Source organism: Paraburkholderia sp. BR14312 (genome assembly GCF_040948675.1).
Taxonomy (GTDB): domain Bacteria; phylum Pseudomonadota; class Gammaproteobacteria; order Burkholderiales; family Burkholderiaceae; genus Paraburkholderia; species Paraburkholderia nodosa_A.
In genome coordinates this window covers 393,585-614,911 of sequence record NZ_JBFPKI010000004.1, presented here as the reverse complement: position 1 = coordinate 614,911, position 221,327 = coordinate 393,585, and the positions used below count along the sequence as shown (strand labels likewise).

The following is a 221,327-nucleotide window of genomic DNA, read 5'->3' as shown; positions in this document are numbered from 1 at the left end:
CAAGGATCTCGACAAAAAGCTCATGCGTTACATACGTCAATACAACAAGCAGGCGATCCCATTGAAATGGAAGTACTCCGATCCATCGCGACGAATCCGGTGCAATTCATCTGGTTCAATGGACTAGGAAAGTACACGAAATGACCGTCGTCCAAGAAGGAAGGTTGAAAGGGGCGTTCACCGGGTTCAAGGACCCGAATACGGTTTTCGAGTTTGCAAACGGCCGTAAGTGGCGCCAGAAGTCCTACCGGTACATGTACCGCTATGCCTACAGGCCCGAGGCGAAGGTGATCGAGGAAGGCGGACGTTACATGCTCCATATCGAGGGTATGGAGGAAGCCATTGAAGTGCGTCGAACATAGCCATCGGAGAAGGGAAGGGTATGCACTGGATGCTCACGCCATACGGTAAACACGCGACGATGGTTTCGGCGCGATGGCGTCAGCCTTCAAGGCCAGCGCCGAAACCCTAATTACAGAGGAAAAACGTATGAGTATCGCCTTGGATAAAGCAGCGCTTGACGAGGCATGTCGCAAGCTCGCATCGCAGGTCCTATGGACTGGAAAGGGCGAGTCTATGGATGTCGTCGAGACACTCGCTGCGCGCTTTCGTGAACGTTGCATCTACCACGAAGAGTTCATAGTCGGGCAGGATCGAGACCCGAACATTCTGGTAAGGGCTGTGCGTTACCTCACGCAGGTACATGCGATTCCCCCAATGGGAACGGACGCTTTGTGGTTTGAACGAATGATGCAGTGCCTCGTCGAACTAGCAGTCCCGAATACTGGTCTCTCGCCAGAGGGAGCTGAGGTGCTCCGCGACATCCAAGTAGGTGTTCAGCTGTCGCTAGATGACTCGACTATCGACTAGGAAAACAGGACGCAATTCGGGATGGGCGAGACTAAAAATCGTTACCCTGAGGTTGCTGACCGATTGGCAAACCCGAATCAACGACAACTAGGACAATAGAGTTTATGGTTGAGTCAAACGAAGCCTCGATGGTGTCCCAACGACCGTGGGGAAGAGGATTGCACTACGCGTCCCTGCGTTTTCTGCGGGTAGTGCTTTGGCGTCAAGGGGCGGCCTCGAACGATGTCGTTGATAGCCTTGCTGCGGAGCTCACATCGGTTGCAGAAGAGCACGCGGAATGGGCAATAGAGCAGCGAGGTGATTGGGAGATAGTTGCTCGAGCGATCGACTACATGGCGGCGATCCATGACGGCCCATGGCAGGGTAAAGCGTGGTTTGAAAATACGCTGCGCGTTGTGATGGAGGTGGCGGTGCCGAACACCGGTCTCGACGAAGATGCCGCGGCATTCCTCGTCGACCTCCAGCGCGGGGCAAACGAATCATACCAACGGGCGCCGGTAGCGAAGTCGGAGCTCCGCGTAACAGACGAAGTTGCGGCAATGGTGACCACGCTCACTGAAGCCGGGTGCGAATTCGGGCTCGTTTCCGATCTGCTGGACATGTGCGAGGGCATCTTTCACGGCGAGGCGATGGCAGAGGAGGATCGCTACACATTGCTGGTTGCAGCGACAGCCGCTCCATTTGTTCGGCAGGAACGCAAAAAGCGAAAGATTGACAAAGCCGATGCGTAGGAAAACAAGGAAAGACATGACGCTTCCAGCCAATAGCTATCTTTGTTGGGACCATGTGACCTGCGAGAATTGTGGGTCACGCGATCGTCCGATGGGCTACAACGACAATCAGTCGGGCGACTTCTATCATGCCTGTCAAAAGTGCGGCCATCAATGGGTCGCGATTACCGCTGAGGAGGAGTACGCCGCCGCCGAAGAGCGGATGAAGGACGCGTTGAGCACCGGTTACACTCGCGACCATGGCGAGCAACCTGACTAGGAAAACACGAGCAATACGGGGATTGAGCTATGGAATACTACCGTTTCAACATCGGCAAGCCGAATGTAGCTCACGAGACTAATGAGTGGTGGGCAGAGAACCTTATCCGTGGTGTCATCACAGCCGGATTCGATGGCAGCGTTGGGGACGAAGGTGAGAAGCATCTGCAGACCCTGAATGAAGGGGATTGGATTCTCGCCTACGTTAGCAAGAAAGGATTTGTCGGCGCTGGACGAGTACTGGCGCTTGAAACGTACAAACTGCACGCGAGCCTTCCTGAGGGAACGCTGTCGGACCATAGGCACGAACGTAGCGTGAAGTGGGAGTACGTCATCCGAGACGTGGAGCAGGCCATTTCCGAGCACGAGGCTGAGCTTTACCACCCGGTATCAACCTGTCAGCGAGTGACGGATGTTGCAGCGGCAGAGCACCTCATCGCGATGCTCCACACGCGTGGTGAGCATTTGGCGGAGCCTGCCAGCATGCTATCGATTACGTCCGTCGATTTGGTTGCACTTTTGGACTCGCTTGACGCGCCCATCATCATTACGAAAAACAAGAGGCCCGAGTCGTCCTGGACTTTCCGCGAAGATCGCGAAGTAGACGGGCGCTACCTCGACGGCTTCTGGGCAGCGCGTCCTACGCTCGTCGAGGAAGGGCGCGGGTACGTTCTTCATCACGTTGTACACGAGTCCGTCGTATGGCTTGGCCCCTTTGGTGGATCGATACAGGACGGCGACGGCCGATACTCCTATGTGGTGGATGCTGCGACGCCATTCCTCCTTTTAGATTTCGGTCAGGTGACCGCGGAGCAACGCGCGCTATGGGCGATTCTGAAACAAGAGGGACCGGTCGTGACGTATTACGAGCCGCGTGGCGTTGACGGTGCCTCTCCGAGCGTTGCGTTTGCGCTGGCCAAACGTCGACTACAGCAGGCGAACTTTCGGCTCGCAGTGTTCGCGCACCATGGTGTGCACTGCAAGATTACCGGTTGCAAGGTGCCGGAGCTACTTGAAGCGGCTCACCTGCGGGGGCGCAATTGGCAGGACGGGCACAACGCAGCGACAGACGGGATTCCGCTGCGCGTTGATCTACATCGAGCGTATGATCGGGGCCTCATCGAACTTGATGCTCAGCATCGACTGGTCGCCGTGGCAGATAAGCTGCGTGAGCAGTATGCGGAATATCTACGAGTAGAATAAGAAACAGGACGAAGAATCTACTATGACCACGAAAGCCGCTGCGTATCATTTCTTCCTCAACGAGTTGTCGCGGAGGATTATCCGGATTCAACACGCTCTGGATGAGGCGTCACCGGACTCGCCGCAGATGTCGGGACTTACCGCTCAATTGACCGAGACACAGCGTTTGCTTGCGGCACTGGACGATATCGCGAACGCAGTTACCGATGCATAGGAAAACGAGAGGACGCACGGTATGAGTTACGATGAGGCTGACGCGCGGCGCGACGCAGCGTACGACGAGACGTACGACGCGATCTCGAAAGAGGTTCGAGCCGATACGATCGAGCAATTTTCTTCAGACCGACTGAAATCGTATTACGTTCAGAATCCGCATCTCATGCGGCCGGCTTGGAATCGTCTCAAAGAAGGAATGGAGCTGGTCGCCAACCGGCACTTCGACGCTGCAACGATCTTCTTTGCCAGTTCAATGGAGTTGTTCTTTCGTTTCACCCTGCTACGGCCGGTCGTCTATGGCTTAGTTCACCATGAGCGTCTCGCAGATGCCGTAAGCAAAAGCGTGCTGGACGGTAATACGGGCTTTACGAAGTATACGACGCTGTTGGGGCACATCTATGCTCAACTGCTCGGCGGGGAGTTGAAGAAGCTGACAATAGGTGAGTCCGACGCGAACTTGATTAAAAAGTGCAATGAGCTACAAGACAGGCGAAATGCGCTGGTCCATCATGGGGCGGTGGGAGGGGAGGCTGAAGCCCTGCACGCGCAAGCTGTGGCAATGGCGGTGTTGAATCAGGTAGTGAGGCCGATGTTAGTGGCTCTTGGTCTCGGCCTTAACGGCATCGGTGACATCGGACCACTTCCGGTGAAGTTGGTAGATTGATCGGAAAACAGGAATCGAAAATGGCAGGCTTTGTGACATTGAAGCTGGAAATCAGCCAGGGATTGGCGCCATAAACATGAGTTCTTTCCATCGCTCCGACTGGTTGTCCGTGGTCTCGCCGATCGTCACGCTACTGATCGTGGCAAGCGGATACGTGGTCAGTTATATGCAGGAAAAGGGTAAAAACCGCGCCACAGTAGAAGACATCGACAAGCTCACCCGCATCGTCGAAGATATCAAAACCGAGAATGCTTCACGACTGGCCTCGATATCTCACCAGAACGCCGTGCTGATCGAGCAGTTGAAAGCAAAGCATGAGCTACGGTTTGCAGCGGTTGATCGTCGCTTACAGGCGCATCAAGAGGCGTTCTCGAGATGGCGGAAGCTTGTCGCCAACGTCAACGACGAAAAAATTGGGCCGGTGGCAGTCGAATGTCAGGCGTGGTGGAATGACAATGCCCTGTACTTGGAGCCAGAAGTCCGCAACGCCTTCAATCGCGCGTATTTCGCTGCCCTGGACCACCGTGTATTGGTGGAGGGCGGCAGAGTGACAGGCGGCGGGCTGGAATCGATCGAAGAGAACATGCGCGTCGTTCTTACGCTGGGTGACATCATCATGCGCGCGGTCGCGCTGCCAAGCCTGACCGAACAGGAGGCAAATGCGGTCGCTCCACGCAAAAGCCAGAAGTGATGCCGCTCTGTTGATGGGTCGACACAACAACGGGCAGGGCGACAGACAGTCCGTGCGATGGACGACTATCGGTCTGACACAGAAAACTGGTTGTTGCCGATGTCCGTTGAGGATTGTGCGCAAGCTGAACGAGGAGCCTCCGATGACTGACGAGCAGTTGAAGCGGTATTTCCGTTGGAGCGTATTTGCGTTCGCGTTGATGTTCGCCCTCTGGCATGGCAACGAAAAGATTGCTGCCTGGGTTCAGGCTGCGGGCGCGGCCGCGGCGGTTTGGGCGGCCTTTTCCGTATCCAACAATCAGCGCGAGAACGACTTGAGGCGTGAGTACAAGCGGGACCACGCTGCCAGGCTTCGCATCCTCGAGGGGCCGATGGGTATTATGGGAGCCGTGCTTCGGCATATTGAGGAGCTGCCCACCTCTTCAAGCGACGAGGCCACGGTGGAGGGAATAGTCGGCAACGAAGCGTGGTGGGGCGGATTTATGCGCGCGCAGCAAGCACTGCGCGCAATTCCGCTTCACGAGATTCCGTGGTGGAACATCAGCGAACGAATTCTAGAGATGCTTGAGTTCGGCGACAGGTGTCAATCGGCAATGAACAAGCTGAATCACGAATTTGCCCAAAGGAAGCACACTGTGCCAGAGGGAGCGTGGCGGAACATTCTTCCGAGTCTTGAGAGATGCGTTCATGGTGCACGTGCAACGATGAAACTCGCGCAGTCCGAGGCCGAGCGCATACGGAGTGATCGTCCTTGATATCGAGTCATCCATCAGAAAGCGAGAACAATATGATTGCTCCCCCAATCGAGGAAGCCATGTGTCGTTACGGTTGGCTTCGCTGACAACGGAAAATAACGACCGATGATTCATCTGCTTGGCATTGCCCATCGGTTCCAATTTCGGCCGACCAAGAATTGGCAGGAAGGCGGTCCCCTGATAGACGCGATGGAGACCGAACGGTTTGAGATATACCTCTCTTGTTGGGTGGGGAATATCCGTCCGCAAATGCTATGCGAAGAAGCGTGTTGTCCTCGCGACGACGAGCACAAACAGTCGGTCGCATCGATCGTGGCCGCTGCATTTGGAATCGAGCATCGATTTTGCGATCCTGATCCAGACGAGCGGGCTGCCATGTACCAACAGCACAAGACAACTGAGGGTGAGGACCGCAAGGCGGGGTATCCAGTCAGAGAACAGTTTTGGCTAGATCGACTTCGGCCGAACATCGAGGCGTCTAGCGTGATTTTCATCTGTGGCGCGAATCATGTTGGCACGTTCGGTCGGAGGCTTGAGGAAAGCGGCTTTGCAACTGCAATTATCTGTAGCGATCTGGAGATATAGTGGCAGGAGCGATAGGAAACCGGGAAAGGAGAAACCCATGGCGATTTTCAACTTGCGTGTACGACGCCGTCCGTTCTCTGGTAGGGCTGACGACAGTGCACGGCTCAACATCGTCGCCGGCGCCTACAAAGTCACTCACGAAGGGGATGCGCTCGTCTTTGCCGGTGCCGACTAGCGCACGGGGCGCATAACTGTCAATCTTCGCGACTACCCTGAGATCGGCTCGTTTCCGGACGCGATCGAACCCAACACGCAGATTGAGCTGGTGTTTTAAGAAAAACGCCGAAACGTTCGGCATTGACAGCATCGATTTCCATATGATACTTGACGAAGTACGCAGCCAACTACCTGAATTCGAGCGAGGCGTCGCGGCCGTGGCCCAGGAGGTCGGAGATCATAAGCCTTGTGAGATGATCTACATGTCGGTCTTGCGACAGCTCGTCCGCTATGAGGCGCTTGGCGCCTGTCATAAATACTCTGCAATCCTGTACTTACTTCTGGCGGAATTCGAGGCTCGGTTGTCCGCCGAGGCCGCACAGGAGGTGAGCTTGCGAATCGGTGTCGTGTCTTCTCGGTATGGTGGCAGGTTCGATCATTCATGGGTCCAGTATGGACCCTTTGTATAAGACCCCACGGTCTGCCTGCCGAGCGAAGAGGGTGGCAAGACGGACGGTCCGGTCTTTGCCTCGCACGATCTACTCACCGGACAATACGTAGATCTGCTTTACACGGAACTGGCGGCTGAACCGCTAGACGAGGTCGCGCATCGTGTGGCCGGTTGGTCGCTGGAGGACTATTCCGATCACATTGCTCAGGAGGGTATCCCGAGCCTGTGGGAAATTGCCGTAGAGATCGGGGCGCAGATTGGCTTCCCGCTGAACGCCGACATACTTCGTGCAAAGTATGGAGCGACTCGTCGCACGCACGCCGAGGCGACCGTGGTGCACCGGGAGCAGGCGTGCATTTGTCGGTCCGGATGACCAGGAAAACACCATGCGAATTGATCACGATTATATCAAGCGGATAATTGAGATCATTCTGGATCATCCTAGCCCAACGTTCACCATCGAAGATTTTGACGAAGGCGGTCTCTCATATCAAACACCAGAATTCGAATTCCACATGAAACTGTTCAATGACCAGGGGCTTATCGAGCAGGACGATGGAAATTCTGGTTTTGGTTTGTTTAAGAGCGTGGATGGGCATGCATCCTGGTCTGTTTTGCCGCTGCGGCTGACTTCGAGGGGGCACGATTTTGCCGAGGCAATTTCCGAGAAAAGTGTGTGGGAAAAGGTAAAGAAGGAGCTACCGGGAGCGGCAATGTCCAGCTTGGTTACGGTGTCGGTAGGCTTGGCTCAAGCCTACGCAAAGCAGAAACTCGGCCTGAACTGAAGTCATCAAGCAAACAAGGAAGCGAGGATCGTGGCGACAGCCGCCGCTACCGTCACCACTGTTTGCGTGGGAAGCAAAGCTGAGTTTCGAACGGACGCCGCGAAGATGATGAAGCTATGGAACGACTCGCTCGACGAAAGCGAGCATTGAACGGGAAATCAACCGGAAATTACGAATGTACAACGCTGCCGCACAATCTACCGCAGTTCATATCGCCAGTGACCTCGCCGAGGTGTTCAACAAGGTCTACGGCAACATCAAAATCGACGATTTTGCATCGCTCGATACGGTGCTCCGAGAAATCGCTGTGCGGGCAGAGCGTGAATTTGGTTCCTGCGGAGCTCTGACGGAGAATCGCCGAAAGTTATTGGTTGACGCCCTCGCGGAGCTCGCGCATGCACACGAAGCTGCGCGTGCCCAGCACCTGATCGACATGACGAATGCACTGAAGCGAGCCGCAGGCCACATCAACGCTCTCGTCGTGGACGTGATGACCAACATTGGGTGACAAGGAAAAGTCTCCGACAACTATGATCGCGACTGCCCCTCACATCTTCAACTCGAACGAGCTGTGGACTCTCGGAATCGCGGCATACGCTGCCTTCATCTCGACGTTCGTGCTCGGGTGGGATGCGTACAAGTGGCTCCGATCCGGCCCGAGGATCATGCTGTCGGCTTCAACCGGGATGAAGATGGTCGGTGGGGGAGTCGAAGATCCTCGGACCTACGTGACGGTGACTGCGCTGAACGTCGGCGACCGTCCGACGACAATCACGAACCTCGGAGGAATGTATTTCGAATCATGGTGGCACGCCTACGTCCGGCGTCGAAAGCCAAAGCAGGCATTTATCATAACGGAGCCCGCACCAGCGCAACGCATACCATATCGGTTTGACGTCGGAATGCAGTGGATCGGGATGGCCGAACAGACCGACGAGATCGTGCAAATGGCACGGGGCGGATACCTATTCCTGATCCTGTACACAGCAACTGGTGGTCGGGGGAAGTGGGTTCGCGTAAGAGGCCCCGAACGGGTGAACAATGGTGAACAGCACGACTAGGAAAACAGCACAGGGGAGGCCTGAGTGTTGATAGAAATGCCGAGCGTCGTCCGTGATTTATGGTGTGCGCAACAAGCGCTTGCTCTTCACTACGCAAGTACGGGCCTGAAGTTCACACTTGACGGCCGGCTTGTGGGTGACATTGCAGAAGCGTTGGCCCTGCATCACTTTGACTTGGTGGTCCCGAAAAAACGGACCAAAGGCGTTGACGCTCTGACCAGATCCGGGCGGTCGGTACAAGTCAAAGCTACTGGGCGGCCGAATGCGGGTCCCGCTTTCACGCGCGGGCAAGGCTTCGCTGAATACCTCCTGTTCCTTCGCATCGACTTTCATGCGGGCACTTCATCGGTCGTCCACAACGGACCCGAAGCACCAATTCGTGCATTGTTGCCCACCGAATGGGAAGGCACCTACGTCGTCAACCTTGCCGGTGTCATAGAGGCCGCGCGCACCGTAGCGGACCACGAGATGTTGCCGAGTCGGCTTACGAGTCTGGCATAGGAAAACGAGCTGGCGCGAACGTCAAGAGTGGAAACTTAGCGTGGATACACAGCAATCAGACACAGATTTTCCGTCTACACCTCACACTCTGCATAGCACTATGGCTATGAGGCGTCTAGGTGAAATCAACGGACTGCCTGAAGTGCTACTCCAGCGCATTGGTGCACTAATCGTGTATTGCAACTTCGTCGAAAGCCAGGCCGAACGAACACTGTGGGTTCTGCGGCACGAGGATGTTCAAGGAAAAGAACCGTCGACGTCAAAATACCGTGCTAGACAGCTCATCACAGAACTCCGCAAGGTGGCTGTGAATCAGGAGGCGAGTGTTGCCGAAGCAATCGAGTTGGCCTGCGATACAGCCCTTGATGTGGCGGAATATCGTAACTGCATTGCGCACGGCGAGCTTCTCGCCTTTGGTAACAACGCGCGGTTCGTTTCCAATGCCGGCCTTTGGGGGGAAGTAAAGAAGCGACCAGATGCGACGGCATTAATTAGCGAACCGTTTCTCGATACTGCGATAGATGCCGCGCAGACCGCGTACTATGCCATGTATCGGATTGCATTAGAGGCGAGTGGGCCGGGCGCGGGTCGCCCTGGAGCAATGGCTGATTCGCTTGGAAAGCTTAACCTTGTACGCAGTTCGATGTCTGAATTGTGCCGAAGCGAGGTGCTGCGATATTTCCACGAGATGGGAAATTTGGGCGAGTCAGAGCCAGCATGAAAGACAGGATCGGAAAACAGAAAAAGACAGGGGCTAGAGGCGATGAGCAATGTAAAACGGTTTCCGGGATCGAAAGAGAGACGCAAACGCCGTGACTTGAACGCGGGCAAGGTCGTCTGTCAAGTTTCAAATCGTTGGCTGCAGTTTCCAGAACGCGCTGCGAACGTCGCGGGCGAAGCCTTCATGATCGTCGATGTAATGACGCTCGATACCAACGACGAGCCTCGAAAGCTCTGCGAACTGGTGCTGACTAAGGAAGATTTGAGCGCGATGTTGATGCGCATTGCGGTCGAAGATCAATCGTAGGAAAGCACGTAGCGCGCGAGCGCCCGCCTCTCCGACCGGTAGTCGGACAATGAAGAAGAAAATAGTTGGGTAGTCATGCTGATTTCGATCGACACACTACAGGAGATCACCTACATCCCGCACGAGAGGGAATATCAGGCGTGGAAGGCGAGGCTATCGGACGAGCAGTATCGCCAGATCGAAAGCGAGATCGCCACTCGCATCGGCGAGGGCGAGGTGCATACCGCTGGATGGCTACCGGGCAGCGACTGGTCCGACACACCGTTCGATCCGATCTGGTCGATCGCCTGCGAACGCGACCATGTCGCATCAGGGCTCTTTTTCGGCCTGATCGTGTGGGTCTTCATGCAGAAGCACGGCGAGGCATGGGCATTCGGAAGATACGCGAAAGATGGCGTACCGATCCGCAGCCTGACCTATTTCCGCGTGTCGTTACAGCGGCCGCTGCGCTGACCGCCCGCGCCGGCAGCTAATAACCCCGAAAACAAGGGATCATTGAATGCATCTTTTCGCGCTCGCACTGGTCGCTATCGTGTTTGCATTCGGAATTGCAGCCGCATGTTCTGGTGGAAAGCGAGTCGCGTATCGCCGGTTCCAGATTGGGAAGGTGGCTTGGCACCGGTTATTCCTGAACTCGAGCAACTGGGGTGGAACGTTGCTTTCATCGAAGCGGCTCAGAAGTCGGGCGCGTTGAATTGTACTGCCGCGATCTTGATGGCGATTGCGGTCGTGTTGACTACCTCTTCAACCATCGTCGGGCTGTTGCCGCTATAACGGAAAACGAGAATGGCTGACATCGAGTTTAAACCAGGTACCAAGGTCCGCGAACGCGACAAACGGCAGGTAGTGACCGTCAAAGGACAAGCCGGCCTCGGGGCCGTAGCGCATCGTTTTGGAAGCAGTAAAGTAAACGTTGCCCACAAGGTGGTGTGTGAGTGGCTTACGTCGAAGGGCGCGCTGCGCAGCAAGGGCTTTCTCGTGTCGGCGCTTGAGGTCGTGGCCGACTCCGGCGCAAACGCCAACCAAGAAGTCGCTCCGCCAGCTGTTGGCACAAACCGCCCGCTCTGCAAGGCCGGCGGATAGGCCGATCAGCAGGTAACCAACATTTCAGGAAGGAAAGCGAATGGACAAAATTACGCCTGGTCAGGATGAGCTAAAAGCGCTTGCTATCGCGCTAGCGCCTTTTATGGCAGCGGCTGCTCAAAGGCGGCATTCGATGGTTCATCTCGAGCTTGATCCCGCACAGCTACTCGGCCTTCCCAACGCGCGGGCGGGTGCTGGTCGAATGCTCGTCGCAGTTGCCGGCGGACCGTCCATCGAGGTTTTGGCAAAAGCTATTGAGCTTGCTCAGAGTCCGCAGTGAACCCTATCGGAAAACAGCAATGAAGGAGCTTTGCCCTGCGCGCGGCCATCCTAACGGAAGCTCATCGGTGCCGAACTACGAATTACGCGGGGACGAGTTGTGTCCCGCTCGTGGCCATCCCGGCGGAACGTCGTCGGTGCCACATTTCGTGATTCGCGGCGGTGACGTATGTCCCGCTCTCGGTCATCCGAGCGGTAGTTCCTCGACGCCGTGGTATGTGCTCCGCGGTTGAGTTTCACTCAACGGAAAACGAGGAGCGGAACAATGACACGCGATGAGATTTTGATAGCGGTGGATGCTGCCTTTGGCGCCAGTGCATGGGCGGTGGTGGGATCGTGGTCCATAATGATTGAAACAGTGCCGCAGCGACAACTTATCATGGCCGACACTTTGGTGAAAAAGCTCACGGACGGCGAAGTTGACGCTACCGAGTTCGAGGGCATTCTTCACGAAGCGCAAGGCGGTCGTTGGACGCCGAGCAAGGACGGCTCGCTCGCATATCTTTTGAAATAGGCTCTCCATCGCCCGACGCGAGGCATAGAACAACAACAGGCGCCGGCTATGCCGATGCCGCAAACGAGGGGCAGAGACTGTGGACGTTGGGCAGGAACATTATGTTGTCGATCATAGCGACGAGGTGGTTGAGACGTCCGGTCTGGGGCCGTGTATCGGTGTGGCGATCATCTACCAGAGTCAGGTCAGTCTGATCCACACAGCAGGCGCGGATGAGGTCCCCACTTTTGGCGACTTCTGCGAAGCCGTCGACCAGGTGATTCCGCAGGAGGAGCGCTCATCCATTAACCCGATCGTCGCGGGCGGCGACGATAGTGAGCTTCCCGAAGACGCAGTTCGAAAGCGGGAGTATGTCCTCGCCGAACTTCAGGACATGGGTTTCGGTCTTCCGCAGGTGATATGGTGCCCACGCCAACATGCGCAAACGATCCTTGTGGACTGCATCCGCAAAACTGCGACGCTGGAATGCTGGAACCCTGTAACTGACGCCTATCTACCGTCGGTGCAGCTAAAGTTTTGAACGGCTCGGGAAAAAACGTGAACGTGCAAGTCAATACTGGCGAATGTCGAATGTGTTCCACCGTCGGTCCATTTGTAAAATCGCATATCGTGCCAAGTGCCTTCGTGAGCCCGTTGCGGCCTGATGGTGAGGACGCAACGGTGCGCATGTATCCGACAGACGGTCGCGCGAAGAATGTGTGGACCGGGGTTTATGGCCGATTTCTCTGCCCAGAATGCGAGAAGCTTATGCAGCCGTGGGACGACTACGGCACGGAACTGTTTCTGCAGGAACCTCGCGTGGCGCAGGGCCCAGACGTACTGCTTGTCGGTGACGGTACCTTCAACTATCAAAAGTTGAAACTATTCGTCATGTCGATGGTGTGGCGCGCGTCCGTATGCGGACACGAATATTTTGCTCGCGTACGCCTTGACGAGCGCGAAGATGAATATCGCCAGCGGCTTCTTGATTCCGACCCGGGTACATCGACTGACCCGCGAATCATCATCTACAAACTGCGGTTTCCGTTCGGTCCAGTCGCCTTACAACCTTGTGTATATACACTCGGTGATGCGAAATTCATCATGATCTATTTCGGCGAATTTGTGGCCTACGTTCAAGTTGACGGTGGCACATTGTCCGCGGCGGCAGAAGAACAGGTAATCAGCGAACAAGATGCGGGCCCTCTCAGAGCTGCCTGTCGAGATCTGTACGACTGGGAACTCGCCGGTATACAGGAGGCCGCTAAGGAGCGCTTCAGGTTACAGACACGCTCAGGAAGTTAGGAAAACACCCATGAGGCTTGTAAAGCCGCTTGACCGGCAATCCCTCATCCGCATCCCCTCTGCGCTGGAGGGAAAATTCTATCTGGGCGGCCCATACGAATTTGACTCACTGCTTCGGGAACCCGACCTGTTTGGCGATGAGGATGTCGACTGGCGCCCAATCCAGATCGCTCAGCCAAACGGCGAACCGGTCCGCCTCGCCCAGGTGGACGTGGCGTCTGGGCTACACGATGCGAAGGTCGCTGAGTGGCCAGGTTTCCCGACGGAAGTGCGCTACAGGTTGCGATATCTTTACCGGGACTCGCCCGGTTCAGCAATCCTGGGCGTGGTGGAGTTGAAGGTTTCCCATAAAGTCCTTGGCGTTCAAAACCGCTTCGCCACCGAGTGCACCAAGGTCATTCATACCGTGTATGTGACGCCTTCGAGCCGGGGCAAGGGCATCTCCCGCATCCTGCTTGCCGAGGTATTGAGTGACGCACCCGACGTTCACGTACATCCTCAATTCTCTGAGGAGGGTGCAAGGCTGTTCGGGTTTGATCTTCACGGCAATCGTGCGTGATGAGCCGGAAATCGGGCGCTTCCGGTCTACGATCGGCTTTGCAGGCCGCGCGGCATTCGAGAACCCGCGTAGGCACTCGCAGGAAAACGCTACACGAACCCACCGATTTCTTCATGTATCGTCTGTCGCCGGATCAGTAGCCGTACCTTGCAACCTTGATCACAAAGTCATCGCCTGTGCGAAAAGCGCCTTTCCGGCTTCAGCGGATCGCACGCCGGCGCGAACGAGTAGCATTAACGCGGCAACGCGAGAAAGACACGATCATGAACACCTATGTACCCAATAAAGACGCTCTCGACTATCACGCCGCCAGCGAAGGCCTGGATCTGAAAGAGGTCAACGGCTTTTTCGTCGAGGGCCCTGCCGATGTCCTGATTGAACGCCTGCTCGATCAGGTCACTCATCGTGGCCGGGACGCGTTCGAATGCGAAGAAGATTTTCTGCGCGAAGCGATTCGACACTACGCATCAGGAAATATTCACGGCGCAGTGAGTAATGCCCAGTATGCTGCGACGCTGGGTTCGGGGAGGGTGCTTGGCTGGCAGGGCAATCACGATCGATCGTTGCCACTGCGAGAAGCGCTGAACCGCGCGCGCAACTCACGCTATGTTGTAACCTAGCGTGATTGGCGGCTTCGGCCACGGCTGCTTGTTCGCCGTGAGGACTGAGGCATAGGACGCGTTGAGGAAGGAAAACAGCCGTCGCGCTCTGTAGGATCGCGGTTTGAGGGCGTGACGATCATAGGATCCCAACCAGATCGATGGAAGTGGCGATAGTGGCAAAGAGAAACCGAGATGATTTTTTGGATTCGACGCGGATGCACCTTGCGATGCGGGCGGGTTTTCGTTGTTCGATGCTCGGGTGCGGCGTTTTAACCATTGGGCCCAGCGACGAATCCGCCGATGCATTTGCCAGCATTGGCGTCGCTTCCCACATTCATGCTGCGGCGCCGGGTGGGCGCCGCTATGACCCGGACATGTCCGTAGGCGAACGAAAGGATATCCGGAATGGTATCTGGTTGTGCGCCTCGCACAGCGTTGAAATTGATCGCGACGAGGCTCGTTACACCTCGGACGTCCTAAGAACGATGAAGGCGGATCACGAGCGCCACATCGCTGAGGAACTAAATTCTGGCCGCGGCTTTCTCCGCGGTTCGGACCTCGTCGCGATCGGTCCTGATATCGTCGTGTTCGGCGAGCTATTGGGCACTTCTGGTCGGGAGTGGTCTGTTCGGATTGACCATTTTGTGCAAGGTGAAATTCGAACGCTCATTGACTTCAGCGAGGGCTTTCAGAAGCGTGACCCGTTTGACAGCTATTTGATCGTCAATGCGCTCGGCGATGGACGCCAGTTGGCCTCCGAACCGGCCTGGCGCCGAGTCGGTAAATCGTTGGAACTTACCTTTACGGTAAATGACAACTTTCCACGGGCGGATGCCCACGATCTTGAGGCTACGGCTGCAACAGGTCCCACAAACGACTTCCTCATTGAAGGCGGCGACATCGCGACCGTCTCTGGTGTCAACTCCCTTCCACAGCGGATCAAGCAGATACTTTCCCTTCTCCAAGGCGAGTCGCCCTCGAATCCGAAGGCCGGGTCTCGTATCAAAGAGTATCTCGACGATTTTGGTGATTCTCCTTGGCTAGAACGCTGGTTCAAGCTCGATGTCATTCGGCTGACCTGCGTTCCATACCACGATCGGATATTGGACAAGGTGTACACGCTGGTTCCCAGCGTGCGGTACGTCGAGGAGGTGGAGGTCCTGGCGGGTGAGCGCTACGGCGACTGGCAAAAGGTCCGATTTAGGCTAGGCGTGGAAGGCGTTGGTCCTTGGGAAGGTATTGTTCCCATTTTCATGCCGCTAGGGCCAGTTCCCCGCAGACCAGCGGAATGGGACCACATGTCGTTTGACTGAGGCAAAATTCACTGATCGTCGCCGGCTTGACTGCTTCCGGCCGCGGAACGGAAAACAAGGGAAAGGCGAGGCAAGTAGTGCGCAACGAAAATTTGGCTAATATCCGTTAGCTCCGTAGTGAGTTTAGACTCTTAATAATGGAAATGCTGGCGCTGCCGGCGTCGTTTTACAGGATTTTCTATGGATCAAAAACAGGTTGAAGCGCTATCGTTGAGCCTATCCGCAGCGACGGAAAAGCTTCACGGGCCACTTAATGCCCTAGCTCTCGTTAAACTGGTCGATGCCTTTTATACGCCTGAGCAACGCAGGGATCTGTTAAAGCAGATCGACGATGCATATGCGGCCAGCAGTCTCGCCTATACTGCGATGGATGCAGGCACGCCGACTGAACCGAACTGGACGGATGAGCAAAAGACAGGACATCGACGATTGCTTGACGCAAAGGTGGCTTGTGATCGTGTGGTCGATGGTCTGAAAAAAGAGCATAAGTTGCTGTTCCGTCTTCGCGAGGCGAGAGAGGTTTTGTCGAAGGGCAAGTACGATTGATCGCGTAAGGACCGAAAAGCCGGGCCAGCCGGTTGCTGGCACTACCGGGCGGAGCAGCTATGTCGAAACAACGGAAGTTCACGGCTACGGTCGAGGAACCTCCTAATCGGGCCACGGCGTACGGTTTTGCAATCCATCTGGAGGATTTGGAGAGCGATCCGAGCTTTGGAACACACCGTTTGGTAATCGAGTTGCAGCCCGAAACGACTGTCGAGCAAGCGGACCAACTCGCGCGGCGGCTGAACCGGCTTGTCGACGAAGACGACAAAGCATCGGAGTGGTCGGAAAACAGTCTAACGTTGTAGAGGCTCTCTTCAAGGCGAAGGTGGCTGTTCGCGCGGTGTCATGGGCTGGCATGCTCGATTCAAAAACGTAGAACGGCGCAAGGGCTTCTGTATGCCGTCCGGCTGGCCCTCCTACCCGTACAACGGCTATCGAGCGGCGCTAGAATCGCTGAATACGGGATCGCGCTGACCACGTGTGGTGTATGAAAACGGTACTTTTGAACCAGGCTCAACAAGTCATAGCGGGGTTGCACACGCCAAGCGACCTAGGGGAATTGTCGTCTTCGAATCAACGCAGCTTATCCTAGCCTATCACGTCGTCTGTAAAAACGAAGGCAAGGCCTGTACCGTGTGGAGCAAGACTCTGCACCACGAGCGCGATGAGGAGATTTTCGGTGAGACGTGGTTCCGATCATTACTTCGTGACATTGCAAGCAGTGGTGGACGGGGCGAGCGTAGGCATCGGACTGTTCCTTGCCCTCGACGCCGACCGCGCCGCGGGACGCATCGAGATGCCGTTCGTCGATCAAATATCGAAGGGACCGAAGTATCATGCGCTGATGCCACTTGGGGTGTCGATAAGCCAAGGCGCATGAAGGATTTCATCGACCGGTTGCTTCCCGCTGACCAAATTCATCGCGCGGACCGTTGCCGTCGGTCGTTGCTTCACTGCGCAGTCGAGGTCGCAAAGGCAGCTACCGCCGGGGCGAGACGTTTTTGCAACGTTCGGACAACGCGCTTCTATCCAAGCCGGCGCAACTTTGCCAGAATCTCGCCTACTTTTTACACACCAGACCGCACGATCGAGAAGCAATGTTTGCATGGCGCCGCAATATTAGAATAAACGCTAACGAAGGCATGAAGCCGGGAGACGCGCCGACCACCGTGATGCACGTGTCGGATCTGCATTTCGGACTTCGCTTCGACAACATCCTATGGAAGGATGTCGTGCGTCGAGCCGTTTCGATCAAGCCCGACGTCATTGTCGTCACCGGTGACGTGGTAAACACGCCTTGGCGCCTCGCGGTCAGGCGAGCCGGTGACAGGCTCATCGCCTTGCGGGAAAAGCTGCGGATAGAAACCGGGAAGAAACACCTCGAGATATTCGTCGTGCCGGGAAACCACGACACCCGTATCAGCGGTCTGTTCCCGATTCAATGGCTCCTTCCGGCGGCCATTATCAGCGCGGTGATAGCCGCTACGACGCAGCGGTGGTACCCGTTCGATGGTGCACCGTGGCTGCCCAAGGCCGTCGAAGCAGTGTTCTGGTCCGTCTGCGCCGCGGGGGTTCTCCTACGTCTGGCCACGACCCGCAAGCTCGGTCGCGGCCAACGGCAGGAGCTTTTCATCTCGCACGCGCGTGTGCTGAACGGGATGAACGTCGGCGTCATTCCGTTTGACTCAGCGTCCGAAGGTATTCGCTGGGCGGCGGGCAAGGTGAAGCGCGGCGCACTGGGCGCGTTCCGGGACGTGGCGAGTGCATTCGAGCCGGTTGATGAGTCCCTGGGTATCTTCTGGATCGCCGCCGTTCACCATCATCCTGTGCCGTTGCCGTACGACGCGGGCAACGAGACGATGATGATCATGACCAACGCGGGCAAGTTCCTGCACGAACTGGCTTCTTACGGCGTTCCGCTGGTCCTGCACGGCCACAAACACCACCAGCATTTCTCCAAGCTTTCATTTCAAACGCCTTACAGTACGCAGTCTGAAATTGCTATTCTGTCCGCGAGCACGCCTACGGAGAAGAACGGGGCGGGAGCTTTCCGCCACGGCTTCAACGTGATTCACGTAAACGAAGAGCATCAGGCAATGGTGTCCGTCTACTCAGCGCAGCCCACTGGCGAGACGTTTGTGTTGAAGAAGACGTTTTCGATCGCTGAATCGTCAGAGATGGCTCGGCGTCGATTCGAGACGTACCTTGCGCGCAAAGGGGTCGTGTGTCAGCGAGCGGTGTTCACCGCTGTCGTCGACGAGTTCGGCGGAGCGGTGATAACGCGTCGATTCCACGGCTTTGAGAGCATGCATGCACCGCTTTCGTTGCTGCCCGGCAAGTTCGAGCTGTCTTGCCACGAAGGCCACGTGGGTGAGGTGGTCGTGAAGCCGATTTCCGAGATCGTGCCTCACATGACCGTGCGCGAAGCGGAACGGTCGGTAACGAAGGTGGTTTGCACGGTCGAATTCGAAGGGAGCTTGCTCTCGCCGCGCTCGCCGGTGGACTTCGAGCTTGAGGTGGCGGGTAGCAACCTGTTCGCGCTCGACATCCGACAGTTTGAGGAGTTGTACAACGACCCGACGGCGACAGTCGAGGAGATGATCTGGACGGTCCCGGAAGGGCTCGCTATTCGGGAGCTTCAGCTTCACCTAAAGTTTCTGTCGAAAACCGTGCATCCGTCGCAGATCCGCCTCTCGCGGGCGATCGAAAAGGGGCAGCCATGGCGTCCGTGCGACGAGCACATCTCTTTCGTGCAAGGCGACAGTTCAGCTGCGGTGACTATCCTGCATCCGCAGCCCAACGGACGGTATCGCCTGACTTGGCGTCCGCCCGAGGCGCCGCGTGAAGCGTCAGACATCCTTCGAGGTCGGTCCCGCGCCGCTCGGGAGCGACTGCTTTTCGCGACCGATGAACAGAAAGCCCGTGTCCGGGAGTGGCTGCCGCTGTTTGCACAATATGCCGGGGAGCAAATCTTCGATACGCAGCAGAACTCCCAAGTGCATGCGGCTGTCTTCTCCTACTCGAGCAAGGAGAAACGGCTGCAAATTGTCGCAAGCACCTATGCGGGCGAAGACCCGCGCCGGCAGTGGTCCTTCGGCTATGGGCGTGGCATTGTCGGTGCGACCTTCAAGCTCAACCAGATCGCCGGCTTCGACAAAACCTCATGCGATGCGTTGGGCTATACACACTATCTTCGAGGCGATGGCCAGATTGCAGCGTGTGCGAGCGACGTACCCGAAGGCGGCGCCTATGCCTTCCCGCTCAGGATGGAGGATAGTGACCGCAATCAGTCAAAGGAGCCATTCGGTGTCTTGCTGGTGAGCGTCGACGGTTGGGGTGGTCAGTTGGCCACGTTGCAAGCACCGACTGCTGACGCGGAGAATCCGCCGCCGGACTTGTTGGGTTTGCTAGCCAGCCTTGCATCGCAGGAAGTATTGAATCTGCTGGAACACGCTATACTTACGAACAGAACCGGGGAGCAATCATGGAAAAAGCAAAGACGCCGTATTTCCTCCCGAAGACAAGTGCGCCGACGAAAGAAGGCGTCGACCAACTTCGGCAGGACTTTTACAAGGCGGTGAAGGAAGCGAATCGGGCTTCGGTAAAAATTTCCGATAAACGGCGTCCTTCGCGCTGATCTTACAAGCCGCCGAAAGGCGGCTTTTTTGATATCCATCACAAGTACAAAATATGGGCAGTTTGGAGTCGGCTGCACCCCTTAGCTCAGCCTTGGACCATCTGATCGGGGTATCGCTTAACGGCTGGACCGTTTCATGCGAAGTAAAGGGGAGCCCGGGCGAGGATCGCGACGGACATTTCTCGCGAGGTTTTCTCGCACGAAAGAACGGCATTGAAGCTTTCATCAAAGTCCTCGACCTGCAGGGGGCGGCAAGGCAAGCCTTGTCTCTCGACGAGATAACACATCTTGTGCAGGCGCATCAGTTTGAGCGGCAGGTCCTTGCTGCCTGCATGGACGCGCGAATGGCGAACGTAGTAAAGATGTACGACTACGGTCAATGCGACGTCGTCACTCCGGGCGGCAAGCATACTGTCTACTACTTCGTCCTTGAGCGCGCGGAGCGGGATGTGCGCCACTCGCTCACTTTCGGTGCAACGCAGATGCCCGACTGGAAGCTCGCCGTTCTGCATCAAACGGCGCTTGCCCTGGTCCAGCTTCATCGCCAGCGCATCTGTCATCAGGACGTGAAGCCGGGAAACATCCTTGATTTCGACAGCAAGAAGTTCAAGCTGACCGATTTCGGCCGTGCGTTCTCACGGACCCACGATTTCCCTCAAGCTGCTGGCATTCCGTTTCTCGGTGAGCTTTGCTATGCGCCGCCTGAATATCTTTACGAATTCACGCCGCAGGATAGCGTCGACCAGCGGGAGGGGGCCGACGCATACCTGCTTGGCAGCCTGATTGGCATGTTGTTCTGCGGAACTGGCGCAACGGAAATGCTACTGCACACGATTCCGCCAGAAATCAGTCCGTACAATCAGCCATGCCCGCGCTTCGCGGACGCTCTCCCGCATCTGATAGCGGCGCACGGCCTCGTGCTCGTCGATGTGGCTCAGCAGTTGCCGCCGGAGGCGTCAGAAAAGCTGTGCGCTGCCTACGCGGAACTGACGCATCCGGATCCGACGGTTCGTGGTCATCCTGATGCGCGCCGTTCGGCCGGGCGAGGACTCGGGATCGACCGCTATGTGTCGCTGTTCGATCGGTTACGCCATGTATGCACGGTGAGTCGTAGGCAGGCAAGGGTGCGAGATGCCGAAACCATCTGAACGCCGGGTTGTTCCTCGGTGGCGGACGTCGTCGAATACGCTCGCGGCCGACTCGCCCACGTCAGGCACGGCGCCGGGACCCGTACCCTCAGAAGTGCTGCAAGCCGTGCGCGCAAAGGCGGGGCAGTTTGAGTCGAACCAATGTATAGGCCTAGCCGCCGACTTGTTGGCTTATAGTCCCATGAAGGCTCTGCGAGACCAGTTGGTAAGCGCAGCGCGCTTCGTCACTGCGCTTCCGGGTGATGAGGCACCTCTACCCCTTCGCAGAGCTGCCGAGATAGTGCTCGGGATCAAAGCAAACATCGCCGCACGCACGGCGGGAGAAGAAATTCGATTCCTACGGGGTCGTTTGCGGACAAATCCACGTGACGGGATCACTCACGTTGACATTGCTCGCGCCTTTACTATTTCAGGTGACGAGGATTCGGCCACGAAACATCTGCGGATCGCTTCCTACTTGCTGCCGCTTAATCGTTTCGTCCTTCGTTCGACAGCAAGGTTTTACGCGCATCGGTCCGAGCCTGATCGAGCGCGGCATCTTCTTGCAAATTCTCCAAGAACTTCGCGTGACCCGTGGTTGATGGCGTCCCTTGTGACGTTTGAGACGATCATGGATGACGGCAAGTCAACTGGCCGTGCGCTCAAGATGCTCAAGGACGAGCGATTTTCGCCAGCGGACACGACCGAACTCGCCTGTGCATTAAGCGTTGTCGAATACAAGCAAGGTGCGTGGAGGGAATCTCGCAAGCTGCTCAATAAGGGCCTGCGCGTGCCCAACGATAATGCCGTGGCGCAGGCGCTCTGGTTCGTTGAGACCACCGGAGCGGAGATACGAGCGGAAGAGGCATGGTTGCGAAACGATTTTGCTGCAGAGGCCCGTTACTACGAGCGCAGCGGGACCAGTGATTTCAATGCTGCGGTGGAAGAGGCTCTGGCTTGGTATCGAGACGAACCCTTCTCAACGCGCCCGTTGCAAGCCGCTTCGTACCTGCTCGGCATACTCGGACGGTATGAGGAAGGCAAACGGTGGGCCACCGAAGGGCTGCGGTTGCGGGAAAGTGACAGCGCCCTGCGAAACAATCTCGCGTTCGTACTCATGGCTGCCGGCGAATTGGAAGAGGGCGAACGCGAATTGAGGAAAGCGATTCGGGTCGAGCAGCAGGAGAAGAAGATTTCGGCGCATACCAAAGCCAATGTAGGGATGCTGTGTTACCGGTACGGAGAGTTTGAAGCGGGAGAGAAATGGTATCGCGCGGCGTCTGCCGAGTATGCGCAAGTTAGGGCTGGTGGGGAAACAGCGGCGTTAGCGTTGTCTCACATGGCTGTTGAGGCCACTCGGGCCGCGGCACCGAATGCTGCGGCGTTGGTGGCAGAAGCAGAAGCAGTTCTGGGTAAGCATCACTACCCGGATGCACGCCTTGTGCTGAATAGCGTTAAAACCGTGAATCGAAAAGAATCGGGTGAACCACCCCTCAAGACACCGCTCGTGCTCGACGCACGGACGTGGCGGCACGACGCTGCCAACAACATCCTTATTGTGGAGCATTTGAAGCCGTTCAAGGAGTGAGCAGGCTTCGTGCGACCTTGCGAGGTGTCCCTTCCCCTCCTGCCCTTGCCATCTGTTTTGCTGCATACCGCAAGATTGTGTATGGTGGCTTGCCCAACGGGTACCTGGGCATACGTTGATGTGCGCGCGCAGTACGCGACTTAGGGTTGTGCCATATACGCGCTAAGCCGGTGGCGCCGATCGATGAAGTTGCAGGCAGATTTTCGTTGCCAGACTGCGACATTTGCGGCAAAATCTCACGTCGTTGTATTTTTCGTTGTATTTGCGTGATCGAACTGGGGTAAAGCCTTGTCTATCAAGGCAGGCGAAGGGGTTTTGGAACCCCTCAGCACCCACCACAGCTTCAGTTCCGGTACGTAGCGCACCCGCACGGAGCGGTAGTTCAGTTGGTTAGAATACCGGCCTGTCACGCCGGGGGTCGCGGGTTCGAGTCCCGTCCGCTCCGCCAAGGATATCTCGACAAGAAGGCGAACTCCGGTTCGCCTTTTTTGTTGGCCGCTGTTGTAATATCGGGCGTTCCGTTTTTTGGCGCCCTCAACGTCTGGTCACGCATGCTCGACTTTTTCCGCAATCACAAACGCCTGATGATGTTCATGCTGCTCCTGGTCGTCCTGCCAGGGCTGGGCTTCGTCGGTATTCAAGGTTTCCGCGGCTTCTTCGATGAAAGCGCGAACGTCGCGAGCGTCAACGGGCACAAGATCACGCGTGTCGAATACGACAACGCCGCGCGCCAGCAGCTCGACCAGGCCCGCCAGGTCCTTGGCGCGCAATTCGATGCGAGCATGTTCGACACGCCCCAGCACCGCAAGGACATCCTCGACGGTCTGATCCAGCAGCGCGTGCTCGTGGACGAAACGCAGCGCCTGCACCTGACCGCCTCGGACGACGCCGTGCGCCGCGCGCTGCTCTCCGACCCGGTGATCTCGTCGCTCAAGAATCCTGACGGTTCGATCAACCTCGACCAGTACAAGCAGCTGCTCGCCATGCAGGGTATGACGCCGGAGCAGTACGACGAGCGCGTGCGCTATAGCCTCGCCATGCAGCAACTGCCGGCGTCGATCATCAGCAGCGCGTTCACGCCGAAGGCGCTCGCGCAGCAGCTCACGGGCCTCTCGGAGCAGCAGCGCGAAGTGCAGGGCCTCGCGTTCCACACGAGCGACTATGCGCCCAAGGTCCAGCCGACCGACGCGCAATTGCAGGCGTACTACGACGCGAACAAGAACGCGTTCGCCACGCCGGCGACGGCGCAGATCCAGTATCTCGTGCTCTCGGCGGCGACGGTTGCCGCCGGCGTGCAGCCGAGCGACGCCGATCTCAAGAAGTACTACGACGACAACATCGCGCACTACCGCACGCAGGAAGAAGTGCGCGCGAGCCACATCCTGATTACGGTGCCGAAGGACGCCAGCGCCGACGGGCGCAACGCCGCGAAGCAGAAGGCCGAATCGATCCTCGCCGAAGTGAAGGCGCATCCGGACCAGTTCGCGCAGATCGCGCAGAAGGAATCGCAGGACCCCGGTTCGGCCTCGAAGGGCGGCGACCTCGGCTACTTCGGCCCCGGCATGATCGCGGGCGGCCAGGCGTTCGACGCCGCGGTCTTCAAGCTCAAGAAGGACGAGATCAGCGACGTGATCCAGTCGGACTTCGGCTATCACATCGTCAAGGTCACGGACCTGAAGCCGGCGGTCACGAAGCCGTTCGACGACGTGAAGGCGCAGATCATGAACGACGTGAAGACGCAGCAAGCCGCGAAGCTGCTCGCCGACGCGAGCGATGGCTTTACGTCGGTGGTCTACGAGCAGGCCAAGAGCCTGCAGCCGGCCGCGGACAAGTACAAGCTGACGATCCAGACGGCGACGGTCACGCCGAAGCCGAATGCAGCGCTGCCGCCGGACAGCCCGCTGAACAACCAGAAGTTCCTCGACGCGGTATTCGCGAGCGACTCGGTGAACCAGCACAACAACACCCAGGCGATCGATGTCGGCAACAACACGCTGATCTCGGCTCACGTGACGAACTACCAGCCGGCCGCCGTGCCCGCGTTCGCCGCGGTCAAGGACGCGGTGCGCCGGAAGGTGGTCGCGCAGCAGGCCGCCGACATCGCGCACAAGGACGGCGAGGCGAAGCTCGCGGAGCTGCAGAAGTCGAAATCCACCGACGGTTTCTCGTCGGCGCTCAAGGTGTCGCGCAACGACGCACAGGGCCTGCCGTCCAGCGCGCTGTCCGCCGTCTTCAAGGCCGATGCGCAGAAGCTGCCCGCTTACGTGGGCGTGGACCTCGGCAACGACGGCTATGCGATCTACCGCGTGAACAGCGTGACCAACGGTGCGGCCGCAGAGGGCCCGCGTCTGGCCGCCGCGCAGCAGCAGCTGGCCCAGGTGGACGGCCAGTCGCAGGTGCAGGCGTACCTCGACGCGCTGCGCGAGCGCGCGAAGGTGAAGCTCTACGGCTCGCTCAGCTCGGCCAGCCAGTCGGGCGACGGCGACAACGCCCAGTAAGCCCGATCCGCGTATCCGCCCGCCGGCGTCGAGAGCCGGCGCAAAAAAAGCCCCGCGATACAACGCGGGGCTTTTTGCGTTCTGGCGAGCGCGAAATCAGAGGCAGGCGCTGATGTCGCTGGTGGCGTCTCCACCGGCGCCGCCGCCTGAGCGGAAGCCGACCCACGTCTTCGCGCTGGCGCTCCATGCCGGGCGCACCGTTGCGGCTGCGCCGTTAGGCGGCTGCTGGCCAGGGACGTAGACGTCGACAGCCTGGCCGTTGGCGAGCACGGACTGCGAGACGACTTGCTGTTGCGACTTGTCGGCCCATTTTTGCGCGATGCATTGGGCAACCGTCGCAGGCGGTTGCTGGCTCGTGCCGACGGACTGTGCTCCGCTCGGCATTGGCTGATTGGCGCAGGCAGCAAGGGCTGCCGTAACGACAATGAGAGGTAAATATTTCATGCTTCTTCCCTCCAGTCAGGGTCGGTCGGATTCAGACAGCGAAACTTCGCGGGCTCGCGTGTCTGACGCAAACGGTGGCCAATGGCGGGACGCGGTTGCCCGCCGCCACGCTGGCCGAGAGGCTCGAGCGGCTTGAACGCGCCGAGGGCGGGGCCCTGGGAATGGGCGCCCGGTGAGGACGCCCGCGCGTTTGTCCCGCTGCCGCCTCAGCGCCGCACGCCGCTGCCTAGCAGCGGCTTGAGCGTTGGCCACACGTTATCGAGCAGCAAAGGCTGTGCCTGCTGCGTGGGATGGATCTGATCGGCCTGGAAGAGTTCGGGCTTGTCGGCGAGACCGGCGAGCAGAAAGGGCACGAGCGGCACGTTCAGTTCTTTCGCCAGCCGCTCGTAGATGGCGTGGAAGTCACGCGTATAGTCGACCCCGTAGTTGGGCGGCACATACATGCCGATGAGCACGGGTTTCGCACCGCCCTTGCGGATCTGCGCGACGGTGGCGCGCAGATTGCTCTCGGTCGTCGTGAGCGGTACGCCGCGCAGTGCGTCGTTTGCGCCCAGTTCGACGATCACGATTGCGGGCTTGATGCGCTGCATGACGAGCGGCAGGCGCGTGAGTCCCCCGCTGGTCGTGTCCCCGCTGATGCTCGCATTCGCAACGTTATAATCGATTCGCTCGCTGGCGAGCCGCTGGCGCAGCAGGGCCACCCAGCCCGTATCGCGCGGCAGGCCGTATTCGGCCGAAAGGCTGTCGCCGAGCACGACGATGTTCGGCTTCGCCGTTGCGGCGGGGTTTGTCGCCGCGTTGGCAGTAGAGACGGGCGTGGCAGCGAGCGCGGTGCCGGTCGTGCCGCATAAGGCGCCCAGCAACGCAGCAGCGGTCAAGGTGGCGATAGCGGCAAGCGCGCTGAAGCGGGACCAAGCGCGGGAAAGGGCGGCGCGCCGCGCGGCGCGCTTCTGGTTCACGGCTAACCTGTGCGTCATCATGTGCGAATGAATAGCGATCCAGTCATCGAAGTACGGGGTTTGACCAAGCGGGTCACCGACGCGACCGGCGAACTGACGATCCTCGACGGCATCGACCTCACCGTGCAGGCGGGCGGGAGCGTGGCGATCGTCGGCGCTTCCGGGTCCGGCAAGTCGACGCTGCTCGGCCTGCTGGCCGGCCTCGACAGCGCGAGCGCGGGTTCGGTGCGCCTGCTAGGCCATGAGCTTACCGGCATGGCCGAAGATCAGCGCGCGGCGCTGCGCAACGGCTCGGTGGGCTTCGTGTTCCAGTCGTTCCAGCTGATGCCGCATCTCACCGCTCTGGAGAACGTCGCGCTGCCGCTCGAACTGCAGGGCGGCATGTCGACGCGTGACGCGTTCTCCCGCGCGCGCACGCTGCTCGAGCGTGTGGGTCTTGCCGAGCGCACGGGCCACTATCCGAAGCTGCTCTCGGGCGGCGAGCAGCAGCGCGTGGCGCTCGCCCGCGCATTCGTGACGCGCCCCGCGGTGCTGTTCGCCGACGAGCCCACTGGCAGCCTCGACGCCGCCACCGGCCACGCCGTCATCGACCTGATGTTCGAACTCAATCGCTCGAACGGGGCGACGCTCGTGCTCGTCACCCACGACGTCGATCTCGCGCAACGCTGCGACGCCATCATCACGATCGAAGCGGGCCACCGCGTGCCCAACGCGCCGCATGGCGCGGCATCCTCGCGCAACGCGAGCAACGTCGAAGCCGGGCGTTAGCGTCTGTCCGGTGAACGGCGTGCGCAGTGCATGCGCACGCCGCTTCTGCCCGATTTAGCGCTTGAGCGCCGCACGGGCGCGCGCGATTAGCGCGGCCGTGGACGAATCGTGCGGCTTCACATCGGCGCTTGCCGCGTTCAAGTCCGCTTCCACCACCTTGCCGAGGATCTTGCCGAGTTCCACGCCCCACTGGTCGAACGGGTTGATGTCCCAAACGGAAGCCTGCACCAGCACCTTGTGCTCATAGAGCGCGATCAGCGCGCCAAGCGAGCGGGCCGTGAGCGCATCGACGAGCAGCGTCGTGGTCGGGCGGTTGCCGGGGAACATGATGTGCGGCACGAGCTCGGGCTTGTCCGGGCCGGCAATCTTCTTCGCTTCTTCCTCGGTGCGGCCAAGCATCATCGCCTCGCTCTGCGCAAAGCAGTTTGCGAGCAGCTTCGGATGATGGTCGGCCAGCGGATGCTCGGGCGTGAGTACGGCGATGAAGTCGATCGGCACGATCGTCGTGCCCTGGTGCAGCATCTGGAAGAACGCGTGCTGGCCGTTCGTGCCGGGCTCGCCCCAGGTGATCGCCGAGGTCGCGTAATCGACGAACTTGCCGTCGAGGCGCGCCGACTTGCCGTTGCTCTCCATTTCGAGCTGCTGGAGATACGAAGGCAGGAAGTGCAGCGCTTCGGAGTAGGGCGCAACGAGATAGCTCTGCGAACCGAAGAAGTTGCGATACCAGATGCCGATCATGCCGAGCAGCACGGGCAGGTTCTTCTCCAGCGGCGCTTCGCGGAAGTGCTTGTCCATGTCGTGCGCGCCGGCGAGCAGTTCGTCGAACTGCTGCGGTCCGATGGCGATCATGATCGAGAGGCCCACGGCCGACCACAACGAATAGCGGCCGCCAACCCAGTCCCACATCTCGAACACGTTTTCTTTGGCGATGCCGAACTTCACGACTTCGGCCGGATTGGCGGAGACGCCCACGAAGTGCTTCGCGAGTTCGCCTTGCGGACAGCCGTGCTTGACGAACCAGTCGCGCATCGACAGCGCGTTGGTCATGGTTTCGAGCGTCGTGAACGTCTTCGAGACGATGATCGCCAGGGTCTCTTCCGGATCGATGTCTTCGATCGTGCGCCACAGGTCCGCGCCGTCGACGTTCGAGACGAAGTGCGAGGTGATCTCGGGCAGCTCGAGATGCCTGAGCGCGTGCACGACCATTTTCGGCCCGAGGTCCGAGCCGCCGATGCCGATATTCACGATATGGCGGATGCGCTTGCCCGTGTAGCCGGTCCATGCGCCGCTGCGCACGGCGTCGGCGAACTTCGCCATCTTCGCGCGTTCGGCGGCGATCTGGGCGTGGTACGGGGCGTCGGCTTCGGTGGCGCGCAAGGCGGTGTGCAGCGCCGCGCGGCCTTCAGTCGGGTTGACGGCTTCGCCCTTGAACATCGCATCGCGGCGCGCTTCTACGCCGGCCTCGCGAGCGAGCTGCACGAGCAGCTTGAGCGTGGCGTCGGTGATGCGGTTCTTCGAGAAGTCGGCGCCGAGACCGGCGCCTGCGAACGTGAAGCGTTCGGCGCGCGTCGGCGCAGGGTCGTTGGCGGGGGCGAACCAGTCGCGCAGCTTTTCGTCGCGGATCTGTTCGTAATGCGTCTGTAGCGCGGACCAGGCGGGGAGCGGATTCGTCATGTTCGTCTAGCGAGGGATCACGAATGGAGGGCGGCAGGTGCGGTTCGCCGGTCTGGCCGAACGCGCGCTTCGCGCGCCGCGGGCAAGCACGGACCGCCTCCGGTGGAAGACGGCGTGCGGAGGATCAGTATAGCGGCCTCGCGCGACACTGCGCAGCGTTGTGATGCCTGCGGCTGTGCCGGGAGCGGGAGGTACGGCCAGCATCGCCGCGAAGCAAGCCGCGTGCCGTGCGACCGGACGCGCGGCATGCGGCTTCAGGCGGCATAAGACGGCGCGTAAAAGAGCCGGTTCATGAGCTTGCGCACCGCTGGCGCGAGTTCGCATGCCGTGAGGCCCGCGGGGCCGTCGCCTTGTGCGCACAGCGTATCGGCGGCGAGGCCGTGCAGGTAGACGCCCGCGAGCGCCGCTTCATAGGGCGGCACGCGCTGGGCCAGCAGCGCGCCGATCATGCCGCCGAGCACGTCGCCGGTGCCGCCCGTGGCGAGGCCCGCGTTGCCGGTGGGATTGACGGCGACGCGGCCGTCGGGCGCGGCGACCACGGTGCCGCTGCCCTTGAGCACGGCAACCGCCGCGTAGCGGGCCGCAAGTGTTCGCGCAGCGGCGAGGCGGTCGCGCTGCACCGCGGCGGTGTCGCAGCCGAGCAGGCGCGCCGCTTCCAGCGGATGAGGCGTGAGCACGCAAGGCGCGCCGCGCGCGGTCGCCGACTGCGCGACGTGCGCCGCGAGCGCCTCGTCGCGCGCGACGAGATTGAGCGCATCGGCATCGAGGAGCACGGGTGCGTGAAGGCGCAGGATGGCGTCCACGAGCTGGCGCGCCGACGCGCTGCCGCCCATGCCGCAGCCCGCCGCGACGGCGTCCATCGCGCCGAGCGAGAGCCTGGCCGCCGCGTGCAGCATGAGTTCGGGGTGCGGGGCGTCGTAGGGCGGCGCGTCGCTGCCGAGAAAGCCCACGTGAACCTTGCCCGCGCCGGTGAGGAGCGCCGCGCGCGCCGCGAGAATCGGCGCGCCGCACATGCCGGTATCGCCGCCGACGACGGCGAGCGTGCCGAACGTGCCCTTGTGAGTGGCGAAGTCGCGGGCGGGCAGCGCGGCGGCGAAGAGCGCGGGCGCGTTCAGGTGTGCGGCGCCCGGTGTGCCTGCGGTGTCGATGCCGATCGGCGCGACCGCGACGGCGCCTGCGTAGTCGCGCCCAACGCCCGTGTACAGTCCGGGCTTGGCGGCGATGAAGGTCACGGTATGGGTTGCGCGCACCGCCGGACCGCTGCCGACGACGTTGCCTGTGTCGCTGTCGAGGCCGCTCGGCACGTCGAGCGCGAGCACGTGGCCATGGCTACGCGCGCGTGCCGAGAGCGTTACGGCGAGTTCGGCGAACACGCCCTCGAGCCCGCGCGCAAGGCCGATGCCGAACATGCCGTCGACGAGCCAGCCGTATGCATCGAACGATCCGGGCACCGACGCGGCGATGGGCACGCCCGCCGCACGCGCCTCGGCGAGCGCCCAGCGCGCGTCGTCGGGCTTGACCTCGACGGGCATGCAGACTTCCACGGCGACGCCCGCGCGATGCAGCTCCGTGGCGACGACGAGCGCGTCACCACCGTTGTTGCCGGGCCCGGCGGCGAACCAGACGGGCTTGTCGCTCGCCGACGAGGGCGCGTGCGCGAGTTGCTCGCTCAGGAAGTGCGCGGCGGCGGCGCCTGCGCGCGCCATGAGCGTGTGGGCAGGCAGAGCTGACTGCGCGGCGACTTCGGCCTCGCGCAGCGGTTCGACGGTAAGCAGCGGGACCGCACGATCATGCGGGTAGACGAGCACCGGTTGCCCGGCGCCGGAGGAATGTAGAGCGTGCGTCATGGCGATGCGGTCCTCGGAGGCGACATCGCAACGATACCCGAGCATGCCTTCAGACGGCACGCCCCAGGCGCGCGCTGGACTGGCGCGGCGGCGCGGCAATGCCGCACACGCGTGCGCGGCTCAATCGCGGCCCGGCGAGAGCGCCTTGATGGTATCGGCCGGCAGGTCAGGCGCCGCGTTGGAGATCTGCTGGGCGATGAGACGCGCGGAGCCGAGCGAAAGTGCCCAGCCTGCCGGCCCGTGGCCCGCGTTGACGTACAGGCGCGGATGGCTCACGTTGCCGACCGCCGGCAGGCCGTCGGCGGAAAGCAGCTTCATGCCTTCCCACGCGAGCGCCGCCGAAATGCGCGCGGCGCCCGGCGCCCAGTCGCGCGACGCCTCGCCGAGCAGCGCGAGGGCGTCTTCGGTGAGCCCCTCGGGCAGCGCGTCATCGACCTCCTGTGCGCGCAGCAGCACGGCGGCGCCCGATATGCGCAGCCGGTGATTCATGCGCGCGATGGCGATGCGCTTGCCGGCGTCGACGATGGTCGTCTGCGGCACGCATTCCTCGTGTGCCACCGGCGAATTGAGCGTGTGCATGCGCAGCGGATAAAACGGCACCTTGAGGCCGAGCGGCGCGAGCAGGCGCGGCGTTTGCGCGCCCGCGGCGACCACGACGGCGTCGCCCGAGATCACTTCGACGTCGCGCGAGCGGCCCGCTTCGTGCGCCGGCGGCGCCAGCTCCACGGCCGCGCGCCGGTCTTCCAGGCGTATCGCATTGACCTCGCGGCTCATCTCGAACTGCACGCCGCCCTGGGCGTCGAGCACCTGCTTGAGCAGCTTCACGAAGAGCGGGCAGTTGGCCACCCGGCCGGTTTCGAAATGCACGCCGCCCGCAAACGGCGGATCGGCGGGGATGGCATGGTCGAAAGCCACGCATTCCGCGGGCGAAAGCGCGTGGTGGGGCGTCTCGAAGCGGCGCAGCAGTTCGAGGGCCGGTTGCGTGAGCGACCATTCGTCGTTGCCGCGCACGAGGTAGAGCAGGCCGTCGCGCTGCTCGTAGTCGAGCTGGAAGCGCGCGTCGATGTCGGCGAGCGCCGCTTGCGCCGAGTCGATGAGCGGGCGCAGCAGCGCATAGCGCCCGGCGAACGCCTCGGAGCCGTGCAGCGTGGCGAGGCGCTTGACGAAACCGTGCGCGTGCCCGCGCCAGCCCGTCTTGCTGATCACGCCGCCGGACGATTGACGGCCATTGCGCAGGAAGGTGGGGCCGAACCAGACGTCGAGCGGCGTGGGCAGCGCAATGCCGCTATGCCCATAGGTCGCGCCTTGCGCAACGGTGGCGTGGCGTTCGATTACGCAGACGCGATGCCCGGCCGCGCGCAGCTGCCAGGCGGTAGCGATGCCGGCGATTCCGCCGCCGATGACGATGACATCCATGACGATACGATCTGCAGGCAGGCGGCGCTCGCTCGGGTGAGGGCGTCCTGCCGAAGGTGGGGCGTGCGGCGCGCCGAAGCCATGCCCGGGTGCGCCGATCAGACGAAACGCGCAATCATAGCAGCGAAAGCGTCCGCGTCGCCATGCGCGAGGCCGGCTTGCCACACGCGTGTCGCACGGCCACCGGGGCGGTCAGGACAGGCCTTCCGGGTTATAATCGCGGTCTCCCTTCGCCTGACCGTCGCCATCCCCCGCGCGACGCATCGCCACCTTGCGACGTGTTTCGCGCGAGGCGAAGCCGCGACGCAACTCTGACGCAACCTCGACGCAACGCCCCAGTCCATGGCCCACTTCTCGTGTTTCCCCGGCGCTTCGGCCCTTTCCGACTTCCGTCAGACCCGCCTGCTCGAGACGCTTCAGCGTATCGACGCCAACATCGTCGGCGTGCACGGCCAGTATCTGCACTTCGTCAATTCGGCCGAGCCGCTCTCTGCCGACGACAGCGCGAAGATCGACGCGCTGATGCACTACGGCGCGCCGTTCGCGGCCCCGCAGGAGCGCGGCAGCGCGCTCACGTTCCTCGTCGTGCCGCGCTTCGGCACGGTGTCGCCGTGGGCGAGCAAGGCCACGGACATCGCGCACCATTGCGGCCTCGAGCAGGTGCGCCGCATCGAGCGCGGCGTCGAATACACCGTGGTGCTCAAGTCGGGCCTGCTCGGCGGCAAGAAGACGCTCCCGGAAGAGGCGCACGCCGCCGTCGCCGCGGCGCTGCACGACCGCATGACGGAAAGCGTGGCGCCTTCGCGCGACGCGGCACTGCATCTGTTCGATGAACTGCCGGCCCGCCCGATGCAGACGGTCGACGTGCTCGGCCACGGCCGTGCGGCGCTGGAAACGGCCAACGGCGAACTGGGCCTCGCGCTCGCCGACGATGAAATCGACTATCTCGTCGACAACTTCAAGAAGCTCGAGCGCAACCCGACCGACGTCGAGCTGATGATGTTCGCGCAGGCCAACAGCGAGCACTGCCGCCACAAGATCTTCAACGCGAGCTGGACGATCGACGGCCAGGATCAGGATTTGTCGCTTTTCGCGATGATCCGCAACACCGAGAAGATCAGCCCGCAGGGCACGATCGTTGCCTACTCGGATAACTCGTCGATCATGGAAGGCGCGGTCGCGGAGCGCTGGTTCCCGCGCAAGAACAACGCCGACGGCACGCCCGGCGAACAGTACGGCCGCCACACCGAACTCACGCACACGCTGATGAAGGTGGAGACGCACAACCACCCCACGGCGATCTCGCCGTTCGCGGGCGCGGCGACGGGCTCGGGCGGCGAAATCCGCGACGAAGGCGCGACGGGCCGCGGCGCGCGTCCGAAGGCCGGTCTCACGGGCTTCACGGTTTCGAACCTCGATCTGCCCGACGCGCGCGAAGCATGGGAAGATGCGCGTGACGCGGCCGTGCCGCTCGCGCTGCGCAACCCCGCCGACACGCAGGGCGCCTATGGCCGCCCGGACCGCATCGCTTCGCCGCTGCAGATCATGATCGACGGCCCGCTCGGCGGCGCCGCGTTCAACAACGAATTCGGCCGGCCGAACCTCGGCGGCTATTTCCGTACCTACGAGCAGAACGTGGCGGGCACCGTGCGCGGCTATCACAAGCCGATCATGATCGCGGGCGGCCTCGGCAACATCAGCGCGCAGCACACGCACAAGCACGACCTGCCGGCCGGCACGCTGCTGATCCAGATCGGCGGCCCGGGCATGCGCATCGGGATGGGCGGCGGCGCGGCCAGCTCGATGGCCACCGGCACCAATACCGCCGAACTCGACTTCGACTCGGTTCAGCGCGGCAACCCGGAAATCGAGCGTCGCGCGCAGGAAGTCATCAATTCGTGCTGGCAGCTCGGCGAACGCAACCCGATCCTGAGCATTCACGACGTGGGCGCGGGCGGCCTTTCCAACGCCTTCCCGGAACTCGTCGACGGCGCCGACAAGGGCGCGCGCTTCGAGCTGCGCAAGGTGCAGCTAGAAGAGTCGGGCCTTTCGCCGCGCGAAATCTGGTCGAACGAATCGCAGGAACGCTACGTTCTCGCGATCGCGCCCGCCGATCTGGCCGAGTTCCAGGCGATCTGCGAGCGTGAGCGTTGCCCGTTCGCCGTCGTGGGCGTCGCGACCGACGCGCGCGACCTGAAGCTCATCGACACCGACGAGCAGGCGCTCGCGGCCAACGGCGGCCACCAGCCCGTCGACATGCCGATGGACATCCTGCTCGGCAAGCCGCCGCGCATGCACCGCGACGTCGAGCACGCGAGCGTGCCGCTCGCGCCGGTCGAAGTCACGGGCGTCTCGCTCGACGAAGTCGCGAAGAGCGTGCTGCGCCACCCGACCGTGGGCAACAAGTCGTTCCTCATCACCATCGGCGACCGCTCGGTGGGCGGCACGACGGTGCGCGACCAGATGGTCGGCCCGTGGCAGGTGCCGGTGGCCGACTGCGCGATCACCGCGCTCGACTACGCGGGCTACAAGGGCGAAGCGATGACGATGGCCGAGCGCACGCCGCTCGCCGTGATCGATGCGCCCGCATCGGGCCGCATGGCCGTGGGCGAGGCGATCACCAACATCGCCAGCGCGCCCATTTTGTCGCTCGACAAGCTCAAGCTCTCCGCGAACTGGATGGCCGCGTGCGGCGCACCGGGCGAGGACGCGGCGCTCTACGACACCGTGAAGGCGATCGGCATGGAGCTGTGCCCGGCGCTGGGCATCGGCATTCCGGTGGGCAAGGATTCGCTTTCCATGCGCACGAAGTGGAACGAAGCAGGCGTGGCGAAGGAAGTGGTCGCGCCGGTATCGCTCATCATCTCGGCGTTCGCGCCGGTCGACGACGTGCGCCGCCACCTCACGCCGCAACTGCGCCGCGTCGACGAGGCGGGTGAGTCGGTGCTGATCGCGATCGATCTGGGCCGCGGCAAGAACCGCATGGGCGGCAGCATCTTCGCGCAGGTCACCCAGCAGGTCGGCGACGCGGTGCCCGACGTCGACAGCGCCGAAGACCTCAAGCAGTTCTTCACGGCCATCCAGCAACTGAACGCGAACGAGCAACTGCTCGCGTACCACGACCGCTCGGACGGCGGCCTGTGGGCGACGGTGTGCGAAATGGCTTTCGCGGGTCACACGGGCGTGTCGCTGAACGTGGACATGCTCGCGCTCGACAGCGAGCACGAGTCCGACTACGGCGACGCCAAGGACTGGGCGAAGCAAACGAGCGGCCGCCGCGAAGACCGCACGCTGCGCGCGCTCTTCTCCGAAGAACTGGGCGCCGTGATCCAGGTGCCGGCACAGCAGCGCGACGTCGTGATGGGCGTGCTGCGTCAGCATGGCCTCTCGGTGTGCTCGCACGTGATCGGCACGCTGAACAATCGCGACTCGATCGAAATCTACCGTGACGCGAAGCGCATCTACGAAGCGCCGCGTGCGGAGCTGCAACGCGTGTGGAGCGAAGTGAGCTGGCGTATTGCGCGTCTGCGCGACAATCCCGCGTGCGCCGATTCCGAATACGACGCGCTCCTCGACGCCGCCGATCCGGGCATGCAGCCGCATCTCACGTTCGATCCGGCCGAGGACATCGCTGCGCCGTTCATCGGCAAGGGTGCGCGTCCGCGTGTCGCCATCCTGCGCGAGCAGGGCGTGAACTCGCACCTCGAAACCGCATACGCGTTCGACCGCGCCGGCTTCGACGCGCACGACGTCCACATGAGCGACCTGCTCGAAGGTCGCGCCACGCTCGCCGACTTCGCGGGCGCGGTGGCCTGCGGCGGCTTCTCGTACGGCGACGTGCTGGGCGCGGGCGAAGGCTGGGCCAAGACGATCCGCTTCAACGCGAAGCTCGCGGACATGTTCGCGGCCTTCTTCGCCCGTCAGGACACGTTCGCGCTCGGCATCTGCAACGGCTGCCAGATGATGTCGAGCCTCGCCTCGATGATCCCGGGCGCCGAAGCCTGGCCGAAGTTCACGCGCAACAAGTCGGAGCAGTTCGAAGCGCGCTTCTCGCTGGTGGAAGTGCAGGGCTCGCCGTCGATCTTCTTCAACGGCATGGAAGGCTCGCGCATTCCCGTGGCGGTCGCGCACGGCGAAGGTTTCGCGGACTTCTCGCAGCAGGGCGACATCGCGAAGGTCGCGGTGGCGATGCGCTACGTCGACCATCGCGCCCAGGCAACCGAGGCCTACCCGTTCAATCCGAACGGCTCGCCGCAAGGCATCACGTCGGTCACGACGCCCGACGGCCGCTTCACGGTGCTGATGCCGCACACCGAGCGCGTGCAGCGCACGGTGACGATGAGCTGGCACCCCGAAGCCTGGGGCGAGGCGAGCCCGTGGATGCGTGCGTTCCAGAACGCGCGCAAGTGGGTGGGCTAATGCGCCTCGCGAACCACGCGAACTTCGCGGACGGTTGACGCCGGAGCAGGGCAACTCGCCCCGGCGGAAAACCCCGGTCCTGCCTCGATTGCGAGTGCGGACCGGGGTTTGTGCTTTTTGAGCGCCGGCCGGTGGGACCTTGCGGCGAAAATCGACATTAATCGCCGCATATTTTGCGGTGATTGGCTTGCGCGTGCGGCGAATACGTCTCATAATCGCCGCATGAATAGCGGCGAATACACCTACATCTGGGAAGCGGGCGACTGGCCTCAATGGCGCTTCGATCTGGCGGCGCTCGCCGAGCCCATGGCCGAGGTCAGCCGCGCCCAGGGCCTGCTGGTGGGCAGACTGGCCGATGTGGGACTCGCGCTGCGCGATCAGGCGAGCCTCGCGGCCCTGACGGAGGACGTGCTCAAGACCAGCGAGATCGAGGGCGAGCAGCTCGACGTCGCCTCCGTGCGTTCGTCCATCGCGCGTCGCATGGGCGTGGACATCGGGGCGCTCGCGCCGGTGGACCGCCACGTGGAAGGCGTGGTGGAGATGGTGCTCGACGCGACCACCAACAGCCGCGCGCCGGTTACGCGCGAGCGCCTGTTCGGCTGGCACGCCGCGCTATTTCCCACGGGCTACGCGGGCCTGTCGCGCATCAACGTCGGGGCATGGCGCGACGATGCGAGCGGGCCCATGCAGGTGATCTCGGGGCCGATCGGCCGTCAACGCGTGCATTTCGAGGCGCCGCCCGCGAACCGGCTGGAAGCCCAAACGCAGCGCTTTCTCGACTGGCTCAACGGCCCGCCGCGAGAGCCGCCGTTGATCAAGGCGGCCCTCGGCCACTTGTGGTTCGTCACGCTGCACCCGTTCGACGACGGCAATGGCCGCGTGGCAAGAGCCATCGGCGACCTGCTGCTCGCGCGCGCAGACGGCAGTGCGCAGCGCTTTTACAGCCTCTCCGCGCAGATCCAGCGGGAGCGCAAAGGGTATTACGACATTCTGGAGCGCACGCAGCGCGGCTCGATGGATGTCACGCTCTGGCTCGCCTGGTTCTTCGACGCGCTGCATCGCGCGGTCGATCAGGCGCAAATCACGCTGGACGCGGTGCTCGCCAAGGCGCGCTTCTGGCGCGAGTGGGCCACGACGCCCTTCAACGAGCGCCAGGTCAAGCTCCTGAACCGCTTGCTCGACGGCTTCGACGGCAAGCTCACGAGCGGCAAGTGGGCGGCTATTGCCAAATGCTCGTCCGATACGGCCTTGCGTGACATCAACGACCTGGTGGCGCGTGGCGTGTTGCGCAAGACGGAGGGTGGCGGGCGCAGCACGAGCTACGAGCTCAACGCGTAGCCGCAAACAAAAACCCCGCGCCTTCGAAGGTCGCGGGGTCTTTTGCAGCACTTTGAGCCGCGTGCAGCCTTACTGAATCTTCGCCTGCTTGCGCAGATTCTCTTCGAACGCCTGCAGCTTTTCCTGCTGGATCTGCTGGACGATCTGCGGGCGCACCTGCTCGAGCGGCGGCGGCGTGACCGGGCGGATGTCGTCCACGCGGATGATGTGCCAGCCGAACTGCGTGTGCACCGGCGTATCGGTCATCTGGCCTTTCTGCAGATGCGTGGCCGCAGCCGCGAATTCCGGCACATAGGCCTTCGGATCGGACCAGTCGAGGTCGCCGCCGTTCTTGGCCGAGCCCGGGTCCTTCGAGTACTGCTTCGCGAGGTCTTCGAAGCTGGCGCCGGCCTTGATCTTCGCGATCAGGTCCTTGGCCTGCTGCTCGTTGTCCACGAGGATGTGGTGCAGATGGTATTCGCTGCCGCCCGCATCCTTGGTCAACTGGTCGTAGCGCGCCTTGACTTCGGCGTCGGTCGGCTGGTTGTTCTTCACGAAGTTCTGAATCAGCGCGCGCAGCACGACGGTCTGCTGGGCCACGGCGATTTGCGCCTTCACGTCCGGGTTGTTCGGAATGCCCTCGCGAATGGCTTCCTGCATGAGGATTTCGCGGTTCACGAGCTCCTCGCGCACCGCCATTTGCAGTTGCGGCGAATCCTGCTGGCCTTGTTGGACAAGCTGCTGGACCAGCGCATCGGCGCGCGCTTTGGGAATCGGCGTGCCGTTCACGACGGCGATGTTCTGCGCAAAGGCGGGAGCCGCCGCGCAAGCAGCCAGCAACACCCAGAGATGGGTCTTCTTCAAGGTCATCGGAAAGTCCTAACGGGGCGAACCAAAATGGCGAACAAAAAAGTCGAAATCTAACGTGGGCTAGCGGGGCAGCGCCGCGGCTTCTTCGGGCGTGAGCGCCGTGATCGCGAGAGCGTGGATGCCGCGCTGCATGGCCTCGGCCAGCGCATCATACACCATGCGATGCCTTGCCACGCGGGCTTTCCCCGCGAATGCGCCCGCAACGATCGTGACATGATAGTGACCGCCGGCAGCGGCGCCCGCGTGTCCGGCATGCTGCGCGCTGTCGTCGCGTACGTCGATCGAAACCGGGGTGAGCGCCGCGGTCAGGCGCGTTTCGATGAGCGCCATGCGCTCGGCGGGGCTGGCGTTGAGAAAGACGTCGCTCATTCTTCTTCCTTCATGTAACGCGAAAGCCACAGGCTCTGGCCGACGATGAACACCACGAGAATGCCGGTCGCGCCGAACAGCTTGAAGTCGACCCACGCGTCGGTGGAGAAGTGGAATGCCACGAAGAGATTAAGAATGCCGAGCAGCGCGAAGAAGATCGACCAGACGAAGTTCAGTTGCGTCCAGATGCGCGGCGGCAGGGTGATCTGCTTGCCCATCATCGCTTCGATGAGGTTCTTGCCGAAGGCCATCTGCGAGACGAGCAGCACGACCGAGAACGCCCAGTAGAGCACGGTGGGTTTCCACTTGATGAAGGTTTCGTCGTGCAGCATCAGCGTGGCGCCGCCGAACACGACGACGATGCCCAGCGAAAGCCACAGCATCGGGTCGACCTTGCGGTGACGGAACGCGACCCAAGCGATCTGCACGAGCGTAGCTCCAATCGCCACGGCCGTAGCCGTGAAGATGCCCCACAGCTTGAAGGCGACGAAAAAGAGGATGATCGGGAACAGATCAAACAGGAATTTCATTATCGGCCTGAGAGTTGACGAATTGAGCCCGGCAAAAGAGGGCACGACGCTGTCAAGGCCGCATTGGGCCCCGCGCGGGGGCGCGGGGCTGCCTTGCCAACGTTCACTTGGGCTCGAATTGTAGCGCAGCCGAATTGATGCAATACCGAAGGCCCGTCGGGGCCGGACCATCCTCGAACACGTGGCCGAGGTGCGCGCCGCAGTTCTTGCAGCGCACCTCGATACGCAGCATGCCGTGCGTGCGGTCGGTTTTCTCTTCGATCACCTCGCCGTTGATCGGGCGGAAGTAGCTCGGCCAGCCGCAACCCGCGTCGAATTTCGTGTCGGACTCGAAGAGCGGCGTGCCGCAACACACACAGTCATACACACCGCGATCGAAATGATCCCAGTATTTGCCCGTGAAGGCGCGCTCCGTGGCCGCATGGCGCGTGACCTGATACTGGCCTTCGTCGAGCTGCTCGCGCCATTGCTCGTCAGACTGGTAGCCGGGGTAGGAGGGGGAGTTGTGGTCATCCTGGCTCATGTCGGGTTCCTGTCGGGTGGGAAACAAGGATCACGTAGATGGGGGCGCGCTCACGAAGAGCAACTGACTTCGAGCGAACTCGCCCAGTCGGGCGGCAGCCCTGCGTACGACGCGTTTTCGGGCTGCTCGTCGAATGGCCGCTCGAGCACCCTGGCCAGCCGCTCGACTTCGCTGAAGTCCTTCTGCGCAGCGCGCTCGATCGCCGTTTGCGCGAGGTGATTGCGCAGCACGTATTTCGGATTCTTGCGGTTCATCGCCTCGACGCGCGCAGCGTCGTCGCGTGTTTCGTGCGCGAGGCGCGCGCGGTAGTCGGCAGCCCACGCGTCGAAGGCGGCGCGATCGAGAAAGAGATCGCGCACCGGCGTGTCGCCACTCGCGTCATGCTTCGAGACGCGCGCGAGATGGCGATACGTGAGCGTGAAATCGGCACGGTTGGCATGCATGATTTCGAACAGCTTGTTCGCGAGCGCGTCGTCGCCTTCGCGCTCGTGTTCGAGGCCGAGCTTCGCGCGCATGCGCGCTTCGAGCGCGGGGGCGAAGTGCCCCTTGAAGCGTTCGAGCACGCCTTGCGCGTCGGCTACCACGCGCTCGCCGCGCTTCTTTTCGTCGGCGATGTCGTAGTGCGCGCCGAACAGCGGCACGAGCGCTTGCGCGAGGCAAAAGAGATTCCAGTACGCGATCTGCGGCTGCATGCGATACGCGTAGCGGCCCTGCGAATCCGAATGATTGCAGATGTGGTTGGCGTCGAAGCCGTCCATGAAGCCGAACGGACCGTAATCGATCGTGAGGCCGAGGATCGACATGTTGTCGGTATTCATCACGCCATGGCAGAAGCCCACGGCCTGCCACTCGACCATCAGCGCTGCCGTGGTGCGCACCGCCTCGTCGAGCAGGGCGAGGTACGGGTCGTCGGCTTCGCGCAGTTGCGGATAGAAGCGCGCAATCACGTGGTCGGCGAGCGCGCGCAGCGCGTCCACGTCGTCGTGCGAATAGAAGTGCTCGAAGTGGCCGAAGCGCACGAAGCTCGGCGACACGCGCGTGACGACCGCGGCAGTTTCCATGTCTTCCCGGCGCACGGGCTGGTCCGAGCCGGTCACCGTGAGGGCGCGCGTGGTCGGAATGCCGAGATGATGCATGGCCTCCGAGCACAGGAATTCGCGGATCGACGAGCGCAGCACCGCGCGGCCGTCGCCCATGCGCGAGTAGGGCGTGCGGCCCGCGCCTTTGAGCTGGATCTCATTGCGCCTGCCCTCGTGCTCGACCTCGCCGAGCGTGAGCGCGCGGCCGTCGCCGAGTTGGCCCGCCCATACGCCGAACTGGTGGCCGGAGTAGACCGTTGCGTAAGACATGGCCGAAGGCGAGCGCTCGCGCGTGAAATTTCCGCTAAAGAACCCGGCGAACGCGGGGTCGGCAACGGCGGACGGATCGAGCCCGAGTTGCGCGGCCATGGCCTGCGAGAAGCCGACGACGTAAGGCGCAGGCAGCGGCGCGCCGGGCAGCCGCGTGAAAAAGCGTGCGCCGAGCGCGGCGAAGGCGTCGTCGCGCGGCACGATCAGTGCGCGTTCGAAGTCGGCGAGCGGACCGGTGGCGGGCGGGTGCGTAGCGGACGAGCCGCCTTGGGAGTCGGGAGTGCCTGGTGAAAACGACATATTGAGGGCCTGTTGAATAGTCGATATTGTAAGTCCGCACCCGCCGGCGTGCTGGGGCAGGTTCGAAGCTTGCCGGCGAGCCAGCCCGATGCGCCAAAGACAACGCCAGACAAAGCCGATCAAACGCGAGGAGACCGCCACCGATGACTGCGCCGCTGCTGGGACAGATGATGGATGTGCCGCTCACGCTCCCGTCGTTGATTGCGCATGCGGCGCGCCACCATGGCAACGCGCAGATCGTCTCGCGCCGCATCGAGGGCGATATTCACCGCTACACCTACCGCGAATGCGAGGTGCGCTCGAAGCAGCTTGCCCAGGCGCTCATTGCGCTGGGCGTGGCGCCGGGCGAGCGCGTCGGCACGCTGGCCTGGAACGGCTACCGGCACCTCGAAGCCTATTTCGGCGTGACCGGATTCGGCGCCGTGTGCCACACCATCAATCCGCGGCTCTTTCCCGAGCAAATCGCGTGGATCGTCAATCACGCCGAAGACCGCTACGTGCTGTTCGACATCACGTTTGCCGCGCTCGTCGACACGCTCGCGCCGCAATGCCCGAACGTGCGCGGCTGGATCGCGTTGTGCGACGAGTCGCACCGGCCGGCAATGCGCACGGAAGTGCTCAGCTATGAAACGCTGCTCGCCGCGCAGGACGGCCATTTCGCGTGGCCCGAACTCGACGAGCGCAGCGCCTCGAACCTTTGCTACACGTCCGGCACCACGGGCAACCCGAAAGGCGCGCTGTACACGCATCGCTCGTCGGTGCTGCATGCCTATGGCGCGTCGCTGCCCGACGCCATGGGGCTTTGCGCGCGCGATGCGATCCTGCCGGTCGTGCCGATGTTCCATGTGAACGCATGGGGCATTCCGCATGCGGCGCCGCTCACGGGTGCGAAGCTCGTGATGCCCGGCAAGGATCTCGATGGCAAGTCGCTCTATGAACTCATGGAAGCGGAAGGCGTCACCGCCTCGGCCGGCGTGCCCACCGTCTGGCTCGGCTTGCTGGCGTATGTGCGCGCAGCGGGCGTGCGTTTTACCAAGCTGCAGCGCACGGTGGTCGGCGGCTCGGCCTGCCCGCCGGCGATCCAGCGCGCCTTCGAGGACGACTACGGCGTGCAGACCATCCACGCGTGGGGCATGACGGAGATGTCGCCGCTCGGCACGCTCTCGAGGCTCAACTGGGAGCAGTCGGAGCGCCCGCGCGAAGCGCAGCAGGCGCTGCTCGAAAAGCAGGGGCGCGTGATTTTCGGCGTGGACATGAAGATCGTGGGCGAAGACGGGCGGGAATTGCCGTGGGATGGCGTGACGTTCGGCGACCTGCACGTGCGCGGGCCGTGGGTGATCGACCGTTATTTCCGCCAGGAAAGCGGCTCGCCGCTCGTGGACGGCTGGTTCCCCACGGGCGACGTCGCCACGATCGACCCCGACGGCTTCCTGCACATCACCGATCGCAGCAAGGACGTGATCAAGTCGGGCGGCGAGTGGATCAGCTCGATCGACCTGGAAAACATCGCCGTGGCGCATCCGGCCATCGCGGAGGCCGCGTGCATTGCCTGCGCGCATCCGCGCTGGACCGAGCGGCCGCTCATCGTCGCGGTGAAGAAGCCCGGCGCCGCGGTGACGCGTGAAGAGTTGCTCGCGCACTTCGAAGGCAAGGTCGCGAAATGGTGGCTGCCCGACGACGCCGTGTTCGTCGACGAATTGCCCCATACGGCAACGGGCAAGCTGCAAAAGCTCAAGCTGCGCGAGCAGTTCCGCGCCTATGTGCTACCGACTGCGTTGGCCGTGGAGGGCTGTCCGCTCGACCCGGCGCAAGACGCCGCGAAGCGCGGATAAGCTACCCCGAGCCGCCCGCGCAGCCGCGCAAGGTTCTCCGGCGCAGCCATCTGGCTGCGTTTTTTTCTTCCGACTTTACCGGTCAACCCGCCAGATTCGTGGGTTCAGTACAAACCCTGGCGTCCGCAGCGCAGCAAAAAATTGAACGAACGTTCTTTTTTGGGTATTCTGCCTGCTGACCGGGAATGTCGGACAATGAAACCGACGACGCACATCGCGGCCCGCAAGCATGGAGGCAGGCAAATGGCAGTGGACTACACGACTCGCGACGGCGTCGCCGTCATCACGCTCAATAATCCGCCCGTCAACGGCCTCGGGCATTCGACCCGCGCAGGCATTGTCGAGGGCCTCGCGCGCGCCGCTAGCGATCCGGCCGTTGCGGCCATCGTGATCACGGGCGCCGGCAAGGCGTTCTCGGGCGGCGCGGACATCACCGAATTCAACACGCCCAAGGCGATGCAGGAGCCCACGCTCCACACGGTCATCAAGGAAGTCGAAAAGAGCGCGAAGCCGGTCGTGGCCGCGATCCATAGCGTGGCCATGGGCGGCGGTCTCGAACTCGCGCTCGGCGCGCACTACCGTATCGCTGCTCCCGGCGCGCAGATCGCGCTGCCCGAGGTGAAGCTCGGCATTCTGCCGGGCGCGGGCGGCACGCAGCGTCTGCCGCGTGCGATCGGCCTGGAAGCCGCGCTCAACATGATCGTCACGGGCGCGCCTGTAATGAGCGAAAAGCTCGCGAATTCGGGGCTCTTCGACGCCATGGCGCAAGGCGATCTGCTCGAAGAGGCAATCGCATTCGCGCGCAAGGCGGCCGACAAGCCGGGCCCGCATCCGCTCGTGCGCAATCGCAAGATCGAACACGCGAACGCCGAGGGCTTCCTGCAGTTCTCGCGCAACACCGTGGGCGCGATGGCGAAGAACTATCCCGCGCCGGTGAAGTGCGTCGACGCCATTGCGGCGGGCGTGAAGCAGGGCTTCGAAAAGGGCCTCGCCTTTGAGCGCGAATGCTTCCTCGAACTCGTGCAGACGCCGGAAAGCCGCGCGCTGCGCCACGCGTTCTTCGGCGAGCGTGCCGCGAGCAAGATTCCCGATGTGCCGTCGAGCACGCCCACGCGCGATATCGAGAAGGTGGCCGTGATCGGCGCGGGCACGATGGGCGGCGGCATCACGATGAACTTCCTCAACGCGGGCGTGCCGGTCACGCTGCTGGAAACGAAGCAGGAAGCGCTCGATCGCGGCCTCGCCACGATCCGCAAGAACTACGAAGCGCAGGTCAAGAAGGGCAAGCTCACGCAGGAGAAGCTGGAGGCGCGCATGGCGCTCATCAGCCCGACGCTCTCCTACGACGACCTCAAGCAAGCCGATCTCATCATCGAGGCAGTGTTCGAAGAACTCGGCGTGAAGGAGCAGGTGTTCAAGCGCCTCGACGAAGTCGCCAAGGCTGGCGCGATCCTCGCCTCGAACACTTCGACGCTCGACGTCGACAAGATCGCGGCGTTCACGAAGCGTCCGCAGGACGTGGTGGGTCTGCACTTCTTTAGTCCTGCCAACGTGATGAAGCTGCTCGAAGTCGTGCGCGGCAAGGAAACCGCCAAAGACGTGCTCGCCACCGTCATGCAGGTCGCGAAGAAGATCCGCAAGACGGCCGTGGTGTCGGGCGTGTGCGACGGCTTCATCGGCAATCGCATGATCGAGCAGTACGTGCGTCAGGCGCTCTACATGCTCGAAGAAGGCGCACTGCCCGCGCAAGTGGACCGGGCAGTCGAAAAGTTCGGCTTCGCGATGGGCCCGTTCCGCATGAGCGATCTGGCCGGCAACGATATCGGCTGGGCCATTCGCAAGCGCCGCTATCAGGAACACCCGGACATGAAGTACTCGAAGATCGCCGATCGTCTGTGCGAGACCGGCCGCTTCGGGCAGAAGACCGGCGCGGGCTGGTACGACTACAAGGCGGGCGAGCGCAACGCGCTGCCTTCGAAACTCGTCGACGAGATGATCGTGGCGTACTCGAAGGAAGCCGGTGTTGAGCGCCGCAAGATCAGCGACGAGGAAATCGTCGAGCGTCTCGTGTTCTCGCTCGTCAACGAAGGCGCGAAGATTCTCGAAGAGGGCATCGCTTCGAAGGCGTCGGACATCGACATGGTCTATCTCACGGGCTACGGCTTCCCGCTGTGGCGCGGCGGCCCGATGCTGTACGCCGACACGGTCGGCCTCTACAACGTCGAGCGCGCGATTCGCCGCTATGCGCAGCAGCGCAATGGCGAGGCGTGGGAAGTCGCGCCTTCGATCGTCGAACTGGCTGCCAGTGGCGGTACGTTCAACTAAGCATCACTTACGGACGCAAAAGCGGACGCAAAAGCGGACGCAAAAGCGGACGAACAGGCGGACGAACATCATGAGAAGCGCAGACGACGTGCTCCTGCTGATCGACCTGCAATACGACTTCATGCCCGGCGGCGCGCTTGCTGTCGCGCGTGGCGATGAAGTCGTGCCGGTCGCGAACCGGCTCGCGCAGGGCTTCAGCCACGTGGTGCTCACGCAGGACTGGCACCCGGCGCAGCACGTTTCATTTGCGGCCAACCACGCGGGGCGCGCGCCGTTCGAGACGACGGCGCTGCCCTACGGCGAGCAAGTGCTGTGGCCCGTGCATTGCGTGCAGGGCACCGAAGGCGCGGCGCTGCATCGCGACCTGGACGTGCCGCACGCGCGCGCGGTGATCCGCAAGGGCCATCACGCCGACGTGGACAGCTACTCCGCGTTTCTCGAAGCCGACCGCAAGACGCCGACGGGCCTCGCGGGTTATCTGCGCGACGTAGGCGTGAAGCGCGTGTACTGCTGCGGCCTCGCGACCGACTACTGCGTGGCGTGGTCCGCGCTCGACGCGCGCGCTGCCGGCTTCGAAACCGTGCTGATCGAAGACGCCTCGCGCGCCATCGACCTGAACGGCTCGCTTGCCGCCGCGTGGCAGCAGTTGCTCGCGGCCGGTGTGAAGCGCGCGCAGTCGGCCGAGGTGCTGGCACTGTCCGCCTGAACGTCCAATCAAAGACATCCTCTGGATTCAATATTCGTAGTGGGAGACATCGCATGACTGACGCCGTAATCGTATCGACCGCCCGCACGGGCCTCGCCAAATCCTGGAAGGGCGCCTTCAACATGACGCACGGCGCCACGCTCGGCGGGCACGTGACGCAAGCCGCCGTCGAGCGCGCGAAGATCGACCCCGCGCGCGTGGAAGACGTGATCATGGGCTGCGCGAACCCCGAGGGCGCCACGGGCGCGAATATCGCGCGCCAGATCGCGCTGCGCGCGGGCCTGCCCGTGAGCGTGCCGGGCATGACGGTGAACCGCTTCTGTTCATCCGGACTCCAGACGATCGCGCTTGCCGCGCAACGCGTGATCGCGGGCGAGGGCGACGTGTTCGTCGCGGGCGGTGTGGAATCGATCTCGTGCGTGCAGAACGAGATGAACCGCCACATGGTGGCCGAAGGCTGGCTCAACCAGCACAAGCCCGAAATCTACTGGAGCATGCTGCAAACGGCCGAGAACGTCGCGAAGCGCTATGAAATCTCGAAGGATCGCCAGGACGAGTACGGCGTGCAGTCGCAGCTGCGCGCGGCGGCCGCGCAGGCAGCCGGTCTCTTCAACGACGAAATCGTGCCGATGACGGTCCTCGCCGGTGTCGCCGACAAGGCCACGGGGCAGCTCGTCACGAAGGAAGTGACGATCGCCGCCGACGAAGGCATTCGCGCCGATACCACGCTAGAGGGCGTTGCGAAGATCCGCACGGCGATGCCGGGCGGCGTCATCACGGCCGGCAACGCGAGCCAGTTCTCGGACGGTGCGAGCGCCTGCGTCGTGATGAACGCGAAAGTCGCGGAACGCGAAGGCCTGCAGCCGCTCGGCATTTTCCGCGGCTTCGCCGTGGCGGGCTGCGAGCCGGACGAGATGGGCATCGGTCCCGTGTTCGCCGTGCCCAAGCTGCTCAAGCAGACGGGACTGAAGGTCGAGGACATCGGCCTGTGGGAGCTGAACGAAGCGTTCGCGGTGCAGGTGCTGTACTGCCGCGACAAGCTCGGCATTCCCGCCGACCGCCTGAACGTGAACGGCGGCGCGATCGCCGTCGGTCACCCGTACGGCGTGTCGGGCGCGCGCCTCACGGGCCACGCGCTCATCGAAGGCAAGCGCCGCGGCGCGAAGTTCGTCGTGGTGACGATGTGCATCGGCGGCGGGCAGGGCGCTGCCGGCCTCTTCGAGGTCGTGTGATGCACGGTGCGGCGGACTCGCGAGAGTCTGCCGCCGCCTCGGCCACACCACCGCTTTCCCGCGGCTTTGCGCGTGCCGAGCCGCTCTCGCACCCGTGCCGCTGCGGGTATCATGACGGCTATCGGCGCGCGCACGGTGCGGCGCCTGTTCCCATGCAGACTGAAAGAGGTGAGTTCGTGATTCGTCATATCGTGATGTGGAAGCTCAAGGAGTCGGCCGAAGGCGCGACGCGCGCCGAGAACGTCGTGAAGTTCAAGGCGCTGCTCGAAGGCTGCCGCGATCTCGTGCCGGGCACGCTGCACCTCGAAGTCGGTGTGGCCGGGCCGGGCCTCGCTTCCACATTCGACCTCGTGCTCGTCTCCGACTTCGCCGACCAGGCCGCGCTCGACGGCTATCAGGACCACCCCGAGCATCTCGTCGTGAAGCAGTTCGCGAAGCTCGTGGTCGAGTCGCGTCAGTGCGTGGATTACGTGGTCTAACGCGCATCATGACCGGTACCGCAGATCAATCGCAGGGCGGCGGCGCGCCAAAAAGCGAAGACGCTCAAGAACCGCAACCATCGCTCACGATCATCGAGAGTCCCTTCGTCGAGCACCTCGGCGCGCAACTCGTGAGCGCGCGTGACGGCGCGAGCGAAGTCGTGCTGCCGCTCGCCGAGCGGCATCTGAATACATGGGACGTCGCGCACGGCGGCGTCACGATGACGCTCGCCGACATCGCGCTCGCCATGGCCGCGCGCAGCGTCGCCGCCGACGGCGTGGGCGTCGTCACCGTCGAAATGAAAGTGAACTTCATGCAGCCGGGGCGCGGCGAATTGCGCGCCACCGGCCGCGTGCTGCACCGTTCCACTACCATGGCCTATTGCGAAGGCGAGATTCGCGACAGCGAAGGCCATTTCGTCGCCAAGGCGCTCGGCACCTTCAAGTACATGCGCCGGCTTGCGGTGGGCCGTGACGTGACGCGTCAGCGTCTGCGCAGCGACCCCAGCGCGCGGCCGGGGCCGAGCGACGGTTAAACGCGCAATCGGGCGCGTGCGAGGGCTTTGCTCGTGCGCACCCGGGTGCTGTTCTCTCGCGCGGCAGGCGTGCAACGCCTCGCCGCGCCCAACGAAGCAACACGGATGCCATGACCCAGACCAATCGCCAGATCCTGCTCGCTTCGCGCCCGGAAGGCGCCGCGAGCGTCGATAACTTCCGCCTCGTCAAAACGCCGCTCGCACCGCTCGAAGTGGGCCAGCTGCGCGTGCGCAACCACTATCTCTCGCTCGATCCGTACATGCGCGGGCGCATGAACGACAGTAAGTCGTACGCAGCGCCGCAGCCGCTCGACTCGGTGATGATCGGCGGCACGGTGGGCGAGGTGGTCGAATCGCGCAACCCGAAGTTCAAGGTCGGCGACAAGGTCGTGGGCATGTTCGGCTGGCAGGAGTTCGGCACCTCGAACGGCAGTGACCTGCATGTCGTCGATACGACGCATGTGCCGCTTTCCGCGTACCTCGGGCCGGTCGGCATGCCGGGCGTCACCGCGTGGTACGGCCTGAATCGCATCATCGAGCCGAAGGCGGGGCAAACCGTCGTCGTGAGCGCGGCGAGCGGCGCGGTGGGCAGCGTGGTCGGCCAGCTTGCGAAGCGCGCGGGCTGCCGCGCAGTGGGTATCGCGGGCGGCGCGGACAAATGCCGCTATGTCGTGGAGACGCTCGGCTTCGACGCATGCGTCGACTACAAGGCCGGCAATCTCTATCAGGATCTCAAGGCCGCGACGCCGGACGGCGTGGACGGCTACTTCGAGAACGTCGGCGGCGCGGTGCTCGACGCTACGCTCGCGCGCATGAACGCGTTCGGCCGCATCGCGCTGTGCGGGATGATCGCCGGCTACGACGGCGAGCCGATGCCGCTCAAGTATCCGCAACTGCTGCTCACGCAGCGCCTGCTTGCGCAGGGCTTCATCGTGAGCGAGCACATGGAAGTGTGGCCGCAGGCGCTCGCTGAACTGGGTACGCTGGTCGCGAAGCAGCAGCTCGCGTATCGTGAGACCGTGGCCGAGGGGCTCGAGAACGCGCCCGGCGCGTTCCTCGGCATGCTCAAAGGCCACAACTTCGGCAAGCAGCTCGTCAAGTTGATCTAACTATCTGAGTGTGAGCGCAAGCGCCCTGGAAGGGCGCTGCGCTGTTCCGTGCGCAGTGTTCACCGCAACCTTCACCGCAGGATTCGCAATGTCCGAACCGTTTGAGTTCGACGGCCGCGTGGCTGTCATCACGGGCGCGGCAAGCGGCTTTGGCCGCGCGTTCGCGCAACAGGCCGCAGCGCTCGGCATGAAGCTCGTGCTCGCCGATGTCGATCAGACGCTGCTCGACGAAACCGTCAATGCCTTGCGCGAAGGCGGCGCGCAGGCCATCGACGTGCGCACCGACGTGCGCGATGCCGCGCAGGTCGACGCACTCGCTAAGGCCGCGCTCGACGCGTATGGCAAGGTCCATCTGCTCTTCAACAACGCGGGCGTCGGCACCGGCGGCTTCGTGTGGGAAAGCACCGCGAAGGACTGGGACTGGGTGTTCGGTGTGAACGTAATGGGCGTGGCCAATGGCGTGCGCAGCTTCACGCCAGCCATGCTCGCGCAGGGCGAGCGCGCGCATATCGTCAACACGGCGTCGGTGGCGGGGTTGCTTTCGCCGCCCGCCATGGGCGTGTACAACGCGTCGAAGCATGCCGTGGTCTCGCTCACCGAGACGCTTTATCACGACCTGAAGAACGTGACCGACAAGGTGAGTTGCTCGTTGCTGTGTCCAGCCTTCGTGTCGACCGGCATCGCGAACGCCGAGCGCGCCCGCCCTGACGATCTTCGCAACGAAGAACCACCCACGCGCTCGCAGCAAGCCGCCGATCTGCAGTTGCAGCGCGCGGTGCGCTCCGGCAAGCTCACGCCCGACGACGTCGCGAAGGCGACCTTCGACGCCGTGCGGGACGGGCGCTTTTATATCCTCACGCATCCGCAGATTCTTCCTTCGGTGAAGCTGCGTCATGAGGATATCGAAACATTGCGCAACCCGACCGATCCGCTCTCGCTCAAACCTGAAGTCAAGAAAGCGCCGCAATAAAAGCGGCGGAGGTCACGCTCGTGCGTTACGACGGCACGATCCACGAGTTCATCAAAATGGGCGCGTTCATCGACGAGGCGCGGCGCGCACAGCAGCAGGCCGCGCACGCGCCGCGCGTCGCGTACGGCACGGGCGACTGAAACGCACTCAGCCTCTTTCGACGGTATAGGTTTCGTGGCGCTCGAAGGCGCCCGGGCGGACGACGCGATGCGCGCCGTCGTCGTCGCTGCGCTCTAGCGCTTCCACATCCAGCAGGGTGCCGCGCAGCGTGACGCGCAGCGCCGTGGTGCCGCGTGTGCCGTAGTCGGGCGTTTCGATGAATGCCGCGGAAAGCGCACGTTCGCGTTCGAGCGAAATGCCCGTGGCGGGCAACTCGCGGTCGGGCGCGACCTGCGGGTCGCGCATCATGTCTACGAGCCGCGCGAGTGGGACTTGCGCGTCGCCCGTCGCGAGCTGTGCGAGTTCTGCGCGCTTGCGTACGAGCTTGGGCCACGGCGTGTCGAGCACGGCATTGGAAATGCCGTGCGTGCCTTCGGGCAGCAAGGCCGGCGCGCGGTCCGCGCGATTGCAGTACCACGCCAGCTCGCGCCGCGTCCAGTCGCCGACGATCAGATTGAAGCCGTTATAGAGATCGCCCGAGCGCGCGATCTCGTCGAGATAGCCGAGCGGCGTATCGGGCAGACCTTGCGCGCCGGTGAGCCAGCGCGAGACGAGCGTGCCGCGCGTGGGCGCGTCGGGGCGCATGTCGTTCGGCGCGCGATAGTTCGTGAGCGCGGCGAAGCGGCCGCGGCGCGTCATGCCCAGCCACGTGCCGCCGCCGACGAGATCGCGGCCCGCCAGCACGCCCGTTGCCGAACTGCCCGGGGACGTGACGTCGTCCGAGGCGTTCCACCAGTGCAGCGGGTCGGCGGTGCGGCGCAGGAACTCGTCGCGGTTGGCCGCGAGCGTGAAAAGCGCGCCGGCGCGCGCGCGCGGACGCCAGTCGAACACGATCAGGCACATGGAACTGGCCCCTGCAGGGTCGGGTCTGGGGCCATGCCCAGGCAACGCGAGGCGCCGGGCGCCTCACGTGCAATGGACGCGGTGCGCAGCGTCAAATTTCGGCCGGCAACGCGTACGGCAGCGGCAACACGCGCAGCGCGGGGCCGTCCGCGGCGCCGAGATGCACGCTGCCCGTTTCGAGTGCGGCAAGCTTGATCTCGGCGAGCAGATCGACGCCGCCCTCGGGCGCGGCGGCGGCGTTCACGACCATGCCGCACGGCTGGCTCGGGTCGTCCGAATGGAAAAGCTCGGCCCCCGCATGCGCGGCGTCCAGATTCGCGGCCACATTGGCGAGCGCGGTGCGGCGCTTGATCGTGCCGCGATACTGGCTGCGCGCGACGATTTCCTGGCCGGGGTAGCAGCCCTTGCGGAAGTTCACGCCGCCCAGCACGTCGTAGTTGACCATCTGCGGTACGAACTGCTCGCTCACGGCCTGCGTGATGCGCGGCTCGCCCGCGCGAATGTCGAGCCAGTCCCACACCGCCGGCGACACGCGCTCGACCAAACCCTCGAGCTTCGCGAGGCGCTCCTGCACCGCTTGCTTCGGGCCGACCCACAGATAACGCAGCACGCCGGCCGCGTCGGGCACACGGATCAGCGTGCCTGCGGGGTCGTCCACCTTCACGTGCACGCCGTCGGGCAGCGCGTCGAACACGCTCGCGAGCGCGCCGCGCACGTCGCCAGCGAGCCCCACTACGAGCAGCTTGTCGCTGTCGTCGGTGAGCTTGGCCTTGGCCCGCAGCACGAACATCGACAGGCGTTTTTGCACCGGCGCCTGTACGTCCTTCGAGATCAGGAGACGGATCGTGTCGCCGGTCTTCCAGGTGAGGAACGAGGCGAGCAGACGGCCCTTGGGCGAGCAGTAGCCCGCGAGGCGCGCGCCGGCCACGTCGAGATGCTGGACGTCGTTGGTGAGCTGGCTGTGCAGGAAGGTCGCGGCGTCGTCGCCATTGGCGTCGATCACGCCGAACTGCGGCAGGATCGCGTAGGCGCCGCCTTTCAGAACGGCGTCGAAGTCGGCCGTGGATTCAGGAGCGGAAAGCGTGGAAGCGGGATCGAGCGGTGAGTTCATGGATTCGGGGAACAGTCAATCCTGACTTTAGCGAAGGCAAGCAGTTATTATATGAGGTCCCCCTGAGTCGTGTTTCCATGTCCCTTCTGAAGAAATGCCTTGTTGCCGGCGCCGCGCTAGTCGTGATTGGCGCCGCCGCGGCAGGCGGCGTGTGGCGCTGGGCCACCACGCCGCTCGAACTGGCCGCCCCACAGCTCGACGTCACCATCAAGCCGCACAGCACCGTGCGCAGTGTCACGCTGCAATTGCGGCGCGGCGGCGTGCCCGTGCAGACGCAACTTTTCGTGCTCATGACGCGCGTGCTCGGTTTGCAGAGCCAGCTCAAATCGGGCAACTACGAATTCAAGGCGGGCATCACGCCCTATGAGGTGCTGCAGAAAATGGCGCTCGGCGACGTGAACGAGTCCGTCGCCACCATCATCGAGGGCTGGACCTTCAAGCATATGCGCGCCGAACTCGACGCGAACCCCGCACTGCGCCACGACACGGCCGGCATGAGCGACGCCGAGCTGCTCGCCGCGATCGGCGCGCCGCCGGCGCCGAACGGCAGCGGCGAGGGGTTGTTTTTCCCCGACACCTATCTGTTCGACAAGGGCTCGAGCGATCTCGATGTCTATCGACGCGCGTATCACCTGATGCAGACGCGTCTGAACGAAGCATGGACCGCGCGCGCCCCCGGCTTGCCGCTCAAGTCGCCCTACGAGGCGCTGACGCTCGCGTCGCTCGTCGAAAAGGAGACGGGCCGCGCCGCCGACCGCGCGCTCGTGGCGGCCGTGTTTTCGAACCGCCTGAAAGTGGGCATGCCGCTGCAGACCGATCCGGCCGTGATCTACGGTCTGGGCGACAACTACGCGGGGCATTTGCGCAAGCGCGATCTGCAGTCGGACACTCTTTACAATACCTACCTGCGCCTTGGGTTGCCGCCAACGCCCATTGCGCTGCCCGGCGTCGCGGCGATCCAGGCGGCGCTCAATCCGGCATCGACGGCTGCGCTGTACTTCGTGGCGCGCGGCGACGGCAGCAGCGTCTTTTCTGACAATCTTGTCGACCACAACAAGGCCGTCGACAAATACATCCGGGGAAATTAAATGGCGCGGGGCCGATTCATCACGTTCGAGGGCATCGACGGCGCGGGCAAGACCACGCATCTCGCCTGGTTTTGCGATCAACTCGCCCAGAAACTCGCGCCGACGGGCCGTACGGTCGTCATGACGCGCGAACCCGGCGGCACGCCGCTGGGCGAGTCGATCCGGGAACTCGTGCTGCATCAGCCGATGGACCTCGAAACCGAGGCGCTCCTGATGTTCGCGGCGCGCCGCGAGCACCTCGCCAAGGTAATCGAGCCCGCGCTCGCGCGTGGCGACTGGGTCCTGTCCGACCGTTTCAGCGACGCCACCTTCGCCTACCAGGGCGGCGGCCGCGGGCTGCCGCGCGACAAGCTCGAAACGCTGGAGCGCTGGGTGCAGGGCGGTTTCCAGCCGGACCTGACGGTGCTGTTCGATCTGCCGCCCGATACGGCGAGCGAGCGGCGCGGCGCGGCGCGCGAACCCGATCGCTTCGAAAGCGAGTCCGATGCCTTCTTCAAGCGCACGCGCACCGAATACCTGCGCCGCGCGGAAGAGGCGCCGTATCGTTTTGCGATCGTCGATTCGTCGCAGGGCATCGACGCGATTCGCAAAAAACTCGAGCAAGTGATCGCAGCGCTTTGATTTCAAGGCGATATTTGGCGCTCTTATAGGGCTGCGCGATCCTCATGTGAATTCTGCAGAAGAACGCTTAACCGATTGATTCCGAAGATGATCTATCCTTGGCAAACCGACGACTGGCAACGCCTGCAGCAACTGCGCAGCCACTGGCCGCATGCGCTCCTGCTGCATGGCCAGGCGGGCATCGGCAAGCTCCAGTTCGCGCAGCATCTCGCGAAGGGGCTGCTCTGCGAAGCGCCGCAGGCCAATGGCGAGCCGTGCGGCGCCTGTGCGGCCTGCAACTGGTTCGTCCAAGGCAATCATCCGGATTACCGCATCGTCGTGCCCGAGGCATTGGCGGGCGAAATCGGCCAGGCCGGCGACGACGAGGCCAAAGCCGAAAAGGCCGACAAGGCCGACGGCGAAGAGGGCAAGAAGGGCCGCGCGCCGAGCAAGGAAATCCGCATCGAGCAGGTGCGGGCGCTCCTCGACTTCACGAGCGTGGGCTCGCATCGCGGCGGCCTGCGCGTGGTCGTCCTGTATCCGGCCGAGGCGCTCAACGTCGCCGCCGCGAACGCGCTGCTGAAGACGCTCGAAGAGCCGCCCGCGGGCGTGGTGTTCCTCGTGGTCTCGGCGCGCATCGACCGCCTGCTGCCGACCATCATCAGCCGCTGCCGCCAGTGGCCCATGGGCACGCCCGCGCCCGCAGCCGCTGCGGCCTGGCTCGCGCAGCAGGGCGTGGACGACGCGCCGGCGCTGCTCGCCGAAGCCGGCGGCGCGCCCCTCGCGGCGCTCGCGCTCGCGCACGACGAAAACCGCACGCTGCGCGACTGGACCCTGGCCCAGCTCGCGGCGGGCCCCGCCTGCGACGCCTTTGCGTGCGGCGAGACGCTGCAGAAGCTGCCGGTGCCGCTCGTGCTCGGCTGGCTGCAGCGCTGGGTCTACGACCTGCTCGCCGAACGCACAGCGGGGCGCCCGCGCTACTTTCCGCAGGCCGCCGGCGGCCTCGCGCGCTGCGCCGCGAAGCTCGACGCCGCGGCGCTGGCGCGCTACCTGAAGACGGTCACGCGCCAGCGCGCCGTGGAAAACCATCCGCTGAATGCGCGCCTCGTGTTCGAGGAACTCTTTCTCGGCTATCGTGAACTGTTCGCCTGACGGGCGCTGACGTACCCGATCAGACCCGAATCTTCCATCGCAGGACCATCCATGTTTGTCGATTCGCATTGCCACATCAACTTCGAGGGCCTCGGCGACCGCCTCCCGCAGGTGCTCGAGAACATGCGCGCGAACGCCGTCACGCACGCGCTGTGCGTGTCGGTGGACCTCGAGACGCTGCCTTCGGTGCTCGACATCGCGAGCCGTTACGAGAACGTCTACGCGTCGGTCGGTGTGCATCCCGACCACGAGCACATGCGCGAGCCGACCGTGGCCGAGCTGGTCGAACTGGCTGCGCACCCGAAAGTGGTGGCGATCGGTGAAACGGGGCTCGATTACTATCGCCTGGGCGAGCGCACGATCGCCGACATGGAATGGCAGCGCGAGCGCTTTCGCACGCACATTCGCGCGGCGCACGCCACGGGCAAGCCGCTCATCGTCCATACGCGAGCCGCTTCGGACGACACCCTGCGCATCATGGAAGAAGAGCGCGCGGGCGAACCGGGCGGCGTGATGCATTGCTTCACGGAGCCGTGGGCGATTGCCGAGCGCGCACTCGCGCAGAATTTTTACATCTCGCTTTCGGGCATCGTGACGTTCAAGAGCGCGACCGATGTGCAGGAAGTGTCGCGCCGCGTGCCGATCGAGCGTCTTTTGATCGAAACCGATTCGCCGTACCTCGCGCCGGTGCCATTTCGTGGCAAACCCAATGAACCTGCGTACGTGAGCCATGTCGGAAGATTCATTGCGCAGCAACGCGGATTGCCGGACGCCGAACTTGGCGCTGTCACCACGCAGAACTTTTTCCGGCTCTTCAAGATCCAGCCGCAGGCCTGAATCGCGAACCGCGTGCTGTCAATGATTTTAAATATCAACGAGATAGCAGATAACGTTAAGGCTTGACATGAACTCGAAACCGCTTCCGCACGCCGCCAACCCTGTCCGCCGTACTGCCGCCGCGCTCGTGCTCGGCGTCGCCGCCATCCTGTTCGGCGCCGCGGCGCATGCCGCTCCGATCGACTCGCTCATCAAGAGCGTCAAGTTCGACGACGACAAGGGCGTGCAAAAGGCGCTCGCTCAAGGCATGGACCCGAATGCCACCGACGACCAGGGCATGCCGCTCCTCGTGCTGGCCGCGCGCGAGAAGTCCGACAAGGTCGGTGCCGTGCTGCTCGACAACCCGAAGACGAATATCGCCGCTGAAGACCGCGCAGGCGAAAACGCGCTGATGCTCGCCGCGCTCAATGGCGACGTGGACTTCGTGAAGCTCCTCATTACCAAGGGTGCCGAGGTCAACAAGAAGGGCTGGACGCCGCTGCACTACGCCGCCGCGAACGGCAACGACGACGTCGCGAAGCTCCTGATCGGCTATTCGGCCGACGTCAACGCGCTGTCGCCCAACGGCACGACGCCGCTCATGATGGCCGCACGCGGCGACCATCTCACGACGCTCCAGATGCTGCTCGAGCACGGCGCGACGCTTGGCGCGAAGAACCAGATCGGCATGACGGCGCTCGATTTCGCGCGCCAGTACAAGGCGCCGGATGCGATCAAGGACCTCACGGCGCGCATGACGCAGGCTGGCCTCTCCACGGCGAGCCCGGCAGCGCCGCAAAACAGTGCAAAATAATGGGGCTAAGACGGCCGCACTGCACCAACGCGGCCGCCCGGCGGCGCTCGATGCGCCGCTCCCCATGACAACTCAAGGAGAACCATGCTGCGGGTTCTGATCTGTGCGGGCGCGATGGCGTTGCCGCTCTCCGCTTTCGCATTCACGGCAAGCGACCTCAACCGGCTTTGCACGAAGACCGACGTGGCTTCGCGCAGTGCATGCGCTGCCTATATCGAAGGTGCCGCGGACGGCATCTTCAACACCATCGACGCCATCGGCGGCACTACCGGGCCGCGCGTGGGTCAATACTTCTGCCTGCCGCCCGATGCGCGCTCGGCGCAACTCACCGATGCGGTGCGCAAGTACATCGCCGACAACCCGAACGTGGCCGGCTACAACGCCAGTACTGCCATTTCGCTCGGGCTGGGCAAGGCGTTTCCCTGCAAGACCGGCAGCGGCAGTTGAAGCCGGCCGGTTCGAGTCGTAACCCGTAGTCCGTAGTTAGATATAGCTGCAAACACGGCGCGGCACCGACCGCCGCCGCGCCGTTCATCATCGAGGCCGCAGCGGGGCCAGCGTTCACCCTCGCCGAGGCCGTCCGCGGGCCTGCGCCCGTGCCGTTTCCAAGAGTCGCCCTTTGCTCAGGATGCTCAGGAGGAACTGGCCGCAGATGCCGACACTCGACGATCTCTCCCATTTCACCGACGCGCCGCTGCACGACTGGCTCGGCACGTTGCTCGTGAGCGCGCTCGCGCTCGTTTTCGCGTTCGCCCTGCACTGGGTCGGCGGCCGCGTCTTGCTGCGCATCGCGCGCCCGTATCCGCGGGTCAGCGTGTTCCTGCGCTATATCCGCAAACCGGCGCTCGCCGTGCTCGCGATCCTCGCGATCGAATTCGTCTGGTGGCAGGCGCCCGACACGCTCCGGCACATCAGCGGCCTGCGCGAGCTGTGCGCGTTCGCGCTGATCGCCGCGATCACCTGGCTTTCGGTGCGCTGCGCGGCGGCGATCGGCGAGGCCATCATCGCCGCCCATCCGCTCGACATCGCCGACAACCTCCAGGCCCGCCGCATCCACACCCAGGCCCGCGTGCTCGCGCGTACGGTGATGGTGCTGATCATCATCGTGGGCGTGGGCGCGGCGCTCATGACCTTCCCGAACGTGAGGCAGATCGGCGCGAGCCTGCTGGCTTCGGCCGGGGTTGCCGGTCTCGTCGCCGGTATCGCGGCACGCCCCGTGCTAGGGAATCTGATTGCCGGTTTGCAGATCGCGCTCTCGCAGCCGATCCGGCTCGACGACGTGGTCGTGATCCAGGGCGAGTGGGGGCGCATCGAGGAAATTACCGGCACCTATGTTTCGGTGCGGATCTGGGACCAGCGGCGGCTCATCGTGCCGCTGCAATGGTTCATCGAGAATCCGTTCGCGAACTGGACGCGCAGCAGCTCGCAGATCATCGGCACGGTGTTTCTGTGGCTCGACTACCGCATGCCGCTCGCGCCGCTGCGCGAGGCGCTCGCGCGCATCGTCGACGGTGCGCCCGAATGGGACCGCCGTGTGCAGGTTTTACAGGTCACCGACGCCAACGAGCGCGCGATGCAGGTGCGCGTGCTGGTGAGTTCGCGCGACTCCGGCCTGAACTTCGATTTGCGCTGCCGCGTGCGCGAAGGGCTGCTCGATTTCGTCAACGAGCACTATCCGCAGTTCCTGCCGCGTGCGCGCGCTGAAGTTTCGGCGGAGCTCGAAAGCAGCACCGGGGAACTGCCGTCCTTCGTGCGCCGCCCCGCGCGGCAGGCGGCGGCGAGCACGGCGGCCCATACGGAGGCGGATCCCGTGACGGGCACGCGCGTGCCGGGAGACGGCGAGGAGCTGGAGACGCACCGCCCGGCGCGGCCGGCATCCGAAGCGGCTAAGGGGGCCGAGGCAGCGCAAGCCACCGACGCCCGCGAGCCGGCGACCGAAAGCCGCCGCGATAATGGTGGATAACCGCTGTCAGCGGTCGAGAGGGAAAGGAGGAGGAACAGCAAGATGGGCAGACTGATAGTCGTCTCGAACCGCGTGGCGACGCCGACGGAGACCAAGGGCTCGGCAGGCGGCCTCGCGGTCGGCGTATTCGGCGCGCTGAAGGACGCGGGCGGCGTGTGGTTCGGCTGGAGCGGCGACGTGGTGAGCGAGACGGTGGCGAACGCGGGGCCGACGCTCGTCGAAGAAGGCCACGTCACCTTTGCGACCGTCGGCCTCACGCGCAAGGACTACGATCAGTACTACCGCGGATTCTCGAACGCCACGCTCTGGCCGGTGTTCCACTACCGCAACGACCTCGCGCGCTACGAGCGCGACGAATACGCGGGCTATCGCCGCGTGAACGCGTGGCTCGCGCACAAGCTCATGAAGCTGATCCACCCGGACGACAACATCTGGGTGCACGACTACCACCTGATTCCGTTCGCCGAGGCGCTGCGCTCGGAAGGCGTGCGCAACCGCATCGGCTTCTTCCTGCATATTCCGTTTCCATCGCCGCAGGTGCTGCAGACCATTCCGCCGCACGACGAACTCGTCAGGTCGCTGTGCTGTTACGACCTGCTGGGCTTCCAGACGCAGAACGACCAGCAGGCATTCCACGACTACATCGCGCGCGAGGCGCGCGGCAAGGTTCGCGAGCGCGCAGAGAATCCGGAGCACGGCGAGGTCGAGGCGTATGGCCGCAAGCTGCGCACGGGGGTCTACCGCATCGGCGTGTTTCCGGACGAGATCGCCGAGCAGGCCGCGCGCTACGAAAGCCGCCAGCACCTGCTCGACCTCAAGCAGAGTCTGGAAGGGCGCAAGCTCATCATGAGCGTGGACCGGCTCGACTATTCGAAGGGGCTCGTCGAGCGTTTCCATGCGTTCGAGCAGTTGCTGGAAACGTCGCCCGAATGGCGCGGCAAGGTCACGCTCGTGCAGATCGCGCCGCCCACACGCTCGGATGTCGCGAGCTACAAGGTGATACGCGAGGAACTGGAGCGGGAAGCCGGGCGCATCAACGGCCGCTACTCTGGCCTCGATTACACGCCGATCCGCTATCTGAGCCAGCAGTACGACCGCTGGAAGCTGATGTCGCTCTTTCGCGAGTCGCAGATCGGCTATGTGACGCCGCTGCACGACGGCATGAATCTCGTCGCCAAGGAATACGTGGCCGCGCAGAATCCCGGCGATCCGGGCGTGCTCGTGCTGTCGATCTTCGCAGGCGCGGCGGCCGAACTCACGGGCGCATTGCTCGTGAATCCTCATGATGCGACCGGTATGTCGGAAGCGCTGGAACGCGCGCTCTCGATGCCGCTCGAAGAGCGCCAGGCGCGCTACCAGACCAACATGGAGGCGCTCAGACGCAACGACCTCGGCGTGTGGCGAGACACCTTTCTGCGCGACCTCGCGGCGGTGCCCCAGCCGCGCTGAACGATACGGGGCACAGCCGGTTCGCGCGCCGGCACGATTGCGTATGATGCGTGGCTGATCCACGCATCCGCAGTGCGACTGCCACGCCACCCCGCGCACCTTCATGCTGACTACGCTCGCCATCGCCAACTACCGCTCGCTGCGCGAGCTCATCGTGCCGCTCGGTGCGCTCAACGTCGTGACCGGTCCGAACGGCAGTGGCAAGTCGAATCTCTATCGCGCGTTGCGTCTGCTCGCGCTCACCGCCCGCGGCGGCGTGATCCCGTCGCTGGCGCGCGAGGGCGGCCTGCAATCCACGCTGTGGGCGGGCCCCGAGCGCTTCTCGCGCGCCGTCACCGCTGGGGAATACGCGGTGCAGGGCACGGTGCGCAAGGATGCGGTGAGCCTGCGCCTGGGCTTCGCGGGCGACGCCTTCGGTTACGCGATCGATCTGGGATTGCCGCTGCCTTCGTCCACTTCGCAGTTTTCGCTCGACCCGGTGATCAAGCGCGAATGCATCTGGAGCGGGCCGATCCTGCGGCCCTCGGCGTTGCTCGTGGATCGCCAGGGGCCGATGATCCGCATCCGCGACGCCGCGGGCGAATGGACGACGCTCGCGCAGCCCGTGGCGAGCTTCGACAGCATGATGACCGAGTACGCCGACCCGCGCAGCGCACCCGAAATGATCGCCGTGCGCGAGCAGATTCGCTCGTGGCGTTTCTACGACCACTTCCGCACCGACGAGCACGCGAGCGCGCGCCAGGTGCAGATCGGCACGCATTCGCCGGTGCTCGCCGACGACGGCGCCAACCTCGCCGCCGCGCTGCAGACGATCCGCGAGATCGGCGACGGCGAGGCGCTCGATACCGCCATCGGCGACGCCTTTCCGGGCGCGCGCGTCGAAGTCGTGAATCACGAAGGGCGCTTCGAGGTAGCGCTGCGCCAGGAGGGGCTATTGCGGTCGCTGCGTGGCGCGGAGCTCTCGGACGGCACCTTGCGCTATCTGCTGCTCGCGGCGGCGCTGCTGAGCCCGCGGCCGCCGGGCCTGCTGGTGCTCGACGAGCCCGAGACGAGCCTGCATCCGGACCTGCTGCCGTCGCTCGCGCGGCTCATCGCGCGGGCGTCGCGGCACTCGCAGGTCATCGTCGTCTCGCACGCGGCGCGGCTCGTGGCGGCGCTGGAGCGCGAGGCCGGCAGCCAGTCGGTCGTGCTCGAACGGCGCCTCGGCGCAACCGGGTTCGCCGACCCCGACACGCTCGACGTGCCGGCCTGGAAATGGCCCGCCAGATAGGCCGGTAGGGCAAACGCAGGGGTTGTTTCGGCTTGTAACACCGTATAGAAATTGAAAGACTGGCGGCGCGCGAGCCCGGCTTGCCGAATAATGGGATAACTGCTGCGTCGCCGATGGCCGCCCGGACCTGGCTTAGAATGACCGGCACCGCAAGAACGGGCAACGCGGCCCCGTTTCCTGGAGACACACGATGAGAATTGCGCAGATCGCCCCGCTGACCGAATCGGTCCCGCCGAAGCTCTATGGCGGCACCGAGCGCGCCGTGTCGTATATCACTGAAGCGCTGGTCGAACTCGGGCACGACGTCACGCTGTTCGCGAGCGGCGATTCGCTCACGAGCGCGAAGCTCGAGCCCGTGTGGCCACGAGCGCTGCGGCTCGACCCCGGCATCCGCGACCGTATCGCACCGCACATGCTCCTCATGGAAATGGTGCGCCGCCAGGCCGACCAGTTCGACGTGTTGCATTTCCATATGGACTACTACTCGTTTTCGGTGTTCAAGCGCCAGGAAACGCCGTTCGTGACGACGCTGCACGGCCGTCTCGACCTGCCCGAGCAGCAGCCGGTCTTCGATACGTTCAACACCGCGCCCGTCATCTCGATCTCCAATGCACAGCGCCAGCCGATGCCGCAAGCGCGCTGGCTGCGCACGGTTTACCACGGCCTGCCCGAGACGCTCTACACGCCGCAGCCTGTGGAGCAACGCTATCTTGCATTTCTCGGCCGTATTTCGCCGGAAAAACGCGTCGACACGGCGATACGCATTGCCGGGCGCTGCGGGCTGCTCATCCGGATCGCCGCGAAGGTCGACGAAGCCGACCGCGAGTATTTCGAGCGCGACATCAAGCCGTTGTTAGCGCTGCCGCACGTCGAGTACGTGGGCGAGATCAACGACAGCCAGAAGGCCGAATTCCTCTCCGGCGCCCATGCGCTGCTGTTCCCGATCGACTGGCCGGAGCCGTTTGGCCTCGTGATGATCGAGGCGATGGCGTGCGGCACGCCCGTGATCGCGTTCAATCGCGGCGCCGTACCGGAGGTGGTGGAAGAGGGCGTGACGGGCTTTATCGTCGAGGACGAGATCGGCGCCGTGGCGGCGGTGAACCGCATCGCGCGCGTTCCGCGCGCCGGCGTGCGGCGCCGCTTCGAAGAGCGTTTCACCTCGCACCGCATGGCGCAGGAGTACGTGCAGGCGTACGAGGCGGTGATTCGCGCGAACAAGCGTTCGCGCTTCAAGGTGATCGATACGTCCGCGAGCTGAGCGCACGGACGTCCGCGGGCGCCTAGAGCTCGAGTTTCGTGATCTTCGTGCCGCCGAGCGAGAGGTCGCCGATCAGCCCGCTGTTGGTGAGCACGAAGACCTGCACGGGCTGGGTGGCCGTGGTGGTGTCGATCGAGCCGTTCGCGCCGACCTTCACGAGCGCGACCGACGCGTCGCCGCCTGCTGACCAGCCGCTCGAATTGCGGAATTTCGCCAGCGCGTCTTCCGTCATGAAGAGATAGATGACGGACTTCGACTGCACGCCGAGCGTTGCGCCAACCGACGCCGACGACGTGCTGTAAAAGCCAACCGTGCTGCCCCCCACGCGCAGCGCGCCGTCGCCGTGTTCGCCGCCGACGCCGATGCCCGCCTGGATCACGCGCGGGAACACCAGAATGCCGCGAGCTTTGCCGACCAGTTCGCGCGAGCCCGGCACCGTCTGATAGAGGCGCGACAGGGTGGCGTCGACGTCGGAGTTGATCGAGTCGGCGCGCGACGCATTGGTCGCGGGGCTGGGGGCCTGGCTGCCGGTGGTGGTGCAGCCCGAGAGTGTCGCGACGCCGACGGCGATTGCGACAGAAGCCTTCAAAAGCATGCGAGATGCGTTCATCTTGTTCTCCGTTCTAGTTGCCGGGCGCCGCGATGTCACGGCGTCCCGTCGTTATACCCGAACGTCCCGACCCGCTCTTTGAGGCTGCGCAGCACACGCGCTGTGCGCTGGGGCATGCACGAAACGCGCTAGCGCTCCGGCACGGGCTTGGCCGTGGGCCGACGCAAGGCGCGCTTCACGCCGCCGATGAGCACGCCGATCGCGAGCAGCACCGCAGCGGGCACGACCCAGTAGCCGACGAACGCGTGCCACAGGTAGCCCGCAAGCGTCGTGCGCCGCACGGCGTACTCGTCGCGCGCTTCCTGCTGGCGCTGTGCGTTCGCCGCGAGCACCGCGGCGGGGCAGCCGGCTGCACGCGCGGTTTCGGGCGTGCCGTGGCAGCGCAGCGGGGCGCCGGCGTCGCGCTCGGCGTCGGTGAAGGTCCAGGAGGTCAGCGCGCGCTGCAGATCCGCGCGGTTATACGCCATCTCGTCCTGAACCTCGCGCACCGCGACGATCATCACCGGCACGAGCCAGAAGGTGATCACCATGAGCCAGCGGCGAAACCAGCGGTTCTTGTGTCTCCATGCCATCTGCGCCTCCGTTCGATGCCATTGGCATCAACGTCAACGCGGCAGCCCGATGGCTAATGTGTGATTTCGCGGGGAGGGGCCGCCGCTGCAGCCATCATAGGAGAAAAACGGCACGTCCGAATGCGGGTCATGACGCAAATCCGCGCAAACCTGCACGATTTCGCATCCGTCGACGATGATTCGCACAACCGAAGACACGGGCGCTGCAACGCACAAAAACAGCGCATAAAAAAACGCGCCGCAGCAAAGGCTGCGGCGCGCGGATCCTGCGAGTGCAGACGGGTGCGGGAGCGCTCCCGAACCCGCTTCGCTCAGCTCTTCGTCGAGAGGCAGGTCTTCATGAATGCCTTGCGGTCGTCGCCCTTCTTGTCGCCGGCCTGGGCGTTGCACGCCTTCATGCGCTCTTGCTGGGTCATCGTCGGAGCCGGAGCGCCGGCAGTCGAAAGGCACTGCTTCATGAATGCCTTGCGGTCGTCGCCTTTCTTGTCGCCGGCCTGGGCGTTGCATGCCTTCATCTTGTTCTGCTGGCTGTTCGCCGCCGGCGCGGAAGCGGGTGCGGCGGTCTGTGCGAACGCCGGCGCGGCCAGCACGCCGCCCAGCACGATTGCAGCAATGACGGATTGCATCTTCATCGTTCACTCCCTTGACTTTGGACGTTCTCAGTTGACGTGCGGCCAGCCGTAAAGGCCGGTGCGCCTCGCGCGCGCCGCCATTATGGCAAAGCTGCCATTAAAACGACGTAGCGATGTGTTCGGTTGACGCGCGCGCTGCTGCACAATGTTCGCTATCGGCCGTCGACCCAGTCCGGCGTGGCCGCAACGACACGGAGAACGCGCATGCATTACCTCTTGATGTACGAACTCGCAGACGACTACCTCGAACGCCGCCCCGAACACCGCAGCGCGCATCTGAAGCTGGCATGGGCGGCTGTCGAACGCGGCGAGTTGCTCCTGGCGGGTGCGGTTGCCGATCCCGTCGACAACGCGCTGCTGCTTTTCCAGGGTGACAGTCAGGCCGCGGCCGAAGCGTTCGCGCGCGCCGACCCGTACGTGCTTTCGGGGCTCGTGAAGCATTGGCGCGTGCGGCCCTGGCAAACGGTGGTGGGCGAAGCGGCGTCGAATCCGGTGAAATAAGGCGCGCGTGCAGCGGCGGCGCAACCGGCGCGGCTTAGCTCTGCGCGTCGCCGCGCGCGTCGTTCGCCGCAGCTTGAGCCAACAACTCGCGCACGGTGTCGTCGCTGACCTGATCGAAGTCGAGATAGAACTGGCCGACGCTGTAGAACGCCTCGGGCATGCGCGCACAGACGAATTCGTCCACCGTCCTGCCGAGCCGGTCCCACGAGCCCGAGGGCGCGACCGGCAGCGCTGCGACGATGCGCGCGGGGCCAAGCGTGGCGAGCGCGAGCGCCGCTGCCTTCAGCGACGCGCCCGTGGCCATGCCGTCGTCGACGATGACCGCCACACGGCCCGCCACCGCAAGCGGAGCACGCTCGCCGCGATAGCGCGCCTCGCGCCGTCCCAGCTCGATGCGTGCGAGCGCCATGGCGCTCTGCAACTGGGCCTCGCTCACGCCGGCGCTGCGTACGAGCGCACTGTCCACGTACTGCGCGCCGTTCGACGACAGCGCGCCCATGGCGAGTTCCGGCTGCCAGGGCAGGCCGAGCTTGCACACGGGCAAGACATCGAGCGGCACCTGCAGCGCCTTCGCGACTTCATAGGCTACGGGCACGCCGCCGCGCGGGAGCGCGAGCACGATGACGTCGCGTCTGCCCGCGTAGGCCGAGAGCGGGCCGGCGAGCGAACGGCCCGCCTCGCGGCGATCGGTAAAGGGGCGTTCCATGAAGAGGTCCTCCCATCTCGTTGCTGGCAAACTGGCCAAGGGCCGCGCAACGATGCGTTCAGTTTGCCACTCGCGGCCACACGCTGCTGGTAAAAAGGGCACCTCGCCGGCTTCCACGATGCGGCGCGCAATGCGAGCGGTCGTGCATGCCACTGCCCGCGCGATCCATTGCGGGGCGGCGCTCATTTGCATACGCGGATTTCTCGTTTGGCGCGGGCGTGCCGCCTCGCTACGATGAAGTCGATCCCGCCACCGACGAGGTCTTGCCATGTCCGAATCCGCCTCCTTCAAGCCGCGCGTCGTCGAACCGGTCGTGCCCGATGCTCCCGACGGCCTCGGGCTCGCCGTCGAGCTGTGGCTCGCGCGCCCGGTCGACGGCATCGCGGGCCGGGCGCTGCGGATTCACCTGCGCCACGGCGCGCGCATGGAGCAGGCCGAAACGCTGCGCGATCTGCTCCATGCCGTCGGCACCGCTATCGTAGTGTCCTGACGGCCCTCCCGCCGCTCAATCGAGCGGAATGGCAAAGAGCGCGTCGAGCAGATTCGACGAGGTCGTGTCGGCGAGGCGCGTAAGCGATTCGACCATGCGCACCTGGCAGTCCACGAGTGGCAGCATGCGAATGCGCCGCGACTCGCCAAATTCCGCATGCGCGATCACACCCACGCCCACGCCCTGCGCAATGGCCGTTTGCAAGGCCTCGCGGCCATCCACGTAGAGCACGGGCTGGACCTGCAGTCCTTTGCGCACGAGTTCGGCTTCGAGCAACTGCTGCGTGACCGAATGCGTTTCGCGAAACACCATGGGCTCGCGCACGAGTTCCTCGTACGTCATGCGGCGCTTTTTCGCGGCGGGGCTTTCGGCGGGCACGACCGCGACCAGCGGTTCCTCGCGCAGCACGCGGGCCTGCAGCCGGCTGTGAACCTGACGCGCGGCCGTGATCGCGGCGTCGGCTTCGCTCGCGAGGACGCGGCGCATGCATTCCGTCGCGTTCGCGATCGATAGCTTGATCACCACCCCCGGATAGCGCCGCCTGAACGCGCCGATCAGCTTGATGGCGAGGTCGGGCGCGTCGGCGGCGAGGGCGAGTTCGCCCGATTCGAGCGCGCCTGCCGCTTCGAGAAGCCGCCGCGCGTCGCGCTCACACCCCACCATCTGACGCGTCACCGCGAAGAGTCGTCGCCCGAGTTCGGTGAGTTCCACACCGCGAGGGCCGCGTTCGAAGAGTTTGACCCCGAAATCTTGTTCGAGCCGCCGCACATGGTCCGATACGGCCGGCTGCGTGAGCGAGAGCGCCTGCGCGGCGCGTGAGAACCCGCCGTGTTCGGCGACCGCGTGGAAAGCTCGCAATTGCGCGTATTGCATGTCGAAGCACTCCGGCGACAGGAGAAAAACTGGGGATAAGTTCAACTTATATCGACATCGATTATATCGATTTTACCGATGGACGGCGCTGCGCTAACGTGTCGGGATCGACTGTCCCCGACGCCCACTGGAGCCCGCATGACCACCCCCGCCGAGCCGTATCTCCTGACCCCCGGACCGCTTACGACCGCAGCCTCGACCAAGGCTGCGATGCAGCGCGACTGGGGCTCGTGGGACGCCGACTTCCGAGCCATGACCGCGCAATTGCGCGCCGCGCTGCTGCAGATCGCGGGCGACGAGCAGGGTGAATACGACTGCGTGCCGTTGCAGGGCAGCGGCAGTTATTGCGTCGAGGCGATGCTCGGCAGTTTCGTGCCGCGCAATGGCCACGCGCTCGTGCTCGCCAACGGCGCGTATGGCAAGCGCATCGCCACGACGCTGCGCTACCTGGGTCGCGAGCACACCGTGCACGACACCGGCGACTACCTGCCGCCGCGCGCCAAAGACGTCGAACAGCTGCTGATCGCGAACCCGGCCATCACGCATGTCGTCGTCGTGCACTGCGAGACCAGCTCGGGCATTCTGAACCCGATCGAGGAGATCGCGGCCGTGACGGCCCGCCAGGGGCGGCGCCTCCTGGTCGACTCGATGAGCGCGTTCGGCGCGGTGCCGCTCGACGTGCGCACGCTGCCTTGCGACGCGTTCGTCTCCTCGGCCAACAAGTGCATCGAGGGCGTGCCGGGCTTCGGGTTCGTGATCGCAAAGAAGGAAGTCCTGAACAACGCAAAGGGCGTGAGCCACTCGCTCGCGCTCGATATCTACGACCAGTGGGACGTCATGAACCGCACCGGCCAGTGGCGCTTCACGCCGCCCACGCACGCGGTGGCCGCGTTCATCGAGGCGTTGCGTCTGCACGCGCTCGAAGGTGGTCAGCCGGGGCGCCTTGCACGCTATGCGCGCAATCGCGACGTGCTCGTCGAGGGCATGCGCGGGCTCGGTTTCGAGCCGCTGCTGACCGAAGCCTGGCGCTCGCCCATCATCGTCACGTTCTTTTCGCCGGCCGATCCCGCATTCGACTTCGCGCGCTTCTACGAACTGATGAAGGCGCAGGGTTTCATCATCTATCCGGGCAAGCTGACGAGCGTGGAGAGCTTTCGCGTCGGCTGCATCGGCGCACTCGACGAGACCGTCATGCGCCGCGTCGTGGCCGCGTGCGGCGAAGCGCTGCGCACGCTCGGCGTGGCAAGCGCTGCGCCCGCGCCGGTCGACCTCGGCGCACGCGAAGCGCTCGCCGCGTAATCCGCACAGATCGTCAAGACTCCACATCATCGATTTCTTAGCAGGACGCATGCAATGAAACACGTCAAGGCAGTAATTTTCGACTGGGCGGGCACCGTGGTCGACTACGGTTCGCGCGCGCCGATGGGCGCATTCGTCGAGACCTTCGAGCAGTTCGGCGTGCCGATCACGATCGACGAGGCGCGCGGGCCGATGGGCATGGCCAAGCGTCCGCACATCGCGGCGCTGATGGCGCTGCCACGCGTCGCGGCGGCGTGGGAAGCGCACTACGGCCACGCGCCTGGCGAAGCCGATATCGACGCCGTGTACGACGTCTTCGTGCCAAAGAACGTCGCCGTGGCCGCGCAGTACAGCGACGTGATTCCGGGTGTAGCGGCCGTGACCGCCGCGCTGCGTGCCGACGGCGTACGCATCGGCTCGACCACGGGCTACACGCGCGAAATCATCGACCAGATCGTGCCGGGCGCGAAGGCTCAGGGTTTCGATCCGGACAGCATCGTTTGCACGGGCGACACGCCCGAAGGCCGGCCGTCGCCATACATGATCTACCGCACGCTGCCGCAGCTCGGCGTGTGGCTCGCGCGCGACGCGATCAAGGTGGACGACACCGAAGTCGGCATCGAGGAGGGCATCAACGGCGGGACGTGGGCGGTGGGTGTCGCGGTGAGCGGCAACGCGTTCGGCCTGACCGAGGAAGAAGTTCGCGCGATCGCGCCCGAAGAATTCACGCGCCGCCGCGCCGCGGCCGCGGAACGCCTGCGTGCGGCGGGCGCGCACTACGTGATCGACAGCGTCGCCGATCTGCTGCCCGTGGTGAACGAGATCGAAGCGCGGCTGGCCCGCGGCGAGCGGCCCTGAGGCGACCCGAAGGGAAACTGAGGGGAACGGAGCGGTACGTTGCGAAGAACGCGCAGGCGGCCTCGCCGCCTGCGTTACCATGGGCGCCCCAGCCACTAGCCGCCGCCCATGAAGACGTTTGCGCTTTTCGTCGTGACCGCGCTCGCCGAGATCATCGGCTGCTATCTGCCTTATCGCTGGCTGCGCGAAGGCGCGAGTGGGTGGCTCCTCGTGCCCGCCGCTGCCTCGCTCGCGCTCTTCGCGTGGCTGCTCACGCTCCATCCCACGGCCGCCGGGCGCACCTATGCGGCCTACGGCGGCGTCTATGTCTGCGTGGCGATTCTCTGGCTCTGGGCCGTCCAGGCGATCAGGCCGAGCCCCTGGGACTGGGCCGGCATCGGCTTCACGCTAGCCGGCATGGCGCTCATCATGTTCCAGCCGCGCTGAGCGAATCCAGGCTCAGCCGCGCGTATTGACTTGCGGAAACTTGTCGCGGAAGGCCTGCGGCATCGGCACGACCTTTTTCGCTTCGTAGTCGAAGAACACGAAGCCCGATTTCGCCATGGCGATGAGCGCGCCATCGGCCGGCCGCGTGATGGACGAATGGCCCGAGGTGAAGGCCGCCCCGTCGCGCCGCTTGCGAGCCACCGGCTGAGCGCTGCCGCGCCATGGCGGCGCAAGCGCGCTAGCGCAGGCGCTCGGGTGGCGCTTCAGGCGGCGGATCGCCTTCCGGTACGGGCGGCGGCTCGCTGTCCGGTACCGGAGGAGGTGGCGGACGATGCGGATCGTCGGGCTCCTCGGTCGGCAGATGAGACTCGGGGCCGCGGCCAACACGAGCGGCGGGCAGGAAATTCGAACGCATAAACCTCTCCGGGATACACGAAGCGTACGCCAGATGGGGCGTCGCAGCCCCTCGGCCTCGCCTTCGCGCGAATCGATTTGCCCGGCTCGGCGCAAACGCCGTGCCCCGCAGGTCGCCGGGGCCTGCCGGGGCCGGTACGCGGGTTGCTGCTTATCATGCCGGGACCGGCGCAGTCAGCTCGCTTCGACGGTGCAGGGTCCTGGCATCCGGGCTCGCAACGTACTGAAGGAGGACCGATCACCATGCACACCCCACCGACGAAGGTTTTCGTGCCCGGCGCGCTCGCGCTGGCACTCGTCCTGGAAGGAGCAGCGGCGGGCGCGGCGCTCGCGCAGGACAACACCGGCGCGGATCGGCCGACCACGGCGCCCGCCACCGAGTCGAGCGGGGCGAAGGCCAACGGCGTGTACCCGGCGCCGACCCAGGGCGTCGAGAAGGGCGTGCCCGCCAGCAAGGGCGCACAGGCGACGCGAACGACACATTCCTCGAAACACAAACCGCATCACGCAAAAAAGCCGGCAAACGGCGCGGCGGGCGCGTCGGCCGCCGCGGGCGGCAGCGCTGCGAGGGAGTAAGACGATGCATGAAGATCGCGCCTTTCATTTTCCGCGCAAACTGCGCGAAAGCCGTCCGGCCCAACGCGAAAGCGGCGTCGAAACTTTCGTCCTCGCCGCGCACGGCTGGGTGCCGAACAACGCCCGGCTTCCCGTCATCGTCTATCGGCGCGCGCTGGCGCCAGGCGCCCATGACCTTGCACGGGCATTCAACGAACGCTTCGAGGCGAACGGCTGGCCGGTACAATGGCTCGACGGCGTATTCGACTATCACCATTTCCATTCCACGGCGCACGAGGTGCTGGGCGTGTTCGCCGGCACCGCCGAGCTGATTCTCGGCGGCCCGGGCGGGCGCGTGCTGCGCGTGCATGCCGGCGACGCGCTGCTGCTGCCGGCCGGCACCGGTCATTGCCTGCTGTCGCTCGCCGGCGGCTTTCGCGTAGCGGGCGGCTATCCGCGCGGGCAGCAGTGGGACATCCGCCGCGACGCGCTGACGTCGGCGGAGTTGCGCGCCATGCAGGCGCTGCCGTATCCCGCAAGCGATCCCATTTGCGGCGAACGGGGGCCATTGATCGAGCATTGGCTCGCGCAGGCGTGAGCGCGCCAGGCACAGCGCTTGCCTTCAGGCGGTATTCGCCGTGCATTCGCACAAGGGATAGGGGGATACCATGACGACACAATCGAATCGCCCGCTGAATATGCGAGACCTGGCTTGTCGCCGCGCTTGTGCGCTCGTCGTCTCGTTCGGGTGCACGTTCGGCTGTGCGCTGGGCGTACCGTCTGCCGCGCTCGCGCAGGGCGCACCGCAATCGATCGCCGTGCAGCGCATGGCGACGGTGCAGTCTGGCACCGGATTTCGCGCCTCGAAGCTCGTGGGCTCAGACGTCTACGACAATAGCGGCAGCAAGATCGGCGCGATCGACGACATCGTGCTCGAGTCGCCTAACCAGGGCGCCTTCGCGATTCTCTCCGTGGGCGGCTTCCTCGGTCTGGGCAAGCATCTCGTGGCCGTGCCGTTCAACGACCTGCGCATCGACAGCAAACAGATCGTGCTGCAGGCCGACAAGGACCAGCTGAAGGCCATGCCCGAGTTCAACTACGCGCACGAATGACGCGCTCTTAGGTGAGCGTGATTGCCGGAGGTCAAGACGGCCTGGGCCTGAGTCCAAAGTCCTATTGCGCGCCCCTCGTTCACCCACCATAGTGGATGGATGCCTCGTGTGAGGCGTCTGAAGCGGGGAGCGATTCAATGGCGAAGAAAGAGGAAGTCAAGGCGGCGAGCGCAGCCGCGCCGGCAGAAAAACTCAGCGAAAAGGCCTATCAAAAGGAACTCGGGCGCCTGCATGGCGAACTCGTTCGCTTGCAGGAGTGGGTGGTCCAGAAGCGCCTCAGGGTATGCATCCTGTTCGAAGGCCGCGACGGCGCAGGCAAGGGCGGCACGATCAAGGCGCTCACCGATCGGGTCAGCCCGCGCGTATTTCGCGTATTCGCGCTGCCCGCGCCCACGGAGCGCGAGAAGTCGCAGATGTACTTCCAGCGCTACCTGCCGCTGCTGCCCGCCGCGGGCGAAATCGTGGTGTTCGACCGGAGCTGGTACAACCGTGCGGGCGTCGAGCGCGTGATGGGCTTTTGCACGCCGGAACAGGCGACGGAATTCCTGCGCGGCGTGCCGCTCATCGAACGCGCCATCATCGACTCGGGCACGATCCTCATCAAGTTCTGGCTCGAAGTGAGCCAGCAAGAGCAGACCCGGCGCCTCGAAGGGCGCATCAACGACCCGCGCAAGATCTGGAAGCTTTCGCCCATGGACCTGCTGTCGTATAGCCGCTGGTACGACTATTCACGCGCGCGCGACGAGATGTTCGACATGACGGATACGCCGGAATCCCCATGGTTCGTTGTCCGATCCGATGACAAGAAGCGCGCGCGTCTGAATGTCATCAGCCATATCCTGAACACCATTCCGTACAAGGCGCTGCCGCGCGAAAAGGTCACGCTGCCCGAGCGCCAGAAGGCACAAGGCTACCGCGACCCGGACTATCGTTACCGTTACGTGCAGGAGAAGTACTGAGCGGCATCGCGTCCGACCCGGCGCAGCTTGTCGTCGCGCCGGATCAAACCACACTATCATCACGATTGAACGCTCACGAGGGGTAGACCATGGCCGAGCTGCTGTTGGGTAATATCGACGAACACGTCACCGACGCCGAAATCAACGAGTTTCTGGAGCGCTACGGTTTCCCGCCGTACGACGCGATTCAGCGGATCGAGGGAGCGGGCCGTCCCGGCGCGCTGCTCACCTTCCACGCCGCGAGCGAGGAGGGGTTGCGCCGCTTGCAGGGACGCATTAACAACCTGTTCTGGCGCGAGCACACCATCAGCGCACAGGTCATGCCGCCCGCACGCGAGGAATAGGCGCACGCAACTACACAACAGGGCGCGCACCGCGGCTACGCCAGCTGCGGTGCGCGCCTTGCATTTTCAGGCACCGTTTCGAGGCGGCCGCCCGCGAACCGTAAAGGCCAGCATCAATAGAAGATCAAACCCGGCCGCTGCGTGCTCACGCGCGTACCCGCCTTGCCCTGGGTGATCGCCACGATATCGGCCAGCGCGCCGATCACCGCATCCTTGCCGGTGTTGCGCGCGAACTCCGCGGCCGCCATGACCTTCGGACCCATCGACCCGGCCGCGAAGCCCAGCTTCTCCAGTTCGTCGGGATGCGCGCTCGCAATCGCCTTTTGTGACGGCTGGCTCCAGTCGACGTACGTGGCGTTCACGTCGGTCGCGATGATGAGCATATCGGCCTCCAGCTCCTGCGCGAGCAGGGCGGAGCATAGATCCTTGTCGATCACCGCCTCCACGCCGCCCAGCTTGTGGCCTTCGCCGTAGAGCGTCGGAATGCCGCCGCCGCCCGCGCAAATCACGATCGTGCCGCGCTCCAGCAGCCATTTCACGGGGCGGATCTCGAAGATGTGCTTCGGCCGCGGGCTCGCCACGACACGGCGGAACTTGTCACCGTCCGGGGCGATGGCCCAGCCGCGCTCCGCGGCGAGCTTCTGCGCCTGCTCCTTCGTATAGACCGGGCCGATCGGCTTGCTCGGATGCTGGAACGCAGGATCGTTCGCGTCCACTTCGACCTGGGTGAGGATGGTCGCGAACGGCACCTCGTACGGCAGGAGATTGCCGAGTTCCTGCTCGATCATGTAGCCGATCATGCCCTCGGTCTGCGCGCCGAGCACGTCGAGCGGGTAGCCGGGCACGTCCTTGTAGGCCTCGCCCTGCAGCGCGAGCAGGCCGACCTGCGGCCCGTTGCCGTGGGCGATCACCAGTTCGTTGCCCTGCGCGATCTGCGCGATCTGGGTGGCCGCGAGGCGCACGTTCTCGCGCTGGTTCTCTGCCGTCATCGGCTCGCCGCGACGCAGCAGCGCGTTGCCGCCAAGCGCAATCACGATTCGCATGTCTGACTCCCAAGGTGATGCGTGTCGGTGAAGCGGGGCGCATGCACCGCGTTACCGGGTTTGCAACCCGGCCGCGCGGCGCACGCGCGCCGTCGAGCGGTACGGCTCAAATGTCGGCGAGCGTCGAAACGAGAATCGCCTTGATCGTGTGCATGCGGTTTTCCGCCTGCTCGAAGGCCAGATTCAGTGGCGATTCGAATACTTCCTCAGTGACCTCGACGCCGTTCTTCAACTCGGGATACGTGTCAGCGATCTGCTTGCCGACCTTGGTCTCGCTGTTGTGGAAGGCCGGCAGGCAATGCATGAAGCGCGTTTGTGCGCTACCGCTCGCCTTCATGAGCGCCATGTTCACCTGGTAGGGCAGCAGCACCTTGATACGTTCGCCCCAGGCTTCCATGGGCTCGCCCATCGAGACCCACACGTCGGTGTGCACGAAATCCACGCCCTTGACGGCTTCCTTGGGGTCTTCGGTGAGCAGCATGCGCGCGCCGCTTTCCTCGGCGAACTTCTTGCAGTCCGCCACGAGATCGTCGTGCGGCCAGAGCGACTTCGGCGCCGCGATGCGCACGTCCATGCCGAGCTTCGCGCCAATCAGCAGCAGCGAGTTGCCCATGTTGTTGCGGGCGTCGCCCAGATACGCGTAGCTGATCTGCGTGAGCGGCTTGTCCGAATGCTCGCGCATGGTGAGCACGTCGGCGAGCATCTGCGTGGGGTGGTATTCGTCGGTCAGACCGTTGAATACCGGCACGCCGGCGAACTTCGCGAGTTCCTCGACGATATCCTGTTTGAAGCCGCGATACTCGATCGCATCGTACATGCGGCCCAGCACGCGCGCCGTGTCCTTCATGCTTTCCTTGTGGCCGATCTGCGACGAGGTCGGATCGATATAGGTGACGTTCGCGCCCTGGTCGTAGGCCGCGACTTCGAACGCGCAGCGCGTGCGTGTTGAGGTCTTCTCGAAGATCAGCGCAATGTTGACGCCCTTGAGGTGCTGCTGCTCGGTCCCCGTGTATTTGGCGCGCTTGAGGTCGCGCGAGAGATCGAGCAGATAACGCAGCTCGCGGGTGCTGTGGTGCATGAGACTAAGCAGGCTGCGGTTGCGCAGGTTGAAAGCCATGTCGTTTCTCCGTTGCGAATGCAGTGGGAATGCAGAGGGAATGCGAATAGGGGCGGCGCTCAGAGATCGACGGCGTCGCGCACGATCGGGCAAGTCATGCAGTGGCCGCCGCCGCGCCCGCGGCCCAGTTCGCTCGCCGTGATCGTGATGACCTCCACGCCGGCCTTGCGCAGCAGCGTATTCGTATAGGTGTTGCGGTCGTAGCCAATCACGACGCCGGGCTCGACGCACACCACGTTGTTGCCGTCGTCCCATTGCTCGCGTTCGGCCGCGAACGCGTTGCCGCCGGTCTCGACGATGCGCAGACTCTTCAAGCCCAGCGCTTCTGCCACGACGTCCACGAAGGGCTTCTCCTCGCGGCGCAGGTCGAGCTTCGAGGGACTCTTGTCGTCGGGGCGAATCGAGAACGGCACGATCTCGTTGACCACCTCCGGGAAGATCGTCACGAGGTCGCGGTCGCAGAAGCTGAACACCGTGTCGAGGTGCATGGCCGCGCGCGACTTGGGCAGGCCCGCCACGACAATGCGCTCGGCGCCGCCCTTGGCGAAGATGTTCTGCGCGAGACGGCCGATCGCCTGGCGGCTCGTGCGCTCGCCCATGCCGATCAGCACGACGCCATTGCCGATCGGCATCACGTCGCCGCCTTCGAGCGTGGCCGCGCCATGGTCCTCGTCGGGGTCGCCGTACCACACCTGGAAGTCCTTGCCCGCGAACTCGGGGTGATAGCGGTAGATGGCCGTGGTGAGCAGCGTTTCCTGCCTGCGCGCCGGCCAGTACATCGGGTTGAGCGAGACGCCGCCGTAGATCCAGCAGGTCGTGTCGCGCGTGAAGGTGCTGTTGGGCAGCGGCGCGAGCACGAAGCTCGAATAGCCCAGATAGCGGCGAAATTCCTTGAGGATCTTGCTTTGTTCGGTATCCGGAATATCTTCGGCGACCACGCCGCCGATGAGGAATTCCGCGGTCTTGCGCGGCTCGAGCCCTTCGAGCCAGCTGCGCACCTCGCCGGCGAGCGACACGCCCACGGTCTCGGGGCGAACCTTGCGATCGAGGATGTATTTGAGCCCTTCGGGGTGTTGCACCGTTTCCGTGAGCAGATTGTGCATTTCGAGGACGTCTACGCCGCGCTCCCGCATTTTCGTGACGAAGTCGAAGTGGTCGCGCTTCGCCTGGCTGACCCAGATCACGTCGTCGTAGAGCAGCTCGTCGCAGTTGCTGGGGGTGAGGCGTTGATGCGCGAGACCCGGCGCGCACACCATGACCTTGCGCAGCTTGCCTGCCTCCGAATTGACGCCGAAGGCGACAGTGTCCGTACTCATCATGAGACTCCTCGAATCAAAGGGTGAGAAAGCCCTTGTACAGGCCGAAAGCCGCCAGCAATGCGCCAATCAGCACAGCGGCGAAAACGAACTTCTCGATGGTGGTGAATACGGGCTGGCCGACCTCGCGTTTTGCGCGTGCGAACAGGACGATGCCCGGCGCGTAGAGCAACGCGGAGAGCAGCACGTATTTGAGGCCGCCGGCGTAAATGAGCCAGACCGCGTAGATTACGGCGACGCCCGCGATGACGAGGTCCTTGTTGCGCTCGCCGCTGTCGGCCTCATACGTTTCGCCGCGCAGCGCGAGCAGGAATGCGTAGGCTGCCGACCAGAAGTAGGGCAGCAGGATCATCGAGGTCGCGAGATAGATGAGCGAGAGATACGTGCCCTTCGAAAACAGCGTGATGACGAGGAAGATCTGCACCATGCCGTTCGTGAGCCACAACGCGTTGGCCGGCACGTGCTTCGCGTTTTCCTTGCGCAGGAAGTTAGGCATCGTGTGGTCGCGCGCGGCCGAAAAGATGATTTCTGCGCACAGCAGCACCCACGAGAGCAGTGCGCCCGCAAGCGACACGACGAGGCCCACGCTGATCAGAATCGCGCCCCAGTGGCCGACCACGTTTTCGAGCACGCCGGCCATCGAAGGATTCTGCAGTGCCGCGAGTTTCGGTTGCGTGAGTACGCCGAGCGACAGCACGTTCACGAGCACGAGCAGGAGCAGCACGCCGACGAAACCGATGACCGTGGCCTTGCCGACATCGCTGCGCTTCTCCGCGCGCGCAGAGAAGATGCTCGCGCCTTCAATGCCGATGAACACCCACACGGTCACGAGCATCATGCCGCGGACCTGGTTCGTCACGCTGCCGAGCTTGGGATTCATTTGTCCCCAGAAGTCGGCCGTGAAGGTGCTGGAGCGGAACGCAAACACGCAGATGATGATGAAGAGGCACAGCGGCACCAGCTTCGCGACCGTGGTGATCTGGTTGACGATCGCGGCCTCCTTGATGCCCCGCAGCACGAGAAAGTGCAGCGCCCAGAGCAGCACCGAGGCGCAGACGATGGAGATCGGCGTGTTGCCCTCGCCGAACACCGGGAAGAAGTAGCCGAGCGTGCTGAACAGGAGAACGAAGTAGCCGACGTTGCCGAGCCACGCGCTGATCCAGTAGCCCCAGGCCGAGCCGAAGCCCATGTAGTCGCCGAAGCCGGCTTTCGCGAAGGCGTAGACCCCGCCGTCGAGTTCGGGTTTGCGGATGGCCAGCGACTGGAACACGAACGCGAGCATGAGCATGCCGACCGCGGTGATCGCCCAGCCGATCAGCACCGCGCCGGCGTCGGCGCTGGCCGCCATGTTTTGCGGCAGGGAAAAGATACCGCCGCCCACCATCGAGCCCACGACGAGGGCGGTGAGCGCGCCAAGGCGCAACTTGTTGGCAGAGGCTGGCGTGGCGGCGCTGTCGGGCTTGGCCGCGGGGTGAGACGAAGACGTCGATTCGGACATGCGCGATCTCCTGTACGAGCCGGCTGGGTTGCAGATCTCGCGCTGCGCGCGAGCCCATCAACATGCTGGTGCCTGAATCTGCAGCGCGGATCGCATGCCGCGAGAGCGGAACCCGTGCCGCTACGCGCTCAATCTGATAGGGGGCGCGCAAAATGACAATAAGACCTTGGTCCGATAGGAAGAGGCGGTTCGACGGGAATTAGGCAAATTAAAGGCGTCAGTGGATTGCAGTTTTATGACGGGCCTTATGCCAATTGCGTACGGAATGGGGCCGTTTGCCGGACTTTGCCGGCAGACAGGCATTGCGCGGCGCAGGGTAAATTCGCGGTTCGATCTATTTGTGCAGGACAACTCGCATGTGAATTTCGATTAATCTTAGATTAAATCGGGAAGCCAAATATTGATCGCGCGTAAGTGTTCAATCACCTCTTTTATTCGAATTATTGGAAATAATTACAAGTTGATGTGCCATTACGCGCGACGTTATCGGACATCATTGCCAGCAAACGCGATAGGAAACCTTCCACTGGTTTCCCTGAATTGTTCGACGCGTACCGGCTCCGGCACCATTAGGTCAAACGAAGCCACACGAGCCCACGCAACGAGATGAACGAAACCGTTCCCGCATCCGCTCCGGCCTGGACGCCGGCACCGCAGCAGGTCGAGTCCGCCCGCATAACGCGGTTCATGAAGTGGCTCGGCGAGGCGCGCGGTCTCGCGTTCGACGACTACGACTCGCTCTGGCGTTGGTCAGTCGAGGACATCGACGCTTTCTGGTGCGCGCTGTGGGACTGGGCGCAGATTCCCTCGCGCGAGCCGCGCGGCGTGGCGCTCGCCGATGCGGCGATGCCCGGTGCACGCTGGTTTCCGGGTGTCGAGTTGAACTACGTCGAGCGGGCCTTTCAGCTCGCGAGCGACGCGCGGCCGGCGATCGTTTCGCGCAGCGAGAGCGGCCCCATGGCGGGCCGCACGCGCGAATTGAGCTGGGCGGAGCTGCGCCGCCAGGTCGCGGCTTGCGCGGCCACGCTGCGGCGCATGGGCGTGACGCGCGGCGACCGTGTGGCGGCCTTCATGCCGAACACGCCCGAGACGGTCGTGGCATTTCTCGCCACCGCGAGCGTGGGCGCGATCTGGTCGGTGTGCTCGCCCGACATGGGGCCGCTCGCGGTGCTCGACCGCTTCCGGCAGATCGAGCCGAAGGTGCTCTTCGCCGTAGACGGCTACCGCTACGGCGGCAAGCCACACGACCGCCGCGAACTGATTCACCATCTGCTGCGCGAGCTGCCGAGCGTGGCGCGTCTCGTATTCGTCCCGCAGCTCGACCCGGACGCCGACGTGAAGGCGTACCCGCAGGCCACGGCATGGCGCGACGCGATCGCTGGAAACGTCCCGCTCGAATTCGAACACGTGTCGTTCGATCATCCGCTGTGGATCGTCTATTCGTCGGGCACGACGGGCATGCCCAAGGCCATCGTGCATTCGCACGGCGGCATCGTGGTGGAGCACGTAAAGCTCACCGCGCTGCATCTCGACCTGAGCCCGGGCGACCGGTTCCACTGGTACGCCAGCACGAACTGGATCATGTGGAACTGCCAGGTGGGCGGCCTGCTCGCGGGCGCGACGCTCTGCCTCTACGACGGCAACCCCACGTATCCCGACGCGCAGGCGCTGTGGCGCTTCGTGGGCGAGACGGGCGTGACGTTCTTCGGCGCGGGGGCGGCATATTTCCAGGGGTGCCTGAAGGCCGGTGTCGAGCCGCGTGCCGCGGCCGATCTGTCGCGCCTGCGCGCGGTCGGTTCGACCGGCTCGCCGCTGCCGCCCGAAGCGTACACGTGGATACTCGAGCAGGTAGGGCCCGTCTGGATCGACGCGATTTCCGGCGGCACCGATTTCGCGGGTTGCTTCCTCGCCGGCGTGCCGACCTTGCCGGTCTATCTCGGCGAAATGCAGTGCCGGTGCCTGGGCGCGCGCGTCGAGGCGTTCGATGAAGCCGGGCACGCGCGCATCGACGAAGTCGGCGAACTCGTGTGCACTGCGCCCATGCCTTCGATGCCGCTTTGCTTCTGGCGCGACGACGCGAACCGGCGCTACCGCGAAAGCTACTTCGACATGTTTCCCGGTATCTGGCGCCACGGCGACTGGCTGCGCATCACGCCCCGCGGCGGCGCGGTCATCTACGGTCGCTCGGACGCCACCATCAACCGCCACGGCATCCGCATGGGCACGAGCGAGCTGTATCGCGCGGTGGAGTCGGTGCCCGAAGTGCTCGACAGCCTCGTGGTCGATCTCGAGTACCTGGGGCGCAGCTCGTCGATGCCGCTCTTCGTGGTATTGCGCCCGGGTGTCGATCTGGGCGACGCGCTCGCGCAGCGCATTCGCGCACGCGTGCGCGAGGCACTCTCGGCGCGCCATGTGCCCGATGAGATCCATCAGGTTCAGGCCGTTCCGCGCACGCTGTCAGGCAAGAAGATGGAGGTGCCGATCAAGCGGCTTCTGCTCGGCCAGCCGCTCGAGAAGGTGGCCAATCCGGACACCATGGCCAACCCGGAAAGTCTCGCGTGGTTCGATGCATTCGCGCGGGCGAGGGGCCCGGCCGCGTGATTTCGGCCGCGCCGATTTAAAATGGCGCGCGGGCCGACGCCGATGTCTGTCCGTTTCCGCGGCCTTTCATCGTCAATGCATGCCATCGCCTAGCGCCACCGTTCCCATCTCGCTCGTCAACGGCTTTCTCGCCGGCGCGGGCGCCGAGCCCAGCGTGATCCGCCGCTATCTCAACGAGGCGGGCATCGCGCTCGAACTGCTCGCCAAGCCGGGCGGCCGCGTGACGGAAGAGCAGTTCTCCACGCTCTACCAGACGCTCGCCATCGAACTCGACGACGAGATGCCCGGCATCTTCAGCCGGCCGCTGCGCAGTGGCACGCTCAAGTTTCTCTGCCTGAGCCTGCTCGATGCGCGCAACCTCGAAACGGCGCTGCATCGCTTCGACCAGTTTTTCCACATCGTGCTCGACGATTTCCGGCTCGAATCGCGCCGCCATGGGCTCGTGGCCCAGGTGGCATTACGCGCCAATCCGGCGTACGGCGCGATCGGGCCGCTCGGGCAGGAGCTGACGCTCAAGCTTGCCCACGGTGTGTCGTCCTGGCTGATCGGGCAGCGGATCCCGCTGCTGCAAGTCGATTTCGCCTGCGCGCAGCCGCCGCACGCACTCGATCACCGCTACTTCTTCCCGGGGCCCGTGCGCTTTGGCCGCGAGGCCACGCTGATGCGCTTCAGCGCGGCCTATCTCGACATGCCGATCCGGCAGAGCAAGCGCAACCTGCGCGCGTTTCTCGCGCGCTCGCCCGGCGACTGGATCTTCGAGACCTTCAGCGAGCAGCTGGTGAGCCACAACGTGCGCCAGTACCTGGCCGCGCAACTGCCCGATCTGCCGACCATCGAAGCGGCGGCCGACAGCCTGCACTGCTCGGTGCGTACACTCTGCCGGCGCCTCGCCGCAGAGGAAACCACGTTCCAGGCGCTCAAGGACGAACTGCGCCGCGACGTGGCGATCCAGCGCCTCACCGACACCCAGGACACGATCGCGGCCATCGGCGGCGATCTGGGTTTCGACGACCCCAGCGCCTTTCATCGCGCCTTTCGGCACTGGACGGGCAGCACGCCCGGCACCTACCGCCGCCGAGGCTGAGCGGCTGGGCGCCTGAGCGTCGCCCTGCGCAAAGTCGGGTCGCCCAGCCATGTTGGCGGGGCACAGCAGCCGATAACGTGGCCAGAATTGTCACCATGTGGTCCGGTTTGGACAGTGGTTTGGCGTCCGATTGACGCTACGATCCGTCCTGTACTGCCGCAAGGTGGCCACCCAGGTATCCCTGGTAAGCCTGGCCCGGCGGCGCATCCATTTTGACCCCCTGAGTGACTGGAAGGACCGATCATGAGCTACAACGCCCCCGTCAAGGACATGCTGTTCGTGCTGAAAGAGCTGGCCGGCATCGACGCCGTCGCAACCCTGCCGGGTTTCGGAGACGCTGGTTTCGACACTGCGCAGGCCGTGCTCGACGAGTGCGCGAAGCTCTCCGGCGAAGTCATCGCGCCGCTGAACGTGGAAGGCGATCGCGTGCCCAGCAGCTGGCGCGACGGCGAGGTCACGGCGACGCCTGGCTTCGCAGGGGCGTTCCGCCAGTATGTCGAGGGCGGCTGGCAGGGTCTGCAGCATCCGACCGAATTCGGCGGCCAGGCGCTGCCCAAGCTGATCGCGACGCCTTGCATCGAAATGCTCAACGCGGCGAACCTTTCGTTCGCGCTGTGCCCGCTGCTCACTGACGGCGCCATCGAGGCGCTGCTCACCGCGGGCAGTGACGAACTGAAGGCGCGCTACGTGCCGAAGCTCATCTCCGGCGACTGGACCGGCACGATGAACCTCACCGAGCCGCAGGCCGGCTCCGACCTCGCGCTGGTGCGTTCGCGCGCCGAACCGCAGGGTGACGGCACGTACAAGGTCTTCGGCACCAAGATCTTCATCACGTGGGGCGAGCACGACATGGCGGAGAACATCGTTCACCTCGTGCTGGCTCGCACGCCCAACGCGCCAGAAGGCGTGAAAGGCATCTCGCTCTTCGTCGTGCCAAAGTTCCTCGTCAACGACGACGGCTCGCCCGGCGCGCGCAACGACGTGCATTGCGTATCGATCGAACACAAGCTCGGCATCAAGGCGAGCCCGACGGCCGTGCTGCAATACGGCGACCACGGCGGTGCGATCGGTTACCTCGTGGGCGAGGAGAAACGCGGCCTCGAATACATGTTCATCATGATGAACGCCGCGCGCTTCGGCGTGGGCATGCAGGGCGTGGGCGTGGCAGAGAGCGCCTACCAGAAGGCCGTGGCGTACGCGAAGGAGCGTGTGCAGAGTCGCCCCGTGGATGGCTCGCTCAAACAGTCGGCGACCATCATCCATCATCCGGACGTGCGCCGCATGCTCGGTTCGATGCGCGCGATGACCGAGGGCGCACGCGCGCTCGCCTATGTCGCCGCCGCCTATAGCGATCATGCTCACTACCACGCCGACCCTGAAGTGCGCGCGCGCAATCTCGCGATCTACGAATTCCTCGTGCCGATCGTGAAGGGCTGGAGCACCGAGATGGTCAACGAGGTGACGAGCCTCGGCGTCCAGGTGCATGGCGGCATGGGCTTCATCGAGGAAACGGGTGCGGCCCAGTACTACCGCGATGCGCGCATTCTCGCCATCTACGAAGGCACGACGGCGATCCAGGCGAACGACCTGGTCGGCCGCAAGACGGTGCGCGACGGCGGCGCGGTTGCGAAGGCGCTGCTCGGCGAGATCGATCGGACTGCTGAGGAACTCGGCCGGGCCGGCGGCGCGGCCGCGGCATCGATGCGCGCGGAGCTGGAGAAGGGCGCGCGCGCACTGGCGAATGTCGTCGACTACGTGGTTGCGAACGTCAAGCGCGACCCGAACGCGGTGTTCGCGGGCAGCGTGCCGTATCTCAAGCTCGCGGGCATCGTGCTGTGCGGTTGGCAAATGGCGCGTGCGCTGCTCGTCGCGCAACGCGAACTCGCGAACGACGCCGGGTTTTACGGCGCGAAGATCGCGATCGCGCAGTTCTACGCCGAGCACATTCTCGCGCAGGCTGGGGGCCTCGAGACGTCGATCCTGGCCGCAAAGGGCGACGCTGGCGTGCTCGCACTGAGCGAAGTGCAGTTTTGATCGGGCGACTCAGGGCGCCCCGTTAGCAAGCAAGGAAGAGGATATGTCGTCGATTGATCTGATAGCACAGTACGGCCCACGCGAGTCGATGGAATACGACGTGGTGATCGTCGGTGGCGGTCCTGCCGGGCTGTCTGCTGCGATCCGCCTGAAGCAGCTGGCCGCGGAAAAAGGCGCTGAAATCGGCGTCTGCGTGCTGGAGAAAGGCTCGGAAATCGGGGCGCATATCCTCTCGGGCGCGGTCATGGACCCGCGCGCCCTGAACGAGCTGATTCCCGACTGGAAGGAACAGGGCGCACCGCTGAACGTGCCCGTGACCGAGGACAAGTTCCTTTTTCTTTCCGAAACGGGGGCTAAGGCTGTGCCGAACTGGGCGCTGCCCGACAACTTCAAGAACCACGGCAACTACATCATCAGCCTCGCCAACGTCACGCGCTGGCTGGGCCAGCAGGCCGAGGCGCTGGGCGTCGAAATCTTCCCGGGCTTCCCCGCTGCCGAAGTGCTCTACAACGACGACGGTTCCGTGAAGGGCGTCGCCACCGGCAACATGGGTGTCGGCAAGGACGGCGAGCCCACCGAAAACTTCCAGCTCGGCATGGAGCTGCACGCCAAGTACACGCTGTTCTGCGAAGGCTGCCGCGGGCATCTGGGCCGTCAACTGAACGAGAAGTTCAAGCTGGGCAAGGATTCGGATCCGCAGGTCTACGGCATCGGCATCAAGGAGCTGTGGGAGATCGATCCCTCGATGCACCAGCCCGGCCTCGTGATCCACACCGCCGGCTGGCCTCTCGAGTCGGACACGTACGGCGGCTCGTTCCTGTACCACATCGACAACAACCAGGTGATGGTGGGCTTTGTCGTCGGTCTTGCGTACCAGAACCCGTATCTCTCGCCGTTCGAGGAATTCCAGCGCTACAAGACGCATCCGGAAATCCGCAAGTACCTCGAAGGCGGCAAGCGCGTCTCGTACGGCGCGCGCGCGATCACGGCAGGCGGCCTGATGTCGCTGCCCAAGCTCGTGTTCCCGGGCGGCGCGCTCGTGGGCGACGATGCGGGCTTCCTGAACGCCTCGCGCATCAAGGGCAGCCACGCGGCGATCAAGACCGGCATGCTGGCCGCCGATGCGGCGTTCGAAGCCGTGCAGGCAGGCCGCCAGAGCGATGAACTCGCGGCCTATCCGGAAGCGTTCAAGCAGTCGTGGCTCCGCACCGAGCTCTACAAGGCGCGCAACTTCAAGCAGTGGATGAGCAAGGGCCTGTACCTGGGCACGCTGATGGTGGGCATCGAGCAGAAGCTGCTGGGCGGCAACGTGCCGTGGACGCTGCATCACCAGCATCGCGACCACGAGATGCTCAAGCCCGCTTCGCAGTACAAGCCGATCGAGTATCCGAAGCCCGACGGCAAGCTCACGTTCGACCGGCTCTCCTCGGTGTTCATCTCGAACACGAACCACGAAGAGAACCAGCCCGCGCACCTCACGCTCAAGGACGCGAGCGTGCCCGTGAACGTGAACCTGCGCACCTACGCGGGCCCCGAAGCGCGCTTCTGCCCGGCCGCGGTGTACGAGTTCATGAAGAACGACGACGGCAGCGACCGCCTGCAGATCAACGCGCAGAACTGCGTGCACTGCAAGACCTGCGACATCAAGGACCCGACGCAGAACATCGTATGGGTCACGCCCGAAGGCGGCGGCGGCCCGAACTACCCGAACATGTAAGCGCCGGGCGGCGACTGCCGTCGATCCGACTTGTGGCAGGAGAGGCGTAGTGCGCCTTTCCTGCCATTTTTTACGTCCGCGAATACCAGTACATGCCGTCGTCGCGCAGCTCGCGTTTCACTTCACCGCGATACATCAGGTAGTTCAGGCACGCTAGGCTCTCGCCGGTTGCGAGGCTCATCTGCCCGAGATCGTCCTCGCCGATGCGCCGCGCGAACAGCGCCCCGAACACGTCAACGGCGCGGCGCGGTTCGGCGAGCGTGCCGCGCAGCCGCGCGAGGCTCTTGTCCTGCCCATGGCGCAAGCGTTCGATGCGCGCGTGCAACCCGTAAAAGCAGTCGTTATGCGAGGGAAGCACGAGCACGTCGTCGGGCACTTCGTGTTGCAGCTTGTCGAACGATGCGTACCACTGGGCCATCGGGTCCGCGTCGGGCTCGATCGGATAGACCGAAACGTTCGAGGAGATGCGTGGCAGCACCTGGTCGCCCGAAATGAACAGCTTCAGCGCCGGGCAGTAGAGACACGCGTGTTCCGGCGAATGCCCCATGCCGACGATCACGCGCCAGTCGTGCGCGCCGATGCGCACGACCTCGCCGTCCTGCAGACGCCGGAAGCTTTCCGGCAGCGCGTGGATATGCTGGCCGAAGCGGCCGAAGCGCGCGCGATAGACGTCGATAGCCGACTCGCTCCAGCCCGCGCGGCGATAGAAGTCGAGTGCGTCGGCAGGCGCTTCGCGGCCCGTGTCGGCAGCGGCCACACGGCAGTTGAAGTATTCGGTGCGCGTCATCCAGAGCCGGCAGTCGAACGCGCGCGTGAGCCAGCCTGCCATGCCCACATGATCGGGGTGCATGTGCGTGACCAGCACGCGCGTCACGCGGAACGCCGTGTGCGCCTCGCCGCCTTGCGGGAAGGTCGCGCGCCATACAGCCGTGGCCGCCTCGGTGCGCGCACCCGTATCGACAACGGCGCAACCTTCGGCGTCGTCGACAAGCCACACATTGATGTGATCGAGCGCCCAGGGCAGCGGCATACGCAGCCAGCGCACGCCCGGCGCGATTTCGAGAGTCGAGCCCGGCGCGGGTGGGGCCGGATAGGGATAGCACAGCGTTGATCGCGCGCTATTGGATGCGACCTCGGGCGTGCTCTCGGGGATGGCTTCGGTGCGTTCGGTCATGCTTGGGGCGCAAAGGAAATGGGGAGCGCATACTTTCGCGCATCGCGCGGAGGATAGCGCGAACGTGGCGGGCGCGCCCACGTCCTTTTGAGGGGCTGACATGACTGCGGCAGGACGCTGCGCCGCCGCACGCCTGTTTACTTTTGTTTCCGCTTGTTGCTTCTCGTTGCCGCCTGTTTCCCTTTGTTGCCCGATAACGACGCCCGATCGCGTAGCATCGCACCTCAACGTCGATATTTATTGCGCCGCAACAAAATGATGCCTACACTGACCAATGCCGGCTGCCTCGACGCTTTCGCAAAGGAGGGCGTGACATGACGAATCGATCAAACACATTGCATGCATCTCTGAAGCTGCACGTCTTCGAACAGGAAGGAGGGTGGCATTGGGGCATCACCATCCCTCGCAGTGCGGGTAGCGGCTTCAAACTCATCGCATACAGCGAAACGACCTTCAACGGCGAGAGCGAGGCGCTGCGCGACGGCAGTCGCGCGCTCGAGAATCTTCCGGAAGACGCGGCACTCGCGTTCGCGCCCTGAAACGTACCGCCTCAACGGCAGGCCCATTCACGAAGTCTCTTTAGGCACATGCAGTAGATGAACTTCTGCGTGGCGCCACCCGGCGTGTGAGGCTCTTCGCGTGCCTGTTTGATCAGCGTGAAGGGCGCGCCAAATTCGGCGTGCAACGCATCGGCGCTGTAGCGCATGACGGGCAGCCCGCTGCAATGGTCGGGACCCTCCTCGGCGAAAGTCCCACGATCACGATGCCGCCCGGTTTCACGTCGCGCAGCACGGCGTTTACATAGGCTTCCCACGTCTGCGCGCTCGTTCCTTGAGCAGCGCGCGAGGATGCTCCCATTGTCGCCGAAGATAGGGGATGGGCGCTTGCGGCGCGTTTTTGAAGTGCGGAGTTTTGTGTTGAAAACGAACTATTCCGATAAGAAAAGTTATCTTATCCGTCTGGTTTGATGGAGTACCTGGAGTACATCAAGCGGTCTTGCGCAAAGCTGTGAACTTACACGTCGCGGTTTTCGCGCAGCGTGCAAGCGGAGCCACAGGGTAGGGCGTGCAAAACCGGCGTCAGACAACGCCTGTCGCACGCCCTTGCGCCTTAGCCCAGCTTATTGGCCTGTTCCTTCGCAAGCAGGCGTTCAGCCTGTCGGTCTCCGCGGTTGGCTTCCTGCGCGGTCTGAACCGACGTTTCGGTGGCTTCGGCGAATGCTGCGCGTGCGGCGTTGCTGATCGTAACGGCATACGAAGCCGACGGGGTCGAAGCCTGTGTCGTCGTCGTTGTCGGCGCCTGCGTCTTGCTGGCAGGTTGCGTAGCGGCAGCCGCCTGCTGGTTCTGCGCGCCGGTATTCGCTGCTGTGGAAGCGGCGGGTTGGCTAGAAACTGCCCGGATTGTCATCAGAGGGTCTCCGATAAAGAGAGAGAAAAACCGTGAACTGCGCCCGGCTTATCGGAGTACCTTCCAAATACTTAAGAAGTATTTATTTCTTGAAAACGAATCAACTTAAGGCTCGTATAAGCTGCGGTTCGATTCGCGTCAACGCCTGTCATAATCGCCCGACGATCTGTTTTAAAAATGTGGTCAGGTCCGAGTTTCCGGACGCTGCGTGCCCGGGGCTTGCGTGGCCATTGAAATGATTGCCAGTATGTCATGGAATGAAAGCGACTCTTATTCAGGCTAAAAACCGCACCTTTGGCACCGCGAAAATAAGGCTCCACGTCGGGAATATCGTTTAGATAAGGAGTTCATCAGAATTCAAGGCTACCATCGCGCGAGTCTTTCAAGTTTTCCCTGGAAATCCATTTTGTTGCCACTCACGAACGACGTCACTCAGGACAACTGGTCCACGTGGATCCACCGGCAGCGCCATGGCAATGATCCCGCCCATGAGCACCATGTCCGCGCCGAGATCACAAGGTACGCGGACCGTGTGCTGGATTCCGTCCGCCTGCGCCCCGGGATGACATTGGCCGACATCGGGACGGGTGATGGTCTCGTCGGGTTTCGCGCGATTGAACGGGCCGGCGCCTCAATCCGGGTGCTCATGACCGATATTTCGGCTCCGCTGCTGCGGCACACGGAAGAGAGCGCCCGAAGCCTGGGGGTAAGCGGGCAGTGCGCATTCATACACGGCAGCGCCGAAAATCTTGCAGGCATCGCCAATGAGGCGGTCGATGCCGCCACGATGCGCGCGGTGCTGGCGTATGTGGAAGACAAGCCCGCTGCAATGCGAGAGATCTACCGCATCCTCAAACCGGGTGGCCGCTTCGCCATCGCCGAGCCGATTTTGCGTGACGAAGCGCTCGAGGTGTGCATGCTCAAGCAACTCGTCGATTCCCGCGCGTTCAACGCGGAAGATCCCTTCTTTCCCTTGCTGCTTCGGTGCCGGGCGGCGCAGTTCCCGGACACGGAAGAGAAGGCGCGCTCGCTGTCCATCACGAATTATGGTGAGCGCGACCTCGTGCGCTTCGCGATCGACGCGGGCTTCACCGACATCCGTCTGGAATTGCACATCGAAGTGCGAACCGAAGACAGCCTGCCTTGGGAAACGTTTCTTCGTACCTCGCCCCATCCGTTGGCGCCCAGCCTGGAAGAGGTCTTCGAAAAGGAATTTACCCGCGATGAGCGCGCGTATCTGGAAGTCAGGATGCGGGCGATTTTCGAAAGCGGAGCGCAGCTCGGCGCTGAGCGCATCGCCTACCTGGCGGCGAAGCGGCCGTAGAGACCGGATGGGAACGCCTGCTTAAGGATTGCATAAGCGTTAACCCTGCAGAATGCGCAGCATGCCTGCCGCAACGCCACCAACGTGTGGCGTTTGGGTTCAGGTCCATGCTCGCGCATTCATGCTGCGCGGGATTGGCTTGAGGAGTCCATATTGTCCAGCCCGCAGTCTCGCGCAATGTGTCCGCGCGTCTCTCACTTCAGCATCCCGAATCGCACGCGCGCTGCGCTCATCGCCGTTGTATCGGGCACCGCACTGCTCGCCGGCTGCGCAAGCTACAAGGCGCAGCCGTTGGCTACGGGTCCTTCGTTGATCACGCAGGGCGCGCTCGCACGGGTGCAGATCGACCCCGCGAAAATGCCATTGCCCGAGCTTGCGGCACACCGCTTCGATCCGTCGAACGGCTTCGACATCGAAGACGTCGCGATGCTGGCAGTCGCCAACAATCCCGACCTGAAACTTTCACGCGCCGACCTCGGCATTGCGCAAGCGCAGGCGTTTTCGGCGGGACTTCTGCCGGATCCACAGGTGAGCGTCTCCAGCGACTATCCCGGCGCTGTCGGGTTGTCGCGCGCGTTCAGCTACGGTCTGAGCATGGACGTGATGGCGATTGTCACGCGTGGCGCGAACACGAAGTCCGCCAACGCCACGGTTCGAAAGACCGACCTCGGTCTGCTCTGGCAGGAGTGGCAGGTCGTGGCGCAGGCGAAGCAGCTGTACGTGAGAGCGCGCTTTCAGGATGAGGTGTTGCCGCTGCTCGAGCAGCAGACGGCACTGACCCGCACGCGTTACGAACGCACCGCGCACGCGGCAAGCGAGCACAACGTGACGGCGGACAGCGTCACCGCGTCGCTCACGGCGTACGAAGACGCCCGCAAGCAGTACACCGACATGCAGCACGCGCGTGAGCAGACGCACCATGACCTCAATGCGCTGCTCGGCCTCGCGCCCGACACGACGCTTGCGCTCACAGGCGACACAGCAGTCACGCCGATGCCCGATGGCACGCTCGACGCCGCGGTTGCAATGCTGGGGCAGCGCCGTCCCGATCTGATCGCGCTGCAGGCCGGCTACGAGGCGCAGGAGCAGAAGTACCGCGCCGCGATCCTCAACCAGTTCCCAAGTCTTTCCGTGGGCTTTACGCGCCAGCGCGACACCTCGGAGATCTACACGAGTGGTTTCGCGATCAACCTCACGCTGCCGGTCTTCAACCGCAATCGCGGCAATATCGCCATCGAGCAGGCCACGCGGCAGCGTCTCGCGGACGAATACCAGACACGCCTGAATGCGGCTTACGCCGATATTGCCCACCTGCGTGCCGACAGCGCGATCGCCGCGCATCAACTCGATCAGGATGACGCTGCGCTGCCAGGGCTCGAACGTGCCGCCGCGCAGGCGCGCGACGCCTATGCGGCGCGCAACATCGTGCTTGGCCAGTATGTCGATGCGCAAACTGCGGCGCTCTCGCGTCGCATCGATGCGGCCACTGCGCGCGAAGCGCTAGCTGAGCAACGCATTGGCCTCCAGGCGCTGCTCGGCAGCGCGGTCCCCGATCCTGATCAGGCTCCGTCCGCGCGAGGCGCCACTGCTGAAAGCGCGCCATCCAATACCATCGTTGCACGTTGATCTCCATGACTGAGCACCGCTTTCTTTCCGGCACGCGCACGCGTGTCGCCGTCTGCGCACTTGGCGCGGCGGCCGCGCTCGCCGCTGGCGCAGCACTTTTCGCACCGCATGCAGCGCGCGCGGATGACGCCGGCGCTTCGGGCAGCACGCCCGCGCCATCCGCCGCCGTGCGGGTCGTGCGCGTGATGCGCCAACCGGTTGCCCAAACCGTCGTCGCGTATGGCTCGGTTGGGTCCGCGGCCTCGAACGCCACGTCCATCAGCCTGCCGTATCTCGCACGCGTCACGCGCGTGCTCGTCCAGCCCGGCCAGACCGTAGCGCAGGGCGCTGCGCTCCTCGTCGTGCAAGCCGATCCAAACGCCGTGATCGCCTATACGCAGGCACAAAGCGCAGCGACGCTCGCACGTGGCGAACTCGCGCGCACGGGCTCGCTCCTTCACGACGGTCTCGCCACGCAATCGCAGCTCGCCGCGGCGCAAAAAGCGCTGGATGACGCTCAGCAAGCGCTTGCTGCGCAACAAGCGACGGGCATCACACCGGGTTCGAAGACGATTACGGCACCAGTGGCCGGCGTCATCGCGCAGCTTGCCGCGGTGCCGGGCGACCGGATCCAGGCGGGCACTGCGCTCGCCCAGCTCGTTGCATTCAACGGCGCCGCGGGCAATGCCGCGAACATTTCGCTGGGCGTCGAACCCGCCGACGCGCTCACGCTGCACGCCGGAGACCGTGTCGTGCTGCGCCCTCTGTCCGCCTCGCTCGGGTCGCAGCGCGCGCAGGGGCGCATCGTGCTCGTCGGCGCAGCCATCGACGCGCAGAGCCAGCTCGTGAACGTGAGTGCGAACGTACCGCTCGCGGGTGCGGCCTTCCTGCCGGGAACGCGCGTGCGGGCCGACATCGACACGCAGACCGGCACGTGGTGGAACGTGCCGCGCGCCGCGGTACTGCAGGACGCGAAGGGCAGCTACGTGTTTCAGGTCGCGCCGAACAACAAGGCGCACCGCGTCGACGTGAAGGTAAAAGTCGAGCATGGCGATACGTACGGCGTGGATGGCGCGCTCGACGCCTCGCGGCCGCTCGTCGTCGTCGGCAACTACGAACTCGAAGACGGCATGGCCGTGCGCGTGGCGCAAGGCGGCGCGCGATGACGTTCAGCCAGTGGATGCAGCGCCACCGTCGTTCGCTGCTGTTCGTGATCGCGCTTGCCGCGCTTGCCGGTGCGCTCACCGCGCTGCGTCTGCCGATCTCGCTCTTTCCTAACGTTTCCTTTCCGCGCGCCGTGATCTCACTCGACGCGGGCGACCGTCCGGCCGAACAGATGGCTACGCTCGTCACCATGCCGGTGGAAGAAGCGTTGCGTCGCGTGCCGAACGTGCGCGACGTCGAATCCCGCACGAGCCGCGGGTCGGCGGAGATCTCCCTCAATTTCGACTGGGGCACCGACATGGCGCAAGCCACGTTGCAGGCGCAGTCGGCCATTGCCGAGATCCTCGCGACGCTGCCGCCCGGCACCAGCATGCAGGTGCGCCGGATGGACCCGACCGTGTTTCCGGTGCTCGCATACAGCCTGACGTCGTCGCGCTTGTCGCTTTCTCAACTCTACGACCTCGCCCAGTTCCAGTTGCGTCCGCTGCTTTCCTCCGTGGCGGGCGTGGCGCGCGTGGACGTGACGGGTGGGGCGCGCGACGAGCTCGAAGTGGCCGTCGACCCCGCACGCCTCGCGACGTACAAGCTCTCGGTGGGCGATATTTCGCGTGCAATCGGTGCGGGCAACGTGCTGATGGCCACCGGGCGCATCGAGGACCACGACAAGCTCTTTCTCGTCGTGGCGAATTCGGCTTTCAGCGGGCTCGATACGCTGAAAAACGTGGTCGTGTCGTCCACTGGCGCGACGCAGATCCGCCTGCGCGATGTGGCCACCGTCACCCAGGGGACCGTGCCGCAATGGATCCGCGTGACCGCCGACGGTCAGGATGCGGTGCTGGTCAACGTCTACCAGCAGCCCGGCGCAAACAGCGTGGCGATGGCGCAGGCGATTCGCGCTCGCCTGAAGGACTTCGGCCCACAGATGCCGCACGGCGTGAGGCTCTCGAACTGGTACGACCAGAGCGAACTCGTGATCGCCTCGGCCACCAGCGTGCGCGATGCCATCATGATTGGCGTGGTGCTCGCGGCGCTCACGCTCTTCGTATTTCTGCGCAACACGAAGATCACGCTCATTGCAGTGGCGCTCGTGCCCATCGTGATGGCCGCGACCATTCTGCTGCTCGACGTGTTCGGCATGGGCTTCAACATCATGACGCTCGGCGGCATGGCGGCGGCGGTGGGCCTCGTGATCGACGATGCCATCGTGATGATCGAGCATATCGCGCGGCGTATGCGCGAGGCCGGCGCGCATGCGTTCCATGGCCGGGTGATGAGCGCGGCGCTCGAATTCACGCGGCCGCTCGCCGGCTCTTCCGCGGCAACGCTTATTATCTTTGTGCCGCTGGCGTTTCTCTCGGGCGTAACCGGCGCGTTCTTCAAGGCGCTTTCGGTGACGATGGCGAGCGCGCTCTTTATTTCGTTCCTCGTCACGTGGCTTGCCATCCCGATTCTCTGCGACCGCTGGCTAACGGCGAAAGACGCCGAGGAGCATCGCGAAACGCGCTTCGCCGCGTGGCTCAATCGCACCTACGCGCGGCTCGTCTCTCGCGTGAGTGCGCGGCCCCTGTGGGTGCTCGCGCTCGTGGTTCCGCTTGCGCTGCTTTCGGCGCTCGCGTTCACGCGGGTCGGCAGCGGCTTCATGCCGTCGATGGACGAGGGCGGTTTCGTGCTCGACTATCACACGCAACCGGGCACATCGATCACCGAAACCGATCGACTGATGCAACAAATCGAAGCGATCATTCGCGCGAACCCGAATGTGGCGACGTATTCACGCCGCACCGGCGCAGGACTTGGCGGCGACCTGAACGAGCCGAACAAGGGTGACTTCTTTGTGCGCTTGAAGTCCGGTAGCCGCGAACCGATCGACACGGTGATGGAGGAGATCCGTTCGCAGATCGAAACAAAAGTGCCCGGCGTGAGCGTGGAACTTGCCCAGTTGATGGAGGACCTGATCGGCGACCTCACGGCGGTTCCGCAGCCCGTGCAGATCAAGATTTACTCGGACGACTCCCATGTGCTCGACACGACCGCCCAACGTGTGGCCGCACGCATCGGCAAGATCGGCGGCATCGTCGACGTGAACGACGGCATCAATCCTGCCGGCGACGCCATCGATCTGCGCATCCGGCCCGACGCGGCGGCTGCCGAGGGCATGGATCCGCAGGCAATCGCGCAGCAGGTCTCCGACCTTCTGGACGGGAATGTGGCGACGCAGTTCCAGAGCGGCCCGAAGACAGTTGGTGTGCGCGTGCGTGCGCAAGGTGCGCTGCAAATGACGGACACCGAACTTGCGCGCCTGCCATTGCGCGCGCCGGATGGGCACGTGTTCGCGCTTTCACGCGTGGCCGACCCGGTGCACGTGAGCGGCCAGCCCGAGATCAGTCGCGACAACCTCAAGCGCATGGTGGCGGTGACGGCTCGCATCGATGGGCGGGACCTCGGCTCGACGATCGCCGACGTGCAGCGCGCGCTTGCCGATCCCGCGCTCCTGCCAGCGGGCGTCTACTACGAACTTGGCGGCTTGTACCAGCAACAGCAGATCGCCTTCAAGGGGCTGCTCGCGGTGTTCGGCGCGGCCGTTGCGCTGGTGTTCGGCCTGCTGCTATTCCTCTACGAGCGCTTTCGCGTGGCGCTCGCGGTGATGGCAATGCCGCTGCTCGCCACCGGCGCCGTGTTCATCGGGCTGTGGGTGACGGGCATCGAGCTCAACATCTCTGCGATGATGGGCATGACGATGATCGTCGGCATCGTGACGGAGGTTGCGATCTTCTACGTTTCCGAGTTTCAGGGGCTCGTACGCGACGAAGGCGTGCCGCTGGAGGAGGCGTTGCAGGCCGCGGGTCGCAATCGCCTACGGCCCATCGCGATGACGACCATCGCAGCCATTCTCGCTCTGCTGCCGCTTGCCTTCGCGATCGGCCAGGGTTCTGCAATGCAGCAACCGCTCGCGGTCGCGATCATCTCGGGCTTGATCGTGCAGATGCCACTCGTCCTGCTGGTGCTGCCTGTGCTGCTGCGCCTCCTGCTTCGAGTAAAGGGGGCAGGTGAGTGAGGGCGGGTGCAAAACGAAGAGGTGTGCAAATGATTTGCATCCACCGCAGTAACAGATTCGAAAGAAAAATCTTTGAAATAGTCGTTGACTCGGCTCGCGCGTCGTCACTAGAATTCGCGTGTTTCCACGAAAGGGGCATATGCCTTGGACAGTTGTAGTTGTCGACCTTCGAATCGTTTTTCTGCCTGACCGGCACGACGCCCGCCTGGATTCTTCCTTAGCCGCCGTCCTGCCAGCAGGCAGACGGTGCGCGCCGCAGTAGCTTCCGCAGTCTCTCCCGCGCATCTTTTCGATTGGCCGCCGTCGTTGGCGTGTGTGCTGTCACGCACGTTCGTCAACGCGACCCGGCGTGTCGAGCCATTGGCTCGCGACGCCGCTTGTTCACGCCGTTTTCGCGCGCGCAACACCGCGCCGGAACGGGCGTGCGGTTAAACACGTCCGTCAAACATGAACCGGACCCAAATGAAAGAGGAGCTCACGATGCCCGACCCTGAGCCTAAACCCTGCACATCTCGCCTTGCGTTCTCGCAGAACGCGGGCCACTTCGCCTGACATCTGGCCGCATACGTTCCTCCCACACGCCCGGGCATATTGCCCCGCGTGCAGCGAAACGAAGGCACGCCTGATCGATGGCGCCACGTTTCAGGCATCTGGAGGAATCACCATGCACTTCGCTCTCCTCGTTTCGCAACTCCCGCACGTCGAAGAAGCTCGCACGCACTACAACGGCATGCTCGGGCTCGACTCACATTCGCACGGCTCAACCGGCGTAGTCGCTGCCGTCTGGACGGCATTCAAAAAGCTCGTTCGCTGACACGGCCTGGCGTCGCCGACTTCTGCCCCTGCTCCTGCACCAGCAGTCGGCGGGGCAGCGCCACGTCTCAATCATTAAGTTCAAAAAAGTACTACTAAGGAATAGATACAGATGTCCACCACTCCTGCAAACCTCACGCAACGTCGGAGTGCCGTGCTCGACGACGCGCACGTGGGCGATATCAAAGGTGCCCTCGGCACCATCGCCCGCCACGACACCGCTCCGCGTAGCAACTGGATGGCGCGCCTGCGCACACTGCTCGCCATCCTTGGCCCCGGCCTCATTGTCATGGTCGGTGATAACGACGCCGGCGCCTTCGGCACTTATACGCAGGCGGGGCAGAACTACGGCACGTCGCTGCTCTGGACGCTCGCGCTGCTGATCCCGGTTCTCTACGTGAACCAGGAAATGGTCCTGCGCCTGGGCGCCGTGACCGGCGTCGGCCACGCACGCCTCATCTTCGAACGCTTCGGCAAGTTTTGGGGCGCCTTCAGCGTCATCGATCTTTTTCTGCTCAATGCGCTCACGATCGTCACCGAGTTTATCGGCATTACGTTTGCGCTCGACTTTCTCGGCGTCTCGAAGGTGCTCGGTGTCTGCGTCGCCGCGGTACTGACGATGGCGGCGGTCAGTACGGGCGACTTCCGGCGCTTCGAACGCTTCGCGATCGTGCTGTGCCTGTTGAGTCTGCTGCTGATCCCGGTGCTCGTTTCGATTCACCCGCCTGTGGGCGTTATCGCGCGCGACTTCTTCGTGCCGACCTGGCCGGCGAATTCGAAGCTCTCCGACGTGATGCTGCTCGTGATCGGCATCGTCGGCACGACCGTCGCGCCGTGGCAACTGTTCTTCCAGCAGAGTTACGTGATCGACAAGCGCATTACCCCGCGCTTCATGAAGTACGAGAAAGTAGACCTCTGGATCGGTATCGCGTTCGTGATCGTCGGCGCTGTGGCGATGATGGCCTTCACCGCCGCGCTCTTTGACGGCAAGCCCGAGTTCGGCAACTTCACCGACGCGGGTGGCGTGATTGCGGGTCTGCACAAGTACGTCGGCCAGACCTCGGCCACGATCTTCGCCGTGGCGCTGCTCGACGCGTCGATCATTGGCGCCGCCGCCGTTTCGCTCTCGACGGCCTATGCGATTGGCGATGTCTTCAAGGTCAAGCACTCGCTGCACCGCAGCGTGCTCGACGCGAAGGGTTTCTATCTTGTCTACTTCGGCATCATCGCGCTCGCGGCGGCCCTCGTGCTGATTCCCGGCAGCCCGCTCGGCCTCTTGACTGAGGCTGTGCAGACGCTGGCCGGCGTGCTGCTGCCGAGCGCAACGGTGTTCCTGTTGCTGCTCTGTAATGACAAGGCGGTGCTCGGCCCGTGGGTGAATTCGAAGAAGCTGAACGTGTTCACGGGTGCAGTGATTGCCGTGCTCGTCGTGCTGTCGATCATCCTGACGGCGGCCACGGTTTATCCGGATCTCAGTGGTGCGGCAATTATCAAGATTCTCGTAGGCGGATGCGGACTTGCCGCAGCGGTGTACGCAGCGGTGGAACTCTCGCGCAAGTTGCGCGGTGGAACTGTCGGCCATGATGCGGCTCCGCTCAACAAGCCGGCCCTGAAGGAGTTGCGCAACACGTGGCGCATGGCGCCGCTCGAAGACCTGCCGGCGCCGCAGCACCTGACGCTGTCGACACGCGTGTGGATGGGCGTGCTGCGCACCTACCTCGTCGTCGCAGTGGGTCTCGTGATCGTGAAGGTCGTGCAGATGGCCATTCACTAAGGCGGAGCGGGGCAGGTATATGTCTGCCCCTTTTTCCCACGTCCGCTGGCGGGAGCAGGGTTCAGCCACAGTGGAGCAGGGGGCGAAGCTGCGCTGGTCTGGACGACCGGACCTTGCCGGGACACTGCGGGCTATTGCATCAGGCGTCGATGATGAAAATGCACGTTTTCTCGCTATCCGCGGTTTCCGCCCTGGTCCTCGCCGTCGCTTTTCTCGTCGTCGATCAGGACTGTATCCACAAGGGGGCGCCTCAGAAAACGGAAAATAACGCACCCTAAGCCGATGAACCCCTGCGCTTGGCTAGCCAGTTATGGTGCGGAGAACGCCTCATCTATCTGCCGCGCGCGTTTGACTTCGTCGCTTTGAAGATAGATCGAGGTTGTTGCGATGGAGGCGTGGCGTTGGTTGTCTCTGCTCCGCGAGCGAGTGCATGGATGGCGTGGGTATGACGCGTCCAGTGAGGGCTTGCGCGTCGCAACTTTTCAGCCAGTACGGGATGATCGGTGCCAATGACATCGGCGGTCAGTCGGAAAAAGCCGCGCATCACGAACCACAAACGGGAACGGGTGATGCCTGTTGCTCCTTCGTCGTCAAAACTCGCCAGTAGTGGGGCTTACGGATCCCAGCGCTGCGGTGTCACCGGCAGGCGCCGCTGTACGAGGTATTGTTCGAGAGAGCGACGCGCGCGAGGGGCGAACTGCTGATGGATGTTGATGCCTGGACCGGCTTTACCAGCCATTTTCACGCACCTGAAAAGCGGTGGGTCAGCGAAAGACAAGACCTTGCTGCTCACGACGATTCTGGCCGACGCGATCAATCTCGGCTTGACAAAGATGGCGCAAGCATGTCCCGGTACCACCTATGCGAAGCTGTCGTGGCTGCAGGCGTGGCACATCCGGGACGAGACATATTCGCAGGCGCTGGCCGAGCTCGTCAACGCGCAATTCGCGCATCCCTTTGCGTCCCACTGGGGCGACGGCACGACCTCATCATCCGACGGGCAGCGCTTGCGCGCTGGCAGCAAGGCCGACCTACACGCACATCTCCGACCAGTACGCACCGTTCTATCCGAACCTCGTCAATGTCGGCGTGCGTGATTCGACCCACGTGCTCGATGGCCCAATCCAAACGATTATCCGGCGCTCGCCGCAATGATCGGAGAAACGTACAACGAGAAGCCCATCCGGCGAAACTGCGATGAGGTGCTGCGCTTGACATCGATCCGGCAGGGCACCGTCACCGCGTCGCTGATGCTGCGCAAGCTCGGCAGCTACCCGCGGCAGAACGGCGTTGCCGTCGCGTTGCGCGAGATCGGCCGCATCGAGCACACGTTGTTCACCCTCGACTGGCTGCAGAACATCGAACTGCGCCGTCGCGTTCATGCAGGTCTGAACAAGGGGGAGGCCCGTAATGCGCTCGCCTGCTCGGTGTTCTTCAACCGCCTCGGTGAAATCCGCGACCGCAGCTTTGAGGCGCAGCGTTACCGGGCCAGCGGACTGAACCTGGTCACCGCCGCCATCGTGCTGTTGAACACGGCCTGTATTGAACGGGCTCTCCAGGCATTGATCACGCGCGGTGCGCCGCCGGACCCGATGCTGCTGCCGTACCTCTCGCCGCTTGGCTGGGAGCACATCAATCTCACGGGCGACTGTGTATGGCGGCAAAATCAGAAGCTTCAGGCGGGCCGGTTCCGGGCGTTGCGCGCGCTACCGTAAACCTGACCAAAATGCCCGGGCGCGAAAACAAGTTAATTCTTGTCAAATTCAGGCGAGTCTGATGATCGTACCGCCCTCAGTCAGTTAGAGTTTCGTGGGGTATTGCGCAAACGTTTCCCGTGAAATGTCTTTGGCATAGGCCTCGACTGCACCGAGCCTGTGTCACCCGTAGCCCTCAAACACACGGAGAATCAGTCAATGAGAGCGATGGCACGCGCATTCGTCGCAATGATGCTAAGCATGCTGGCTGCCTGTTCGACAGGCCTGCGCAACGGCTATATCGATGCTTCTGCGTGGAGTGCGAACTATACAGAAGACTATATCCAGGACTTCTGGGTTCAAACGGCCGATGGCAAGGACACAGGAATGGGGGGCGTCCAGGTCGCGGAATTTTCGCGCGGAGGGAAAGGTGGACGTGAGTGTTGTTCGTTAATTCCCGGAGTGGGCCAGACGATCAGGGTGGTATGGCGCGTGGGCGGACACCAGGACGACGAGTCCCGATGGAAAACCTATAGCCGCGATGTAGTGGTGAAGGGGGGGGTATCCGCGAATCCCAATCGTCACAGTTATTTGATTGTGAGATTTTTCCCGCACGATGAAATCGAGGCAGAACTTGTTCCTGGAGACGATCCCCGTGGCGCACAGAATCCCAGAGTTGACCGACTATTTTCAGGCGAGCGCGTGATGCGCCACATGGGAGAATAACGATGCAGGACTGGCTAACCGACGATCCAATGCATTTCCTGCGGTCGATGAAGACCGCTACACAACTTCACGCGGAAGAGTTCATGACGTGCACGAGCTGCGAGCAGCAGCCGTGGTTCAGCTTCTTCTTTGACGGCACGGAAAACAATCGCACCATAGACGAACCGAAGCGGAAGCTTTCCAACATCGCCCGTCTGTATCTGGGTCATGTCGACGAAAGTCAGGCGCCGCTTATCAACCGCTTCTACTATCCCGGTGTCGGCACACCACTCGATGCGAGCAATCCGGCATGGTGGGAGAAAATTCGCGACAGCGAAATACTCGGCGGCGGTTTGGGGCTGGGAAGCGATGTGCGTCTGGTCAAGGCGGAAGAAGATTTTCGCTTTGCGTTGACCGCAAACCACAAGGTCAATCGCATCGACATTGCCGTGTTCGGCTTCTCGCGCGGCGCCACGCTGGCCCGTGCGTTCGTGAACCGTCTGCTGACGAAATGCTCAATGAAGGACGGCGTGCCGCACTGGCCCTGTCCGGCGGCAGTGGACGGGCAGTCCGCGCCGTTGCACTTCCGCTTCCTCGGTTTGTTCGATACGGTCGAGTCGGTGGGACTGCCGGCTCACGATTTTTCCGATATGCGCATGGTGGTTCCGGAGCAGGTGGCGCGCTGTGTCCACCTCGTTGCCGGTCACGAGCTGCGCGCCTGCTTTCCGGCGACGCCTGTGCGCGGCAGCGCCGCATTCTGTGAGGAGATAGTGCTACCCGGCGTGCATTCCGATGTCGGCGGCGGCTATCGACCTGACGAGCAGGGACGCTCCGACCAGCTCGCGCGCATCACGCTGAACCGGATGCGACTGGAGGCCGCAATCAGCGGTGTGCCGTTCACCGCGCCGAAGCTTGCAGACAGCAAAATCAACGATCTTTTCGAGTACGACGAAGACGTCAGGACGCTTTTCGACGAATACATGAGTGCCGTGGACACAGGCGGTACGCTGGAGCAGCAGATATTTGCGCACATGCGCCTCTACTATGGCTGGCTGAAGGTGCGTTTCACCAGTAACCCGTGCGACCTTTACCAGGGAGTGTGCTCGACAGATCCGGTCAACGCGGAACTACAAAGAATCCAGCAGTTCTACGAACGCATGGGAATAGACGCAGACACGATGAACTGGCGCGCCTGGCTGACGACGCTGTGGAAAACGGATCGCGGCGAATACGAGCGCACAGCTGGGGCCGCCGGGGGCAGCGATTGCGACATGAATAGGCCGCTCTCTGAGGAGCAACTGGCGTACTGGGAAGCCTGGCTGAATCCGCCCACGCTACCAGCCAACCTGATCCGCTTCTTTGACCAATACGTGCATGATTCGCGCGCCGGGTTTCTGCGGATAGACAGCAGCGGATATCTCAGACCTCGGCAGATCATTGATGTGGCAGGCGCTCGCATCCCGGTCTCTCAATTCTACTCGTCGCCTGCCACACGGGCATCCTCGGCGATGGCTGCATTTTCCTGATCATGACGGCTGCGAACGGCCGTGTAGCCAACACACGACCACCCCGCAACGGCTTCATCGGCGGGCGTGCGACGGCATATCAAGGCGCCCGCCCGCCTCGCTAACGTGCTTTATTTTCCGAATACTGCCTCAGTAACGCGTTACGCAGCCGATAATCGATACGCAGCGCGAGACGTCCGAATAAAGCGCGTTTGCAGACCTCGCGTTGCGAAGTCGTTTCCTCCGTATCGATTTCTCTTATCGGCGACCGGGTCTGCAAGCCGGTCTGCCGACCTCCCGCCGTGCACCGTTGAATCCTGCCAAGCCTTGTCCAGCTTGGCGCTGCGCGGCTCATCGCGAGCCACTGGCGTGCCTTGCTCGTGCTTTCTTGCCCACGGAGCGCCTCTTGCCTGCCGTTAACCCGATGTAGTTTTCCGTAAGCCCCGTTTCTATCTTGGCGAAAAACATTTCGTGCAGTACGACAGGAGGAGACGGCGATGAGCGGCAATGCAAGCGTAGGTGAGGGTGGGTATCAAGGGACGAGAACAGCAATCGACGGCAAGCCGACGCTCGGCGCAATCTTGCGCGCCGGCATAGCCGGCGGCTTGACGGGCGCGGTGATTATCTGGATCTACGAGGCGCTCATCTGGGTCGGCGCCCAGCATCTCATGCCGCTTGCGGGCATTCCCCGCAACGCGACCGGCCTCGTGTTCGGCAAGGGCGTACAGGACTCGCTCGGCATCTGGGCGTATTTCCTCGGGACTGCCATTCATTTCTTCTTCGCCATTGCGTGGGGCGTGCTGTTCGCCGCGATCTGGCCGTATTTCCGCCGCCGTGGTTACGAAGCCACGTTCGTCGCGCTCTTTTATGCGATCCTGGCCTGGATCGTCATGCATGTGGCGATTAGCATCGCCTCCGACAACCATCCCAATTACTACGACCCGGTCGTCATCATCGGCGGTTTCATGTCGCACTTTTGCTTCACTGTGCCGCTCGCCCTCGTGGTGAAGCGCATGCTCGCGACCGACCGCTGACGCTGACGCCTCCAGCGTCAGCACCGAACTATCAAGAAGTCAACAACAGGGGAAAGTGACGATGTCGTTAAATAGAGGATTCCTTAGCTTTTCGGTGATCGCGGCGGCTGTCATCGCCAGCACGCCGGCGATGGCGCAATCGTCGGTGACGCTCTACGGCGTGCTGGACGTGTTCGCCGGCTACCAGAACACGAAAGTCGGCGGCAAGACCACGTCGCTCGCCGTGCTGGGCAACAACGGCTTGATGACGAGCCGGTGGGGCTTGCGCGGCACGGAGGACATCGGCGGCGGATACCGCGTGAACTTCGCGCTGGAGAGCGGCTTCGATCCGGGTACGGGCAAGTTGCAGAACAGCTATCGGTTCTTCGATCGCCAGGCGTGGGTCGGTCTGGGCGGTGGGTTCGGCGAGGTGCGTTTCGGGCGGCAGAACACGCCGATGTTCACCTGGAGCGGCAATATGGACGCCTTCGGCGCGGCGACCTACGCCTCGGGCTACAACAACTTTGCGAACTGGCTGGCGCGTGTCGACAACGACATTGCGTGGATCTCGCCGAAGTTCGTGGGGACCCAGGTCGAACTGCATTATTCGGTGGGCGGCCAACCAGGTACGCTCGCGGGCAATGCCGTGTATCAGGCCGGCGTGCAGACCACCCAGGGCCCGGTCTATCTCGCGCTTGCCTATTTGAACGCGGCGAATGCGACAGCTTCCAACCGTGTGCAGGAATTCATGGCGGGCGGCAATCTCGACTACGGGTGGGGGCGCATCTATATCGGCTATTTCCGCGCCAATGACGTCATTTCCGCGACCACCGGCAATGCGCTGAGCAACCCGGCGGGCAAATACGACCCGACGGTCGGGCCGGTCGGCAATACGGCAGGCGACTGGCACAGCACGTATTCGCTTTCGGCCGACTACCGGTTTACGCCGTTCTTCAGCGTGGGCGCCGGCGCCGCCTACACCAAGGACAGCACGCATCTCGGCAACGACGCCCTGCAATATGGGGCGATCGTCAACTACGATCTCTCCAAGGGGACGCGGCTATACGGCACGATTTCCGAATTGAAGAACTACGGCACCGCGCAGTTCAAGATGGCAGGCGCCAGCATTACGACGGGTTCGTTCCTCACGCCGGGACCCGGTCAGAGCGAATTCGGCGTTCAGGTCGGCATCCGGCATCTGTTCTAGCATTTGAGAAAACGCAAGCAGCCGATGCTTAACGCATGAAACTCCACACCACCACTTCGTAGCCATCGGACATTGGACTACGATCAAGAATGCAAGGGCGATGTCGTCGTTATTTCGAATCCGCTCACGGTGCCTCATCGTGAATCGAAATATGCAAACCTTGCAGGGGACGACGGACTCGCCGCGCGCCTGCGGACCGAAAGGAGGGCGCCCGGCGATCCGGCGTATTTCCGGTTGTCGATGGAGGAACCATGAAAGCACTGGTCTATAACGGCCCGGGCAAGTTCGCACTCGAAACGCGGCCAATGCCCGCCTTGCAGGGACCCGGCGACGCCGTGGTCAAGATCACGAAGACGACGATCTGCGGCACCGATCTCCACATTCTCAAGGGCGACGTGCCGAGTTGCGAGCCGGGCCGCATTCTCGGCCACGAAGGTGTGGGCGTCGTGCATGAAATCGGCAGCGGCGTCTCGACGTTGAAAGTCGGCGATCACGTGCTCGTCTCGTGCATCTCGAGCTGCGGGCAGTGCGAGTACTGCCGGCGCGGCATGTATTCGCATTGCAAGACGGGCGGCTGGATACTCGGTAATCGTATCGACGGCACGCAGGCCGAATACGTGCGTACGCCGCACGCGCAAACGAGCCTGTACCGGATTCCCGACGGCCTCGACGAAGCCGCGCTCGTGATGCTCTCCGATATCTTGCCGACGGGCTTCGAATGCGGCGTGCTCAACGGCAAGGTCGAACCCGGCAGCACAGTGGCCATTGTCGGCTCCGGGCCGATCGGGCTGGCCGCGCTCCTGACCGCGCAGTTTTATTCGCCCGCGCAGGTGATCATGATCGATATGGACCCCAACCGCCTGGAATGCGCGAAGAAGTTCGGGGCAACGGCGTGCATCGATCCGCGCGCAGGCGACGCCGTGGATGCGGTGATGAAGCTCACGGATGGCGTAGGCGTGGATTGCGCCATGGAGGCCGTTGGCGTGCCTGCAACGTTCGAACTGTGCCAGCAGATCGTGGCGCCGGGTGGCGTGATTGCGAACATCGGCGTGCATGGTGTGCCGGCGTCGCTTTTCCTCGACAAGCTCTGGGACCGCAACGTAGCGATCACGACTCGTCTCGTCGACACAGTGAGCACGCCCATGCTGCTCAAGACCGTGCGTGCCGGACGGATCGATCCGAACCGGCTGATCACACACCGGTTTTCGTTCGAAGACATGCCCAAGGCGTATGAGACGTTTTCGCAGGCGGCCAGCACGCAGGCGTTGAAGGTGATTGTCGAGATGTGATGCGGTGTTTGATGTTTGCGAACATCTATAAAACTGCGATAATTTATCTTATGTTAAATAAGAAAAATCCACGGGCGGCGCCACCTGCCAAGCTTGCGCCGCTCTGTCATTGAGCTTCCTCGAACGAAGGCCGCACGGCAGCCGGCTCCAGTTCGATTCGCTTCGCACCGGGTTTCACATGCAACGCGAATGTCGATGCGACGAACGACGGCGCCAGATTCCAGTGGTACTTCACTTCATGACGCGGCCTCGAAGGCTGGGTCGTGTCGGTCACGACCAGATGGCACGGCAGCGGTCGCCGTCCCTGCTCGATCCACATTTCCCAGTCGGCGCCACGCTGCTGAAACGCGTAATGCGTGCACCGGCGCGCATCGACCATTTCGACGCCGAGCACCTGCGCCGCCGTGATCGCCGCGTTGTCGTCCTTGCCGTTGCCCCAATAGAAAAGCTCCGCGAGAGGCGCCTCGATACGCCAGGTGTTCGCGAGTTCACGTACGAGGCCATCGAGCGTCGGTGGCGCGTCATTGCGCGTGTAAAAGCCCTTCTTTTCGTTGAAGGTCATGAACTCGCGTCCGTCATAGACCAGCCCGCGCAAGTTGCCGTTGCCCGTGATTTCGGCGCGCAGCCGGTCGGGCCGCTTGACCTCGAGCACCGTATGGCGCAGCAACGCGGCGTTCTGGCCGTTGTCGAGCACGACGTCGGTCGACGTGTCCGCGTTGACCTCGAACTTGCGCAACGTGCGCAGATAAGCGCCCATGGCATTGAGCGCGTCGAGCGCCTGCGCATCGACGGCTGCCTGCGGCGTGGTCGCGGCGGCGGTTCCCTCGCCGTTATCGAGATCGGTGAGCGGCGATGGAACATTCGATTGCGCCTGCGTGTAGCCCCCGCTCTCCGGATGCGCACAGCCGGAGAGCGCAATAGCGGCGCAGAGCGACAAGGCGAACTCGGCAGGAACCCCGGAAAAGACTTTCTTCTTCAAGACGTCTCCTGACTGAGCATCCGCATAAAACGACGGGCTTGGAGCACACGGCATGCCCAGTGGACCGCTGTGAGGCACACGTCGCCTCTCCCTGCATGCACGACTCAGTAAAAGCCCTGGTCGGTTGGCCCACCGCCTCGCAGTATCATCGACCCATATTTTTAGAACGACGTTCTGTCAAACAGAACGGACAGACACGCAAACGAAGCGTTCAGGAGATTCCGATGTCCAGCTTGCCAATCGGAGCGACACGCGCGTCGCTCCGGGACCATGCCGCCGCGCCCGTCAGTGCCGCCGAGATCAACGCGCGCATTGACCGCCTGCCGGCCACCCGCGCCATCTGGACGCTCGTGCTCCTGCTTTCGCTGGGCGGCTGGTTCGAGTTCTACGATCTGTTCTTCACGGCCTATGTCGGGCCGGGCCTCGTGAAAAGCGGTCTCTACTCGACCACCACGGCTTCGTTCTTCGGCTTCTCGGGTCTCGGCGCCTTCGTCGCGGCGTCGTTCGCGGGGCTCTTCATCGGCACGTTCTGCTTGACAGGTCTCGCCGACCGCTATGGCCGCCGCACGCTGTTCACCGCATCGTTGCTCTGGTATTCGGTGGCGACATGCATCATGGCGCTGCAGACGGGCGCGCCCGGCATCAACCTGTGGCGCCTCATCGCGGGCATTGGCGTGGGCGTCGAACTCGTCACCATCGACACCTACGTGAGCGAACTCGTGCCCAAGCACATGCGCGGCCGCGCGTTCGCGTTCGTGCATCTGGTGCAGTACACGGCAGTGCCGGCCGTTGCGTTGCTTGCGTGGTGGTTCGTGCCGCGCGCGCCGCTCGGCTTCGACGGCTGGCGCTGGGTCGTGATGTTCGGCGCGTTCGGCGCGCTCATCGCCTGGGCGATCCGCCGTCGCGTGCCCGAGAGCGCGCGCTGGCTCGCGCAGCGCGGCCGCACCGAGGAAGCTGCACGCATTCTCGCGAGGCTCGAAGCGAAGATCGAGGCGCAGCACGGTCGCTCGCTGCCTGCGCCTGTCGTGGAACCTGCCAGCGCGCAAACACTTGCCAAGGCGCGTTTCGCCGAGATCTGGCAGCCGCCTTACCGCCGCCGCACGATCACGCTGCTCGTCTTCAATCTGTTTCAGGCCATCGGCTTCTACGGCTTCGCCTCGTGGGTGCCGACGCTGCTCGTTTCCAAGGGCGTCACGGTCACGCACAGCCTGCTCTACTCGTTCGTGATCGCGGCGTCGAATCCGTTCGGGCCGCTGCTCGGCATGGCGATTGCCGACCGCATCGAGCGCAAGACGCTCGTCGTACTCTCCGCGCTCGCCATCGCCGTCTGCGGCACGCTGTTCGCCATGCAAACCTCGGCCGGCATGCTCATGTTCCTCGGTGTGCTCATTACGCTGGGCGGTACCCTCCTCTCGGTCGGCTACCACGCGTACCAGGTCGAGCTCTTCCCCACGCGCATGCGCGCCACCGCTGTTGGCTTTGTCTATTCGATGTCGCGTCTTTCCGCGATGTTCTCGGGCTTCATGATCGCGTTCGCGTTGCGCCACTTCGGGGTGCCAGGCGTTTTCGCGCTGATTACCGGCGCGATGATCGTGGTGATGGCGGCCATTGGCATCTTCGGGCCGCGCACGAAGAATCGCGCGCTCGACGACATCTCCCACTAATTTTTCCAATACGAGGCGGTAACCATGCTCCCGTTAGCCGGCGTGCGCGTCCTGGATCTGTCGAATGTGCTCGCGGGTCCCTTCTGCGCCTATCAACTCGCGCTCTTCGGCGCCGAAGTCACCAAGGTCGAGCATCCTGAAGGCGGCGACCTGGCGCGCCGCCTCGGGGCCGACAAGGACGCCGCGGCGCGCAATATGGGCGCGTCGTTCGTGGCCGTGAATGCGGGCAAGCGCTCGATCACGCTGAACCTGAAAGACCCGCGCGGCAAGGCCATTTTGCTCGATCTGGTACGCCACGCCGACGTGCTCGTCGAAAACTTCCGGCCCGGCGTGATGGACCGCCTCGAACTCGGCTACGATCAGTTATCCAAAGTGAATCCGGCGCTGGTCTACTGTGCGATTTCCGGTTTCGGCGATGAAGGCGAGCTGTCGCGCCGCCCGGCCTACGACCAGATCATTCAGGGCATGTCCGGCGTGATGAGCGTGACGGGCGACGCGCACAGCGCGCCGCTGCGCGTAGGCTATCCCGTCTCCGATACCGTGGGCGGCCTCACCGCCGCATTCGGCATTTGCGCGGCGCTCGTCGACGCGCGAACGAGCGGCCGCGGGCGGCGCCTCGACGTTTCGATGCTCGAAGCCACGCTCGCGAGCATGGGCTGGGTCGTGTCGAACTACCTGAACGCCGGCGTCGAGCCCGCGCCGATGGGCAACGAGAATTTCACGGCCGCGCCGTCGGGCACCTTCCGCACGGGCGCGGGGCTGCTCAATATTGCGGCAAACGAAACGCGCCAGTTCGAAAGCCTGTGCGAGGTGATCGGCCGCCCGGACCTGCCGCGCGACGCGCGCTTCTCCGCGCGCCATTCGCGCAAGCAGCATCGCGAAGCGCTCAAGGCCGAGATCGAAACCGCGCTCGCCCCAGACAGCGCGGCCAACTGGGAAACGCGCCTGCTCGAGCGCGGCGTGCCCGTGGGCCGCGTGCTCTCGGTGCCCGAAATCCTCGCGCATCCGCATCTGGCCGAACGGCGCTTCATACGCGAGTTCGAACCGGCACAAGGCGAAGCCGCGCAACGCGTGACGCGCGCGGGCCTGCGGCTCGCCGATGCCGACGCCGCGCCCGCCACGCCCGCGCCGGTTCTTGGCGCCCACACGCGCGAAACGCTCGCACAACTCGGTTACGAAGCCGCCCAAATCGAAGCTCTCCACGATGACGGAGTGATCTGACCATGCCGACGACGAATACAGCCACGCCCGATCTCGCCGCCCTATGCGCCGACTACTGGAGCACCTCGATCATCGACATCCATCCGGGCTCCATCAAGGTGCGCGGCTATCCGATCCAGGAGCTGATCGGCAGCGTGAGTTTCCCGCAGATGATCTGGCTGATGCTGCGCGGCGAACTGCCCGGCGACGAAGAGGCCACGCTGCTCGAAGCAGCGCTCGTAGCCTCGGTCGATCACGGACCACACGCGCCTTCGATCGCGATCTCGCGCATGGCCACGAGCTGCGGCTTGCCGATCAACGGCGCAATGGCCTCGGCGCTCAACGCACTCGACGACGTGCACGGCGGCGCCGGCCAGCAGGCGGTCGAACTCTATGCCGACATCGCCGCGCGCATCGTGGCAGGCGCCCCATTCGACGCGGCGGTCGAAGCCGGCGTCGACGAGTTCATTGCCAGTCACGGCAAGTATCTCCCGGGCTTCGGCCATCGCTTCCATCCGGTCGATCCGCGCGCCGGACGGCTGCTCGCGCTCGTCGACGCACGTGTGGCGTCGGGCACCATCAAGGGCCGCTACGCCGCGATTGCGCGCGGCATCGAAGCACTGCTGAAAAAGCGCAAGGACCGCCCCGTGCCGATGAACATCGACGGCGTAACGGCCGTTATCTACGCCGAACTGGGCTTTGCGCCCGAACTGGCGCGCGGCGTGTTTTGCCTCTCGCGCGCGGTGGGCATCCTCGCGCATGCGTGGGAGCAGCGCGGGCGCGGCGAGCGTAACAAGGGGCCCATGCCGCGTCAGATTCCGTATGCCTATACTGGTGCGCCGGAGCGGCATCTGGAGCAGTCCTGATCAACGCCCCGTGAAAGCGACCGTGTGCAAACGGTGCTTTGCGCCTGCAATGTATGCGCTAGCTGCGCGTGGCTTCAGGCGTCCTGACGTGCGTGCGCGGCGTGCGCACGTTGGGCGGCGCGCAGCGCGCGCGAGTCGCCGCCGAGCGCGTCGGTAGCGCGTATCGCGCACTCGAACAGCGCGTCGAGATGGCGCTCGACGAACGCCGCGTCGATACGCGAACTCGGCCCGGCGAGCGTGAGCACGCCACGCAAGGTGTCGTGAACGCCGAACACGGGCATGGACACGCCGGCGGTTTCGCGGTCGCGCTCACCGATCGAGATGCAGTAGAAGTCGTGGCGAATGGTCTCGAACGGCTCGCCCGGTTCGCCGCCGAATGCCAGCAGCGCGCGGCCGCCAGATCCGCTTTCGAGCGGCAGCACGTCGCCCTCGCGCACATGGTGACGCACCACATGATGCGAATCGACGCGATGCAGGCACACGCGCACCGCGTTGTCACGCACGTAGAACGAAACGCTCTCGCCGCTCGCCGCGGCCAGTTCGCGCATGAGCGGCAGCAGAATGTCGCCCATGTTGAGACCGCGCTGATAGAGCGCGCCCAGCGCGAACGTGGCGGGGCCGAGCTGGTAGCGGCCGTCGTCGAGGCGCAGCAGCAGGCGATGCTGAATCAGCGCACCGGCCAGCCGCAGCAACGTGCTTTTATAGAGGCCCGTGCGCGCTGCGAGTTCGGCGAGCGTGAGCGCGCCGTCTCCGGGGCGAAACGCAAACAGGATGGCACACGCGCGGTCGATGACAGCGACGCCTTCTTCTTTCTTGACCGTACCAGCCGGGTCTTGCGCGGGCATGAATGGAAAACGTGGGGATTGGGAATGCGTCCGATTTTACGCGACTTGCCGTCTCCCGGGTGCGCCCCCCTCACCTTCGACTCCAGCGCTGCTGCTCGTTGCACGGGACGCGCGCGTTACTTCGCCCGCGCCACCGAATCGCGCAGCGTCACGCTTACGGGAAACGTGCGCTCGATCGGCCACTGCGTGCCGTAGCACTGGTTGATGAGCCAGCGCACCGCATTGCGCGTGAGCTCCGCGGTGGGAATGTGCACCGAGGTCAGCGCAGGCGCCATGTAGGCCGCCGAATAATCGTCGTCGTAGCCGATCACCGAAACGTCGTGGGGCACGCGCAACCCTGCCTGCTGCAAGCGCGCGAGCGCACTCATGGCCATCGTGTCGTTCGCGCAGAAAAGCCCGGTGAAGCGATGTTTGCGTTCGAGGAGCGTCCCGGCCGCCACATAGCCGCCCTCGGGCGAGAAGTCCGAGACGATATGCGGCACGGTTCTGCGCTCGATGCCGTGACGCGCCAGCTCGGCGAAAAAACCATGCAGACGCGCCGCATTGTCCGAGGACGTTGACGGGCCGCCGATCACCGCAAGCTCGCGATGGCCGTGCTCGATGAGCGTGCGGGCTGCCATCTCGCCGCCGTGAAAGTGATCGGCGCAAAACGATGCTTCGGGTAACTGATCGAATGAGCGGTTCAGGAAGGCCATGCGCGGGTGCATGGCGTGCAGCATCTGCAGGTCGTCGTCGTACAGATCGTGGCTGATGACCACGACGCCGTCGCAATCGCGGCCGATGAGGAAGCGCACGGCCTCGATGGCTTGCTCGCGCGGCGAGGCTTCACCGCAACCGGTGGCCACCACCACATGACGCCGCACGGCGCGCAGCTGCGTGTCGGTTTCCTTCAGGATAGTGCCGTAGTACGAGCCGAAAAACGTCGGTACGAAGATACCGATGATGCCGAGCGACTTCGTGGCCATCGCCCGCCCGATGGACGAAGGCCGGAAATTGAGCTGTTCGATCGCAGCCTGCACGCGCGCGGCTGCTTCTGCCGATACCGGGCCGTTGCCCGATATCGCCCGCGAAGCTGTCGAAAGGCCCACGCCGGCCAACGCCGCCACGTCTTTCAGGGTCGCCACGTTCCTGGCCTCTCTGTCTTTATCGGTTGTGTGCATCAAATGCGTGCGCCGGTTTCTTCGTCGAATAGCGAAACATGCGCACCGTCGATGGAGAACGGCACCGCCGCCCCACTCGCCAGCGGCGTCTTGTCCTGATCGATCGACGCGATCTGCCCGCCCTGATGCTCGATCCACAGGACACGATGATTGCCCATGGGCTCCACGAGCGTCAAGTGGCCTTCCCACGACGCCTCGTGCGGGCGCACTGCACCGCCTGCACGCACGTCTTCCGGGCGCACGCCGAGCACGCAGGGGCGTGTCGGATCCGGCGTGCCCTTGAACGCGTAAGCCGACACATCCACGTCGAGGCCTGACCCGCGAAAGCGCAGCCGGCCTTCGTCGGCTTCGAGCCTGCCACGCAGCAGGTTCATCGGCGGCGCGCCGAGGAAGGTCGCGACGAACAGGTTCTCTGGGCGCGCGTAGACTTCGGCCGGTGTGCCGAACTGCTGGATCGCCCCGCCCTTCATCACCGCCATGCGCGTGGCGAGCGTCATCGCCTCGACCTGGTCGTGCGTCACGTAGATCATCGTCGCGCCGAGTTGCTGATGCAACTGCTTGAGTTCGCGGCGCAATTCGGTGCGCAGCTTGGCGTCGAGATTCGAGAGCGGCTCGTCGAACAGGAACACGTCCGCCTCGCGTACGAGTGCGCGCCCGATCGCCACACGCTGGCGCTGGCCGCCCGAGAGCTGCGCGGGTTTGCGCGAAAGCAGTGGCCCGAGCTGCAGCATGTCGGCGGCGCGCTTCACGCGGCGGTCGATCTCCGCCTTCGGCGTGCCATTGATACGCAGTGCGAACGAGAGATTGCGCTCCACGTTCATGGTCGGATAGAGCGCGTACGACTGGAACACGAGCGCCACGCCCCGATCCTTCGGGTCGGCCCACGTCATGTCCTCGCCGCCGATCTCGATGCTGCCGTCGGTCACGTCGACGAGGCCCGCGATGCTGTGCAGCAAGGTGGATTTGCCACAGCCCGAAGGCCCGAGCAACACGACGAACTCGCCTGCGCGCACATCGAGATCGAGTTCGTCGATCACCGTGTTCGCGCCGAGGTCGATGCGCAGGTTGCGTACGGAAACGTTCGTGAGATTGCCCATGCCCTGCTCCTAGCCTTTCACCGCGCCCGAGGCGATGCCGCGCACGAACCAGCGCCCCGAAATGAAGTAGATCGCGAGCGGCACGGCCGACGTGAGGATCGTCGCGGCCATGTTGACGTTATAGATACGCTCGCCGGTCGTCGTGTTGATGATGTTGTTCAGCTGCACCGTCATCGGCAGGTTTCTCGTGCCCGCGAACACGAGGCCGAGAATGTAGTCGTTCCAGATGCCGGTGACCTGCATGATGATCGCCACGACAATGATCGGCACCGACATCGGCAGCATGAGCTGCATGAAGATGCGCCAGAACCCGCCGCCGTCGATGCGCGCGGCCTTGAACAGCTCCTGTGGCAACGACGCATAGTAGTTGCGGAACAGGAGCGTCATGACCGGCATGCCGAAGATCGTGTGTATCAGGACGATGCCCGGCAGCGAGCTGAACAGATGCACGAAGGCCAGCACGCGCACGAGCGGGTACACCATCACCTGCACGGGAATGAACGCGCCCGCGAGCAGAATGCCGAACAGCACGCCCGCGCCGCGCGGCCGCCAGAACGACAGCGCGTAACCGTTCACGGCGCCCACGGCAATGGAGATGACCGTGCTCGGCACGACGATGCGCACCGAATTCCAGAAGCCCACGCGAATGCCGCTGCAGTCGAGCCCCGTGCACGCGGAGGACCACGCGTCGCGCCACGGCGCGAGCGTCCACTGCACCGGCAGTGCGAGCAGATGACCGAGGCGGATCTCGGTCATCGGCTTGACCGAAGTCACCAGCATCACATAGAGCGGCAGCAGGAAGAACAGCGCCGCCGTGAACAGAAACGCATAGACGCCGAGCCGCGCGGGCGTGAAGCGGCTGCGCGGCTTGCGCCGCTTTTGCGCCGCACGCGCGGAAGCGGGCGCGGGACGCAGCGAATCGGCCAAAGGCGTGCTCATGCCCGGTCTCCTCTGAGCGCCGCGCGGCTGCGCGCGTAGAAGAATGGCGCAAGAATCGCGAGGACCGTAGCGAGCAGCACGATCGACGCTGCCGAGGCGAGCCCGATGTTCGCGCGATTGAACAGGTAATCCATGATGAATTTCGCCGGCACCTCGCTCGCGGTGCCGGGGCCGCCCTGGGTCATCGCGACCACGGCGTCGTAAAGTTTCACGACCATCACGAAGAGCAGCACGAATGCCGTGGAAAGCGAGGTCTTGAGCATCGGCACGACGATGCTCGCGTACACGCGCCAGCGCGGAATGCCGTCGAGGCGCGCGGCCTTCCATATTTCGTCGTCGATGCCGCGCAGGCCCGCGAGCATCAGCGCCATCACGAGACCCGAGGCCTGCCACACGGTGGCGATCACGAGCGTGTAGATCGCGAAGCGCTGCGTGACGATCCAGTCGAAGCGCGCGTGCTCGAATCCCATGTGCCGCAGCACGGCCTGCACGCCGAGTTCGGGGTTGAGGATCCACTGCCAGACGAGGCCCGTTGCGACGAACGACATCGCATAGGGATAGAGAAACACCGTGCGCAGCGCGCCTTCCGCCACGACGCGCTGGTCGATGAAGATCGCGAGCAGTAGCCCGATCACGAGGCACGCCGCGATGAAGCACAGGCCGTAGATCACGAGATTTTGCAGCGACAGGATCCAGCGGTCGTTCTGGAAGAGCCGCACGTACTGCGTCACGCCCGCGAAGGTGTTGGTGGGTAGCGAGCGCGAGAGGCTGAGCGAGACGCGCGCCGTCCACAGCATGGTGCCGAGATACGCGAACAGGACCGTCGCCGCCATCGGCGCGAGCGCGATCCAGGCGGCGAGCGAGAGCCGCCGCCGCGCGGGGCGCGCGCTGCGCACTTGCCCCGCTTGGCGTTTGGCCGGGTGCAGCTTGGCGGCGTACATGGTTGCGCTCAGCTCTGGATTGCCGTGGCAAAGGCTTTCTGCGCGTCTTCGGCCGACTGGTTCTTGTTCCAGAAGTTCGTGATGACGTCCTGCAGCGCGCCCTGGACATCAGGCGGAATCAACATTTCCGGATTCGGCAGTTGCCGCGACTTGTCCTTCATGATCGTCATGCCCTCCTTCGCGCAGATGTCGAAGCCCGAGGTGTCCACGTCGGGGCGAATCGGAATCGAGCCCTTCTTCTGGTTGAACGCGACCTGTGCGGCAGGCGAGGTCATCACCGTGGCGAGCAGTTGCTGCGCCTTGACCTGCTCGGGATTGTCGGTCTTCGGGAACACGAACACGTCGCCGGCGATCATGTACGGCGACTTCGGAAAACCGGGGAAGCATCCGAAGTCCTTGCCCGCCACCTGGTTCGCGGCAGAAAACTCGCCCTTGGCCCAGTCGCCCATGATCTGCATGCCCGCCTTGCCGGAAATCACGAGCGCCGTGGCGTCGTTCCAGTTGCGGCCAGGCGAGCCCGGATCCACGTAATTATGCAGCCGCTTGAAGGTCGTGAGCACGTTGCGGAACGCGGGCGAATTCACGGCGTTCGCGTCGCGGTCGCGGTACACCTTCATGTAGAGATCGCGGTCCATGTCGGCGAAGATGGCGTCGAAGGTGATCTTCTCCTGCCATGCCTGACCACCCAGTGCGAGCGGAATCACCCCAGCCGACTTGAGCTTGTCGAGATCGGCGAAGAGTTCGTCGAAATTCTGCGGTTCGCCCTTGATCCCGGCCTTGGCGAACGCGGGCTTGGAATAGAAGAACCAGTCCTGCATGTGGATGTTCACGGGCGCGGCATAGTAGTGCCCTTTGACCTTGATCGCCGTGAGAATCGATTCAGGGAAGCTGGCACTCCAGTTCTCCTTCGTTGCGACCGCATCGACATTGTTCAGGAGTCCCTGGTCGATGAGATCGTGAAACTGCCTGGACGTATTGAACTGCGCAGCGGTGGGCGGATCGCCGCCCACGATGCGGTTGATTGCCGTTGCGCGCGCCTGGTCCCCGCCGGCGATCGCGTTGTCCACCCACTTCCCACCCGCCTGATCGTAGGCAAGCGCGAACTGCTTGATCGCGGCCGACTCGCCGCCCGACGTCCACCAGTGAATCACGTTGGCCTTCAGCGGCTCCGCGGCGTGGGCCGCGAGCGCGCCGGCCAGCGCGAGAGCGGCGACGATGCCGCGCAGAACGGGTGCGTTGTGCTTCATTGCGTCTCCTGTCGATCCGGAGCTGGCGCTTCAGCTGTCGCCTGGCGTCAGTGCTTTCGGCACCGGCGTCGGGCCCATGCAGGGCTCCGGTTGCTCCGGGTTGGTCTGCAAAAGCTTTTGGGTTGGAAATTTCGTCGGCCACGGCGCGTCGTACGGCATGCCCGAGCGTCGCATGCCCTGCCGTGGTTGTCACGCTAGTTGTTGCCCTTGCTCGGTAACCCTGTCAAGCGCCCTTGATGTGCCATCAAGCGCCGTCGAGCGCGCGCCGCTGCGCGATGAAATGCGCAATGAGTTGCGCACTGCGCTTGGGCGTGCGAACCTGAGTGTCGTAATCGACATGCACGACGCCAAAGCGCCGCTCATAGCCAAACGCCCATTCGAAGTTGTCGAGCAGCGACCAGACGAAATAGCCGCGCACGTCCACGCCCGCCTTGATCGCGGCGTCCACCGCGGCGAGATGGCGCTTGAGGAACGAGATGCGTTGCGTATCGTTGACCTCGCCTTCGCTCACGCGGTCGTCCGAAGCCATGCCGTTCTCGGTGATATAGATCGGCGGCAGGTTCTCGTAGGTGCGACCGAAACCGATCAGCAGGTCGCGCAGACCGTCGGGGTGAACCTCCCACCCCATCTGCGTACGCTCGACGTCCTTCAGCGGCACTTCGACGAAGCCGTGCGCGCCGTCGCTCTTCACGTTGGTGCGGAAATAGTAGTTGATGCCGAGGAAATCGAGCGGCGCCGAGATCGTCTTCATGTCGCCTTCGAGCACGAGCGGCTCGGTGCCCGGCCACAGCTCGAAGAGTTCTTCGGGATACGCGCCCTTGAGCAGCGGATCGAGAATCCACGCGTTGTGCTGCACTTCGAAGCGGCGCGCGGCGCGCACATCTTCCGGCGACGAGGAATCGGGCGTGCCGCGTCCCACGTTCGCCACGATGCCCTTGGTCGAGCCCGGATCGTTCGCGCGCAGCACGCCGGTAGCGAGGCCGTGGCCGAGCAGCAGATGATGCATCGCCTGGGTGGCATAGCGGCCGTTCGCGAGGCCCGGCGCGTGATGGCCGTTGCCGTAGCCGAGGTACGCCGAGCACCACGGCTCGTTGAGCGTCATCCATGCGTCGACGAGGCCGGACAGTTCGCGGCTCATGAGGTCGGCGTAGTCGGCGAAGCGGTATGCTGTGTCGCGATTGAGCCAGCCGCCGCGATCTTCCAGATGCTGCGGCAGGTCCCAGTGGTAGAGCGTGGCGAAGGTGCGCACGCCCTTCTCCCTCAGGCGCTCCAGCAAGCGCTTGTAGAAGGCGATGCCTTTGGCATTGGGCCGGCCCGCCTCGTCCATGACGCGCGGCCACGCGATCGAAAAGCGATAGGCCTCGAAGTTAAGGCTCTCGAGCAAATCGAGATCGGACTCCCAACGGTGATAGTGGTCGCAGGCCACGGCGCCCGTGTCGCCCGCGAGCACCTTGCCCGGCGTGGCGCTGAACGTGTCCCAGATCGAGGGGATGCGCCCGTCCTCGTGAATGGCGCCTTCGATCTGATACGAAGCCGTGGCCGCGCCCAGGAGGAAGTCGCTGCGCCACAGTGCAGAGCTGGCGGGCGGAGTGAAAGGATCGTCGGCAACTGCGGCGGCGGAATGCGGCAATGCGGTGTCCTGAGTCACGAAGCCTCCTGCGCGGAAGTCACCGGCGTTCTGGGTAGCCGGATCAGGTTGGAGTGGAAGCGCTTCCACAGCGCTTGAGGCGCACAATAGCAGCGGCGAATTCCGGCGGGCAATCGGGGTTTTTATGGACGTTATTATGTAGCTGCTTCACACGTTTTCCGCACTACACGCTCGTCTGGCTTGTAGCATGGCTACACGGGCGTCATGCGTCCGCGCGCGACTCCAGATCGGGACGCACCGCCGCGAGTGCTTCGTGCAGGGTCGGGAAGATGTTCGCATGGCCCACCACGGGCGTGATGCCATGCCGGTCCATGTCCGAAAGCAGATAGCGGTTCACGCGACCGAAAATCACCTTCACGCCGCGCTCCGCGAGCTCCGAGCAAAGGTCGATCACGGCGCGCCCCGCGGAATAGTCGAGGTCGGTAATCGCCCCCGCATCCACGACCAGGCAGTGCACGGGCGATGGCGCCCGATTGACGAGCTCGCGCAGCTCATCGACGAACAAATGGTCGTTCGCATAGAACAGGTCCGCACCGAAGCGATAGACGATCAACCCCGGCGCCGTGAGCTGGCCCGCCTCCGCGGGTTCGGGCAGCCAGTGCCCCTCCGCGTTCGGCACGAGCACCATGGTGTGCGGCCGGTAGCTATGCCGCACGTGGCGCAGCAATGACAGGCCGATCGCGATGAGGATACCGTTCTCGACGCCGACCACGACGACAGCGATCGCCGTCGTTATCGCAAGCCAGAATTCGCCGGGGCTTTCGCGACGAATGTCGACCAGCTGGCGAATATTCACGAGTCCCACTGCAATCGTGAAGACGATTGCGGCGAGCACGCAATGCGGCAGGTATTGCAGCAGACGGCTGAAGAACAACAGCACCACGAGCACGACCCCTGCAAACACGAGCTGCGCGAACTGGCTGCGCGCGCCGGCCTGATCGGCCATGGCGGTCTGCGTGAGGCTGCCGTTCACGACGAACGCGCCGCTCATCGAAGCCGCCGCGTTGGCCGCCGCGAGGCCGAGGAGATTGGTGTCCTCGTCGGTGCGCTCGCCATAGCGCTCGGCAAACGCGCGGCTCGTTGCAGCACTCTGCGCGACGATGATGACGAAGCACGACGCCGCCACCTGCAGCAGATCGATCATCTGGAACCAGCCCACTGCGGGAAAACTCAAGCGCGGCAAGCCGCCCTGCACCGGGCCGATTACCGAAATGCCATGGCCCGCGAAGTTCAGCATGGCGCTCGCCGCGATGCTCCCCACCACGGCGACGAGCGGCACCGGCCAGCGCGGCCGCAAGGCCTTGAAGACCAGGATCGCGGCCACGACGGCCACGGCGATGCCAAGCGTCGGCCAGTGTATCGCGCCCAGTTGCGTGACGATCTGCTTGATTTGAAGGACTGTGCGGCGGGAATTGACAGTAATGCCAAGCATGTCGCCGAGCATCGCCACGCCCACCTGCACGCCCACGCCCGTGAGAAAACCTGCGAGAACGGTGCGCGAGAGAAAGTCCGCGAGAAAGCCGAGACGAAACAGGCGTGCGATCAACAACATCACGGCCGTGAGCAAAGCGGTCATGCCCGCGAGCGCGACGTACTCGGCGCTCGAAGGCGCCGCCATGGTCGTGAGACGGCTCGCGAAAATGGTGGCCGTGGCGGAGTCGGCAGCGACCACGAGATGACGCGACGCGCCAAAGAGCGCGAACGCAACGAGCGGCAGAAAGCCCGTGTACAGACCGGTTACGGCAGGCATGCCCGCGATGCGCGCATAGCCAAGCAGTTGCGGCACGTTCATCGACGCAAGCTGCACGCCGGCGAGCGCATCGCGCAAAGCAGACGTGCGAGAAAGCGGCCGCACGCCGCGAAACAGTTCAAACGCCATTACGCCATCCTTTCGAAATCCGCCTCTACGTGCGGTGTCTTTTAGCTTGTTAGTTCACTGGCGCAGTATGTTAGCGCGCGTGGGCGTTGCGGTACGTGTTCGATTGCAACGTCGTTGCACGCGCATCAATGAAAGAGGCCAGCCCGCAGGCTGGCCTCATGACTTGTACGCTCAATCGCGTCACGCAATGAGATGGCTATACCCGAATCGGCGGCGGCATATAACGGCATTCGTAGCGTTTTCGGACCGTGCCGTTCTCGTCCACGCTTTCGAGGAACACGTCGAACTGCCAGAGGCGCGCCATATGGCGCAGCACTTCGTCTGTGTCGCCCGAGAGGTGACGATTGTCGCTCATGAAGTGACGCAGCGTGAGGCTGCGATCGCCGCGCGTGTTCACCGACCACACCTGGATATTCGGCTCGCGGTGATGCATGTCGTACTGACGCGAGAGCGCCTGGCGTACGTACTGGTAGCCGCTTTCGTCATGGATGGCCGAGACTTCGAGCGCGTCGCGCATGTCGTCGTCGAGCACCGAGAAGAGCCGCATTTCGCGGATCAGATGCGGCGACAAGTATTGCGCCACGAAGCTCTCATCCTTGAAATTGCGCATGGCATAGTGCAGCGACTTGAGCCATGGACTGCCGGCCAGCTCGGGGAACCACTTGCGGTCCTCCTCCGTGGGGTTCTCGCAGATGCGGCGAATGTCGCTCATCATCGAAAACCCGAGCGCATACGGATTGATGCCGCTGTAATACGGCTTCGTCACCGGCGGCTGATAGATCACGTTGCTGTGCGAATGCAGGAACTCCATCATGAAGCCGTCTTCCAGCTTGCCCTGCGTATAAAGCGTGTTGAGCAACGTGTAATGCCAGAACGTGGCCCAGCCTTCGTTCATGACCTGGGTTTGCCGCTGCGGGTAGAAGTATTGGCCGATCTTCCGCACGATGCGTATGACTTCACGCTCCCACGGCTCGAGCAGCGGCGAGTTCTTTTCGGCGAAATACAGCAGGTTTTCCTGTGGCTCCGGCGGAAAGCGCTCGTCGATCTCCTCGGCAACGGGCATTTGCTGCTTCGGCAGCGTGCGCCACAGTTCATTGACCTGGGACTGCAGATAAGCCTCGCGTTCCCGGCGCAATGCGGCCTCGCGTTCGAGCGACAGCTTTTGCGGACGTTTGTAGCGGTCCACGCCGTAATTCATGAGCGCATGGCACGAGTCGAGCAACTCTTCCACGCGGTCGAGACCATAACGCTCCTCGCATTCGGCGATGTAATTCTTCGCATACACGAGGTAGTCGATGATGGCGTGCGCGTCCGTCCAGAGACGGAACAGATAGTTGCCCTTGAAGAACGAGTTGTGCCCGTACGCGGCATGCGCGATCACGAGCGCCTGCATCGTCATGGTGTTCTCTTCCATGAGATACGCAATGCAGGGATTGGAGTTGATGACGATCTCGTAGGCGAGACCCATCTGACCGCGGCGATAGCTCTTTTCGGTGGAGAGAAAGTGCTTGCCGAACGACCAGTGGCGATAGTTCACCGGCATGCCAACGGACGCGTAGGCGTCCATCATCTGCTCGGCGCTGATCAGTTCGAGCTGGATCGGATAAACATCCAGTTCGTATTGCTCTGCAACATGCGAGATATGTGTGTCGTACTCCTCGATGAGTTCGAAGGTCCAGTCGGAGGGGCACGGCAACGGCCGTTTGTCGGCTACGTTCATTTGCACTTCCCTTTGCTGGGCGAGCCCATGCTCCTTGTGGCGAGCAGCCCCGGCGGCATGTCCGGGCGCTTCGGCGTCTTCGCGGTGGCCGGGCTTGCGCTCGTCACCGTGTTCGCCATGATGCCCTTTTTCGTGGCCGCTCGTCTTCCGACGCTCCGGCTGATAGCCGCGCGCCTCATTGTGCAGGTGGCGTGTCGTCATGAGTGCTCCACCTGCTTTTCGAAAAGCTCCCGGAACACCGGGTAGATGTCCGCCGCGGTGTCGACTTTCTTCATCGCCAGATGCGGTTCGGTGAGTGCGAGCTGCGCGTATTCAAGCCAGAGGTTCTGCTCCTCCGGCGTCACCTGAATATACGCAAAATAGCGCACCTGCGGCAGTATGTCATCCGCGAGAATCTTGCGGCATTTGGGCGAATCGTCAGTCCAATTGTCGCCGTCCGAAGCCTGTGCGCCGTAAATGTTCCAGTCGCTTGGCGAATAACGGTCCTCGATCACTTTTTTCATCAGCTCCAGCGCACTCGACACGACCGTGCCGCCGCTTTCGGTGGAATGAAAGAAGGTGTCCTCGTCCACTTCCTCGGCGCGCGTGTGGTGGCGAATGAAGACCACCTCGATCTTTTCGTAATTGCGCTTGAGGAACAGGTACAGGAGGATGAAGAAGCGCTTGGACAAGTCCTTGCGTTGATCGTCCATCGAGCCCGACACGTCCATGAGGCAGAACATCACGGCCTGGCTCGACGGTTGCGGCTGCTTCACGCGATTCACGTAACGCAGATCGAACGGGTCGATGAACGGAATGCGCCAGATGCGCCCACGCAGGTGATGGATCTGCTCCTCGAGCACCGCGATCTCTTCGCGCCGGTCGGCCGGGTCGGCCTTGAGCGCTTCGAGTTGCTCTTCGAGTTCGTGCAGTTCGTTGACGAGCGGCGCACCGAGCGCGATACGGCGGCCGAGCGCGCTGCGCAGCGATCTCACGACGTCGATGTTGTTCGGCGTGCCCTCGGCAGCCCAGCCCGCGCGGATGCTCTTCCACGTCGGCACGGCCATGAGATGGGTTTTGACGAGGCGCGGCAGTTCGAGGTCGTCGAAGAAGTACTGCATGAACTCTTCGCGCGAGAGTTCGAACACGAAGTCGTCCTGACCTTCGCCCTCGTTGCTCGCCTGGCTGCCGCCACCGCCCCCGCCGCCCTGCGGGCGCGGAATGCGGTCGCCGCGAATGTAGTCCTCGTTGCCCGGGTGAACCATTTCGCGCTTGCCGCCGGGGCCGTGCCGGAACGACGGCTCCGCGATGTCCTTGCGCGGAATGGTGATGCTCTGGTTACTCTGTATGTCCTTGATGCTTCGGTCACGCACCGCTTCCGAAACGGCGTGACGAATATAGTTCTTCACGCGGCGCAAAAAGCGCTCGCGGTTAGCAATGCTCTTGTTCTTTCCGGCTAGCCTGCGGTCGATGATTTGATGAAGCACATCCAGTCTCCCGCTCCAGTTGCGAATGGGCGAGGTGCGCAGTGTTCATTGCCGCGTCTGCCATCGTGCGTGCCGCGTTCACCCGCTCATGGCCACGCCGCCTGCGCCCCGCCGGGGGTCCTTTTGCGCCGCCGCAAAACTGCGGCAGCGCACTCGGACGGTAAAGCCTCTTCGTTCACGACGACTTGCGCACCCGCAGATACCAGTCGCAGAGCAACCGGACCTGCTTCGGCGTATAGCCCTTCGCCACCATGCGGTTGACGAAGTCTTCGTGCTTGCGCTGCTCTTCCGCCGATCCTTTCGCATTGAACGAGATGACCGGCAAAAGTTCTTCCGTGTTCGAAAACATTTTCTTTTCGATCACCACGCGCAGCTTCTCGTAGCTGATCCAGGCCGGGTTCTTGCCGGCGTTGGCCGCACGCGCACGCAGCACGAAATTCACGATCTCGTTGCGGAAGTCCTTCGGGTTGCTGATGCCCGCGGGCTTCTCGATCTTCTCGAGCTCGGCATTCAACGCCGCGCGATCGAAGCTTTCGCCCGTGTCGTGATCGCGGAACTCCTGGTCCTGAATCCAGAAGTCGGCGTACGTGACATAGCGGTCGAAGATGTTCTGCCCGTATTCGGAATACGACTCGAGGTAGGCGGTCTGGATCTCCTTGCCGATGAACTCCGCGTAACGCGAGGCCAGCACGTCCTTCACGAACGACAGATACTTCTGCTCGGTTTCCGGCGGGAACTGCTCGCGCTCGATCTGCTGTTCGAGCACATACATGAGGTGCACCGGATTCGCGGCCACTTCAGTCGAGTCGAAGTTGAACACGCGCGAGAGGATCTTGAACGCGAAGCGCGTCGAAACCCCGTTCATCCCTTCGTCCACGCCCGCGAAGTCGCGGTACTCCTGGTACGACTTCGCTTTTGGATCGGTGTCCTTGAGGTTTTCGCCGTCGTACACCTGCATCTTCGAGAAGAGACTCGAGTTCTCCGGCTCCTGCAGGCGCGTGAGCACCGACATCTGCGCCATCATCTTCAGCGTGCCAGGCGCGCACACGGCCTCGGCCAGCGACGAATTGCGCAACAGCTTCTCGTAGATCTTCATCTCTTCCGAGTAGCGCAGGCAGTACGGCACCTTCACCACGAAGATACGATCGAGCAGTGCCTCGTTGTTGCGGTTGTTGCGGAACGCCTTCCACTCCGACTCGTTCGAGTGCGCGAGGATGATGCCGTTGAACGGAATCGCCCCGAATCCTTCGGTGCCCTTGAAGTTGCCTTCCTGGGTGGCCGTGAGAAGCGGGTGCAGCACCTTGATCGGCGCCTTGAACATTTCGACGAATTCGAGCAGGCCCTGATTCGCGAGACACAGGCCGCCCGAGTAGCTGTACGCGTCGGCGTCGTCCTGGGCATATTGCTCGAGCTTGCGGATGTCCACCTTGCCGACGAGCGACGAGATGTCCTGATTGTTCTCGTCGCCAGGTTCGGTCTTCGCGATGCCGATCTGGCGCAGGATGGACGGGAAGCGGCGCACCACGCGGAACTTGCGGATGTCGCCGTTGTATTCGTGCAGGCGCTTCACGGCCCACGGGCTCAAGATGCTGCGAAGGTAACGGCGCGGTATGCCGTATTGCTCTTCGAGTATCGGGCCATCTTCGTCGTAGTCGAACAGCCCGAGCGGAGACTCGTTCACGGGCGAGCCCTTGATCGAGTAGAACGGCACGCGCTCCATGAGCTGCTTCAGACGCTCGGCGATGGAGGACTTGCCGCCGCCCACCGGACCGAGCAGATAGAGAATCTGCTTCTTCTCTTCGAGTCCTTGCGCCGCATGGCGGAAGTACGCGACGACCTGCTCGATCACGTCTTCCATGCCATAGAACTCGCGGAATGCGGGATACACCTTGATGACCTTGTTCGCAAAGATGCGCGACAGACGCGGATCGTTGCGGGTGTCGATCTGTTCGGGTTCGCCGATTGCCGTCAGCATGCGTTCGCCAGCCGTGGCGTACGCATTGGGATCTTCCTTGCAGAGCGCGAGATACTCCTCGAGCGAGAACTCCTCCTCTCGCGTTTTTTCGAAGCGGGTCGCGAAGCTGCTATAGATATCCATGCTACCTCCTCGCCAAGATCTGCGACCGATGTCGTGCGCGGCGCGCTATTCGGAAACGACATCGCTCAAATTCATCCTAAACCCTTTTGAAATTTTTCGCACCGTTAAATCGCGCCTGATGTGCCCTCTAAAGCTAAGCATTATTGAGCGCTTGGAGGGCGCCAGACAACGACTTACAATGATCTTCCCTACTGGTGCAAATTTCAGACCGGGGTCACGCTCCTTCCCACATGCTGTGCCTGCGTGTTGGCTCATTCCATCGGGCGGGGCATTCGCAGCACGCCAATTTTTACCTGATGTTCGACCGGCTTTTCGCCTTGTCATGCGGCCTGTCCGGCACTCCGGCATACACAGCGCCTCTTCATGAAACGCACCAACGCAGCGCCGGTGCACACCCATTCGTTACGATTTGTTCGCGAGCCCGCAGAACGCGCGCGCATTGCGAACTGCCACGCAAATGTTGTGAGCACGCGTCAATGCGATTTTTTTCCCGTTTTACGCGTCGATTTCGCCGTCGTCGGTGACCTGCCGCGCATTCTTGCGCGGATGCCAATCGACGCTGACCGGCCCTGTCGGCAGTAATGGTTTTCCCGCTCCAATCGGACGACGCGCGAACGCCACGCGATGAAGATGACGCGCGTGACAGGCTGCCAGGTTTACACCCATGGGACGCACAACGCGTACAAAAAAATAAAGCCGCCGCGCAATGCGCGCGGCGGCCGTTCGTGAGAGCAAATATGACAGGTGCGACAGTTACACGATGCGCCCCTGGGCGACCTAGACGAACTCGACTTCGACTTCCCCTAGCCCGTCGATGTGGCCGTGCAGGAGGCCCGGTGTATCGATGCGGTGCGCACCGACATAGGTGCCGGTCGTAATAGTCCATTCGGGCTCGATCGTGATGCCCATGGCGGCGCAATGATTGACGAACCAGACCAGCAGTTCGCGCGGATCGCCCGCGGGGTTGCCCGGCGCCTCCGGCACGAGCGAGGCGCCGTCGAACGTCAGTTCGAGCTCAGGCGCGACGAAATCGAGCACGCGGGCAAGCGCTGGGTACGGCAGCGCATGGCCGGTCACGAGTGCACCATTGTTCTGTGCATCGGCGAGCTGGGCGAGCGGCGCGACGTTGGGCCACTGCGCGAAACGGCTGTCGACGATCTCGATGGCCGGCACGATCTGGCCCACGCGCGCGAGCACCTCGTCGCGCGCATAGGCTTCGGCGCGCGGGACGATCGGTTCCGAAAAACGAAACGCGATTTCCAGTTCCACGAGCACGCGGAAAAAGTGGCGGCGCTCGAAGCGCGCCGGCGAGGCGTGCACGAGCGGCGCCGGGATCGGCGCGCCGGAGGCAGGGCCGCCGGGGGCGCGTGCGCCCACTTTCCAGCCGCCCGTGGTCGTCTCGAGCCCGGCGAGCACCGCCTGCTGGATCGCGTAGGCCGTGGCCGCGTCGGGCGGCACGCGCTCGGGTTCCAGCGTTTCGATCAGATGATGATGCCGGCGCGCATTCACGAGGCGTTGCGCGAGATCGTCATGCGTCATGTCGGGTTCCTTGTTTGTGCTGTCATGCGGCGCTGGCGCTCGATGCCGGCCAATCCGTCCTGCCTGGCGCGGTGCGCCTGCCTTGCCCCTGCGGGGCGGGTCGTTCCTCCTGCGGTGCCACCCCGTTTGGGCCGCGCCCGGACATCGGCGCGGGCTGAACCGTCCAGCACGACGCCATGCCGCTCGCGGGCACCGCTGGGCGCCGCAGTGTAGCGCGCCGACCGGGCCGCGCAGATGACACGGCTGACAATGTACCGTAACGGCGCCCACATGGCGCACGGCGGGGCCGCACAACGGGGTCAAAGGCGTAAAAAAAGCCGCTGCGGCACAGCGGCTGGCTCTCGTGCGCGGACGGCCCGCGCGGCTTGGCGGATGAATGTCAGAAGGTTTCCCAGTCGCCGTTCGAACCGGCAGCCGACGCCACCGCGCTCATGGGCGCGCGGGGGGCTGCCACGGGCCGTGCGGCCGGCTGGGCGGCGGCGGCAGCCGGAGTGCTGCGCGGCGCGCGCTTTGCGGCAGGCGCAGCTGCCCCGGCTCCCGATGCCTGGCGCGTGGCAGCAGCACGGGCGACGGAAGCCGTCCTGGCGGCTGCCGGCGCAGGCTTCACCTGCGCTGCGCCCAGCGCTGCGTCTTCCAGATTGAATACGGCGACGGCCTCGCGCAGGCGTCCCGCCTGGTCCTCGAGCGACTGCGCCGCGGCGGCGGCCTCCTCGACGAGTGCCGCGTTCTGCTGGGTCACCTCGTCCATCTGCGTGACCGCACGCGCGACCTGGTCGATGCCGCCCGACTGCTCCTGCGAAGCCGCCGCGATCTCGCCCATGATGTCGGTCACGCGCTGCACCGCGGCGATGATCTCGGTCATCGTGCGGCCCGCCTCGTCGACGAGCGCCGAGCCCGCCTGCACGCGCTCGACCGAGGTGTCGATGAGCCCCTTGATCTCCTTGGCCGCCGCCGACGAGCGTTGCGCGAGGCTGCGCACCTCGCCCGCCACCACGGCGAAGCCGCGCCCTTCCTCGCCCGCGCGTGCCGCTTCGACGGCCGCATTGAGCGCGAGGATGTTGGTCTGGAACGCGATGCCCTCGATGATCGTGATGATGTCGGCGATCTTCGCGGAGCTGTCGTTGATGTCGCCCATCGTGCCGACCACCTGATTGACGACCGAGCTGCCCTTGTTGGCGATTTCCGAGGCGTTGGCGGCGAGCGCGCTGGCCTGGCGGGCGTTGTCTGCGTTCTGCTTCACGGTGCCCGTGAGCTGTTCCATGCTCGACGCGGTCTGCTGGAGCGCCGATGCCTGCTCTTCGGTACGCGACGAGAGGTCGAGGTTGCCCGCGGCGATCTCACGCGTGGCCGTGGCGATCGATTCGGTGCCCGAGCGCACCGAACGCACCGTTTCGGTGAGGCTGCGCTGCATCTGCGCGACGCCGCCCAGCAGTTCGCCCATCTCGTCGTTGCGGCGCACGACCACGGGCCGGCGCAGATCGCCGGCGGCGATCGCATGGAAAGCGCCAAGCGCTTCGCCGAGCGGCTCCGCAATAGCGCGGCGCAGCGAGAAGAACGAATAGGCGGCGGCGCCGATACCTACGAGCAGCGCCGCGATGCACGCGACGCGCAGCTCCGAGAACGCGGCCTGGGCGTCGTCGAAGCCCTGCTGCGCTTGCGTCATCTGGAACTTGTCGAGCACGGCGTCGGCCTTCGAGAGCCCGTCGTAGGCCTCCTTGAGCGCCTTGGCGCCGGCCACCACCTTCGCCTGATCGCCCGACTGGACGGTCGTCATGAACTGGTCCGCGATCTGGTGCAGGGCCTCGCGCCGGGCTCCGACATCCTGAGCGAGGCGCGCTTCCTCGCCGGCGTGCGGCAAGGCCATGTACTTCTTCCAGAAGTCGTCCGACACGCCACGCAGCATGCGCGCACGGTCGACCGTCGCCGCGGCGTCGGACGTACCCTGTTCGAAGGCGGCCCGGTCGAGCGCGAGACGCTCGCGTGCCGCATAGATTTCGGCCAGATTGACCGCGTGCGAACTGGGCATCTGGTCGGTGAAAGTCTCGCGATACGCGTCGTTCGAACGCGTGAGACCCAGCAGCCCGACCGCACTGATCGCGACGATCAACGTCGCCAGAAAGCCCATCGTGATGCCAATGCGCGCCTTGATACTGATGCCCTTGCCCATGACTCCCCCAACGCTTGTGATATGGTCGGGCCCAACGCCCGACATCGAGTGGTCGCTCTAACAGGCGTTTACGGCACAGGATTTCAAGGTCTTGAAATGTGTATATGGTATGAAGTATTGGCGAAATACAATCAGGCGCGGCGCGAATAAGCCGCGCCGTGGCCGGTCATGGCTTAGATGCCAGCGAGACGTGCTGATGCGCTCAGCCCGCGAGTTCGGCGAGCGTGGGAATAGAGGGTTGAGCGCCCGCGCGCGTGACTGAAACCGACGCCGCGCGCAATGCGAAAGCAATGGCTTCGAGCGCGGGCGCCCCGGCAGCCAGGCGCGCGGCCAGACCGCCGATGAAGGTGTCGCCGGCCGCCGTCGTATCCACCGCATTGACGCGTGGCGCGGGCAGATGGACCGGCGCGGCGCCGTCGAGCAGCGCACATACGCCCTGCGCTCCGAGCGTCACCAGCACGTTGCGTGCGCCCGCCTCCCGCAGCGCCGACGCCGCCCGCGCCGCCTCTTCCGGCGTGCTCGCGGGCAAGCCGGTGAGCGCGGCCGCCTCCAGTTCGTTCGGTACGAGATAGTCGATGAGCGGGAGCCACTGCGCGGGCAGCGGCCCCGTGGCGGGTGCTGGATTGAGGATGGTGATCTTGCCCAGGCGCCGTGCAGCGGCGAGCGCGGCCGCCACAGCGTCAGTGGGCGTTTCGAGCTGGCAGACCACGACGCCGGCCCGCGCGAGCACGGCCTCATGGCGCGCGATCGTTTCGGGCGCGAGTTCGCCGTTGCTGCCGGCCACGATGACGATGGCATTCTGGCTCGCGTCGTCGACGATGATCAACGCCACGCCGGTCGGCGCGCCAGGCGACGTTTCGAGCGCGCCGCAGTCGATACCTTCTGCCATCAGCCCCGCGCGCAATACCTCGCCGTTGCTGTCGGCGCCGACCCGGCCGATCATCGCCACCTGGGCGCCCAGGCGTGCCGCGGCCACCGCCTGGTTGCCGCCCTTGCCGCCGGCCACCTGCGCAAAGGCACGGCCCGCGAGCGTCTCGCCGGGAGACGGCAAGCGCGGCGCGCGCGCGACGAGATCCATGTTCAGACTGCCGACCACGGCCACGCGAGCGCGTGCGTCGGTCGGCTTTGCTGCGTCAGTCGTCACGATGCCTCCTCGATGGCTTGCGCCTTCGCTACGGCCGCCCTGCCTCAGGCCGCGAGCGGCGCGTATTCCTCCGCACCGACCCAGGGCCCCGTCGATTCGCGAGCGAAGAGCGTAGGCGGCATGACGCGCCGGCGCGCCCTCGCGCCTTCCTCACGCGCGTTCGCGATGCGCTCGATCAGCGTGAGCGCCGCCATGTCGCCGAGCGCACGCGCGGGCTGGCCGACCGTCGAGAGCGCGGGCCAGGTGAAGTTGCCGAGCTCGATATCGTCGAAGCCGATGATCGAGCAGTCGCCCGGCACGCGCAAGCCGCGCTCGGCGGCCGCGCGCAAGGCGCCAATGCCCATCATGTCGTTGCCGGCGAAGATCGCAGTGGGCCGCACGCTGTCGAACAGTTGCGCCGCCGCGCGGTAACCGCCCGCCCCGGAAAAGTCGCTTTCGACGATGGCGCCCGGCGCGATCTCCACGCCCCGCTCGGACATGGCGCGCAGGAAACCGTGCATGCGCATCGCGCTCACCGCGGTCGTCACCGGCCCGGTGATGCAGCCGATGCGCGAGTGCCCGAACTCGAGCAGATGCCGCGTGGCGAGCCAGGCGCCGCGCTCGTGGTCGATCTGCACGAGATCGGCGTCGAGTCCCTCGATGTTGCGGTCGATGACGACGATCGGCTCGCGCGTATCGGCAAGCGTCGAGGCGAGCACGGCGTCGTCACCGGCCGAGGCGACGATGAGGCCGTCGATGCGCTTTTCCTGCAGCACGCGCAGGTAGCTGCGCTGCTTGGCCGGGTCGTCGTCGGAGTTGCAGAAGAACACGCAATAGCCCTTGCGCGCGCAGGCGTCCTCGACGCCGCGCGCAAGCTCCGCGAAATACGGGTTGGTGCCGTTCGGCACGAGCAGACCGACGGTCGCCGTGGCACGCGCCTTGAGCGAGCGCGCCACCGCCGACGGCACGTAGTTCAGGTCGCGGATCGCGCGCTCGACCTTGGCCCGCACGTCCGCCGACACCGGACGCGAATTGTTCACCACATGCGACACCGTCGTGAAAGATACCCCCGCCACGGCGGCCACATCCTTGATCGTCGCCATCTTTATGTTGCTCCTGCTTTTTTGCTGCCCTGTTGCTGCCGGCTCTCTGCGCGCCCGTTGTAGGTTTGGTCTGGCGTCGCTTTCCCGGTCATTTCCGTCGGCCCGCGCTGCATTGCGGACCGCGCCCTCGAAAAAATTGTTATGTCCTGCTGCCTCTGCGACTTCGCCTGCTGCGGTACGTGTCGAGCACGACCGCCACGACGATCACCGCGCCGGTGATGATCCGTTTGGTGGGCTCGTTCGCGCCGATCTGCGCGAGCCCCGCGGCCAGAACCGAGATGATCAGCACGCCGAAGAACGTGCTGATGACCGAGCCGCGCCCGCCCATCAGACTGGTGCCGCCGATCACCACGGCGGCGATCACCTGCAGCTCCAGCCCCGCGCCCGCGTTTGGATCGGCGGCTTCGAGGCGCGAAATCTGAAACAGCGCCGCTAGCCCGGAAAGCGCGCCCATCAGCGCGAACACGATCACCTTGTACGGCCGCGGATCGACGCCCGCCAGGCGCACCGCCTCTTCGTTGGTACCGATACCGATCAGATACCGTCCGAACACCGTGCGCGTCAGCGTGAGCTGCGCGATCACCATCACCGCCACCGCGATCAGGAACGCCGGCGAGATGCCGAATGCGATCGGGTTCGAGAGAAAGTCGAACGCGTCGCCGATATACGCCGTGCGCGAATTCGTCATCTGGTACGCAAGCCCGCGCGCCGCTTCGAGCACGCCGAGCGAAACGATGAACGACGGGATGCGCCAGCCCACCGTCACCGCGCCCGTGAGCGTGCCCGTGGCCGCCGCGGCGACGAGGCCGAGCAGCGCCGCCGGCAGCGCGCCCCAGCCCCACTTGAGCGACGCCACGCTCACCACCGAAGCGCCGAGCGCGAGCACCGAACCCACCGAAAGATCGATACCCGCGATGATCAGCACGAAGGTCATGCCCACTGCCATCACCACGAGATCGGGAATCTGGTTCGCGATCGTGCTGAACGTATCGTACGTGAGGAAGTGTGAACTCAGCAGCGAGAACAACACGATCATCGCGATCAGCGCGAGCGCGAGGCCCAGGTAGTTCGAAAAGCCGAAGCGCGTGCCCACGGGCTTGCCGCTCGCCTGCATCGCATGCGGCGCCGACACCGGCGCAGCGCCCGGCGCGATTTTGGTCGAACTGGTACGCCCACCGATTTCGTCGCCGTGCGGCGACGGTTGCCCGCGCAACGGGTCGTTCGTCATGAAGCGCTCCCTCGTGGGTCGTCGTTGCGTTCATGGGGCTTGCGCGTTTCCCTGTGTGGCGGCACGTCGCCCATCTCCGGCAGATCGCGCGCGTTCGCGACCAGCGCATCCTCGGCGCGCAGCCCCGCGAAGGCGGCGGCGAGCAGCTTGTCCTGGCTCCACTCGTCGCGACCGTAGATGGCCGTCATCTTCCCCGCCGACATCACGCCGATGCGGTCGCAGATCAGCATCAGCTCGCGCAGGTCACTCGATACCACGACGAGCGCCCGGCCTTCACGTGCGAGCGCGCCCATCAGCGCGTAGATGTCGAACTTCGCCCCGACGTCGATGCCACGCGTAGGCTCGTCGAACAGCACGACGCGCATCGACTGCGTAATGTCGCGCGCGAGCCAGCGGCCGATCACCACCTTCTGCTGGTTGCCGCCCGACAGCTCGCCCACCGGCTGCGCGGGTCCGGACGCGCGGATTCGCAGCGCGTCGATCTGCGTGCGGGCCAGCGTGTTCTCGCGCGCCGCGTCCACCACGCCATAGCGCGAGACCGCGCCTACGTTGCCGAGCGTCACGTTCGCGGCGAGCGGCTGCGGCAACAGCAGCCCTTCGCCCTTGCGGTCCTCGGTGATGAGCGCGATGCCAAGCTTAACCGCATCGGCGGGCGAGGCAATCTGCACGGGTTCCGGCGCCGCGCCCGGCGTGGGCGCCAGCGCCACCGTGCCGCGCTCCATGCGGTCGGCGCCGTAGATGAGCCGCATCAGCTCCGTTCTGCCCGCGCCGATCAGCCCCGACACGCCGAAAATCTCGCCGGCGCGCACTTCGAACGACACGTCGCGCACAGCCTTCGCGCGCGTGAGCCCGTCCACCTTCAGGAGCGGCGCGCCGATGCGCCGCTGCCCCAGATCGATGCGCTCGCCAAGCTCGCGCCCCACCATCAGCGCGACGATGCGCTCGGGCGTGAGGTTGGCCATGGCGTCCACCCGCACGAGCTTGCCGTCGCGCAGCACCGCGACGCGCTGCGCGATGCGCTCGAGTTCTTCGAGCCGGTGCGAGATGTAGACGATCGCCACCCCGCGCGCCTTCAGCCGCGCGATCTGCTCGAACAGCAATTCGACCTCGCGAGCCGTGAGCATGGCCGTCGGCTCGTCGAGGATCAGCACGCGCATGTCGCCGCCATCGCCATGATCGGCCGCAGCGGCGCTGCCGACCAGGTTGCGCGCGATCTCCACGAGTTGCTGATGCCCGATTCCCAACTCCCCGACCGGCGTATCGGGGTCGATCGCCTCGAGTCCGACCTGCGCCATCGCGGCCCGCGCGTCGTCACGCAGCCGCCTGCGATCGATCCAGCCGAACCGCAGCGGCCCCGACTGCGGCAGGCGGTCCAGAAACAGGTTCTCCGCAACAGTGAGCGTGGGCAGCAGGTTCAGCTCCTGCATGACCATGCGCACGCCGAGCGCCTCGGCTTCGCGGCGGCTCGCCGGGGCGTAGGGGCGGCCCATCAGCGTCATGCTGCCCGCACTCGACGCTGTGAGGCCACTCACGATCTTCGAGAGCGTGCTCTTGCCCGCGCCGTTTTCCCCCGTAAGCGCAAGCACTTCGCCGGCGTGCAGCGCGAGGCTGACGTCGGCGAGCACCGGCTGCTCGTAGGTCTTCCCGACGCCCGTCACCGTAAGCACGGCGGGCGCAGGTGACGCTACGTCGGGGACATTTGCATCCATCACGATCCTGTAGTCGCGAGCCGCGCCGCCGGGTTCAACCGGTGAGTCGCGCCGCCCGGATACTGCGGGTCCGCACCGCCGCCGCACGCTCCGGTAGAGCATGCCTCGAACGGCGCGCTGGGCAGCGATACGCCGCCCAGCGGAAGACGGCCGCCCATGCGGTCATCCCGGTACAAATAACGGCTGCGCGGCGAGATTCTTGAGCGCTTATTGCGTTGCGCACGCAAATACCGCCGCGGCACGGCATGGCGCCTGCCGGCAGCGCTTTACTTCGTGACGAGCACCACGGGCGTTTCGACGATACCCGACAGCTCCGACTGCTTCTTGTGCTCCTTGAGCGCCTTCAGGGCCGTGTCGATGCCGAACACGGCCTGTTTCGCCGCGAACTGGTCGGCGGTGGCGAGCACGCGGCCGTCCTTGAGCATGGGCTTGATGGCGCCGATGTTGTCGTAGCCGACCACGTACACCTTGCCCTGCTTGCCCGCCGCGCGCACGGCCGACACGGCGCCGATCGCCATGTTGTCGTTGCCGCACAGGAGCGCCTTGATGTCGGGGTATTCATTGAGCATGGCGGAGGCGACGGCGTTGCCCTTGTCGATCTCCCATTCGCCCGACTGCGTCGAGACGATCTTCGCGCTCACGGCGTCCATCGCGTCCTTGAAGCCCGCGGTGCGCTGCTGTGCGTTGGTCGTGGTGGAGACGCCCTCGACGATGCCCACCTGGTCGCCCGACTTCAGGCGCTTGGCCAGGTAGTCGCCCACGAGGCGGGCGCCCTTGCGGTTGTCCGGGCCGACGAACGGCACGTTCAGGTCCTTGGACTTGAGCACGTCGGCGTCGAGCTTGTTGTCGATGTTCACGACGATGATGCCCGCGTCCACCGCCTTCTTCACGACGGGCACGAGCGCCTTGGAGTCGGCGGGCGCGAGCACGATGGCGTCGACCTTCGAGACGATCATCTGCTCGACGATCTGGATTTGGGCGGCCGTGTCGGTCTCGTTCTTGATGCCGTTGGTGATGAGATCGAACTGGTCGGCGTTGTGCTTCTGATAGTCCTTCGCGCCGGTCTCCATGGTGAGGAAGAACTCGTTGGCGAGCGACTTCATGACGAGCGCGACTTTCGGCTTGTGAGGCGCCTGTGCGCGGGCCGCGAGCGGCAAAGCGCCTGTTACGGCGGTCGTGGCGAGCGCGCTGGCGGCGAGAAGGATGCGGCGGCGAATGCGGGAGTTCATGTCTGGAAGTCTCCGGTTTGTCGGGCCCGGCTGGGCCCTGCTTTCTGGTTATGCGCAAACGTTTTCTGCCGGCCCATTCTCGGCGCAGGCGCTCAACGATGTCAACTTTGCTCTGTCACTGGCGTCGCTGCCGGCCATGCGGCGGCGCAACAACGCCCGCACCGCCTTAGAGCCAGTTAATACGACGAAACAGGAAAAACAGGAAGATATCGAGCACGAGCATGGCGGCGAGGCAGATCTGGTAGCCGAATCTGAAGTGCAGCTCCGGAATGTGCTCGAAGTTCATGCCGTAGATGCCCGCGATCATGGTCGGCACGGCGAAGAGCGCGGCGAAGGAACCGAGCCGCTTGGTCACTTCGTTCTCCGCGAGCGAGATCATGCCGAGGTTCACCTGGATCGCCGTGACGATCATTTCGCGGCGCGCGTCGATCATGTTGGACACGCGCACGAGGTGGTCGTACACATCGCGGTAGTACGCCTGCATGCCCACGCAGATCTGCGGAATGCGCCCGCCCACGAGCTTGCCGACGGCATCGACGAGCGGCGTGACGTGATGCGCGAGGATCACGAGACGACGCTTGAGCGAATAGAGATCCTCGATGATCGCGCGCGAGCCCGCGAGGTCGTGCTTGTCGAAGATGCGGTCCTCCAGCTCCTCGATCTCGCCGGAGAGCGTTTCGAGCACCGGCGCGTAGCGATCGACCACGCTGTCCATCAGCGCGTAGAGCACGAACCCGGAGCCTTCGCGCAGCAATTCGGGCTCGCGCTCGCAGCGCGCGCGAACATCGCTGAAACCCTGCTGCGCGCGGTGGCGCACCGAAAGCACGAAATTGGGGCCGGCGAAGACGTTCACCTGGCCTGTGATGACTTCGCCGTCGTCGTCGAGTTCGAGCGTGTGGAGCACGCAAAAAAGCGTGTCGCCATATTCCTCGATCTTCGGCCGTTGGTTGCCGTTCATCACGTCTTCGATGGCGAGCGCATGCAGGCCGAACTCCTCCTTCATCGCCGCCATTTCTCCGGCGTCCGGGTCCTTGAGCGCGACCCAGACGAAACACTCGGGCTTCGCCAGATAGTCGCTGATGGCTTCGACTGTGACGTCGGCCAGTTTCTTGCCGCCTTGATACGCGACGCAATTGATTAGCATGTTCCTTTTCTTCCGCGCGGCGGGTCGCGCCCGCGCCGCTTCGAGTTGCACCGGTTGCCAAGTGTAAGGTGTTCCGTCGACCGACGGCGTCTGGACGGGGTGCCCGAGCGGCGCGCGTCCGGCTGACTGGGCCTGAGAGCACTGCCCGTGCCCGCCGTGCAACGGCGGCGGCGAACTGGGAGGCTACTGCGCGACGCGGCGGATGCCGATGCGGTCATCCTTGTCGAAGGTGATGCTCGCGCGGTTGGTGTAGCGCGGATCCACAAGCAAGCGCAGCTCGATCACGGGATCGAACTGCGTCGTCACGGCGATGCGGCGCACGCCGGGCTTCAGGTAGAACGTGACGTGTTCGCCGTCCATGAGGTCGGTCACGCGTTCACCGTCGATGTAGACGGGCGCGTCGCGGAATTTGACGATGACGTTGCGGGTGCGCTCGCGGCGCACGTCCACGGCCACGAGGCCCTCGCCCGGCTCGGTGTAGCCAGGCTTCAGGATGCGTTCGGCCGGCACGGGCTTGAACGGCATGGGCTGCGGCTGCTCCTCGGCACAGCCGCCGAGTGCGAACGCGGCGACCACCGTGACGGCGGCGGCGAGACTCGCAATCGATCTGCGCGACGGCAAAGGCGGCATGGGCGCTTTCCCCTTTTCTGACTTCTGGCTCCCGGTTCGCGCCCATCATATCCGTACGGGCGCCAGACCGATCATCGTTGTTATATGCTTTGGGGACTGCGCGGCAGCGCTCGCAACCGGCATTAAGAGGAGGCAACGGCCATGTGGTACTTCTCGTGGATTCTCGGCATCGGCGTTGCGCTCGGCTTTGGCATCATCAACGTGATGTGGCTCGAGGCCAACGGCAAATTCCTGAACGGACACGGACCCGAGCAAAACGGCCTGGATAACGCCCCGTCGGCGAACGCCGGCACGCAACACGGCGAGGCACGCCGCCGGTGACAAGACTGGTGTTCTTCTGCGGCCACGCCGGCGCCGGCAAGACCTCGCTCGCCAAACGCCTGTTCGCCCCGCTCGCCCGCGAGACCGGCGAGCCGTTCTGCCTGCTCGACAAGGACACGCTCTACGGCAGCTATAGCGCAGCCGCGATGGGCGCGCTCACGCACGACCCGAACGATCGCGACAGCCCGCTTTTCCTGCAGCATTTTCGCGAACCCGAGTACCGCGGGCTCATCGACACCGCCCGCGAAAACCTCGAACTTGGCGTGAGCGCGCTCGTGGTCGGCCCGCTGTCGCGCGAAGTGCGCGAGCGCAAGCTGTTCGACCGCGCGTGGCTCGGTGTCGGTCAGGAGGTGGGACTCACCGTGGTGTGGGTGCATACGAGCGAGGAAACGGCGCACGCGCGCATCGGCGCGCGCGCCCATCCGATCGACGCCTACAAGCTCGCTCACTGGAACGAATACCGGCAGCGGCGCTTCATGCCGTCGGGCGCGCAGCTCGACGGCCTTCTGCTCTTCGACAACAGCGCGCCCGCCGCGGCCGACTACGACGCGCTGCTCGAGCGCATCGTGTCGGCAACGGCATCGACCTGAGACGTCAGGCCGCCACCTTCGCGCGGCTGTCGAGCGTCGCGCCTTCGTACACCTGACCGAAGCGGTTCGCGAGGAACTGCTGGAGCGACACCTGCTCCTGGCGCACGAACCCGGCTTGCGGCAGACGCTTTTCGCGGAACAGATCGAGCACCGCGCACATGGCGCCGGCGGTGGTGATCTGGATCGCGCTCATGGGCACGCCGCACACCGTCTTCGCGAAGATCTTGCGCGTGAACACCTCCTGCACGAGCTTGCCGTCGCGCATGCCGGTCACCGTCATGAAGATGAGCACGACGTCCTGCTCGGTTGCGGGCACCGAGCGGCGCAGGATGGACTTGAGCGTGTCGCGGTCGCTGGAAAGGCGCAGGTCTTCGAGCAGGAACTGCATGAGCGCGCGATGACCCGGATAACGCACCGACTTGTAGTCGAGCGATTCGACCTTGCCCGAAAGCGTTTCGCAGAGCGTACCCAGGCCGCCCGACGTATTGAAGGCCTCGTACTCGACGCCGTCGAGCGAGAAATGCTCGAGACCTTCGAGCGGCTGCACCCACTGCGTGCGACTTTCGCGAATCGCTTCGCACGGCTGGCAATACTCGTTGATGAGACCGTCGACGCTCCATGTGAGGTTGTACTTGAGCGCGTTGGTGGGAAACTGCGGCAGCGCGCCTACGCGCATCTTGACGTCGCGGATCTCGGTGAAGCGGCTCGCGAGCGCATGCGCCGCTATGCCGATGAAGCCGGGCGCGAGACCACATTGCGGCATGAAGACATGATCGGCGTCGTCGGCCAGCGCGCGAATCGCGTGGGTCGCACGCACGTCTTCGGTCAGATCGAAGTAATGGACGCCTGCGCCCTTCGCCGCCGAGGCGACGTTCACGGCAAGGTAATACGGCAGCGCGTTGATCAGCACGTCATAACCTTCCAGCGCGCCGCGCAGCGCGGCGGCGTCGCCGGAATCGACACGCGCGGTGGGAATGCCCTGCGCCGCAAGCGGCTCGAGCGATTTCGCATCGCGGTCGAACGCCGCGACTTCGTAGTCGCCGCTCTCACGCAGCATGTGGGCAATGGTGTGGCCGATCAGGCCGGCGCCTGCAATCGCAACTTTCATGTGTCATCTCCTTTGGTTTTCTATGCTTGGGGATGGGCAGCGCCCGCTCAAACACAGTCTAGGGAGAGACAAATACGGTTCATAGACGCAAAACGATGCGTTTCGACCGACATTTTCGTCATTATGACGACAATTTTCGTCGAAATGACGAAACCATTCATTTTCGATGGCGAATACCTCGCCGTTCGGGCCGCGGCTCAGCCCTCGATTCAGCCCGTCACCGAGCCGCGATCGACCTTGCGCGCAAGCACGATCGATGTGGTCGTGCGTTCCACGCCGGGTATGCCGCCAATCTGGTCGAGCAGGTCGTTGAGGCGGTCGGGCGAATCGGCGCGCAGCCACGCCACGTAGTCGTACTCGCCGCTTACCGCGCACAGCAACTGCACTTCGGGCATCTTGCCGAGGCGCTTTTGCACATCGGGCCCATGGCGCGGCGCGATGATGAGTCCGACCCACGCCTGCAGGCTCGCGTCGAGCACATCCTGGCCGAGGCGCACGCCGTAACCGGCGATCACCTGAGTGCGTTCGAGCCGCTCGATGCGCGCAAGCACCGTGGTGCGCGCGACGCCCAGGCGCCGTGCGAGATTCGCGACGCTTTCGCGCGCATTTTCCTGCAGCAGCGCGACGAGGCTGCGGTCGAGGTCGTCGAGTTGATCGAGGCGCGGAGGTCTCATCGGGCGGTGTCTGTATGGGAAGTCTGAACGGCGTCATTATCGCGCGCGGGTGAGCACGCCGGCGGCGCTCGCGTCGCGCAAGTCCTGCGCGACGGGTATTTCCACGCGTTTCGTTTGTAAGCAAGTGTCGCAGCCGGGGCGTCGCGAAGCGAGAACGTGGTACTAATAGCGCCTGCAGCCATTCTGGCCATGCTACCCGCTACGAAATGATTCAAGGAGTCACAATGAAGAAAGCTTTCGTCATCCTTGCCGTCTCGCTCTCGATGAGCGGCGCGTTCGCGCAAAGCGCTGCGCCGGCCGCTTCGGCAACCGCCGCGGCCGCGTCGAGCGCCGATGTGCGCGCCGCGCAGCATCAGCAGCGTGTCGAGGAGCGCATCACGTGGCTGCACACGCAGCTCAAGATCACGCCCGAGCAAGAACCGCAATGGAAGACGTTCGCCGACACCATGCGCAGCAACGGCGAGACCATGGCGAATCTCTTCAAGCAGCGCGCGGAGAGCGAAAGCTCGCGCAACGCGCTCGACGACATGAAGCAGTATGCGCAGATCGCCCAGGCACACGCGGACGACATGCAGAAGCTCGTCTCGGCGTTCGAGCCGCTCTACACGAGCCTCTCGCCGGAACAGAAGAAGCTCGCCGATCAGTCCTTCCGCCACGGCAATGAGCACGGCCCGTCGGGCAAGCCGGGCCATCCGAAGCACAAGGGCAAGGCCAAGCCGTCGGCAGGCGACGCAACGAGCGACACCGAAGCGGCCAGCACGCCGGCCGCGCAGTAAGACGGAGTAAGACGCACCCGCGAATCGGGCCGCGCTCCCATGTGCGCAACGGCCCGATCCAGGGTACCCTTGCGGACCGCGCGACGGCCGGGCGAAACTGCCCGGCCGTCGCTTCTTTGAAAGCCGCTTTTTGTGAAGCCCGTCCGCTGCTGCCGCCATGATTGAACTGACCCAACTCGACCTGCGTGTCGACCCCGCCGCACAGCGCGTCGTCAAGGACGAGACCGTGAGCGTCGAGTTTGCGGCCGTTGCCGGCGAGCTGATGAGCCTCGAAGGCCCGAACCGCTATGCGCCCGGCGACGCGATCATCACCGGTTCGACCGGCGATCGCTGGGTCGTCTCGCGCGATCGATTCGATGCGAAGTACCTGCCGGCGAGCGACACCCTCGCTCACGGCGAGGCAGGCGCGTATCGCAACCACCAGGTCGTGGTGCTCGCAAGGCGCATGGACGAGCCGTTCACGCTCGTGCGTTCTGCCGGCGGCGACCGGCTTGGCGGCGTGGCCGGCGACTGGGTCATGCAATACGCACCCGGCGACTATGGCGTCGTGCAGGCCGCACGTTTCGCCAAGGTCTACAAGCTCGCCGACTGAATCTCAGCGCAACGCAAACTGGGCGCACTGCGCCCATCGCTTCAAGCCAATGCGCTTCGAGCAAGCGCTTTACGCAAATTCTTCGTCCAGCGCGATCGTCACCTCGCGCGGCACATCTTCGCCCTTCGCGTGCTGTTCCTCGAGCGATTCGATCGTCGCCTCCACGTAGGCTCGCAACACCGCGAAGCTGCGCCCGCGCAGCCGCGGCGGCAATGCGCGATAGCGTGCGAGCGCGGCGGGTGCGATTGCCACCGTGAGCGCCATGCGGCGCGCCTTCGAGCCGAAGCGCATCGCCACCCAGTGCACGACCAGTTGCGGCACGCCGTTTTCATTCGGCTCTTCGGCAAAGCGCGTCTGCTCGGGAAAGATGTCGGCGATCACGCGGGCGAGCTCGTCGAATTCGGGGCTCGCGCATTCAAACAGATAGGCTTCCATTGACGCCAGAAAAAAGAAGTAAGACGCGCACTTACGCCGCGCGTGCGACGCGCCGCTGCGGGCGGCACGTCCTGAAAAGCACGACGGCGACCATCACGGCCGCCACCACATACAAACCGTCCACGGCCACGAGCGGCACGAGACGCGCCTGATACATCGCGGCAGGCACGTCGATGAGCGCGTGCACGAGGATCGCGAGCGGCAAAATCCCCTTCCATCCTGCGCGCACACCGCGCCACATCAGCACCGACAAGCCAATCTGGAACACGAACGCGGCCGTGCGCTCGAGCGCAAAGACGCCCGCGAAAAGCGGCGAAAGGCTAGCGAGAATCAGATGCACGCGCAAGACCGAGTCCATCGTGAGATTGGAGAGATGCTCGTCGAGATCGCCGCGATTCGCGAGCACCGCGAACACGATCCATTGCAACTGCACGAGCACGCCGACGAACCACGCCTCCGCACCCGCATGGCCGATGCCGTAGCCGAAGGCCGAGCTGTCTGCGGGCGCGTTGGACTTGCCTGCGCCGCGGCGCGCGATGAGCCGCATGGCGATATAACGCCCGACCTCCTCGCACACGCCCGCCGCGAGCGCGCCGTACAGCACGAAGAAAACGGGGTTCGAAAGGACCTGCGCGACGGCGGCGTTGCCGTGCAGCATGTAGTCGTTGATGGCGCGCTCGATCACAGCCACGAACAACGCGAAGATGGCGACGCCCGTGACCGTATCGCGCCAGTCGAGCGCGAACGGCACACGCAGCCGGCGATACAGCGATACGGGCAAGGCGGCGACAAACAGCGTCGCGAGCGATAGGCAGACGAGCGTGATCGGAGCTACGGACATGGGCTTCCTTATGACGTTCGGCACGCACGCACGCGCGCCGCAGCCCGAATGATCGCAGATATCGGCGCTTGCGCGCAGCCCCGGCTGCGCGAGAGCCCCGCAATCGCGCCGTCCTCACCCCAGCGTCGAAGCCCTCACCACCAGTTCGCCCTCGAAGGCCGCCGCGCGTGCCTTGGGCGCCGCGCCCTCGATGCGCTCGTGCAGAAACTCCACCGCGCGATAGCCGATCTCGCGCGTCGGCTGGCGGATCGTCGTGATGCCGGCAAGCTCGGCCCACTCCGGATCGTCGATGGCGACGAGCGCCACGCGCTGCTGCCACTGCGCGCCGAGGGCCGCTTTCAGATGCAAGGCGAGGCGCAGCGCCACCGGCGCATTGGCCGCGAACAACGCGCAACGCGCACCGCGTGCCAGCGCCTGGGCCACGTGGGTGTCGAGCGCCGCGAGCGCGGTTTGCACGGTGGCTTCGTCGTGGAGATCGAGCACGTGCGTGAGGCCGCGGGCCGCGCCCTTCGTAGCCTGCATCGACTCGCGAAACGCCGCTTCGCGCTCGCGCCGCGAACTCACCTGTTCGAACGGCTGCACGACGAACACGATGTCGTCGTAGCCGCGCGCAAGCAGATGCTCCGTGCCGAGGCGCACGGCCGCCGCGTTGTCGAGGCCGACCATGTCCGCATCGAGGCCGTCGACGGTCCGGTCGATCAGCACGGCCGGAATGCCGCCGCTGCCCACGGGTTTCAACATCGATTCGCGCACGCCGAGTGCGTTGACGATCACGCCTTCCACGCGATACGTGGTGAGCAGCTGGAGATAGCGCCGCTCCATGTCGATCTCGTTCGCCGCGTGGCAGATGAGCGGCATGTAGCCGAGCGCGTGACACGCCTCTTCCACGCCCTGCAGAATCTCCACCGAATAGGGATTGGCGAGATCGGCGATCAGCAGGCCGAGCAGACGGTTGCGGCCGCGCTTGAGCCCGCGCGCCATCTGGTTGGGGCGATAGTCGAGCCGCTCGATCGCCGCCTCGATGCGCGCGCGCAGGTCGGGCGAAAGCACACCCAGCTCGCCGTTCAGATAGCGCGAGATGCTGGTCTTGCCTGTGCCGGCTTCGCGCGCCACGTCGCTGATGGTCGCGCGGCGCGGCGCCGTGGCCGCGGCGCCCTTTTCCGCCGTATCGACGTCACGCTCGCGATCCGCGCCGCCCGCGGCCATGCTCATCGCGCGAGCACCTCGCGGTTGACGACGTTCACATCGAGCGTGCCAGCGAGCGCCGCGACGAGGTTCTCCGCTGCGCAGCGCGCCATCGCGTGACGCGTCTCGTGCGTGGCCGAGCCGATGTGCGGCAGCGCCACCACGTTCGGCATGCGCAGCAGCGGCGACGCGGGATCGATCGGCTCGCGCTCGAACACATCGAGGCCCGCGCCGTGGATCGTGCGAGCTTCGAGCGCCGCGATCAGCGCTTTTTCGTCGACGGTCGCGCCGCGCGAGGCGTTGATGAGAATCGCGCTCTTCTTCATCTTCTTCAACTGTTCCGCGCCGATCAGATGGCGCGTGGCGTCAGTGAGCGGCACCTGGAGGCACACGAAGTCCGCGCTTGCGAGCAGTTCGTCGAGTTCGACACGGCGCGCGCCGTAGTTGCGCTCGGCCGCTTCGTTCGGGCTGCGGTTCGTGTAGAGCACCTTCATGTTGAAGCCGAGCGCGGCACGGCGCGCCACGGCGCCGCCGATGCGCCCGAGCCCCACGATGCCGAGGGTTTTGCCCTGCACGTCCACGCCGAATTGCGCCGGGCCGATGCTGCCCTTCCACTGGCCCGCCTTGACCCAGTCGGCCAGCTCGACCACGCGGCGAGCGCTCGCGAGGATCAACGAGAAGACGGTGTCGGCCGTCGATTCCGTCAGCACGTCGGGCGTGTGGGCGAGCACGATGCCGCGCTTGGTGAGATCGGCCACGTCGAACTGGTCGTAGCCCACGGAGATCGTCGAGAGCGCCTTCACGCGCGAACCGTCCAGCATCGCCGGTGCGATCTTCACGCTCGCGCCGATCGCGCCGTCGGCGTCTTTTAGCGCGGCGGCGAGTGCGCCGGGCTGGTCGGCATCGACGTCGATCAGTTCGGCATGCTCGCGCAGATAGTCGGCGACATCGGCGGGCAAGGCTTTGTAGACAACGATTTTCGGCTTCATAAGTGCGCTAGAAAAGAGAGGTTATTTTCCGTGAGCCGGCGATGCATAACCACGGGCGGCGGCGCGCTGCGGCTTGACGGCGAGCGTGAGGCCCACTGAAACGAGCAGCGCCGCGCTCATGAACGCATAGGATGCCGCAGGCGAGCCCGTCGCGCCATTCAGATACCCGACCACATAGGAGCCGACGAACGAGCCGAGCGCGCCCATGCTGTTGATGAGCGCCATCGCACCGCCGGCCACGTTCTTCGGCAGCAGCTCCGGCACGATCGCGAAGAACGGGCCATACGGCGCGTACATCGCCGCGCCCGCCACCACGAGCAGCGCGTACGAGATCCAGAAGTGCGTCGAGCCGAGTGCGTAGGAGAGCGCGAAGGCGAGCGCACCGACCAGCAGGAACGGCCACACGAAGGCGCGGCGATTGTCGAGCTTGTCCGACGCCCACGAGGCGGCCAGCATCGCAATGGTCGCCGCGAGATACGGCACGGCGGAGAGCCAGCCCGTTTCGACCATGCCGAGCGCCGAGCCGTTCTTCACGATCGACGGCAGCCACAGCACGAAGCCGTACACGCCGATGCTCCAGCAGAAGTACTGTGCCGAGAGCAGCATCACGGCAGGCGTGCGGAACGCCTCGGCATAGTTGCGCACCGGCTTGATGGCGGCCTGCTCGGCGCGCATCGCGGCGTCGAGTGCGCGCTTTTCATCGTCGGAGAGCCAGTTGACTTGTGCGGGCTTGTCGCGCACGAGCAACCACCAGCACACGGCCCACAGCACAGCCGGCACGCCTTCGGCGATGAACATGTGACGCCAGCCGAAGGCATGCACGAGATAGCCCGAGACCACCGACATCCACAGCACCGTGACCGGATTGCCGAGGATCAGGAACGTGTTGGCGCGCGAGCGCTCCTTCTTCGTGAACCAGTTGCTGATGAAGATGAGCATGGCGGGCATCACGGCCGCCTCGACCACGCCGAGCACGAAACGGATCGCCATGAGCGACGGAATGTTCGTGACGACGCCCGTGAGCGCGGCGCAGCCGCCCCACAGCACGAGGCTCACGAACACGAGCGTGCGCACGCTGCGGCGCTCCGCATACACGGCGCCCGGCAGCTGGAAGAAGAAGTAGCCGAGGAAGAACAGCGCGCCGATCAGCGACGAGAGCCCCGGGCTGATGCCGAGATCGCGATTGATGCCGGCCGCCGAGGCGAAGCCGTAGTTGGCGCGGTCGAGATAGGCGAGGCTGTACGTGATGAACACGATCGGCATGATTGCCCACCAGCGGCGCGGTGCGAGCGAGGTTGAGGTCATCGGTGTCTCCAGTTGAATGGGGCTCGGTACCTGACAGTGCCGCCCTCTGGTCTCATGTCGTTTGGCGCGCCGCACTTTGCGTTGCGCCGCCTGTTCCGCTATGCGGCTGCCTGCGTTTGCGCGGCTTCGAGCGCATCGAGCTGCGCGCGCGTCGGCAAGCCTTCCGCGTCGCCGATCACCTGAACGGCCAGCGCGCCGATGCGGTTGCCGCGAGCCACGGCCGCGGCAAGCGACCGGCCCTCGAGCAGCGCGCTCACCACGCCCACGGCAAAGCCGTCGCCGGCGCCCACGGTATCGACCACGCGCTCCACGCGCTGCGCCGCGACGCGGCCCTGCTCGCCTTCGGCCGTGGCGTAGTACGCGCCCTCTGCGCCGAGCTTTACGATCACGCCGCGTGCGCCGCGCGCAAGATAGAACTGCGCGATGGCTTCCGGGTCGTCCGAACCCGTCAGCACAAGGCCTTCACCGACGCCGGGCAGTACCCAGTCGGCGAAGCTCGCGAGTTCGTTGAGCGTGCCAACCATTTCGGCTTGCGAGCCCCACAGCGTCGGGCGCAGATTCGGGTCGAACGAGATCGTGCGCCCCGCGGCGCGCATCTCATGTGCAAGCTTGAACGCCAGTTCGCGTGAAGAGGAAGAGATGGCGGGCGCCACGCCGCTCAGGTGCAGATGGCGCGCGCCGAGCACATAGCCGGCCTGATAGTCGCGAGCCGAAAGCTTGCTCGCCGCCGAGCCGCGACGGAAATACTCGACAGCGGGATCGCTGCCGTCGTCGTTCCTCGACTTGAGCTGGAAGCCGGTCGGAAAGCGCGTGTCGGTGCTCACGCAACGCGCGTCGATGCCTTCGTGCGCGAGCACGTCGCGCACGAACTGGCCGAACGAGTCGGCCCCCACGCGGCTCATCCAGCCCACCTTGAAACCGAGGCGCGCGAGGCCGGTCGCGACATTGAGTTCCGCACCCGCCGCGCGCTTCGTGTAATGGGCGACCTGGGCGAGCGGCCCCGGCTCCGTGGCGACGAACATCGCCATCGCTTCGCCGTAGGTGATGACATCGAGTGCTTCGGTCATGACATGCGTTCCTGATGAATCGTATGGAGTCTGGGGCGCGGTATCGAGGCTTCGCGCGGCGCTCAAGCGGCCGCGAGCCATTCGACGTAATGCGCGGCGTCTGCGTGTACGCGCGCCGGATCGAACGGAAACTCGATGCCGCGCGGCACGTGTGTCGGCAGCAGCGCGAGTGCGGCGCGGCACAGCGCGTCGTCGTCGCCCGGCGCGGCAGCGAAGCGGCGCGCGCCCTCACCCACCACGGCCTTGCAATGGATGTATTCGACGTGCGGCGCGAGCGCGGCGGCGGCGAGCAGCGGCGGCTCGCCCGGCCATTGCCAGTTGCCGATGTCGAATGTCATCCCGATCACACCCGGCGCGCCGCCGTCGCGCAGCGCGTTGAAGAGGCCGATGAACTGGTCGAGCTTGCCACCCTGCTCGAGCTGGCCGTTCTCGACGACGACGCGCGGGCCGTTGCGCGCGTCAACGGTGTCGCCCGTGCGTGCGCCCAGTGCTTCGAGCAGGCTCGCGAGGCGCGCCGCGCTGGCGTCGCCGGAGAAACCGCCCAGTTGCAGCTTCACGAAACGCGCACCGAGCGCCCGTCCCGCGGCGACCGCGGCGCCAAGCGCCGCCTCGTTTAGCGCGCCATCGTCGCCATAGAGCGCGTCCGGTGTGGACCAGACGCGCCACAACCCTTCGTCCGCAAGCGCCTTTCCGAGCGCGCGCAGCGCTTCGGGCTGCGCGTCGGCATCGTGCATCAGCTCGCGCCGCACCTCGAACGCGTGCGCGCCCGCGCGCCGCGCGAGCCGGCTCCACGCCGCGTGACCGTCACGCCAGATTGCCTGCGCCCCGAACGCGCTCGCCACGATTGCTACTTCCGCCATTGCCGTCATCCCGTTGCCTGCCGTCGCGCACTTCGTTTTTTGGAACCGGTTCCAAATCCAGCCCGAAAAAAAGCGCCTGCGCGCCGGTTAATTAGAGCGGATAGTGCGCGTTAGCCGCTTGGGCCGCCATTCTGGATTGCCCTGGGTCTGGTGGATCAGGCGCCAGGAACATCGGCGAGACACAGTTCCAGGAAGCGCTGCGCAACGCGCGAAGCCGCGCCCGCGTGCGGCACCAGGATGGAAAAGCGCCGCGCAAGCGGCTCGGGCACAAGGCGGATCTGCCGCAAGGCGCCGTTCTCGTGACGCATCGACATGGCCGATACGAAGCCGATGCCCATACCTGCTCGCACCGCCTCCTTCACGCCCTCCACGCCCGCGATCTCCAGCGCAACGCGCATGGGCACGCCGGCGCGAGCGAACGCCCGCTCGACCACCTGGCGCACGCCCGAGCCATCCTCGCGCAGGACCAGCGGCCACTGCGCGAGCGCTCCCACCGTGATGGCCGGCATCGCGGCGGCCGTCTCCCCCTGCGCGTCGAGCTGCGACGCCAGTGCGTGAGAGCGCGGCACGATCGCGACGATTTCGTCCTCGTGCCAGGCATGCACGGCGGTATCCGGCGGCAGCTGCTCGCCCACCGGGCCCTCGATTAGCGCGATATCGACCGCGCCGAGCATGCCCACGACGTCCGTCGAATTTCCGCTCGACGTTTCGAGCTTGACCTGCGGATAGCGGCCGTGGAACTGCGCCACCAGATACGGCAGCCGGTAGCTCGCGGGCGTGGTGGTCGCGCCGATGCGCAGCGTGCCGCGCTCGAGGCCGCGCAACGCGTCGCGGTAGGTGAGCGCGTCGCGCCAGGTGTCGCGCAGGCGCGCTGCGTAGCCCGCGAGCTGTTCGCCCGTGGGCGTGAGGCGCACCCCCCGGCCGTCGCGCTGATACAGCGGCTCACCGATCTCCTCCTGCAGCAGCCGCAACTGGCCCGAAACGGCCGGCTGCGACAAATGCAGTGCGAGTGCAGCTCGACTGATATTGAGATGCTCGGCGACAGCAGCGAAAGTTATCAGTTGTTCCGGGGTCATCGAGGGAAACCATCGTGTTGTCCTATATATTACGTCACAAATCACGATTTTTCATATCGATATACCTAAATTAGGATTAGGCCATTCGATAGCGACCTGTTCGCTACCCCATTTTTCCGCCGCATCGCCCGGTTGAGAGGCCATCATGTCCACACCCAGTCTTGCGCACGCATCATCGCCGTCCACCCGCGGGCAGCTCAACGGCGTCCTGTTCGTCGCGCTGTTCGCGGCCGCCGTCACCAGTGTCGCGTCGCTGCCCGCGATCGCCGGGCTCGGCATGAGCCCGCTGATCGTCGGCATCGTCGCGGGCGCGATTTACGGCAATGCGCTTCGCGACGGCATGCCCGAAAGCTGGGCCGCCGGCGTGAACTTCTCCGCACGCAAGCTGCTGCGCATCGCCGTGGCGTTCTTCGGACTGCGCGTGAGCCTGCAGGAAATCGCCCAGGTCGGCGTGCCGGGGCTCGTCGAGTCGGTCGTGATCGTCGTGAGCACACTCGTGATCGGCACCTGGGTCGGCATGAAACTGCTCAAGCTCGACCGCGACACCGCCATTCTCACGGCAGCCGGCAGCGCGATCTGCGGCGCAGCGGCCGTGCTCGCATTCGAATCCACATTGCAATCGAAGCCGCACAAGAGCGCCATGGCTGTCGGCAGCGTCGTGCTGTTCGGCACGCTTTCGATGTTCCTCTACCCGATGCTGTTCCGCGCAGGCTGGCTGCATCTGGACACGCTCGGCGCCGGGCTCTTCTTCGGCGGCACGATTCACGAGGTCGCGCAGGTGGTGGGCGCCGCGAGTAATGTGAGCCCGGAGGCCACGCACATCGCCACCATCGTCAAGATGACGCGCGTGATGTTGCTCGTGCCGGTGCTGCTCGTGCTCGGCGTGTGGCTCAATCGCTCGGCGCGCAGCAAGGCAACGGCCGACGGCCACGCCAGCCAAGGCGGCGCGCGCAAGCTCGCGGTACCCTGGTTCGCGCTCGGCTTCCTCGCGCTCGTGATCGTCAATTCGCTCCACGTGCTGCCCGAGACGGCCACCCACGCGGTCAACACGCTCGACACCTTCGCGCTGACCATGGCGATGACGGCGCTCGGCATCGAGACGCGCGTCTCGCAGATTCGCCAGGCCGGCCCGCGGGCGCTGACCGCGGGTTTCATCATCTACCTCTGGCTGGTCGGCGGCGGTCTCGCGATCACCTGGGGCGTGCAGCGCCTGTTCGGATGACCCGGCGCCCGAGGGCCGCGCGCCCCGACCCGATCCCTTGTGCGCCGGCGCTCCCGGCCACCGGCCCCGCCTGCTGCGGGGCTGTTTGCGTTTCTGCGCGCGGCCCCCTTACGCCATCTCGCGTGCGCACGCCACACGCGAACCAGGCGCGAGCGTTGCGAGCGATACTGTGCGTTGCTGCCCGTTGCGTGGGCAGCGGCCGCGCGGGCCGTGGCGAGCACGGCCATGAACGCAAGGGGACGACCGATGGCATACGAACTCTATTACTGGGACGGTCTGCAGGGCCGGGGCGAATTCGTGCGGCTCGCGCTGGAAGAGGCGCAGGCGCCCTACGTGGACGTGGCGCGCGGCGAGAAGAAGGACGGCCTCGGCATCGGCGCGATGATGGGCGAACTGGAGAGCGACGAACCGTATCCGCCCTACGCCCCGCCCTTCCTCAAGGACGGCGACCTGATCGTGCCGCAAACCGCCAATATCCTTTTCTATCTCGGCCCGAAGCTCAAGCTCGCGCCGCGCGACGAGAGCTTGCGCATCGTCGCGAACGGCCTGCAACTGACGATCGCGGACCTCGTGACCGAAGCGCACGACACCCATCATCCGATCGCGAGCGGGCTCTACTACGAGGACCAGAAGGACGCAGCGAAGGCGCGCTCGGCGGATTTCATCGCGCATCGCATTCCGAAATTCATGAGCTATTTCGAGCGCGTGCTCGCGCAGAATCCGGAAGGCCCGCGCCACATGGTGGGCAACGCGCTCAGCTATGTCGATCTGTCGATGTTTCAGATCGTCGAGGGCCTGCGCTACGCCTTTCCAAAAGCGACGAAGCATTTCGCGGATCACTATCCGCATGTCGTCGCGCTGCGCGACGCCGTGGCCAAGCGCCCGAATATCGCCGCCTATCTCGACTCGGAGCGGCGGCTGCCGTTCAACGAAACGGGCATCTTCCGGCACTACCCCGAACTCGACCGGGCCGTGCGCTGAATGCGCGCGGGCCGAGGAAGGCGTCCGCCACCGCCTGGTTTCGTGCACGCGGCGCGCAATTGCCGTGCAGTTGCTGCATTGACCCGTTATGCTTCCCGCCGCACGTCGCGCCCTGCGCACGCGCGGCTTTCTTTCACCCGTAACCTGACCCGCCCGCCGTGCTGTCATTCCTGCTGAAACTGCGCACCCGCGCCCGCGATCTCTTTCGCTTGTCCGAGGCCCATACGATGCTGATCTGGTCGGTCATCGTCGGCGTGGCGGGCGCGTTTGCGACCGTGATCTTTCGCGAGGGCATCGCGCATGTGCAGATGCTCTTCGCGGGCAGCGAAGGCAGCCTCGTCGAGATGGCGCGTCACCTGCCGTGGCACCGGCGCATCTGGATGCCGGCGGCAGGCGGCTTCATCGCGGGATGCCTGCTGCTGCTCGCGCGGCGCAAGGCGCCCGGCAGCAGCGGCAAGGCGATGCACGCCGACTACATCGAGGCGGTGGCGATCGGCGACGGCGTCATGCCCGTGGGCACGAGCATCTGGCGCAGCCTCTCGTCGCTCTTCACGATCGCGAGCGGCGGCTCGATCGGCCGGGAAGGCCCGATGGTGCAGCTCGCCGCCCTCGCCGCTTCGCTGATTGGCCGCTGGGTCCACTTCGATCCGTCGCGGCTGCGCCTGCTCGTCGCGTGCGGCGCGGCGGCCGGTATCACCTCGGCGTACAACGCGCCCATCGCCGGCGCCTTCTTCGTGACCGAAATCGTGCTCGGCTCCATTGTCATGGAAAGCTTCGGGCCGATCGTCGTTTCCTCCGTGGTCGCCAACATCACGATGCGCGAGTTCGCGGGCTACAAGCCGCCGTACGAGATGCCCGTGTTCCCGCCGGTGACGGGCGTCGAGGTGCTGCTCTTCGTGGCGCTCGGCCTCATTTGCGGCGCGCTCGCCCCGCAGTTCCTCATGATGATGGCCACCGCGAAAAAGGGCTTTGGGCGCATCAACGCGCCGCTGCCCGTGCGGCTCGCGCTCGGCGGTCTCGTGGTCGGCATTCTTTCGGTGTGGACGCCCGAGGTGTGGGGCAACGGCTATAGCGTCGTGAACTCCATCCTCCATTCGCCGTGGACCTGGACGGCGCTCGCCACGGTGCTCGTTTTCAAGCTCATCGCGACGGCCGCGACGGTCGGCTCGGGCGCCGTGGGCGGCGTGTTCACGCCGACGCTCTTCATGGGCGCCGTGCTCGGCTGCCTGTTCGGCCAGGGCATGCACACGCTCTGGCCCGACGGCACCTCGGCGTCGTACGCCTACGCGATGGTGGGCATGGGCGCGTTCCTCGCGGGCGCGACCCAGGCGCCGCTCATGGCGATTCTGATGATCTTCGAGATGACGCTGAGCTACCAGGTGGTGCTGCCGCTGATGCTCTCGTGCGTCGTTGCGTATTTCGTCGCGCGCGCGATCGGCAAGGCGTCGATGTACGAAATCACGCTGCATCGCAATCGCGAGGAAGCCGAACGCATGCGCCTGCGCATGACGCAGATGCGCGAGCTGGTGCGCCCCGCGCAGACGGTCGTGCTGGAGAGCGCCACGGTGCAGGAGATGACGCGCGTGTTCCTCGAATATCCGGTCAAGTACCTCTACGTGACCGACGAGACGGGGCGCTTTCTCGGCGCGGTTGCGCTCGCCGACATCACCTCGGACCTGCTGCAAAAGCGCGATACCGCGCACAAGCACGCCCGCGACTACCTGAAGCCGACGTTCGACGTGCTCACGCCCGACATGCCGCTCGCCGTCGGCCTGCAGCACTTCATGTCGTTCCAGGGCGAGCGCCTGCCCGTGGTCGAAAGCACGCGCGAGCCGACGCTCGCGGGCGTGGTGTACAAGACGTCGCTGCTCGACGCCTATCAGCGCATGAACGCGGAGCGGTAGGCTTCGCCCGCGCGCGAGGCGCGTGGCAAAGCGCAGCGGATTTTCTGGAATCTAGAGGGAAACGCGCTTCGCGGCCCGCGCTGTGCCTGCGCGCACCGTCGTGCGCACAGGGGGCCAGCGAGAATCGACGCGGGGATGACCGGAGCGAAGATGAGCGAACCCTCACTCGAAGCCGTACGCCGCGACCACGCGGGCTGGATATTCTTGCACTTGCAGGGCGAGCCTTACGACCGCGGCGAGCAGCACGGCAAATTGCTCGCCAACGAAATCCGCAATGCGATTCGCACCGCGCGCTACCTCGCGAAATGGGATACGGGCGAGGACTTCGACACCTTCGTCGACGCCGCGATCGTGCAGTTCGCGCCGCGCCTCGACACCGAATTCGCCGACGAGATCCAGGGCATCGCCGACGGCGCCGGTCTCAAGTTCGCCGAAGTGCTCGCCTGGAACGGCTACATGGACCTGCTGCAGAGCTGGTGGCCGGTTCATGTTGCGACACAGCAAGCACAGCCCGCGGTGCGCCCCTGGCGCGGGCGGCGCGGCCACCATTGCAGCGCCTTCATCGCGACGGGCAGCGCGACGCGCGACGGCCGCATCGTCATGGCGCACAACTCGTGGGACCGCTACGCGGCCGGCGATGCCTTCAATATCGTGTTCGACATCGTGCCCGACTCGGGGCACCGTATCCTCATGCAGGGCCTGCCCGGCTGCATCTCGAGTCTCACCGACTTCTGGATCAACGGCGCGGGCCTGATGGTGACGGAGACGACCATCTCGAACTTCGTCGGCTACCGCGCGAACGGCGCGCCTGAGTTCTATCGCTCGCGACGGGCGACGCAGTATGCGTCGAGCATTGCGCAATGGTGCGAGATGTTCGCGCAGGCGAACAACGCGGGCTATGTGAACAGCTGGCTGCTCGGCGACACCAAAACGGGCGAGATCGCGCGCTACGAACTGGGCCTGCAGCACGCGGGCTTCGAGAGCACGAAAGACGGCTTCTACAGCGGCTTCAACGCGGCCACGGACCTCAAGATCCGCAACCAGGAGTGCACCGGCGAAGCCGACGACTACACCGACGTGCGCCGCAACGGCGCGCGCCGCCTGCGCTTCATGCAACTCGCGCAGGAGCACCGCGGCGCGATCGACGCCGAACTCGCCAAGGCGATGATCGCGGACCACCACGACGTCTACCTCGAGCGTAGCGACAACCCGTGCTCGCGCACGATCTGCGGCCATCTCGAACTCGACGACGCGCGCTTCGGCGGCGCCGACCACGGGCCGTTCAACCCATGGGGCGCGAACGACGGCAAGGTGGTCGACAGCGAAATGGCGCGCGATCTGTCGTTCTGGGCGCGCTGGGGCCATCCCTGCGGCCGCCCATTCGACGCCCAGGCGTTCATGCAGCGCCACCCGCAATGGAACTGGCTCAACGGCTATATGCGCGACCGCCCGTCGTGGCCCTGGACGCGCTTCGAGGCGCTGCGCAGGCCCTCGCCTTAGTCCCGCGTAGCGGCAGTGCCGGCAAAAAAAGCACGCGCGTTCGAGACGTGCCGGCTCATTTCCTGCCATCATGGTATTTCCGTATGCGCGTCGCGCACATGAGCCGTCCAGGCGGCTCGTTGCGCCTTCGCGTAGCGGCGCGCCGGACCGCCCCGGCTGGCGCGGCTGCCTGCGCCGCCAACCCACGTGGCGGATGCGGTACGGCGCTTGCTGCGACCTGTGGGCCGCATGAGAAAGGAGGTCGAGCGATGAAAACCTCGACACTGATGACCACCGTGCTGTTGTCGGCGTCCTGCTTCGCCGCTCCGGTACGTACCGCGCAGGACTCACCGGTCACGCCGACCAGCGCGCACATCCCGCTCGCAAGTGGACAGTCCCACGCCTACGACGCCCCCGTCGCGCCCCCTGCCCCCAACGTGCCCGTGACCGCAAACGGTCCGCAACACTGGGAGTACCTCACGCTGCCCAGGTCGCATCGGCTGGACAAGACGCTCAGCCCGGACCTGCACGAGCAGACCTGAGCCTGACCGGTACCCCCGTTTGCGAACAAGCGGCAAACCAAAGTGGCGCATGAGCGGCAAATGAGCAGCGCGTGCGCACGCGGCGAGGGCGTGCGAGGCGGATTGTGTATGCTTGAGGCGCGGCGCTAGCGCTGCGCGCCGCAAAGCAGACCGGGCGCGAACAGAATCTGAAAAACAAACCGCACAACAAACGAGACGACGACGCGGACCGCCAACGCCGGCCGCCCGCGCAAAGGACGCCACGCATGTCAGCCTCTCGCATTCCCGACGAACCCATCGATCTGCAATTCGCCGACGTGCTGCGCGAGGTGCGCTGGCCCGCCAACAAGGACGAACTCGTGGACGCCGCGCGCGAGGCCGGCGCGAGCAACGAGGTGCTCGGCATCCTCGACGGCATGCCCGAGCAGGATTACCAGGACGTCGCGTCCGTTACGCGGCTGATCGGCAGCAACTACGGCCCTGGCCTCGGCTCCTGACGCGCGCGCGTCGTGGGCTGGCTGCACGCCGGGCTCACGCGTCGCGGCCGAACACCACGCGCGCGAGGAAAGTCCCCAGCACGGCTTCGACGACTGGCGGCGTGACATGCTGCGGATCGGCCGTGGCGAGAAACTGCACCCCGTCGCACAGCCCCATCAGCCCGAGCGCGAGCAATTGGGGATCGAGCGGCACCGGCATGCCCGCACGCGCCGCAAACTCCTCGATGTACACGGCAAGACTCTCGCGCTTTTCCTTCATGAAGGCGTTGTAGCGCGTGCGAAAGCGCGCGTCGCGCGCAGCCAGCAGCCTGGCTTCCACCCACAGCAGGAAGACCTTGTTGTCCTGCGGCATGCGGCTGTAGTAGGCGAGCACGCGCGCCTCCATCTGCTCGCGCGAGACCTCGGTCTCGAAGATGGCGCGCAGGTCGGTCTGCATGGCTTCGTGATCGCGCCGCAGCAGTTCCACGAGCAGGTCCGACTTGCCCGAAAAGTTCGAGTAGAACGCGCCGCGCGTGTACCCCGCCGCGTGCGCGATGTCCTCGACGCTCGCGCCCACGAACCCTTTTTTCATGAACACGGCCTGCGCGGCGTCGAGCAGGCGCTCGCGCGTCTGGTCGCGGCTTTGTTCGCGGGTGAGTCGAATGCGCTTCATGGCGTGGGGCGTCGTTATGTATCACGGATGGACGCGAGTCTAGCACTGAAACATTCCTCGGATTCAGATTCGCACTCAGATACAAGGTTGTATTAGAATCCGGCTCATCATCCCAAGTCCGGGTCGGTGCGCGAGCCGCGCCGCGCCCGCGACTCAACGGCGGCGCAGCCGGTCCGGCGGCATTGCGGTCTGCGTGCGCACCCAGCCTATCGAGGTCCAGGTGAATCGTCGCGGTCGTGGCGCATCGAGCAGAATGCGCAGTGGTACCGGTAAGTTCAGTGCACCGTGGCGGCATGCCGCGAATGTGCTTCTCGTGCTCGGTGTGGCCGCGCTGGCTGCCTGCGGCAAGGAAAAGGAAGCCCCGCCGCAGCCGCGCCCGGTCGTCTCGATGACCGTGCACCCCGACGGCGGCGGCGTGAGCCCCGTCTATCCAGGCGATATCGAGGCGCGCAACGCCACGCCGCTTTCGTTTCGCGTGAACGGCAAGATCATCGAGCGCAGCGTGCGCCTGGGCGACAACGTCAAGCCCGGCCAGACCCTCGCGCGGCTCGATCCTGCAGACTTCGAAAAGAACGCGGCCAGCGCGCAGGCCCAGTTCGACGCCGCGCAGCATCGCCTCGTCTTCGCGAAGCAGCAGCTCGATCGCGATACCGCCCAGTCGGCGGCCAATCTCATCGCCCGCGCGCAGCTCGAACAGACGCAGGATGCCTACGCCTCGGCCGCGGCCCAGCGCGATCAGGCGCAGCAGCAGCTCGCGCTGGCAAAGAACCAGTTGCGCTACACACAGGTCGTAGCGGACCACGCGGGCGTCATCACCGCCGAAAACGCCGACACCGGCCAGAACGTGCAGGCCGGCCAGGCCGTCTACCAGCTCGCATGGAGCGGCGACGTCGACGTGGTATGCGACCTGCCAGAGCGCGCCGTGGCCGCGCTGCACACCGGCGACACCGCGCAGGTCACGCTCGGCGCCCTGCCCGGTCGCCACTACACGGCGCGCCTGCGCGAACTCGCCGCCGCGGCGGACCCGCAAAGCCGCACGTGGCGCGCGAGGCTCACGCTCGAACGTCCCGATGCCGACGTGCGTCTCGGCATGACCGCCAACGTGGCGTTCGCGGCACCGAGCGAGGCCAACGCGCCGGCCGCGTTTACCGTGCCGGCCACCGCGCTCTTCCACGACGGCGCAGCGCCCGCCATCTGGGTCGTCCACGCGCCCGACAACGTGCTGCAATTGCGGCGCGTGAACATCGCGCGCTACGACGCGCGCACGATCACCGTGGCGGGCGGATTGCAGGACGGCGAACGCATCGTGCTGCAAGGCGTCCATACCGTCCACGCGGGCGAGCAGGTACGGCCGGTGGCGCCGCTGCATCCCGAGGACTTCGCGTCATGAGCCAGACGACGGACTCGGGCCCCGGCGCCGATCACGAAGAGGGCCGCTTCAACCTGTCGGCGTGGGCGCTGCGGCATCGGGCACTCGTCACCTTTCTCGTTGCGCTCGCAACGATCTTTGGCGCGCTCGCCTACACGCGTCTAGCGCAATCGGAAGACCCGCCCTTCACGTTCCGCGTGATGGTCATCCAGACCTTCTGGCCCGGCGCGAGCGCGCGCCAGGTCGAGGATCAGGTGACGACCCGCATCGGCCGCAAGCTGCAGGAAACGCCGTATATCGACTTTCTGCGCAGCTATTCGCGGCCCGGCGAATCGCTCGTGTTCTTCACGATGAAGGACTCCGCGCCCGTGAGCGAAGTGCGTGAGACCTGGTACCAGGTACGCAAGAAGGTCGGCGACATCGCGTACACGCTGCCCCAGGGCGTGCAAGGGCCGTTCTTCAACGACGAGTTCGGCGACGTCTACACCAACATCTACGCGCTGGAGGGCGACGGCTTTTCGCCCGCGCAACTGCACGACTACGCAGACAAGCTGCGCGAGCAGTTGCTGCGCGTGCCCGACGTCGGCAAGGTCGATTATTTCGGCGATCCGCAGCAGCGCATCTACATCGAAATTCCGAACACGCAGCTCACACGCCTGGGCATCTCGCCCACGCAACTCGGCCAGGTGATCGGCGCGCAGAACAGCGTCTCCGCCGCAGGTACGCTCACGACCGCCGACGACCGCTTGTTCGTGCGCCCGAGCGGTCAGTACGAGGACCTCGAGGCGCTCGCCGATACACTGATCCGCGTGAACGACCGCACGTTTCGCCTCGGCGACATCGCGACGATCCGGCGCGGCTACGACGAGCCGCTCGCCACGCAGATGCGCTTCCAGAACCAGGCCGTGCTCGGTATCGGCCTCACGATGCAGCCGGGCGGCGACGTGATCCGTCTCGGCAAGGCGCTCGATGCGCGCGTCGAGAAGTTGCGCGCGCAACTTCCCGCGGGCCTGAGGCTCGTGGAGGTGTCGAGCATGCCCGATGCGGTCTCGCGCTCGGTGGACGACTTCGTCGAAGCCGTGGCCGAGGCCGTGGGCATCGTGCTGCTCGTGAGCCTCGTTTCGCTGGGCGTGCGCACGGGCATGGTGGTCGTCATCACCATTCCGATCGTGCTCGCCGTCACCTCGCTCGCGATGTACCTCTTCGGCATCGGTCTGCACAAGGTGTCGCTCGGCACGCTCGTGCTCGCGCTCGGCCTGCTCGTGGACGACGCCATCATTTCCGTCGAGATGATGGCGGTGAAGCTCGCACAGGGCTGGAACCGCACGCGCGCCGCTGCATTCGCCTACACCAGCACCGCGTTCCCGATGCTGACCGGCACGCTCGTCACCGTTTCGGGCTTCCTGCCCATCGTGCTCGCGAGGTCGAGCACCGGCGAGTACACGCGCTCGATCTTCCAGGTCTCCGCCATCGCGCTGATCGCCTCGTGGTTCGCGGCCGTCGTGTTGATTCCGCTGCTGGGCTACCGGCTGTTGCCGGAGCGCAAGCCCGATCCGGATGCGGCGCACGCCGCCCATGGCGACGATCACGAGCACGAGATCTACGACACGCGTTTCTATCGGCGGCTGCGTGGCTGGATCGGCTGGTGCATCGAGCGCCATGCCATCGTGCTCGTGCTGACCATCGCGCTGTTCGTGGCCGCGCTCGCGTGCTTCAAGCTCGTGCCGCAGCAATTCTTCCCGAGTTCCGACCGGCCCGAGTTGCTCGTGGACGTGCGCCTGCCCGAAAGCGCCTCGATCGATGCGACGCTGCGCCAGACGAAGCGCCTCGAAGCGGCGATCAAGGGCCGCCCCGAGATCGACCATTTCGTCGATTTCGTCGGCACCGGCGCGCCGCGTTTCTATCTGCCGCTCGATCAGCAGTTGCAGCAGCCCAATTTTGCGCAGTTCGTGATCACGACGAAGTCGGTCGAAGATCGCGAAAAGCTCGCCAGCTGGCTCGAACCGATGCTGCGCGACAAGTTCCCCGCCATCCGCACGCGCCTCTCGCGGCTCGAGAACGGGCCGCCGGTCGGCTACCCCGTGCAGTTCCGCGTGAGCGGCGACGACGTCCCCACCGTGCGCGACATCGCGAACAAGGTGGCGGCGACGATGCGCGCCGATTCGCGCACCGACAACGTCAGTTTCGACTGGGACGAACCGGCGGGACGCTCGCTGCACTTCCAGATCGACCAGCAAAAGGCGCGCGCGCTCAATGTCTCGTCGCAGGACATCGCCAACTTCCTGCAGATGACGTATTCGGGCTATACCGTCACGCAGTTTCGCGAGCGCGACAAGCTCATCAGCGTCGATCTGCGCTCGCCCGCTGCCGAGCGCGTCGATCCGGCCCGCCTGCTCACGCTCGCCATGCCTACGCCCAACGGCCCGGTGCCGCTTGGAGCGCTCGGGCATCTCGCCAACGATCTGGAGTACGGCGTGATATGGTCGCGCGACCGGCAGCCGACGATCACCGTGCAGTCCGACGTGCGAGCGGGCGCACAGGGCATCGACGTCACGCATGCGCTCGACGGCAAACTGGAGTCGATCAAGCGCGCGCTGCCGCCCGGCTACCACATCGAGGTGGGCGGCTCCGTCGAGGAAAGCGCGAAGGGCCAGGCGTCCATCTTCGCGCAGTTGCCGGTGCTCGCCATTGCCGTGCTCACGCTGCTCATGATCCAGCTGCAAAGCCTCACGCGCGTGCTGATGGTCGTGCTGACCGCGCCGCTCGGCCTGATCGGCGTGGTGATCGCCCTGCTCCTGTTCGGGCAGCCGTTCGGCTTCGTGGCCATGCTGGGCGTGATCGCCATGTTCGGGATCATCATGCGCAACTCGGTGATCCTCGTGGACCAGATCGAAACGGACATCCGCGCCGGGAACAAGCGCTTCGACGCCGTGGTGGGCGCCACGGTGCGCCGCTTCCGGCCCATCATGCTGACCGCCGCGGCCGCCGTGCTCGCGCTCATCCCGCTCTTGCGTTCGAACTTCTTCGGGCCGATGGCGACGGCGCTGATGGGCGGCATCACGATTGCGACCGTGCTCACGCTGTTTTTCCTGCCCGCGGCTTACGCGGCCGCGTTCCGCGTGCGCAGCAGCGAGACTGACGAGACCGGCAAGACGCCGGAACAGGCATCATGAAGACGGATTCTTCGACATTGGCGTCGGGCCCGCGTGCAACGGCGCGTTCGCCCGCAACACGTTTTCCGCACGCGCCCGGCTTGCTCGCCGCATGCGCCGCGCTCGCGCTGGCCGGCTGCGCGATGGGCCCGACCGGTGAGCCGCCCGCCATGCCGCAGCCCGAGCACTACGGTGTGCAGGCGCAACCGGCACAGACGGTCGCCGCCCAGGGCGTCGCGCAGCAGTTCGTGACGGGCGCGGAACCGGTGCCGCAATGGTGGACGCTCTACGGCTGCGACGCGCTCGATGCGCTCGTGAACGAGGGCCTCGCCAACAGCCCGAACCTCGCCGCCGCCGACCACAACCTGCAAGCGGCGCGCGAGCAGTTGCGCGGCCAGATCGGCAGCTCGCTGCTGCCGACCGTCGACGCCATCGGCATCGCGCAACGCCAGCAGCAACCCGCGATCCCACAGTTCGGCATCGACCGGCTGCAATACGCGATTTTTGCGGGCTTGATCGACGTTCGCTACACCTTCGACGTGTTCGGCGCGACCCGCCTGAACAACGCGGCGCTCGCCTCGCGCGTGAACGTGCAGGCGTTCCAGTTCGAGGCCGCGCAGCGCGCGCTCGCGGCGAACATCGTGGCAAGTGCGCTCGGCGCGGCAACGCTGCATGCGCAGATCGACACGACCGAACAGCTGATCGCGCTCGCCAATGCGCAGGCCGACGACGTGCAAAAGCGCTACGCGCTCGGCTCGGCCTCGCGCACCGATCTGCTCAGCGCGCAGCAGAGCGCGGCGTCGCTCGCGGCGAGCCTGCCGGGGCTGCGTCAGCAATGGGTCGCACAGCGCCATGCGCTCGCCGTGCTGATCGGCCGCACACCCGACCAGGCGCCGCCCGACCTCGATCTCGCCAGCCTGACCTTGCCCGCGCAGGTACCGGTAGTCATCCCTTCAGAACTCCTGAGAACCCGACCCGACATCGAAGCCGCCGAAGCCACGCTCAAGGCGGCCGCGGCGGGCGTCGGCGCCGCCACCGCGCAAATGTACCCGAGCATCACGCTTTCGGCGGCGCTCGGCCAGGGCGGCTTCAGCTGGCCGGTGGTGACTTCCGGCGCGGGCGCGCTGTGGGCGATCGGCGCTTCGCTTTCGCAGCCGATTTTCCACGGCGGCGCACTCGTTGCGCAGCGGCGTGCGGCGTTGCAGTCCTATGAGGCAGCCAACGACACCTACAAGCAAACGGTGCTCACGGCGTTCCAGGACGTCGCCGATCGTCTCGCCGCGCTCGATCACGACGCCCAGGCGCTCGACGCAGCCAGTACCTCGGCACGCACGGCCCAGGGCGTCTACGAGGACACCAACGCGCGCTACAGGTTGGGCGCGGTGCCGTGGTACGCGGTGCGCCAAAGCGAGCAGCAATGGCGTAACGCGCGGCTCGACGAAATCCGCTACCGCGGCACCCGGCTTGCCGATACGGCCGCCCTCTTCCAGGCGATGGGCAATCCGCCGGTCAACCCGGCGACGCTCGGCAGCGGGCGCGGGACGGACACGGCCGCTGCCGCTCCCGCATCGGACGCTGGAGCCGCCGCACAAGGCAAGTAACACTCGCGATTGTCCGGGCGTCTCGGCGTACCATGATCGCAAGCGCCGCGCACCTCGGTGCAACCGCTTCATGGAGACGACAGCATGTCCCGTCCATCGCTTGACTTCTGGTTCGACCTCGCCAGCAACTACAGCTATCTCAGCGTGATGCGCATCGCTGCGCTCGCCGAACGAAATGGCGTGGATGTTTACTGGCGGCCCTTCCTCCTCGGCCCCATTCTCGACGCACTCGGCTGGGAAGGTCCGCCCTTCGTCGTGCAGAAGGAAAAAGGCGCCTATGTGTGGCAGGACATGCGCCGGCAGTGCCGCAAATACGCACTGCCGTGGCAACAACCCAGCGAGTTTCCCCGCCGCACCGTGCTCGCGACGCGCATCGCCGTGCTCGCCGCCGACGAGCCGTGGCTGCCCGACTGGTGCCGCGCCGTCATGACGCGCAACTATGGCGACGACCGCGAAGTCGATTCGCCCGAAGCCGTCGCACAGATGCTCACCACGCTCGGATTGCCGGCACAACGGCTCATCGAGGAAGCCGGCAGCGAGGCGAACCGGCTGCGCCTGCGCGAGCGCACCCAGGCGGCTCGCGATCTCGGCATCTTCGGCGCACCGACGTTTTTCGTCGGCGAAGAGATGTTCTGGGGTAACGACCGGCTGGAAGACGCCATCGAAGCGGCGCTCGGCGCGCCGCAGAACCGGGACACTGCGTAGTCCTGTTCTTTGCGCATCACTACCGTGGAGCTGTTCGTATTCCTGCCTGTTCACGCCGTCACGTATTCGCGCGGTTCGCACAGCCAAACCTTCGGACTGCGTTCTGACGATGTGTTTTGAGGCGCGATGCCTCATACGGCCTGCCTGTGAACAAAGCCTTTGGCGTCAGCCAGTTAGCTTCGATATCCCAGGGTTATGAACAGGGGCTTCAACAAAAACTGTGGAAAAGTCGGCACGAGAGTTACCCACAGATTTCGTTGACAGCCCTGTGGAAAAGCCCTGGAAAGCTCGCCCAACTCCTTGGCCCACAAGGAAATTCCGCTCACCAAACAAAACACGGCGCGCCGTTGCCGACGCGCCGTGTTTATCCGGCAGAACTCATCAAACCGGCATCAAGGCTTGTTCGATTCGAACAGATCCATGATCTGCTTCTTCTCTGTGTTCGTCACGTTCGGCGGCGTCATGCCGCCCGGACCCATGCTGCCGGTCGCGCCGCTCGCGTCGCTCGCCGCACCGGCCGGGTTCGCCGAGTCCAGACCGATGCTCGCCACGAAGCCGTTACCCGGCGTCATGTCCGAGAAGAACAGTTCGTCGTTGATCGTCGTGAGGCCCTCGGGCATCGCCGGTTCTTCCTGCGGCACGCCGCGCAGCGCACGCTGCATGTACTCCACCCAGATCGGCAACGCGAGCTGCGCGCCGAATTCGCGGCTGCCGAGACTCTTCGGCTGGTCATAGCCCATCCACGCCACGGCGACCAGTGTGCGCTGATAACCGGCGAACCAGCCGTCCTTGGCGTCGTTGGTCGTACCGGTCTTGCCCTGCAGGTCGTTGCGATGGAGCACGTTGGTGCCGGCGCCCGTACCCGCCGTCGCCACCGAGTGCAGCAGGCTGTTCATCACGAATGCGTTGCGCGGCGAAAGCGTTTGCGGCGCATTCTGGCCCGCCACCGACGGTTGCGCGCGCAGGATCGGCTGGCCGCGCGCGTCGTCCACTTCGGCGATCAGATACGGGTTGATGCGATAGCCGCCGTTCGCGAACACGCTATACGCGCCCGCCGACTGCAGCGGCGTGACGAGGCCCGCGCCGAGCGCCATCGGCAGGTACGGCGGGGTCTTGTCCGCGTCGAAGCCGAAGCGCTGCGTCACGTAGTCCTGCGCGTACTTCGTGCCGATGTACGAGAGGATGCGGATCGACACGAGGTTCTTCGACTTCTGCAGCGCGAGGCGCATCGACATCGGCCCTTCGGGCTGGTCGTCGTCCTTCGGCTCCCACGCGTCGCCGCCCGGCGTGCTGGGGGGGAAGTACAGCGGCGCGTCGTTGATGATCGTCGCCGGCCCAAGGCCCTTTTCGAGCGAAGCCGAGTAGATGAACGGCTTGAAGCTCGAGCCCGGCTGACGCCACGCCTGCGTGATGTGATTGAACTTGTTCTTGTTGAAGTCGAAGCCGCCGATCAGCGCGCGGATCGCGCCGTCCTGCGGCGTGAGCGAGACGAGCGCGCCTTCGACCTGCGGCAGCTGCGTGATCTGCCAGTTGCCCTTCGCGTCCTCCATCAGGCGCACGATCGAGCCCGGGCGAATGCGCAGCGCCTGCGAGGCGCGCGGCGAGAGCGCGGCCGCGACGAAGCGCAGGCCCTCGCCCGTCACCGTCACCGAGGTGCCGTCGAGCTGTTGCGCCGTCACCGACTTCGGGCCCGCGTCGGTCACGACTGCCGAAACGAGGTCGCCGTTGTCCGGGTGATCGGTGAGCGCGTCTTCGATGGCCTGCTCGCGGTCGTCGCCGTCCGCGGGCAACTGCACGAAGCCCTCCGGTCCGCGATAGCCGTGGCGGCGCTCGTAGTCCATCACGCCCTTGCGCACAGCCGCGTACGCGGCATCCTGGTCGGCCGAATCGATCGTCGTCGTCACCGTGAGGCCGCGCGTGTACGTCTCGTCCTTGTACTGCGCGTACATCATCTGGCGCACCATTTCGGCGACGTATTCGGCGTGCACGTTGTACTCGGTGCCGGCCGTCTTCGTCTGCAGCGGCTCCTTGATCGCTTCGTCGTACTGCGCTTGCGTGATGTAGCCGAGGTCGAGCATGCGCTTGAGGATGTACTCCTGGCGAATCTTCGCGCGGTGCGGATTGACGATCGGGTTATACGCCGAAGGCGCCTTCGGCAGGCCCGCGAGCATCGCCGCCTGGGCCACCGTAATGTCCTTCAGGTCCTTGCCGAAGTACACGCGCGCCGCCGCCGAAAAACCGTAGGCGCGCTGACCCAGATAAATCTGGTTCATGTACAACTCGAGAATCTGGTCCTTCGTGAGCGCGCGCTCGATCTTGTAGGCGAGCAGCATCTCGTAGACCTTACGCGTGTAGGTCTTCTCGCTCGACAGGAAGAAGTTGCGCGCGACCTGCATCGTGATCGTGCTCGCGCCCTGCGAGGCGCCGCCGTGCATCAGGTCGGCCACGCCCGCGCGCAGGATGCCGACGAAGTCCACGCCGCCGTGCTCGTAGAACCGGTAGTCCTCGATGGCGAGCACGGCCTTCTTCTGAATATCAGGGATATCCTGAAAACGCACGAGCTGACGTCGCTCTTCGCCGAACTCGCCGATCAGCACGTGATCGGCGGTATAGATGCGCAGCGGCACCTTGGGCTGATAGTTGGTGAGCGCATCGAGCGACGGCAGTTGCGGCTCCATCACGACGAGCGCGTAGCCCACGAGCAGCGCACCGACCACGCAGAGCGTGCCGATCAGGCCGACGAACCAGAGCGCGAGCGTGGTGCCGAAGGAGCGCCGCTTCGGGCTCCCGTCGCGCGGCCCGTTGCCGCCGGACCCGCCGCCCGATTCAGGCCGGCGAGGCGGCTGGCGCCCGTGGTTGAAGGAGGGTTCCCGATCTTCGTTCGGGTACTGCGGTGAAGGCGGTCGTTTGATGATAGGCATGACTGGAATGATGGGCGCGTCTCGCGCGCGCCGGCTGCGCGCAACTCGCGCGCATGGATCTCGACCACGGCGTCATGGCGCCAATGCGGCATACGACGTCGCCGGCTCAATCCCGGCGACGCGGCGCGACCGGCAACGCCCCCGTCCGGCCGCGCGGCGCGCACTATGGCACGCCACATGCGAATACCGCCCGTTCGGGCGCCATTCGCGAAATGTAACAGCGCATTCTAAAGAAATCGCGCACGCCGGGTCGCGCTTTTTTTGTAAGAGTTTCTTGGGAAACACTTCCTGCCCGATTTCTGGCCGTCCGGGCGCTCGCTTGCGTCGATCATGGTTTTATGCGCGAAAAGTTTCGTAACCGTCCTTGTGTAGCGCGATAAATTAGGCATCGACTGATCGTTGACGGCAGATTTTTGCAGGCAGGGTTGTTCCTGGTCGCGCACCTTCTCATTGCGCATCGGCGCACCCGTCTTATCATGAAAGATCTGCTACACGCCCCTGTCCGCGCCCAGGCAAGCACGCATCCATTCTTACAAAAAGCTGTTGCGCAGGCAGGCAAACCGACGTCATACGAAGCCGACCCAACGGCCCGTCGATCATGAACAAGCCCAGCGAACGCATCGTCGTCTTCGTTACGCCCGCGCAAAAGCGCGCGATCTCCGCCACCGCCGACGAGCTCGGCATCAGCCTCAGCGAACTCATGCGCCGCGCCGTGATCGCGTTCAGCGCGACGAGCGATCAGGTGAAGGCCGCGAGCATCGTCGACCGGCTGAACGCGCCGCGTCAGCCCGACGCGCTCGCGCAGGTGCTGCAAAAGGCAGCGAGACCGCTGCGTGTGGGTCGAGCGGGCGCGATCCGGCCAGCGGTGGGCGCGGCGGCGGCCATCGGTGCGAGCGACGCGAACGCGGACGCGCAAAAGGCTGGCGAAGCGGCCGCGGCTCTTCACGACGACGACGCTCACGAGGCAACGCTTCAAGCGCCAAACATACCCCTGCCCGCCGCGCACACCGACGAGGCGGACGTGAGCCATGCCGCGCGCGAAATCGCCCAGGCTGTCGCCCGGCTGAGCGCCGAAGCGGCCGCTGCAGCGCAAAGCGCCGCGCTCGACACGGCCGCCGCACAATCGCTGGACGTCGAACCGCTGCAGCCGCTGAGCTCGGCGCCCTTCGCCCGCTCCCGGCGCGACGCGAGCGATCCACGCGACGAAGCCCGCAGCGACGACGCCGCGCCCGAAGGCGGCAAATACGCCTGACACGCGCAGCATCCACGCCGCCATACACACGAGTCACAATCGGCTTAACGCCCGCTTACATACGCGCCGCGAGCGCTGGGCAGGCCCGATTCCTTTAAGTCCCTTTTAAGACGGGCCGTGGTGTAATATCCGCGGTCGATGGCGGCGCCCGGCCTGCAGCGGTGCTTCACGCCGCGCAGCCAGGCCCGTTCTGATGAACACACGCGTGCAAGAAAACAGCTTCACGCTATTGCAATTGCCGCACTCGCCCCGATTTTCGCCGTGCATGCGCGCCAGGCGCAAAGCGGCGTAAGCTGGCAGATGGATCAGCCCTCTGCCGGCCGGCTGGCGCGTGAGGCCAAACCGCGAACACGCACCTCGGCCCACCACGGCCGATCTCATTTCACTGGAGGAATTCATGTCGCTTTTCGACTCCATCTCCCGCACCGTCAAGGGCCTGCTCAACGACGCCGCAGACTCGGTGCAGGATCCGTCGCGCGACGCGCGCCAGATCGTGCGTGAGCTCGACGACAGCATCGGCCGCGCGGAGAACTCGCTCGTCGAGATCCAGGCGCAGGTCGCGACGCAGCAAAGCAAGCGCGACGTGGCCGCCGACAAGGCGAAGAAGTACGAAGACGGCGCGAAGCGCGCGCTGCAATCGGGCGACGAAGCGCTCGCACGCGAAGCGCTCGGCGCGCAGCAAACCGCGGAAGCCGAACGCGACGCGCTCGCGGGCGAACTCGCGAAGCTCGAACCGTCGGTCGATCAACTGAAGCAGCAGATCGACGACATGCGCCAGCGCCGCAACGACCTGAACGCGCGCTCGAACATCCTGCAGGCGAAGCAGCAGATCGCCCAGGCGAAGGATGTCGCGGCTACGGCGCTGGGCGGCATCGGCGGGAAGAATCTCGACGGCGATTTCCAGAAGCTGGAAGAAAAGGTCGCGCTCTCGAACGCGCGCTCGGACGCCCGCCTGAATTCGTCCGACCAGTCGAGCGGCAAGGCGCTCGACGACAAGCTCGCGGCGCTCAACAAGGGTCCGTCGGTAGACGAGCGCCTCGAGGCGCTCAAGAAGCAGATGAACACGCCGGCACAGTAAGCGCCTGCGTGCTGGATGCGGCGCGGCACGATCCGTGCGGCCGATGGCAATCGGCAGGCGCGCGAGAGCGCCGCATCCCCGTATCGAATGCCATGGAGACGGGCGTCAATCCGCCCGGCCTGCAACATGAAAAAGTTTCTTGCCGCTGCCAGTATCGCCGTCGCGTCGCTCGTCTTTACGGGCGGCGTTGCGTTCGCCTTGCCGAGCGTGCAGCAGATCGAATCCGCGATGTCGCAGGGTGACTGGCAGCGCGCCGATTCCGGCCTGACCGAAGTCCTGCAGGCGCATCCGGACAACGCTCGCGCGCACTACCTCTACGCCCAGGTCCTCGACCGCGAAGGTCGTTACAGCGACGCGCTTACCCAGGTCGAGCAGGCGAAGTCGCTCGATCCGCAAATCCGCTTCACCCAGCCGCAACGTTTCGCGCAGGTCGAAGCGAAGATTCGTTCCGACGCTTCACGCGTCGGCAGTGTCAACACGAACAGCACGGGCAACCCGTTCACGCAGCAGCAGTTGGCCGCGCCCGCGCCACAGAAGCGAGGTCCTGGTATGGGCATGTGGATTGGTATCGCCATCTTGCTGGTCGGCATTGTGCTCGTGCTGCGCTGGACGCTGCGTCGCGCAAAGTCCACCGAAGACGCGAAGGCCGGCGACGACCGCCGCGACCAGCTCAAGCGCGCCACCGAGTTGCTCAACGGCGTGCGCTCGCTCAAGCTCGACGTGAAGCTCTCGACCGCGCCCGGTCACGAAGCGCTCGAAAAGGAAGTCGAAGGACTCGAAGCGCAGTTGCGCAGCCTCGTCGAAACGCTTTCGAACAGCGCGAATCCGCGACCGCCGTATGAGATCGAGGATCTCGAACGCCAGTTCGCGAGCCTCAAGGCGCGCGCCGAGGGCCGCGCCGATCCGAATGCGCAGCCTGCCGCGCCCGACTACGGCAGCAACTCCCCCTACGCGCGCGAAGCCGACGCCGCCTTCGGACGTCAGCCGCAGTATCCGCCTGCGCCGCCGCAGCAACCGCCGCAGGTCATCGTGCAGCAAGGCGGCGGTGGCATGGGCGGCATGGGTGGCCTGCTCACGGGCGTGCTGCTCGGCGAAGCCCTGAATCATGGCCGTGACCGCGTGATCGAGCGCGATGTGTATGTCGACGACGAGGGCCGCAGGGTTCAGCGCGACGGCAACAACGGCGGCGGCCTCGACTTCGGCCAGGGCTCGAACGACTGGGACGACAGCTCGGGCGGCGGCGGTGTCGATATGGGCAGCAACGACAGCTCGGACGACTGGAACAACTCCTGAACGCCTGAGGCTTGCCCAGCGCACGCCGCTAAAGCAACGACGGGCTCCTTCATGGAGCCCGTTTTGCATCGGCGCAAAATACGCAGCACACACATAACGGCGGACGCACACATGGCCAATCAAGCGCTCGGCAACGGGGGCGCGCTGCGCATCGCCATCATCGGCAGCGGTTTTTCCGGCATCGGCATGGCGATCCGGCTGCGTCGCATGGGGGTGGATTCGTTCACGATCTATGAGGCCGCCGAAGGCCTCGGCGGCACCTGGCGCGACAACGCCTATCCGGGGGCCGCTTGCGATATTCCTTCGCACCTCTACTCATTTTCGTTCGAGCTGAATCCGGCGTGGACGCGCACCTTCGCGCCGCAGCATGAAATTCTCGACTACCTACGCCATTGCGCGCACAAGTACGATGTCGAGCGCTTCATCGAATACCGTTCGCGCGTGCGCGCGGCGCGCTTCCTGGAGGCGCGCGGCGTCTGGCAGGTGGAGATCGAACGCGACGGCGCGAGCACGACGATCGAAGCCGATATGGTGATCGCCGCGAACGGTCCGCTCTCGCGCCCGGCGCTGCCGCATATCGCGGGCATCGAGCGCTTCGAAGGCACGCTCTTCCACTCGGCGCGCTGGGACCACGACTACGCGCTCGAAGGCAAGCGCATCGCCGTGATCGGCACCGGTGCGAGCGCGATCCAGTTCGTGCCGCATATCCAGCCGCGCGCGGCTCAGCTCACGGTGTTTCAGCGCACGCCACCGTGGATCATGCCGCGGCGCGACCGCGCCATCAGCGAACGCTGGCGCTGGATTTATCGGCACATGCCGTTCGCGCAACGTGTGGCGCGCGCAAAGATTTACTGGCAGCACGAATCGCGCGCGCTCGGCTTCGCGGTCGAGCCGCGCCTGCTCAAGACGCCGACGAAGTTCGCGCTGAGCTACCTCGCGCACAAGGTGAAAAATCCCGAGCTGCGCGCGCGCCTCACGCCCGACTATCGGCTGGGCTGCAAGCGCGTGCTGCTGTCGAGCGACTACTACGCTGCCCTCGCGCAGCCCAACGTCGAGCTGGTGACCGACGCGATCCGCGAGGTCGTCGCCGATGGCATCGTCACCGCCGACGGTACGCGTCGGCCCTACGACGCGATCGTGTGCGGCACGGGCTTCCAGGTCAACGATGTGGACGCGCCCTTCCAGGTGACGGGCGTGGGTGGCCAGGACCTCGGCGAGACGTGGCGGCGCGACGGCCCCGAGGCCTACCTCGGCGCGAGCGTCGCGGGCTTCCCGAATCTCTTTTTCGTGATCGGGCCGAACACGGCGCTCGGGCACAACTCGATGATCTACATGATCGAGTCGCATATCGCCTATATCGCGGCCTGCATCCGCGCGCTGCAGCGCTCGGGCGCTCGCACGATGGAGGTTCGCGCCGAGGCGCAGCAAAACTGGAACGCGCGCGTGCAGGCGCGCTTCGCGCGCACCGTGTGGCAGTCGGGCTGCCGCAGCTACTACCTCACGCAGGCGGGCAAGAACACCGCGCTGTGGCCTGGCTTCACGTTCATGTTCCGCCGCAAAACGCGCCGCGTGCGCACCGCCGACTACGCGTTCGAGCGCTAGATGCGCTGCGGCTGCCCCGCGTACACGCGCGTCTCGTAGGCGAAGTTGACGGTGCCGTCCTTTTGCGTGGCCTCGAACAGCTCGCGCAGCGCCGCGAGCATCGGCTCGTGGCGTTCGTCGCCCGCGCGCGGCGCGTATGACGACGACATCAGCCGTCCGCGCAGGCCATCGAAGTCGAGCAGTTGCGCGTTCGGGAACACGGTCTGATGCTCGAAGCCATCGCCGAACCAGTCGGCCATCGCGGCCGAGTCCGGATAGGTCTCGGCCACGCGCGCGTAGTCGGGGCAAAAACGCTGCAGGAGCGCCTCGTAGCCTGCCAAAAACGCCGAGCCCTCGAGCAGGCGGCTGTTCCAGAACAGCACGATCTTGCCGCGCGGCTTGAGGATGCGCGCGAATTCGCGCTGCGTGTCGGTCTTGTGGAACCAGTGAAACGCCTGTGCGGCGCTCGCGAGATCCACGCTCGCGTCTTCGAGCGTCGTCGCCTCCGCCGTGCCCGCCACGCTGCGATAGCCTTGGTAGCCGCCTAGCAGTTCGTCCGCCGCGGCGCGCATGGCCGCGTTCGGCTCGACTGCCGTGACAGGATGACCCGCGTCGAGAAAGAGCTTCGTGGAGAGGCCCGTACCCGCGCCGATGTCGGCCACGGGCGCGCCCGGCGCGATGCCGCACTCCACATGCACGAAAGTCGCCACTTCGCGCGGATAGGTCGGCCGGAATTTCACGTAATCTGCGACCCGGTCGGTGAAACGCCGGGTGGAATCGTCGATCATCGTCTGCCCTTTTGTCGTTCAACCGCCGCCGCCGAGGAGCTTCACCAGCTCCCAGAGGAAGCGCAACACCATCACGATCAGCTCCCAGAGCTGGATCAGCTGCTGCCAGAGCGCGAGCGGCGCGCTCCCGCCGAAAATCGCTTCTATCATCTTGCTCCCGTCGCGACGCCCCTTTGCCCCTCTTTTCCGGCTTTCGGAGCGCCCGAGTTCCCGATCATAGCGCCAGGCGCCACCCCTGCGCTCAAGTCGCCGTATTACGCGCCGTAAACAAGTTCAGAAAGCCCGGCGATCGAACCTGCCGACGACCGGGCCCGCAGCTTTGGGCAGTTGTCCGCAGCTTTCATGGCGCACCGGGAAAGGAGACACCCGATGGCACGTTTGCGTTTGTTGGGCCTGCGCGGTCGCCGCGCGGGGAAATCCGCCGGCGTCGTCGGCGACATTGCCGCACATGCCGGCAGGCTCGGTATCGAGATCTGCGACGTGGCGGGCCATGTCGACGAAGTCGCCGCGCGCGTGCAGCGTCAGACCGACGTCTGCCACGCCCTGCGCGAGTCGGCGGCCCACACCCTCGCCGGCAACCATCAGATCGCCACGGCGGCCCGCGCCATGCGCGAGCTGAGCACCGGCACCGCCGCCACCGTGCAGCAGTCGCAGCAGACCATCGAGGAGTCGCTTGCCGACATTCACGGTCTCGTGGAGAGCGTCACCGTCATCGAGACGCAAATCCGGGCGCTCAAAAGCGCGCTCGCGCATGTCTCGAAGGTCTCCGAGGAAATCTCCCTGATCGCGCGGCAAACCCAGCTTCTCGCGCTCAACGCGGCCATCGAAGCGGCGCGCGCGGGCGAGTCCGGCAAGAGCTTCGCCGTGGTCGCGGCCGAGGTGAAGAACCTCTCCGCCAAGACGGCGCAGGCCACCGGCCAGATCGAGCAGACGCTCGGACAACTCACGCAGCAGACCGAGCAACTCATCGCCGAGGGCACCGCCAACACCGAACGCGCGCATCGCGTGCGCGAGGGCACGCACACGATCGGCGAGGCCGTGCACAGCACCGGCCAGGCGATCATGCAACTCGACGAGCACGCCGGACAGATCGCCCAGCTCACGGGCGAGATCGAAACGAAATGCGACGGGCTCGAAAGCCAGGTGGGCGAAATGGTCGCGGGCGTCGAAGATTCGGGGCGCAACTTCGTGCAGGCGAAGGATCAGCTCGGCAAGCTGCTCGAGGTCTCGGAAACGCTCATCGAGCTGTCCGCCGCAACCGGCGTGGAAACCGACGACACCCGCTTCATCGAGACAGTGCAGCGCGCCGCCGCCCAGGTGAGCAAGCTGTTCGAAGGCGCGCTCGCGCGCGGCGAGATCGGCGAAGCGGATCTGTTCGACAGCGTCTACGCGCCGGTGCCGAACACGAACCCGCAGCAGCATATGACACGCTTTACGGCCTTCACGGACCGCGTGCTGCCCCCGGTCCTCGAACCGCTGCTCACGTTCGACGAACGCGTCGCCTTCTGTGTCGCGATCGATCCGCGCGGCTACATACCGACCCACAATCGCAAGTTCTCGCATCCGCAGGGCGCCGACCCGGTGTGGAACGCCGCGAACTGCCGCAATCATCGAATATTCAACGACCGCGCGGGCCGCGCGGCCGGCTCGCATACCAAGCCCTTCCTGCTGCAAACCTATCGTCGCGACATGGGCGGCGGCACGTTCGTGATGATGAAGGACGCCTCCGCGCCGATCTTCGTGAACGGGCGGCACTGGGGCGGGTTTCGTATGGGATATCGGCTGTAAGGACTGCGCCGAATAAAGCAAACGGCGCGCGGACATGACTGCCCGCGCGCCGTCTATTGCAGGCGCTTCGAAGCGCGGCGGCGCTCAGACCGCCATCGCCATCCGCTTGCGCTCCGCGCGCTGCATGAAGTAGTTGCCGGCAATCACGCCCACCGTCACGACCGCGATGAAGAGCGTCGCGAGCGCGTTCATCTCCGGGTTCAGGCCAAGGCGCACGCGCGAGAACACCACGAGCGGCAAGGTGGTCGAGCCCGGGCCCGAGAGGAACGCCGAGAGCACCAGATCGTCGATCGACAGCGTGAACGACAGCAGCCAGCCGGCGGCCAACGCTTGCGAGATGAGCGGCAGCGTGATCTGGAAGAACACCTTGAACGGCGTAGCGCCGAGGTCAAGTGCAGCCTCTTCGAGCGAGGGGTTCAACTCGCGCACACGCGACTGCACGATGATGGCGACGTACGAAATGCACAGCATGACGTGGCCGATCCAGATCGTGAACACACCGCGCCCCGCGGGCCAGCCGATCAGCTTGCCCATTTCCACGAACAGCAGCAGCAGCGAAATGCCCTGGATCACTTCGGGAATCACGAGCGGCGCATTGATCATGCCCGAGAAGAGCGCGAAGCCGCGAAAGCGCCCCATGCGCGCGAGCACGAAGCCCGCCCACGTGCCGATGAACACCGAGGCGAACGCTGTCATCAGCGCAATGCGCAGCGAGAGCCACGCGGCGGTGATCAACTCGTCGTCGGTGATGAGCGCCTGATACCAGCGCGTGGAAAAGCGCGTCCACACCGTCACGAGTTGCGACTCGTTGAACGAGTAGACGACGAGGCTCAGGATCGGAATGTAGAGGAACGCGAAGCCGAGGCCGAGCGCGATGAACTGCAGAACGCGATTCGGTTTCATTTGCCGCGGCCCTCCAGTTCCTTCGCCTGATAGTGCTGGAACAGCGCCATCGGCACGAGCAGCAGGAGCACCATCGCGCAGGTCACCGCGGAGGCCATCGGCCAGTCGGCGTTGTCGAAGAACTCGTTCCACATGACGCGGCCGATCATCAGCGTGTTCGCGCCGCCGAGCAGCTCAGGAATCACGTACTCGCCCACCGCCGGAATGAACACGAGCAGGCAGCCGGCGATGATGCCGTTCTTCGAGAGCGGCAGCGTGATCTCCACGAACGCGCGCCAGGGCTTCGCGCCGAGGTCGTAGGCGGCTTCGAGCAGCGTGAGGTCCATCTTCACGAGGTGCGCGTAGAGCGGCATCACGAGAAACGGCAGATACGAATACACCATGCCGATGTAGACGGCCGTGTTCGTGTGATAAAGCTCGATGGGCGAATGGATGATGCCGATCGACATCAGGAAATTGTTCAGCAGTCCGTTGTTCTTCAGGATGCCGATCCATGCGTACACGCGGATCAGGAACGACGTCCAGAACGGCAGCATCACGGCCATCATGAGGATGTTGCGCGAGGCCGGATTCGAGCGCGCAATGTAATACGCCATCGGATAACCGATGATGAGGCATAGCAGCGTCGAAATCGCGGCCACCACGACCGAATTCACGTAGGTCGCGAAGTACAGGCTGTCCTGGAACAGGAACGCGTAGTGCGAAAGGTCGAGCGAGATATGCCAGATGCCATCCGCGAACGACGTCAGCTCCGTGTACGGCGGAATGCCGAGTTGCTGGTCGGCGAAGCTGATCTTCACCACCAGGATGAACGGCACGAGGAAGAACAGCAGCAGCCAGATGAACGGGCCCGCCACGACGGCCGTACGCCCGGTCAGGTTGAAGCGTTTCGCCGGCCAGTTCAGGATGCTGCGCAAAGTCGTCGCGCTCATGACGTCAGCACCACACCGGCCGAAGCGCTCCAGCGCACGTAGACTTCGTCTTCCCAGGTGGGCGAATCGATCTCGGAGAGCGCGAGGCTCGACATGTTCGCGATCACCGTTTTGCCCGAGTCGAGCTTGACGTGATAGAGCGAGTAGCCGCCCATGTAGGCGATGTTCTTCACTACGCCCTTGCCCCAGTTGAACACGCCCTCGGGCGGTTTGCGCGTGAGCGAGATACGCTCCGGGCGCACCGAGATCGTCACAGGCATGCCGAGCGGCCCGGTGATGCCGTGGTTCACGTAGAGGCGCACCGGCAGTTCGGGGCACTCGACGAATACATGGTCGGGCTCGTCCTCGACCACGTTGCCATCGAAAAGATTGGTCGAGCCGATGAACTCCGCCGAGAAGCGGCTGTTCGGGAATTCGTAGACCTGGTCGGGCGTGCCGAGCTGGACGATCTCGCCTTCGCTCATCACCGCGAGGCGCCCCGCCATCGTCATCGCTTCTTCCTGGTCGTGCGTGACCATGATGCAGGTGACGCCGACCTTGTCCAGAATGTTGACGAGTTCGATTTGCGTGCGCTGGCGAATCTGCTTGTCTAGCGCCGACATCGGCTCGTCGAGCAGGAGCAGCTTGGGGCGCTTCACGAGCGAACGCGCGAGCGCCACGCGCTGCTGCTGGCCGCCCGAGAGCTGATGCGGCTTGCGCCTGGCGAATCGCGTCATCTGCACGAGTTCGAGCGCGTTGGCCACCCGGTCCTTGAGCTCGCCCTTCTTCACGCCTTCCTGGCGCAGCCCGAAGCCCACGTTCGACTCCACCGTCATGTGCGGAAAGAGCGCGTACGACTGGAACATCATGTTGACCGGACGGCGGTACGGCGGCATCGACGCGAGATCCTCGCCGTCGATCATGATCTTGCCCGAGGTCACGGTCTCGAGACCCGCGAGCATGCGCAGCAAGGTGGACTTGCCGCAGCCCGAGCTGCCGAGCAGCGCGAACAGCTCGCCCTTCTTCACCGACAGATTGACGCCCTTCACGGCGGTCGTCTCGCCGAACTTCTTGACGACATCGACGATCTGCACGAAGTTGTCCGCGGCCGAATCTGCCGCGGTGAAGCCCGAAGGCAGCGAGCCGGCGGATGCCGGCGCGCTCGACTGGTCACTCATGATTCTCTCTGCCCTGCCTGTTTCTGCGTGAATGCTGGACGGGGTTGACGAACAAAGCCCCCGGCATCGTGCCGAGGGCTCGGGGTAAAACGGGATCGAATTTCAACCGCGGCTGCGAGCGCGTCAGCGGCCCGACTTGAACTCGGTCCACAGACGCGTCTGCAGGCGCTGGATCTCAGGCGGCAGCGGCTTGAGCAGGAACAGCGTCTTCAGGACTTCGGGCGGCGGGTACACGGCCGGGTCGTTGGCGATGTCCTTGTCCACGTACTTGCGTGCTTCCGCGTTCGCGCTCGGGTAGTAGACCGCATTCGTGATCGCTGCGTGGACCTGCGGCGTCTCGATGTAGTTGATCCACTCGTGCGCGGCTTCCTTGTGCTGCGCATCCTTCGGGATGGTCATCACGTCAAACCAGATCGGCGCGCCGCCCTTCGGGATGTAGTACTCGATCTTGTAGGGCTTCTTCGCGTCGATGGCGCGGTGCTTGGCAATCACGACGTCGCCCGACCAGCCGTACGCGAAGCAGATGTCGCCGCCCACGAGGTCGTTGATATAGCCCGACGAGTTGAACTGCGTGATGTACGGACGGATCTTTTTCATCATCGCGAGCGCGGCGCGATAATCGTCCGGGTTCGTCGAGAGCGGGTCCTTGCCGATGTAGTGCAGCGCGGCCGCGAACATCTGGTCCGGCGCGTCGAGTACGGACACGCCGCAGGCCTTCAGCTTCGAGATGTTCTCGGGCTTGAAGAGGATGTCCCAGTTGTCGAGCGGTACATTCTTGCCGAGGATCTGCTGCGCCTTCGTGACGTTATAGGCGAGACCCGTCGTGCCGTACGCCCAGGGCACCGCATACTTGTTGCCCGGATCCGCGCCGGCGACGAGCGCCATCAGCTGCGGGTCGAGGTACTTGAGGTTGGGGATCTTCGACTTGTCGAGCGGCGCGAAAATGCCGGCGGCGATCTGCTTGCCTGCGTAATTGCTGGTCGGCACGACGATGTCATAGCCCGAGTTGCCAGCGAGCAGCTTGGCCTGGAGCGTGTCATCGCTGTCGTAGTTGTCGTACTTGACCTGAACGCCAGTCTGCTTGGTGAAGTTCGGAATCGTGTCCTTGGCGATGTAATCGGACCAGTTGTACACGTTCAGCTGCGTGTCCTTCGCCACCGACGTCATCCACGGCGCCGCGCACAGTGCGAGCGCGGCCAGTTGCGCCACAACCCCTTTCTTCATCCCGTTCTCCGATCCTGACCGGCTCCGGCCGGCCGCCTGCCTCGCTTCGTGCCGTGCTTCGTTTCACCTGTGCACGGCTCCCCTGACTTTCCCAGAACCTACCATCAAACCCGCCCGGCAAGAAATAAAACGCGGGCGTGTCGCACAAACGGAACATGAGCCCTGGAAGGCCGGCAAGCCGTGCGCGGACGGTAAATCGCGCGCAATTTTAGCCGTTTCACGGGCCGTGTCCACAAAAAACCGCTTCGGTGGCGCATGCGCGCGACGCCCGGCTGCCAGCGGGACGCGGCGGCGCCCTTCACCTTGCTATCGCCTTGCAGCGGCCTGGCCGATTCATCACGCATCGCACATCGCCGCCGCTCGCCTGGAGGTGCGGGCGGCCGCCCCGCGCCGTATCGGTTAACATAGCGGCGTTCCGTACCGAAGCCGGCGCGCGCGATGCCCGGCCACGCCCCAAGGTTCTTCAATGGCATCCAATCTCCACGACCTCCCCGACAGCCCGTGCATCGGTGTGTGTTCGACCCTCTTCGACGACGTCTGCAAAGGCTGCGGGCGCACCGCCGTGGAAGTTTCCAATTGGGTTTTTCTGAGCGACGAGGAAAAGCGCGCCGTGTGGGAGCGCATCGAGCGCGACGGCACCGCCATGCGTTTCCAGAAAGACCGCGCCTGAACGCGGATAAAAAAACGCCGGGCAAGCCGGCGTTGGAAAAAGCGGTGATGAGGCGACCGATCAGAACTTCATGCCGACGCCCAGACCCACCACGAGCGGATCGATATGCAGCGTGCCGAGAGAGGTGCCGCCCAGCGACGCGTCGGTGTGCATCCAGATCTTCTTGATATCCGCGTTCACGAAGATGCGCTTCGTCACCTGGAAGTCGATACCGAACTGCAGCGCCGGGCCCCAGCTGTGGTTGTCGATCGAAACCGATTGGCCGCCCGCGTGCAGACCGTTGTTGTAGAACAGCGTGTAGTTGATACCCGCGCCCACGTACGGCCGCACCCTGCCCGCGTTGTTGAAGTGATACTGCAGGAGCAGCGTTGGCGGCAGCACGCCCACGCCGCCGAGTGCACCGATATTCGACGTCACCTGGTTGCGCGACGTGCCGAGAATCAGCTCGACGCCGATGTTGTTGGTCGCCATGTAGGTGAAGTCGACCTCGGGCACGATGGCGTTGTTCACGTCCGCGCCAAGCGCGCCGAGCGTACCGCTGCCGCGCGCGTCCGGCGCGATTTCGATCGCGCGCAGGCGCACCAGCCAGTCGCCCGCGTAAATGCCCGAGTCGGGCGAACCGGCCGCGCTGGCCGGCACTGCCAGAAAGACCGCGCCCATGGTGAGCGCGGCAGTTGCTGCTGCCTTTCTAATTGCTTTATACATCGTTGATCCCCGTGTCTGTAGGTCTAGCCTTGAAGGCCCACAAATTGTCAGAGACGGGGTCTGGCGCCGTTTTGATACGTGTCAAGCCAGTGCGAAGGCTGCGCGCCGTGCGACCGCAGGTCGCGCAGCGCCGGTCAGCAGCAACTCCAGCAGGTCGCGGACGCTGCGGATTGCATTGCCGAACGGCAACGCTTCACGCCCGCGGAAGAACAAGCCGTTCGCGACGTCGCCACGCAACGCCGCGGCAAGGCGCGTGTCGATGCAGAAGTGGCCGAACTTCTCGATGCCGTCGCGCAGCCCGCAGGCCGAAAGACATTCGAGACCGGTTGGGCAAGCAAGCTTGAGCGAACCGATCTTGGCGCGAATGCGCGACTCGTTGCGCAAGTAACGTTCGAGCCACGGCGTTTTCACTGCGCGTGCGGGCAGCCCCGTCACACTCACGAACTCGACGATGTCTTCAGGCTTCGCTTCGGCGAGCACGCGCTTGAAGTCGGGGTGCGCGTCGCCCTCCTCGGTCACGGCGAACGGCGTGCCGACCTGCACGCCGTTCGCGCCCGCCTCGAGCCATTTGCGCACGGCCTCGTGGCTGTTGACGCCGCCCGCCACGACGAGCGGCACGTCACGCCGCGAAATGCCGAGCGTGGCATAGACGCCTTCGAGTTCCTCGAATATCTTCGTGAAGGCGAAGCGCTCGTTGCCCATGTCGGCGATGTCGGTCACGCCGAGGTGGCCGCCCGCGTAGGCCGGATGCTCGATCACGATGGCGTCGGGCAGGCGACCCTTCTTCATCCACTTCTTGAGCACGAGCGCGACGCCGCGTGCGTCCGACAGGATCGGCACGAGCGCGATTTCCACGCCCGCCGTGAGGTCGGGCAGATCCAGCGGCAGGCCCGCGCCCATGACGATGGCGTCGGCGCCGTGCTCGCACGCGGCGCGCACGTAGTCGGCATGGGCGTTCACCGCCTTCATGACGTTCACGGCGATCATGCCGTTGCCGCCCGCAAGCTTGCGTGCCGCCGCGATTTCGCGGCCGAGCGCGACGAGGTTCGCGCGTGCGAGCGTTTCGTGCCGCGGGTCCGCGCGGCACATGTCCATGAGGTCGCTGTGATGATGGCGCAGGTCGATGCTCGCAATCGTGCCGAGCGCGCCTTCACGCGCCACACTGCCGGCCAGCCGGTGTGCCGAAATGCCGACACCCATGCCGCCCTGCACGACGGGCAGGAGTTGACGACCGCGAATCTGGAGGGGAGCGAAGGAGTGGCCAGGAAACATGTTGTGCTCTGTCGATGACAAAGCGCTTATGGTCGCGCGTACCCCACATATGACATTGACGTACATCAAACAAAAACGCGGACTTCAGCAAAGAAGTCCGGGTTCATGACTTGCATCAACACGTCGTATTAAAAGATTTGCGATAGCGCGCGACGAGATGCCTCATCAGCCCTTCGGCACCTTGAACTGCATCGACTTGTATTCGAGGTATTCCTCGAGGCCATACGCGCCGTTTTCGCGGCCGTGTCCCGACTGTTTGAAGCCGCCGAAGGGTGCGGCCATGTTCCAGGCGCCGCCGTTGATGTCGATCTGGCCCGTACGGATACGGCGTGCCACGCGCATCGCGCGCTCGTCGCTGCCGGCCCAGACCGCGCCGCCGAGGCCATAGAGCGAGTCGTTGGCGATCGCGACGGCGTCGTCTTCGTCCTTCGCCGTGAGAATCGTCAGCACCGGGCCGAAGATCTCTTCCTGCGCGATGGCCGCGTCGCGCGGCACGCGGCCGAACACGGTCGGTTTCACGAAGAAGCCCTGCGTCACGCCTTCCGGCATGCCGGGGCCGCCCGTCACGAGTTCGGCGCCGTCGGCCATGCCGCGCTCGATGTAGTGCAGCACGCGTTCCTGCTGCACCTTCGAGGCGAGCGGGCCGAGCTTCGCTTTGTCGTCGCGCGGGTCGCCCACCTTGAACGCCTCGGCGGCCTGCTTCGCGAGGTCTCGCGCTTCTTCGTAGCGCGACTCCGGCACGATCATGCGCGTGTGGGCCGAACAGGTCTGCCCCGAGTTGAGGAAGCACGCGCCCACCGTGCCTTTCACGGCAGCCGCGAAGTCGGCGTCATCGAGCACGACGGAGGCCGATTTTCCGCCCAGCTCCAGCGCGACGCGCTTGACCGTGGCCGACGCGACTTCCGACACACGTTTGCCCGCACGCGTCGAACCGGTGAACGACACCATGTCGACGTCCGGATGGCGCGCGAGCAGCTCGCCCACCACGGGACCGTAGCCCGTCACGAGATTGAACACACCCGCGGGCAGGCCGGCGTCGTGGATGGCCTCGGCGAGCACGAATGCGTTCAGCGGCGCGATCTCGGAGGGCTTGAGCACGACGGTGCAGCCGGCGGCGAGCGCGGCGGCGACCTTGAGCGTGATCTGGTTGAGCGGATAGTTCCACGGCGTGATAGCCGCGACGACGCCCACCGGTTCGCGCACGACGAGCGAGTTGCCCACGCGCTCCTCGTACTGGAACTCGCTTGCGAGCTGCGCGTAAGCGCCCCAGTTGTACACCGGGCCGCCCACCTGAATGGCACGCGCGAGCTTGAGCGGCATACCCACTTCGCCTGCGATCAGCTGCGCGAGTTCGTCGGTGCGGGCCTTGAGATTGTCGGCGATTTTCTGCAGATACGCCCCGCGCTCGGCGGCGGGCGTAGCGGCCCAGCCGTCGAAGGCGGCGCGCGCGGCGGCGACGGCCGCTTCGGCATCCGCTTCGATCCCCTCGGGGATGCGGCCCATCACCGCCTCGGTGCCCGAATCGATCACGTCGATCGTGCCCTTGCCGTGCGGGGCGACCCATTGGCCGTTGATGTAGAACTGCGTGTAGTCGTTCATCTACTTGTCTCCTGTCTGTCGATGGCGGCTTGCGCTTTAGCGCTTACTGCCATCCCATGCAAAGCTCTGTGTTCGTTCGCGATTTCATCGCGGCGCTCGCCGCGGCGACAGTGCATTCTAGCGTGGTTGACGCATACGTAAAGCGCGCGCGCCGTAGGCTAAGGCACGCAGGCCAAAAACAAAACGGGCGACGCTCACGCGCCGCCCGTTTTCATTTCACGCCTCGATCAGCGATCGAAACTCATTGCAGCCCCTGGCTCACCAGGAAGTCTTCGTAGTTGCCGCTGTAGTCCTTGACCGTGCCATCGGTTTTCACCTCGATGATGCGATTGGCCAGGCCGTTCACGAACTCGCGGTCGTGCGACACGAAAATAAGCGTGCCTTCGAACTTTTCGAGCGCGATCTGCAGCGACTCGATCGATTCCATGTCCATGTGGTTGGTCGGCTCGTCCATGAGCAGCACGTTGTGGCGGCCGAGCATCAGCTTGCCCCAGATCATGCGGCCCTTCTCGCCACCCGACAGCACCTTCACCGACTTCCTGATGTCGTCCGCATTGAAGAGCAGACGGCCCAGCGTGCCGCGCACCGACTGCTCGTCGTCGCCTTCCTGGCGGTACTGGTCGATCCAGTCCATCAGCGTCACGTCGGCCGGAAACTCTTCGTACGTGTCCTGCGGCATGTAGCCCACGTTCGCATTCTCCGCCCACTTTACCGAGCCGTTGTCGACGGCCAGATTGCCGAGCAGCGAACGCAGCAGCGTGGTCTTGCCCGCGCCGTTCTCGCCGATGATCGCGATGCGCTCGCCCGGCTGCACGCTGATGCTGAGCTTGTTGAAGATGCGGCGCTCGTACGTCTTCGTGATCTCTTCCGCGACCACGACGATGTTGTGCAGCTTCTTCTCGAATTCGAAGCGGATGAACGGGTTCTGGCGCGACGAGGGCTTGAAGTCCTCGATCTTGATCTTGTCGATCATCTTCAGGCGGCTGGTGGCCTGGCGTGCCTTCGACTTGTTCGCCGAGAAGCGGCGCACGAAGTCCTGCAGGTCGGCCACGCGCTCCTTCGCCTTCTGGTTCGCGGCCTGCTGACGCTCGCGCGCCTGCGTCGACGCCAGCATGTAGTCGTCGTAATTGCCCGGCCAGACCTTCAGCGTGCCGTAGTCCATGTCCGCCATGTGCGTGCAGACCTGGTTCAGGAAGTGTCGATCGTGGGAGATGATGATCATGGTCGAGTTGTACTCGTTCAGAACATCTTCCAGCCAGCGGATCGAATTGATGTCGAGGTTGTTGGTCGGTTCGTCGAGCAGCAGCACGTCCGGCTTCGAGAACAGCGCCTGCGCGAGCAGCACGCGCAGCTTCCAGCCCGGCGCCACGCCGCTCATCGGGCCGTTGTGGAATTCCGTGCCGATGCCGATGCCGAGCAGCAGTTCGCCCGCGCGCGCTTCGGCCGTGTAACCGTCGTACTCGGCGAACTTCGCTTCGAGTTCGGCGGCATGCATGTAGTCGTCGTCGGTGGCTTCGGGGTTCGCGTAGATCGCGTCGCGCTCGCTCATCGCGGCCCACATTTCGGTGTGGCCCATCATGACGACGTCGAGCACGCGCACGTCTTCGTACGCGAACTGGTCCTGACGCAGCTTGCCCAGACGCACGTTCGGCTCGAGGATGACGTTGCCCGAACTCTGCTCGAGATCCCCACCGAGGATCTTCATGAACGTGGATTTGCCGCAACCGTTCGCGCCGATCAGGCCATAGCGGTTGCCTTCGCCGAATTTGACCGAGATGTTCTCGAACAAGGGCTTCGGCCCGAATTGCATGGTGATGTTGGCGGTAGAGAGCACAGCGCGTCCCGGAAAGTAGATCGACGAAAAACCTGTAATTTTAGCAGGTTATGCCACTTCGCGCGCGAGTTCCAGCCGCGCGGACAGCCTTGCTCCGCGCAGCATGACACGGCAGGAAGTGAACAATGTGAAGGCCGCCATGCACGCCGGTTACAACGGGGCCGCATCGCTCGCGAGGCCCTGCGGGTGCCTGATCAGGTCACGCTTCGCCGCTGCGCGGTGTCTGCAGCACGTCGATGAAGCCCGAAAAATCGGCCTGCTCGAGGCCCATGGCTGCCGCGAGACGCAGCAATTGCTGGACCGTGCCCGAGACGGGCATAGGCGTGCCGGTCTGAGCGGCCGCGGCGGCGATCGTGTCCACGTCTTTCTGGAACGTTTTGAGCGCGCCGATGGATTCGAACCCGTCTTGCGTCATACGCGGCACGAACGTGCGCAGCAACGTCGAATCGGCCCAGCCGCCTGCAAGCGCCTCGGGCAGCTTCGCCGCCTCGATACCGCTGCGCCGCGCGAGGCTCACCGCTTCGGCAATTGCGGCGACCGTAGCCGTGACGATGGCCTGGTTGCACAGCTTGGTGGTCTGACCCGCGCCCACGCCACCCATATGGGTCACGCGCGCCGCGTAGGCGCCGAGGATCGGCGTAACGGCTTCGACGTCGACCGCTGCGCCGCCCGCCATGATCGCCAGCGTGCCGTTTTGCGCGCCCGCCACGCCGCCCGACACCGGCGCGTCGATCCAACCCACGCCGAACGCCGCCGCGCGCTCCGCGAGCCTGCGCGTCGCGTCGGGAGGAATGCTCGAATGATCGACGATGCGACGCACGCGCACGCGCACGCGCCCGCTCGCGCCGGGCGTACCGGCCAAAAGCCCGTGTTCGCCGAACACCACCTGCTCGACCGCCGCTGCGTCGGCGACGCACAGCAACACCACGTCAGCCTCGCGCGCGAGCTCGCCAGGCGTCGCGGCCACCTGCGCGCCGTCGGCGATCAGCGCCTGCGCCTTCGCCGGCGAGCGGTTCCACACGCGCACTGCATGCCCGGCGCGCAGCAAGTGACGGATCATCGGCGCGCCCATCAGCCCCGGTCCGCAAAAACCCAACACCTGCCCGTCCATTTTCTCCGTCTCCTGTCGATCGCCGTTGCGCATTCACGCCTGCAAAACGGGCACGTCGAATGCTCGTTTTCGCGCGAGGCGTCATGATAACTGGCGCCGGGCTTCTCTCATCTTTGCCCTTGCGCCCCGGTCCGTTACCTATACACGATTGACGCGCCGACGCCGCGCGACCCACGAGGAGACTCTGCCATGAACGACCACGTCTACAAGCAGATCGAACTTACCGGCTCGTCGAAGGTGTCCAGCGACGACGCCATTCGTTGCGCCATCGCGCGGGCATCGAAGACGTTGCGCTACCTGCACTGGTTCGAGGTCGTGGAAACGCGCGGCCTGATCGAAAACGATCAGGTCTCGCACTGGCAGGTCACGATCAAGGTCGGCATACGCATCGACGACTGACGCGGCGCTGCGTTGCGCTGCTAGAACGTCAAACGGCTGCGCGCGCCTCTCAGCGCTACACGCAGCCGCTTCGCGTACGCACGTCGAAATCGTACGAAGAATGCAACTCGCACCCGCGCCGTGCAGGACGGGCGAGCGCGCCCGGCATACGCCTATTTCGGCAGCGAGCCGTCCACGCCTTCGACGTACCAGTTCAGGCGTTGCAGTTCCGGGTCGGTCAGCGTCTTGCCGGCCGGAATCTTGACTGCGCCCGTCTGATCCTTGATCGGGCCCGTGAAGACGTCCCACTTGCCGCTCGCGATCTGTTCGCGCTTCGCGGCGACCGCCTTTTGCGCGTCTGCCGGGAGCTCGGACGTGTTGACGTCGCCGAGATCGACGGCCTTTTGCGGAATGCCCCACCACACGGGGTCGTTCTTCCACTTGCCATCGAGCACCTGCTGGATCGCCGCGACGTAGTACACGCCCCAGTTCGCCTCGACCGAGCCCAGGTGCGCGTGCGGGCCGAACTTCTTCATGTTCGAATCCCAGCCGAACGCGTGGACCTTCTTCTCTTCGGCGGTGGCGAGCGTCGCGCTCGAATCGGTGTTTTGCAGCAGCACGTCGGCGCCCTGGCCGATCAACGTTTCGGCGGCCTGCTTCTCCTTGCCCGGATCGAACCAGCTGTTGATCCAGATGACCTTGGTATGCACCTTCGGATTCACCGAGCGCGCGCCGAGCGTGTACGCGTTGATGTTGCGCACGACTTCGGGAATCGGCACCGAGGCGACGAAACCGAGCGTGTTGGTCTTCGTCGCGTAACCCGCGGCGACGCCCGCGAGATACGCGCCCTGATACATGCGCACGTCATAGGTGCCGAAGTTCGGCGCCTTCTTGTAGCCCGTCGCGTGCAGGAACACGGTGTCCGGGAAATCCTTCGCCACCTTGAGCTGGAAGTCCTGATAACCGAAGCTCGTGCCGAAGATGATCTTGTTGCCCTTGTTCGCGAGATCGCGGAACACGCGCTCCGAGTCCGCCGACTCCGGCACGTTTTCCACGCGCGTGATCTTGATCTTGTTGCCGAACTTCTGCTCGGCGACCTTCGAGCCCTGATCGTGCGCGAAGGTCCAGCCGGCATCGCCCGGATTGCCGAGATAGACGAACGCGACGCCCGGCGCGTCGGCGGCGTGGGCCATGGGCGCGAGGGCCGCCGTGCCGCACGTGGCGGCGACGGCGAAAGCGGTCAGGATGGTTTTTTTCATCGTGGATCTCCTGTCGTGAATGGGGAACTGCGAGCGTTCAAGGCGTTTTGGTTAGTATTCCCGATAGATTGCCCGTCTTAAGCAACCGCACCTATGCGGCCCCAAAGAACGGCTTGCCGAGCGAAGCCGGCGCGTTCAGGCGGATCGTGTTCGGGTTGCGCGAAATGAGCACGAGCACGACGATCGTCGCGACGTACGGCAGCATGGCGAGGAACTGCGTGGGCACCGGCACGCCCACGGCCTGCGCATAGAACTGCGCGCCCGTGACCGCGCCGAAGAGCAGCGCGCCGATCAGGAGGCGGCCCGGGCGCCACGTCGCGAACACGACGAGCGCGAGCGCGATCCAGCCGCGCCCTGCGGTGATCTGCTCCTGCCACAGATGCAGCTGCACCACGGAGTAGTAGCTGCCCGCGAGGCCCGCCATCGCGCCGCCGAAGGCGGTCGCGCCATAGCGCACGCCGATCACGGGAAAGCCCACCGAATGCGCGACCTGCGGCGACTCCCCGACCGAGCGCAGCACGAGCCCGGCGCGCGTGCGATAGAGAAACCAGCCGACTACGGCGAACATGATGAACGCAAGGTAGTCGACAGGCGTGAGGCTGAAGAGCGCCTGCCCGACCACGGGCAGTTGCGAGAGCCCCGGAATCGGCCAGGCCGCGATGGTCGCCGAGGTCGCGGCCGAGGTGTACGGCTTGCCGACATACGCCGAGAGCCCGACGCCGAAGATCGTGAGCGAGAGGCCCGTGGCGACCTGGTTGGCGAGCATGGTGAGCACGAGAAAGCCGAACAGCAACGACATCGCAATGCCGGCGGCCATACCCGCAACGAGGCCGAGCCATGGGCTGCCGGTAATGGTCGCGACCGCGTAGCCTGTGACGGCGCCCATCAGCATCATGCCTTCCACGCCGAGGTTGAGCACGCCCGACTTCTCGGTGACGAGCTCGCCCACGCCCGCGAACATGAGCGGGATGGCGGCGGTGACGGCGCTCGAGGCGAGCGAGCTGGCTTGCTGGATATCCATGTCGTGTGGCCCTTTTGATTGTTCTCTGGCTTGCGCTGGTCAGTTCGCAACCGCGACCGGATGACGGCGGCGCACGCGATAGTTCACGAAGAGGTCCGCGCCGAGCAGGCAGAACAGCAGCAGCCCCTGGAACACGCCGGAAAGCGCCTGCGGCAATTGCAGCGATGTCTGCACGGCTTCGCCGCCCAGGTAGAGCAGCGCCATCAAGAGGCTCGCGAGCACGATGCCGACCGGATGCAGACGCCCCACGAACACGACGATGATCGCCGTGAAGCCGTAGCCCGGCGACCAGGTCGCCTGCAGCTGACCGATGGGACCGGCAATCTCGCCCATGCCCGCGAGGCCGGCGAGGCCGCCGGAAAGCAGCAGCGAGGTCCAGATCGTCTTCTTCTCGGAAAAGCCCGCATAGCGCGCAGCGAGCGGCGCGAGGCCGCCCACGCTCATGCGATAGCCCGCAAAGCTGCGGCGCATGAAGAGCCACACGAGCGGAATGGCCGCGAGCGTCAGGAAGATCGATGCGTTCAGGCGCGTGCCGCGCAGCCAGTGGATGCGCCAGTCGCCGCCGAAGGTCGGATAGAGCGCGTCGCCGCTGAACATTTCGGAGAGCGGAAAGTTCATGCCCTGCGGGTCGCGCCACGGACCGCTCACGAGCCAGATCAGTAGCTGCGTGGCGACGTAGGTGAGCATCAGGCTCGTGAGGATCTCGTTGGTGTTGAAGCGGCTCTTGAGCCACGCGGGAATTGCCGCCCACGCCATGCCGCCCAGCACGCCCGCGAACATCATCAGGAACAGGATCCACCAGCCCGTCGATTGGTCGAAATAGATCGCCACGCCGCTCGCCGCGATGCCGCCCAGCACCATCTGCCCTTCCGCGCCGATGTTCCACACGTTGGCGCGATACCCCGCCGCGAGACCGAGCGCGATCAGGCATAGCGGCGAGGCCTTGAGCAGGAGCTCGGACCAGCCGTTGATGCTCGACAGCGGTTCGATGAAGAACGCGTGCATCGCCTGCAAGGGATCACGGCCCACGAGGCCGAAGATCAGGAAGCCGATGGCGAGCGTGAGCAGCGCCGCGATGAGCGGCACGGCGATGCGCACCGTGCGCGACGGCGTCGTGCGGGCTTCGAGTCGGTACGGGAAGATCATGGTCGTGAAGTCGGTGGTCGGTCTCGGGTGATCGATGTGCTTTAGCGCGTTGTTATGTGTCGCAGGTCACGCGTTCGCCACGGTCTGCGCGGGCGGCTCGCCGTTGGGCCGGCCGCCGTCTCCGCGATCCGCGCGCTCGCCGAAGAGCCCCGCCATCCAGCGGCCGATTTCCTCGGCGTTCGTCTCGCCGGTCAAACGCGCGGGCGAAAGGCGTCCGCCAGCGAGCACGGCAATGCGGTCGCAGATGTCGAAAAGCTCTTCCAGTTCTTCCGAGATCACGAGTATCGCCACACCGCGCGCCGAAAGATCGAGCAACTGCTGGCGAATGAATGCGGCCGCGCCCACGTCCACGCCCCAGGTGGGTTGCGCGACCACGAGCACCTTCGGCGCCTGGAGAATCTCGCGCCCCACGATGTACTTCTGCAAGTTGCCGCCCGAGAGGCTTTGCGCGAGCGCATCCGGGCCGCCGCAGCGCACATCGAACGCGCCGATGCAGCGCTCGGCGAACGCGCGCATCGCGCCCGTCCTGAGCCAACCCGAGCGCACCATGCCTTCGCGGTGTGCCGTGAGCAAGGCGTTTTCGGCAAGCGACATGGCCGGGACCGCGCCGCGCCCAAGGCGTTCCTCCGGCACGAAAGCGAAGCCGAGCTTTCGGCGCGCCCCAGCCGAAAGGCGTCCCGAGGCCTTGCCGCAAATCCTGACGGCATCGGCGCTCACCCCGTGACGGGCCGCTTGCGCCTCGCCCGAGAGCGCGGCGAGCAGTTCCGCCTGGCCGTTGCCCGAAACGCCGGCGATACCGAGTATCTCGCCCGCATGCACGCCGAACGAAACGTCGTTGAGCGAGGTGCCGAACGGATCGTCGCTCGGCATCGACAGATGCCGTGCTTCGAGCAGCACGTCGCCGGGCGCGTGTGCGCGCCGCGTGTAGTCGGGCAGTTCGCGCCCGACCATCAGCCGCGCGAGCGACGCATGCGTTTCTTCGCGCGGAATGACGCGGCCCGTGACCTTGCCGCCGCGCAGCACGGTGGCCGTGTCGCAAAGCTCCTGGATTTCGTCGAGCTTGTGGCTGATATAGAGAATGCTGCAGCCTTCGGAAGCGAGACGCCGCAGCGTGCCGAACAACTTGCGCACCGCTTGCGGCGTGAGCACCGAAGTCGGTTCGTCCATGATCAACAAACGCGGATTCTGCAGCAGGCAGCGCACGATCTCCACGCGCTGACGCTCGCCCACCGTGAGGCTATGCACGTGGCGCTGCGGATCGACATCGAGGCCGTATTGCGCCGACACCTCGCGAATGCGTTTGCCGAGCGTTTTCAGGTCGAACGGTTCGTCGAGCGAGAGCGCGATGTTCTCGCCGACGGTAAGCGTTTCGAACAACGAAAAATGCTGGAACACCATGCCGATGCCGAGTTTGCGCGCCGCAGCCGGACTCGCGATTTCGACGGCGTGGCCTTCCCAGCGGATCTCGCCCGCGTCGGGCCGCACCGCGCCGTAGACGATCTTCATGAGCGTGCTCTTGCCCGCGCCGTTCTCGCCGAGCAAGGCGTGGATTTCGCCCGGCGCGACCGAGAGCGTGACATCGTCGTTCGCGCGCACCGCCGGGTACTGCTTCGTGATGCCGGCAAGCGCGAGGCGCGGCACATCGCTGCCGTTTTGCCCAAGCGTTGCCTGACGAGAAGAAGAATCACCCATGGAGGTTCCGCCGTTGTACGTAATTGCTGTTCGTTAACCCGATTGACGCTGGCCGCCGTGCGGGGGTGACGATACCTGTTAGCCCTGCGAAGGTCGAGCCGTCAAAATTCGCTGTTGCCTCGCTGCATGAGGCTGGCCGGCATAACCCCGGCGCGAGCCTCGGGGTAAGCCTCGCTTGACGCCACTTTTTGTCCATATTAAAAACGATATACCCCCAAGCCTCATCGATCAGCCAGAACATATAATTCGGAGAATTCATGAGTCAGCAACGCGAGGCGATCGACACGTACCTCTTGCGCGTCTTGCACACGCTTCTGATGGAGCGCAGCGTGACACGCGCAGCCGTCAAGCTCAATCAGTCCCAGCCCGCAATCAGCGCGGCGCTTCGGCGCCTGCGCGACATCACCGGCGACCCGCTGCTCGTGCGCGGCAAGTCCGGCATGGTGCCGACCGAGTACGGCCTGCGCCTGCTCGAGCCCGTGCAGAACGCACTGCGCGAGATCGAGCGCATCCGCTTCCAGCAGCACAATTTCGATCCGGCCACCTCTATCCGTTGCTATCGGATTGGCTGTCCTGACTATTTGAACGTCCTGTTCGTGCCGACCGTGGTCGAGCGCTTCCGCCTGGCCGCGCCCAACGCCACGCTCGAGTTTCACTCGCTCGGGCCTGCGTTCGACTACGAGCTCGCGCTCGAGGAAGGCAAGCTCGATATCGTCATCGGCAACTGGCCCGAGCCGCCCGAACAACTGCACCTGTCGAACCTGTTCGTCGACCAGATCGTCTGCCTGATGAGCAACTCGCACCCGTTCGCCAAGCGCGGCGGGCTCACGCTCGACCAGTATCTGAACGCGCCGCATCTCGCGCCCACGCCCTACTCCGTGGGCCAGCGCGGCGCCATCGACGTGCACCTCGCGCGCGAGCGCCTCAAGCGCCACGTGGTCGTCACGCTGCCGTACTTCAATCTCGCGCCCTACGTGCTCGTGAAGTCGGACCTGGTCTTCACGACCACGCGCCTGTTCGCCGACCACTATGCGCGCTTCCTGCCGCTCACGGTCGTACCCGCGCCGCTCGACTTCCCGCCGATGCAGTACTACCAGTTGTGGCACGAACGCTGTCATTACTCGGACGAAGTACGCTGGTTACGCAGCCTCATCGCCGAAGCGACGAAGACGCTGATCGACAAGCCTTGAGCAGCACGGCCGCACGCTGCTGCGGCCGCCTGAACTTTCAATACGTCCATGCGTGGCGCGCTTGCCTCAGCGCGCCATCTGCACGAGTTGCGCCGCGAGCCGGTTATGCCGCTCGATGACCGGCCCAAGCTCCACCGTCTGCAACACGCCGTCCTTCACGACCACGCGCCCGCCGATCACGCTCAGCGCGACCTGCGAGGGTGCGCAGAAGACGAGCGCAGCAACAGGATCGTGCAGCGCACCCGCGAAAAGCGGCTGGCGCAGGTCGAACGCCACGAAGTCCGCCGCCATGCCGGGTGCAAGCGCGCCGATGTCGTCGCGGCCCAGCACCTGCGCGCCGCCCAGCGTCGCGATTTCGAGCGCTTCGCGCGCCGTCATGGCATCCGGCCCGAAGCCCACGCGCGCGAGCAGCATGGCCTGCCGCGCCTCGGCCACCATCTGCGCGCCGTCGTTCGACGCCGAACCATCCACGCCGAGCCCGACCGGTACGCCGGCGAGCCGCATCTTCTTCACGGGAGCGATGCCGGAGGCGAGCCGCATGTTCGAGCACGGGCAATGCGCGACGCCGGTGCCGGTCCGGCCGAACAAACCGATGCCATGATCGTCGAGCTGTACGCAGTGCGCATGCCAGACGTCGCGGCCCACCCAGCCCAGGTCCTCCGCATATTCGGCGGGCGTCATACCGAACTTTTCGCGGCTGTAAGCAATGTCGTTGGCGTTCTCGGCGAGATGCGTGTGCATCGACACGCCGTAGTGCCGTGCGAGCACCGCCGATTCGCGCATCAGGTCGCGGCTCACCGAAAACGGCGAGCACGGCGCCACGACGACGCGCAGCATCGCGTACCGGCCCTCGTCGTGATACGTCTCGATGAGGCGCTGCGTGTCGGCGAGAATCGCGTCCTCGCGCTCGACCACGGAATCGGGCGGCAAGCCGCCGTCCTTCTGGCCGACGCTCATGCTGCCGCGACTTGCATGAAAGCGCATGCCGATGCGCTGCGCCGCGCGGATGCTGTCGTCGAGGCTGCTGCCGTTCGGATAGATGTACAGATGATCGCTGGACGTCGTGCAACCCGAGAGCAGCAGCTCCGCCATCGCGGTGAGCGTCGAGACCTCGATCATCTCGGGCGTGAGGTTCGCCCATACCTTGTAGAGGCTGGTGAGCCAGCCGAACAGTTCGGCGTCCTGCGCGGCGGGCACGGCGCGCGTGAGGCTCTGGTACATGTGGTGGTGTGTGTTGACGAGCCCCGGCGTCACGAGGTGGCCGCTGGCGTCGATCACCTCGTCGGCCGTGGCGGGCAGGTCGGCCGTCGGGCCGACCGCGACGATGCGGTTGCCTTCGACGTAGAGCCCGCCGCCGCGAATCTCGCGACGCGCGCCGTCCATCGTCACCAGCATGTCGGCGTTTTTCACCAGCAATGTCTTGCCGGGCTTTTGCGGGTCTTGCGGGTTTTGCCGCTGTGCGAGAGTGGGTTCCATCGTCCTTGTTCGCTCCGTTGTCGTGCCGCCACGAGCCCTGGCTTTTCGTTCGGACTCGCGCACGGCACGTGAACCAGACGCCCTCGCCTCACCCGCCGACCTCGCCGGTCGCCCAGGCGCCCGGTGCCGACGCGTCCCGACGAGGACGCCGCTGGCCCGGTTACCCGGCGTCCACCGCCGTCTTCGGGACGCGCAGCACGCGCTGCGCATGGCCTATACGATCCGCAACCAAAATAGTCGTGGCAATTCGCGCCGCTGCGATACCCAAATTTACGCCACGCATATAAAGGTCGATTTTTGGCGTCGCTACGATGCTAACAAGGGACGCGCGAATCCGGGGCGCAATGAGCGACAGCATCCAGGCAGTCCCAGGGCTCACCCTCATGCGTGTCGCTTTATCTTTCCTATCGCGCGCGCGCGCCGGGTGCGATCGTTCTTAAAATGCGTTCACGGCGCTCGCTTCGATCCGCCGACGGGTATGTAGCCACTGATGTGGAGCCTCGATCCGCCGCAATGCATCATGCATGGGATCGAGAGCTGCCGCTGAAACCTCGCAATCGCACCAGGCACTCACAAGGAAAACTGCGAATGGGCAAGCTGACTACCCACGTGCTCGACACCGCGAACGGCCGTCCCGGCGCGGGCATCAAGGTCGAGCTCTTTGCGCTCTCGGGCGACGCGCGCCGCGCGCTCAAGACCGTGACCACCAATGACGACGGCCGCTGCGACGCGCCGCTGCTCGAGGGCGTTGCGCTCACCAAAGGCGAATACGAACTCGTGTTCCACGCCGGCGACTATTTCGCCGCTCTCGGCACGAAAGTGCCCGAGCCGCGCTTCGTCGACCGCGTGGTGCTGCGCTTCGGCATCGCCGACGCGGGCTCGCACTACCACGTGCCGCTACTCGTTTCGCCGTGGTCGTACAGCACCTATCGGGGCAGCTGAGCATCAATTGGGCGGCCACCGCAACACGAACTCGTAGGGCATTCCGGGCGATCTTCCAGCCCGACTCATCAAGCCCGAGGACATACAAAAAACAATGGCAGCGCGGCAGCGCGCATGGGTCACTCTGCGGCCCCAACGCTACGCGGCGCGCTCATACCCCGCAGTTAGCACGTGCGTTCAGACGCGCGCGCAATGCATCAGGACTGGAGACGTTTCATGGAAGGCTTTATTACCGATTGGCTGAACCTCGCACTGCGCTGGTTCCACGTCATCGCGGCGATCGCCTGGATTGGCGAGTCGTTCTATTTCGTCGCGCTCGACAACAGCCTCAAACCGCCCACGGACCCGAACCAGCGCCGTCGCGGCGTGTTCGGCGAGCTGTGGCACGTGCACGGCGGCGGCTTCTACAACATGCAGAAGTACACCGTGGCGCCGCCCGAAATGCCCGATGACCTTCACTGGTCGAAGTGGCCGTCGTACACCACGTGGCTCTCGGGCGCGTCGCTCTTCACGGTGCTGTATCTCATGGCGCCGAACACGTATCTGATCGACAAGAACGTGCTCGACATGGGTCCTGTCGTCGCGATCTTCTCCGCGCTCGGCTTCCTCGCCGCCGGCTGGATCGTCTATGACTCGCTGTGCCGCGTGCTTGGCACAAAGGACAAGCTGCTGGGCGTATGCGTAGGCCTCTATGTCGTGATCGCCGCCTACCTCGCCTGCCACATCTTCTCGGGCCGTGCCGCGTACCTCATCATGGGCGCGATGCTAGCGACGATCATGTCGGCCAACGTGTTCTTCGTCATCATTCCGGGCCAGCGCAAGATGGTTGCCGCGATGCTCAAGGGCGAAGTGCCGAACCCGATCTACGGCAAGCGCGGCAAGCAGCGCTCGGTGCACAACACGTATTTCACGCTGCCCGTGGTGTTCGCGATGCTGTCGAACCACTACGCCATGACCTACGCCCACGCCTATAACTGGGCCGTGCTCGTGGTGATCATGCTGGCCGGCGCACTGATTCGCCAGTTCTTCGTGATGCGTCACCGTGGCCAGCAGCTCTGGTATCTGCCGATCGGCGGCGTGGCCCTGATGTTCGTCGCGCTGGTGTGGACGCTGCCGCGCCCGGTCGTGCCTCAGGCCGAAGCCGCGAACGCACCGTCGCTGAAGGTTTCCGACATTCAGCCTATCCTGCAGCAACGTTGTGCGGCCTGTCACTCGGCGCACCCGACGTTGATGGGCGCAGCGCCGGCCGGCGTGATGCTCGATACGCCCGACGAGATTTCGCAGAACGCGCAGCGGCTCTATCAGCAGGCTGTGACGCTCAAGGCGATGCCGCTTGGCAACGTCACTCACATGACCGACGACGAGCGGCAGAAGATCGCCACCTGGTTCCAGGGCGGTGCGAAGCAATGATGTAGTTGGCAGCGCGAGTGGTTTGCCTCGCGCTACGTGAGATGTGACTGGAAGGACCCGAGGCGCGACGCGCTTCGGGTCCTTTTGCCTTTGGTACGGTCGTTGCTGAGGGGGTTGCGCGTTGGGCTGCGAACCATTCGGGCTGGCGACGGCAGGCGCATCACGCAGTCGGGCGCCGCTGAGCATACAGAGCGAGTATGCCAACGACCCTCGCCACCTGATCCAATCGACGTATTGAAGCGTCTCACACAGCCATGCATGACTCGCCACGTTTCACCGCGCCTTCATCCGCAAAACGAAAAAAAGCCACGTCTCGGACGTGGCTTTCTCCTGCTGATACGGACTGCCTGGTAATTCCGCGAATTAGCGCATCGCCGCCTTCATCGCTTCTTCCGTCAACCAGAACGACTCAGGCAGATCCTGCTCGTTGAGATTGAGCCCGTCTCCACCGCGGTCGACGACGATGAAATCGCTCACCTCGCCCAACGCAATCAGCGGGTGATGCCAAACGCCCTTCGCATAATTCACGCCCTGCCAGCCGCGCGAAACGAACGCGCGAACCCGGGTGACATCCAGATCGCCCGCCGGTGCGACCACCACGAGATACGGCTTGTCGTTGAGCGGCACGAATGCCTGACTGCCCAGCGGATGCCGTTCGAGCATCTTCACTTCGAACGGCAACTCGCGCGGCTGCCCGCGAAAGAGATTCACGAGCGTGCGGCCGCCCTCGTCGGTCACATCCACTTTCGCGAGATCGTGAAAGCGGATGGTCGTCCCTAGATTGATCGGAATCTGCTTCGCACCCGCGAGTTCGATCACGTCGCCGAAGGGCGCGAACGCCTCGGGCGTGAGCGGCTCGATAGTCAGCGTCGTCCTTGTTTCACTCATGATGGCCTCGTCAGCGTATCAGGCGAGCGTGCCCCAGAGGCGTACACGCGACACGCCGCCGTCCGGGATGATGTTGAAGCGCACGTGCGTAACCGCGCCAAGCGCCGCGAGTTCGCTTTCGTAGTAGTGCTGCTTGTCCATCTGCAGCTTCTGCTCGCCGAGCAGCACCGGCCAGAACATGGCCTGGGTCACGAGCGAGCTGTCCGTGCCGCCCACCACGCGCGCGGCCTGGAACGAGCAGCGATCGGGATAGTTGCCCTTGAAGTGCGCCGTATCGACTTCGATCTTCCTGATGATGCCCGGCTGTGCGAGCGCAATGATCGCCCAGTCGTTGCCCGGCTCCCGGCGGCGGCGCGTTTCCCAGCCGTCGCCCATGTTCACGCCGCGGCCCGGCATGAGCAGCGTAGAGGCCATGCCAAAGTGCTGGTTGTTCGCGCTAACGAGGTACGCACCGTTTTCCATCGCGGCCAGGTCGAACAGTTCGGTACGGCTCGCGCCCGCCCAGTCCACCTGCGGCTGGCCGTACACGCGCAGACGCGCGATGCCGCCATCGGGATAGATATTCACGCGCAGGTGCGTGTACGGCTTGTCGCTCGACACTTCCACGTAATGGTGGCTATTGCCGTTCAACGAGGTCGAAGGAACGATCTCCGTCCATTGTGTCGTGGCCGTGGGTGCGCCATCGGCCACGTACGCGCCCTCCACCGATGCCGCCGGCGGGTAGTTGCCCGTGAAGTGGCTCGTGTCGATATCGAGGCCCTTGATGACGCCGGGGCGTGCGAGCTTCACGATGCACCAGTCATAGCCGCTCGTGCGCTTGCGGCGCGTTTCCCAGCCGTCCATCCACTTGCCGTGTTCGTCGTACTTGCCCGGAATAAAGACGGCCGGCTCCGGATTGAGCATGCGATCCTTCGGCGCGAAGAAGTCGTCGCTCGCCTCGAGCGCCTGCGCGCCCAGGCGCGGGTCCGCGAGATTCACGAAGCGGCGCGTGAAATCGGGGGCGTTGGGATCGAGAGTCGGGAGTGCCATCGTTGTCTTCCTTCTTGTCTTTTCTGTAGATCAAAACGGCGCTGCACCCCTTCCGCGAGAAGCCGGGGGGCGCGTCGCCACGTTACGCGTCGATCAGTTCGTCCAGCCTGAAGCGCGCAATGCGGTAAATCTGGTCGAGGCTCGCGCGCATTTCATCGGCGCGGCTGTTGTTCACGCGCGCCTCGAAATTCGCGATGATGCCGTGGCGGTCATAGCCGCGCACCGCGAGAATGAATGGGAATCCGAACTTCTCGCGATACGCGCCGTTGAGCGCCAGCAGCTTGTCGAACTCTTCCTGCGTGCACTGGTTCAGACCCGCGCCGCTTTGCTCGCGCGTGGATTCGGCGGTCAGCTCGCCACGCACGGCGGCCTTGCCCGCAAGTTCCGGGTGGGCGTTGATGAGCGCGAGCTGCTGCGTCTCGCCCGAGGTTTCCACGGCCTGCGACATGGCGCTATGCAGCGCGTCGATGCTCGCAAACGGGCGTTGCTGCGCGGCCGCAGCGGCGACCCAGGGCGAGTGCTCGAAGATGCCCGAAAGTGCCGCCACGAAGGCGTCGACCGAGGCTTGATTCAGCTGTTCGAGGGTGTAGTGCATTGCCTTCATGCGGCGGCCCCGCGGTGGTCGTTCTGCTGCGGTTGATAGGGATGATGCTCGCGCCAGTGGCGCGCGATGTCCACGCGGCGCGTGACCCACACGCGCTCGTGTTTCTCGATGTGATCGAGAAAGCGCTGCAGCGCGCGAAAACGCCCGGGGCGCCCGAGCAGCCGGCAGTGCATGCCGATCGAGAGCATCTTCGGCGCTTCGTCGCCTTCTTCGTAGAGCACGTCGAATGCGTCGCGCAAATAGGTGAAGAAGTGGTCCGCCGTGTTGAAGCCCTGGGGCGACGCGAAGCGCATGTCGTTGGTGTCGAGCGTGTAAGGCACGATCAGTTGCGGCACCGACGTGCCGCCCGTGACCTCCACGTCCATCCAGAACGGCAGGTCGTCGCCGTAGTAATCGGAGTCGTAGAGGAAGCCGCCATACTCGGCCACGAGGCGATGCGTGTTCGGGCTGTCGCGTCCCGTGTACCAGCCGAGCGGGCGCACACCCGTCACACGCTCGATCGCTTCCATGCCGAGCTTCATATGCTCGGCTTCCTTGGCGGGCGAGACGTCCTGGTAGTGAATCCAGCGATACCCATGGCACGCGATCTCGTGGCCCAACTCGACGAACGCACGCGCGACTTCGGGATGACGCTCGATCGCCATGCCCACACCGAACACGGTGAGCGGCAGGCCGCGCTTTTCGAATTCGCGCAGGATGCGCCACACGCCCGCGCGCGAGCCATATTCGTAGATCGACTCCATGCTCATATGGCGCGCGGGATAGGCCGCGGCGCCCACGATTTCGGAGAGGAACTGCTCGGAGCCGGGGTCGCCGTGCAGCACGCAGTTTTCGCCGCCCTCTTCGTAGTTGAGCACGAACTGCACCGCGACGCGCGCCTGGCCGGGCCAGTTGGCCTGCACCGGATACCGGCCATAACCGATCAGATCGCGGGGATATTGGGGATCGAGTGGCATGCTGGTCGAATCAATCGAATAGAGAGAATGAAACGCAATATCCGCACGACGGCGAGGCACCGTGAAGCGGCCGCTGGCGCTGCATTGCAGGGCCTCGCGGACGGTCCGCGCAACCTGCTCACAGGACCGGACCAGTGTAGCGAAATCACCTGGACGCGCCCATACGCACGCTCAGATAGTACGGGTCAAGCGAGGTGTATGTGGCCGCCCGATACGACGTGATCCGGGTGGCCACCTCCGCTTGCGCGCGCTGCGCGTTTACCCGTAACGCAGCGGCCGCACGGGCGGCGGCGTTTCCGTGGCCGGGGCGGGGTTGGCCGGGCTGAAACGCGCGAATTCGCCGTCATAGCGCTTGGCTAGCGGGCGCGCGAAGTCGCCGCGCTTGGCGGTCGTGAGGCGCAGTGCGACGAGCGCCTCGACCCACTTCACGGCGGCCGTCACGCCGTCGACCACCGGCACGCCGAGCGCGTCTTCCACCTGCGCGCACAGGCTCGTCATGCCCGCGCAACCGAGCACGATCGCGTCCGCACCGTCTTCTTCGAGCGCACGGCGGCACTCGTCGACGATCGCGCGGCGCGCGGCCGACCCCGGTTCATCGAGTTCGAGCACAGCCACGTCGATCGCGCGCACGTTGCGGCAAAAACGCGTCATGCCGTAACGCTCGGCGAGATGCCAGGCCATGGCGCGCGTGCGCGAGAGCGTCGTCACGACCGAGAAGCCCGGCGCGAGCACGCTCGCCGCATGCATCGCGGCTTCCGCGATGCCCACGACGGGCCCGCGCGCCAACTCGCGCGCCGCGTACAAGCCCGGGTCGCCAAAGCACGCGATCACGTAGCCGTCGAAGCCTTCGCGCTCGCCCGCCTCCACTTCGGCGAGCAGGCCAGGGGTGGCGAGCGCCTCGTCGTAATAGCCTTCGATCGACGGCGGGCCCATCGTCGGGCTCACCGCCACCACCTCCGTGCCCGGTGCGATCACGGCGCGCGCGCACTGCTCCATCGCGGCGGTCATACGCTGCGTAGTGTTCGGATTGATCAGTTTGATGCGCATTTCGATTCCTTCGTCGATGCCTGGTTTTACGCGCAGCTCATGCGTTCGCGCGAGCACGTTCGCCCATCGTGAGCGCACGGTAGAACAACGCGCCGAGTGCGGCACCGATGAACCACGAGAAGTTCGCCGCGCCGCCGAGCGAAGGCACCATCACGCAGAGAATCGCGATCACGGCGGCGGGCAGCAAGGCCGACACCGCGCGCCAGTTCACGCCGTTGCGATACCAGTACGCCCCGTTCGGCGACACCGTGTAGAGATCATCCACGGCAAGACGACCGCGCTTCACGAGATAAAAGTCGATGATCAGCACACCATACAAAGGCCCGATGAAGGCGCCGAGTATGTCGAGCGTGTAGTGAATCACGGCCGGGTTGTTGAAGAGATTCCACGGCGTGATGAAGATCGAGGCCACGGCGGCGAGCATGCCACCCGCACGCCAGCTGATGAGCCGCGGCGCGACGTTGGAAAAATCGAACGCGGGCGAAACGAAGTTCGCGACGATGTTGATGCCGATAGTCGCGATCGTGAACGTGAGCGCGCCGAGAATCACCGCGGTCGGATGATCGATGCGGCCGACCGTTTCGACGGGATCGGTAATCAGTTCTCCGAACACAGGCAGCGTTGCCGACGTCGTGATGACCGTGACGAGAGAGAAGGCGAGGAAGTTGACCGGCAGCCCCCAGAAGTTGCCCTTGTGCACGCTCTTGAGCGACTTGCCGTAGCGCGAGAAGTCGCCGAAATTGAGCATCGGCCCCGAGAAATACGACACCACGAGCGAGATCGCCGTGATCATCACGGGAATCACTTCGGTACCGTGATACTTCACGCCGCCGAGATTCAAACCGATGTTGTGCCAACCCGCGCGATACACCATGTAGCCCGCGAGCGCGAACATCACGACATAAACAGCCGGCCCCGCGAAGTCGATGAACTTCTTGATGGTCTCCATGCCGTTCCAGAATACGAGGGCCTGCAGCACCCAGAGCGTCATGAAACCGGCCCAGCCGATCGCGGAAAGCCCGAGCAAGCCGTGCTTGTGCACGTCGGCATAAGGCATGAGTTGCGGTACGAACTTGAGCACGACGATCACGAGCGCGCTCGAAGCGAGATAGGTCTGGATGCCGTACCACGCCACGGCGATGAGGCCGCGAATCACGGCGGGAATGTTGGCGCCGAGCACGCCGAAGGTGCCGCGACATGCCACCGGGTACGGCACGCCGTGACGCTGGCTCGGCCGCGCGATCAAGTTGCAGAGCACATTGACGATGGAGATGCCGACGATCAGCGCGACGAGCACTTGCCAGCTCGTGAGGCCGAGCGCGAAGAGGCTCCCCGCGAACACATAGCCGCCGACGCTATGCACGTCGGACATCCAGAACGCGAAGATGTTGTACGCGCCCCAGGTCTGCTCCTTGAGGGGAGCCAGGTCGTGGTTGTAGAGCCGCTCGCTGTAGCCGGCCGGCAAGCGCAGATTGTCTGCGGACTCGCTGCTTTCGCCAGATTCGAAGTTGGGCACTGCCGGACTGCCAGGTGACGCGCTGAATTGAGCCATGATCCGCTCCTTGGATGGATATGCCGACGGAAAAAAGACGCCTGAACGCCTCGAAACGCGTGCGTACCGCCGCTGGACGCGGCCGCCGCGATATCCCCGAATGGTCTGGCCTTCTCGGGCACTGCGCCGGTCGCCGTCTGGTGGCGCCCTGTAACGCTGTGCCTGTTCTTGCCGTACGCATGCATTGCATGCGCCCCACTCCATCCTTTTCAGCCGCGGCAGCCACCTGTCGAAGCGGGCTGTCGCGCTTTACTGCAATCCTTTACTGCAATCCGTTTTAGTGCCGCTTCGCATGCGTATCAGCGTGCAAGCGTGGTCGCCTCGCGCGCACTGAACACTTCCTGCAAGTCGACCGAGGCGCCTCCCGGCCGGTCGAGCATCCTGAGCTCGACACCCTGTAAATGGCGGACCATGAGCTCGACGGCCGCTTTCTCGTCTCCGGCCTCGAGTGCCGCGAGAATCGCCTCGTGATCGTCGAACGAACACGGACTGCGTCCCGGCGATTCGTAGAGCGCCGAAATCAGCGTGGAGCGCGCCACGAGCCCGTTAAGACAGTCACACAGCACCGTATTGCCGGTGAGCGTGGCCAGCGACGTATGGAACTCGCCCGAAAGCCGGATCCACGTCGGGAAGTCGCGCCCTTCGAAGGCCTTGCGCTCGCGCCGGATCGTCTCGCCGATGGTCTTCAACCGGCGGTTGCCGTGCTGCGCGCTGCAAATGCGCCCCACTACTGCCAGTTCGATGATCCGTCGCATCTCGAACACCTCGTGCACTTCCTGGAGCGACGGGCTTGCGACGAACGCGCCACGATTGGGCTCCAGATCCACGAGGTGGTCCTTCGCGAGCAGCGCGAGCGCCTGGCGGATCGGGCCGCGCTTCACGCCGAATACTTCGCACAACTGTGCTTCGGTCAACTTCGCGCCGGGCGGCAGCCGGTGCTCGAGAATCGCTGCGCGGATTCGCGCGGCGATCGCCTCGGGCTTCATGCCGGTTGCTTCGGCGTCGATATCGGTCTTTCGCATGGCTCGTGTCTCTATGCTGGGTATCCTAGGTTGGACATAAATATTGTCAACAATTATGTTGGCGAACCTGGGGAAGATCCCCACGTGCGCACCGACTGCAACGTGCCTCGTATCGGTGAAAGGCGCTCCACTGCGGGGAATTCAGCACCCGCATGGTGATTTGTTGCCCCAATCCGGGCGTATTTTTTGTCAACAATTTAGAGACGAAGCGTTGGCGTGAACATTGTCAGATGCCGCTTGTGACTGACCGTTAGTTGCATAAGACCCCCTGAAAAAAAGCGCCCGAAAGCGCTTCCATGTCGGTGCGAAATCAACTCAGGTGCGGATACCCGCTCACGGTCAGTTCGAAACCGTGCGCGGTGGTGGTCAACTGCGCAGGTGCGCCCATCGGCAACGTGACCATATCCGGAATATGGCCGAACGGCAGGCCCGTGACCACCGGAATGCCAACCACGGCGCGCACCTGCTCAACCATTTCGCGCAGATCGTAGCCATTGTCGTAATCGAACTGCTTGTGGCCCGTGAAGTCGCCCAGCACCAGGGCTTGCTGGCGAGCAAGGATGCCGGTCAGATGCAACTGATAAATCATGCGCTCGATGCGGAACGGCTGCTCGTTCACGTCTTCGACGAACAGGATGCCGCCCTCGACCGGCGGCAGATAAGGCGTGCCGATCAGCGAAGTCAGCACGGCCAGATTGCCGCCCCAGAGCGTGCCCGAAACACTCGTCGACTGGGCCTGCGGCGCGTTCACCTTGAGCGTGTAGTTCGGTTTCGAGAGCGCGCCCCAGAAGTGATGCATCGTGAAGCTGCTGAGACTCTCGGCGCCGAAGTCGCTGCAGAGCATCGGGCCGCCGAACGTCGTGAGCCCGGCGCGCGCGAGCAGCGCGAGCTGGATGGCGGTGAAATCGCTATGCCCCACGAACGCAATGGGCTGATCCGTCAAACGCCGCTGCAGACCGTCGTAATCGAGACCGTGCAGGATGCGCACCGCGCCATAGCCGCCACGTACGGCGAGTACGATGTCCGGCAGGTCGCGCGATGGGTCGGCGAGGCGATTCAGTTCGGCCGCGCGCTGGCCATCCGTGCCGGCAAAACGCTGATAGCGCCGCTCGGTCGCCTGCACGCCGTTGACGTGATGGCCCTGCGCCCGCAACCGGACAAGCGCTCGGTGCACCGCTTCCGCATCATGCGGATAACCGGACGGAGCCACCAGCTCGATGGTGCGATGAATGGTCATGTCGAATTCGCTTCAACCGTGAGATTCAACCCGCGGGTCCGTCCGGACCGGCTACGCCAGTCCCTCCCTGCGCCTGCTCAGCCTGTTCCCGAGCCTTGCGGCGCGCTTCCCGGCTCGCGCGGCGCCGATCGGCGAAGAACGCGCGCAGCGCCTCGCCGCACTCGTCCGCCAGCACGCCTGCGGACACGCTCGTGTGATGATTGAGCTGCTCGTTGGCGAAGGCGTCGACCACGCTGCCGCACGCGCCGGTTTTCGGATCATGTGCGCCGAACACCACACGTGCGATGCGCGCGTGCATGATCGCGCCGGCACACATCAGGCACGGTTCAAGGGTCACATAGAGTTCGCAGCCCGGCAAGCGGTAGTTACCCAGCGCGTGCGCGCCCGCGCGCAAGGCCGCCATTTCGGCGTGCGCGGAGGGATCGTGCGCGCCGATCGGGTGGTTGAAGCCCGAGGCGATCACTTCGTCGCCACGCACGAGCACCGCGCCCACGGGCACTTCGCCGGCGGCGCGCGCCTCTTCGGCGGCGGCCTGTGCGAGGCGCATGAAATGCCGGTCGCGCTCGGAGACGGGATTGAGCTGGACGTCGGATTGAGGCGCGGGTGTGGACGCCGTCACGAGCGGATCGGCGGGAACCGATCCAGCGGGCGAAGTGACCACCGGGTGCGCCTCTTCGCGTTCGCCGCCGGGGGCGTCTGGCTGGACGGGACTGCCCGTCACGCCGCCCCCGCCGGGAGCCCCGGGAGGCCGGGCTCGCCCGCTGCGCGTTCGGACAAACGCTCCGCGATGCGGCGGCGATATTCGTGCGGCACGACCATCGGTCCGCCGCGCAACGATTCGAGCGCCATGTCGAGCGCCAGCATGCGCGCGCGCAGACGACACTGCACGGCCTTGTCGCCCACCGTGGCGAGCTCGTCCTCGAGGTCGCGCAAGGCCCGCAGCTGTTCGACTGCGGGCGGCACGAAGCCCGCGTTCTTCAGGATGCGGTGGGCTATGCGCACTTCTTCGGGCACGAGCAGGTCGTCGTCGAGCGTCTGCGGCGCACCGGCGCCGGGCAGGTCGTCGAAGTCACCGCGCGCGGCCGCGGCGGCAATCCGTTGTTCGACGAGGGCATCAAGCAATTTCATCAGCAATCCACTACGTTGCGGCTCACGCATTCTATCAGGGTGAGACCTGGAAGACCGTGCGCGGCCGGCATGTGTGCCATCTACCCCCTGCAGCTTGACAGACCGACGGTTTGATGCGAATGAAAAGACGCGGGCGACGCAATCTGGAATCGCCTGATGGCAGCCGGCTGAGGCAGCCGTTCCAAGGGCTGGATGCAAAAACGCCGCTGGAGCGTCCGGCACATACCGGCACGCCAGCGGCGCAAAAAAGATATCGGGGCATTCCGCCCCGCCCTGCCCTTAATCCTTCATCACCTTGCCGACCGCGTCGACCACCACGCTCACGTTCTTCTCGTTCAGGCCTGCCACGCACATACGGCCCGAGCGCAGGATGTACACGGCGAATTCTTCTTTCAGGCGCTCGACCTGCTTCTCGCTCAAGCCCGTGTACGTGAACATGCCGCGCTGCTTCACGTAGCGAGCGAGCGCCGCTTCGCTCGCATGCGAGCGCAGGCCGTCGTGGATCGCCACGCGCATGCGCGCAATGCGCTCGCACATCGCCGCCAGCTCCTGCTCCCACGACGCCTTCAGCTCCGGCGTGCCCAGCACGCGCGTGACGATCTTCGCGCCGTGCGTCGGCGGATTGCTGTAGTTCGCGCGCACCGAGCCCGTGAGCTGGCCGAGCACGCGGTCGGCGGCCGCCGCGTCTTCGCAGATCACGTGCAGCCCGCCGCAACGCTCGCCGTAAAGCGAGAAGTTCTTCGAGAACGAATTCGCCACGAGCGCCGGCACGCCACGGCGCGCAAGCTCGCGCACGGCGAACGCGTCGTCCTCGAGGCCCGCGCCGAAGCCCTGATACGCCATATCGACGAACGGCAGCAGGTCGCGCTTTTGCAGCACGTCGATCACTTGCTCCCATTGCGCGCGATCCAGGTCGACGCCCGTCGGGTTATGGCAGCACGCGTGCAGCAGCACGACGCTCTTCGCCGGCAGCGCGTCGATGGCCGAGAGCATCGCCTCGAACTTCAGGCCGCCCGTCACCTCGTCGTAGTACGGGTACGTGTTCACCGTGAAGCCCGCGCGCTCGAAGATGAAACGGTGGTTCTCCCACGTCGGATCGCTCACCCACACCTGGCTGGTCGCAAAGTAGCGCTTGATGAAATCGGCGCCCACCTTGAGCGCGCCCGAGCCGCCCAGCGTCTGCACGGTCGCGATGCGGCCGGCCGCGCGCGACGGGCAGTCGGCGCCGAACACCAGTGCCTGCACAGCGTCGCGATACTGCGCGAAACCGGCCATCGGCAGATACGGCTTCGGACCCGGCTCCTCGAGAATCGCCGCCTCGGCCGCGTGAACGGCCTTCATGACGGGCAGACGGCCTTCGTCATCGAAGTAGATGCCAATGCTCAGATTGACCTTGTTCTGACGCGGGTCCTTCTGGAAATTCTCGTTGAGCGAGAGGATCGGGTCGCCGGGATAGGCATCGATGTGTTCGAACATGCTGTTTAACTCTCTGGACGAAATTCGGGACGAATATCAGCGCTTACGGAGCCGGCACGCCGCGTTGCAGCGCCGGCACCGACTTGCGGCACCACAGGCGGTAGGCGAGCCCAAGCACGCCCAGCCAGACCGGAATCAGGTACACGGAAATGCGCAGATCCGGGATCAGATACATTACAACGAGAATGCCGCCGAGGAACGCGAGACACACGTAATTCGTCAGCGGATAACCGAGGCTGCGGAACGTGGTCGTCTGACCGGTACGCGCCTTCTCGCGGCGGAACTTCAGGTGAATCAGGCTGATCATCGCCCAGTTGATGATGAGCGCGGACACGACGAGCCCCATCAGCAGTTCGAACGCCTTGCCCGGCATGAAGTAGTTGATGATCACGCAGGCGGCCGTGACGAACGCCGACACGCCGAGCGCCGCCAGCGGAATGCCGCGCCGGCTCACCTTGAGCAGCGCCTTCGGCGCATTGCCTTGCTGCGCGAGACCGTAGAGCATGCGGCTGTTGCAGTACACGCCGCTGTTGTAGACCGAGAGCGCCGCCGTCAGCACGACGAGGTTCAGCACGTTGGCCACGAGGTCGCTGTTCATCGCGTGGAAGATCAGCACGAAGGGGCTGCCGCCGGCCACGACCTTTTGCCAGGGGTAGAGCGAGAGCAGCACGCCGAGCGCGCCGATGTAGAAAATCAGGATGCGGTAGATCACCTGATTCGTCGCGCGCGGAATGCTGTGCGAGGGATCATCGGCCTCTGCCGCGGTGATGCCGACCAGCTCCAGCCCGCCGAACGAGAACATCACGACCGCCATGGCCATGACGAGACCCGAGACGCCGTGCGGGAAGAAACCGCCGTTGCGCCAGAGGTTCGACACGCTTGCCTCGGGACCGGCCGAGCCCGAGAACAGCAGCCAGCCGCCGAAGGCGATCATGCCGACGATCGCGAGCACCTTGATGATGGCGAACCAGAACTCGAGTTCGCCATACGACTTGACGCTCGTGAGGTTGATGCCGTTGATCACGACGAAGAACACCAGCGCCGAGACCCACGTGGGCAGCGTCGGCCACCAGTAATGCATGTAGATGCCGACCGCCGAAAGCTCGGCCATGCTCACGAGCACGTAGAGCACCCAGTAGTTCCAGCCGGAGAGAAAGCCCGCGAACGGGCCGAAATACTTGTCTGCGAAATAGCTGAACGAACCGGCGACGGGCTCGTCCACGACCATCTCGCCCAGTTGCCGCATGATGAAGAACGCAATGATGCCGGCGACGCCGTAGCCGAGCAGCACCGAGGGGCCGGCGGTCTGAATCGTCTGCGCAATGCCGAGGAACAGGCCCGTGCCGATCGCCCCGCCCAGCGCAATGAGCTGGATGTGGCGATTCTTGAGGCCGCGTTTTAGCTGGCCGCGATTTTCACGCGTGTCGTTTGAAACCATGTCTCGTCCTGTCTCCGACTTATGTGCGCAGGGCCGAAGCATCCGGGTAGGACGCCGGCTCCGCTCCACGAAATAAAATTGCGCACACAACCTTCTGCATCGGCGCGCTGCCGGGCTTGGTGGTATTGGCCGCCAGCCCGATCGGGTGCGCCCAGTGTATAGTTGACGCGGAAAAATATGATTTCATCTCGTACGCAGGCAAACCCTGATTGATACAATTCCCTCTCGCCTCAAACCCATCTCACGCAAGATAAATGCAAAATCTCGCGCTCGATACGATCGACATGCGGCTTCTCGCCGCACTGCAGGAGCGCGGACGCGCTTCGAACCTCGAACTCGCGGCCGCGATCAAGCTCTCGCCCGCGCAGACACTCAGGCGTCACCGGCGGCTCGAGGAGCTCGGCGTGATCCGGCGCTACGAGACGCGCCTCGACGCGCAGGCGCTCGGCTTCGGCGTGGTCGCCTTCATTCAGGTAACGATGGAGCGCGGGCACATGCGCGAGCTCGTCAAGTTCAAGGAACTCGTCGCGACGTTGCCGCAGGTGCAGGAGTGCTACTCCGTGACTGGCGATATCGACTACGTTCTGAAGGTGGTGGCGCGCGATCTCAAGGCGCTTTCCGAGTTCCTGCTCGATACGCTGATGCGCGCGCCCGGCGTGAACAGCGTGCAGTCGATCGTCTGCCTCGATGAACTCAAGGGGACGAGCGCGATGCCGCTGGAAGCCTGAGACAAGCGCGCGCCAGGTCCGTCTGGCGGGGGTTTTCGGCGAAAACGCAATTTTATCTCATCAGCGGCCTGCTCGCGGCGTCGCAAGAGCGCCTGATGAAATAGTCTTGCTAAAAGCCCCATCGTGCTCTAAAAAACATGCTAATTAGCCTGTCTCCTGGCCACCCTGGACACGGCGACGGGCGGCTTCACAAGCGCGAGCGCGACAGTCCATGAGTCTTCTTGAGCTCAGAGGCGTTTCCAGGCACTTCGGCGCCATCCAGGCGCTGACCGACGTGACGTTGAGCCTGGAACCCGGCCAGGTGGTCGGACTCATGGGCGACAACGGGGCCGGAAAATCGACTCTGGTGAAGGTCATCGCCGGCAACTTCCCGCCCTCTCACGGCGAAGTCCTCATCGACGGCAAGCCCGTTCATTTCAGCCGCCCCGTGGATGCCCGCGCCAAGGGCATCGAGGTCGTGTATCAGGACCTCGCGCTCTGCGACAACCTCACCGCGGCGGCCAACGTCTTTCTCGGGCGCGAGCCGCGCCTCGGCATATGGCCCTTTCGCGTACTCGATCACGCGGCCATGTACCGGCGCGCTGCCGAGCTGTTCAAGGAACTGAAGTCCGAAACGCGCCCGCGCGATCTCGTCCGGCAGATGTCGGGCGGCCAGCGCCAGGCCGTGGCGATTGCGCGCACGCGACTGTCCGAGGCGCGGCTCGTGCTCATGGACGAACCCACCGCCGCGATCAGCGTGCGGCAGGTCGCGCAGGTGCTCGACCTCATCAAACGCCTGTCCGAACACGGCATTGCCGTCATTCTCATCAGTCACCGCATGCCTGACGTTTTCGAAGTCGCCCACCGCGTGGTCGTCATGCGGCGCGGGCGCAAGGTTGCGGACAAGCAGACCGAAGCCTCTTCGCCGGAGGAAGTCACCGGCCTGATCACCGGAGCCATCGCCGCCGCCTGAAGCGGCCCGCGCGCGATTGTGTTGCATGGGGCCGCACTAAGCGCTGAAGCGCTAAGTGCGCGCCGACCGCTTTGCATGGGGCCGCACTAAGCGCTGAAGCGCTAAGTGCGTGCCGACCGCTTTGCATGGGGCCGCACTAAGCGCTGAAGCGCTAAGTGCGGCCGACAGGAGACCCGGAATTGAACGATGCGCCGCAAAGGCCGAATCCGATGCCGACACTGCTTGACGATCCCCAATCCGCGAAGACCCACACCCGCTGGAGCGGACTGCTCGCGAGCCAGGTGTTCTGGGTGGTGCTCGCGACGCTCGCAGCCTGCCTCCTGCTCTCGTTCGTCACCTCGACGTTCGCCACGCAGCAAAACCTCTTCAACGTCACGCGCAACTTCGCCTTTGTCGCCATCGTCGCGCTGGGGATGATGGCCATCATCATTACAGGCGGGATCGACATTTCGGTCGGCTCGACGATCGGCCTGAGCGGCATCGTGCTTTCCGTCACGATGAACGCGGGCTACCCGATCTGGGCCGGCATCGGCCTCGGCCTGCTCACCGCGGGAGTGGTCGGCCTCGTGAACGGCCTGCTCATCGCCTATCTCAACATGCAGCCGTTCGTCGTGACGCTCGGCATGCTGAGCGTGGGCCGCAGCCTCGCGCTCGTGATCTCCGGAAGCCGGACTATCTTCGAATTCGGACCCGACGGGCACAAGTTACTCCTGCTCGGCGGCGGCAAAACGCTCGGCGTGGCCAATCCCGTGTGGTTTCTGATCGTCCTCGGCCTGCTGTTCTGGTTCGCCTTCGCCTTCACGCGCTGGGGCCGCTATGTTTTCGCGGTCGGCGGCAACCGTCATGCGGCCAATCTCACAGGCGTGCCGGTACGGCGCGTCATCTGCTCGGTCTATGTGCTGGGCGGCCTGATGGCAGGCGTCGCCGCCATTCTCGAAGTCGGCTGGCTCGGCGCGGTGACCACAGGCCTCGGCACCGGCGACGAACTACGCGTGATCGCCGCCACCGTGATCGGCGGCACCAATCTCGCGGGCGGCGTGGGCAGCGCGTTCGGCACGATCGTCGGCGCCGCGCTCATCGAAGTGATCCGCAACAGCCTGATCCTGCTCGGCGTCGATTCGTTCTGGCAGGGTACCGTCGTGGGCGGCTTCATCATCATCGCCGTGCTGTTCAACCGGCTGGGCGGCGAGCGGCAAAACGACTGAACGGAATTCAGGGAGGCGCGGCCGGACTGCACGCGGAACCGCCGGCCGTCAGCCATCACAAGAAGCGCGACTCGTTGCGCGCGGTTCCGCAGAAAGCCCAAGGCACGGGCGCGGGCTTTCCCTTCCGATGACGAAAACTGTACGAGACACGCGCGCCGTACAACCGGCGCCGAACAGGAGGAAACCATGAAGAAAGCGTGGAAGTATCTCGCTGCGATCGGAGGGCTCGCGATGCTGGCCTCTTCCGCCTACGCAGCCGACAAGACCCTCGCGCTGGTCGTGAAGGGCCTCGACAATCCGTACTTCGACCTCATGCACCAGGGCTGCGACCGGGCCAACAAGGAGCTCAGCAAACAGGGCTATAACTGCTACTACACGGGCCCCGCGACAGCGGCGGATGAAAGCGCCGAAGTGCAGATCGTCGACGACCTGCTGACCAAGGGCGTCGCGGCGATTGCCATTTCGCCGTCGAACGCGCCGGCCATTGCCGAGGTGATCCGCCGCCGCAACGCCAAGATCCCGATCATCACCGCGGACGCCGATCTGCTGCCGAAGGACCAGTCTTTGCGCAAGGCGTATGTGGGCACCGACAACTACGAGCTGGGCGTGAAGCTCGGCGAGCAACTGAAGTCGCTGATGCCCAAGGGCGGCAACATCTGCCTCGTGATGGGCAACCCCGCGGCCGAGAACATCAACCAGCGCGCCCAGGGCACACGCGACGTGCTCTCGGGCAAGAAAGGCATCAAGAAGCTGGCGGGCGAAAACAACTGGCACGAGATCAGCGCCTGCCCGCTCTACGTGAACGACGATGCCGCGAAAGCGAATCAGATGATGCAGGACACGCTCACCGCGAACGCCAGCACGCTCCAGGCGTTCGTGTTCGAGGGCGGCTGGCCGCTCTTCGCACCCGAGGCGTATTCGCAGGTCGTCGCGCCGATCATGGACAAGATCAACAGCGGCCAGTTCGTGATCGTTTCAGCCGATACGCTCGGGCCGGAGCTGCAGGCCCTCAAGGACCACAAGGTCAATGCGCTGGTCGGGCAGCGGCCTGAGGAAATGGGCTATCAGGCGGCGATGGTGATGCGCGACCTCGCCGAAGGAAAGACGGTGAAGCCGATCGTTCACACGGGTCTCGACGTTTGCACCTGGAAGAACGCGGATACGTGCCTGAAGCATTGAGCGCCGGAAGCAAAAAACCCGCGCCGGCACAACGTGCCGAACGCGGGTTCTTTGCTTCGCCTGCAGGCTAGCGGGAGAACGTCACTCCCACTCGATCGTCGCGGGCGGCTTGCCCGAGATGTCGTACACCACACGGTTGATGCCGCGCACTTCATTGATGATGCGGTTCGACACGTGGCCCAGCAACTCGTGCGGCAGGTGCGCCCAGTGCGCCGTCATGAAGTCGAGCGTCTGCACCGCGCGCAGCGCAACGACATACTCGTACGTGCGGCCATCGCCCATCACGCCCACGCTCTTCACCGGCAGAAACACGGCGAACGCCTGGCTCGTGAGCTCGTACCACGACTTGCCGGTTTCCCTGTCGATCGTGTTACGCAGCGTCTCGATGAAGATCGCATCCGCGCGGCGCAGCAGATCCGCAAAATCGCGCTTCACTTCGCCGAGAATACGCACGCCGAGGCCAGGGCCCGGGAACGGATGGCGATAGACCATTTCGTGCGGCAGGCCGAGCTTCACACCCAGTTCGCGCACTTCGTCCTTGAAGAGTTCACGCAGCGGTTCGAGCAGCTTGAGGTTGAGCGTTTCCGGCAGGCCGCCCACGTTGTGGTGGCTCTTGATCGTGTGCGCGGCCTTCTTGCCCTTGCCGGCCGACTCGATGACGTCCGGATAGATCGTGCCTTGCGCGAGCCATTTGGCGTCGGTGAGCTTGCCAGCTTCCGTCTGGAACACTTCGACGAACTCCGCGCCGATGATCTTGCGCTTCGCTTCCGGATCGGTCACGCCGGCGAGCTTCGACATGAACGCTTCGCTCGCGTCGACATGGATCACCTTCACGCCGAGGTTGTCGGCGAACATCGACATCACCTGCTCGGCTTCGTTCAGACGCAGCAGGCCGTGATCGACGAACACGCAGGTCAGCTGGTCGCCAATCGCACGATGCAGCAGCGCCGCCGCGACCGACGAATCCACGCCGCCCGAGAGGCCGAGAATCACGTGCTCGTTGCCCACCTGCCTGCGGATCGTCTCGACGGCTTCGTCGATGTAGTGGCCCATCTCCCAGTCGGCCTTCGCGCCGCAGATGCCGAGCACGAAGCGCTCGAGCATCGCGCGGCCCTGCACCGTGTGCGTGACTTCCGGGTGCCATTGCAGGCCGTAGAAGTGGCGCGCTTCATCGGCCATGGCCGCGATCGGGCACGATTCCGTCGACGCCATCAGCTGAAAGCCTGCCGGCATTTCCGTGACCTTGTCGCCGTGGCTCATCCACACCTTGAGCATGCCGTGGCCTTCGCTCGTGCGGAAGTCTTCGATGCCCTCGAGGAAGCTCGTGTGGTTGCGCGCGCGCACTTCGGCGTAGCCGAATTCGCGCAGGTGGCCGCCGTCGACCTTGCCACCGAGCTGTTCGGCCATTGTCTGCATGCCGTAGCAAATGCCGAGAACCGGCACGCCCAGTTCGAACACAGCTTGCGGCGCGCGCGGCGTGTCGGTGTCGGTGACCGAGTTCGGGCCGCCGGAGAGGATGATGCCCTTTGGCGCGAATTCGCGGACGAATGCGTCATCCACATCGTACGGATGGATTTCCGAATAAACGTGGGCTTCGCGCACGCGGCGCGCGATGAGCTGGGTGACTTGCGAGCCGAAGTCGAGGATCAGGATTTTGTCGTGCATGGCTGCGGACGAGACCTAAAAAAGAACGGATACGGAAAGCCGCGCGACACTTCAAATGCGCGCAGCGTGAATTCATCAGGACCCAAGCGCCGCGCTACGGCGGCACCGGGTGGCGCAAGCTCGGGTGTGCTTCGGGCGCACTGCGTCTGCTGTTTGGGAGGCCGGGTTTGCGCGTGGCTTCAGCCACGCAGCGGCGGCCTCGGTGCGTCGGCCGCCTCGTCGCGAGCCGCCTGGCGAGCCTCTCGAGCTTGCGCGGGACTCGCGGGCGGCGGCGTAACCGGCGATGGACGGGGCGCAACCGGCGGAACGGCCGCGGGCGTCACGGTCGGGACTTCCACAACGGGTTCGACCGGCGCTGCGGGCCGTTTTGCCCCTTGTGCACCGCCCCACGCCATCGTTCGCATAAAGCCCGGCTTCGCGTACGACACCGGCTCTTCGCGCCGTTCGGGCTGGGCCTTCTCCACCTTGCGCTGCTGCGCGGAACTGCCGCTCGCCTGCCCCTTCTGGCGCTTGCGCACCGCGCCCGCGAGCCGGACGCCGCCGAGGCCGAGGACGATCAGCCACACCCCAACCGCACCTGCCACCAACTGGCCAAAACCCGTGAGCCGCGGCGCACGCAGTCCGATCAGCCAGACCAGCATCAGCACGCCGGCAATCCAGTTGACGTGCCCCACGGTGCGGCCCACAGGCAGTGTCATCTCCCCGTGGAAGGCCGCGCGCAGCGCGAGCCACGCGAAACCCAGCAGCACCACGCCAAACGCCTGCCCAACGAGCGCCGGCTGCGTTTGCACCAGTTGCAACGCGTCGTAGACGAGAGTCCAGGGCGTGAGAACGAACAGCACGCCGAACCCCAGCAACGTCAACGCATCGACAATCAGTAGCACGCGCAGCAGCGGCTTCATCGGGGTTTAGTCCACGTGATAGTTGGGCGCTTCCTTCGTGATCTGCACGTCGTGCACGTGCGACTCGTGCAGGCCGGCGCCGGTAATCTGCACGAACTCCGCCTTCGCGTGCAGGTCTTCGATCGTACGGCAGCCGCAGTAACCCATCGAGGCGCGCACGCCACCGATCAGCTGGAACAGGATGGCGTTGATGGGACCCTTGTAGGCGACACGGCCTTCGATGCCTTCCGGCACGAGCTTGTCGATGTTCGCCGAGTTGTCCTGGAAGTAGCGGTCCGCGGCGCCGTCCTTCATCGCGCCGACCGAGCCCATGCCGCGATACGACTTGTACTGGCGGCCCTGGTACAGGAACACGTCGCCCGGCGACTCTTCGGTGCCCGCGAACATGCTGCCCATCATCACGGCGTTCGCGCCGGCGGCCAGCGCCTTCGAAACGTCGCCCGAGTAGCGCACGCCGCCGTCGGCGATGCACGGCACGCCCGTGCCCTTGAGCGCCTCCGAGACATTGGAGATCGCGCTGATCTGCGGCACGCCCACACCGGCCACGATACGCGTCGTGCAGATGGAGCCCGGGCCGATGCCGACCTTCACGCCGTCCGCGCCGTACTCGACGAGCGCGCGCGCAGCGTCGGCCGTCGCGATGTTGCCGCCGATCACTTCGACGTGCGGGAAGTTCTTCTTGACCCAGCGAACGCGCTCGAGCACGCCCTTGCTGTGACCATGCGCCGTATCCACGACGATCACGTCCACGCCGGCTTGCACCAGCAACTCGACACGCTCTTCGTTGTCCGGACCGACGCCGACTGCCGCGCCCGCGCGCAGCTTGCCGTGCTCGTCCTTACAGGCGGCCGGGTGCTCGGTCTGCTTGGTGATGTCCTTGACGGTCATGAGACCGCGCAGCTCGAATGCGTCGTTGATGACCAGCACGCGCTCGAGGCGGTGGCTGTGCATGAGCGCCTTGGCTTCGACGAGCGGCGTGCCTTCCTTGACGGTGACGAGGCGCTCGCGCGGCGTCATGATCGAGCGCACCGGCTCATCCAGGCGCGTTTCGAAACGCAGGTCGCGGTTCGTGACGATACCGACGAGTTGCGCGCCTTCGACGACCGGGAAGCCAGAAATGCCATGCTGCTGCGAGAGCGCGATGACGTCGGCGACCTTCATTTGCGGCGGAACCGTGATCGGATCGCGCACGACGCCCGACTCGAAGCGCTTCACCTTCGCGACCTCGCGCGCCTGCTCGGCCGGCGTGAGGTTCTTGTGAACGATGCCGACACCCCCCTGCTGCGCCATGGCGATTGCCAGACGGCCCTCCGTGACGGTATCCATAGCGGCCGACACGAGCGGAATGTTCAGGGAGATATTGCGGGTCAGCCGGGTCTTCAGGCTGGTGTCGCGCGGGAGAACGTCGGAAAAGGCGGGGACGAGGAGCACGTCATCGAACGTGAGTGCTTTCTGGATCAGACGCATGGCAAATCCTATAGGCGCAAAAGCAGATTATACGCGATAGCGCCCTGGAAATCATCAGCGCTAACAGTAGCTTAGCGCCGTTTTCGGGATTATTTCCATGCTCCGACCCTGCCGGTGCGAGCCGTGCGGGCATGGCCCGCCTCCGACCCGAATATCGGGCGCACGCTGCAGGATTGAACAAGACGGGTGCGCGCACCTCCAGTTATGCTTCGGGCCGTTCTGTCATAACGGCCTGCCTTGGGCCACCCGAAGTATCCGGAGGCAATACAAATGCAGCGTGGTGTGTTGTACGGCGTGCTCGCCGGCGCATTATGGGGAACGGTGTTCGTCGTGCCCCGGCAACTGGCGGAGTTCTCGCCACTGCTCCTGAGCGCGGGCCGCTATGCGATGTATGGGCTCGTTTCGCTCGCCGCGCTTTTGCCCATGCTGCGCCGTGTCTGGCCGCGCATGACGCGCGCCGATCTCGTCGCGCTCGTGAAACTCGCGCTGGTGGGCAACGTGCTCTATTACCTCTTACTCGCGAGTGCCATCCATCTGGTGGGCATCGCGCCGGCCTCGCTGATCGTCGGCGTGCTGCCCGTCACGGTCACGCTGCTCGGCCGCCGTGACCATGGCGCCGTGCCGCTTTCGCGTCTGGTCTGGCCGCTTGCGATGATCGCGGCCGGCATCGTCTGCATCAACGTGGACGTGTTCAGCGCAGCCGGCGACGCGGGCGGCGCGAGTATCCTCACACGCATCGCAGGCATTGGCTGCGCAGTCGGCTCGCTCGTGTGCTGGACCTGGTTCGCGGTCGAGAACGCGCGTTATCTGCAGCGCAATGCGCACTTCAGCGGCAACGAATGGTCGGTGCTCTGGGGCGTGGTCACGGGCGCGCTCGGCGGCCTGCTCTGGCTCGGCATTCTCGTCGTGCCGTCGCACTGGGTGCAGGAAACCGTGGCCGCCGGCCGCTGGACCACGTTCTGGCAGCTGAATCTGGTGCTCGCGATCGGCGCCTCGTGGCTCGGCAACGGACTCTGGAACGCCGCCGCCAAGCGCTTGCCGCTCACGCTCTCGGGTCAGATGATCGTGTTCGAGACGCTGTTCGCCCTGCTCTATGGCTTTATTTACGATCACCGGCTGCCGCGCGGGCTGGAAATCGCGGCGATCATGCTGCTCGTGGCGGGCGTAAGCTGGTCGGTGCGCCAGCATTCGGGCGGTCCGGAAGACACCGCGCACGGCGACGGCATCGTGCCGGACGGCGATCTGCCGGGCATCGGCAACGAAAGCCGCCTTGCGCAACCCAACGTCGACGCGAAGCAAAACGGCCGCACAACCATCGCCTGAGCGCGCCGGGCCGCAAAATGCCGAATGGGCGAGACAGCGCAAGCTGTCCCGCCCATTACGTTCGTGCGTTAAATCCGTGGCAACCCGGCTCGAACCTCTAGCGCGAGTCCTTGGGCAACCACTTGCGCCCTTCGATCGAGCCTTCCTTGCGGGTCTTGTCGACGCGACGCTGGCGCGCCATCTTGGGGTCGACGATCAGCGGCCGGTAGATCTCCACGCGGTCGTGGTCGGCGAGCACGGTGTCGAGCGGCTTGAGCTTGCCGTACACGCCCACCTTGAGCTTCGCCAGATCGATCTCGGGATGGCGCGCGAGAATGCCGCTTGCTTCGATGGCCTGCTGGACGGTCGCGCCCGTCGGCAACTCGATGCTGATGAGCGTCTGCGTGTCCGGCAGCGCGTAGCAGACGTCGATGGAAAGATTCGCGCTCATGGCTTGCCGTAGCGCTGGTCGGCGCGCTTCACGAAGGAGTCGACGAAGGTGTTCGCGATGTGATGGAACACTGGCCCGATGAGCTTCTCGAGAATGATGTTTGAAAACTCGTAATGCAGCGCAAACTCGATCTTGCAGGCGTCGGCGCGCAGCGGCGTGAAACGCCAGTAGCCCGTGAACTTGCGGAACGGGCCATCGGCGAATTCCATGTCGATGCGCTCGGGCCGCTTTTGCGAGTTGCGCGTGGCGAAGTGTTGCTTGATGCCCTTGAAGTTGATGTCGATCTTCGCCTCCATGCCGCTCTCGTCCTGACGGCGAATCTCGACGCCGCCGCACCACGGCAGGAAGTTGGGGTAGTCGGCGACGTCGGTGACGAGGTCGAACATTTGTTCCGCCGAATGGCGAATCAACACGGTTTTCTGGACATCCGCCATAAATTGCGCAATGCGTGGCTAGGGTGAAAGCGCCACGGGCTTTCGGGAGCCCGCTTTGCTAAAATCGTAATTTTAAACGAGTTGGGCCAATCCCATTTTCCTATGAGCATCATCGACAACAGAAAAGCGTTCTTCGATTACTTCATCGAAGAGCGCCACGAGGCCGGGCTCGTGCTGGAAGGATGGGAAGTCAAGGCCATGCGCGCCGGGCGAGCCAACATCAAGGAAAGCTACGTCGTGATCAAGGACGGCGAGCTCTACCTGATCGGCACGCACATCAGCCCGCTGCCCGAGGCCTCGACGCACATCCAGCCGGACCCCACGCGCACCCGCAAGCTGCTGCTCCATCGCGAGGAAATCGACAAGCTGATCGGCAAGGTCGAGCAGCGCGGCTTCACGCTCGTGCCGCTGAACTTTCACTACAAGGGCGGCCGCGTGAAGTGCGAGATCGGCCTCGCCAAGGGCAAGAAGCTGCACGACAAGCGAGAAACCGAGAAGAAACGCGATTGGGAGCGCGAAAAGGCGCGCCTGATGCGCTCGCCCACCTGATTCTTCCGGAAGTTCAGATGGACAACGGGCCGCTCATGCGGCCCGTTGTCATTTGCAGCGGCCTGAGCGCTTATGCGCCCTTCGCCGCCCCGGCCCCACTGATCTGCCCCTCGCGCAGGCCTGCCCGGTTCACGATCGTCAGCGCTGAAGCGATCATCGAGCTCAAGTCGCCCATGTTGCCCGGCACGATCAGCGTATTGCCCTGCTTCGCCAGATTGGCGAAAGCATTCACGTACTGTTCGGCCACCTTGAGGTTGACGGCGTCCATTCCGCCCTGCGCCTGGATCGAGTTGCCGATCTTCTGGATGGCCTGCGCGTTGGCCTCGGCCACTGCGAGAATGGCGGCCGCCTGACCCTGCGCCTGGTTGATCGCCGCCTGACGCTCGCCTTCCGACTTCTGGATCGCTGCCTCGCGCGCGCCGGCTGCCAGGTTGATCTGCTCCTGCTTGCGGCCTTCCGAGGCCGCGATGAGCGCGCGCTTTTCGCGCTCGGCGGTGATCTGCGCCTGCATGGCGTGGAGGATTTCCTTCGGCGGCGTGAGATCCTTGATTTCGTAACGCAGCACCTTCACGCCCCAGTTCGATGCAGCTTCATCGAGCGCCGACACGACGCTATGGTTAATGAAGTCGCGTTCCTCGAAGGTCTTGTCGAGTTCGAGCTTGCCGATCACCGAGCGCAGCGTGGTCTGCGAAAGCTGCGTAATCGCGAACACGAAATTGCTCGAGCCGTACGACGCCTTCATCGGATCGGTCACCTGGAAGTACAGCACGCCATCCACCTGAAGCTGCGTGTTGTCTCGCGTGATGCAGACCTGGCTCGGCACGTCGAGCGGAATCTCCTTGAGCACGTGCTTGTACGCCACGCGATCCACGAACGGCAGCACGATCGTCAGCCCCGGCGTAAGCGTGGCGTGGTAGCGCCCAAGCCGTTCGAGCACCCAGGCATGCTGTTGCGGCACGATCTTGATCGTCTGCGCGATCAGCACGACGACGATCACGAGCAGAATCAGGCCGACGACTGGGACTTGCATACGGGACCTCCGTTCGCTTCTGTGTGGTGTGTTGGTGTGAGGTGAATTCGGCCGGTCACGCGTGGCGCGCGTCGTCGCGAGCGGCGCCGGGCGCATTGGCATCGCGCCGTTCGCGCTTCGCCGCCACGACGAGGCAACTGCCGCGCACTGCCTTGATTTCATAGAGCGGCGCGTCTTCGGGCTCGCCGGGCGCGAGTTCGACGTCCCATTCGGCGCCGCGATACATCGTGCGCGCGCGGCCGTCGCGCCATGCGGCGACAGCAAGCGTCGCGCCAATATCGAGGTTCACGCCCGGATCCGTCGAGGCGTCGGTCATGCGCCGGCGGCGGCCAAAACGCGAGCGCCGCAGCGTGACCACGGCCGCGAGCCCGACCGCCGCCGCGACGAGCAGTTGCCCGTCGAGCGGCCAGCCAAGCTCATAGCTGAGCGCGCCGGCGAGAAAGCCGAGCGCGATCATCAACAAGTAGAAGGTGCCGGTCATCAGCTCGGCGACGATGAGCACGCCAGCGGCAATCCACCAGAACAAACCATGCGGACCCACGACGACCTCCCAAAGTAAAACACCCCGGATAGACCGGGGTGTTATAGCACGAAGCTGACACTTTTTTCCGCAGCGTGCGGTGACGCACGGGAAGCTGCATCAAGCTCCGTATGTGCCGAGGAGTGACGCCCTCGGCACCGCGCTTACTTCGACTGCGACTTCGCCAGCTGCTGCCACGTCTCGACAACCGAGTCCGGGTTCAGCGAGATCGAAGCGATGCCCTCTTCCGCGAGCCACTGGGCGAAATCCGGGTGATCGGACGGGCCCTGACCGCAGATGCCGACGTACTTGTTCAGACGGCGGCAGGTTTCGATCGCGCGCTTGAGCATGAACTTCACGGCCGGATCGCGCTCGTCGAAGTCGACGGCCAGCAGTTCCATGCCCGAGTCCCGGTCGAGGCCGAGCGTGAGCTGCGTAAGGTCGTTCGAGC

General features: G+C 64.5%; 209 protein-coding genes, 1 tRNA gene and 4 pseudogenes (1 of these 214 only partly in view). 118 read left to right on the top strand and 96 right to left on the bottom strand.

Features of this window, described 5'->3' with window-relative positions:
* The 36 genes and pseudogenes from AB3X98_RS14925 to AB3X98_RS14750 form a co-directional block, all read left to right on the top strand.
* A pseudogene (locus AB3X98_RS14925) lies at positions 1-127 on the top strand (IS630 family transposase); the annotation flags it as partial.
* 13 nt (positions 128-140) lie between these two features.
* Entirely contained in the window at positions 141-362 is a 222-nt protein-coding gene (locus AB3X98_RS14920) for a hypothetical protein (protein WP_368606884.1), read from the top strand.
* A gap of 127 nt (positions 363-489) precedes the next feature.
* Positions 490-870: a hypothetical protein gene (locus AB3X98_RS14915; RefSeq protein WP_368610270.1), complete on the top strand. Its 381-nt coding sequence runs from the start codon at positions 490-492 to the stop codon at positions 868-870.
* A gap of 104 nt (positions 871-974) precedes the next feature.
* Positions 975-1,601, top strand: coding sequence for a hypothetical protein (locus tag AB3X98_RS14910; protein WP_368610269.1), 627 nt, complete (start codon positions 975-977; stop codon positions 1,599-1,601).
* A 91-nt stretch (positions 1,602-1,692) separates the two neighbouring features.
* Positions 1,693-1,860, top strand: coding sequence for a hypothetical protein (locus tag AB3X98_RS14905; RefSeq protein ID WP_368606887.1), 168 nt, complete (start codon positions 1,693-1,695; stop codon positions 1,858-1,860).
* A gap of 29 nt (positions 1,861-1,889) precedes the next feature.
* The gene (locus AB3X98_RS14900) at positions 1,890-3,062 is read left to right on the top strand and encodes an HNH endonuclease (protein WP_368606888.1); all 1,173 of its coding nucleotides are present in this window, start codon (positions 1,890-1,892) and stop codon (positions 3,060-3,062) included.
* 22 nt (positions 3,063-3,084) lie between these two features.
* Positions 3,085-3,276: a hypothetical protein gene (locus tag AB3X98_RS14895; RefSeq protein WP_368606889.1), complete on the top strand. Its 192-nt coding sequence runs from the start codon at positions 3,085-3,087 to the stop codon at positions 3,274-3,276.
* A 21-nt stretch (positions 3,277-3,297) separates the two neighbouring features.
* Positions 3,298-3,942, top strand: coding sequence for a hypothetical protein (locus AB3X98_RS14890; protein ID WP_368606890.1), 645 nt, complete (start codon positions 3,298-3,300; stop codon positions 3,940-3,942).
* Between the two features lie 76 nt (positions 3,943-4,018).
* Positions 4,019-4,633: a hypothetical protein gene (locus tag AB3X98_RS14885; protein WP_368606891.1), complete on the top strand. Its 615-nt coding sequence runs from the start codon at positions 4,019-4,021 to the stop codon at positions 4,631-4,633.
* A 142-nt stretch (positions 4,634-4,775) separates the two neighbouring features.
* Complete coding sequence (locus AB3X98_RS14880; RefSeq protein ID WP_368606892.1) at positions 4,776-5,387, top strand: hypothetical protein; 612 nt, start codon at positions 4,776-4,778, stop codon at positions 5,385-5,387.
* Positions 5,388-5,492: 105 nt separating this feature from the next.
* Positions 5,493-5,972 carry a hypothetical protein gene (locus tag AB3X98_RS14875; protein ID WP_368606893.1) on the top strand — a complete coding sequence of 160 codons (480 nt, stop codon included), beginning with the start codon at positions 5,493-5,495 and terminating at the stop codon, positions 5,970-5,972.
* Between the two features lie 37 nt (positions 5,973-6,009).
* Positions 6,010-6,147, top strand: coding sequence for a hypothetical protein (locus AB3X98_RS14870; RefSeq protein ID WP_368606894.1), 138 nt, complete (start codon positions 6,010-6,012; stop codon positions 6,145-6,147).
* A gap of 818 nt (positions 6,148-6,965) precedes the next feature.
* A complete protein-coding gene (locus AB3X98_RS14865; protein ID WP_368606895.1) occupies positions 6,966-7,364 on the top strand; it encodes a DUF2513 domain-containing protein in 399 nt (132 codons plus the stop codon).
* 175 nt (positions 7,365-7,539) lie between these two features.
* Positions 7,540-7,872, top strand: coding sequence for a hypothetical protein (locus AB3X98_RS14860; RefSeq protein ID WP_368606896.1), 333 nt, complete (start codon positions 7,540-7,542; stop codon positions 7,870-7,872).
* Between the two features lie 22 nt (positions 7,873-7,894).
* The gene (locus AB3X98_RS14855; protein WP_368606897.1) at positions 7,895-8,425 is read left to right on the top strand and encodes a hypothetical protein; all 531 of its coding nucleotides are present in this window, start codon (positions 7,895-7,897) and stop codon (positions 8,423-8,425) included.
* A 24-nt stretch (positions 8,426-8,449) separates the two neighbouring features.
* Entirely contained in the window at positions 8,450-8,926 is a 477-nt protein-coding gene (locus AB3X98_RS14850) for a hypothetical protein (RefSeq protein ID WP_368610268.1), read from the top strand.
* A 40-nt stretch (positions 8,927-8,966) separates the two neighbouring features.
* Positions 8,967-9,647: a hypothetical protein gene (locus tag AB3X98_RS14845; RefSeq protein WP_368606899.1), complete on the top strand. Its 681-nt coding sequence runs from the start codon at positions 8,967-8,969 to the stop codon at positions 9,645-9,647.
* Between the two features lie 42 nt (positions 9,648-9,689).
* Positions 9,690-9,953, top strand: coding sequence for a hypothetical protein (locus AB3X98_RS14840; RefSeq protein ID WP_156966937.1), 264 nt, complete (start codon positions 9,690-9,692; stop codon positions 9,951-9,953).
* Positions 9,954-10,028: 75 nt separating this feature from the next.
* The gene (locus AB3X98_RS14835) at positions 10,029-10,406 is read left to right on the top strand and encodes a hypothetical protein (protein ID WP_368606900.1); all 378 of its coding nucleotides are present in this window, start codon (positions 10,029-10,031) and stop codon (positions 10,404-10,406) included.
* 105 nt (positions 10,407-10,511) lie between these two features.
* Positions 10,512-10,727 (top strand): hypothetical protein, encoded by a 216-nt coding sequence (locus AB3X98_RS14830; protein WP_368606901.1) that lies wholly within the window; start codon positions 10,512-10,514, stop codon positions 10,725-10,727.
* 12 nt (positions 10,728-10,739) lie between these two features.
* The gene (locus AB3X98_RS14825; RefSeq protein ID WP_368606902.1) at positions 10,740-11,036 is read left to right on the top strand and encodes a hypothetical protein; all 297 of its coding nucleotides are present in this window, start codon (positions 10,740-10,742) and stop codon (positions 11,034-11,036) included.
* A gap of 40 nt (positions 11,037-11,076) precedes the next feature.
* Entirely contained in the window at positions 11,077-11,316 is a 240-nt protein-coding gene (locus tag AB3X98_RS14820; protein WP_368606903.1) for a hypothetical protein, read from the top strand.
* A gap of 264 nt (positions 11,317-11,580) precedes the next feature.
* A complete protein-coding gene (locus AB3X98_RS14815; RefSeq protein ID WP_368606904.1) occupies positions 11,581-11,829 on the top strand; it encodes a hypothetical protein in 249 nt (82 codons plus the stop codon).
* Positions 11,830-11,908: 79 nt separating this feature from the next.
* Positions 11,909-12,349 carry a hypothetical protein gene (locus AB3X98_RS14810; protein WP_368606905.1) on the top strand — a complete coding sequence of 147 codons (441 nt, stop codon included), beginning with the start codon at positions 11,909-11,911 and terminating at the stop codon, positions 12,347-12,349.
* Between the two features lie 17 nt (positions 12,350-12,366).
* Complete coding sequence (locus AB3X98_RS14805) at positions 12,367-13,113, top strand: hypothetical protein (RefSeq protein ID WP_368606906.1); 747 nt, start codon at positions 12,367-12,369, stop codon at positions 13,111-13,113.
* Positions 13,114-13,123: 10 nt separating this feature from the next.
* Positions 13,124-13,672 carry a GNAT family N-acetyltransferase gene (locus AB3X98_RS14800; protein WP_368606907.1) on the top strand — a complete coding sequence of 183 codons (549 nt, stop codon included), beginning with the start codon at positions 13,124-13,126 and terminating at the stop codon, positions 13,670-13,672.
* Positions 13,673-13,935: 263 nt separating this feature from the next.
* Positions 13,936-14,292: a hypothetical protein gene (locus AB3X98_RS14795; protein WP_368606908.1), complete on the top strand. Its 357-nt coding sequence runs from the start codon at positions 13,936-13,938 to the stop codon at positions 14,290-14,292.
* A gap of 140 nt (positions 14,293-14,432) precedes the next feature.
* Positions 14,433-15,587, top strand: a complete 1,155-nt coding sequence (locus tag AB3X98_RS14790) for a hypothetical protein (protein ID WP_368606909.1) — start codon at positions 14,433-14,435, stop codon at positions 15,585-15,587.
* A gap of 180 nt (positions 15,588-15,767) precedes the next feature.
* Positions 15,768-16,133: a hypothetical protein gene (locus AB3X98_RS14785; protein WP_368606910.1), complete on the top strand. Its 366-nt coding sequence runs from the start codon at positions 15,768-15,770 to the stop codon at positions 16,131-16,133.
* 59 nt (positions 16,134-16,192) lie between these two features.
* Positions 16,193-16,438, top strand: a complete 246-nt coding sequence (locus AB3X98_RS14780) for a hypothetical protein (protein WP_368606911.1) — start codon at positions 16,193-16,195, stop codon at positions 16,436-16,438.
* Positions 16,439-16,812: 374 nt separating this feature from the next.
* Positions 16,813-17,013: a hypothetical protein gene (locus tag AB3X98_RS14775; RefSeq protein ID WP_368606912.1), complete on the top strand. Its 201-nt coding sequence runs from the start codon at positions 16,813-16,815 to the stop codon at positions 17,011-17,013.
* Positions 17,014-17,230: 217 nt separating this feature from the next.
* Complete coding sequence (locus AB3X98_RS14770; protein ID WP_368606913.1) at positions 17,231-19,714, top strand: metallophosphoesterase; 2,484 nt, start codon at positions 17,231-17,233, stop codon at positions 19,712-19,714.
* A 148-nt stretch (positions 19,715-19,862) separates the two neighbouring features.
* Complete coding sequence (locus AB3X98_RS14765) at positions 19,863-20,918, top strand: hypothetical protein (RefSeq protein ID WP_368606914.1); 1,056 nt, start codon at positions 19,863-19,865, stop codon at positions 20,916-20,918.
* Between the two features lie 610 nt (positions 20,919-21,528).
* Entirely contained in the window at positions 21,529-22,485 is a 957-nt protein-coding gene (locus AB3X98_RS14760; RefSeq protein ID WP_368606915.1) for a hypothetical protein, read from the top strand.
* Between the two features lie 371 nt (positions 22,486-22,856).
* Positions 22,857-22,933, top strand: a tRNA-Asp gene (locus AB3X98_RS14755).
* A gap of 103 nt (positions 22,934-23,036) precedes the next feature.
* The gene (locus tag AB3X98_RS14750) at positions 23,037-24,983 is read left to right on the top strand and encodes a SurA N-terminal domain-containing protein (protein ID WP_368606916.1); all 1,947 of its coding nucleotides are present in this window, start codon (positions 23,037-23,039) and stop codon (positions 24,981-24,983) included.
* A 96-nt stretch (positions 24,984-25,079) separates the two neighbouring features.
* Here AB3X98_RS14750 and AB3X98_RS14745 read toward each other — a convergent pair whose 3' ends face one another.
* Both AB3X98_RS14745 and AB3X98_RS14740 read right to left on the bottom strand, forming a co-directional pair.
* The gene (locus AB3X98_RS14745; RefSeq protein ID WP_028206982.1) at positions 25,080-25,427 is read right to left on the bottom strand and encodes a hypothetical protein; all 348 of its coding nucleotides are present in this window, start codon (positions 25,425-25,427) and stop codon (positions 25,080-25,082) included.
* A gap of 206 nt (positions 25,428-25,633) precedes the next feature.
* Positions 25,634-26,290 carry an arylesterase gene (locus tag AB3X98_RS14740; protein WP_069268129.1) on the bottom strand — a complete coding sequence of 219 codons (657 nt, stop codon included), beginning with the start codon at positions 26,288-26,290 and terminating at the stop codon, positions 25,634-25,636.
* A 117-nt stretch (positions 26,291-26,407) separates the two neighbouring features.
* Between AB3X98_RS14740 and AB3X98_RS14735 the strand changes: the two genes are divergently transcribed.
* Positions 26,408-27,154, top strand: coding sequence for an ABC transporter ATP-binding protein (locus AB3X98_RS14735; protein WP_368606917.1), 747 nt, complete (start codon positions 26,408-26,410; stop codon positions 27,152-27,154).
* Between the two features lie 54 nt (positions 27,155-27,208).
* Here AB3X98_RS14735 and pgi read toward each other — a convergent pair whose 3' ends face one another.
* The 3 genes from pgi to AB3X98_RS14720 all read right to left on the bottom strand — a co-directional run bounded on the left by pgi (position 27,209) and on the right by AB3X98_RS14720 (position 32,091).
* A complete protein-coding gene (pgi, locus tag AB3X98_RS14730) occupies positions 27,209-28,828 on the bottom strand; it encodes a glucose-6-phosphate isomerase (RefSeq protein ID WP_368606918.1) in 1,620 nt (539 codons plus the stop codon).
* A 254-nt stretch (positions 28,829-29,082) separates the two neighbouring features.
* Complete coding sequence (locus AB3X98_RS14725; protein ID WP_368610267.1) at positions 29,083-30,675, bottom strand: NAD(P)H-hydrate dehydratase; 1,593 nt, start codon at positions 30,673-30,675, stop codon at positions 29,083-29,085.
* Positions 30,676-30,795: 120 nt separating this feature from the next.
* On the bottom strand, positions 30,796-32,091 hold the full coding sequence (locus AB3X98_RS14720; protein ID WP_368606481.1) for an FAD-dependent oxidoreductase: 1,296 nt from the start codon (positions 32,089-32,091) through the stop codon (positions 30,796-30,798).
* Between the two features lie 342 nt (positions 32,092-32,433).
* On the opposite strand from AB3X98_RS14720, the gene purL reads away from it, so the two are divergent.
* Together purL and AB3X98_RS14710 are read left to right on the top strand one after the other, a co-directional pair.
* Positions 32,434-36,510, top strand: a complete 4,077-nt coding sequence (gene purL / locus AB3X98_RS14715; RefSeq protein WP_368606480.1) for a phosphoribosylformylglycinamidine synthase — start codon at positions 32,434-32,436, stop codon at positions 36,508-36,510.
* A 222-nt stretch (positions 36,511-36,732) separates the two neighbouring features.
* Positions 36,733-37,848 (top strand): Fic family protein, encoded by a 1,116-nt coding sequence (locus AB3X98_RS14710; RefSeq protein ID WP_342945725.1) that lies wholly within the window; start codon positions 36,733-36,735, stop codon positions 37,846-37,848.
* 69 nt (positions 37,849-37,917) lie between these two features.
* Here AB3X98_RS14710 and AB3X98_RS14705 read toward each other — a convergent pair whose 3' ends face one another.
* The 5 genes from AB3X98_RS14705 to AB3X98_RS14685 form a co-directional block, all read right to left on the bottom strand.
* Positions 37,918-38,697: a peptidylprolyl isomerase gene (locus AB3X98_RS14705; protein WP_069268088.1), complete on the bottom strand. Its 780-nt coding sequence runs from the start codon at positions 38,695-38,697 to the stop codon at positions 37,918-37,920.
* 60 nt (positions 38,698-38,757) lie between these two features.
* On the bottom strand, positions 38,758-39,066 hold the full coding sequence (locus tag AB3X98_RS14700) for a BolA family protein (RefSeq protein WP_342945726.1): 309 nt from the start codon (positions 39,064-39,066) through the stop codon (positions 38,758-38,760).
* Positions 39,063-39,596 (bottom strand): septation protein A, encoded by a 534-nt coding sequence (locus tag AB3X98_RS14695; RefSeq protein WP_069268086.1) that lies wholly within the window; start codon positions 39,594-39,596, stop codon positions 39,063-39,065. Before AB3X98_RS14695 ends, AB3X98_RS14700 begins: the two co-directional genes overlap by 4 nt.
* A 103-nt stretch (positions 39,597-39,699) precedes the next feature.
* On the bottom strand, positions 39,700-40,119 hold the full coding sequence (gene msrB / locus AB3X98_RS14690) for a peptide-methionine (R)-S-oxide reductase MsrB (RefSeq protein ID WP_069268085.1): 420 nt from the start codon (positions 40,117-40,119) through the stop codon (positions 39,700-39,702).
* 50 nt (positions 40,120-40,169) lie between these two features.
* Positions 40,170-41,768 (bottom strand): YdiU family protein, encoded by a 1,599-nt coding sequence (locus tag AB3X98_RS14685; protein ID WP_368606479.1) that lies wholly within the window; start codon positions 41,766-41,768, stop codon positions 40,170-40,172.
* A gap of 143 nt (positions 41,769-41,911) precedes the next feature.
* Here AB3X98_RS14685 and AB3X98_RS14680 point away from each other — a divergent pair, with 143 nt between their 5' ends.
* The 8 genes from AB3X98_RS14680 to AB3X98_RS14645 all read left to right on the top strand — a co-directional run bounded on the left by AB3X98_RS14680 (position 41,912) and on the right by AB3X98_RS14645 (position 50,957).
* A complete protein-coding gene (locus AB3X98_RS14680) occupies positions 41,912-43,600 on the top strand; it encodes a 3-(methylthio)propionyl-CoA ligase (protein ID WP_368606478.1) in 1,689 nt (562 codons plus the stop codon).
* Positions 43,601-43,843: 243 nt separating this feature from the next.
* Positions 43,844-45,925: a 3-hydroxyacyl-CoA dehydrogenase NAD-binding domain-containing protein gene (locus AB3X98_RS14675; RefSeq protein WP_342945730.1), complete on the top strand. Its 2,082-nt coding sequence runs from the start codon at positions 43,844-43,846 to the stop codon at positions 45,923-45,925.
* Positions 45,926-45,995: 70 nt separating this feature from the next.
* Positions 45,996-46,631 (top strand): bifunctional nicotinamidase/pyrazinamidase, encoded by a 636-nt coding sequence (pncA, locus tag AB3X98_RS14670; RefSeq protein ID WP_069268081.1) that lies wholly within the window; start codon positions 45,996-45,998, stop codon positions 46,629-46,631.
* A 53-nt stretch (positions 46,632-46,684) separates the two neighbouring features.
* Complete coding sequence (locus AB3X98_RS14665) at positions 46,685-47,863, top strand: acetyl-CoA C-acyltransferase (protein WP_342945731.1); 1,179 nt, start codon at positions 46,685-46,687, stop codon at positions 47,861-47,863.
* Between the two features lie 176 nt (positions 47,864-48,039).
* On the top strand, positions 48,040-48,342 hold the full coding sequence (locus tag AB3X98_RS14660) for a Dabb family protein (RefSeq protein ID WP_254338482.1): 303 nt from the start codon (positions 48,040-48,042) through the stop codon (positions 48,340-48,342).
* 89 nt (positions 48,343-48,431) lie between these two features.
* Positions 48,432-48,878, top strand: coding sequence for a PaaI family thioesterase (locus AB3X98_RS14655; RefSeq protein WP_028207000.1), 447 nt, complete (start codon positions 48,432-48,434; stop codon positions 48,876-48,878).
* A gap of 110 nt (positions 48,879-48,988) precedes the next feature.
* Positions 48,989-49,987 carry an NADP-dependent oxidoreductase gene (locus AB3X98_RS14650; protein WP_368606477.1) on the top strand — a complete coding sequence of 333 codons (999 nt, stop codon included), beginning with the start codon at positions 48,989-48,991 and terminating at the stop codon, positions 49,985-49,987.
* An 88-nt stretch (positions 49,988-50,075) separates the two neighbouring features.
* A complete protein-coding gene (locus AB3X98_RS14645) occupies positions 50,076-50,957 on the top strand; it encodes an SDR family oxidoreductase (RefSeq protein ID WP_368606476.1) in 882 nt (293 codons plus the stop codon).
* A 147-nt stretch (positions 50,958-51,104) separates the two neighbouring features.
* Here the strand turns inward: AB3X98_RS14645 and AB3X98_RS14640 are convergent, their stop codons facing one another.
* Complete coding sequence (locus AB3X98_RS14640; RefSeq protein ID WP_069268077.1) at positions 51,105-51,959, bottom strand: NRDE family protein; 855 nt, start codon at positions 51,957-51,959, stop codon at positions 51,105-51,107.
* Between the two features lie 91 nt (positions 51,960-52,050).
* On the bottom strand, positions 52,051-53,070 hold the full coding sequence (locus AB3X98_RS14635; protein WP_342945734.1) for a folate-binding protein: 1,020 nt from the start codon (positions 53,068-53,070) through the stop codon (positions 52,051-52,053).
* Positions 53,071-53,147: 77 nt separating this feature from the next.
* Between AB3X98_RS14635 and mltG the strand changes: the two genes are divergently transcribed.
* The 10 genes from mltG to AB3X98_RS14585 all read left to right on the top strand — a co-directional run bounded on the left by mltG (position 53,148) and on the right by AB3X98_RS14585 (position 63,480).
* Positions 53,148-54,158, top strand: coding sequence for an endolytic transglycosylase MltG (gene mltG, locus AB3X98_RS14630; RefSeq protein ID WP_069268075.1), 1,011 nt, complete (start codon positions 53,148-53,150; stop codon positions 54,156-54,158).
* A complete protein-coding gene (gene tmk / locus AB3X98_RS14625) occupies positions 54,159-54,779 on the top strand; it encodes a dTMP kinase (RefSeq protein ID WP_069268074.1) in 621 nt (206 codons plus the stop codon).
* 87 nt (positions 54,780-54,866) lie between these two features.
* Positions 54,867-55,910 (top strand): DNA polymerase III subunit delta', encoded by a 1,044-nt coding sequence (locus AB3X98_RS14620; protein WP_368606475.1) that lies wholly within the window; start codon positions 54,867-54,869, stop codon positions 55,908-55,910.
* Positions 55,911-55,961: 51 nt separating this feature from the next.
* Complete coding sequence (locus AB3X98_RS14615; protein ID WP_342945738.1) at positions 55,962-56,747, top strand: TatD family hydrolase; 786 nt, start codon at positions 55,962-55,964, stop codon at positions 56,745-56,747.
* A gap of 67 nt (positions 56,748-56,814) precedes the next feature.
* Entirely contained in the window at positions 56,815-57,540 is a 726-nt protein-coding gene (locus tag AB3X98_RS14610; RefSeq protein WP_368606474.1) for an ankyrin repeat domain-containing protein, read from the top strand.
* Between the two features lie 84 nt (positions 57,541-57,624).
* The gene (locus AB3X98_RS14605) at positions 57,625-57,987 is read left to right on the top strand and encodes a Rap1a/Tai family immunity protein (RefSeq protein ID WP_069268070.1); all 363 of its coding nucleotides are present in this window, start codon (positions 57,625-57,627) and stop codon (positions 57,985-57,987) included.
* A 205-nt stretch (positions 57,988-58,192) separates the two neighbouring features.
* Positions 58,193-59,503, top strand: coding sequence for a mechanosensitive ion channel family protein (locus AB3X98_RS14600; protein ID WP_368606473.1), 1,311 nt, complete (start codon positions 58,193-58,195; stop codon positions 59,501-59,503).
* A gap of 42 nt (positions 59,504-59,545) precedes the next feature.
* Positions 59,546-60,952, top strand: coding sequence for an alpha,alpha-trehalose-phosphate synthase (UDP-forming) (gene otsA / locus AB3X98_RS14595; protein WP_368606472.1), 1,407 nt, complete (start codon positions 59,546-59,548; stop codon positions 60,950-60,952).
* Between the two features lie 103 nt (positions 60,953-61,055).
* Positions 61,056-62,222, top strand: coding sequence for an AAA family ATPase (locus AB3X98_RS14590; RefSeq protein WP_368606471.1), 1,167 nt, complete (start codon positions 61,056-61,058; stop codon positions 62,220-62,222).
* 190 nt (positions 62,223-62,412) lie between these two features.
* The gene (locus AB3X98_RS14585; RefSeq protein WP_069268067.1) at positions 62,413-63,480 is read left to right on the top strand and encodes a glycosyltransferase family 4 protein; all 1,068 of its coding nucleotides are present in this window, start codon (positions 62,413-62,415) and stop codon (positions 63,478-63,480) included.
* Between the two features lie 22 nt (positions 63,481-63,502).
* Here the strand turns inward: AB3X98_RS14585 and AB3X98_RS14580 are convergent, their stop codons facing one another.
* From AB3X98_RS14580 to AB3X98_RS14570, 3 genes are all read right to left on the bottom strand, one after another.
* Positions 63,503-64,090 (bottom strand): YSC84-related protein, encoded by a 588-nt coding sequence (locus tag AB3X98_RS14580; protein WP_069268066.1) that lies wholly within the window; start codon positions 64,088-64,090, stop codon positions 63,503-63,505.
* A gap of 128 nt (positions 64,091-64,218) precedes the next feature.
* Positions 64,219-64,662 carry a hypothetical protein gene (locus AB3X98_RS14575; protein ID WP_069268065.1) on the bottom strand — a complete coding sequence of 148 codons (444 nt, stop codon included), beginning with the start codon at positions 64,660-64,662 and terminating at the stop codon, positions 64,219-64,221.
* A gap of 311 nt (positions 64,663-64,973) precedes the next feature.
* A complete protein-coding gene (locus tag AB3X98_RS14570; protein WP_342945740.1) occupies positions 64,974-65,294 on the bottom strand; it encodes a PsiF family protein in 321 nt (106 codons plus the stop codon).
* A gap of 204 nt (positions 65,295-65,498) precedes the next feature.
* On the opposite strand from AB3X98_RS14570, the gene AB3X98_RS14565 reads away from it, so the two are divergent.
* Positions 65,499-65,795, top strand: a complete 297-nt coding sequence (locus AB3X98_RS14565; RefSeq protein WP_368606470.1) for a YciI-like protein — start codon at positions 65,499-65,501, stop codon at positions 65,793-65,795.
* Positions 65,796-65,829: 34 nt separating this feature from the next.
* Here the strand turns inward: AB3X98_RS14565 and AB3X98_RS14560 are convergent, their stop codons facing one another.
* A complete protein-coding gene (locus tag AB3X98_RS14560) occupies positions 65,830-66,501 on the bottom strand; it encodes a phosphoribosyltransferase (protein WP_368606469.1) in 672 nt (223 codons plus the stop codon).
* A 268-nt stretch (positions 66,502-66,769) separates the two neighbouring features.
* Here AB3X98_RS14560 and AB3X98_RS14555 point away from each other — a divergent pair, with 268 nt between their 5' ends.
* On the top strand, positions 66,770-66,991 hold the full coding sequence (locus AB3X98_RS14555; RefSeq protein WP_069268061.1) for a hypothetical protein: 222 nt from the start codon (positions 66,770-66,772) through the stop codon (positions 66,989-66,991).
* A 15-nt stretch (positions 66,992-67,006) separates the two neighbouring features.
* On the opposite strand, the gene AB3X98_RS14550 is transcribed toward AB3X98_RS14555, so the two are convergent.
* Complete coding sequence (locus AB3X98_RS14550) at positions 67,007-67,864, bottom strand: LysR substrate-binding domain-containing protein (protein ID WP_069268060.1); 858 nt, start codon at positions 67,862-67,864, stop codon at positions 67,007-67,009.
* 138 nt (positions 67,865-68,002) lie between these two features.
* Between AB3X98_RS14550 and AB3X98_RS14545 the strand changes: the two genes are divergently transcribed.
* The 3 genes from AB3X98_RS14545 (at position 68,003) to AB3X98_RS14535 (ending at position 70,447) form a co-directional block, all read left to right on the top strand.
* The gene (locus AB3X98_RS14545) at positions 68,003-69,163 is read left to right on the top strand and encodes a 2-aminoethylphosphonate--pyruvate transaminase (protein WP_368606468.1); all 1,161 of its coding nucleotides are present in this window, start codon (positions 68,003-68,005) and stop codon (positions 69,161-69,163) included.
* Between the two features lie 54 nt (positions 69,164-69,217).
* Positions 69,218-70,021 (top strand): phosphonoacetaldehyde hydrolase, encoded by an 804-nt coding sequence (phnX, locus tag AB3X98_RS14540; protein ID WP_368606467.1) that lies wholly within the window; start codon positions 69,218-69,220, stop codon positions 70,019-70,021.
* A 108-nt stretch (positions 70,022-70,129) separates the two neighbouring features.
* Complete coding sequence (locus tag AB3X98_RS14535; protein ID WP_368606466.1) at positions 70,130-70,447, top strand: YnfA family protein; 318 nt, start codon at positions 70,130-70,132, stop codon at positions 70,445-70,447.
* Between the two features lie 12 nt (positions 70,448-70,459).
* On the opposite strand, the pseudogene AB3X98_RS14530 reads toward AB3X98_RS14535, so the two are convergent.
* Both AB3X98_RS14530 and AB3X98_RS14525 read right to left on the bottom strand, forming a co-directional pair.
* Positions 70,460-70,597, bottom strand: a pseudogene (locus AB3X98_RS14530) (thioesterase family protein); the annotation flags it as partial.
* Positions 70,598-70,685: 88 nt separating this feature from the next.
* Positions 70,686-70,862, bottom strand: coding sequence for a hypothetical protein (locus tag AB3X98_RS14525; protein ID WP_368606465.1), 177 nt, complete (start codon positions 70,860-70,862; stop codon positions 70,686-70,688).
* Positions 70,863-71,104: 242 nt separating this feature from the next.
* Here AB3X98_RS14525 and AB3X98_RS14520 point away from each other — a divergent pair, with 242 nt between their 5' ends.
* The 5 genes from AB3X98_RS14520 to AB3X98_RS14500 all read left to right on the top strand — a co-directional run bounded on the left by AB3X98_RS14520 (position 71,105) and on the right by AB3X98_RS14500 (position 73,831).
* Complete coding sequence (locus AB3X98_RS14520; protein WP_368606464.1) at positions 71,105-71,437, top strand: hypothetical protein; 333 nt, start codon at positions 71,105-71,107, stop codon at positions 71,435-71,437.
* 4 nt (positions 71,438-71,441) lie between these two features.
* A complete protein-coding gene (locus tag AB3X98_RS14515) occupies positions 71,442-72,014 on the top strand; it encodes a cupin (RefSeq protein WP_368606463.1) in 573 nt (190 codons plus the stop codon).
* Between the two features lie 70 nt (positions 72,015-72,084).
* The gene (locus AB3X98_RS14510; RefSeq protein WP_256094983.1) at positions 72,085-72,528 is read left to right on the top strand and encodes a PRC-barrel domain-containing protein; all 444 of its coding nucleotides are present in this window, start codon (positions 72,085-72,087) and stop codon (positions 72,526-72,528) included.
* A gap of 137 nt (positions 72,529-72,665) precedes the next feature.
* A complete protein-coding gene (ppk2, locus tag AB3X98_RS14505) occupies positions 72,666-73,487 on the top strand; it encodes a polyphosphate kinase 2 (protein WP_342945749.1) in 822 nt (273 codons plus the stop codon).
* A gap of 89 nt (positions 73,488-73,576) precedes the next feature.
* Entirely contained in the window at positions 73,577-73,831 is a 255-nt protein-coding gene (locus AB3X98_RS14500; protein WP_254313976.1) for an RNA-binding protein, read from the top strand.
* A gap of 113 nt (positions 73,832-73,944) precedes the next feature.
* Here AB3X98_RS14500 and arcC read toward each other — a convergent pair whose 3' ends face one another.
* From arcC to arcD, 4 genes are all read right to left on the bottom strand, one after another.
* Entirely contained in the window at positions 73,945-74,874 is a 930-nt protein-coding gene (arcC, locus tag AB3X98_RS14495; RefSeq protein WP_069268050.1) for a carbamate kinase, read from the bottom strand.
* 106 nt (positions 74,875-74,980) lie between these two features.
* Positions 74,981-75,991, bottom strand: coding sequence for an ornithine carbamoyltransferase (locus tag AB3X98_RS14490; RefSeq protein WP_342945751.1), 1,011 nt, complete (start codon positions 75,989-75,991; stop codon positions 74,981-74,983).
* A gap of 59 nt (positions 75,992-76,050) precedes the next feature.
* The gene (gene arcA, locus AB3X98_RS14485) at positions 76,051-77,307 is read right to left on the bottom strand and encodes an arginine deiminase (RefSeq protein WP_069268126.1); all 1,257 of its coding nucleotides are present in this window, start codon (positions 77,305-77,307) and stop codon (positions 76,051-76,053) included.
* 16 nt (positions 77,308-77,323) lie between these two features.
* Positions 77,324-78,691: an arginine-ornithine antiporter gene (arcD, locus tag AB3X98_RS14480; protein WP_069268125.1), complete on the bottom strand. Its 1,368-nt coding sequence runs from the start codon at positions 78,689-78,691 to the stop codon at positions 77,324-77,326.
* A gap of 720 nt (positions 78,692-79,411) precedes the next feature.
* Here arcD and AB3X98_RS14475 point away from each other — a divergent pair.
* From AB3X98_RS14475 to AB3X98_RS14460, 4 genes are all read left to right on the top strand, one after another.
* Complete coding sequence (locus AB3X98_RS14475) at positions 79,412-81,406, top strand: acetoacetate--CoA ligase (RefSeq protein ID WP_368606462.1); 1,995 nt, start codon at positions 79,412-79,414, stop codon at positions 81,404-81,406.
* 79 nt (positions 81,407-81,485) lie between these two features.
* Entirely contained in the window at positions 81,486-82,490 is a 1,005-nt protein-coding gene (locus tag AB3X98_RS14470) for an AraC family transcriptional regulator (protein WP_342945754.1), read from the top strand.
* Between the two features lie 243 nt (positions 82,491-82,733).
* Positions 82,734-84,524 carry an acyl-CoA dehydrogenase gene (locus AB3X98_RS14465; protein WP_368610266.1) on the top strand — a complete coding sequence of 597 codons (1,791 nt, stop codon included), beginning with the start codon at positions 82,734-82,736 and terminating at the stop codon, positions 84,522-84,524.
* Positions 84,525-84,567: 43 nt separating this feature from the next.
* On the top strand, positions 84,568-86,241 hold the full coding sequence (locus AB3X98_RS14460; RefSeq protein ID WP_368610265.1) for an electron transfer flavoprotein-ubiquinone oxidoreductase: 1,674 nt from the start codon (positions 84,568-84,570) through the stop codon (positions 86,239-86,241).
* Positions 86,242-86,311: 70 nt separating this feature from the next.
* On the opposite strand, the gene AB3X98_RS14455 is transcribed toward AB3X98_RS14460, so the two are convergent.
* The gene (locus tag AB3X98_RS14455) at positions 86,312-87,415 is read right to left on the bottom strand and encodes an MBL fold metallo-hydrolase (protein WP_368606761.1); all 1,104 of its coding nucleotides are present in this window, start codon (positions 87,413-87,415) and stop codon (positions 86,312-86,314) included.
* Between the two features lie 314 nt (positions 87,416-87,729).
* On the opposite strand from AB3X98_RS14455, the gene AB3X98_RS14450 reads away from it, so the two are divergent.
* The gene (locus AB3X98_RS14450; protein WP_069265725.1) at positions 87,730-87,954 is read left to right on the top strand and encodes a hypothetical protein; all 225 of its coding nucleotides are present in this window, start codon (positions 87,730-87,732) and stop codon (positions 87,952-87,954) included.
* 571 nt (positions 87,955-88,525) lie between these two features.
* On the opposite strand, the gene AB3X98_RS14445 is transcribed toward AB3X98_RS14450, so the two are convergent.
* Complete coding sequence (locus AB3X98_RS14445) at positions 88,526-88,822, bottom strand: hypothetical protein (protein WP_368606763.1); 297 nt, start codon at positions 88,820-88,822, stop codon at positions 88,526-88,528.
* 409 nt (positions 88,823-89,231) lie between these two features.
* Here AB3X98_RS14445 and AB3X98_RS14440 point away from each other — a divergent pair, with 409 nt between their 5' ends.
* From AB3X98_RS14440 to AB3X98_RS14415, 6 genes are all read left to right on the top strand, one after another.
* Entirely contained in the window at positions 89,232-90,146 is a 915-nt protein-coding gene (locus AB3X98_RS14440; protein ID WP_368606764.1) for a class I SAM-dependent methyltransferase, read from the top strand.
* Between the two features lie 153 nt (positions 90,147-90,299).
* Positions 90,300-91,772, top strand: a complete 1,473-nt coding sequence (locus AB3X98_RS14435) for a TolC family protein (RefSeq protein ID WP_368606765.1) — start codon at positions 90,300-90,302, stop codon at positions 91,770-91,772.
* Between the two features lie 5 nt (positions 91,773-91,777).
* Entirely contained in the window at positions 91,778-92,917 is a 1,140-nt protein-coding gene (locus AB3X98_RS14430) for an efflux RND transporter periplasmic adaptor subunit (RefSeq protein WP_368606766.1), read from the top strand.
* Positions 92,914-95,970, top strand: coding sequence for an efflux RND transporter permease subunit (locus AB3X98_RS14425; protein WP_368606767.1), 3,057 nt, complete (start codon positions 92,914-92,916; stop codon positions 95,968-95,970). Before AB3X98_RS14430 ends, AB3X98_RS14425 begins: the two co-directional genes overlap by 4 nt.
* A gap of 664 nt (positions 95,971-96,634) precedes the next feature.
* Entirely contained in the window at positions 96,635-96,784 is a 150-nt protein-coding gene (locus AB3X98_RS14420) for a hypothetical protein (protein ID WP_176732903.1), read from the top strand.
* Between the two features lie 111 nt (positions 96,785-96,895).
* Entirely contained in the window at positions 96,896-98,557 is a 1,662-nt protein-coding gene (locus AB3X98_RS14415) for an NRAMP family divalent metal transporter (RefSeq protein WP_368606768.1), read from the top strand.
* Positions 98,558-98,865: 308 nt separating this feature from the next.
* Here AB3X98_RS14415 and AB3X98_RS14410 read toward each other — a convergent pair.
* Positions 98,866-99,233: pseudogene (locus AB3X98_RS14410) on the bottom strand (integrase); the annotation flags it as partial.
* Positions 99,234-99,251: 18 nt separating this feature from the next.
* Here AB3X98_RS14410 and AB3X98_RS14405 point away from each other — a divergent pair.
* The 6 genes and pseudogenes from AB3X98_RS14405 to AB3X98_RS14380 all read left to right on the top strand — a co-directional run.
* Positions 99,252-100,272: pseudogene (locus AB3X98_RS14405) on the top strand (Tn3 family transposase); the annotation flags it as partial.
* Between the two features lie 198 nt (positions 100,273-100,470).
* Positions 100,471-100,977, top strand: coding sequence for a DUF3304 domain-containing protein (locus tag AB3X98_RS14400; RefSeq protein ID WP_368606769.1), 507 nt, complete (start codon positions 100,471-100,473; stop codon positions 100,975-100,977).
* A 2-nt stretch (positions 100,978-100,979) separates the two neighbouring features.
* Entirely contained in the window at positions 100,980-102,482 is a 1,503-nt protein-coding gene (locus AB3X98_RS14395; RefSeq protein ID WP_368606770.1) for a DUF2235 domain-containing protein, read from the top strand.
* A gap of 476 nt (positions 102,483-102,958) precedes the next feature.
* Complete coding sequence (locus AB3X98_RS14390) at positions 102,959-103,495, top strand: hypothetical protein (RefSeq protein ID WP_368606771.1); 537 nt, start codon at positions 102,959-102,961, stop codon at positions 103,493-103,495.
* 61 nt (positions 103,496-103,556) lie between these two features.
* A complete protein-coding gene (locus tag AB3X98_RS14385) occupies positions 103,557-104,681 on the top strand; it encodes a porin (protein WP_368606772.1) in 1,125 nt (374 codons plus the stop codon).
* A gap of 251 nt (positions 104,682-104,932) precedes the next feature.
* Complete coding sequence (locus AB3X98_RS14380) at positions 104,933-105,970, top strand: zinc-dependent alcohol dehydrogenase family protein (protein WP_069265716.1); 1,038 nt, start codon at positions 104,933-104,935, stop codon at positions 105,968-105,970.
* A 106-nt stretch (positions 105,971-106,076) separates the two neighbouring features.
* Here AB3X98_RS14380 and AB3X98_RS14375 read toward each other — a convergent pair whose 3' ends face one another.
* Positions 106,077-106,949, bottom strand: coding sequence for a DUF2092 domain-containing protein (locus AB3X98_RS14375; RefSeq protein WP_368606773.1), 873 nt, complete (start codon positions 106,947-106,949; stop codon positions 106,077-106,079).
* A 224-nt stretch (positions 106,950-107,173) separates the two neighbouring features.
* Between AB3X98_RS14375 and AB3X98_RS14370 the strand changes: the two genes are divergently transcribed.
* From AB3X98_RS14370 to AB3X98_RS14360, 3 genes are read left to right on the top strand one after another with little or no spacing between them, the layout of a single operon-like run.
* Entirely contained in the window at positions 107,174-108,613 is a 1,440-nt protein-coding gene (locus tag AB3X98_RS14370; RefSeq protein WP_368606774.1) for an MFS transporter, read from the top strand.
* 24 nt (positions 108,614-108,637) lie between these two features.
* Positions 108,638-109,834 (top strand): CaiB/BaiF CoA transferase family protein, encoded by a 1,197-nt coding sequence (locus AB3X98_RS14365; RefSeq protein ID WP_368606775.1) that lies wholly within the window; start codon positions 108,638-108,640, stop codon positions 109,832-109,834.
* A 2-nt stretch (positions 109,835-109,836) separates the two neighbouring features.
* Positions 109,837-110,679 (top strand): citryl-CoA lyase, encoded by an 843-nt coding sequence (locus tag AB3X98_RS14360; protein WP_368606776.1) that lies wholly within the window; start codon positions 109,837-109,839, stop codon positions 110,677-110,679.
* A 74-nt stretch (positions 110,680-110,753) separates the two neighbouring features.
* Here the strand turns inward: AB3X98_RS14360 and AB3X98_RS14355 are convergent, their stop codons facing one another.
* The 11 genes from AB3X98_RS14355 to AB3X98_RS14305 form a co-directional block, all read right to left on the bottom strand.
* Positions 110,754-111,524, bottom strand: coding sequence for an IclR family transcriptional regulator (locus AB3X98_RS14355; protein WP_368606777.1), 771 nt, complete (start codon positions 111,522-111,524; stop codon positions 110,754-110,756).
* Between the two features lie 116 nt (positions 111,525-111,640).
* Positions 111,641-112,648: a substrate-binding domain-containing protein gene (locus AB3X98_RS14350; RefSeq protein ID WP_176732901.1), complete on the bottom strand. Its 1,008-nt coding sequence runs from the start codon at positions 112,646-112,648 to the stop codon at positions 111,641-111,643.
* Between the two features lie 35 nt (positions 112,649-112,683).
* Positions 112,684-113,781 (bottom strand): ABC transporter ATP-binding protein, encoded by a 1,098-nt coding sequence (locus tag AB3X98_RS14345; protein ID WP_342945771.1) that lies wholly within the window; start codon positions 113,779-113,781, stop codon positions 112,684-112,686.
* A 9-nt stretch (positions 113,782-113,790) separates the two neighbouring features.
* Positions 113,791-114,720 (bottom strand): carbohydrate ABC transporter permease, encoded by a 930-nt coding sequence (locus AB3X98_RS14340; RefSeq protein ID WP_069265708.1) that lies wholly within the window; start codon positions 114,718-114,720, stop codon positions 113,791-113,793.
* The gene (locus AB3X98_RS14335) at positions 114,717-115,661 is read right to left on the bottom strand and encodes a carbohydrate ABC transporter permease (RefSeq protein ID WP_368606778.1); all 945 of its coding nucleotides are present in this window, start codon (positions 115,659-115,661) and stop codon (positions 114,717-114,719) included. Before AB3X98_RS14335 ends, AB3X98_RS14340 begins: the two co-directional genes overlap by 4 nt.
* A gap of 8 nt (positions 115,662-115,669) precedes the next feature.
* Positions 115,670-116,908, bottom strand: a complete 1,239-nt coding sequence (locus AB3X98_RS14330) for an ABC transporter substrate-binding protein (protein WP_342945773.1) — start codon at positions 116,906-116,908, stop codon at positions 115,670-115,672.
* Positions 116,909-117,152: 244 nt separating this feature from the next.
* Positions 117,153-118,556 (bottom strand): GH1 family beta-glucosidase, encoded by a 1,404-nt coding sequence (locus AB3X98_RS14325; protein ID WP_069265705.1) that lies wholly within the window; start codon positions 118,554-118,556, stop codon positions 117,153-117,155.
* A 202-nt stretch (positions 118,557-118,758) separates the two neighbouring features.
* Entirely contained in the window at positions 118,759-120,435 is a 1,677-nt protein-coding gene (locus tag AB3X98_RS14320; protein ID WP_368606779.1) for a SulP family inorganic anion transporter, read from the bottom strand.
* Between the two features lie 196 nt (positions 120,436-120,631).
* Positions 120,632-122,356: a SpoVR family protein gene (locus AB3X98_RS14315; protein WP_133186822.1), complete on the bottom strand. Its 1,725-nt coding sequence runs from the start codon at positions 122,354-122,356 to the stop codon at positions 120,632-120,634.
* Positions 122,353-123,621 (bottom strand): YeaH/YhbH family protein, encoded by a 1,269-nt coding sequence (locus AB3X98_RS14310; protein WP_368606780.1) that lies wholly within the window; start codon positions 123,619-123,621, stop codon positions 122,353-122,355. Before AB3X98_RS14310 ends, AB3X98_RS14315 begins: the two co-directional genes overlap by 4 nt.
* A gap of 175 nt (positions 123,622-123,796) precedes the next feature.
* A complete protein-coding gene (locus AB3X98_RS14305) occupies positions 123,797-125,719 on the bottom strand; it encodes a PrkA family serine protein kinase (protein WP_069265701.1) in 1,923 nt (640 codons plus the stop codon).
* Between the two features lie 363 nt (positions 125,720-126,082).
* On the opposite strand from AB3X98_RS14305, the gene AB3X98_RS14300 reads away from it, so the two are divergent.
* The gene (locus tag AB3X98_RS14300) at positions 126,083-126,301 is read left to right on the top strand and encodes a hypothetical protein (RefSeq protein WP_368606781.1); all 219 of its coding nucleotides are present in this window, start codon (positions 126,083-126,085) and stop codon (positions 126,299-126,301) included.
* A gap of 195 nt (positions 126,302-126,496) precedes the next feature.
* Here the strand turns inward: AB3X98_RS14300 and AB3X98_RS14295 are convergent, their stop codons facing one another.
* The 9 genes from AB3X98_RS14295 to AB3X98_RS14255 form a co-directional block, all read right to left on the bottom strand.
* On the bottom strand, positions 126,497-127,258 hold the full coding sequence (locus AB3X98_RS14295; protein WP_069265700.1) for a 2-keto-4-pentenoate hydratase: 762 nt from the start codon (positions 127,256-127,258) through the stop codon (positions 126,497-126,499).
* Between the two features lie 379 nt (positions 127,259-127,637).
* Positions 127,638-129,425, bottom strand: coding sequence for a methyl-accepting chemotaxis protein (locus AB3X98_RS14290; RefSeq protein WP_368610264.1), 1,788 nt, complete (start codon positions 129,423-129,425; stop codon positions 127,638-127,640).
* 202 nt (positions 129,426-129,627) lie between these two features.
* Positions 129,628-130,569, bottom strand: coding sequence for a ribokinase (gene rbsK, locus AB3X98_RS14285; protein ID WP_368605374.1), 942 nt, complete (start codon positions 130,567-130,569; stop codon positions 129,628-129,630).
* Between the two features lie 44 nt (positions 130,570-130,613).
* On the bottom strand, positions 130,614-131,651 hold the full coding sequence (locus AB3X98_RS14280; RefSeq protein WP_069265698.1) for a LacI family DNA-binding transcriptional regulator: 1,038 nt from the start codon (positions 131,649-131,651) through the stop codon (positions 130,614-130,616).
* Positions 131,652-131,790: 139 nt separating this feature from the next.
* Positions 131,791-132,879, bottom strand: a complete 1,089-nt coding sequence (locus tag AB3X98_RS14275; RefSeq protein ID WP_141710712.1) for an ABC transporter permease — start codon at positions 132,877-132,879, stop codon at positions 131,791-131,793.
* Positions 132,876-134,588 carry a sugar ABC transporter ATP-binding protein gene (locus tag AB3X98_RS14270; RefSeq protein WP_368605376.1) on the bottom strand — a complete coding sequence of 571 codons (1,713 nt, stop codon included), beginning with the start codon at positions 134,586-134,588 and terminating at the stop codon, positions 132,876-132,878. The genes AB3X98_RS14275 and AB3X98_RS14270 overlap by 4 nt, the downstream gene beginning before the upstream one ends.
* 266 nt (positions 134,589-134,854) lie before the next feature.
* Positions 134,855-135,817 (bottom strand): sugar ABC transporter substrate-binding protein, encoded by a 963-nt coding sequence (locus tag AB3X98_RS14265; protein WP_069265696.1) that lies wholly within the window; start codon positions 135,815-135,817, stop codon positions 134,855-134,857.
* Between the two features lie 166 nt (positions 135,818-135,983).
* Positions 135,984-136,961 (bottom strand): magnesium/cobalt transporter CorA, encoded by a 978-nt coding sequence (gene corA, locus AB3X98_RS14260; protein WP_069265695.1) that lies wholly within the window; start codon positions 136,959-136,961, stop codon positions 135,984-135,986.
* Between the two features lie 183 nt (positions 136,962-137,144).
* The gene (locus tag AB3X98_RS14255; protein WP_368605377.1) at positions 137,145-137,591 is read right to left on the bottom strand and encodes a hypothetical protein; all 447 of its coding nucleotides are present in this window, start codon (positions 137,589-137,591) and stop codon (positions 137,145-137,147) included.
* Between the two features lie 141 nt (positions 137,592-137,732).
* On the opposite strand from AB3X98_RS14255, the gene cydX reads away from it, so the two are divergent.
* Both cydX and AB3X98_RS14245 read left to right on the top strand, forming a co-directional pair.
* Positions 137,733-137,912 carry a cytochrome bd-I oxidase subunit CydX gene (cydX, locus tag AB3X98_RS14250; protein ID WP_368605378.1) on the top strand — a complete coding sequence of 60 codons (180 nt, stop codon included), beginning with the start codon at positions 137,733-137,735 and terminating at the stop codon, positions 137,910-137,912.
* The gene (locus AB3X98_RS14245) at positions 137,909-138,502 is read left to right on the top strand and encodes an AAA family ATPase (RefSeq protein WP_368605379.1); all 594 of its coding nucleotides are present in this window, start codon (positions 137,909-137,911) and stop codon (positions 138,500-138,502) included. Before cydX ends, AB3X98_RS14245 begins: the two co-directional genes overlap by 4 nt.
* Positions 138,503-138,506: 4 nt before the next feature.
* On the opposite strand, the gene AB3X98_RS14240 is transcribed toward AB3X98_RS14245, so the two are convergent.
* Together AB3X98_RS14240 and AB3X98_RS14235 are read right to left on the bottom strand one after the other, a co-directional pair.
* The gene (locus tag AB3X98_RS14240; RefSeq protein WP_069265691.1) at positions 138,507-139,610 is read right to left on the bottom strand and encodes a saccharopine dehydrogenase family protein; all 1,104 of its coding nucleotides are present in this window, start codon (positions 139,608-139,610) and stop codon (positions 138,507-138,509) included.
* Between the two features lie 209 nt (positions 139,611-139,819).
* Positions 139,820-140,284, bottom strand: coding sequence for an Lrp/AsnC family transcriptional regulator (locus AB3X98_RS14235; RefSeq protein WP_042265707.1), 465 nt, complete (start codon positions 140,282-140,284; stop codon positions 139,820-139,822).
* Positions 140,285-140,508: 224 nt separating this feature from the next.
* Between AB3X98_RS14235 and AB3X98_RS14230 the strand changes: the two genes are divergently transcribed.
* Positions 140,509-141,060 carry a Spy/CpxP family protein refolding chaperone gene (locus AB3X98_RS14230; protein ID WP_368605380.1) on the top strand — a complete coding sequence of 184 codons (552 nt, stop codon included), beginning with the start codon at positions 140,509-140,511 and terminating at the stop codon, positions 141,058-141,060.
* Positions 141,061-141,217: 157 nt separating this feature from the next.
* Positions 141,218-141,652 (top strand): PGDYG domain-containing protein, encoded by a 435-nt coding sequence (locus AB3X98_RS14225; RefSeq protein WP_368605381.1) that lies wholly within the window; start codon positions 141,218-141,220, stop codon positions 141,650-141,652.
* A gap of 69 nt (positions 141,653-141,721) precedes the next feature.
* Here the strand turns inward: AB3X98_RS14225 and AB3X98_RS14220 are convergent, their stop codons facing one another.
* From AB3X98_RS14220 to AB3X98_RS14185, 8 genes are all read right to left on the bottom strand, one after another.
* Entirely contained in the window at positions 141,722-142,087 is a 366-nt protein-coding gene (locus tag AB3X98_RS14220; protein WP_069265748.1) for a DUF3022 domain-containing protein, read from the bottom strand.
* A gap of 31 nt (positions 142,088-142,118) precedes the next feature.
* A complete protein-coding gene (locus AB3X98_RS14215; protein WP_368605382.1) occupies positions 142,119-142,928 on the bottom strand; it encodes a YhfC family intramembrane metalloprotease in 810 nt (269 codons plus the stop codon).
* A gap of 114 nt (positions 142,929-143,042) precedes the next feature.
* The gene (locus AB3X98_RS14210; RefSeq protein WP_368605383.1) at positions 143,043-144,140 is read right to left on the bottom strand and encodes a LacI family DNA-binding transcriptional regulator; all 1,098 of its coding nucleotides are present in this window, start codon (positions 144,138-144,140) and stop codon (positions 143,043-143,045) included.
* Complete coding sequence (locus tag AB3X98_RS14205; protein ID WP_368605384.1) at positions 144,137-145,102, bottom strand: 2-hydroxyacid dehydrogenase; 966 nt, start codon at positions 145,100-145,102, stop codon at positions 144,137-144,139. Before AB3X98_RS14205 ends, AB3X98_RS14210 begins: the two co-directional genes overlap by 4 nt.
* A 21-nt stretch (positions 145,103-145,123) precedes the next feature.
* Complete coding sequence (locus tag AB3X98_RS14200; RefSeq protein WP_368605385.1) at positions 145,124-146,407, bottom strand: MFS transporter; 1,284 nt, start codon at positions 146,405-146,407, stop codon at positions 145,124-145,126.
* Positions 146,408-146,505: 98 nt separating this feature from the next.
* Entirely contained in the window at positions 146,506-147,474 is a 969-nt protein-coding gene (locus AB3X98_RS14195; RefSeq protein WP_368605386.1) for a sugar kinase, read from the bottom strand.
* 62 nt (positions 147,475-147,536) lie between these two features.
* Complete coding sequence (locus AB3X98_RS14190) at positions 147,537-148,334, bottom strand: TIM barrel protein (RefSeq protein WP_069265684.1); 798 nt, start codon at positions 148,332-148,334, stop codon at positions 147,537-147,539.
* A 155-nt stretch (positions 148,335-148,489) separates the two neighbouring features.
* Positions 148,490-149,410, bottom strand: coding sequence for a LysR family transcriptional regulator (locus tag AB3X98_RS14185; protein WP_368605387.1), 921 nt, complete (start codon positions 149,408-149,410; stop codon positions 148,490-148,492).
* Between the two features lie 145 nt (positions 149,411-149,555).
* On the opposite strand from AB3X98_RS14185, the gene AB3X98_RS14180 reads away from it, so the two are divergent.
* The 6 genes from AB3X98_RS14180 to AB3X98_RS14155 all read left to right on the top strand — a co-directional run bounded on the left by AB3X98_RS14180 (position 149,556) and on the right by AB3X98_RS14155 (position 156,014).
* The gene (locus AB3X98_RS14180) at positions 149,556-150,632 is read left to right on the top strand and encodes a YeiH family protein (protein WP_368605388.1); all 1,077 of its coding nucleotides are present in this window, start codon (positions 149,556-149,558) and stop codon (positions 150,630-150,632) included.
* A 246-nt stretch (positions 150,633-150,878) separates the two neighbouring features.
* The gene (locus AB3X98_RS14175) at positions 150,879-151,613 is read left to right on the top strand and encodes a glutathione S-transferase (protein WP_069265681.1); all 735 of its coding nucleotides are present in this window, start codon (positions 150,879-150,881) and stop codon (positions 151,611-151,613) included.
* Positions 151,614-151,771: 158 nt separating this feature from the next.
* The gene (locus AB3X98_RS14170; RefSeq protein ID WP_368605389.1) at positions 151,772-153,517 is read left to right on the top strand and encodes a ClcB-like voltage-gated chloride channel protein; all 1,746 of its coding nucleotides are present in this window, start codon (positions 151,772-151,774) and stop codon (positions 153,515-153,517) included.
* Between the two features lie 150 nt (positions 153,518-153,667).
* A complete protein-coding gene (locus AB3X98_RS14165) occupies positions 153,668-155,017 on the top strand; it encodes a C45 family autoproteolytic acyltransferase/hydolase (RefSeq protein ID WP_368605390.1) in 1,350 nt (449 codons plus the stop codon).
* Between the two features lie 248 nt (positions 155,018-155,265).
* Positions 155,266-155,538: a hypothetical protein gene (locus AB3X98_RS14160; protein ID WP_368605391.1), complete on the top strand. Its 273-nt coding sequence runs from the start codon at positions 155,266-155,268 to the stop codon at positions 155,536-155,538.
* 245 nt (positions 155,539-155,783) lie between these two features.
* Positions 155,784-156,014: a DUF2795 domain-containing protein gene (locus tag AB3X98_RS14155; protein ID WP_069265678.1), complete on the top strand. Its 231-nt coding sequence runs from the start codon at positions 155,784-155,786 to the stop codon at positions 156,012-156,014.
* A gap of 34 nt (positions 156,015-156,048) precedes the next feature.
* Here AB3X98_RS14155 and AB3X98_RS14150 read toward each other — a convergent pair whose 3' ends face one another.
* Positions 156,049-156,666 carry a TetR/AcrR family transcriptional regulator gene (locus tag AB3X98_RS14150; RefSeq protein WP_069265677.1) on the bottom strand — a complete coding sequence of 206 codons (618 nt, stop codon included), beginning with the start codon at positions 156,664-156,666 and terminating at the stop codon, positions 156,049-156,051.
* 253 nt (positions 156,667-156,919) lie between these two features.
* Between AB3X98_RS14150 and AB3X98_RS14145 the strand changes: the two genes are divergently transcribed.
* From AB3X98_RS14145 to AB3X98_RS14130, 4 genes are all read left to right on the top strand, one after another.
* The gene (locus AB3X98_RS14145) at positions 156,920-158,056 is read left to right on the top strand and encodes an efflux RND transporter periplasmic adaptor subunit (protein ID WP_368605392.1); all 1,137 of its coding nucleotides are present in this window, start codon (positions 156,920-156,922) and stop codon (positions 158,054-158,056) included.
* The gene (locus tag AB3X98_RS14140) at positions 158,053-161,208 is read left to right on the top strand and encodes an efflux RND transporter permease subunit (protein ID WP_368605393.1); all 3,156 of its coding nucleotides are present in this window, start codon (positions 158,053-158,055) and stop codon (positions 161,206-161,208) included. The genes AB3X98_RS14145 and AB3X98_RS14140 overlap by 4 nt, the downstream gene beginning before the upstream one ends.
* A complete protein-coding gene (locus AB3X98_RS14135; RefSeq protein WP_368605394.1) occupies positions 161,205-162,788 on the top strand; it encodes an efflux transporter outer membrane subunit in 1,584 nt (527 codons plus the stop codon). The genes AB3X98_RS14140 and AB3X98_RS14135 overlap by 4 nt, the downstream gene beginning before the upstream one ends.
* A gap of 84 nt (positions 162,789-162,872) precedes the next feature.
* Complete coding sequence (locus AB3X98_RS14130) at positions 162,873-163,493, top strand: 2-hydroxychromene-2-carboxylate isomerase (RefSeq protein WP_368605395.1); 621 nt, start codon at positions 162,873-162,875, stop codon at positions 163,491-163,493.
* A 392-nt stretch (positions 163,494-163,885) separates the two neighbouring features.
* Here AB3X98_RS14130 and AB3X98_RS14125 read toward each other — a convergent pair whose 3' ends face one another.
* On the bottom strand, positions 163,886-166,414 hold the full coding sequence (locus AB3X98_RS14125) for a penicillin-binding protein 1A (RefSeq protein WP_368605396.1): 2,529 nt from the start codon (positions 166,412-166,414) through the stop codon (positions 163,886-163,888).
* Positions 166,415-167,012: 598 nt separating this feature from the next.
* Between AB3X98_RS14125 and AB3X98_RS14120 the strand changes: the two genes are divergently transcribed.
* From AB3X98_RS14120 to AB3X98_RS14105, 4 genes are all read left to right on the top strand, one after another.
* Positions 167,013-167,666 (top strand): hypothetical protein, encoded by a 654-nt coding sequence (locus AB3X98_RS14120; RefSeq protein WP_368605397.1) that lies wholly within the window; start codon positions 167,013-167,015, stop codon positions 167,664-167,666.
* A gap of 397 nt (positions 167,667-168,063) precedes the next feature.
* Entirely contained in the window at positions 168,064-168,744 is a 681-nt protein-coding gene (locus tag AB3X98_RS14115; RefSeq protein ID WP_069265671.1) for a PspA/IM30 family protein, read from the top strand.
* A gap of 126 nt (positions 168,745-168,870) precedes the next feature.
* Positions 168,871-170,037 carry a tetratricopeptide repeat protein gene (locus AB3X98_RS14110; RefSeq protein WP_368605398.1) on the top strand — a complete coding sequence of 389 codons (1,167 nt, stop codon included), beginning with the start codon at positions 168,871-168,873 and terminating at the stop codon, positions 170,035-170,037.
* Positions 170,038-170,148: 111 nt separating this feature from the next.
* Positions 170,149-171,639 carry a flavin-containing monooxygenase gene (locus AB3X98_RS14105; RefSeq protein ID WP_368605399.1) on the top strand — a complete coding sequence of 497 codons (1,491 nt, stop codon included), beginning with the start codon at positions 170,149-170,151 and terminating at the stop codon, positions 171,637-171,639.
* Here AB3X98_RS14105 and AB3X98_RS14100 read toward each other — a convergent pair.
* Positions 171,636-172,406 carry a class I SAM-dependent methyltransferase gene (locus tag AB3X98_RS14100; protein WP_368605400.1) on the bottom strand — a complete coding sequence of 257 codons (771 nt, stop codon included), beginning with the start codon at positions 172,404-172,406 and terminating at the stop codon, positions 171,636-171,638. The two genes, AB3X98_RS14105 and AB3X98_RS14100, sit on opposite strands and share 4 nt — an antisense overlap.
* An 18-nt stretch (positions 172,407-172,424) precedes the next feature.
* The gene (locus AB3X98_RS14095; RefSeq protein WP_256094777.1) at positions 172,425-172,556 is read right to left on the bottom strand and encodes a hypothetical protein; all 132 of its coding nucleotides are present in this window, start codon (positions 172,554-172,556) and stop codon (positions 172,425-172,427) included.
* Positions 172,557-172,775: 219 nt separating this feature from the next.
* Here AB3X98_RS14095 and AB3X98_RS14090 point away from each other — a divergent pair, with 219 nt between their 5' ends.
* A complete protein-coding gene (locus tag AB3X98_RS14090) occupies positions 172,776-174,194 on the top strand; it encodes a methyl-accepting chemotaxis protein (RefSeq protein WP_069265667.1) in 1,419 nt (472 codons plus the stop codon).
* A gap of 84 nt (positions 174,195-174,278) precedes the next feature.
* On the opposite strand, the gene AB3X98_RS14085 is transcribed toward AB3X98_RS14090, so the two are convergent.
* From AB3X98_RS14085 to AB3X98_RS14070, 4 genes are all read right to left on the bottom strand, one after another.
* Positions 174,279-175,097 carry an ABC transporter permease subunit gene (locus tag AB3X98_RS14085; RefSeq protein ID WP_368605401.1) on the bottom strand — a complete coding sequence of 273 codons (819 nt, stop codon included), beginning with the start codon at positions 175,095-175,097 and terminating at the stop codon, positions 174,279-174,281.
* Complete coding sequence (locus AB3X98_RS14080) at positions 175,094-176,029, bottom strand: ABC transporter permease subunit (protein WP_342945805.1); 936 nt, start codon at positions 176,027-176,029, stop codon at positions 175,094-175,096. The genes AB3X98_RS14085 and AB3X98_RS14080 overlap by 4 nt, the downstream gene beginning before the upstream one ends.
* Complete coding sequence (locus AB3X98_RS14075) at positions 176,026-177,189, bottom strand: ABC transporter ATP-binding protein (RefSeq protein WP_368605427.1); 1,164 nt, start codon at positions 177,187-177,189, stop codon at positions 176,026-176,028. The genes AB3X98_RS14080 and AB3X98_RS14075 overlap by 4 nt, the downstream gene beginning before the upstream one ends.
* Positions 177,190-177,309: 120 nt before the next feature.
* Positions 177,310-178,410 (bottom strand): polyamine ABC transporter substrate-binding protein, encoded by a 1,101-nt coding sequence (locus AB3X98_RS14070; protein WP_133186742.1) that lies wholly within the window; start codon positions 178,408-178,410, stop codon positions 177,310-177,312.
* Positions 178,411-178,876: 466 nt separating this feature from the next.
* Between AB3X98_RS14070 and AB3X98_RS14065 the strand changes: the two genes are divergently transcribed.
* Positions 178,877-179,080 (top strand): DUF1289 domain-containing protein, encoded by a 204-nt coding sequence (locus AB3X98_RS14065; RefSeq protein WP_069265662.1) that lies wholly within the window; start codon positions 178,877-178,879, stop codon positions 179,078-179,080.
* Between the two features lie 60 nt (positions 179,081-179,140).
* Here the strand turns inward: AB3X98_RS14065 and AB3X98_RS14060 are convergent, their stop codons facing one another.
* The 5 genes from AB3X98_RS14060 to AB3X98_RS14040 form a co-directional block, all read right to left on the bottom strand.
* Complete coding sequence (locus AB3X98_RS14060) at positions 179,141-179,740, bottom strand: OmpW family protein (protein ID WP_069265661.1); 600 nt, start codon at positions 179,738-179,740, stop codon at positions 179,141-179,143.
* Between the two features lie 126 nt (positions 179,741-179,866).
* Positions 179,867-181,057: an NAD(P)H-dependent flavin oxidoreductase gene (locus AB3X98_RS14055; RefSeq protein WP_368605402.1), complete on the bottom strand. Its 1,191-nt coding sequence runs from the start codon at positions 181,055-181,057 to the stop codon at positions 179,867-179,869.
* A 165-nt stretch (positions 181,058-181,222) separates the two neighbouring features.
* A complete protein-coding gene (locus AB3X98_RS14050; RefSeq protein WP_368605403.1) occupies positions 181,223-182,656 on the bottom strand; it encodes an aldehyde dehydrogenase family protein in 1,434 nt (477 codons plus the stop codon).
* 241 nt (positions 182,657-182,897) lie between these two features.
* A complete protein-coding gene (locus tag AB3X98_RS14045; protein ID WP_069265658.1) occupies positions 182,898-184,490 on the bottom strand; it encodes an ABC-F family ATPase in 1,593 nt (530 codons plus the stop codon).
* 199 nt (positions 184,491-184,689) lie between these two features.
* Entirely contained in the window at positions 184,690-185,601 is a 912-nt protein-coding gene (locus AB3X98_RS14040) for an NAD(P)-dependent oxidoreductase (protein ID WP_368605404.1), read from the bottom strand.
* A gap of 189 nt (positions 185,602-185,790) precedes the next feature.
* Here AB3X98_RS14040 and AB3X98_RS14035 point away from each other — a divergent pair, with 189 nt between their 5' ends.
* Entirely contained in the window at positions 185,791-186,000 is a 210-nt protein-coding gene (locus AB3X98_RS14035; RefSeq protein WP_069265657.1) for a dodecin, read from the top strand.
* Between the two features lie 152 nt (positions 186,001-186,152).
* Here AB3X98_RS14035 and AB3X98_RS14030 read toward each other — a convergent pair whose 3' ends face one another.
* The 4 genes from AB3X98_RS14030 to AB3X98_RS14015 all read right to left on the bottom strand — a co-directional run bounded on the left by AB3X98_RS14030 (position 186,153) and on the right by AB3X98_RS14015 (position 191,097).
* Positions 186,153-187,238, bottom strand: a complete 1,086-nt coding sequence (locus AB3X98_RS14030; protein ID WP_368605405.1) for a BMP family ABC transporter substrate-binding protein — start codon at positions 187,236-187,238, stop codon at positions 186,153-186,155.
* 91 nt (positions 187,239-187,329) lie between these two features.
* Positions 187,330-188,259 (bottom strand): ABC transporter permease, encoded by a 930-nt coding sequence (locus tag AB3X98_RS14025; protein WP_368605406.1) that lies wholly within the window; start codon positions 188,257-188,259, stop codon positions 187,330-187,332.
* A gap of 39 nt (positions 188,260-188,298) precedes the next feature.
* Positions 188,299-189,405: an ABC transporter permease gene (locus AB3X98_RS14020; protein WP_342945812.1), complete on the bottom strand. Its 1,107-nt coding sequence runs from the start codon at positions 189,403-189,405 to the stop codon at positions 188,299-188,301.
* Between the two features lie 66 nt (positions 189,406-189,471).
* Positions 189,472-191,097: an ABC transporter ATP-binding protein gene (locus tag AB3X98_RS14015; RefSeq protein WP_342945813.1), complete on the bottom strand. Its 1,626-nt coding sequence runs from the start codon at positions 191,095-191,097 to the stop codon at positions 189,472-189,474.
* A 257-nt stretch (positions 191,098-191,354) separates the two neighbouring features.
* On the opposite strand from AB3X98_RS14015, the gene AB3X98_RS14010 reads away from it, so the two are divergent.
* Entirely contained in the window at positions 191,355-192,287 is a 933-nt protein-coding gene (locus AB3X98_RS14010; protein ID WP_069265652.1) for a LysR substrate-binding domain-containing protein, read from the top strand.
* Positions 192,288-192,353: 66 nt separating this feature from the next.
* On the opposite strand, the gene AB3X98_RS14005 is transcribed toward AB3X98_RS14010, so the two are convergent.
* Together AB3X98_RS14005 and AB3X98_RS14000 are read right to left on the bottom strand one after the other, a co-directional pair.
* A complete protein-coding gene (locus AB3X98_RS14005; protein WP_069265651.1) occupies positions 192,354-193,763 on the bottom strand; it encodes an 8-oxoguanine deaminase in 1,410 nt (469 codons plus the stop codon).
* A gap of 160 nt (positions 193,764-193,923) precedes the next feature.
* Positions 193,924-194,121 (bottom strand): hypothetical protein, encoded by a 198-nt coding sequence (locus AB3X98_RS14000; protein WP_368605407.1) that lies wholly within the window; start codon positions 194,119-194,121, stop codon positions 193,924-193,926.
* Between the two features lie 230 nt (positions 194,122-194,351).
* On the opposite strand from AB3X98_RS14000, the gene uraH reads away from it, so the two are divergent.
* Both uraH and AB3X98_RS13990 read left to right on the top strand, forming a co-directional pair.
* Positions 194,352-194,705, top strand: coding sequence for a hydroxyisourate hydrolase (uraH, locus tag AB3X98_RS13995; protein WP_368605408.1), 354 nt, complete (start codon positions 194,352-194,354; stop codon positions 194,703-194,705).
* Positions 194,706-194,921: 216 nt separating this feature from the next.
* Positions 194,922-196,115: a urate hydroxylase PuuD gene (locus tag AB3X98_RS13990; protein WP_069265649.1), complete on the top strand. Its 1,194-nt coding sequence runs from the start codon at positions 194,922-194,924 to the stop codon at positions 196,113-196,115.
* 363 nt (positions 196,116-196,478) lie between these two features.
* On the opposite strand, the gene AB3X98_RS13985 is transcribed toward AB3X98_RS13990, so the two are convergent.
* The 12 genes from AB3X98_RS13985 to AB3X98_RS13930 all read right to left on the bottom strand — a co-directional run bounded on the left by AB3X98_RS13985 (position 196,479) and on the right by AB3X98_RS13930 (position 208,492).
* Positions 196,479-197,003: an ureidoglycolate lyase gene (locus AB3X98_RS13985; protein WP_069265648.1), complete on the bottom strand. Its 525-nt coding sequence runs from the start codon at positions 197,001-197,003 to the stop codon at positions 196,479-196,481.
* A gap of 18 nt (positions 197,004-197,021) precedes the next feature.
* Entirely contained in the window at positions 197,022-198,032 is a 1,011-nt protein-coding gene (gene alc, locus AB3X98_RS13980) for an allantoicase (RefSeq protein ID WP_368605409.1), read from the bottom strand.
* Between the two features lie 82 nt (positions 198,033-198,114).
* Positions 198,115-198,636 (bottom strand): 2-oxo-4-hydroxy-4-carboxy-5-ureidoimidazoline decarboxylase, encoded by a 522-nt coding sequence (gene uraD / locus AB3X98_RS13975; RefSeq protein ID WP_368605410.1) that lies wholly within the window; start codon positions 198,634-198,636, stop codon positions 198,115-198,117.
* Positions 198,633-199,592 carry an allantoinase PuuE gene (puuE, locus tag AB3X98_RS13970; RefSeq protein WP_368605411.1) on the bottom strand — a complete coding sequence of 320 codons (960 nt, stop codon included), beginning with the start codon at positions 199,590-199,592 and terminating at the stop codon, positions 198,633-198,635. The genes uraD and puuE overlap by 4 nt, the downstream gene beginning before the upstream one ends.
* 258 nt (positions 199,593-199,850) lie before the next feature.
* On the bottom strand, positions 199,851-200,639 hold the full coding sequence (locus tag AB3X98_RS13965) for an aspartate/glutamate racemase family protein (RefSeq protein ID WP_368605412.1): 789 nt from the start codon (positions 200,637-200,639) through the stop codon (positions 199,851-199,853).
* Between the two features lie 37 nt (positions 200,640-200,676).
* Complete coding sequence (locus AB3X98_RS13960; protein WP_368605413.1) at positions 200,677-202,191, bottom strand: NCS1 family nucleobase:cation symporter-1; 1,515 nt, start codon at positions 202,189-202,191, stop codon at positions 200,677-200,679.
* A gap of 299 nt (positions 202,192-202,490) precedes the next feature.
* On the bottom strand, positions 202,491-203,213 hold the full coding sequence (locus tag AB3X98_RS13955) for a GntR family transcriptional regulator (RefSeq protein ID WP_368605414.1): 723 nt from the start codon (positions 203,211-203,213) through the stop codon (positions 202,491-202,493).
* A gap of 310 nt (positions 203,214-203,523) precedes the next feature.
* Positions 203,524-204,450: a muramoyltetrapeptide carboxypeptidase gene (gene ldcA, locus AB3X98_RS13950; protein ID WP_368605415.1), complete on the bottom strand. Its 927-nt coding sequence runs from the start codon at positions 204,448-204,450 to the stop codon at positions 203,524-203,526.
* Positions 204,451-204,475: 25 nt separating this feature from the next.
* Positions 204,476-205,069, bottom strand: coding sequence for a tRNA adenosine(34) deaminase TadA (tadA, locus tag AB3X98_RS13945; RefSeq protein WP_256094790.1), 594 nt, complete (start codon positions 205,067-205,069; stop codon positions 204,476-204,478).
* A 98-nt stretch (positions 205,070-205,167) separates the two neighbouring features.
* A complete protein-coding gene (locus tag AB3X98_RS13940; protein ID WP_069265641.1) occupies positions 205,168-205,578 on the bottom strand; it encodes a DnaJ family domain-containing protein in 411 nt (136 codons plus the stop codon).
* A gap of 279 nt (positions 205,579-205,857) precedes the next feature.
* Positions 205,858-207,054 carry an amino acid aminotransferase gene (locus AB3X98_RS13935; RefSeq protein WP_069265640.1) on the bottom strand — a complete coding sequence of 399 codons (1,197 nt, stop codon included), beginning with the start codon at positions 207,052-207,054 and terminating at the stop codon, positions 205,858-205,860.
* Positions 207,055-207,097: 43 nt separating this feature from the next.
* Positions 207,098-208,492, bottom strand: a complete 1,395-nt coding sequence (locus AB3X98_RS13930) for an amino acid permease (protein WP_069265639.1) — start codon at positions 208,490-208,492, stop codon at positions 207,098-207,100.
* Between the two features lie 254 nt (positions 208,493-208,746).
* On the opposite strand from AB3X98_RS13930, the gene AB3X98_RS13925 reads away from it, so the two are divergent.
* From AB3X98_RS13925 to AB3X98_RS13910, 4 genes are all read left to right on the top strand, one after another.
* The gene (locus AB3X98_RS13925) at positions 208,747-209,220 is read left to right on the top strand and encodes an Lrp/AsnC family transcriptional regulator (protein ID WP_069265638.1); all 474 of its coding nucleotides are present in this window, start codon (positions 208,747-208,749) and stop codon (positions 209,218-209,220) included.
* 211 nt (positions 209,221-209,431) lie between these two features.
* Complete coding sequence (locus tag AB3X98_RS13920) at positions 209,432-210,172, top strand: ATP-binding cassette domain-containing protein (RefSeq protein ID WP_069265637.1); 741 nt, start codon at positions 209,432-209,434, stop codon at positions 210,170-210,172.
* 209 nt (positions 210,173-210,381) lie between these two features.
* Positions 210,382-211,377 carry an ABC transporter permease gene (locus AB3X98_RS13915; RefSeq protein ID WP_342945823.1) on the top strand — a complete coding sequence of 332 codons (996 nt, stop codon included), beginning with the start codon at positions 210,382-210,384 and terminating at the stop codon, positions 211,375-211,377.
* 186 nt (positions 211,378-211,563) lie between these two features.
* On the top strand, positions 211,564-212,556 hold the full coding sequence (locus tag AB3X98_RS13910; protein ID WP_368605416.1) for a sugar-binding protein: 993 nt from the start codon (positions 211,564-211,566) through the stop codon (positions 212,554-212,556).
* 81 nt (positions 212,557-212,637) lie between these two features.
* Here the strand turns inward: AB3X98_RS13910 and guaA are convergent, their stop codons facing one another.
* The 3 genes from guaA to guaB all read right to left on the bottom strand — a co-directional run bounded on the left by guaA (position 212,638) and on the right by guaB (position 216,590).
* Positions 212,638-214,221: a glutamine-hydrolyzing GMP synthase gene (gene guaA, locus AB3X98_RS13905; RefSeq protein ID WP_368605417.1), complete on the bottom strand. Its 1,584-nt coding sequence runs from the start codon at positions 214,219-214,221 to the stop codon at positions 212,638-212,640.
* Between the two features lie 179 nt (positions 214,222-214,400).
* Positions 214,401-215,123, bottom strand: a complete 723-nt coding sequence (locus AB3X98_RS13900; RefSeq protein WP_368605418.1) for a hypothetical protein — start codon at positions 215,121-215,123, stop codon at positions 214,401-214,403.
* A gap of 6 nt (positions 215,124-215,129) precedes the next feature.
* Positions 215,130-216,590, bottom strand: coding sequence for an IMP dehydrogenase (gene guaB, locus AB3X98_RS13895; protein ID WP_069265633.1), 1,461 nt, complete (start codon positions 216,588-216,590; stop codon positions 215,130-215,132).
* A 270-nt stretch (positions 216,591-216,860) separates the two neighbouring features.
* Here guaB and AB3X98_RS13890 point away from each other — a divergent pair, with 270 nt between their 5' ends.
* Complete coding sequence (locus tag AB3X98_RS13890) at positions 216,861-217,913, top strand: DMT family transporter (RefSeq protein ID WP_368605419.1); 1,053 nt, start codon at positions 216,861-216,863, stop codon at positions 217,911-217,913.
* A gap of 97 nt (positions 217,914-218,010) precedes the next feature.
* Here AB3X98_RS13890 and AB3X98_RS13885 read toward each other — a convergent pair whose 3' ends face one another.
* Together AB3X98_RS13885 and AB3X98_RS13880 are read right to left on the bottom strand one after the other, a co-directional pair.
* Entirely contained in the window at positions 218,011-218,343 is a 333-nt protein-coding gene (locus AB3X98_RS13885) for an RnfH family protein (RefSeq protein ID WP_342945826.1), read from the bottom strand.
* Positions 218,340-218,777, bottom strand: a complete 438-nt coding sequence (locus AB3X98_RS13880; RefSeq protein WP_042265786.1) for a type II toxin-antitoxin system RatA family toxin — start codon at positions 218,775-218,777, stop codon at positions 218,340-218,342. The genes AB3X98_RS13885 and AB3X98_RS13880 overlap by 4 nt, the downstream gene beginning before the upstream one ends.
* Before the next feature lie 102 nt (positions 218,778-218,879).
* On the opposite strand from AB3X98_RS13880, the gene smpB reads away from it, so the two are divergent.
* The gene (gene smpB / locus AB3X98_RS13875; RefSeq protein ID WP_069265630.1) at positions 218,880-219,326 is read left to right on the top strand and encodes an SsrA-binding protein SmpB; all 447 of its coding nucleotides are present in this window, start codon (positions 218,880-218,882) and stop codon (positions 219,324-219,326) included.
* A 70-nt stretch (positions 219,327-219,396) separates the two neighbouring features.
* Here the strand turns inward: smpB and AB3X98_RS13870 are convergent, their stop codons facing one another.
* The 3 genes from AB3X98_RS13870 to ppsA form a co-directional block, all read right to left on the bottom strand.
* The gene (locus AB3X98_RS13870; protein ID WP_069265629.1) at positions 219,397-220,356 is read right to left on the bottom strand and encodes an SPFH domain-containing protein; all 960 of its coding nucleotides are present in this window, start codon (positions 220,354-220,356) and stop codon (positions 219,397-219,399) included.
* Between the two features lie 55 nt (positions 220,357-220,411).
* Positions 220,412-220,897, bottom strand: a complete 486-nt coding sequence (locus AB3X98_RS13865) for an NfeD family protein (protein ID WP_141710708.1) — start codon at positions 220,895-220,897, stop codon at positions 220,412-220,414.
* 143 nt (positions 220,898-221,040) lie between these two features.
* Positions 221,041-221,327 carry the 3' portion of a phosphoenolpyruvate synthase gene (ppsA, locus tag AB3X98_RS13860; RefSeq protein ID WP_069265628.1) on the bottom strand. The gene runs 2,113 nt beyond the window's last position, so only the last 287 of its 2,400 coding nucleotides appear in the window; its start codon lies beyond the right edge, outside the window — the gene reads right to left on this strand; the stop codon is at positions 221,041-221,043.

Bases quoted from the DNA above. Each gene is read 5' to 3' on its own strand.
- AB3X98_RS14290 (WP_368610264.1), bottom strand. From the start codon at position 129,425: ATGGGCAAGGGCATCAGTATCAAGGCGCGCATTGGCATCACGATGGGC.
- AB3X98_RS14020 (WP_342945812.1), bottom strand. From the start codon at position 189,405: ATGATCTTCCCGTACCGACTCGAAGCCCGCACGACGCCGTCGCGCACG.
- AB3X98_RS13900 (WP_368605418.1), bottom strand. From the start codon at position 215,123: ATGAAGCCGCTGCTGCGCGTGCTACTGATTGTCGATGCGTTGACGTTG.
- smpB (WP_069265630.1), top strand. From the start codon at position 218,880: ATGAGCATCATCGACAACAGAAAAGCGTTCTTCGATTACTTCATCGAA.
- AB3X98_RS14815 (WP_368606904.1), top strand. From the start codon at position 11,581: ATGACACGCGATGAGATTTTGATAGCGGTGGATGCTGCCTTTGGCGCC.
- AB3X98_RS14870 (WP_368606894.1), top strand. From the start codon at position 6,010: ATGGCGATTTTCAACTTGCGTGTACGACGCCGTCCGTTCTCTGGTAGG.
- AB3X98_RS14185 (WP_368605387.1), bottom strand. From the start codon at position 149,410: ATGACCCCGGAACAACTGATAACTTTCGCTGCTGTCGCCGAGCATCTC.
- AB3X98_RS14060 (WP_069265661.1), bottom strand. From the start codon at position 179,740: ATGGGCGCGGTCTTTCTGGCAGTGCCGGCCAGCGCGGCCGGTTCGCCC.
- AB3X98_RS14215 (WP_368605382.1), bottom strand. From the start codon at position 142,928: ATGTCCGTAGCTCCGATCACGCTCGTCTGCCTATCGCTCGCGACGCTG.
- mltG (WP_069268075.1), top strand. From the start codon at position 53,148: ATGTCCCTTCTGAAGAAATGCCTTGTTGCCGGCGCCGCGCTAGTCGTG.
- AB3X98_RS14520 (WP_368606464.1), top strand. From the start codon at position 71,105: ATGCACACCCCACCGACGAAGGTTTTCGTGCCCGGCGCGCTCGCGCTG.
- AB3X98_RS14710 (WP_342945725.1), top strand. From the start codon at position 36,733: ATGAATAGCGGCGAATACACCTACATCTGGGAAGCGGGCGACTGGCCT.
- AB3X98_RS14180 (WP_368605388.1), top strand. From the start codon at position 149,556: ATGTCCACACCCAGTCTTGCGCACGCATCATCGCCGTCCACCCGCGGG.
- AB3X98_RS13965 (WP_368605412.1), bottom strand. From the start codon at position 200,639: ATGCGCATCAAACTGATCAATCCGAACACTACGCAGCGTATGACCGCC.
- AB3X98_RS14865 (WP_368606895.1), top strand. From the start codon at position 6,966: ATGCGAATTGATCACGATTATATCAAGCGGATAATTGAGATCATTCTG.
- AB3X98_RS14090 (WP_069265667.1), top strand. From the start codon at position 172,776: ATGGCACGTTTGCGTTTGTTGGGCCTGCGCGGTCGCCGCGCGGGGAAA.
- AB3X98_RS14040 (WP_368605404.1), bottom strand. From the start codon at position 185,601: ATGGACGGGCAGGTGTTGGGTTTTTGCGGACCGGGGCTGATGGGCGCG.
- AB3X98_RS14725 (WP_368610267.1), bottom strand. From the start codon at position 30,675: ATGACGCACGCTCTACATTCCTCCGGCGCCGGGCAACCGGTGCTCGTC.
- AB3X98_RS14085 (WP_368605401.1), bottom strand. From the start codon at position 175,097: ATGAAACCGAATCGCGTTCTGCAGTTCATCGCGCTCGGCCTCGGCTTC.
- AB3X98_RS14010 (WP_069265652.1), top strand. From the start codon at position 191,355: ATGAGTCAGCAACGCGAGGCGATCGACACGTACCTCTTGCGCGTCTTG.
- AB3X98_RS14275 (WP_141710712.1), bottom strand. From the start codon at position 132,879: ATGACGAACGACCCGTTGCGCGGGCAACCGTCGCCGCACGGCGACGAA.
- guaA (WP_368605417.1), bottom strand. From the start codon at position 214,221: ATGCACGACAAAATCCTGATCCTCGACTTCGGCTCGCAAGTCACCCAG.
- pncA (WP_069268081.1), top strand. From the start codon at position 45,996: ATGAGAAGCGCAGACGACGTGCTCCTGCTGATCGACCTGCAATACGAC.
- AB3X98_RS14835 (WP_368606900.1), top strand. From the start codon at position 10,029: ATGCTGATTTCGATCGACACACTACAGGAGATCACCTACATCCCGCAC.
- AB3X98_RS14760 (WP_368606915.1), top strand. From the start codon at position 21,529: ATGGATGACGGCAAGTCAACTGGCCGTGCGCTCAAGATGCTCAAGGAC.
- AB3X98_RS14455 (WP_368606761.1), bottom strand. From the start codon at position 87,415: ATGACCGAACGCACCGAAGCCATCCCCGAGAGCACGCCCGAGGTCGCA.
- AB3X98_RS14650 (WP_368606477.1), top strand. From the start codon at position 48,989: ATGACCCAGACCAATCGCCAGATCCTGCTCGCTTCGCGCCCGGAAGGC.
- AB3X98_RS14825 (WP_368606902.1), top strand. From the start codon at position 10,740: ATGGCTGACATCGAGTTTAAACCAGGTACCAAGGTCCGCGAACGCGAC.
- guaB (WP_069265633.1), bottom strand. From the start codon at position 216,590: ATGCGTCTGATCCAGAAAGCACTCACGTTCGATGACGTGCTCCTCGTC.
- AB3X98_RS14105 (WP_368605399.1), top strand. From the start codon at position 170,149: ATGGCCAATCAAGCGCTCGGCAACGGGGGCGCGCTGCGCATCGCCATC.
- AB3X98_RS14585 (WP_069268067.1), top strand. From the start codon at position 62,413: ATGAGAATTGCGCAGATCGCCCCGCTGACCGAATCGGTCCCGCCGAAG.
- AB3X98_RS14920 (WP_368606884.1), top strand. From the start codon at position 141: ATGACCGTCGTCCAAGAAGGAAGGTTGAAAGGGGCGTTCACCGGGTTC.
- AB3X98_RS13885 (WP_342945826.1), bottom strand. From the start codon at position 218,343: ATGAGCGCGAATCTTTCCATCGACGTCTGCTACGCGCTGCCGGACACG.
- AB3X98_RS14315 (WP_133186822.1), bottom strand. From the start codon at position 122,356: ATGACGACACGCCACCTGCACAATGAGGCGCGCGGCTATCAGCCGGAG.
- AB3X98_RS14610 (WP_368606474.1), top strand. From the start codon at position 56,815: ATGAACTCGAAACCGCTTCCGCACGCCGCCAACCCTGTCCGCCGTACT.
- AB3X98_RS14295 (WP_069265700.1), bottom strand. From the start codon at position 127,258: ATGACGCATGACGATCTCGCGCAACGCCTCGTGAATGCGCGCCGGCAT.
- AB3X98_RS14030 (WP_368605405.1), bottom strand. From the start codon at position 187,238: ATGAAAAAAACCATCCTGACCGCTTTCGCCGTCGCCGCCACGTGCGGC.
- AB3X98_RS14900 (WP_368606888.1), top strand. From the start codon at position 1,890: ATGGAATACTACCGTTTCAACATCGGCAAGCCGAATGTAGCTCACGAG.
- AB3X98_RS14175 (WP_069265681.1), top strand. From the start codon at position 150,879: ATGGCATACGAACTCTATTACTGGGACGGTCTGCAGGGCCGGGGCGAA.
- AB3X98_RS14875 (WP_368606893.1), top strand. From the start codon at position 5,493: ATGATTCATCTGCTTGGCATTGCCCATCGGTTCCAATTTCGGCCGACC.
- AB3X98_RS14140 (WP_368605393.1), top strand. From the start codon at position 158,053: ATGAGCCAGACGACGGACTCGGGCCCCGGCGCCGATCACGAAGAGGGC.
- AB3X98_RS13915 (WP_342945823.1), top strand. From the start codon at position 210,382: ATGCCGACACTGCTTGACGATCCCCAATCCGCGAAGACCCACACCCGC.
- AB3X98_RS14130 (WP_368605395.1), top strand. From the start codon at position 162,873: ATGTCCCGTCCATCGCTTGACTTCTGGTTCGACCTCGCCAGCAACTAC.
- AB3X98_RS14615 (WP_342945738.1), top strand. From the start codon at position 55,962: ATGTTTGTCGATTCGCATTGCCACATCAACTTCGAGGGCCTCGGCGAC.
- AB3X98_RS14685 (WP_368606479.1), bottom strand. From the start codon at position 41,768: ATGTCGTTTTCACCAGGCACTCCCGACTCCCAAGGCGGCTCGTCCGCT.
- AB3X98_RS14840 (WP_156966937.1), top strand. From the start codon at position 9,690: ATGAGCAATGTAAAACGGTTTCCGGGATCGAAAGAGAGACGCAAACGC.
- AB3X98_RS14330 (WP_342945773.1), bottom strand. From the start codon at position 116,908: ATGAAGCACAACGCACCCGTTCTGCGCGGCATCGTCGCCGCTCTCGCG.
- AB3X98_RS14885 (WP_368606891.1), top strand. From the start codon at position 4,019: ATGAGTTCTTTCCATCGCTCCGACTGGTTGTCCGTGGTCTCGCCGATC.
- AB3X98_RS14195 (WP_368605386.1), bottom strand. From the start codon at position 147,474: ATGACCGAAGCACTCGATGTCATCACCTACGGCGAAGCGATGGCGATG.
- arcD (WP_069268125.1), bottom strand. From the start codon at position 78,691: ATGGTGGGCGGCGGTATCTTTTCCCTGCCGCAAAACATGGCGGCCAGC.
- AB3X98_RS14580 (WP_069268066.1), bottom strand. From the start codon at position 64,090: ATGAACGCATCTCGCATGCTTTTGAAGGCTTCTGTCGCAATCGCCGTC.
- AB3X98_RS14155 (WP_069265678.1), top strand. From the start codon at position 155,784: ATGTCAGCCTCTCGCATTCCCGACGAACCCATCGATCTGCAATTCGCC.
- AB3X98_RS14700 (WP_342945726.1), bottom strand. From the start codon at position 39,066: ATGAGCGACGTCTTTCTCAACGCCAGCCCCGCCGAGCGCATGGCGCTC.
- uraD (WP_368605410.1), bottom strand. From the start codon at position 198,636: ATGAAGGCAATGCACTACACCCTCGAACAGCTGAATCAAGCCTCGGTC.
- AB3X98_RS14395 (WP_368606770.1), top strand. From the start codon at position 100,980: ATGCAGGACTGGCTAACCGACGATCCAATGCATTTCCTGCGGTCGATG.
- AB3X98_RS14605 (WP_069268070.1), top strand. From the start codon at position 57,625: ATGCTGCGGGTTCTGATCTGTGCGGGCGCGATGGCGTTGCCGCTCTCC.
- AB3X98_RS14695 (WP_069268086.1), bottom strand. From the start codon at position 39,596: ATGAAATTCCTGTTTGATCTGTTCCCGATCATCCTCTTTTTCGTCGCC.
- AB3X98_RS14150 (WP_069265677.1), bottom strand. From the start codon at position 156,666: ATGAAGCGCATTCGACTCACCCGCGAACAAAGCCGCGACCAGACGCGC.
- AB3X98_RS13990 (WP_069265649.1), top strand. From the start codon at position 194,922: ATGGAAGGCTTTATTACCGATTGGCTGAACCTCGCACTGCGCTGGTTC.
- AB3X98_RS14550 (WP_069268060.1), bottom strand. From the start codon at position 67,864: ATGCAATACGCGCAATTGCGAGCTTTCCACGCGGTCGCCGAACACGGC.
- AB3X98_RS14160 (WP_368605391.1), top strand. From the start codon at position 155,266: ATGAAAACCTCGACACTGATGACCACCGTGCTGTTGTCGGCGTCCTGC.
- arcA (WP_069268126.1), bottom strand. From the start codon at position 77,307: ATGAGTACGGACACTGTCGCCTTCGGCGTCAATTCGGAGGCAGGCAAG.
- AB3X98_RS14380 (WP_069265716.1), top strand. From the start codon at position 104,933: ATGAAAGCACTGGTCTATAACGGCCCGGGCAAGTTCGCACTCGAAACG.
- AB3X98_RS14795 (WP_368606908.1), top strand. From the start codon at position 13,936: ATGAACACCTATGTACCCAATAAAGACGCTCTCGACTATCACGCCGCC.
- AB3X98_RS14035 (WP_069265657.1), top strand. From the start codon at position 185,791: ATGAACGACCACGTCTACAAGCAGATCGAACTTACCGGCTCGTCGAAG.
- AB3X98_RS14555 (WP_069268061.1), top strand. From the start codon at position 66,770: ATGTCCGAATCCGCCTCCTTCAAGCCGCGCGTCGTCGAACCGGTCGTG.
- AB3X98_RS14335 (WP_368606778.1), bottom strand. From the start codon at position 115,661: ATGTACGCCGCCAAGCTGCACCCGGCCAAACGCCAAGCGGGGCAAGTG.
- AB3X98_RS14230 (WP_368605380.1), top strand. From the start codon at position 140,509: ATGAAGAAAGCTTTCGTCATCCTTGCCGTCTCGCTCTCGATGAGCGGC.
- AB3X98_RS14400 (WP_368606769.1), top strand. From the start codon at position 100,471: ATGAGAGCGATGGCACGCGCATTCGTCGCAATGATGCTAAGCATGCTG.
- AB3X98_RS13955 (WP_368605414.1), bottom strand. From the start codon at position 203,213: ATGCGAAAGACCGATATCGACGCCGAAGCAACCGGCATGAAGCCCGAG.
- AB3X98_RS14025 (WP_368605406.1), bottom strand. From the start codon at position 188,259: ATGGATATCCAGCAAGCCAGCTCGCTCGCCTCGAGCGCCGTCACCGCC.
- AB3X98_RS14515 (WP_368606463.1), top strand. From the start codon at position 71,442: ATGCATGAAGATCGCGCCTTTCATTTTCCGCGCAAACTGCGCGAAAGC.
- AB3X98_RS14270 (WP_368605376.1), bottom strand. From the start codon at position 134,588: ATGGATGCAAATGTCCCCGACGTAGCGTCACCTGCGCCCGCCGTGCTT.
- AB3X98_RS14880 (WP_368606892.1), top strand. From the start codon at position 4,776: ATGACTGACGAGCAGTTGAAGCGGTATTTCCGTTGGAGCGTATTTGCG.
- AB3X98_RS14645 (WP_368606476.1), top strand. From the start codon at position 50,076: ATGTCCGAACCGTTTGAGTTCGACGGCCGCGTGGCTGTCATCACGGGC.
- AB3X98_RS14100 (WP_368605400.1), bottom strand. From the start codon at position 172,406: ATGATCGACGATTCCACCCGGCGTTTCACCGACCGGGTCGCAGATTAC.
- AB3X98_RS14065 (WP_069265662.1), top strand. From the start codon at position 178,877: ATGGCATCCAATCTCCACGACCTCCCCGACAGCCCGTGCATCGGTGTG.
- AB3X98_RS14235 (WP_042265707.1), bottom strand. From the start codon at position 140,284: ATGAGACCTCCGCGCCTCGATCAACTCGACGACCTCGACCGCAGCCTC.
- puuE (WP_368605411.1), bottom strand. From the start codon at position 199,592: ATGCCACTCGATCCCCAATATCCCCGCGATCTGATCGGTTATGGCCGG.
- AB3X98_RS14470 (WP_342945754.1), top strand. From the start codon at position 81,486: ATGCCATCGCCTAGCGCCACCGTTCCCATCTCGCTCGTCAACGGCTTT.
- AB3X98_RS14080 (WP_342945805.1), bottom strand. From the start codon at position 176,029: ATGAGCGCGACGACTTTGCGCAGCATCCTGAACTGGCCGGCGAAACGC.
- AB3X98_RS13960 (WP_368605413.1), bottom strand. From the start codon at position 202,191: ATGGCTCAATTCAGCGCGTCACCTGGCAGTCCGGCAGTGCCCAACTTC.
- AB3X98_RS14545 (WP_368606468.1), top strand. From the start codon at position 68,003: ATGACCACCCCCGCCGAGCCGTATCTCCTGACCCCCGGACCGCTTACG.
- AB3X98_RS14750 (WP_368606916.1), top strand. From the start codon at position 23,037: ATGCTCGACTTTTTCCGCAATCACAAACGCCTGATGATGTTCATGCTG.
- AB3X98_RS13910 (WP_368605416.1), top strand. From the start codon at position 211,564: ATGAAGAAAGCGTGGAAGTATCTCGCTGCGATCGGAGGGCTCGCGATG.
- AB3X98_RS14620 (WP_368606475.1), top strand. From the start codon at position 54,867: ATGATCTATCCTTGGCAAACCGACGACTGGCAACGCCTGCAGCAACTG.
- AB3X98_RS14680 (WP_368606478.1), top strand. From the start codon at position 41,912: ATGACTGCGCCGCTGCTGGGACAGATGATGGATGTGCCGCTCACGCTC.
- AB3X98_RS13935 (WP_069265640.1), bottom strand. From the start codon at position 207,054: ATGTTCGAACACATCGATGCCTATCCCGGCGACCCGATCCTCTCGCTC.
- AB3X98_RS14790 (WP_368606909.1), top strand. From the start codon at position 14,433: ATGGAAGTGGCGATAGTGGCAAAGAGAAACCGAGATGATTTTTTGGAT.
- pgi (WP_368606918.1), bottom strand. From the start codon at position 28,828: ATGACGAATCCGCTCCCCGCCTGGTCCGCGCTACAGACGCATTACGAA.
- AB3X98_RS14890 (WP_368606890.1), top strand. From the start codon at position 3,298: ATGAGTTACGATGAGGCTGACGCGCGGCGCGACGCAGCGTACGACGAG.
- AB3X98_RS14590 (WP_368606471.1), top strand. From the start codon at position 61,056: ATGCTGACTACGCTCGCCATCGCCAACTACCGCTCGCTGCGCGAGCTC.
- AB3X98_RS14165 (WP_368605390.1), top strand. From the start codon at position 153,668: ATGAGCGAACCCTCACTCGAAGCCGTACGCCGCGACCACGCGGGCTGG.
- AB3X98_RS14745 (WP_028206982.1), bottom strand. From the start codon at position 25,427: ATGAAATATTTACCTCTCATTGTCGTTACGGCAGCCCTTGCTGCCTGC.
- AB3X98_RS14565 (WP_368606470.1), top strand. From the start codon at position 65,499: ATGCATTACCTCTTGATGTACGAACTCGCAGACGACTACCTCGAACGC.
- alc (WP_368605409.1), bottom strand. From the start codon at position 198,032: ATGGCACTCCCGACTCTCGATCCCAACGCCCCCGATTTCACGCGCCGC.
- cydX (WP_368605378.1), top strand. From the start codon at position 137,733: ATGTGGTACTTCTCGTGGATTCTCGGCATCGGCGTTGCGCTCGGCTTT.
- AB3X98_RS14800 (WP_368606907.1), top strand. From the start codon at position 13,124: ATGAGGCTTGTAAAGCCGCTTGACCGGCAATCCCTCATCCGCATCCCC.
- AB3X98_RS14300 (WP_368606781.1), top strand. From the start codon at position 126,083: ATGAAACGCACCAACGCAGCGCCGGTGCACACCCATTCGTTACGATTT.
- AB3X98_RS14205 (WP_368605384.1), bottom strand. From the start codon at position 145,102: ATGAAGCCGAAAATCGTTGTCTACAAAGCCTTGCCCGCCGATGTCGCC.
- AB3X98_RS14365 (WP_368606775.1), top strand. From the start codon at position 108,638: ATGCTCCCGTTAGCCGGCGTGCGCGTCCTGGATCTGTCGAATGTGCTC.
- AB3X98_RS14915 (WP_368610270.1), top strand. From the start codon at position 490: ATGAGTATCGCCTTGGATAAAGCAGCGCTTGACGAGGCATGTCGCAAG.
- AB3X98_RS13940 (WP_069265641.1), bottom strand. From the start codon at position 205,578: ATGAAATTGCTTGATGCCCTCGTCGAACAACGGATTGCCGCCGCGGCC.
- AB3X98_RS14385 (WP_368606772.1), top strand. From the start codon at position 103,557: ATGTCGTTAAATAGAGGATTCCTTAGCTTTTCGGTGATCGCGGCGGCT.
- uraH (WP_368605408.1), top strand. From the start codon at position 194,352: ATGGGCAAGCTGACTACCCACGTGCTCGACACCGCGAACGGCCGTCCC.
- AB3X98_RS14135 (WP_368605394.1), top strand. From the start codon at position 161,205: ATGAAGACGGATTCTTCGACATTGGCGTCGGGCCCGCGTGCAACGGCG.
- AB3X98_RS14340 (WP_069265708.1), bottom strand. From the start codon at position 114,720: ATGAGCACGCCTTTGGCCGATTCGCTGCGTCCCGCGCCCGCTTCCGCG.
- AB3X98_RS14220 (WP_069265748.1), bottom strand. From the start codon at position 142,087: ATGGAAGCCTATCTGTTTGAATGCGCGAGCCCCGAATTCGACGAGCTC.
- AB3X98_RS14015 (WP_342945813.1), bottom strand. From the start codon at position 191,097: ATGGGTGATTCTTCTTCTCGTCAGGCAACGCTTGGGCAAAACGGCAGC.
- purL (WP_368606480.1), top strand. From the start codon at position 32,434: ATGGCCCACTTCTCGTGTTTCCCCGGCGCTTCGGCCCTTTCCGACTTC.
- arcC (WP_069268050.1), bottom strand. From the start codon at position 74,874: ATGCGAATCGTGATTGCGCTTGGCGGCAACGCGCTGCTGCGTCGCGGC.
- AB3X98_RS14120 (WP_368605397.1), top strand. From the start codon at position 167,013: ATGAACAAGCCCAGCGAACGCATCGTCGTCTTCGTTACGCCCGCGCAA.
- AB3X98_RS14320 (WP_368606779.1), bottom strand. From the start codon at position 120,435: ATGGCGTTTGAACTGTTTCGCGGCGTGCGGCCGCTTTCTCGCACGTCT.
- AB3X98_RS14005 (WP_069265651.1), bottom strand. From the start codon at position 193,763: ATGGAACCCACTCTCGCACAGCGGCAAAACCCGCAAGACCCGCAAAAG.
- AB3X98_RS14110 (WP_368605398.1), top strand. From the start codon at position 168,871: ATGAAAAAGTTTCTTGCCGCTGCCAGTATCGCCGTCGCGTCGCTCGTC.
- AB3X98_RS14265 (WP_069265696.1), bottom strand. From the start codon at position 135,817: ATGAACTCCCGCATTCGCCGCCGCATCCTTCTCGCCGCCAGCGCGCTC.
- AB3X98_RS14780 (WP_368606911.1), top strand. From the start codon at position 16,193: ATGTCGAAACAACGGAAGTTCACGGCTACGGTCGAGGAACCTCCTAAT.
- AB3X98_RS14460 (WP_368610265.1), top strand. From the start codon at position 84,568: ATGTCGTCGATTGATCTGATAGCACAGTACGGCCCACGCGAGTCGATG.
- AB3X98_RS14425 (WP_368606767.1), top strand. From the start codon at position 92,914: ATGACGTTCAGCCAGTGGATGCAGCGCCACCGTCGTTCGCTGCTGTTC.
- msrB (WP_069268085.1), bottom strand. From the start codon at position 40,119: ATGAGCCAGGATGACCACAACTCCCCCTCCTACCCCGGCTACCAGTCT.
- AB3X98_RS14390 (WP_368606771.1), top strand. From the start codon at position 102,959: ATGAGCGGCAATGCAAGCGTAGGTGAGGGTGGGTATCAAGGGACGAGA.
- AB3X98_RS13880 (WP_042265786.1), bottom strand. From the start codon at position 218,777: ATGGCGGATGTCCAGAAAACCGTGTTGATTCGCCATTCGGCGGAACAA.
- AB3X98_RS14475 (WP_368606462.1), top strand. From the start codon at position 79,412: ATGAACGAAACCGTTCCCGCATCCGCTCCGGCCTGGACGCCGGCACCG.
- AB3X98_RS14050 (WP_368605403.1), bottom strand. From the start codon at position 182,656: ATGAACGACTACACGCAGTTCTACATCAACGGCCAATGGGTCGCCCCG.
- otsA (WP_368606472.1), top strand. From the start codon at position 59,546: ATGGGCAGACTGATAGTCGTCTCGAACCGCGTGGCGACGCCGACGGAG.
- AB3X98_RS14420 (WP_176732903.1), top strand. From the start codon at position 96,635: ATGCACTTCGCTCTCCTCGTTTCGCAACTCCCGCACGTCGAAGAAGCT.
- AB3X98_RS14635 (WP_342945734.1), bottom strand. From the start codon at position 53,070: ATGAACTCACCGCTCGATCCCGCTTCCACGCTTTCCGCTCCTGAATCC.
- AB3X98_RS14125 (WP_368605396.1), bottom strand. From the start codon at position 166,414: ATGCCTATCATCAAACGACCGCCTTCACCGCAGTACCCGAACGAAGAT.
- AB3X98_RS14785 (WP_368606910.1), top strand. From the start codon at position 15,768: ATGGATCAAAAACAGGTTGAAGCGCTATCGTTGAGCCTATCCGCAGCG.
- AB3X98_RS13985 (WP_069265648.1), bottom strand. From the start codon at position 197,003: ATGAGTGAAACAAGGACGACGCTGACTATCGAGCCGCTCACGCCCGAG.
- AB3X98_RS14525 (WP_368606465.1), bottom strand. From the start codon at position 70,862: ATGCGTTCGAATTTCCTGCCCGCCGCTCGTGTTGGCCGCGGCCCCGAG.
- AB3X98_RS14000 (WP_368605407.1), bottom strand. From the start codon at position 194,121: ATGCTGTCGCTCATTGCGCCCCGGATTCGCGCGTCCCTTGTTAGCATC.
- AB3X98_RS14560 (WP_368606469.1), bottom strand. From the start codon at position 66,501: ATGGAACGCCCCTTTACCGATCGCCGCGAGGCGGGCCGTTCGCTCGCC.
- AB3X98_RS14145 (WP_368605392.1), top strand. From the start codon at position 156,920: ATGCGCAGTGGTACCGGTAAGTTCAGTGCACCGTGGCGGCATGCCGCG.
- AB3X98_RS14895 (WP_368606889.1), top strand. From the start codon at position 3,085: ATGACCACGAAAGCCGCTGCGTATCATTTCTTCCTCAACGAGTTGTCG.
- ldcA (WP_368605415.1), bottom strand. From the start codon at position 204,450: ATGACCATTCATCGCACCATCGAGCTGGTGGCTCCGTCCGGTTATCCG.
- AB3X98_RS14225 (WP_368605381.1), top strand. From the start codon at position 141,218: ATGATTGAACTGACCCAACTCGACCTGCGTGTCGACCCCGCCGCACAG.
- AB3X98_RS14770 (WP_368606913.1), top strand. From the start codon at position 17,231: ATGTTTGCATGGCGCCGCAATATTAGAATAAACGCTAACGAAGGCATG.
- AB3X98_RS14430 (WP_368606766.1), top strand. From the start codon at position 91,778: ATGACTGAGCACCGCTTTCTTTCCGGCACGCGCACGCGTGTCGCCGTC.
- AB3X98_RS14200 (WP_368605385.1), bottom strand. From the start codon at position 146,407: ATGACCTCAACCTCGCTCGCACCGCGCCGCTGGTGGGCAATCATGCCG.
- AB3X98_RS14345 (WP_342945771.1), bottom strand. From the start codon at position 113,781: ATGGGCAATCTCACGAACGTTTCCGTACGCAACCTGCGCATCGACCTC.
- AB3X98_RS13920 (WP_069265637.1), top strand. From the start codon at position 209,432: ATGAGTCTTCTTGAGCTCAGAGGCGTTTCCAGGCACTTCGGCGCCATC.
- AB3X98_RS14510 (WP_256094983.1), top strand. From the start codon at position 72,085: ATGACGACACAATCGAATCGCCCGCTGAATATGCGAGACCTGGCTTGT.
- AB3X98_RS14360 (WP_368606776.1), top strand. From the start codon at position 109,837: ATGCCGACGACGAATACAGCCACGCCCGATCTCGCCGCCCTATGCGCC.
- AB3X98_RS13890 (WP_368605419.1), top strand. From the start codon at position 216,861: ATGCAGCGTGGTGTGTTGTACGGCGTGCTCGCCGGCGCATTATGGGGA.
- AB3X98_RS14355 (WP_368606777.1), bottom strand. From the start codon at position 111,524: ATGCCCGCGCAAGACCCGGCTGGTACGGTCAAGAAAGAAGAAGGCGTC.
- AB3X98_RS14830 (WP_368606901.1), top strand. From the start codon at position 10,512: ATGTTCTGGTGGAAAGCGAGTCGCGTATCGCCGGTTCCAGATTGGGAA.
- AB3X98_RS14190 (WP_069265684.1), bottom strand. From the start codon at position 148,334: ATGGCGGAAGTAGCAATCGTGGCGAGCGCGTTCGGGGCGCAGGCAATC.
- AB3X98_RS14055 (WP_368605402.1), bottom strand. From the start codon at position 181,057: ATGTTTCCTGGCCACTCCTTCGCTCCCCTCCAGATTCGCGGTCGTCAA.
- AB3X98_RS13925 (WP_069265638.1), top strand. From the start codon at position 208,747: ATGCAAAATCTCGCGCTCGATACGATCGACATGCGGCTTCTCGCCGCA.
- AB3X98_RS14600 (WP_368606473.1), top strand. From the start codon at position 58,193: ATGCCGACACTCGACGATCTCTCCCATTTCACCGACGCGCCGCTGCAC.
- AB3X98_RS14570 (WP_342945740.1), bottom strand. From the start codon at position 65,294: ATGAAGATGCAATCCGTCATTGCTGCAATCGTGCTGGGCGGCGTGCTG.
- AB3X98_RS14305 (WP_069265701.1), bottom strand. From the start codon at position 125,719: ATGGATATCTATAGCAGCTTCGCGACCCGCTTCGAAAAAACGCGAGAG.
- AB3X98_RS14490 (WP_342945751.1), bottom strand. From the start codon at position 75,991: ATGGCTTTCAACCTGCGCAACCGCAGCCTGCTTAGTCTCATGCACCAC.
- AB3X98_RS14905 (WP_368606887.1), top strand. From the start codon at position 1,693: ATGGGCTACAACGACAATCAGTCGGGCGACTTCTATCATGCCTGTCAA.
- AB3X98_RS14500 (WP_254313976.1), top strand. From the start codon at position 73,577: ATGGCCGAGCTGCTGTTGGGTAATATCGACGAACACGTCACCGACGCC.
- AB3X98_RS14575 (WP_069268065.1), bottom strand. From the start codon at position 64,662: ATGGCATGGAGACACAAGAACCGCTGGTTTCGCCGCTGGCTCATGGTG.
- AB3X98_RS14070 (WP_133186742.1), bottom strand. From the start codon at position 178,410: ATGAAGAAAGGGGTTGTGGCGCAACTGGCCGCGCTCGCACTGTGCGCG.
- AB3X98_RS14370 (WP_368606774.1), top strand. From the start codon at position 107,174: ATGTCCAGCTTGCCAATCGGAGCGACACGCGCGTCGCTCCGGGACCAT.
- AB3X98_RS14415 (WP_368606768.1), top strand. From the start codon at position 96,896: ATGTCCACCACTCCTGCAAACCTCACGCAACGTCGGAGTGCCGTGCTC.
- AB3X98_RS14210 (WP_368605383.1), bottom strand. From the start codon at position 144,140: ATGAGCATGGCCGCGGGCGGCGCGGATCGCGAGCGTGACGTCGATACG.
- AB3X98_RS13930 (WP_069265639.1), bottom strand. From the start codon at position 208,492: ATGGTTTCAAACGACACGCGTGAAAATCGCGGCCAGCTAAAACGCGGC.
- AB3X98_RS13870 (WP_069265629.1), bottom strand. From the start codon at position 220,356: ATGCAAGTCCCAGTCGTCGGCCTGATTCTGCTCGTGATCGTCGTCGTG.
- AB3X98_RS14255 (WP_368605377.1), bottom strand. From the start codon at position 137,591: ATGCCGCCTTTGCCGTCGCGCAGATCGATTGCGAGTCTCGCCGCCGCC.
- AB3X98_RS14820 (WP_368606903.1), top strand. From the start codon at position 11,077: ATGGACAAAATTACGCCTGGTCAGGATGAGCTAAAAGCGCTTGCTATC.
- AB3X98_RS14445 (WP_368606763.1), bottom strand. From the start codon at position 88,822: ATGACAATCCGGGCAGTTTCTAGCCAACCCGCCGCTTCCACAGCAGCG.
- corA (WP_069265695.1), bottom strand. From the start codon at position 136,961: ATGCTAATCAATTGCGTCGCGTATCAAGGCGGCAAGAAACTGGCCGAC.
- phnX (WP_368606467.1), top strand. From the start codon at position 69,218: ATGAAACACGTCAAGGCAGTAATTTTCGACTGGGCGGGCACCGTGGTC.
- AB3X98_RS14720 (WP_368606481.1), bottom strand. From the start codon at position 32,091: ATGGATGTCATCGTCATCGGCGGCGGAATCGCCGGCATCGCTACCGCC.
- AB3X98_RS14535 (WP_368606466.1), top strand. From the start codon at position 70,130: ATGAAGACGTTTGCGCTTTTCGTCGTGACCGCGCTCGCCGAGATCATC.
- AB3X98_RS14095 (WP_256094777.1), bottom strand. From the start codon at position 172,556: ATGATAGAAGCGATTTTCGGCGGGAGCGCGCCGCTCGCGCTCTGGCAG.
- tmk (WP_069268074.1), top strand. From the start codon at position 54,159: ATGGCGCGGGGCCGATTCATCACGTTCGAGGGCATCGACGGCGCGGGC.
- AB3X98_RS14640 (WP_069268077.1), bottom strand. From the start codon at position 51,959: ATGTGCCTGATCGTGTTCGACTGGCGTCCGCGCGCGCGCGCCGGCGCG.
- AB3X98_RS14280 (WP_069265698.1), bottom strand. From the start codon at position 131,651: ATGGCGACGATCAAGGATGTGGCCGCCGTGGCGGGGGTATCTTTCACG.
- AB3X98_RS14115 (WP_069265671.1), top strand. From the start codon at position 168,064: ATGTCGCTTTTCGACTCCATCTCCCGCACCGTCAAGGGCCTGCTCAAC.
- AB3X98_RS14665 (WP_342945731.1), top strand. From the start codon at position 46,685: ATGACTGACGCCGTAATCGTATCGACCGCCCGCACGGGCCTCGCCAAA.
- AB3X98_RS14705 (WP_069268088.1), bottom strand. From the start codon at position 38,697: ATGACCTTGAAGAAGACCCATCTCTGGGTGTTGCTGGCTGCTTGCGCG.
- AB3X98_RS14860 (WP_368606896.1), top strand. From the start codon at position 7,540: ATGTACAACGCTGCCGCACAATCTACCGCAGTTCATATCGCCAGTGAC.
- AB3X98_RS14855 (WP_368606897.1), top strand. From the start codon at position 7,895: ATGATCGCGACTGCCCCTCACATCTTCAACTCGAACGAGCTGTGGACT.
- AB3X98_RS14675 (WP_342945730.1), top strand. From the start codon at position 43,844: ATGGCAGTGGACTACACGACTCGCGACGGCGTCGCCGTCATCACGCTC.
- AB3X98_RS14910 (WP_368610269.1), top strand. From the start codon at position 975: ATGGTTGAGTCAAACGAAGCCTCGATGGTGTCCCAACGACCGTGGGGA.
- AB3X98_RS14465 (WP_368610266.1), top strand. From the start codon at position 82,734: ATGAGCTACAACGCCCCCGTCAAGGACATGCTGTTCGTGCTGAAAGAG.
- AB3X98_RS14240 (WP_069265691.1), bottom strand. From the start codon at position 139,610: ATGAAAGTTGCGATTGCAGGCGCCGGCCTGATCGGCCACACCATTGCC.
- AB3X98_RS14450 (WP_069265725.1), top strand. From the start codon at position 87,730: ATGACGAATCGATCAAACACATTGCATGCATCTCTGAAGCTGCACGTC.
- ppk2 (WP_342945749.1), top strand. From the start codon at position 72,666: ATGGCGAAGAAAGAGGAAGTCAAGGCGGCGAGCGCAGCCGCGCCGGCA.